Source organism: Bacteroidales bacterium (assembly GCA_016709865.1).
Lineage (GTDB): Bacteria > Bacteroidota > Bacteroidia > Bacteroidales > VadinHA17 > LD21.
Genome location: JADJLX010000001.1, coordinates 115,343 through 346,028, shown reverse-complemented (window position 1 = coordinate 346,028; position 230,686 = coordinate 115,343). Strand labels below are relative to the sequence as shown.

The 230,686-nt window shown below is 40.1% G+C and carries 188 protein-coding genes, 3 tRNA genes and 6 pseudogenes (2 of these 197 cut by a window edge); 84 read left to right on the top strand and 113 right to left on the bottom strand.

Going from position 1 to position 230,686, the window contains the following annotated elements; translation table 11 throughout:
- Nucleotides 1-415: the final stretch of a TldD/PmbA family protein gene (locus IPJ16_01575; GenBank protein MBK7625885.1), read on the top strand. The gene continues 920 nt to the left of window position 1, outside the view; the window shows 415 of its 1,335 coding nt (coding positions 921-1,335); its start codon lies beyond the left edge, outside the window; its stop codon occupies nucleotides 413-415.
- Nucleotides 416-420: 5 nt separating this feature from the next.
- Here IPJ16_01575 and IPJ16_01570 read toward each other — a convergent pair whose 3' ends face one another.
- Nucleotides 421-1,362 (bottom strand): TIGR01777 family protein, encoded by a 942-nt coding sequence (locus IPJ16_01570; GenBank protein ID MBK7625884.1) that lies wholly within the window; start codon nucleotides 1,360-1,362, stop codon nucleotides 421-423.
- Between the two features lie 186 nt (nucleotides 1,363-1,548).
- Here IPJ16_01570 and IPJ16_01565 point away from each other — a divergent pair, with 186 nt between their 5' ends.
- From IPJ16_01565 to mnmH, 5 genes are all read left to right on the top strand, one after another.
- A complete protein-coding gene (locus IPJ16_01565) occupies nucleotides 1,549-2,784 on the top strand; it encodes a 6-phosphofructokinase (GenBank protein ID MBK7625883.1) in 1,236 nt (411 codons plus the stop codon).
- 152 nt (nucleotides 2,785-2,936) lie between these two features.
- Nucleotides 2,937-4,142, top strand: a complete 1,206-nt coding sequence (locus tag IPJ16_01560) for a 6-phosphofructokinase (protein ID MBK7625882.1) — start codon at nucleotides 2,937-2,939, stop codon at nucleotides 4,140-4,142.
- Between the two features lie 72 nt (nucleotides 4,143-4,214).
- The gene (gene rsgA / locus IPJ16_01555; protein MBK7625881.1) at nucleotides 4,215-5,213 is read left to right on the top strand and encodes a ribosome small subunit-dependent GTPase A; all 999 of its coding nucleotides are present in this window, start codon (nucleotides 4,215-4,217) and stop codon (nucleotides 5,211-5,213) included.
- A 62-nt stretch (nucleotides 5,214-5,275) separates the two neighbouring features.
- Nucleotides 5,276-8,113 (top strand): response regulator, encoded by a 2,838-nt coding sequence (locus tag IPJ16_01550; protein MBK7625880.1) that lies wholly within the window; start codon nucleotides 5,276-5,278, stop codon nucleotides 8,111-8,113.
- A 5-nt stretch (nucleotides 8,114-8,118) separates the two neighbouring features.
- Complete coding sequence (mnmH, locus tag IPJ16_01545; GenBank protein ID MBK7625879.1) at nucleotides 8,119-9,147, top strand: tRNA 2-selenouridine(34) synthase MnmH; 1,029 nt, start codon at nucleotides 8,119-8,121, stop codon at nucleotides 9,145-9,147.
- Nucleotides 9,148-9,157: 10 nt separating this feature from the next.
- Here the strand turns inward: mnmH and IPJ16_01540 are convergent, their stop codons facing one another.
- The 8 genes from IPJ16_01540 to IPJ16_01505 form a co-directional block, all read right to left on the bottom strand.
- Nucleotides 9,158-10,414 (bottom strand): U32 family peptidase, encoded by a 1,257-nt coding sequence (locus tag IPJ16_01540; protein MBK7625878.1) that lies wholly within the window; start codon nucleotides 10,412-10,414, stop codon nucleotides 9,158-9,160.
- Nucleotides 10,411-11,568: an ATP-binding protein gene (locus tag IPJ16_01535; protein MBK7625877.1), complete on the bottom strand. Its 1,158-nt coding sequence runs from the start codon at nucleotides 11,566-11,568 to the stop codon at nucleotides 10,411-10,413. Before IPJ16_01535 ends, IPJ16_01540 begins: the two co-directional genes overlap by 4 nt.
- The gene (locus tag IPJ16_01530; protein MBK7625876.1) at nucleotides 11,565-14,180 is read right to left on the bottom strand and encodes a hypothetical protein; all 2,616 of its coding nucleotides are present in this window, start codon (nucleotides 14,178-14,180) and stop codon (nucleotides 11,565-11,567) included. The genes IPJ16_01535 and IPJ16_01530 overlap by 4 nt, the downstream gene beginning before the upstream one ends.
- 1 nt (nucleotide 14,181) lies before the next feature.
- Complete coding sequence (gene pepE / locus IPJ16_01525) at nucleotides 14,182-14,889, bottom strand: dipeptidase PepE (GenBank protein MBK7625875.1); 708 nt, start codon at nucleotides 14,887-14,889, stop codon at nucleotides 14,182-14,184.
- Nucleotides 14,886-15,662, bottom strand: a complete 777-nt coding sequence (locus tag IPJ16_01520; protein ID MBK7625874.1) for a HesA/MoeB/ThiF family protein — start codon at nucleotides 15,660-15,662, stop codon at nucleotides 14,886-14,888. The genes pepE and IPJ16_01520 overlap by 4 nt, the downstream gene beginning before the upstream one ends.
- Before the next feature lie 135 nt (nucleotides 15,663-15,797).
- A complete protein-coding gene (locus tag IPJ16_01515; protein ID MBK7625873.1) occupies nucleotides 15,798-16,742 on the bottom strand; it encodes an outer membrane beta-barrel protein in 945 nt (314 codons plus the stop codon).
- Nucleotides 16,743-16,801: 59 nt separating this feature from the next.
- A complete protein-coding gene (locus tag IPJ16_01510) occupies nucleotides 16,802-17,851 on the bottom strand; it encodes a hypothetical protein (GenBank protein ID MBK7625872.1) in 1,050 nt (349 codons plus the stop codon).
- Nucleotide 17,852: 1 nt separating this feature from the next.
- Nucleotides 17,853-18,338, bottom strand: a complete 486-nt coding sequence (locus IPJ16_01505; protein MBK7625871.1) for an RNA polymerase sigma factor — start codon at nucleotides 18,336-18,338, stop codon at nucleotides 17,853-17,855.
- A gap of 88 nt (nucleotides 18,339-18,426) precedes the next feature.
- Between IPJ16_01505 and IPJ16_01500 the strand changes: the two genes are divergently transcribed.
- A complete protein-coding gene (locus IPJ16_01500) occupies nucleotides 18,427-21,981 on the top strand; it encodes a hypothetical protein (protein ID MBK7625870.1) in 3,555 nt (1,184 codons plus the stop codon).
- Between the two features lie 79 nt (nucleotides 21,982-22,060).
- Here the strand turns inward: IPJ16_01500 and IPJ16_01495 are convergent, their stop codons facing one another.
- The 3 genes from IPJ16_01495 to IPJ16_01485 form a co-directional block, all read right to left on the bottom strand.
- Nucleotides 22,061-22,831, bottom strand: coding sequence for a hypothetical protein (locus IPJ16_01495; protein MBK7625869.1), 771 nt, complete (start codon nucleotides 22,829-22,831; stop codon nucleotides 22,061-22,063).
- 3 nt (nucleotides 22,832-22,834) lie between these two features.
- Nucleotides 22,835-23,665 carry an OmpA family protein gene (locus IPJ16_01490; protein ID MBK7625868.1) on the bottom strand — a complete coding sequence of 277 codons (831 nt, stop codon included), beginning with the start codon at nucleotides 23,663-23,665 and terminating at the stop codon, nucleotides 22,835-22,837.
- Nucleotides 23,666-23,817: 152 nt separating this feature from the next.
- Nucleotides 23,818-25,230 carry a glycoside hydrolase family 16 protein gene (locus IPJ16_01485; protein MBK7625867.1) on the bottom strand — a complete coding sequence of 471 codons (1,413 nt, stop codon included), beginning with the start codon at nucleotides 25,228-25,230 and terminating at the stop codon, nucleotides 23,818-23,820.
- Between the two features lie 222 nt (nucleotides 25,231-25,452).
- On the opposite strand from IPJ16_01485, the gene IPJ16_01480 reads away from it, so the two are divergent.
- The 7 genes from IPJ16_01480 (at nucleotide 25,453) to IPJ16_01450 (ending at nucleotide 32,528) form a co-directional block, all read left to right on the top strand.
- Nucleotides 25,453-26,094 carry a TetR/AcrR family transcriptional regulator gene (locus tag IPJ16_01480; GenBank protein ID MBK7625866.1) on the top strand — a complete coding sequence of 214 codons (642 nt, stop codon included), beginning with the start codon at nucleotides 25,453-25,455 and terminating at the stop codon, nucleotides 26,092-26,094.
- Nucleotides 26,095-26,101: 7 nt separating this feature from the next.
- Entirely contained in the window at nucleotides 26,102-26,866 is a 765-nt protein-coding gene (locus IPJ16_01475) for an outer membrane lipoprotein-sorting protein (protein MBK7625865.1), read from the top strand.
- A gap of 152 nt (nucleotides 26,867-27,018) precedes the next feature.
- Nucleotides 27,019-28,440, top strand: a complete 1,422-nt coding sequence (locus IPJ16_01470; protein ID MBK7625864.1) for an ABC transporter permease — start codon at nucleotides 27,019-27,021, stop codon at nucleotides 28,438-28,440.
- A gap of 15 nt (nucleotides 28,441-28,455) precedes the next feature.
- Nucleotides 28,456-29,880, top strand: coding sequence for an ABC transporter permease (locus IPJ16_01465; protein ID MBK7625863.1), 1,425 nt, complete (start codon nucleotides 28,456-28,458; stop codon nucleotides 29,878-29,880).
- Between the two features lie 18 nt (nucleotides 29,881-29,898).
- Nucleotides 29,899-30,585 carry an ABC transporter ATP-binding protein gene (locus IPJ16_01460; GenBank protein MBK7625862.1) on the top strand — a complete coding sequence of 229 codons (687 nt, stop codon included), beginning with the start codon at nucleotides 29,899-29,901 and terminating at the stop codon, nucleotides 30,583-30,585.
- Between the two features lie 14 nt (nucleotides 30,586-30,599).
- Entirely contained in the window at nucleotides 30,600-31,751 is a 1,152-nt protein-coding gene (locus IPJ16_01455) for a hypothetical protein (protein ID MBK7625861.1), read from the top strand.
- Nucleotides 31,752-31,790: 39 nt separating this feature from the next.
- Nucleotides 31,791-32,528, top strand: coding sequence for a DUF1295 domain-containing protein (locus IPJ16_01450; protein ID MBK7625860.1), 738 nt, complete (start codon nucleotides 31,791-31,793; stop codon nucleotides 32,526-32,528).
- Nucleotides 32,529-32,581: 53 nt separating this feature from the next.
- Here IPJ16_01450 and IPJ16_01445 read toward each other — a convergent pair whose 3' ends face one another.
- A complete protein-coding gene (locus IPJ16_01445; GenBank protein ID MBK7625859.1) occupies nucleotides 32,582-33,265 on the bottom strand; it encodes a zinc metallopeptidase in 684 nt (227 codons plus the stop codon).
- 202 nt (nucleotides 33,266-33,467) lie between these two features.
- Between IPJ16_01445 and yidD the strand changes: the two genes are divergently transcribed.
- Nucleotides 33,468-33,752 carry a membrane protein insertion efficiency factor YidD gene (gene yidD, locus IPJ16_01440; GenBank protein ID MBK7625858.1) on the top strand — a complete coding sequence of 95 codons (285 nt, stop codon included), beginning with the start codon at nucleotides 33,468-33,470 and terminating at the stop codon, nucleotides 33,750-33,752.
- Between the two features lie 116 nt (nucleotides 33,753-33,868).
- Here yidD and IPJ16_01435 read toward each other — a convergent pair whose 3' ends face one another.
- The 4 genes from IPJ16_01435 to IPJ16_01420 form a co-directional block, all read right to left on the bottom strand.
- Nucleotides 33,869-34,621 (bottom strand): LytTR family transcriptional regulator DNA-binding domain-containing protein, encoded by a 753-nt coding sequence (locus tag IPJ16_01435; GenBank protein ID MBK7625857.1) that lies wholly within the window; start codon nucleotides 34,619-34,621, stop codon nucleotides 33,869-33,871.
- Nucleotides 34,622-34,867: 246 nt separating this feature from the next.
- Entirely contained in the window at nucleotides 34,868-35,923 is a 1,056-nt protein-coding gene (locus IPJ16_01430; GenBank protein ID MBK7625856.1) for a histidine kinase, read from the bottom strand.
- Between the two features lie 9 nt (nucleotides 35,924-35,932).
- Nucleotides 35,933-36,682 (bottom strand): hypothetical protein, encoded by a 750-nt coding sequence (locus IPJ16_01425; protein MBK7625855.1) that lies wholly within the window; start codon nucleotides 36,680-36,682, stop codon nucleotides 35,933-35,935.
- Between the two features lie 34 nt (nucleotides 36,683-36,716).
- Complete coding sequence (locus tag IPJ16_01420; protein ID MBK7625854.1) at nucleotides 36,717-37,076, bottom strand: hypothetical protein; 360 nt, start codon at nucleotides 37,074-37,076, stop codon at nucleotides 36,717-36,719.
- A 180-nt stretch (nucleotides 37,077-37,256) separates the two neighbouring features.
- Between IPJ16_01420 and IPJ16_01415 the strand changes: the two genes are divergently transcribed.
- From IPJ16_01415 to IPJ16_01350, 14 genes are all read left to right on the top strand, one after another.
- The gene (locus IPJ16_01415; protein MBK7625853.1) at nucleotides 37,257-37,778 is read left to right on the top strand and encodes a DUF177 domain-containing protein; all 522 of its coding nucleotides are present in this window, start codon (nucleotides 37,257-37,259) and stop codon (nucleotides 37,776-37,778) included.
- Between the two features lie 12 nt (nucleotides 37,779-37,790).
- Nucleotides 37,791-37,976: a 50S ribosomal protein L32 gene (gene rpmF / locus IPJ16_01410; GenBank protein MBK7625852.1), complete on the top strand. Its 186-nt coding sequence runs from the start codon at nucleotides 37,791-37,793 to the stop codon at nucleotides 37,974-37,976.
- A 24-nt stretch (nucleotides 37,977-38,000) separates the two neighbouring features.
- The gene (gene plsX / locus IPJ16_01405; protein ID MBK7625851.1) at nucleotides 38,001-38,939 is read left to right on the top strand and encodes a phosphate acyltransferase PlsX; all 939 of its coding nucleotides are present in this window, start codon (nucleotides 38,001-38,003) and stop codon (nucleotides 38,937-38,939) included.
- Between the two features lie 2 nt (nucleotides 38,940-38,941).
- Nucleotides 38,942-39,940, top strand: coding sequence for a ketoacyl-ACP synthase III (locus IPJ16_01400; protein ID MBK7625850.1), 999 nt, complete (start codon nucleotides 38,942-38,944; stop codon nucleotides 39,938-39,940).
- 127 nt (nucleotides 39,941-40,067) lie between these two features.
- Nucleotides 40,068-40,469: a polymer-forming cytoskeletal protein gene (locus IPJ16_01395; GenBank protein ID MBK7625849.1), complete on the top strand. Its 402-nt coding sequence runs from the start codon at nucleotides 40,068-40,070 to the stop codon at nucleotides 40,467-40,469.
- A complete protein-coding gene (locus tag IPJ16_01390) occupies nucleotides 40,417-40,659 on the top strand; it encodes an AtpZ/AtpI family protein (GenBank protein ID MBK7625848.1) in 243 nt (80 codons plus the stop codon). Before IPJ16_01395 ends, IPJ16_01390 begins: the two co-directional genes overlap by 53 nt.
- A 7-nt stretch (nucleotides 40,660-40,666) precedes the next feature.
- Nucleotides 40,667-41,053, top strand: a complete 387-nt coding sequence (locus IPJ16_01385) for a hypothetical protein (GenBank protein ID MBK7625847.1) — start codon at nucleotides 40,667-40,669, stop codon at nucleotides 41,051-41,053.
- A 13-nt stretch (nucleotides 41,054-41,066) separates the two neighbouring features.
- On the top strand, nucleotides 41,067-42,125 hold the full coding sequence (gene atpB / locus IPJ16_01380) for a F0F1 ATP synthase subunit A (protein ID MBK7625846.1): 1,059 nt from the start codon (nucleotides 41,067-41,069) through the stop codon (nucleotides 42,123-42,125).
- A 29-nt stretch (nucleotides 42,126-42,154) separates the two neighbouring features.
- Nucleotides 42,155-42,355, top strand: a complete 201-nt coding sequence (atpE, locus tag IPJ16_01375) for an ATP synthase F0 subunit C (GenBank protein MBK7625845.1) — start codon at nucleotides 42,155-42,157, stop codon at nucleotides 42,353-42,355.
- A gap of 74 nt (nucleotides 42,356-42,429) precedes the next feature.
- Nucleotides 42,430-42,945, top strand: a complete 516-nt coding sequence (gene atpF, locus IPJ16_01370) for a F0F1 ATP synthase subunit B (protein MBK7625844.1) — start codon at nucleotides 42,430-42,432, stop codon at nucleotides 42,943-42,945.
- Nucleotides 42,946-42,960: 15 nt separating this feature from the next.
- On the top strand, nucleotides 42,961-43,509 hold the full coding sequence (gene atpH, locus IPJ16_01365; protein MBK7625843.1) for an ATP synthase F1 subunit delta: 549 nt from the start codon (nucleotides 42,961-42,963) through the stop codon (nucleotides 43,507-43,509).
- A 38-nt stretch (nucleotides 43,510-43,547) separates the two neighbouring features.
- A complete protein-coding gene (locus IPJ16_01360) occupies nucleotides 43,548-45,131 on the top strand; it encodes a F0F1 ATP synthase subunit alpha (GenBank protein MBK7625842.1) in 1,584 nt (527 codons plus the stop codon).
- Between the two features lie 29 nt (nucleotides 45,132-45,160).
- Nucleotides 45,161-46,045 (top strand): ATP synthase F1 subunit gamma, encoded by an 885-nt coding sequence (atpG, locus tag IPJ16_01355; GenBank protein MBK7625841.1) that lies wholly within the window; start codon nucleotides 45,161-45,163, stop codon nucleotides 46,043-46,045.
- A 5-nt stretch (nucleotides 46,046-46,050) separates the two neighbouring features.
- Nucleotides 46,051-47,025: a polyprenyl synthetase family protein gene (locus IPJ16_01350; GenBank protein MBK7625840.1), complete on the top strand. Its 975-nt coding sequence runs from the start codon at nucleotides 46,051-46,053 to the stop codon at nucleotides 47,023-47,025.
- A gap of 1 nt (nucleotide 47,026) precedes the next feature.
- Here IPJ16_01350 and IPJ16_01345 read toward each other — a convergent pair whose 3' ends face one another.
- A complete protein-coding gene (locus IPJ16_01345; protein MBK7625839.1) occupies nucleotides 47,027-47,605 on the bottom strand; it encodes an outer membrane beta-barrel protein in 579 nt (192 codons plus the stop codon).
- 154 nt (nucleotides 47,606-47,759) lie between these two features.
- On the opposite strand from IPJ16_01345, the gene IPJ16_01340 reads away from it, so the two are divergent.
- Genes IPJ16_01340 through IPJ16_01330 form a run of 3 tightly spaced genes read left to right on the top strand, consistent with a single transcriptional unit; the run spans nucleotide 47,760 to nucleotide 50,955 of the window.
- Complete coding sequence (locus IPJ16_01340) at nucleotides 47,760-49,268, top strand: F0F1 ATP synthase subunit beta (protein MBK7625838.1); 1,509 nt, start codon at nucleotides 47,760-47,762, stop codon at nucleotides 49,266-49,268.
- A gap of 12 nt (nucleotides 49,269-49,280) precedes the next feature.
- Complete coding sequence (gene atpC / locus IPJ16_01335) at nucleotides 49,281-49,526, top strand: ATP synthase F1 subunit epsilon (protein MBK7625837.1); 246 nt, start codon at nucleotides 49,281-49,283, stop codon at nucleotides 49,524-49,526.
- Nucleotides 49,527-49,536: 10 nt separating this feature from the next.
- Complete coding sequence (locus tag IPJ16_01330) at nucleotides 49,537-50,955, top strand: aminotransferase class I/II-fold pyridoxal phosphate-dependent enzyme (GenBank protein MBK7625836.1); 1,419 nt, start codon at nucleotides 49,537-49,539, stop codon at nucleotides 50,953-50,955.
- 4 nt (nucleotides 50,956-50,959) lie between these two features.
- On the opposite strand, the gene IPJ16_01325 is transcribed toward IPJ16_01330, so the two are convergent.
- Nucleotides 50,960-53,857, bottom strand: a complete 2,898-nt coding sequence (locus tag IPJ16_01325; GenBank protein ID MBK7625835.1) for a hypothetical protein — start codon at nucleotides 53,855-53,857, stop codon at nucleotides 50,960-50,962.
- 130 nt (nucleotides 53,858-53,987) lie between these two features.
- On the opposite strand from IPJ16_01325, the gene IPJ16_01320 reads away from it, so the two are divergent.
- Entirely contained in the window at nucleotides 53,988-57,200 is a 3,213-nt protein-coding gene (locus IPJ16_01320) for a DUF2723 domain-containing protein (protein MBK7625834.1), read from the top strand.
- A gap of 153 nt (nucleotides 57,201-57,353) precedes the next feature.
- On the opposite strand, the gene IPJ16_01315 is transcribed toward IPJ16_01320, so the two are convergent.
- On the bottom strand, nucleotides 57,354-57,773 hold the full coding sequence (locus tag IPJ16_01315; protein MBK7625833.1) for a response regulator: 420 nt from the start codon (nucleotides 57,771-57,773) through the stop codon (nucleotides 57,354-57,356).
- Nucleotides 57,774-57,942: 169 nt separating this feature from the next.
- Here IPJ16_01315 and IPJ16_01310 point away from each other — a divergent pair, with 169 nt between their 5' ends.
- Nucleotides 57,943-59,838, top strand: a complete 1,896-nt coding sequence (locus tag IPJ16_01310; GenBank protein MBK7625832.1) for a DUF4154 domain-containing protein — start codon at nucleotides 57,943-57,945, stop codon at nucleotides 59,836-59,838.
- Here IPJ16_01310 and IPJ16_01305 read toward each other — a convergent pair whose 3' ends face one another.
- Nucleotides 59,839-60,066, bottom strand: coding sequence for a hypothetical protein (locus IPJ16_01305; GenBank protein ID MBK7625831.1), 228 nt, complete (start codon nucleotides 60,064-60,066; stop codon nucleotides 59,839-59,841).
- Between the two features lie 122 nt (nucleotides 60,067-60,188).
- Between IPJ16_01305 and IPJ16_01300 the strand changes: the two genes are divergently transcribed.
- A complete protein-coding gene (locus IPJ16_01300) occupies nucleotides 60,189-60,566 on the top strand; it encodes a hypothetical protein (GenBank protein MBK7625830.1) in 378 nt (125 codons plus the stop codon).
- 151 nt (nucleotides 60,567-60,717) lie between these two features.
- A pseudogene (gene ettA / locus IPJ16_01295) lies at nucleotides 60,718-62,329 on the top strand (energy-dependent translational throttle protein EttA).
- Nucleotides 62,330-62,560: 231 nt separating this feature from the next.
- Here ettA and IPJ16_01290 read toward each other — a convergent pair.
- Nucleotides 62,561-63,562: a hypothetical protein gene (locus IPJ16_01290; protein MBK7625829.1), complete on the bottom strand. Its 1,002-nt coding sequence runs from the start codon at nucleotides 63,560-63,562 to the stop codon at nucleotides 62,561-62,563.
- A 158-nt stretch (nucleotides 63,563-63,720) separates the two neighbouring features.
- Here IPJ16_01290 and IPJ16_01285 point away from each other — a divergent pair, with 158 nt between their 5' ends.
- Both IPJ16_01285 and IPJ16_01280 read left to right on the top strand, forming a co-directional pair.
- Nucleotides 63,721-65,007, top strand: coding sequence for a PQQ-binding-like beta-propeller repeat protein (locus IPJ16_01285; protein ID MBK7625828.1), 1,287 nt, complete (start codon nucleotides 63,721-63,723; stop codon nucleotides 65,005-65,007).
- Between the two features lie 170 nt (nucleotides 65,008-65,177).
- Nucleotides 65,178-65,249: transfer RNA gene (locus IPJ16_01280), tRNA-Arg, on the top strand.
- A gap of 56 nt (nucleotides 65,250-65,305) precedes the next feature.
- Here IPJ16_01280 and IPJ16_01275 read toward each other — a convergent pair.
- A complete protein-coding gene (locus IPJ16_01275) occupies nucleotides 65,306-66,943 on the bottom strand; it encodes a tail fiber domain-containing protein (GenBank protein MBK7625827.1) in 1,638 nt (545 codons plus the stop codon).
- Between the two features lie 143 nt (nucleotides 66,944-67,086).
- The gene (locus tag IPJ16_01270) at nucleotides 67,087-67,689 is read right to left on the bottom strand and encodes a hypothetical protein (protein MBK7625826.1); all 603 of its coding nucleotides are present in this window, start codon (nucleotides 67,687-67,689) and stop codon (nucleotides 67,087-67,089) included.
- Nucleotides 67,690-68,119: 430 nt separating this feature from the next.
- On the opposite strand from IPJ16_01270, the gene IPJ16_01265 reads away from it, so the two are divergent.
- Entirely contained in the window at nucleotides 68,120-68,656 is a 537-nt protein-coding gene (locus IPJ16_01265; protein ID MBK7625825.1) for a CvpA family protein, read from the top strand.
- 39 nt (nucleotides 68,657-68,695) lie between these two features.
- A pseudogene (locus IPJ16_01260) lies at nucleotides 68,696-69,985 on the top strand (tyrosine--tRNA ligase).
- 4 nt (nucleotides 69,986-69,989) lie between these two features.
- Here the strand turns inward: IPJ16_01260 and IPJ16_01255 are convergent.
- The 6 genes and pseudogenes from IPJ16_01255 to IPJ16_01230 all read right to left on the bottom strand — a co-directional run bounded on the left by IPJ16_01255 (nucleotide 69,990) and on the right by IPJ16_01230 (nucleotide 76,011).
- Entirely contained in the window at nucleotides 69,990-71,216 is a 1,227-nt protein-coding gene (locus tag IPJ16_01255) for a serine/threonine-protein phosphatase (protein MBK7625824.1), read from the bottom strand.
- Between the two features lie 8 nt (nucleotides 71,217-71,224).
- Nucleotides 71,225-71,791 (bottom strand): elongation factor P, encoded by a 567-nt coding sequence (gene efp, locus IPJ16_01250; protein ID MBK7625823.1) that lies wholly within the window; start codon nucleotides 71,789-71,791, stop codon nucleotides 71,225-71,227.
- Between the two features lie 33 nt (nucleotides 71,792-71,824).
- Nucleotides 71,825-72,604, bottom strand: a complete 780-nt coding sequence (locus IPJ16_01245; GenBank protein ID MBK7625822.1) for a DUF3108 domain-containing protein — start codon at nucleotides 72,602-72,604, stop codon at nucleotides 71,825-71,827.
- A gap of 34 nt (nucleotides 72,605-72,638) precedes the next feature.
- On the bottom strand, nucleotides 72,639-73,316 hold the full coding sequence (tsaB, locus tag IPJ16_01240; GenBank protein MBK7625821.1) for a tRNA (adenosine(37)-N6)-threonylcarbamoyltransferase complex dimerization subunit type 1 TsaB: 678 nt from the start codon (nucleotides 73,314-73,316) through the stop codon (nucleotides 72,639-72,641).
- 22 nt (nucleotides 73,317-73,338) lie between these two features.
- Nucleotides 73,339-74,600 (bottom strand): annotated as a pseudogene (locus tag IPJ16_01235) (efflux RND transporter periplasmic adaptor subunit).
- 31 nt (nucleotides 74,601-74,631) lie between these two features.
- Nucleotides 74,632-76,011: a TolC family protein gene (locus tag IPJ16_01230; protein ID MBK7625820.1), complete on the bottom strand. Its 1,380-nt coding sequence runs from the start codon at nucleotides 76,009-76,011 to the stop codon at nucleotides 74,632-74,634.
- 230 nt (nucleotides 76,012-76,241) lie between these two features.
- Between IPJ16_01230 and IPJ16_01225 the strand changes: the two genes are divergently transcribed.
- The 4 genes from IPJ16_01225 to IPJ16_01210 all read left to right on the top strand — a co-directional run bounded on the left by IPJ16_01225 (nucleotide 76,242) and on the right by IPJ16_01210 (nucleotide 78,177).
- Nucleotides 76,242-77,213 carry a class II fructose-1,6-bisphosphate aldolase gene (locus tag IPJ16_01225; protein ID MBK7625819.1) on the top strand — a complete coding sequence of 324 codons (972 nt, stop codon included), beginning with the start codon at nucleotides 76,242-76,244 and terminating at the stop codon, nucleotides 77,211-77,213.
- A gap of 147 nt (nucleotides 77,214-77,360) precedes the next feature.
- Nucleotides 77,361-77,525: a hypothetical protein gene (locus tag IPJ16_01220; GenBank protein MBK7625818.1), complete on the top strand. Its 165-nt coding sequence runs from the start codon at nucleotides 77,361-77,363 to the stop codon at nucleotides 77,523-77,525.
- 70 nt (nucleotides 77,526-77,595) lie between these two features.
- A complete protein-coding gene (locus IPJ16_01215; GenBank protein ID MBK7625817.1) occupies nucleotides 77,596-78,018 on the top strand; it encodes a DUF1987 domain-containing protein in 423 nt (140 codons plus the stop codon).
- A gap of 86 nt (nucleotides 78,019-78,104) precedes the next feature.
- Nucleotides 78,105-78,177: transfer RNA gene (locus tag IPJ16_01210), tRNA-Gln, on the top strand.
- A gap of 88 nt (nucleotides 78,178-78,265) precedes the next feature.
- Here IPJ16_01210 and IPJ16_01205 read toward each other — a convergent pair.
- The 10 genes and pseudogenes from IPJ16_01205 to IPJ16_01160 all read right to left on the bottom strand — a co-directional run bounded on the left by IPJ16_01205 (nucleotide 78,266) and on the right by IPJ16_01160 (nucleotide 90,808).
- A pseudogene (locus IPJ16_01205) lies at nucleotides 78,266-78,394 on the bottom strand (SDR family oxidoreductase).
- A gap of 52 nt (nucleotides 78,395-78,446) precedes the next feature.
- Entirely contained in the window at nucleotides 78,447-79,442 is a 996-nt protein-coding gene (locus IPJ16_01200; protein MBK7625816.1) for an alpha/beta fold hydrolase, read from the bottom strand.
- Nucleotides 79,443-79,498: 56 nt separating this feature from the next.
- The gene (locus IPJ16_01195) at nucleotides 79,499-80,788 is read right to left on the bottom strand and encodes a tetratricopeptide repeat protein (GenBank protein ID MBK7625815.1); all 1,290 of its coding nucleotides are present in this window, start codon (nucleotides 80,786-80,788) and stop codon (nucleotides 79,499-79,501) included.
- 217 nt (nucleotides 80,789-81,005) lie between these two features.
- Nucleotides 81,006-81,932, bottom strand: coding sequence for an alpha/beta hydrolase (locus IPJ16_01190; GenBank protein ID MBK7625814.1), 927 nt, complete (start codon nucleotides 81,930-81,932; stop codon nucleotides 81,006-81,008).
- Nucleotides 81,933-81,935: 3 nt separating this feature from the next.
- Nucleotides 81,936-83,576, bottom strand: a complete 1,641-nt coding sequence (locus IPJ16_01185) for an FAD-dependent oxidoreductase (GenBank protein MBK7625813.1) — start codon at nucleotides 83,574-83,576, stop codon at nucleotides 81,936-81,938.
- Nucleotides 83,577-83,625: 49 nt separating this feature from the next.
- On the bottom strand, nucleotides 83,626-85,587 hold the full coding sequence (locus IPJ16_01180) for a hypothetical protein (protein ID MBK7625812.1): 1,962 nt from the start codon (nucleotides 85,585-85,587) through the stop codon (nucleotides 83,626-83,628).
- A gap of 213 nt (nucleotides 85,588-85,800) precedes the next feature.
- Entirely contained in the window at nucleotides 85,801-86,604 is an 804-nt protein-coding gene (locus IPJ16_01175) for a DUF1295 domain-containing protein (GenBank protein MBK7625811.1), read from the bottom strand.
- Nucleotides 86,605-86,616: 12 nt separating this feature from the next.
- On the bottom strand, nucleotides 86,617-88,422 hold the full coding sequence (locus IPJ16_01170) for a DegV family EDD domain-containing protein (GenBank protein MBK7625810.1): 1,806 nt from the start codon (nucleotides 88,420-88,422) through the stop codon (nucleotides 86,617-86,619).
- A 91-nt stretch (nucleotides 88,423-88,513) separates the two neighbouring features.
- Nucleotides 88,514-89,395 (bottom strand): glycoside hydrolase family 16 protein, encoded by an 882-nt coding sequence (locus IPJ16_01165; protein MBK7625809.1) that lies wholly within the window; start codon nucleotides 89,393-89,395, stop codon nucleotides 88,514-88,516.
- 126 nt (nucleotides 89,396-89,521) lie between these two features.
- On the bottom strand, nucleotides 89,522-90,808 hold the full coding sequence (locus IPJ16_01160) for a deoxyribodipyrimidine photo-lyase (GenBank protein MBK7625808.1): 1,287 nt from the start codon (nucleotides 90,806-90,808) through the stop codon (nucleotides 89,522-89,524).
- A gap of 86 nt (nucleotides 90,809-90,894) precedes the next feature.
- On the opposite strand from IPJ16_01160, the gene IPJ16_01155 reads away from it, so the two are divergent.
- From IPJ16_01155 to IPJ16_01145, 3 genes are all read left to right on the top strand, one after another.
- On the top strand, nucleotides 90,895-92,262 hold the full coding sequence (locus IPJ16_01155; protein MBK7625807.1) for a hypothetical protein: 1,368 nt from the start codon (nucleotides 90,895-90,897) through the stop codon (nucleotides 92,260-92,262).
- Nucleotides 92,263-92,349: 87 nt separating this feature from the next.
- Complete coding sequence (locus tag IPJ16_01150; GenBank protein MBK7625806.1) at nucleotides 92,350-93,504, top strand: hypothetical protein; 1,155 nt, start codon at nucleotides 92,350-92,352, stop codon at nucleotides 93,502-93,504.
- A 60-nt stretch (nucleotides 93,505-93,564) separates the two neighbouring features.
- Complete coding sequence (locus IPJ16_01145; GenBank protein MBK7625805.1) at nucleotides 93,565-95,136, top strand: hypothetical protein; 1,572 nt, start codon at nucleotides 93,565-93,567, stop codon at nucleotides 95,134-95,136.
- 12 nt (nucleotides 95,137-95,148) lie between these two features.
- Here the strand turns inward: IPJ16_01145 and IPJ16_01140 are convergent, their stop codons facing one another.
- The 15 genes from IPJ16_01140 to IPJ16_01070 all read right to left on the bottom strand — a co-directional run bounded on the left by IPJ16_01140 (nucleotide 95,149) and on the right by IPJ16_01070 (nucleotide 108,450).
- Nucleotides 95,149-96,279 carry a glycosyltransferase gene (locus tag IPJ16_01140; GenBank protein ID MBK7625804.1) on the bottom strand — a complete coding sequence of 377 codons (1,131 nt, stop codon included), beginning with the start codon at nucleotides 96,277-96,279 and terminating at the stop codon, nucleotides 95,149-95,151.
- A 4-nt stretch (nucleotides 96,280-96,283) separates the two neighbouring features.
- Nucleotides 96,284-97,213 carry a glycoside hydrolase family 43 protein gene (locus IPJ16_01135; protein MBK7625803.1) on the bottom strand — a complete coding sequence of 310 codons (930 nt, stop codon included), beginning with the start codon at nucleotides 97,211-97,213 and terminating at the stop codon, nucleotides 96,284-96,286.
- A 109-nt stretch (nucleotides 97,214-97,322) separates the two neighbouring features.
- Nucleotides 97,323-98,183: an FtsX-like permease family protein gene (locus IPJ16_01130; GenBank protein MBK7625802.1), complete on the bottom strand. Its 861-nt coding sequence runs from the start codon at nucleotides 98,181-98,183 to the stop codon at nucleotides 97,323-97,325.
- On the bottom strand, nucleotides 98,132-98,464 hold the full coding sequence (locus IPJ16_01125) for a hypothetical protein (protein MBK7625801.1): 333 nt from the start codon (nucleotides 98,462-98,464) through the stop codon (nucleotides 98,132-98,134). The genes IPJ16_01130 and IPJ16_01125 overlap by 52 nt, the downstream gene beginning before the upstream one ends.
- Entirely contained in the window at nucleotides 98,430-99,626 is a 1,197-nt protein-coding gene (locus tag IPJ16_01120; protein ID MBK7625800.1) for an ABC transporter permease, read from the bottom strand. Before IPJ16_01120 ends, IPJ16_01125 begins: the two co-directional genes overlap by 35 nt.
- 169 nt (nucleotides 99,627-99,795) lie before the next feature.
- Nucleotides 99,796-100,731: a squalene/phytoene synthase family protein gene (locus IPJ16_01115; protein MBK7625799.1), complete on the bottom strand. Its 936-nt coding sequence runs from the start codon at nucleotides 100,729-100,731 to the stop codon at nucleotides 99,796-99,798.
- A gap of 27 nt (nucleotides 100,732-100,758) precedes the next feature.
- Nucleotides 100,759-101,019 (bottom strand): hypothetical protein, encoded by a 261-nt coding sequence (locus IPJ16_01110; GenBank protein ID MBK7625798.1) that lies wholly within the window; start codon nucleotides 101,017-101,019, stop codon nucleotides 100,759-100,761.
- A gap of 186 nt (nucleotides 101,020-101,205) precedes the next feature.
- Nucleotides 101,206-101,568 (bottom strand): hypothetical protein, encoded by a 363-nt coding sequence (locus IPJ16_01105; GenBank protein MBK7625797.1) that lies wholly within the window; start codon nucleotides 101,566-101,568, stop codon nucleotides 101,206-101,208.
- Nucleotides 101,544-102,239: an oleate hydratase gene (locus IPJ16_01100; protein MBK7625796.1), complete on the bottom strand. Its 696-nt coding sequence runs from the start codon at nucleotides 102,237-102,239 to the stop codon at nucleotides 101,544-101,546. The genes IPJ16_01105 and IPJ16_01100 overlap by 25 nt, the downstream gene beginning before the upstream one ends.
- Nucleotides 102,240-102,353: 114 nt before the next feature.
- On the bottom strand, nucleotides 102,354-103,376 hold the full coding sequence (locus IPJ16_01095; protein ID MBK7625795.1) for an IS110 family transposase: 1,023 nt from the start codon (nucleotides 103,374-103,376) through the stop codon (nucleotides 102,354-102,356).
- 411 nt (nucleotides 103,377-103,787) lie between these two features.
- Nucleotides 103,788-104,192 carry a DUF2141 domain-containing protein gene (locus IPJ16_01090; protein ID MBK7625794.1) on the bottom strand — a complete coding sequence of 135 codons (405 nt, stop codon included), beginning with the start codon at nucleotides 104,190-104,192 and terminating at the stop codon, nucleotides 103,788-103,790.
- 11 nt (nucleotides 104,193-104,203) lie between these two features.
- A complete protein-coding gene (locus IPJ16_01085; GenBank protein MBK7625793.1) occupies nucleotides 104,204-104,395 on the bottom strand; it encodes a helix-turn-helix transcriptional regulator in 192 nt (63 codons plus the stop codon).
- Nucleotides 104,388-104,786, bottom strand: coding sequence for a hypothetical protein (locus tag IPJ16_01080; GenBank protein MBK7625792.1), 399 nt, complete (start codon nucleotides 104,784-104,786; stop codon nucleotides 104,388-104,390). The genes IPJ16_01085 and IPJ16_01080 overlap by 8 nt, the downstream gene beginning before the upstream one ends.
- A 298-nt stretch (nucleotides 104,787-105,084) precedes the next feature.
- On the bottom strand, nucleotides 105,085-107,418 hold the full coding sequence (locus IPJ16_01075) for a glycoside hydrolase family 95 protein (protein ID MBK7625791.1): 2,334 nt from the start codon (nucleotides 107,416-107,418) through the stop codon (nucleotides 105,085-105,087).
- An 84-nt stretch (nucleotides 107,419-107,502) separates the two neighbouring features.
- The gene (locus IPJ16_01070) at nucleotides 107,503-108,450 is read right to left on the bottom strand and encodes a DUF3078 domain-containing protein (GenBank protein ID MBK7625790.1); all 948 of its coding nucleotides are present in this window, start codon (nucleotides 108,448-108,450) and stop codon (nucleotides 107,503-107,505) included.
- Between the two features lie 317 nt (nucleotides 108,451-108,767).
- Here IPJ16_01070 and IPJ16_01065 point away from each other — a divergent pair, with 317 nt between their 5' ends.
- Both IPJ16_01065 and IPJ16_01060 read left to right on the top strand, forming a co-directional pair.
- Nucleotides 108,768-110,345: a DUF853 family protein gene (locus tag IPJ16_01065; protein ID MBK7625789.1), complete on the top strand. Its 1,578-nt coding sequence runs from the start codon at nucleotides 108,768-108,770 to the stop codon at nucleotides 110,343-110,345.
- Between the two features lie 139 nt (nucleotides 110,346-110,484).
- Nucleotides 110,485-112,704, top strand: a complete 2,220-nt coding sequence (locus IPJ16_01060) for a cation:proton antiporter (GenBank protein MBK7625788.1) — start codon at nucleotides 110,485-110,487, stop codon at nucleotides 112,702-112,704.
- Here IPJ16_01060 and IPJ16_01055 read toward each other — a convergent pair.
- The 23 genes and pseudogenes from IPJ16_01055 to IPJ16_00945 all read right to left on the bottom strand — a co-directional run bounded on the left by IPJ16_01055 (nucleotide 112,701) and on the right by IPJ16_00945 (nucleotide 140,054).
- Nucleotides 112,701-114,170, bottom strand: a complete 1,470-nt coding sequence (locus IPJ16_01055; GenBank protein ID MBK7625787.1) for a glycoside hydrolase — start codon at nucleotides 114,168-114,170, stop codon at nucleotides 112,701-112,703. The two genes, IPJ16_01060 and IPJ16_01055, sit on opposite strands and share 4 nt — an antisense overlap.
- 129 nt (nucleotides 114,171-114,299) lie before the next feature.
- Nucleotides 114,300-117,179, bottom strand: coding sequence for a glycoside hydrolase family 2 (locus IPJ16_01050; protein MBK7625786.1), 2,880 nt, complete (start codon nucleotides 117,177-117,179; stop codon nucleotides 114,300-114,302).
- Between the two features lie 118 nt (nucleotides 117,180-117,297).
- Nucleotides 117,298-117,657, bottom strand: a complete 360-nt coding sequence (locus IPJ16_01045; protein ID MBK7625785.1) for a DUF4180 domain-containing protein — start codon at nucleotides 117,655-117,657, stop codon at nucleotides 117,298-117,300.
- Nucleotides 117,658-117,666: 9 nt separating this feature from the next.
- Nucleotides 117,667-121,029, bottom strand: coding sequence for a glycosyl hydrolase family 38 (locus tag IPJ16_01040; protein MBK7625784.1), 3,363 nt, complete (start codon nucleotides 121,027-121,029; stop codon nucleotides 117,667-117,669).
- Between the two features lie 2 nt (nucleotides 121,030-121,031).
- Nucleotides 121,032-122,618 (bottom strand): glycoside hydrolase, encoded by a 1,587-nt coding sequence (locus IPJ16_01035; protein ID MBK7625783.1) that lies wholly within the window; start codon nucleotides 122,616-122,618, stop codon nucleotides 121,032-121,034.
- A gap of 14 nt (nucleotides 122,619-122,632) precedes the next feature.
- Nucleotides 122,633-124,402: a class I mannose-6-phosphate isomerase gene (locus IPJ16_01030; protein ID MBK7625782.1), complete on the bottom strand. Its 1,770-nt coding sequence runs from the start codon at nucleotides 124,400-124,402 to the stop codon at nucleotides 122,633-122,635.
- A 123-nt stretch (nucleotides 124,403-124,525) separates the two neighbouring features.
- Nucleotides 124,526-125,683: a glycoside hydrolase family 97 catalytic domain-containing protein gene (locus IPJ16_01025; GenBank protein ID MBK7625781.1), complete on the bottom strand. Its 1,158-nt coding sequence runs from the start codon at nucleotides 125,681-125,683 to the stop codon at nucleotides 124,526-124,528.
- A gap of 795 nt (nucleotides 125,684-126,478) precedes the next feature.
- A complete protein-coding gene (locus tag IPJ16_01020; protein MBK7625780.1) occupies nucleotides 126,479-128,077 on the bottom strand; it encodes a sulfatase in 1,599 nt (532 codons plus the stop codon).
- A 6-nt stretch (nucleotides 128,078-128,083) separates the two neighbouring features.
- On the bottom strand, nucleotides 128,084-128,866 hold the full coding sequence (locus IPJ16_01015; GenBank protein ID MBK7625779.1) for a hypothetical protein: 783 nt from the start codon (nucleotides 128,864-128,866) through the stop codon (nucleotides 128,084-128,086).
- A gap of 19 nt (nucleotides 128,867-128,885) precedes the next feature.
- Nucleotides 128,886-129,302 carry an NUDIX domain-containing protein gene (locus tag IPJ16_01010; protein MBK7625778.1) on the bottom strand — a complete coding sequence of 139 codons (417 nt, stop codon included), beginning with the start codon at nucleotides 129,300-129,302 and terminating at the stop codon, nucleotides 128,886-128,888.
- 6 nt (nucleotides 129,303-129,308) lie between these two features.
- Nucleotides 129,309-129,713, bottom strand: coding sequence for a VOC family protein (locus tag IPJ16_01005; GenBank protein ID MBK7625777.1), 405 nt, complete (start codon nucleotides 129,711-129,713; stop codon nucleotides 129,309-129,311).
- Nucleotides 129,714-129,725: 12 nt separating this feature from the next.
- Nucleotides 129,726-130,448 (bottom strand): hypothetical protein, encoded by a 723-nt coding sequence (locus tag IPJ16_01000; GenBank protein MBK7625776.1) that lies wholly within the window; start codon nucleotides 130,446-130,448, stop codon nucleotides 129,726-129,728.
- A 198-nt stretch (nucleotides 130,449-130,646) separates the two neighbouring features.
- Nucleotides 130,647-130,937 carry a DUF1330 domain-containing protein gene (locus tag IPJ16_00995; protein MBK7625775.1) on the bottom strand — a complete coding sequence of 97 codons (291 nt, stop codon included), beginning with the start codon at nucleotides 130,935-130,937 and terminating at the stop codon, nucleotides 130,647-130,649.
- Nucleotides 130,938-130,978: 41 nt separating this feature from the next.
- Nucleotides 130,979-132,109 (bottom strand): annotated as a pseudogene (locus tag IPJ16_00990) (putative sulfate/molybdate transporter).
- Between the two features lie 83 nt (nucleotides 132,110-132,192).
- Entirely contained in the window at nucleotides 132,193-132,924 is a 732-nt protein-coding gene (locus IPJ16_00985) for a hypothetical protein (GenBank protein MBK7625774.1), read from the bottom strand.
- Nucleotides 132,925-133,429: 505 nt separating this feature from the next.
- Entirely contained in the window at nucleotides 133,430-133,828 is a 399-nt protein-coding gene (locus IPJ16_00980; GenBank protein ID MBK7625773.1) for a DUF1801 domain-containing protein, read from the bottom strand.
- Between the two features lie 56 nt (nucleotides 133,829-133,884).
- Nucleotides 133,885-134,346, bottom strand: a complete 462-nt coding sequence (locus tag IPJ16_00975; GenBank protein ID MBK7625772.1) for a hypothetical protein — start codon at nucleotides 134,344-134,346, stop codon at nucleotides 133,885-133,887.
- A 39-nt stretch (nucleotides 134,347-134,385) separates the two neighbouring features.
- Nucleotides 134,386-135,378: a carboxypeptidase-like regulatory domain-containing protein gene (locus IPJ16_00970; GenBank protein ID MBK7625771.1), complete on the bottom strand. Its 993-nt coding sequence runs from the start codon at nucleotides 135,376-135,378 to the stop codon at nucleotides 134,386-134,388.
- Between the two features lie 38 nt (nucleotides 135,379-135,416).
- On the bottom strand, nucleotides 135,417-136,046 hold the full coding sequence (locus IPJ16_00965) for a hypothetical protein (protein MBK7625770.1): 630 nt from the start codon (nucleotides 136,044-136,046) through the stop codon (nucleotides 135,417-135,419).
- A gap of 84 nt (nucleotides 136,047-136,130) precedes the next feature.
- Nucleotides 136,131-136,784, bottom strand: coding sequence for a phosphoribosylanthranilate isomerase (locus tag IPJ16_00960; protein ID MBK7625769.1), 654 nt, complete (start codon nucleotides 136,782-136,784; stop codon nucleotides 136,131-136,133).
- Nucleotides 136,785-138,038: an SBBP repeat-containing protein gene (locus IPJ16_00955; GenBank protein ID MBK7625768.1), complete on the bottom strand. Its 1,254-nt coding sequence runs from the start codon at nucleotides 138,036-138,038 to the stop codon at nucleotides 136,785-136,787.
- A 33-nt stretch (nucleotides 138,039-138,071) separates the two neighbouring features.
- Nucleotides 138,072-138,815 (bottom strand): MBL fold metallo-hydrolase, encoded by a 744-nt coding sequence (locus tag IPJ16_00950; GenBank protein MBK7625767.1) that lies wholly within the window; start codon nucleotides 138,813-138,815, stop codon nucleotides 138,072-138,074.
- Nucleotides 138,816-138,839: 24 nt separating this feature from the next.
- Nucleotides 138,840-140,054 carry a M28 family peptidase gene (locus tag IPJ16_00945; protein MBK7625766.1) on the bottom strand — a complete coding sequence of 405 codons (1,215 nt, stop codon included), beginning with the start codon at nucleotides 140,052-140,054 and terminating at the stop codon, nucleotides 138,840-138,842.
- Nucleotides 140,055-140,195: 141 nt separating this feature from the next.
- On the opposite strand from IPJ16_00945, the gene IPJ16_00940 reads away from it, so the two are divergent.
- Complete coding sequence (locus tag IPJ16_00940) at nucleotides 140,196-140,387, top strand: hypothetical protein (GenBank protein ID MBK7625765.1); 192 nt, start codon at nucleotides 140,196-140,198, stop codon at nucleotides 140,385-140,387.
- Nucleotides 140,388-140,405: 18 nt separating this feature from the next.
- On the opposite strand, the gene IPJ16_00935 is transcribed toward IPJ16_00940, so the two are convergent.
- From IPJ16_00935 to IPJ16_00895, 9 genes are all read right to left on the bottom strand, one after another.
- Nucleotides 140,406-140,981 carry a YdeI/OmpD-associated family protein gene (locus IPJ16_00935; protein MBK7625764.1) on the bottom strand — a complete coding sequence of 192 codons (576 nt, stop codon included), beginning with the start codon at nucleotides 140,979-140,981 and terminating at the stop codon, nucleotides 140,406-140,408.
- A gap of 20 nt (nucleotides 140,982-141,001) precedes the next feature.
- Entirely contained in the window at nucleotides 141,002-141,691 is a 690-nt protein-coding gene (locus IPJ16_00930) for a fibrobacter succinogenes major paralogous domain-containing protein (protein ID MBK7625763.1), read from the bottom strand.
- Nucleotides 141,692-141,802: 111 nt separating this feature from the next.
- Entirely contained in the window at nucleotides 141,803-142,516 is a 714-nt protein-coding gene (locus IPJ16_00925; GenBank protein ID MBK7625762.1) for a hypothetical protein, read from the bottom strand.
- A 62-nt stretch (nucleotides 142,517-142,578) separates the two neighbouring features.
- Nucleotides 142,579-143,625, bottom strand: coding sequence for a hypothetical protein (locus IPJ16_00920; protein MBK7625761.1), 1,047 nt, complete (start codon nucleotides 143,623-143,625; stop codon nucleotides 142,579-142,581).
- 51 nt (nucleotides 143,626-143,676) lie between these two features.
- The gene (locus IPJ16_00915; GenBank protein MBK7625760.1) at nucleotides 143,677-144,372 is read right to left on the bottom strand and encodes a hypothetical protein; all 696 of its coding nucleotides are present in this window, start codon (nucleotides 144,370-144,372) and stop codon (nucleotides 143,677-143,679) included.
- Between the two features lie 425 nt (nucleotides 144,373-144,797).
- Nucleotides 144,798-146,066: a DUF481 domain-containing protein gene (locus IPJ16_00910; GenBank protein MBK7625759.1), complete on the bottom strand. Its 1,269-nt coding sequence runs from the start codon at nucleotides 146,064-146,066 to the stop codon at nucleotides 144,798-144,800.
- A gap of 247 nt (nucleotides 146,067-146,313) precedes the next feature.
- Nucleotides 146,314-147,909 carry a PspC domain-containing protein gene (locus IPJ16_00905; protein ID MBK7625758.1) on the bottom strand — a complete coding sequence of 532 codons (1,596 nt, stop codon included), beginning with the start codon at nucleotides 147,907-147,909 and terminating at the stop codon, nucleotides 146,314-146,316.
- 31 nt (nucleotides 147,910-147,940) lie between these two features.
- Entirely contained in the window at nucleotides 147,941-148,267 is a 327-nt protein-coding gene (locus IPJ16_00900) for a PadR family transcriptional regulator (protein ID MBK7625757.1), read from the bottom strand.
- A gap of 47 nt (nucleotides 148,268-148,314) precedes the next feature.
- Nucleotides 148,315-148,905: a PspC domain-containing protein gene (locus IPJ16_00895; GenBank protein ID MBK7625756.1), complete on the bottom strand. Its 591-nt coding sequence runs from the start codon at nucleotides 148,903-148,905 to the stop codon at nucleotides 148,315-148,317.
- Between the two features lie 228 nt (nucleotides 148,906-149,133).
- Between IPJ16_00895 and IPJ16_00890 the strand changes: the two genes are divergently transcribed.
- From IPJ16_00890 to IPJ16_00855, 8 genes are all read left to right on the top strand, one after another.
- Nucleotides 149,134-150,126: a Gfo/Idh/MocA family oxidoreductase gene (locus IPJ16_00890; GenBank protein MBK7625755.1), complete on the top strand. Its 993-nt coding sequence runs from the start codon at nucleotides 149,134-149,136 to the stop codon at nucleotides 150,124-150,126.
- Between the two features lie 85 nt (nucleotides 150,127-150,211).
- Nucleotides 150,212-150,925, top strand: coding sequence for a rhomboid family intramembrane serine protease (locus IPJ16_00885; GenBank protein ID MBK7625754.1), 714 nt, complete (start codon nucleotides 150,212-150,214; stop codon nucleotides 150,923-150,925).
- A gap of 17 nt (nucleotides 150,926-150,942) precedes the next feature.
- On the top strand, nucleotides 150,943-151,908 hold the full coding sequence (locus tag IPJ16_00880) for a glycosyltransferase family 2 protein (GenBank protein ID MBK7625753.1): 966 nt from the start codon (nucleotides 150,943-150,945) through the stop codon (nucleotides 151,906-151,908).
- Between the two features lie 147 nt (nucleotides 151,909-152,055).
- On the top strand, nucleotides 152,056-153,351 hold the full coding sequence (locus IPJ16_00875) for a hypothetical protein (protein MBK7625752.1): 1,296 nt from the start codon (nucleotides 152,056-152,058) through the stop codon (nucleotides 153,349-153,351).
- Between the two features lie 47 nt (nucleotides 153,352-153,398).
- On the top strand, nucleotides 153,399-154,712 hold the full coding sequence (locus tag IPJ16_00870; GenBank protein MBK7625751.1) for a hypothetical protein: 1,314 nt from the start codon (nucleotides 153,399-153,401) through the stop codon (nucleotides 154,710-154,712).
- Complete coding sequence (locus IPJ16_00865) at nucleotides 154,702-156,666, top strand: FAD-binding protein (protein MBK7625750.1); 1,965 nt, start codon at nucleotides 154,702-154,704, stop codon at nucleotides 156,664-156,666. Before IPJ16_00870 ends, IPJ16_00865 begins: the two co-directional genes overlap by 11 nt.
- Before the next feature lie 65 nt (nucleotides 156,667-156,731).
- Nucleotides 156,732-157,511 (top strand): 3-ketoacyl-ACP reductase, encoded by a 780-nt coding sequence (locus IPJ16_00860; GenBank protein MBK7625749.1) that lies wholly within the window; start codon nucleotides 156,732-156,734, stop codon nucleotides 157,509-157,511.
- Between the two features lie 107 nt (nucleotides 157,512-157,618).
- Entirely contained in the window at nucleotides 157,619-158,185 is a 567-nt protein-coding gene (locus IPJ16_00855; protein MBK7625748.1) for a YceI family protein, read from the top strand.
- Nucleotides 158,186-158,303: 118 nt separating this feature from the next.
- On the opposite strand, the gene fucP is transcribed toward IPJ16_00855, so the two are convergent.
- Complete coding sequence (fucP, locus tag IPJ16_00850) at nucleotides 158,304-159,617, bottom strand: L-fucose:H+ symporter permease (GenBank protein MBK7625747.1); 1,314 nt, start codon at nucleotides 159,615-159,617, stop codon at nucleotides 158,304-158,306.
- Between the two features lie 390 nt (nucleotides 159,618-160,007).
- Between fucP and IPJ16_00845 the strand changes: the two genes are divergently transcribed.
- On the top strand, nucleotides 160,008-162,227 hold the full coding sequence (locus IPJ16_00845; GenBank protein ID MBK7625746.1) for a PAS domain S-box protein: 2,220 nt from the start codon (nucleotides 160,008-160,010) through the stop codon (nucleotides 162,225-162,227).
- A 48-nt stretch (nucleotides 162,228-162,275) separates the two neighbouring features.
- On the opposite strand, the gene IPJ16_00840 is transcribed toward IPJ16_00845, so the two are convergent.
- A tRNA-Asn gene (locus IPJ16_00840) sits at nucleotides 162,276-162,349 on the bottom strand.
- A gap of 91 nt (nucleotides 162,350-162,440) precedes the next feature.
- On the opposite strand from IPJ16_00840, the gene IPJ16_00835 reads away from it, so the two are divergent.
- Nucleotides 162,441-163,418, top strand: a complete 978-nt coding sequence (locus IPJ16_00835) for an adenosine kinase (protein ID MBK7625745.1) — start codon at nucleotides 162,441-162,443, stop codon at nucleotides 163,416-163,418.
- A 52-nt stretch (nucleotides 163,419-163,470) separates the two neighbouring features.
- Here the strand turns inward: IPJ16_00835 and IPJ16_00830 are convergent, their stop codons facing one another.
- The 5 genes from IPJ16_00830 to recO all read right to left on the bottom strand — a co-directional run bounded on the left by IPJ16_00830 (nucleotide 163,471) and on the right by recO (nucleotide 170,853).
- On the bottom strand, nucleotides 163,471-164,778 hold the full coding sequence (locus IPJ16_00830) for a Gfo/Idh/MocA family oxidoreductase (GenBank protein ID MBK7625744.1): 1,308 nt from the start codon (nucleotides 164,776-164,778) through the stop codon (nucleotides 163,471-163,473).
- A 174-nt stretch (nucleotides 164,779-164,952) separates the two neighbouring features.
- Nucleotides 164,953-167,769 carry an insulinase family protein gene (locus tag IPJ16_00825; protein MBK7625743.1) on the bottom strand — a complete coding sequence of 939 codons (2,817 nt, stop codon included), beginning with the start codon at nucleotides 167,767-167,769 and terminating at the stop codon, nucleotides 164,953-164,955.
- A gap of 98 nt (nucleotides 167,770-167,867) precedes the next feature.
- Nucleotides 167,868-168,482, bottom strand: a complete 615-nt coding sequence (locus tag IPJ16_00820) for a deoxynucleoside kinase (GenBank protein MBK7625742.1) — start codon at nucleotides 168,480-168,482, stop codon at nucleotides 167,868-167,870.
- Nucleotides 168,483-168,555: 73 nt separating this feature from the next.
- A complete protein-coding gene (locus IPJ16_00815; protein MBK7625741.1) occupies nucleotides 168,556-170,070 on the bottom strand; it encodes a GH3 auxin-responsive promoter family protein in 1,515 nt (504 codons plus the stop codon).
- 57 nt (nucleotides 170,071-170,127) lie between these two features.
- On the bottom strand, nucleotides 170,128-170,853 hold the full coding sequence (gene recO / locus IPJ16_00810; GenBank protein MBK7625740.1) for a DNA repair protein RecO: 726 nt from the start codon (nucleotides 170,851-170,853) through the stop codon (nucleotides 170,128-170,130).
- Between the two features lie 61 nt (nucleotides 170,854-170,914).
- Here recO and IPJ16_00805 point away from each other — a divergent pair, with 61 nt between their 5' ends.
- The gene (locus IPJ16_00805; GenBank protein MBK7625739.1) at nucleotides 170,915-172,321 is read left to right on the top strand and encodes an HD domain-containing protein; all 1,407 of its coding nucleotides are present in this window, start codon (nucleotides 170,915-170,917) and stop codon (nucleotides 172,319-172,321) included.
- A 148-nt stretch (nucleotides 172,322-172,469) separates the two neighbouring features.
- Here IPJ16_00805 and IPJ16_00800 read toward each other — a convergent pair whose 3' ends face one another.
- Together IPJ16_00800 and IPJ16_00795 are read right to left on the bottom strand one after the other, a co-directional pair.
- Nucleotides 172,470-174,755, bottom strand: coding sequence for a hypothetical protein (locus IPJ16_00800; protein MBK7625738.1), 2,286 nt, complete (start codon nucleotides 174,753-174,755; stop codon nucleotides 172,470-172,472).
- Nucleotides 174,756-174,858: 103 nt separating this feature from the next.
- Complete coding sequence (locus IPJ16_00795; GenBank protein ID MBK7625737.1) at nucleotides 174,859-175,455, bottom strand: non-canonical purine NTP diphosphatase; 597 nt, start codon at nucleotides 175,453-175,455, stop codon at nucleotides 174,859-174,861.
- A gap of 106 nt (nucleotides 175,456-175,561) precedes the next feature.
- Between IPJ16_00795 and IPJ16_00790 the strand changes: the two genes are divergently transcribed.
- The 17 genes and pseudogenes from IPJ16_00790 to IPJ16_00710 all read left to right on the top strand — a co-directional run bounded on the left by IPJ16_00790 (nucleotide 175,562) and on the right by IPJ16_00710 (nucleotide 203,196).
- Nucleotides 175,562-177,373 carry a guanylate cyclase gene (locus tag IPJ16_00790; protein ID MBK7625736.1) on the top strand — a complete coding sequence of 604 codons (1,812 nt, stop codon included), beginning with the start codon at nucleotides 175,562-175,564 and terminating at the stop codon, nucleotides 177,371-177,373.
- Between the two features lie 78 nt (nucleotides 177,374-177,451).
- Complete coding sequence (locus IPJ16_00785) at nucleotides 177,452-178,471, top strand: branched-chain amino acid aminotransferase (GenBank protein ID MBK7625735.1); 1,020 nt, start codon at nucleotides 177,452-177,454, stop codon at nucleotides 178,469-178,471.
- 84 nt (nucleotides 178,472-178,555) lie between these two features.
- On the top strand, nucleotides 178,556-179,434 hold the full coding sequence (locus IPJ16_00780; protein ID MBK7625734.1) for a cell division protein FtsX: 879 nt from the start codon (nucleotides 178,556-178,558) through the stop codon (nucleotides 179,432-179,434).
- A gap of 6 nt (nucleotides 179,435-179,440) precedes the next feature.
- Entirely contained in the window at nucleotides 179,441-179,689 is a 249-nt protein-coding gene (locus tag IPJ16_00775; GenBank protein ID MBK7625733.1) for a DUF3098 domain-containing protein, read from the top strand.
- 83 nt (nucleotides 179,690-179,772) lie between these two features.
- A pseudogene (locus IPJ16_00770) lies at nucleotides 179,773-180,415 on the top strand (undecaprenyl-diphosphate phosphatase).
- A complete protein-coding gene (truB, locus tag IPJ16_00765) occupies nucleotides 180,415-181,107 on the top strand; it encodes a tRNA pseudouridine(55) synthase TruB (protein MBK7625732.1) in 693 nt (230 codons plus the stop codon). Before IPJ16_00770 ends, truB begins: the two are co-directional and overlap by 1 nt.
- Before the next feature lie 52 nt (nucleotides 181,108-181,159).
- The gene (gene queA / locus IPJ16_00760; protein MBK7625731.1) at nucleotides 181,160-182,209 is read left to right on the top strand and encodes a tRNA preQ1(34) S-adenosylmethionine ribosyltransferase-isomerase QueA; all 1,050 of its coding nucleotides are present in this window, start codon (nucleotides 181,160-181,162) and stop codon (nucleotides 182,207-182,209) included.
- A gap of 637 nt (nucleotides 182,210-182,846) precedes the next feature.
- A complete protein-coding gene (locus IPJ16_00755; GenBank protein ID MBK7625730.1) occupies nucleotides 182,847-184,742 on the top strand; it encodes a hypothetical protein in 1,896 nt (631 codons plus the stop codon).
- A gap of 71 nt (nucleotides 184,743-184,813) precedes the next feature.
- Nucleotides 184,814-186,865 carry a hypothetical protein gene (locus IPJ16_00750; protein ID MBK7625729.1) on the top strand — a complete coding sequence of 684 codons (2,052 nt, stop codon included), beginning with the start codon at nucleotides 184,814-184,816 and terminating at the stop codon, nucleotides 186,863-186,865.
- Nucleotides 186,866-186,936: 71 nt separating this feature from the next.
- Nucleotides 186,937-187,392 carry a hypothetical protein gene (locus IPJ16_00745; GenBank protein ID MBK7625728.1) on the top strand — a complete coding sequence of 152 codons (456 nt, stop codon included), beginning with the start codon at nucleotides 186,937-186,939 and terminating at the stop codon, nucleotides 187,390-187,392.
- A gap of 44 nt (nucleotides 187,393-187,436) precedes the next feature.
- Nucleotides 187,437-189,233, top strand: coding sequence for a hypothetical protein (locus IPJ16_00740; GenBank protein MBK7625727.1), 1,797 nt, complete (start codon nucleotides 187,437-187,439; stop codon nucleotides 189,231-189,233).
- Between the two features lie 53 nt (nucleotides 189,234-189,286).
- Entirely contained in the window at nucleotides 189,287-191,701 is a 2,415-nt protein-coding gene (locus tag IPJ16_00735; protein ID MBK7625726.1) for an S-layer family protein, read from the top strand.
- Between the two features lie 70 nt (nucleotides 191,702-191,771).
- The gene (locus IPJ16_00730; GenBank protein MBK7625725.1) at nucleotides 191,772-195,494 is read left to right on the top strand and encodes a hypothetical protein; all 3,723 of its coding nucleotides are present in this window, start codon (nucleotides 191,772-191,774) and stop codon (nucleotides 195,492-195,494) included.
- Between the two features lie 265 nt (nucleotides 195,495-195,759).
- Complete coding sequence (locus tag IPJ16_00725) at nucleotides 195,760-196,482, top strand: FKBP-type peptidyl-prolyl cis-trans isomerase (protein MBK7625724.1); 723 nt, start codon at nucleotides 195,760-195,762, stop codon at nucleotides 196,480-196,482.
- A gap of 187 nt (nucleotides 196,483-196,669) precedes the next feature.
- Entirely contained in the window at nucleotides 196,670-198,247 is a 1,578-nt protein-coding gene (locus IPJ16_00720) for a hypothetical protein (protein ID MBK7625723.1), read from the top strand.
- Complete coding sequence (locus IPJ16_00715) at nucleotides 198,204-202,193, top strand: gliding motility-associated C-terminal domain-containing protein (GenBank protein MBK7625722.1); 3,990 nt, start codon at nucleotides 198,204-198,206, stop codon at nucleotides 202,191-202,193. The genes IPJ16_00720 and IPJ16_00715 overlap by 44 nt, the downstream gene beginning before the upstream one ends.
- A gap of 22 nt (nucleotides 202,194-202,215) precedes the next feature.
- Nucleotides 202,216-203,196, top strand: a complete 981-nt coding sequence (locus IPJ16_00710) for a type IX secretion system membrane protein PorP/SprF (GenBank protein MBK7625721.1) — start codon at nucleotides 202,216-202,218, stop codon at nucleotides 203,194-203,196.
- 115 nt (nucleotides 203,197-203,311) lie between these two features.
- Here the strand turns inward: IPJ16_00710 and IPJ16_00705 are convergent, their stop codons facing one another.
- Genes IPJ16_00705 through IPJ16_00670 form a run of 8 tightly spaced genes read right to left on the bottom strand, consistent with a single transcriptional unit; the run spans nucleotide 203,312 to nucleotide 214,306 of the window.
- Nucleotides 203,312-204,199: a class I SAM-dependent methyltransferase gene (locus IPJ16_00705; GenBank protein MBK7625720.1), complete on the bottom strand. Its 888-nt coding sequence runs from the start codon at nucleotides 204,197-204,199 to the stop codon at nucleotides 203,312-203,314.
- Nucleotides 204,200-206,668, bottom strand: coding sequence for a YfhO family protein (locus IPJ16_00700; protein ID MBK7625719.1), 2,469 nt, complete (start codon nucleotides 206,666-206,668; stop codon nucleotides 204,200-204,202). It abuts the gene before it with no gap.
- Between the two features lie 42 nt (nucleotides 206,669-206,710).
- Entirely contained in the window at nucleotides 206,711-208,228 is a 1,518-nt protein-coding gene (locus IPJ16_00695; GenBank protein ID MBK7625718.1) for a polysaccharide biosynthesis C-terminal domain-containing protein, read from the bottom strand.
- Nucleotides 208,229-208,252: 24 nt separating this feature from the next.
- A complete protein-coding gene (locus tag IPJ16_00690) occupies nucleotides 208,253-208,993 on the bottom strand; it encodes a methyltransferase domain-containing protein (GenBank protein MBK7625717.1) in 741 nt (246 codons plus the stop codon).
- Nucleotides 208,994-209,000: 7 nt separating this feature from the next.
- Nucleotides 209,001-210,278 (bottom strand): glycosyltransferase, encoded by a 1,278-nt coding sequence (locus tag IPJ16_00685; protein MBK7625716.1) that lies wholly within the window; start codon nucleotides 210,276-210,278, stop codon nucleotides 209,001-209,003.
- A 33-nt stretch (nucleotides 210,279-210,311) separates the two neighbouring features.
- Complete coding sequence (locus IPJ16_00680) at nucleotides 210,312-211,481, bottom strand: glycosyltransferase family 4 protein (protein MBK7625715.1); 1,170 nt, start codon at nucleotides 211,479-211,481, stop codon at nucleotides 210,312-210,314.
- Between the two features lies 1 nt (nucleotide 211,482).
- Nucleotides 211,483-212,754, bottom strand: a complete 1,272-nt coding sequence (locus IPJ16_00675) for a glycosyltransferase family 4 protein (protein ID MBK7625714.1) — start codon at nucleotides 212,752-212,754, stop codon at nucleotides 211,483-211,485.
- A 1-nt stretch (nucleotide 212,755) separates the two neighbouring features.
- Complete coding sequence (locus tag IPJ16_00670; GenBank protein ID MBK7625713.1) at nucleotides 212,756-214,306, bottom strand: glycine--tRNA ligase; 1,551 nt, start codon at nucleotides 214,304-214,306, stop codon at nucleotides 212,756-212,758.
- Nucleotides 214,307-214,449: 143 nt separating this feature from the next.
- On the opposite strand from IPJ16_00670, the gene nadB reads away from it, so the two are divergent.
- Together nadB and IPJ16_00660 are read left to right on the top strand one after the other, a co-directional pair.
- Nucleotides 214,450-216,027 carry an L-aspartate oxidase gene (gene nadB, locus IPJ16_00665; protein MBK7625712.1) on the top strand — a complete coding sequence of 526 codons (1,578 nt, stop codon included), beginning with the start codon at nucleotides 214,450-214,452 and terminating at the stop codon, nucleotides 216,025-216,027.
- A 13-nt stretch (nucleotides 216,028-216,040) separates the two neighbouring features.
- Complete coding sequence (locus tag IPJ16_00660) at nucleotides 216,041-216,973, top strand: CPBP family intramembrane metalloprotease (GenBank protein MBK7625711.1); 933 nt, start codon at nucleotides 216,041-216,043, stop codon at nucleotides 216,971-216,973.
- A 188-nt stretch (nucleotides 216,974-217,161) separates the two neighbouring features.
- Here IPJ16_00660 and dusB read toward each other — a convergent pair whose 3' ends face one another.
- A complete protein-coding gene (dusB, locus tag IPJ16_00655) occupies nucleotides 217,162-218,175 on the bottom strand; it encodes a tRNA dihydrouridine synthase DusB (GenBank protein ID MBK7625710.1) in 1,014 nt (337 codons plus the stop codon).
- A gap of 175 nt (nucleotides 218,176-218,350) precedes the next feature.
- Here dusB and IPJ16_00650 point away from each other — a divergent pair, with 175 nt between their 5' ends.
- Entirely contained in the window at nucleotides 218,351-219,322 is a 972-nt protein-coding gene (locus tag IPJ16_00650) for a CPBP family intramembrane metalloprotease (protein MBK7625709.1), read from the top strand.
- Here IPJ16_00650 and IPJ16_00645 read toward each other — a convergent pair.
- The 5 genes from IPJ16_00645 to IPJ16_00625 all read right to left on the bottom strand — a co-directional run bounded on the left by IPJ16_00645 (nucleotide 219,307) and on the right by IPJ16_00625 (nucleotide 223,380).
- Nucleotides 219,307-220,038, bottom strand: coding sequence for a hypothetical protein (locus tag IPJ16_00645; GenBank protein MBK7625708.1), 732 nt, complete (start codon nucleotides 220,036-220,038; stop codon nucleotides 219,307-219,309). The genes IPJ16_00650 and IPJ16_00645 overlap by 16 nt on opposite strands.
- Before the next feature lie 141 nt (nucleotides 220,039-220,179).
- Nucleotides 220,180-220,731, bottom strand: coding sequence for a DUF1858 domain-containing protein (locus IPJ16_00640; protein ID MBK7625707.1), 552 nt, complete (start codon nucleotides 220,729-220,731; stop codon nucleotides 220,180-220,182).
- Nucleotides 220,691-221,923 carry a DUF438 domain-containing protein gene (locus IPJ16_00635; protein MBK7625706.1) on the bottom strand — a complete coding sequence of 411 codons (1,233 nt, stop codon included), beginning with the start codon at nucleotides 221,921-221,923 and terminating at the stop codon, nucleotides 220,691-220,693. The genes IPJ16_00640 and IPJ16_00635 overlap by 41 nt, the downstream gene beginning before the upstream one ends.
- A 45-nt stretch (nucleotides 221,924-221,968) precedes the next feature.
- Entirely contained in the window at nucleotides 221,969-222,943 is a 975-nt protein-coding gene (locus IPJ16_00630; protein ID MBK7625705.1) for a 4Fe-4S binding protein, read from the bottom strand.
- The gene (locus IPJ16_00625) at nucleotides 222,940-223,380 is read right to left on the bottom strand and encodes an Rrf2 family transcriptional regulator (GenBank protein ID MBK7625704.1); all 441 of its coding nucleotides are present in this window, start codon (nucleotides 223,378-223,380) and stop codon (nucleotides 222,940-222,942) included. The genes IPJ16_00630 and IPJ16_00625 overlap by 4 nt, the downstream gene beginning before the upstream one ends.
- Nucleotides 223,381-223,506: 126 nt before the next feature.
- On the opposite strand from IPJ16_00625, the gene ric reads away from it, so the two are divergent.
- The 3 genes from ric to IPJ16_00610 all read left to right on the top strand — a co-directional run bounded on the left by ric (nucleotide 223,507) and on the right by IPJ16_00610 (nucleotide 227,972).
- Complete coding sequence (ric, locus tag IPJ16_00620; protein MBK7625703.1) at nucleotides 223,507-224,190, top strand: iron-sulfur cluster repair di-iron protein; 684 nt, start codon at nucleotides 223,507-223,509, stop codon at nucleotides 224,188-224,190.
- A gap of 23 nt (nucleotides 224,191-224,213) precedes the next feature.
- Nucleotides 224,214-226,454, top strand: coding sequence for a nitric-oxide reductase large subunit (locus IPJ16_00615; GenBank protein ID MBK7625702.1), 2,241 nt, complete (start codon nucleotides 224,214-224,216; stop codon nucleotides 226,452-226,454).
- 132 nt (nucleotides 226,455-226,586) lie between these two features.
- Nucleotides 226,587-227,972, top strand: a complete 1,386-nt coding sequence (locus tag IPJ16_00610) for an aminopeptidase P family protein (protein ID MBK7625701.1) — start codon at nucleotides 226,587-226,589, stop codon at nucleotides 227,970-227,972.
- A gap of 112 nt (nucleotides 227,973-228,084) precedes the next feature.
- Here IPJ16_00610 and IPJ16_00605 read toward each other — a convergent pair whose 3' ends face one another.
- The 3 genes from IPJ16_00605 to IPJ16_00595 form a co-directional block, all read right to left on the bottom strand.
- Nucleotides 228,085-229,446 carry a M20/M25/M40 family metallo-hydrolase gene (locus IPJ16_00605; protein ID MBK7625700.1) on the bottom strand — a complete coding sequence of 454 codons (1,362 nt, stop codon included), beginning with the start codon at nucleotides 229,444-229,446 and terminating at the stop codon, nucleotides 228,085-228,087.
- 231 nt (nucleotides 229,447-229,677) lie between these two features.
- Nucleotides 229,678-230,412, bottom strand: coding sequence for a succinate dehydrogenase/fumarate reductase iron-sulfur subunit (locus tag IPJ16_00600; GenBank protein MBK7625699.1), 735 nt, complete (start codon nucleotides 230,410-230,412; stop codon nucleotides 229,678-229,680).
- Between the two features lie 126 nt (nucleotides 230,413-230,538).
- Nucleotides 230,539-230,686, bottom strand: partial view of a fumarate reductase/succinate dehydrogenase flavoprotein subunit gene (locus IPJ16_00595; protein ID MBK7625698.1) — the final stretch only. Its footprint extends 1,772 nt past the window's final position; only the last 148 of its 1,920 coding nucleotides appear in the window; its start codon lies off the right edge, out of view; it ends in the stop codon at nucleotides 230,539-230,541.

Here is a 230,686-nt window from a genome sequence, read left to right as displayed (position 1 = left end):
ACTGAAAGGCTTTATTTACAACACAAAAGCTGCAAAAAGAGCGGGAGTTCAGAGTACCGGTAATGCATCACGCGGAGGCTTCAGCAGTCTGCCGGGTATAGGTACTCATAATGTTTACCTCGAACCGGGTAAAAACACCCCACAGGAGATAATCAAAGGAACTAAAAGAGGTCTTCTTCTGAAGGAGGTTACTGGCTATGGCATTGATGCAGTAAGCGGAAATTTCAGCGGGGGAGCCAGCGGCTTCTGGATTGAGAACGGAGAAATAGCTTATCCTGTGAAGGGTGTTACTGTTGCAGGAAGAGCCTTTGATATTCTTGCAGCTATCGATATGATGGGAAATGATATTGACATGAACAGAAGTTTTGCCTCGCCAACATTCAGGGTAGCTGAAATGCAGATAGGGGGAAAATAGTTCTGTTAATTATTTAACACATCTTTTAATGCTTCAGGCAGGTTACTTAATTTGAAGGAGTAGCCTGCATTTTGTATTTTTTCTGAAGATACCCTGCTCCCCTTCAATACCACATCCGACATCTCCCCCAAAGCCGCTCTCAGAATAAAGCCCGGAACAGGAACCGGAAAGACAGGCTTCCCAATTCCCTTTGCAAGTGTTTTAATAAATTCTCTGTGGGTTACATGCTGAGGCGATACAGCGTTATAAGCACCATTCATTTTCTGATCTTTAATTGCCTTTACATAAATATTGCAGAGGTCTTCAATGTGGATCCATGGCATATATTGTCTGCCATTACCGGTCTGAACCAGGAAACCGTATTTTGCCGGCATCATCATTTTTGATAATGCACTGTCGGTTTTTTCCAGAACAACAGCTGTTCTGATTTTTACAGTCCTGATACCCGCATTCGCAAAGAGATCAGCCCCCTCTTCCCATAATCTGCAGGTGCTACCCAGAAAATCAGTTGCAGCAGGATCTTCTTCACTGAAGATCCTCTCGCTTGTTAATGACCCGTAATAGCCAACTGCTGAGGCAGATATAAAAGCTTTTAATTGTATATTACTGCCTGTAACTACATCATAAAGTAATTTTGATGATTCAACGCGGCTTTTAATAATTTCCTGTTTTCTGCCTTCTGACCATCGTTTTTCCCCGATATTTGCTCCTGCCAGATGAACAATATAATCAATACCTGTAAATATTGCCGGGTCTAGTATTCCCTTTTCGGTGTCCCATCTGAAAACCCTGACTTTCCCGAATTGATTGGCTTTCCGGGAAAGATGAGCAACCTGATAACCTTCATTAAGAAGCGCAGAGGTAAGGTATCTGCCAATAAGTCCGCTTCCTCCGGTTATCAGAACAGTTGAACTGCTGGGATTATTATTGATTGGGCTTTCAGACATTGAAATGAATATTACTGGATATTTTCAAAATTAGGTAAAAGAGCCGGAAATTTGGACTTTCTATTGAATGAATATCAAAAAGATATTGTCATATTTGTGTCCGAAAAAAAATATGTACCGTAATCTACGGATAAAAACTTTAAAAATTAATTATCAATTGTAGAATCAGTAATGAAAAAAGAACCTATGAAAGATGCAGTTGCTATACTATGCGCCGGTGGCCCTGCTCCCGGAATCAATACAGTGATCAGTGCTGTTACCAAGATATTTTTGCAAAACGGCTATACTGTTCTTGGTATTAACGGTGGATACAAATCTCTTTTTGCAAGCGAGCCTTCTTACGATTATCTCGACTTTGAGTTCGCCGATCTTATTTACAGTCGCGGCGGTTCAGCTCTTAAGATGAGCAGACACAAACCCAAGGATGATGAATTCAAGGTTGACTTTTTCAAAAAGAATAATGTGAAACTTCTGGTTACTATCGGAGGTGATGATACAGCTTCTTCGGCTAACAGGCTCACTAAATTCCTTTCTGAGAAAAAAATGGATGTGAAGAATATTCACGTTCCAAAGACAATCGATAATGACCTGCCTCTTCCCGAAGGAACCCCTACATTTGGCTACCACTCTGCTAAAGAGGAAGGTGTAAGGCTTGCCACAACTATTTATGAAGATGCCCGCACCAGCGGAAACTGGTTCGTGGTTTCTGCAATGGGTCGCGAAGCCGGTCACCTGGCATTTGGTATCGGAACCGCCTGTCACTATCCGATGATCATTATTCCGGAGATGTTTAATAAAACCAAAATCACCTTTGATAAGATCACAAAACTGGTTATCAGTTCAATGGTTAAGAGAAGGCTTTTGGGCATTGATTATGGGGTTGCAATTATATCTGAAGGTGTCTTCCATTTCATGAGTGAAAAGGAGATTATAGATACAGGTATCAATTTCACATACGATGATCACGGACACCCTGAACTTGGTAACGTAAGCAAATCTCATATTTTCAATATGCTTACTCAGCAGGCCTTAAAGGAACTCAGGATCAACGTTAAATCCCGCCCGAACGAGATGGGTTATGAATTGAGATGCTGCCGTCCGGTTGCCTATGATCTTAACTATGCAACAAGGCTTGGACTTGGCGTTTACAAACTATTCAAGGAAGGCAGAACCGGTTGTATGGTTACTGTTGACAGAGGTGGCCGCATTTTACCATTATACCTAAAAGATGTTGAAGATGAAAATGGAAAGGTTAAGCCACGCCTGGTAAATGTTGAAACAGAAAATGTACAGCTCATATTCAGAAACAACCTGCATTTTATAACAAAGGCGGATTACAGAGGAGCAAAGAAATTTGTCCCGAATCCTGAAGAATATGATTTCTATAAGATCCTTGAATGGGATGAAAATCCGGTAGACTGATTTTTAATTTCATGATAATGCATTGAAGGGATGAATTTGTTCATCCCTTTTTTCTTGCTTAAATATTCAGGAAAAAAGAATTCATTGTTTAATTCATGTAATTGCTTTAATTTTATAGCTCATGTAGTTCTTTCATTTTAAAATCAAATATTATGGCAACTCAGAAATCAACAAAAGGGGTTATTGCTATTCTTACAGGCGGAGGAGATGTCCCCGGACTTAATCCTGCTATACGTGCGGTTACAATCCGTGCTAACCGCGAAGGTTACAAGGTTATCGGTCTCCGCAGAGGATGGGCCGGTATTTCTGAACTAATCAGGGACCATAAAGCTGACAACAGCAATAATTATCAGATCCTTACTGATGATATAGTTAATAAAGCTGGTCGTACGGGCGGTACATTCCTTCATACATCAAGAACAAGGCCCAGTCACATGTCTAAATCAAGTGTCCCTGATCATCTTCAGAGTACTTATAATGCTGAGATTAATGATATTACTCCGGAGATTATCAAAAACCTTGAGTGGCTTGGTGTCGATTATCTTATTCCTATTGGCGGAGATGATACTCTGAGCTATGGTGTTCATCTCTATAAATCGGGCGTTAATGTAGTTGCTATTCCCAAAACAATGGATAACGATGTTCCGGGAACAGATTATTGCATTGGTTTCAGCACATGCGTCACGCGTACTATTCAAATGACAAACTCTCTCAGAACATCCGCTGGTTCTCATGAAAGACTACTGGTACTTGAGGTATTTGGCAGGTATGCAGGGTTTACGGCAATGCTTCCTACTATGGCTGGTGCAGCAAACAGATGTGTGATTCCGGAATATGAGTTTGATATTGATCTGCTTGCAAAGCTACTGGTTGAAGACAGAAACAATAATCCGAGCAAATATTCGGTGGTTCTGGTTTCTGAAGGAGCAATGTTTAAGGGAGGCCAGATGATATTTGCCGATAGTGAGAAAGATGCTTACGGGCATGCTAAACTAGGCGGAATTGGCGATATGGTTTCAGCAAAACTTAAAGAACTTTCTGGAAAATACAACAAAGGGAAAACCATAAACGTAATCAACCAGAAACTTGGGTATATGGTCCGTGGCGGAGATCCGGATGCACTTGATTCAATAGTACCGATGGCTTACGGGAACCTTGCCCTTGACCTTATTCTTAAAAGAGTTCATGGCAGAATTGTGGTCCTGAAGAATGGAAGATATGATAACCTTCCTATTGATGTTGTCACCTCATCAAAGAAGATTGTTAAGGTCTCGGATTACTATAATACTGAAAGACTAAGGCCTTACTATCATAGCTTCGAGATGAAACCATTCCTTCTGATGGCATCTGATAGTTAAATAGACTCCGCCCCTAAATCCCCTAAAGGGGACTTTTATTACCGGATGTTTTGAATTTCACTAAATGGGCAGATGTGTAAAGCCCCCTTTAGGGGGTTTGGGGGCATTGGGATCTTTACTACATTTGTCCCAAATATTTTTGTGTTGGAAAAGGGAATTGTCTTAAAATCTACCGGAAGCAATTATAAGGTTCTCGACGGAACAGGAGTTACTATTGATTGTTCAGTAAAAGGCAAGCTGAGGATGAGGGAATTGCATACAACCAATCCAATAGCTGTCGGAGATAATGTATTATTCGAGATTGATAAAAAGAACAATACCGGAATTATTACCGAAGTACTTGACCGCAGAAATTACATTCTGCGAAAAGCAACAAATCTCTCGAGACATTCTCAGATTATCGCAGCAAATATCGATCAGGTATTTCTAATGGTTACTATAATCCTGCCTGAGACACCAGTGGAGTTTATTGACAGATTTCTCATTACTGCTGAGGCATACAGAGTACCTGCTAAAATAATTTTCAATAAAACAGATCTCTATGGTGAGACCGAGGTTGAGAAGATGAATTATCTGGAATCGATGTATGAAAAAATAGGATATGAAAGCATTCGTCTCTCTCTTTTTGATAAAACAAACCTAGATGCCCTGACAAATCAGATGAAGGACAAAATAAGTCTGATATCAGGATATTCAGGAGTTGGAAAAACAACGCTTCTGAATACTCTTAATCAGGGTATTAACCTTAAAACAGCAGAAATCTCTGAATATCATAAACAGGGCAAACATATAACCACATTCCCTGAAATGCATATGATGCCGTTTGGAGGTTTTGTTATTGATACGCCGGGTATCAGGGGATTTGGTGTTGTTGATATGGAAAAAAATGAAATTTATCACTTTTTCAGAGAGATCTTTCTGGTTTCCAAAAACTGCAGGTTCAATAATTGTCTTCATCTTGATGAGCCGGGTTGTGCAGTCAGAACCGCAGTGGAAAAGGGTGATATTGATTTTCTCAGATACAGAAGTTACCTCAATATTATGGACGGAGATGACCGCAAATACCGGTAACTTGAAAAATATTATTTTAAAGCTTATCTTTATATTTGCCACAAGACAAACATATTAATCAGATGAAAAGAGTTTTAATCATTGTGTATTCAGCGTTTCTGATAATAATGCTTGCCAACTATTTTTACTATAAAAATCTCTACAATAAGCAAATAAGCTATATTAATGAATTACTCTCCCGGCAGGTTCAGATTGTCGGCCAATCTGTTGACGCTACCAACAATGGGTTTATAAGCGAATTGAATCAGATTTTTTTCAATGAGGACCCTACTCAGTTCTTCACTAATGCGAATAGTCAGAACAGAACAATAGAAAGAATGCAGTTGTTTTTTTCCAAAAATGAAGAGCTGGTAACTGGTATCAGGTTTTATGACAACAAGAAAAATGAGTTTACATTAAGACAGGACAATGATACAAAGGAGTGGCTTGAACAGCCTTATGTCAAACAGGTACAGGCTGAGATCTATAATATGGAGAAACTGGTTGAGGAGAACAGGAGATTCAATTATTACCTCCCGGTGATAGATAGCAAAACCAATGAAACAATCGGCAATATGGTTGTGACTGTTGATTACCAGAAGTACTTCAGAGAAATATTCACAGCATTTAATCTTCAGGATTACCAATGGCAATGGGTTATAACTGACTCAGGGAGAGTTGTTTATGATAACTTTCCTCTAGGCCAGGGTGAAACAATTGCATATACAAAGCTGGAAGAAATTGGTGAAAGCATATCCGGAGGTTCTAATAATAATATTACTCATAATGCCAGAATAAACGGGAAGTCCCAGGAAATCATTTCTTCATATTACTCAACTTATCTTCTACAGAGAGATCTGGGCCTGGTATTTTCTGCACCTACTGTCTTCTTTCAAAAATATATCATTAGGAATTCACTTTTTATAGTGCTGGGAACCCTCTTCCTTATTCAGATAATAATTTTGATATTCTGGAACTACCTCAAATCGGAAAAATCAGAAAAAGAAAGATTAAAGGCTTCTGAGAGAATGCTTTTTAAGCTCATCGAGGAGATGCCTGTCGGAGTCCTTATTCACAATAAGAACAGGGAAATTATCAAGGCTAATAAAGTTGCTGCAAATCTCTATTCCTATCCTTCTGAAATTGAGATGAAGGGTAAGATATTTCCTGAATCAAATCTGCCTGATAACAGTGATTATTTCTCCAAAAATCTGGGTGGTACTTTTAATCCTGAACAGTTTGTTATAATAAAAAAGGAGATTGGGGAGATTGTACTGTACAGAAACAGCATCCCGGTTAATTTTCTGGGAGAAGATGCTACAATGGAAATCCTGATAGACGTTACAATGCTTGAATCAGCAAGGAAACAGGAGGCAAAAGCAAATGTAGCTAAATCAGAGTTTTTGGCCAGAATGAGTTACGAGATCAGAACTCCGCTCAATGGAATTGTTGGTATGACCGATGTTCTAAATAAATATGAACTTACTGAGGATGTAAAAGACATTGTCAGCCTTCTCAGGAGATCAACAGAGGTTCTTCTGAATATAATAAATGATATTCTCGATTTTTCAAAAATTGAATCAGGGAAGATGCTCCTTGATGAGGTGCCTTATAATTTAAGAGAAGAGATCGCTTACTGTGTTGATCTGGCCCGTACCTATATATCACAGTCAAATCTTGAACTTGTTAGTATTGTTGATGATAATGCTCCTGAAAATGTTATTGGAGATCCTTTCCGTCTGCGCCAGATCCTTACCAACCTTCTGAATAATTCGATCAAAAATACAGAGAATGGTGAGATAAGGTTAAAATGTTATGTTAAAAGCAATAATAGCGGGATTATAACCCTGGGATTTGAACTGCTCGATACAGGAAAAAAATTCGACAAATCAACTCTTAAAAAGATCTTTGGCGATTTTGTCGATATAGAATCAAAGACAGTAAGATTAAATGACGAATCAGGTTTCGGGACAATCCTGGCCAAGCAGCTGGTTTTGCTTATGGGAGGAGAACTTACAGCAGCATCTCCTTCAGGACTTGCCGGAGATGCCGGAACCAAAGTATTCTTCACTTTAGCAGTTTACTCAAATGAGAGGTCTGCCAAAGACCTCCCTCTTGAAAGCTTTAAGAGTTTTAATCAGATTAAGACCCTTGTAATAACTGGCAGCCAAAACAGGGACGAGGAGATATTAAGTGCTCTTCACAGGTTAGGGTTAACAATTACTATCACTACTTTCATGAAGTCAACTGTTAACCAGATAAAAGCAAATCAGAATTTTCCTTCAGACAGGTATAGTCTTATTATTATTTTCGATGACGATACCTTTAATGGATTTGAAGCTGCAAAAGGAATCTGGGAGAATAACCTCTCCGGGAAGTTTATAATACTGATGATAAGCTCAAACGACAAAAAAGGAAATTTCATGAACTCAGTCACGATGGGAATCGACCATTATCTGATTAAACCATTTGATATAAGCGACCTGCTTAAGACTATTAACAGCAGCTTCCCATTCCTTGAAGATCCCAATTCATCTGTAGATATTGGTTCTGTACGAAACGACATAAACATTTTAATAGTTGAGGATAATATAATGAATCAGAAAGTCATAGGTACAATGCTCGGTAACCTTGGCTATAAATATGATATTGCCGAAAACGGATATACAGGCTATCTGCAGGCAAAAATCAAGAAATATGATCTGATATTCATGGACCTTATTATGCCTGAGATGGATGGATTTGAGTCTGCACAGAAAATCCTTGTCTACGACAAGTCGGTTATAATAGTTGCCTTTACAGCAGATAATATGCCTGAATCAAAAAGGAAAGCAGAATTGTCTGGAATAAAGGATTTCATCTCAAAACCAGTCAGGATGGATGAACTCAAAAAGCTTTTCGCCAAATATTTCAAAAAGTAATTACTTTGAAGAAAATTGATGTATCAGCTTTTCTCGAACTTGCTGAAAGTATACCTGTTATTGATGTCAGGTCTCCTGCGGAGTTTTCATCAGGACATATACCGGGTGCTGTTAACATTCCGCTTTTTGATGATAACGAAAGAGCAATTGTAGGAACCAAATATAAGAAAGAGGGTCGCATTCCTGCTATTATTGAAGGATTAAAGCTCACTGGTCCCTCGATGTCCAAGAAACTGGAACATAGCCTGAAACTATCAAAAGAAGGAAAGCTGCTTGTGCATTGCTGGAGAGGTGGGATGAGGTCTGAAGCTATGGCGTGGCTCTTTTCACAGGGAGATATTTATTCACAGGTTCTTGAAGGCGGATATAAGGCTTACCGTAACTATATTCTTGATTCCTTTTCCGGGAAGCGAAAGATGATTGTTCTTGGGGGAATGACCGGAAGCAGTAAAACTCACATACTGAGATACCTTGGCAGCCAGGGTGAACAGGTTATTGATCTTGAGGGACTTGCCAACCATAAAGGTTCTGCATTCGGATCCCTTGGACAACCACCACAGCCAACAACAGAACAGTTCGCAAACAATCTTTTTGCGGAATGGAAGAAGCTTGATACAGAAAAACCCTTCTGGGTTGAAGATGAGAGCAGGAATATCGGGACAGTATTTATTCCGGATGGTTTATATGGGAATATGCAGAATACCAGAACAATTATACTCCTTATGGATGTAAAGACGAGGCTGCCAAGACTCATGAAGGAGTATTCGGTTTATCCTCCTGAAATCCTGAAAGGCTCAATACATAAAATAAGCAAACGATTAGGCGGAGATAATACACGGGACGCACTAGCAGCAGTTGATGCCGGAGATATTTCGAAGGCAATAGAAATATCACTGTTTTACTATGATAAAGCATATAGATACGGCCTGACAAAGAAGAAGGCCGAAAACCTGATGTATGTTGAAACAGATACAGATGATATTGAGACAAACAGCAGGAAAATACTTGAAGCAGCCCGCAAAATATCCTGGTAATTTTATATTTCTACTGATTTCTTACTTCACTTGCATCAACCCATTTATAGACTTTGTCGGACCTTCTCAGATACTCTTCTGTTTTTATTGAGCACAATTCCCCTTTTAAAGCGATTTCAGTAACTTTCAGGTCTACCCTTATCTCGTCTGCTGTGTATTCAACAACGCCGGTTGTGGGGCCTGTAATAAGTATTGTGTCCCCTTTCTTCAGATCTCCGTTTTCCAGTTTAATCTCAGCAACATTTAGTTTTGTAAAGTAGTTGGTGATTTTTCCTATGTACAGTTTTCGTTTTGTGGCACTCGATCCGTAATTAGTATTCCATTCCCCCATCTTTTGTCCTAAGTAGTAACCATCCCAGAAGCCCCTGTTAAAGACTGTTGCAAGCCGTTCTTTCCACTCCTCAGTTTTCTCCGTGGTGAAAGTCCCTTCTGCAATAGCATTTACTGCCTCATCATAGCATTTTGATACTTCTTTTACATATTCGGCTGAGCGTGCCCTTCCCTCTATTTTAAGAACCCTTACACCAGCGTATATTAGCTTATCAAGAAATCCTATTGTGCAGAGATCTTTTGGCGACATTATATATTCATTGTCTATCTCAAGTTCATAGCCCGATTCTTTCCCGGTAGCAATATATGATTTCCGGCATGTCTGATAACATTCTCCCCTATTGGCAGACTTATTATTTTCGTGGAGACTCAGATAACATTTCCCTGATATTGCCATGCACAGCGCGCCGTGTACAAACATCTCAATCTTTATGAGATCTCCTTTTGGTCCTCTTATATCCTGCTCCCTGATACTGTCATAAATATGCCTGACCTGGTCTATATTAAGCTCGCGGGCAAGTACTGCAACATCGGCCCATTGGGAATAGAATTTCAGCGATTCAATATTTGTTATGTTTAGCTGAGTTGATAAATGGATCTCAATTCCTCTTGAGAAAGCATAGTTGATAACAGAAAGATCTGAAGCGATTATGGCTGTGATACCATTTTCCACTGCAGCATCTACGATCCTGTGCATCTGCTCAATCTCATGGTCATAGATTACAACATTTACTGTCAGATAACTCTTCAGTCCGTTTTTTCGGCAGATCGTAACAATTTCCCTGAGGTCTTCCAGGGTGAAGTTATTAGATGATGCAGCCCTCATGTTGAGTTGTTCCACTCCAAAGTAGACTGAATCGGCACCTCCCTGAATCGCAGCCATAAGGGAGTCATACGATCCCGCCGGTGCCATGATTTCTATATCTTTTCTTTTCATTTTTTCTTCCTGTTCATAACGATCCTTATGCAAGATCCTTTTCCCACTTCAGAATACCTGACAAATATTTTCCCGCTATGATACTCCTCAATAATCCTTTTTGCCAGGGAAAGTCCTAATCCCCAACCTCTTTGCTTAGTGGTAAATCCGGGGGAGAATATCTTGTTATATGCCGATTTCGGCATTCCTTTACCGGTATCCGAAATGTCAATCAATGCCGATTTATCAGTTTCAGTTATCCGTAATGTAATTTCTCCGTTTCCCTCCATGGCATCGATCGCATTTTTTGACACATTTTCAATAACCCATTCAAAAAGTGCAGAGTTCACAGGTATTCGAAGCTCTTTATTAATATCGAAATCAAGTATGAATTTCACCTTTGACGAACTTCTCGATTTAAGATAATCGATAGTGCGGACAATAATGAAAACAATATTCTCTTCTATTAGTGCAGGCCTGGAGCCTATTCTTGAAAACCTTTCAGTAACCTTTTCAAGCCGCTGCACATCAATGGCAAGCTCTTTAGTTATTGAGATATCGGGGTGTTTATGCTGAAGTATTTCTATCCATCCGGCAAGAGACGATGTGGGAGTACCAAGCTGATGGGCAGTCTCTTTCGACATCCCAACCCAGACCTGGTTCTGTTCTGCCTTACGCGATGAACTGAAAGCCAGATAGGATACCAGTATAAAAAGTATGATTATTGATAGCTGAACGTATGGGTAATAGATTAGCATTGTTAGAATAATGCTGTCTTTATAGTAGATCTGGTTGAAGTGACCTTCTTCGAGATAGTTTATTATAGGTTTATTCTTTTCTTTAATCTTATCAAGACTTTTCCTTAGATATGCAGGATCTGATATCCTTGATTCGTCGAAATTTCGTGATGAAATAATACTATCATTCTCATCAGTCAAAATGACCGGAACGGTATTATTATTTTCTATTATTGAGAAAAGAAATTCAACATTCTGACTGGTATCGGAAAGAGAGATAAGTCTTTGAGCCTCAGCCCACATTTCAATATTTTCCCTCTCCTCTACTTTGAGCTTCTTCACAAGGGCTTCTGTATAAAACAGCGATCCCATTCCGATGAAAATGGCAAAAAGAAGCAGGAAAAGCTTCCAGAGGTTCTTATTTCGGAAAAGAATCATTTCTTTTTAAGTAATCCTTTTATTGTACTCTCTTTTTTCACAACAGGAGGTTTTGCAGAATTTGTTGTGCTGTCTGTTTCATCCCACGATATTTTGAACCGTGGTTTCTTTTCGGCGGGTTTCTGTTTTACAGTGGTATCACTTTTGTACCAGCCATATTCCTGGTTAAGTATAGATTTAAGGGTCTGCCTTTCAGATTTGATGTTGTTTTTTACTTCATTGCCTGCAGCCTTAACATCATAACTTACTTTCACCTCTTCTCCTTTTCCGAGAACTTTAAGAAGAATAGAGGTTCGCCCGAGACCGTCATCCTGTACAACTCCGAATTCAGTTACATTGCTTTTATTCTTTTTTCTCTTTTTACTCAGAATCTCAGATAACAGCATTTTAATATGATATTCATATTCATTATCAAAACTGTGTTTCCCGTTAATAGAAAGATCTGCAGCAGATGATTTTATATCCATCTGGGGGACATACAAATAATTATTTCTTATGAAAAAATCATTCTCGAGCTTCTCGAAATTGATATTTTCAAGTTCAGAAAGTTCGATGAAATTTGATAACTCTTTAACCGGATCAAAGTTTATTAGAGCTCCATTGGAAAGAATATACTTACCCTCTGCTGTAATTGACTTTATCTCAGGCTTAAGCAGGGAATCCATGGGAAGAAGTATTGAAAGCGCTCCCGAGAGAGATCCTTTGAGGTTTTCAGCCTTAAGAAATGTCTGTCCGAAATTATTAAACGTTTTAAACGTCTGATTTACATCAATATCTGATAAATTAAAACTGCCTCTGGCGATAATAGACTTGCTAATATTCTGGACAATGAAGCCGGTTCCTGACACAGACCCGCTTAATGCATCCATTTTTAGGGACTTAAAGGTCAGAATTCTTGGTTTATAGTTAAGTGTTCCTTCTATTCCGGATGAAGTAAAAGTCTTATAAAAGAGAGAATCGATTTTAAAATCAATGTCGAGAAGGAGATCTCCGGGAAGATTATAACCAGTTTTTTCAGAGGATGATTCTTCTGACGATGATAAGCTATTCATGAATGCTTCCGGGTTAAGCCTGTTGAAGGATACAGCTGCCTCAGCAGCCATCCTGACAGGCTTTCCTGCTAACCATTCGGGCAGGTTTCTGAATTCACCATTAACTTTAATTTTCTGACCTTTGTAAGAAAAATTCAGTTTCTCTGCTGTTATATAATCAGCTACAGAAACCATCCCGGTTACATCATTTATAACCAGCTTGTTACCTTTTATGCCTAAAGTAAGTGAATTGAAACCTAATTTGGCATCAGGCTTCAGCAAAAGAAGATCTCCTATTGTTACAGAATCTTTCGGCCAGTAATTAGTCGTGAGTTTAAGATCAACATCCACCGAACCTCCAGCTGAAGAGATGGAGCTAATATTGAAAAACTCCTTTATTTCAGCGGGAAAGACTCTTCCCATTATATTAAGTTCAGTAATGGGCTGTAACAAACCGGAAACAAGAATAGATCCGGTATACTCTGAAGAACCAAGCCTTGCCTTAAAGTTTTTCAATGATACTGAACTGGTTTTCATATTATTTTCAGCTCCATTGGAATAGAATCCTGAAAAGGCAAGATTACTCAGGGTTATGTCTGATTTTCCAAAAGTTACATGTCCATTTGATAAGGTTGTGTTTATCTCAATATGCGGATTTTTTGTTCTCGTCAAGGGCCCATTTATCTTACATGCTACAGCCAGCTGCCCTGACGGATTATAATCTGACGCCAGTTGCAGATATTTTTCGGGAAGGTATTTCCTGATTTGTTCAAGGTCAATTTCTTCACCTTTAATATTAAGATCGAGTAAGTCGTCTGAAGAAACAAAACCATGGAGACTGAAAATTAAGCTTTCAACAGCCATGGTTCCCTTTTTAAACCTTATACCCTCTTTTGAACTCTGCAGGGAAAGATCCAGTGCGGCATTGACACTCCTTGAAATAAAGGTATTAAACAACTGAAAACTATTAATCTCCAGCTCTGCCTCAGCGGTCAGATCGATATTGTCTCCTGATATCCTGCTTTTTAGTTTCCCCTCTTTTGTTTTACCATTTATTATAAGCTTAGTAGCCAGATTATTATAATATATCTTTATCTCACTGAGATTTATTTTTTCAAGATTTATTGTGAACTCTTCACCCTCTGAACTATCCTTACTTGCTGATATGTTGTAATTTACAAAGCCTGCCTTATCAGTAAACAGATTCATCTTCCCATTCCTTGCTCCTACACTTTCAATGTTGTAGTTGCCATTTATTATGTCTGTAATTTTGAATTCTACAGATACGTTTTTTGCCGCAAGCAGAGTATCTGTATTAATCCCTTTGAAGCCTGATTTAATGAAATCAGATGAGGACCAGACTACGACGTCCTTTAGCTCCAGCGAGGCTTTCGGAAATTTTCGAAGGAATGATAATCTGATGTTCCCGAACTCAAGTTTTGTGGAAAGATTTTTATTAATGGAATTCAGTATTATGCCAGCAACTTTATCCTGAAGAAGGAGTGATGCGGAAAATAGTAAAACTGATACCGTTAAAATCAGTATTGCAATAATTTTAAATATTTTCAGAAGGATTTTCATCTTATTTCAGAAGGAAGGATAAGTCATTATCTGATGAAAGCTCTGCAGGAAGGTTCCCTTTTTTGAATAATCTCAATGTTCTTGAACCGATAAGAGTAAGTTTTGTATTTTCCCTGAGAAGCATACACCCTTCACGCAGCCCTGCAACATAAATGTCAGGATTTGCTTCAATGAATTCTTCAATTCTCTGTTCTCTTGTTTCCCCCGCATGTCCAACAGGATTTGCATCGAGATAATGCGGATTAATCTGAAAAGGAATCAGATTGAAGGCAGAAAAAGAATCAGGTTCAACCACAGGCATGTCATTTGTTGTACGGATTGTCGGACAAGCCATATTGGAACCTGCACTCCATCCGATATAGGGTATTCCGGAAATAACTTTTTGCCTCACTACATCAATTAACTTATTGTCCTGTACCATTTTAAGTAGCTTCCAGGTGTTGCCGCCACCCACTACGATAGCAGAAGCCTCTTTTACTGCTGCAACAGGATCAGAAAACCGGTGAATTGAAACAACTTCATGTCCAATTTCCTTAAACCGTTCTGAGACTTTCTCCTCATATGTGTCAAATGAAAATGTTACTGCTGCATATGGAATAAACAGAGCTTTAACAGGTTTGTTCCCCAAAAATGTTTTTATATTATTCTTTGGATAATCAAGATATGGTTCTCCGGGGTTTGTTGAATTGCTGATAAGTAGTAACCTCATAGTTTTGTATTTAGATCTTTAATTTCGTGGTTCAGGGGATTGTTTTTTACACTGATAATCTTAAAGGTATTATTTAAAATGCTGAATAAAAGCACCTTTCCGCTCAGGACTTCTCCGGTTTCAGTAATTATCTTTAATACCTCGTTAGCCATATATGTCCCGGCTATTCCGGGAAGTACTCCAAAAAGACCCACCTGAGCTGGCAACGGATTTCTTGATTCCTTTTTTGCAGGAGACGGATTGAAACATCTGTATGTGGCTCCCCCCTTATAGTTGAAAACAGAAACCATTCCTTCATATTTATAAATTGATCCATGCACCATGGGTTTATTCAGAATTACACAGGAATCATTTATTACATATCTTGCCTCAATGTTGTCAGTTGCATCTACTATCACATCAAATTCTCTGATAATGTTTAACGCATTTGATTTATCCAAACGAAGATTTATAATTCCGATTTCTGTTAGTGAGTTAAGGTGCTCAAGGCGGTTTTTTGCAATAATGGATTTAAGTTTCCCAACATCATCCGAGCCATAAAGTACCTGTCTCTGAAGGTTTGTTTCATCAACCTTGTCAAATTCTATAATAGTGATCTTACCTGCACCGGCAGATGTAAGGTACTGAAGAACAGGACAACCAAGTCCTCCGGCACCGACAACCAGAACTTTGGCTTTTTTAATTTTTTCCTGCCCTTCGACCCCAATCTCAGGCAGCATAATCTGCTTGCTGTATCTGCGGACCTCTCTGGGAGTTAATAGATTTTCTGCCATTCAACATTTCTGTCTGTAAGATGCAAATATACATTGTAATGGACAGGTATCAAAAAAACATGTAGGGACGATTCGTGAATCGTCCCTATCAAAAACATGGAATGAAATATATATTAATACGGAATAAAATATATTTTAATCGTTAAAAGTAAAAGCAACGCCGAGTTCAAAAGGATAAAGATCATATCCGCCAGGACCTTTTGCCGACTTGAATAAAGGTGTCATATAATAGGTTCCATAGAGCTGAAAATTACCATAACCAACCCTGGCTGTTGCTCCGTATCTCAGCATATTCAGACTGAAATCGCTGTTAGATTTTATTTTCTGGCCGTCTTCAGCAACCATTTTTGAATGAGACCCCAGCTTTAAAGCTCCAATTGGACCAGCTGCTAAATTAATACTGTTATTGTCGACCGGCAACTGAACCTCAAGCATGAAAGGAAGAGTAAGGTAAGCAGTAGTGAATTTCGATTTCTTAAGTGGTGTATAGACCCCAGTTCCCGTAATGACACCATTAGTGCCTTTGGTAATATTATTCTGTCCGTCAAACCGGTAATTGTTCCAGTTAAATCCCAGTCCTGTAACAAAACCGATACGTCTTGTAATTCCAAGGCTTAACTGTGAAAAGTTGATATTGAAATTATTTGATTTGCTGGAGTGAAGCGACATATAATCAATATCATCAGGCATTACATTACTCTTGTCGGAAGTAAGGTAATTATTGAATCCGAATTCCACGCCAGACCAGTGACCTTTGAAACGGTTCCTTCTCCTGTTGCGGGCATTCTCATCTTCATCACCGTTCCAATCCCAGTCATCATCTGTGAATTTCTCAAATTTGTATTTATTCCCTTCGAGAGATTCAAGTATTCTTAATCCCTTGCTTCCGACCCTTATATTAACTGAGGAATCATTCTCCTCGATGTTAACAAGATTCCTGCCGACACTCACACTGGTTTTTTCATCTGATGTTCCGGCATTGGATTGCTTCTTTTCATTCTGGTTTTCTGCAGCCACATTCTGGCTGAATCCCTGTAGTATTATTGCTGTGAGCAATATGATAATTCCTAACTTTTTCATGGCTTAAAATTAAAATTGTTATTGTTTTCAGTGATGGGACGGAGAAGTATCCAAAAAAGTTACGGCAGGGGTTCACTTTTTTTCACGGGAGTATTAAACTTAAGAAGTTTTGAGCTGAAATATACAGAACTTAGCTCTCCGTTCTCGTCATTATTCTTGTCAAGCGCCATCTCCCATCCAAGAAGTTTATTTAAACCGGTGACCCCGGCTTCAGCTATCTCATATCCTTTTAAAGGGCTGTCAGGAGCGGCTTTCTCCCTGAGTATTTTTTCCCTGAATGTTTTAGAAATAAAACGGCTTACATTACTTCTTCCATCATCTTCCTCCGGAACAGAAAAAGTAATCCCTGAAGCCATCAGGGTATTTGATGCAATACTTTCACTTAAAACCAGATCCGAAGAAAAATTGATTTTATTTATCCCGTTGTCTTTAACTATTATACTGTTCTCAACAGAGTCATTCGGGATACCGACAGCCAATTCAGTTTTGATGATATCTGCCTGCTTCTTTATGACCGGAATTAACCTGACCTCTTTTTCCCTTTCAACAGGTATTTGTATAATCTTTTCAGGAATTATAATACTTGCAGTGTTATTTATAGAATCAGAGATCTCACGGGGAGAATTCAGGAATGTTGTAATTATGAAGGTCGATACTGCTGCAGCACTTAATCCGATTATAGATAGCCTGATGACTATCTGAGAAGGAGTTCTCCTGAGAAGTTTTGATTTATGAGCATATGTTAAGGAAACAGGAGAGATCCTGGTTTTCTGTATTAACTCAAACGATCTTTTCTTATCTGCATCTAGTTCTGTAATTTCAATCAATTCTGTTTTTTGTTCAGTCGTGAGGTCGTTTTCAAGGAACGCAACAGACAGATATTCAAATTGGGATTCTGAAATATCTGCCGGTGACCTCATAAGAGATTTTTTGTTTTTGTACTGACTGTCAGAATGTTCGATGACGACAGGTGAAAGCTCCCTGAATTCTTCTCTCAGATCGGGGTTTTTATCGAGAAAAATGTTTAACTCCTCAATCTGATTAGAATCGAGATTTCCATCGAGCCAGTCGATAAACCATATTTCATAATTTGACCTGTCTGGTTTCATCTTAAATTACTGTTTCAATTTTCCCGATATAGCTCTTTAGAGCTAGTCGTCCTCTGTATATGTTTATCTTAACCTGTGCTTCACTCAATCCGGTAATATCACCTATCTCTTTATAACTGTAACCTTCATAATCCCTAAGCATTACTGCTGTTTTCTGCTGTTCAGGAAGTCTTTCAAGAGCCTCGTGAAGTATTTCATTCAGATCGCTGTAGTGAGAATCATAAACCATTTCTGTTTCATGTACAGGTTCCATGCTGGTCATTCTCTTTTCCTTCCTTATAATGTCAATCATGGTATGATAGGCTGTAGAAAACAACCATGACTTAACCACCAAATATTCAATTTCTGCAACATGACGCCAAAGTTTCTCATAGCTGTCCTGCACTACATCATTCGCCCGGTCTTCATCCTTAAGGTTCCCCCGGATGAACCGATAGACCGAATCAGCATACTCCTCTACAGATCTGTTATATTCCTTAACTGTCATAAATTCAATTACAGAGCAAAGACGTATGAAAATTAAAATAGTTACAAAATTTTTAGGTTTTTTTCCAAATATTCGTCAAGTTTGAGATATGAATTTCTGCATTAAATCATTAATAAAGACGATTTCTGCTTGTCTGTCAACCAGATTTCTTTCTTTTTATGCAGTAAAATTAGCTTTTCTTATTCTTTTCCTGATTTTTTGGGGATGTAAATCAGCTAATGAAAAAAGTGAGACTGATTTACAGAAATACAAAGTTATTTCTGCTCAGAAGTTTGGTCATTACAAAGGTATCGTCGCACCTCCTGAAGTTGTAGCTGCAGGGAAACCAATTAAGGTAAAGATCAGTCAAAAAAAAGAATTTCGCGGCACACTTAATATTAAACTTGCCGGGACCCCGCAAAATATAAAAGTCTTGTCTCCTGATGTTAGGAACCCGGGGAAAAACGGACTTTCTTTACCTGTGCCTGTTATAGCATATGTAAAACCGGTAATCTGTCAGGCTCCTGAAGTAGTTCTTGTAAAGGATGCGTTCAGCAGAATAGCAAATCCCGGTAATTTCAGCTCATACAGTAAACTTCAGGGATTGCGACACGATCAGGTCAGGGGACTCATGCAGGACAGATCAGGAAATCTGTGGCTTGCTACTGATGACGGAGCGATTAGATATGACGGAAAGTATTTTTCCAGATATTCAACTGAACAGGGATTGACAAATGATCTGATTCTTTCAGTGCATCAGGACCGGAATGATAACATGTGGTTTGGCACCTATGGAGGCGGTGTCTCAAGATATGATGGAAGATATCTCTTTAATTATACTACCAATGAGGGACTTGCAAATAATATAGTTAATTGCATTTATGAGGATACTGATGGAAATATCTGGATTGGTACAGGTGGCGGTGTTACAAAATATGATGGGGTTAGCTTTACAAACTATACAACAGCTGAAGGTTTATGTCATAACGATATCAGATCAATTGCTGAAGATGGATCAGGAAAAATCTGGATTGGCTCAAGCGGCGGCGGAGTCTCTGTTTATGACAACGGAACATTTTCAAATTATTCGGTAAATCAAGGATTTGTTCATAATAAGATTAACGCTCTTTATAAAGATTCTGAAGGCAATATCTGGGTAGGGTTTTCAAATAGAGGACTAATGAAGTATGATGGGACGAATTATTTTCAATATTCAAAGAGTGAAGGATTGGGAGATAATTCAGTTACCACAATAATTGAGGACAATTCTGGAAATATGTGGTTCGGATCGATGGATTCCGGATTGTCGAGATTTGATGGTAAGTACTTTACTTATTACTCTGAAACAGAAGGTCTTGGTGCTGACTTTGTAAGATGCTCGCTAAAAGATAAAAATGGGGTTTTATGGTTTGGCACAAGGGGAAGCGGAATTGTCAGGTACAACGGGAACCTGTTTACCCACATTACTTCAAATGAAGGAATCAGCAACAGCCGGGTTATGGCGATTCTTGAAGATAATTCAGAGAACCTGTGGCTTGGAACTTTTGGTGGCTATCTTACTAAATGTTCATTCAGGATTGAGAATGGCATTAAGCAAAAATACTATACATATTTTAATGAAAAGGACGGACTCTTAAATAACCGCGTTTATTGTATAATGCAGGATAGGTCAGGGAATATCTGGATCGGGACTGACGGAGGAGGGGTATCAAAGTATGATGGGAAAGAAATGACAACTTATACAATTAAACAAGGTCTGGGGGGAAGTGTAATCAGAAAAATCTATGAGGACAGGGACGGTAACCTGTGGTTTGCTACATACGGTTCAGGTATATCAAAATTTGATGGTGTAAATTTTACAAACTACGGAGTAGAACAGGGCCTTAGCGGAAATAATGTTTTAAGTATTCTTCAGGATTCAGATGGAAATTTCTGGTTTGGGACTGATGCAGGCGGGGTTACTTTTTTTGACGGCAAGAATTTTATTCACTATTCAAAGGCAGAAGGATTCTTCAGCAATGTAGTATATAGTATTATTCAGGATAAGTCAGGGATAATTTGGTTTGGAACTGGAGGAAGCGGAATTGTGAAGTTTGACGGGGAGCAATTTACTGCATACACTAATCAAAAAGTACCATATAATAACTATATTCTGAGCCTGTTGCAGGATTCACACGGTAATATATGGATGGGAAGCCGTTTCGGGGTAATGGTTCTTGAGGATGTACAAAATCCCAGTTTCAGATATTATGATTATGAAGACGGATTCACAGGAATCGGGTGTAATATTGGTGCGATTGAAGAGACAGGGGATGGAATAATCTGGATAGGGACTAATGACAGATTAACCTTATTCAATAGTGCAGGAGATACTACCAACACTGTTAATACACAGATCCAAATTACAGGGGTTCAGTTATTTAATGAGACTATTCCCTGGACTGCACTTTTAGGGAGGAAAGATAGTACCCTGTTATTACCAAATGGAGTGAAAGTGGGGAAGCTTAGGTTTGCTGGTCTTTTAAAATGGTATGGCATTCCGGAGAACCTTAGTCTCAGATATAATAACAACTATCTTACTATTAGTTATATAGGCATATCTATTACTGAGAACAACAAAATTCAGTATCAGTATAAACTCGAAGGTTTGGATGATGACTGGAATACTCCAACAACCCGGACTGAGGTCACATACGGGAACCTTAATCAGGGTGAATACGCATTCGTTGTAAGGTCAAATAACGGCAGTGGAGTATGGGGCCAAGAAATCAGATATCCTTTTTCGGTCAGGGCTCCGTGGTGGGAGACACTCTGGTTTTACTCTCTGGTTGTTCTTCTCCTGATTATTTTGATATACACTATTTTCAGGTATCGTTTAAGGAAACTGAAGCGGGATAAACAAATACTTGAATTGAAGGTAAAAGAACAGACACTTGAAATAACCCAAACAAACAATGAACTCCAAAAAACGAATGCTGAAAAGGATAAGTTTTTATCAATAATAGCCCATGACCTGCGAAGTCCGTTTAGTGGCTTTATTGGATTGACAGAACAACTTGCAGATGATTTATCGGGCTTTACAACAGCAGAAATTCAGAAAATCGCTGAGAGCCTGAAAGTATCGGCAACTAATATCTATGGTTTGCTTGAAAATCTTCTGGACTGGGCAAAGATGAAGCAGGGAAGGCTCCCATTCAACCCTGAGAGAATTCAGTTATCTTCAATTGTAAATGAATGCATTACATCTCTGAGGGATCCGGCAAGAATTAAGAAAATTGAAATATCAGTAAAGATTAATGATGATATATATGGCGTGGCAGACATAAATATGTTGCAGGTAATAATACGCAATCTTGTATCAAATTCTGTAAAGTTCACTCATGAAAACGGGAAGATTTCAATTTCAGCCATCCCAACCCCGGATAATTATATTGAAATATCTGTAAGCGATACTGGTATAGGAATGAGTCAGGCCTTCATTAATAAGATATTCCTGATCGAGGAAAAAACTAACAGAAGAGGGACAGCCGGAGAACAGAGTACCGGTTTGGGTTTAATTCTTTGCAAGGAATTTGTCGAAAAGCAGTCAGGCAAAATACGTGTAGAAAGCGAAGAAGGGAAAGGATCGGTGTTTTATTTTACAATTCCATCAATTAATTTGTGATCAGGTTTCAATAAACACGTAGGGACGCAAAATTTTGCATCCCTACCCTGAATTTTAAAATGTAATATCTGTGAAGGCATCACCATTTGATACCTTTTATTATTTCAGATACAACCCCAGGGTATCTTATTCTGTCATCTTTTAAGAGGCCGTAACCAATATATATAATTTCCTTATCATCAGCATACCAGTAGTGACGTTGAAGCATCATCATTGCAAAAGTGTGTTCCATCGTTTTGAATGTTTTGCCTCCGATTACCTGATCGGTTGCCGGATTTGCCTTAAAATCTATGGCAGGGTTCCATCGAGAAGTATTATCCATAAATTGCTTAAGGGTAAGCTTATCAGAATTTGGTGTTCTTATTATCTGAATGATTTCAGAGTCCTTCAGAGTTAATACCAGCCGGTCGTTGGATGTAGTGTTGTTCTTCGTTATCCAATCCTGTTTTTTAGTTTTGAAACTCCATCCGTCAGGGTAGGACAGGCTTACTTTAGGTGTTGTATTGTCGAGCTTTTGCCACTTCGAGACTTGAATAGGCTTATAATATTTTTCAATTTCTGCCAAAATCCAGGCAGTTGCTTCATCGTTTGTCGCGAAGCTTTTCTTTGCTGAAGAAGGGAAGAAGTCTGCCTGATATGTTGTTTTTGGCTTAGAGTCGTCACTATTGCTGTAATTGCAACCCGATGGTTCAACCATAGCAATTACTTCATTGTTTTTAATGAAACTGTATGAAGAGAGACCTTTTGCCAGAGTACAGGGATAAGCTGTTTTAGTAGCACCAGCCGGAAGATTCTGGCCTGAAGAAATCAGACTGAATGTCATAAAAAGAAACAGGATTGCATTTTTCATAGATTATAGTTTTACAATTTCTACTCTTCGGTTAAGTTTTTTCCCTTCTTCTGTTGAGTTTGTTGAAACAGGGCAAAGTGGCCCTACACCGTCAGACTGTAATCTGGATTTGTCAATTTTACCATTCGTTATAAGATATGTTTTAATGCTTTCAGCTCTTTCTTTAGAAAGTGTCATGTTGCTTAGAAAATCACCTGTAATATCAGTATGTCCGACAATAATTATTTTTACAGAGGGATTGGCATTCAGATAATCTGTAATTTGTTTCAGGGCTTCAGCAGACTTAGGTTTAATTGTTGATTTTGCAACATCAAACAGGATTCCGTATAAAGTTGCTTTGCCTTCTTTTTCAATAGATTCCTGGATTGTCATAACAATATCCTGTTGCATATTCTTCACTTCTATAATTGTTATCAGAAATCCTTTGTCATCAGAGTCAACCGCATCATCAATTTTCATAAAAACTTCATTCCCGTTATTGCTGAAAGAAAAGAATGAATTATTGTTGGCCAGTGATTTCCCTTTTATTTTTACAACTGCATTGGCATAATTCAGTCTGATCTGATCTCCGCTGACTTTTCGGGTTTCATTCTTGTCCTTTGAATATGAAAGCCTTCGATACTCTCCAGCTTTTCTTACCCTGACGCTTTTATTGTCGAGGCCGACATAAAAGAACTCAATATCTTTATATTCACTGAATTCACAATTGTTCAGATAAAATCCTTGCATCCTGTTCATATATACTGGCTCAATTTCTTTACACCCGGGTTTATCTGTCTGGGCCGAAGCAAGCATAGTACTAAAGGCCAGTAAAACGAATAATACATTCTTCATAATGGCAGGATTTGTTTTAAAGTGACGATTCAGATTCATAATAAAGCATTAACAAAAAAAAATTAATATGGTTCGGATGGGGGAAAAAAGTAGGGACGCAAAATTTTGCGTCCCTACCACAACATAATAAATATTGAAATGTTTTGCGGCTATTATTTCGGTTGGTATACCCTGACCCAATCGATTTCCATTGATGTCATTCCGTTTAAAGGTTTGTCGGTTCCTCCGGCAAGAAGAACATACATTGGTTCCTGGGGAATATCAGATGTCTGGGTGAATACCTCTGTGTCGTTTATTTTCCAGACAAGTTTATCAGAAGTCCATTCGAGGGAAAAAATGAAGAAATCATTAGCATATCGTGATCCAAGCGATGTTTTGACATAATTCCCTTTTGCTGTGAAATAATCGAACCATACTTTCCCTTTTGATGTGCGGCAAACATCTAGATGTGGTGTTATTTTATCAGCCAGCATCCAGAATGCGCTCTTTGCATTGGGATCACCGAGCTTGATTTTTGCAGTGAAGGTACCGTACTTCTGCCTGAAGCTGTTGCCCGAATTAATAAGGCCTGACGTATAGCTGAATTCTTTGGTCGAGAATCCTTTTGCAGCAGACCATACTTTCCCGGTAACTTTCTGTGGTTTTGTATTAATTTTAAGTATGCTGTTCCTGATTTCAAAATTGTCCTTTTCAGTATAAGCCTGCAGATCAGATTCAACAGAATATCTGTCTTTGAGAAGTTTTTCTCCCCAATAATAGTTGGTTAGCCACTTTTTAGTATCAAGCTTATCAGTATCAAATTCATCGCTAAATGTGAGCTCTCTGTGTTTGAGAATATCAAATTTATTGGAGTCTTTAACTTTAAAGTACCAGATGATATCCTCACTTTTCTTTAACTTATCATGTTCCTGATGTTCTTTGAACATTTCGGTTTTTTCAAACCTTTTCTTGTCAAGAAGATACTCTTTTTGTTTTTTGAATTCCGGAGACGCTACAAACTCTTTAAGTTCATTGTATCTGGCAAGGCGGGTTGAACCGTCAATACTCTGGAAGTTCGCTAACTCTTTTGAAGACTTGAATTTATAATAATCTTTTATTTCAGTGCTTCCCTTAAGCCTGTTATACTCCTGAAGTTTTTTGTCATCAGCTGAATCCTTAAATTCCTTGGTTTTCATCTTACCTTTGAATTCAGGAGACTGAACCAGTTTTTCTAGAGTTTCAAAACTGCCTATCTTTTCTGAACCATCAAGATCCTTGAATTTCTTGAGATCAGTTCCGGCAACTGTCCTGAAATATAAAACAATATCCTTAGCTTTCTGAAGCGAAAGAAATTCTTTCTCTTTTGAATACTCCTCAGAGGTTTTATACTGAAGAGATTCAATTTCCTTCTTTTTCTGAATAAAATCAGATGATGTTACCAGTTTATCCAGTTCCGAAAATTTCGCCAGCTGTTCAGATTTTGAAAAGGTGTTCAGTTTCTCAAATTCCGAAATCAAAGCCTTTTCAGCCTGCTCAATTTTCGAAGTTGATGGGATCATTCCCAGTAAAAGCTTGAGACTTGCCATTGTAATAATGTTTTTGGTACAACCTGTTAAAGATAGAAATTCTTTCTAAATAAACGACTTCTGGACTCCAATTATTTGCTTTTCTGCTTGTATTCATGCTTATTAACTCAAAAAAAAGTGAAAATTTTCTGAAAAAGTTTGGAAAAATAAAAATACCATTTTAACTTTGACCGGACGTTCAGTCAAAAACATTTTGATATTTGTTTCGTAAAATTTCAGAATATGTCACCCAGGACACCAGAGCAATTTGAAGAGATGAGAGAAGAAAGAAAGACTCTCATTATGGATGTCGCCCTTGAGCATTTTGCCAGGGAGGGGTATCATAAAACTACAATAAATCACATTGCCAGACATGCCAGGATATCCAAAGGCCTGATGTATAATTATTTTACAAGCAAGGAGTCGCTCCTTTTTGAAATAATTATGCGTTCGGTAAATGAAATGTATGCTGATTTTGACCGGGACAAAGACGGATACCTTTCACGTGATGAGTTTGAGTTTTTTATCAGAAGATTATTCAACCTGCTGAAAGAAAAGAAAACATTCTGGCGGCTGCTTTTTCAGTTGATTATGCAGAATGAAGTGAGAGAGAAAATTCTTAATTCTTTTCCATCATTCGGCATTGCTGTTGAAGAAAACAAAATCAGTAACGACATAACTTTTTTGAACTCTATTGTTAATATATTAACAGATTATTTTGTAAGGAAAAAGGAGCGTGAGAGAGCAGATTACAATCCTTTAAGTGAACTAAATCTTTTTATTCTTACCCTGAAAGGTTTTGCACTCTCCTTTGTTTATATGGAGGATAAAGACGACGGATATTATGAAAAAACAATTAATGATATTATTGAGAAGTATAAATAGTGCTGTGATGAAAAAAATTCTGTACAAAAGTCTGTTTCTGATTATCTCTGCTATTAATGTTTTTAATGCTTCAGGCCAGAATCTGTCTGCAACGGAAATAGTAAAAAAAGCTGACGAGAAGTTCAACGGGGAGAAATCAAGCATAATGGTTATGTCGATGACGATAATCAGACCGACATGGAAAAGAACTGTTGAGTTTAAGAATTGGTCACTGGGACGCGAAAATGCACTCACCCTCATAACTGCTCCCGCAAAGGATGTTGGTCAGACGTTTTTAAAAAGAGGTTCAGAAATGTGGAGCTGGAATCCGGCAATTAACAGGCTTATAAAGCTTCCTTCGTCAATGATGTCACAAGGGTGGATGGGATCAGATTATACAAATGATGACATACTGAAAGAGTCCTCAGTAGTGACAGACTATTCTCACGAAATTGTTGGTGATGAAATGATCGGTGGGAGGCTCTGTTATAAAATAAAAATGACTGCAAAAGAAGATGCTTCAATTGTATGGGGACACCAGATAAGATGGATTGATAAAAAAGATCTGCTCGTACTGCGTGCAGAACTATATGATGAGGATGGGATATTGGTCAGAACTGAAGTCGGATCTGACTTAAAGACCTTTGAGGGAAGAACTATTCCGTCATTACTTGAACTAACACCTGCTGAAGAGCTTGGTAACAAGACCGTTGTTGAAATAAAGGATATTAAATTTAATGTTCCAATTGAAGACAGTTTTTTTTCGCAGCAGAACATGAAAAGGGTAAGATAAAAAATTGTCATTTAATTGTCATTCAAAAGTCATTCAATTGTAAGAGTATAAATGACAACAAATGACGGCAAAGCCTAATGACACGAAGTAAGTGACGCGAAGCAAATGACATAAAAAGATTGTAGAGGATTATTAACAGATTATATGCAGGAATGAAAGATGATATTAAAATAGCATGGAGAAACCTGTGGAGAAACAGAAGGAGGACCATAATTACTTCCTCCTCTATACTCTTTGCTGTGTTTTTTGCTGTTGTCATGCGATCATATCAACTTGGTAGCTATGACAGTATGATACTTAACTTTATTGAGTCATATTCAGGCTATTTGCAGGTTCAGCATAAAAAATACCAGGACAGTCCAATGGTAGACTATTCCTTTGACTACAGCGACTCTCTTGCATCTGCGATAAAACAAGTCGAAAACGTTGTTGCAGTCTCCCCCCACATTGAATCATTTGCTCTGGCATCAAGCGGAACCCAGACAAAAGGTGTTGCTGTTCTGGCAATCGATCCTGAGATGGAGAGAGAATTTTCAAATCCGGAAAATAAACTTGTAAGATACAGGATAACCGGAGAATCCATTAATGGTCTGAAGAAATCAGGCTCAGTTCCTGAAGAGATTACTGACAGGCTGGAAAAGAGTATTGACAGATCCTATTCATCTGTTTCAAGATTTGAACTTGAACAGGAATTTTCAGAAGAAGAGAGTCAGAAATACCTTCAGGAGATTCTTAAATATTGCGAGGTAAAAAACGGATTTCTGACAAATGATGACATAGGGGTGCTTGTTTCAGACAGACTTGCCAGCTACCTGAATCTCACCATCGGAGATACAGTTATTCTTATGGGACAGGGATATCATGGTGCCACCGCAGCGGCAATATTCCCGGTACGGGGCTTGATTAAAATGCCATCGCCTGACATAGATAACAGACTTATAATTATGACTATTCCCACCGCACAAAAGTTCTATGATGCGGAGGGAAAAATAACCTCTCTTTCAGTAAATCTGACAAGTAAATCATCCAGAATAATGGACGCTGCAAGAAATAAAATAAATTCACTACTTACAGACGAGAATACTATTGCCAAAACCTGGGAAGAACTAAATCCTGTTCTTGTACAACAAATCCAGGGAGACAGCCAGACAGGTATAGCTACTCTTGCAATGCTTTACTTCATAATCTTCTTTGGAATATTTGGAACTGTGCTAATGATGATAGCTGAGAGGACAAAAGAATTTGGTGTTCTTATCTCAATAGGAATGCAGAGAGGAAAATTGAAAAGAATAATCACAATTGAAATGATTTTTCTCGGAATCCTGGGATTGGCAGGCGGCCTGCTTTTAAGTGCTCCGTTCATTGTCTATTTTAACCTTCATCCCATCCTGCTGAAAGGAGATCTCGCTAAAATGATGGAAGATTACGGTTGGGAGGCAATAATGCCGACCGCATGGTTTGGCCCGTATTATTACTGGCAGGGTCTTGTTGTATGTATTATGGTATTTCTGGCAACAATATACCCTTTAAGAAAAATTGGTAAGCTAAAAGAAATAGAAGCTCTGCGGAGTTGATTAAACAGGGAAATTATGATATGGTCAATTTCATGGAAGAATGTCTGGCGCAATAAGATCCGAAGCCTTGTTGTTATTATTGCCACCACCCTTGGGATAATATCCGGAGTAATGGTTGTAGGTATAATGGAGGGGTGGACCAAACAACGCCTGCATGATGCAATATTTAATGAAGTTTCTCATATTCAGATACATAACTCTGATTATCTTAAGAATGAAGAGATTCTTCTTACTGTCAGCGACACAGCTGAGTTGATTAAGGCAATAAACAAGATCCCTGAAATATCAACAGGGGTAATCAGAACCAGGCTTATTGCTATGGCGAATACTCCGTGGGCCAATGCAGGTGTAATTATTTATGGGATTAATCCGGAAAAGGAAAAGAAATTGTCGGAGATCTATAAAAAGATTGTCCCTCAGGGAGGAGAATATCTCGACAGTCAAAATACCGGAAACATTCTAATCAGCGACAAAACTGCCGAGATACTGAAGCTTAAGCAATATATAGTAACACAGGAAGTTATTGACAACCTGAGAAATGAGAATCTTCCCGATGATGTACTTTTAATTCTGGGCAGTTTAAAGGATAAAAGATACAGATCTCCAAAAGAGTTCCGCGAGGCTATGAAAATGGAATTTACCAAGAAACAGCTTGATAAATATGGTCTTAAAATAACAGAGAGATCACTCGATTACCGGATCCGTAATAAAGTCCAGATTACGATGTCGGATGAAACCGGCAATCCGGTTCAGGGAACATTCAGGGTTGGCGGTATTTATAAAACAACAAACGGAGCTTTTGATCAGGCTGCGGTTTTTGTTGATTCAAAAGAGCTGGCAGTATTATATGGAGGAACAACGCCTCTTGTTCACGAGATTGCCTTGCTGCTGAATGATATAGAGAATGCTGATTCCGTGAAGGAAAAACTTGCAGGAATCTCTCCGGGGAATACTGTTAGTACATGGAAAGAACTTGCCCCTGATGCAGCAATGATGAACGATTATATGATAATGTATTATTTCCTGTTTATCGGGATCGTTATGTTCGCCCTTGCTTTTGGAATAATAAACACCATGATGATGACAATACTGGAGAGAACCAAGGAGCTCGGTATGCTAATGGCTATAGGTATGAACCGGAGACGCGTCTTCAGTATGATCATGCTTGAGACAATATTTCTGACAATGGTTGGCGCAGTTGCCGGAATGATTTCAGGATGGGCAATAGTAGGATCTCTTGGGAAAACCGGGATACATTTTTCATCATGGGGTGAAGGTTTTGAAGCGATAGGATTTGCAGCAAGAGTATATCCTGTTATTTCACCATCATTTTTCATAATAATAACGGTTATGGTAGTCTTTACTGCAATAATATCATCAGTCTGGCCTGCCAGAAAGGCTCTTAAACTAATTCCGGTTGAAGCACTCAGAACAGAATAAAAAGTAATAAATAATGCTATGAAAGTAATTGATATAAAGAATGTTCATAAAATATATGATGAGACCAAAATTGCTGTCAGGGCTGTAGACGGAGTTACATTGAGTTTCTCAGAAGCTGAATTTGCGGCGATCGTAGGTCCCTCAGGTTCAGGTAAGACAACGTTGCTTAATCTTATCGGGGGTCTGGATATTCCAACCTCAGGCGAAATTCTTATCGACGGAACCAATCTGAGCACACTTAAGTCTTCAGAACTGATCGATTTCAGATTAAATAACATTGGTTTTGTATTTCAGTCTTATAACCTTATCCCGGTACTGTCTGCAAAAGAGAATGTGGAATTCATTATGAGTCTTCAGAAATGGCCAAAGGCAGAGAGAGATCTAAGAACGATGGAACTACTGGCAGCTATCGGACTGAATGACAAGATTGATAGCAGGCCAGCGCAGATGTCAGGCGGTCAGCAACAAAGGGTAGCTGTTGCACGGGCACTGGCTTCCCGACCAAAATTTGTTCTTGCAGACGAACCAACTGCCAACCTGGATTCAAAATCAGCAGCGACATTACTTGAAATTATGGAAAAACTGAATCATGAGGAGAAAATTACTTTCATATTTTCAACTCACGATGCCAGGGTAGTTAAAATGGCTCACAGGGTTATTACACTTGAAGATGGTAAAGTAGTTTCAGATGATGTGAGGGAATAGTTTTAAATAAGGGGATGAGATCAGTATTAGTAATAACAGGAATAATCTTAATATCGGTAATGCCTCTTTTTTCTCAGGAGAAACAACAGGTAATTGTGTTAAACGGTTATGTAACAACAATGCAAAGCGCAATGTTTGATTCTCTCTCCGGACCGGTTGTTTACGATAATCTCATTCATAACAGACTCAATTTCAAAGGATATATCAACAGTCATTTGACGTTTGCCGCTGAATTCCGGAACCGGCTCTTCACCGGCGATATGGTCAGAACAAATAGTTCATACTCTGAAATGATCGGTATGGATCAGGGTTTTACAGACATGTCGTGGAATGTGATAAATGAAAACTCTTTTCTTCTTAATACTACAGTTGACCGCCTCTGGTTTGATATTAATGCCGGTAAGGCCCAGCTGCGCATAGGGCGCCAGAGGATAAACTGGGGGCAGACACTGGTTTGGAACCCTAATGATGTTTTCAATGCATATTCATTTTTCGATTTTGATTATGCCGAACGACCTGGCAGCGATGCAGTCAGATTTCAGTATTTTCCTACATACTCTTCAGCTGTTGAGCTTGCTGTTAAAGTTAACTACGATAACGCGATAACAGCTGCTGGTCTGTATCGTTTTAACAAGTGGGGTTATGATATTCAGTTCCTCGCAGGCTGGGTTAATAGCGAAGATATTGTATTAGGAGCCGGATGGTCTGGTTCCATCGGCAGCGTTTCATTCAGGGGCGAGGGATCGTGGTTTGAACCGGTTGAGGATTTTCCCGTAACAGAGGGTACTCTGCTTCTCACCGCCGGGGTGGATAAAATATTCAAAAACAATTCGATGGCTCAGGCACAGATTATGTATTGTAATAATCCGCTTTCTCTCACCGACTTCAATAGTTTCTATACAGGAAACCTGTCATCAAAAGATCTTGCTTTCTCCAGGTTTTCAGCATTCGGACAGTTTACCTGGGCAGCTACCCCGTTGCTTAATACAAGTATTTCTGCAATGTGGTTTCCCGATCTGAAGGGATATTTTGCAGGCCCCTCACTTGATTTGTCACTTGCAGAAAACGTTGATTTCTCACTGATCTGGCAGCACTTCACAAGCATTATGGATGGCACAAAAACAAGAATTAATTTAGGATTTCTCAGGATAAAGTACAGTTTCTAGAATTTTCATACTTTTGCCACACAACTAATAAACTTTAAGATGGCCCTGGTACATGAATTTGAAAATAGCGGAAACTGGTTGTTCAAAAGAAGAAGCTGGCTGCCCGTTTTTATGATCACCGCAGGAATTGTAATGATGTATCTTGGTAATCGCCAGGCAATCCTGTTTGACCTGAGAGATGAATTACTCTTTCTTGGCATTAGTCTCTTCGGACAAATAATTAGAATTCTTACAGTAGGGTTTACCCCTAAAAACACATCAGGCAGAAATACTGTTAACGGCCAGATCGCTGATGAGCTAAATGTGACAGGGATCTATTCACTTCTCCGTCATCCTTTGTATCTGGGTAACTTCTTCATGTGGCTGGGACCTGTTCTTTTTCTGCGTTCCGGCTGGTTTGTTGTGGTATTCGGATTGTTCTACTGGCTTTATTATGAGCGTATAATGTTTGCGGAAGAACAGTATTTAAGAAGAAAGTTCGGGGAAGTATATGACAAATGGTCAGAAACGGTAAGTTCCTTTATTCCCTTAACTTTCAATTATATTGCACCAAAACTACCTTTTTCATTCCGGAATGTTTTAAAAAGGGAATATAACAGTTTTGTTAACATCTTCGTTATATTCATTCTCCTGGATCTTTTCAGAAATTATTTTCTTGCATCAAGGATCTACCTTACTGAAATGTGGATCTGGCTTTTTGCTGCTGCTTTTGTTATCTGGATAACAGTACGGACAATACACAAACGTACCAAATGGCTTGAAGTAGAAGGGAGATAAAAAGCCGCAAAACTCTTGCGAACTTTGCGGCTGAAAATATGGTGGTTTGATGATTAATCCCTCGATCCCAGAAAGATCATAATATAATACATCAGTGTGGCCAGCGAACCAAGTGCGGCAACTACGTAAGTATAAGCGGCCCACTTAAGTGCATCCTGTGCTTTATCATGATTCTGATACGAAGTGACACCTGCATTTGTTAACCATGCCAGTGCCCTCTGACTTGCATTTATTTCAACTGGTAATGTTATAAAGCTGAATAGTGTGGTCAGTGCGAAAAGTGCAATACCGGCAAGCAGCAGAGCAGGGAAAGTTTGTATCAGCAGTATGCCTGCAAGAAGAATCCACTGAACCCACTTTGAAGAAAAGCTAACTGCAGGAACCAGTTTTGACCTCATCGTGAGCCACGAATAGGCAGTGGCATGCTGAACTGCATGACCGCATTCATGAGCTGCAACTGCAACTGCTGAAATTGAACGTCCGTTATATACTTCAGGACTGAGATTTATGGTTTTGTTTACAGGATTATAGTGGTCAGACAGATGTCCCTGTACACTTTCAATTCTTACATCGGTAATTCCGTGATCCCGGAGCATCCTCTCAGCAACATCTCGTCCCGACATGCCATTATCCACAAGTATTTTGGAATACTTCTTAAACTTCGATTTTAAAACCCAGCTTACTACCCAGCTGAGTATCATAAAAGCAATAAAAATTATCCATATATTCATAGTCATTTCCTCCTTTAATTTATTTTGAAATACCACTGCAAAAGTACTGCCAAACCTTTAACTTTTAGCAGGTATTGACATTTTGTCATAAATAAATGGCGTAAAGGCACATTGGCGCAAAGGCACAATGGCAAAACCGGTTCAGCCCCGGCTTCACTGTCATTGTAACTAGTCAAACAGTTATTATCTTTGCTGAATGATAAAAAGGATTAATTCTGTCTTATCTTTTCTTTTAGCCCTTCCTGTTCATTTTTACAGGTACTCAATATCTCCATTTATCAGACCCGGCTGCAGGCATGAGCCTTCCTGCTCTCAATATATGCTTGATGCACTTAAGTTACACGGACCTCTTCTTGGATTGATTATGGGAACAGGCAGGATTTTAAGATGCAGGCCTGGGGGCACTCACGGCTATGACCCGGTCCCTCTCATTCATTTTCGCAGGTATAAACCATTAAGTAACTGGAAAAAATCAAACCGTCTTAAAAGATAGATTTTTTAACCACAAAGGACACAAAGTAATCACGAAGTACACAAAGTAAAAGCGTTGTTATTAAGCTCTTTGTGCCCTTTGCGTAATGTCTTTGTGTTCTTTGCGGTTAATGGATTTCAGAATCCCAAATCTTCTCTTAGCTGCTTATACCCCGACCGGCTAACCGGCAATTTATCTCCTGAGTTCAGGACTGCCACATGGTTATCTTTCCCGTAGGGTTCGATTTGTTTTATCTCTGCAACATTAACAATGTAAGTGCGGTGAATTCTGACAAAATCCGATTTCGGGAGGTTTTCCTCGTAGTATTTCATTGTCTGTTGCTTCAGAGCCTTTCCTGTAGCATGATATATCATAACATAATCATCCTGTGCCTCAACATATCTTACCTGATCAACAGGGATGATATTTATAGAATTGGCTTTTCTCACGACTATCCTGTTTACCGGGGCAGGTAGTTCAGGCTTTTGTGCAAGGAGTTGATTTGCCGGGACATTATTTCCTGCCCCGGATCTTATCTTATCAATTGCTTTTTTTACAGCTTCAAGGAACCTTCTTTTTTCATAAGGTTTCATAATATAGTCAACTGCATTAAGTTCAAAAGCCCTTAAGGCAAATTGATCATAAGCAGTAGCAAAAATAATTTCAGGTTTCTCTGTAAGGACTTCAACCAACTCAATACCGGTAAGTCTTGGCATCTGGATATCCAGGAATACCAGGTCGGGTTTCAGCGTTGAGATAGATTTAAGTCCGGAAAAACCATCTGCACATTCGGCAATAACTTCAATGTCGTCAACTTCCTTTAAATAGTGCTTGACTAACTCTCTTGCCGGTGTTTCGTCGTCTATTATGATGATCTTTATCTTTTCCATTTTTTCCAGATTCCTTGTATTTGAAAAACCTATATTTTCTGCACCCTAAATTTATGAAATAATTGAGTTCGAAAGATCAGTAAACCGGATGTTGTTTGAAAATTCTGATGTTTTGAGGTTTGTTTACCGCAGAGGGCCACAGAGAATATAATTGAGAGCCGCAGAGGTGCGTTCTTTACAAATTCATCTCAGCGGCTCTCTGCTTTTTCTCAGCGATGCTCAGCGGTAAAAAAAGAACCCTGAAATTTATGAAACACCAGCTGGTATATAGAGTGTTACAGTATATATGTTGTTCTCTTTTGTTGTTTTTATTGATGCTTTATTCCCGTAAAACAATTCAAGCCTTCTGGTCACATTTAATAATCCTGTACCGGTTCCCTTCCTTAAAGAAGGTACTGTGTCGTAATTGTTTTTAATTATTATTTCAATAAATCCGTCGATCATTCTGGCTTCTGTAATAATCCTGACTGTTTCAGTACTTTCATAAACGCCATGCTTGACAGCATTTTCGTAGAGTGGTTGCAGAAGCATGACCGGTAGTTTGAAATCAAGACAGTTGGTTTCTATGTTTTCCTCCGTTGTCAGCTTATCTCCAAACCTTACCTTTTCTATTTCGAGATATAAGCGAAGATTATCCAGTTCACTCTGAAGCGAGACAGGCTGTTCATCTTTTCTGGAAAGCGCATATCTCATAAAATCAGAAAGTTTAACAACCATAGTCCTCGCCTTTTCAGGGTCGGTTACAGTGAGTGAACTGATTGAGTTCAGGCTGTTGAACAGAAAATGGGGATTTATCTGCGACCTCAGCATTTTAAGTTCGGTCTCTTTTACCAGGCTTTCAAGACGGGCCTCTTTTGCATTTTTTTCTGAGAGATTTGTAAGACTAATAAAGAGATAATAAGTAAGAATTATCAGTCCGTAAATGAATACTCCGGTTCCAACCCTGTATGAGAAAGTGGCGTCATAATAGGCCTGGTAGTTGTTTCCCTCAGGTAAAATGGATTGCATAATAAGCTTTGTGACCAGGACCCAAATAATAACTGAAACTGCACCGCTTGCAACCAGGTTCCCGACAAGAACAGGAACTGACGGTTTTGATGAATTAAAGAAACTGAAAGGATACCATAATGAAAGTGCCAGTCCGGAATAGATCAATAGTGACAAAAGGCTGTCAATTACTCCAATATTGCTGAAACTTCCGAAGGCGAAATAGAAAAGCAGCGACTGGCCCGCCGCAAGGAAGAGCCAGATCAGCCACCATACTATCAAACGTACTCTGTTCTGAAATACAGGATGTTTCATTACAGTATTTTAGTAACTTTTTACTTCGCCTCCGCCAAACACAACAGCTCCTTTTATAATCAGCTGACGGCTTAAGTCAATTGTTCTTCCGGGGTGTAATTTACGTGAGTCGCCGAATCCGCCGAGAACAGGAACAACTTCAATTTTTACATTCCAGTCGTCGGGTACAATAATTGTTGTGCCGCCAAAAACGCATGCTATTTCAAGTTCTGAAACACCGGGAGCAAGTTTTGCTTTTGTAAGGTCTATTTCGCTTCCTCCAAATACTGCGCTTACTTTTCCGCCCCTGAAATTTTCAGAAACAATCTGTCTCTCCCCTCCGCTGAAAACATGAACATAATCTATATAGTCATCTCCAACCTGGGCTGTGGTAGTAACTGAATTCCATCCCCGCCGCTTTGAGAATATGAAAACTACTCCGATAATTATAAAAATTGAAGGCCAGAACATGTTAACATCAAAGGTTTCTCTGAAGATATGAGGTATCAGGAAAAATGCACCGACAGCCATAACAATGATCCCTGAAGTCTTACTTCCGGAAGATCCTATTGTTATTACAAGACCAATTGTTACCAGAAGCATAGGCCAGCTGAAAATGATATCTTCAATAAATTCCGGGAAGACGCCAGTGTTCCTCATTACAAGAAATAAGCCAAGGAGTACCAGAACAACTCCGATAATTGCCCTGTTATTTTGAAGCGGATGATTCTCGTGTCTGTGACTACGACGTTCATCTTTGAAATTTTCATTTGTTTCCATAACTGTAAATTTATTTGTTTTTGAATAAGATTCTTTATTTTCTGCGTTTAAAAAACGATGATAATATAAATGAGAGTCCAACAAGTCCTACTACAGCCGGCCAGTAATAGGTATGAAAGACATCGTTAGGGATCATGAAGATCTTATCCTGCAGAAACCAGACTCCCAGGGCAATCATTATTAGTCCTCCTACGAACTGAAGATTAAGTAAAAGGAGTGCTCCGATAAATATTAAAACTGTCTGCCATGTGAAATATTCACTGACGCTTCCCAGGTTAAGAAGATCATTTGTAGCTATCAGAAGTGCTGCTCCGAGAAGAATGAAGAACAGTCCAACACCAACTCTGGGGTGGTGTTCTCTCTCATGTTCGTGATAAAAATTTTTGTGTCCCATAACTCAGATTATTTATTTATGTCAAAAGTAAGGCACACTAAAAAGATTACAGAGAAGAAATCGGTGAATGGCGTTTTTATATCGGTGATTGGTCTTTTAAGGCATTTAATGTTACTTTTTTGTTGATAATTTTTTTAATTGAAGAAGGATTCATATTTTTGCAAACCAAAATTTAAAGAGATGTCCCGAAGATATACTATACCGCTAAGCGGATTAAAGGAAGGACGGCACACTATTGATTTTGAGATTGATAATAAGTTTTTTGAACATATTGAAGAGTCGGAAGTTAAGGAAGGTAGCCTTGTTGCAAATGTTGTAATGGATAAAAGATCCTCGCATCTGGATCTTGCAATAAGGATTTCCGGCAACGTTAGAATCTGCTGTGACAGGTGTCTTGAGATGTTTTTTCACCCGGTAGTCTGTGAAAACAGACTTCTGGTTAAATTTGGAAAGGCCATAGAAGATACTGATCCTGACATTCTATCTTTGCCGGTTGGGGAAAATGAACTTGATCTGCAGCAGCATATTTATGAATTTATTCTTCTTGCGCTGCCGATCAAAAGGGTTCACCCAAACGATCCTGATGGCGATAGCACATGTGATCCGGAGATGTTGAAGAAGCTTGATGAGTTTATAATAGAGGAGGATCAGGAAGAAGATCCGCGATGGAATGAGTTGAAGAAATTAATGAATAACAATTAAATACAGAAGAAAATGCCAAATCCTAAACACAAACATTCGAAAACCAGAAGAGATAAGCGCAGAACACATTATAAAGCAACAGCTCCTCAGGTAGGTAGCTGCTCAAACTGCGGTTCTTCAGTTCTGTATCACAGGGTATGCCCTGAGTGCGGATTTTACAGAGGCAAACTTGCTATTGAGAAGAAAGCTACAGCTTAACTTCTTTAACTTAAAATAAGTACTATGAGAATTGGCCTTGATGTCATGGGTGGCGATTATGCACCTGATGCAATCATTGAGGGCGCAGTAGATTCCCTTCAGCATTTAAAAGCAGATGAGAACCTTATTCTTATTGGGGATGAGGTAGCCATTCGCAGTAAGTTAAATGAGATGAAGGTAGAGCCTTCGCTTTTTGAGATTGTTCATACAACACAGGTAATTGAGATGGGCGATCATCCAGCCAAAGCCTTTTCTCAGAAAAAAAATTCAAGTATCGCAGTCGGTTACGGGATGCTGAAAAACGGCAGTCTGGATGGATTTTGCAGTGCCGGGAATACAGGTGCAATGCTGGTTGGCGCAAGCTACACAGTAAATGTTATCCCCGGTGTATTACGTCCGGCCCTGGCAACAGTACTTCCATGTATCGATAACCGCGATTCTGTAATACTTGATGTGGGTTTAAATCCTGATTGCAAACCTGATGTACTTCTCCAGTATGGTGTTCTCGGAAGTATTTATGCCAAATATGTTCTTGGTGCAGAAAATCCTACCGTAGCTTTAATCAATATTGGTGAGGAAGAGACCAAAGGAACTCCTGCGGTAAAGGCTGCATATGAACTGATGAAAGAGCATCCCGGAATAAATTTTGTTGGAAATATTGAAGGAAATGACCTTTTCAGGGAAAAGATGACAGATGTAATTGTCTGTGATGGCTTTGTCGGAAATGTTATTCTGAAACAGGGAGAATCATTTCATCATATCTATAAAAACAGAAATCTTAAAGACGAATTTTTTGATCGCCTCGATTGGGAAAATATCGGAGGTACTCCTATTGTCGGTATCAATGCCAATGTTGTTATCGGTCACGGAATATCGAAAAGAAGGGCTATTATGAATATGGTCCGGCAGACCAGGGCAGTTGTGCACGCTAACCTGGCTCAAATGATTAAAGAAGCAATATAATTATGGAAAAGTTACGGGCAGCTATTACAGGAATTAACGCCTGGGTGCCGGAATACAAGCTGACAAATCAGGAACTTTCAAAGATGGTCGATACTTCCGACGAATGGATAATGCAGAGGGTCGGAATAAAAGAAAGAAGGATACTAAAAGGAGAGGGACTGGGAAGTTCAGATCTTGGAGAGCAGGCTGTTAAAGGCTTATTACTGAAAACAAATACTGCTCCTGAAGAAGTTGACCTGCTTATCTGCTGTTCAGTAACTCCCGACATGGCTTTTCCCGCAACTGCGAATATCATCTCTGATAAATGCGGTATAAAAAATGCATTCAGTTTCGACTTAAATGCTGCATGCTCCGGATTTCTTTTCGCATTACAGACAGGCGCTGTTTATGTTGAATCCGGGAGATACAAGAAAGTTGTCGTTGTCGGTGCTGATAAGATGTCCTCAATAACTGATTATACCGACCGTACAACATGTCCTCTTTTCGGCGATGCAGCCGGTGCCGTGTTACTTGAGCCGACAACAGAAGAATATGGGATAATGGACCATATTTTCAAAACTGACGGTTCAGGCCGCAAATATCTTCACATGAAAGCCGGTGGATCTGTAAAGCCTGCTTCATACGAGACTATTGATGCGAAAGAACATTTTATATATCAGGAAGGACAGAGCGTTTTCAAATTTGCAGTTTCCAATATGGCAGACGTTGCTGCCGAGATCATGGAAAAAAATAACCTTAAGTCAGAAGATATATCTTGGCTGGTTCCCCATCAGGCCAATCTTCGTATTATTGACGCTACCGGGAGAAGAATGGGACTTGCCCCGGAAAAGGTTATGATTAATATTCAGAATTATGGTAATACAACCACTGCAACAATTCCTTTATGCATGTGGGAATATGAGGATAAGCTTAAAAAAGGAGATATTCTGATCCTGGCAGCATTTGGTGGCGGCTTTACATGGGGTTCGATATATCTTAAGTGGGCATATGATCCTAAATAACCGGAATTGTAATTAAAATATTATCGGAGGCTGACTCAAAAGAGTTCAGCCTCTTTTCTTTTAATCTGCAATAGTTTTTATATTTGTGAGTTAATAAGTTTAAACCTATAATAAACCTTTTAATATTATGGCAAAATACAACGAGGTAGATAACACTACTATTAATCTTATCAGTAACGGAACAGATATAACAGGCGATATTATTTCCAATGGCGATATACGGATCGATGGAACACTAAAGGGGAGTCTGAATACCAAGGGGAAAGTTGTTATTGGACCAACAGGAAAAATTAGCGGTGAGGTTATATGTAAAAACTCGGAAGTTTCAGGAATCGTTGAAGGCAGAATTACAGTGGGGCAATTGCTTAATTTAAAAGCTTCTTCAAAAATTCTAGGAGATATTGCTACTTCAAAACTTTCAATCGAGCCTGGTGCCAAGTTCTCAGGAAACTGCAAAATGAGTGACAACGACAATAATGGAGGAAACTCAACCACAAAAGAAAAAGAACCTGATAAGTCAGGAAAATAAGGGACTCAACAACTTTGCAAAATACTCAGGCATTGCATTCCAGATGATTGGAATCATACTTATAACTACCTGGGGTGGAACAAAACTTGATAAACTGACAGGATTTGAAACACCTGTTTTCACAATTGTACTCTCGCTCCTGGGAGTTTTTGCAGCAATCTATACAGCCATAAAAGGCTTTATTAAGTGACATCTTTTTGAAACCGATCTATAAATATTCCCTGATACTTCTGTGTATCAATATTCTGATTGGCAGCGCAGGATATCTGTATGTCTCCTACAGCGACACAGCTCTCTCCTTAAGCAATATTTTATTACTTACTCTTCTGTTCTCAATTATAGCTGTAATTACAATTATCATTTTTTTAAGGGGCCAGACTAAAGATCCGGAAAGTCAGACACTTCACAGCTTTGTTGCCATTGGCCTGAAGTTCCTTCTCGAGATGTTTCTTGCACTTGTTTGGTTTATTGTTGCTAAAAAAACTTCTTTACCATCTGTTTTAATATTTTTTGTTTTATATTTAACACTCACTTTGTTTTCAGTATCAATTATATTGAAAACACTGAAAAACAGATCGTTATAAAACCAATACTGATTTGAAAACAAATAAATTGATCGGCTTTTTCCTGTTTCTTCTCTTTGCCGTTACCACTGGACCTGCCTTTGGGCAACATGGTGAGGAAAAAGAGGAAGGTAAAGAAAAATTCAAAGCCAGCACGTATATACTTGAACACATTGCTGATTCGCACGAGTGGCATCTCTGGACAAAGAAAGATGGCAGCAGTGTAGCCATTTATCTGCCGGTAATCGTCTACAGTAAAGAAAAAGGGGTGAATGTTTTTTCCTCAAAGCATCTTGCACATGGACACGAATACAAGGGATTCAAAATTGAAGAAGAAGGCGATCTTAAAGGAAAAATTGTCAACATAAGCGAGGCAGGCGTTATTGACGAAGAAAATCTTCCGCTTGACCTTTCTATGACAAAAACAGTTATTGGAATGTTATCGGCCGCATTAATAGGACTCTTCCTGTTTCTTTCTCTTGCACGCTCCTACAAAAAAACAGGCATTAGCCACCCTAAAGGGATTCAGAGTTTTCTTGAGCCTGTTGTTTTATTTGTCCGCGACGATGTGGCAATTCCCAATCTCGGTCATAAATATGAAAAATACATGCCTTACCTTCTTACGGTATTCTTTTTCATACTTATAAATAACCTGATGGGACTTATTCCATTTCCGCCGCCATTTGGAGCAAACGTTACAGGGAACATAGCAATTACCTTTCTTCTCGCTACCTGCACATTCCTTGTGACACAGTTCAGCGGAAATAAAGCATACTGGAAACATGTCTTTGCCACACCAGGTGTTCCATTCTGGCTTCTGCCGGTAATGATACCAGTTGAAATTATCGGTCTGTTCTCAAAACCCTTTGCTCTGATGATTCGTCTCTTTGCAAATATCACGGCAGGACATATTATTGTGCTTAGTCTTATTTGTCTGATTTTTATCTTCGACTCACTTGCATTAGCTCCTGTTTCAATATTCTTTGTGATTTTTATGGATTGCCTCGAACTTCTGGTGGCATTCCTTCAGGCATATATTTTTACTTTACTTTCTGCTCTGTTCATCAGTATGGCAGTTCAGGAACATCATTAGAATTTTTGTTTAACTAAATATTTGAAATTATGACAGGTACATTAGCAGCAGTTGGAGCAGGTCTGGCGGTAATCGGAGCCGGCCTCGGTATTGGTAGAATCGGCGGATCGGCCATGGATGCAATCGCACGCCAGCCGGAAGCTTATTCAAAGATACAGCTTGCAATGATCATTTCAGCGGCCCTTATTGAGGGAGCTGCTTTGTTCGCAATTGTAGTTGCTCTTATGTAGTAACTTAAGAAACTGAAGCCTGCAACGGTTGGTTGCAGTGCTTCATTTTTAACTAATTGTAAAAAAACAATATTATGATATTATTAGCAAACAGTCTGACCACTCCTGCAATCGGGACGCTTGTCTGGTCTGCACTGATTTTCGGGCTCTTCTTTCTGATTCTTACAAAATTTGCCTGGAAACCTATTCTTGCTGCTGTTAAGGCCAGGGATGAAATGATCAGAAGCTCACTCGAGTCAGCTGAAAAAGCAAGAGAAGAAATGCTCAAGCTGAAAAGCGACAATGAAGCTATCCTTCGTAAAGCTAGAGAAGAACGCGAAGTTATTCTGAAGGAAGCAAGGGAAGTGCGCGATAAACTAATCTCTGAAGCTAAAGGAAAGGCATCTGAAGAGGCTGAAAAACTTGTTGAAAAAGCAAGAGCAGGAATCGAAAGCGAAAAGCGCAAAGCACTCTCTGAAATTCACGAACAGGTTGCCAGTATCTCCGTGGAGATCGCATCGCGCCTGCTTGGCGAAAAACTGAAGCAAACAGGTGAACAGGAAAAGCTGATTGATAATTACCTGAAAGAGATTGATTTCAATAAGAACTAGGAAGAATAATCTGTAATGAACGACGGCAAAATATCTGTAAGGTATTCAAGGGCTCTGTTTCAGTCAGCACTCGAAAAAAAGATCATCGATAAAGTAAATGAGGATATGATCTTTATTGCTGAGGTATGCAAATTACCCGAAACAAAGGAATTTCTGCATAGTCCAATAATTATACCTTCTAAAAAGACAGCAATTTTACACAAGATGCTGGAAGGCAATGTCGAGAAAGTTACCCTTTCTCTTATCGATCTTGTAGTTAAAAACGGCAGAGAGAGTAACCTGCCTGCAATTGCCAGAGAATTTATTAATGAGACCAGGAAATACAGGGGAATAACTGAATCAGTTCTTACAACAGCAGTTAAGGTGGATCCCAAGGTAAAAAAACAAATTACCGATCTTATTTCCAGTATATTTTCCACAAAGGTAGATCTTCAGGAAATCGTGGATCCTTCTATAGTTGGGGGATTCATTCTGCGTGTCGATGATAATTACATTGATGCCAGCATTCAGAATAAATTAAGAAAAATTAGAAAAGAGTTATTAGGAGGCCTTGTAGTCTCATAATTGCATAGTAGTATTAAAGTATTTTAAGATAACATAATATGGCAAATATTAAACCAGCAGAAGTTTCAAAGATTCTCAAACAGCAACTCGAAGGGATACAGACCGGTGTTGAACTTGAGGAAGTAGGAACCGTGCTTCAGGTTGGTGACGGGATAGCCCGTATTTACGGACTTTCAAATGTTCAGTCGAATGAGCTGATTGTATTTGAAAATGGAATTGAAGCTATTGTTCTGAACCTGGAGGAAGACAATATAGGAGCTGTATTGCTCGGACCGACCGAAGAGGTAAATGAAGGCGATATAGTAAAAAGAACGGGTAGAATTGCATCACTGGGTGTAGGTGAAGGATTGCTTGGAAGGGTTATCAGTCCTACAGGCCAGCCTCTCGATGGAAAAGGTCCGATAACCGGAGAATTATATAATCTTCCGTTTGAAAGAAAAGCCCCCGGGGTTATTTTCCGTCAGCCGGTCAGGCAGCCTCTGCAGACCGGAATCAAGGCAATCGATGCAATGATACCGATCGGACGCGGACAGCGTGAATTGATTATCGGCGACAGGCAGACCGGAAAGACAGCTATTGCCATAGATACTATTATCAATCAGAAAAGTAATTTCGAAAAAGGAAAGCCTGTATATTGCATTTATGTAGCTATCGGTCAGAAGGGTTCAACAGTTGCAAATATTGCTGCAACTCTAGAGGAACACGGAGCTCTTCAGTATACTGTTATTGTACTTGCTACGGCTTCTGATCCTGCCGCATCGCAGTTCTATGCACCTTTCGCAGGAGCCGCTATTGGTGAATTTTTCCGCGATACAGGCCGCGATGCTTTGATCATTTACGATGACCTTTCAAAACAGGCTGTTTCATACAGGGAGGTCTCCCTCCTGCTTCGTCGTCCACCTGGACGTGAAGCATATCCCGGCGACGTATTCTATTTGCACTCCAGACTTCTGGAAAGAGCTGCTAAAATCATTGAATCAGACGAGGTTGCACAAAAAATGAATGACCTTCCTGAATCTATAAGACATATGGTTAAAGGAGGAGGATCATTAACAGCACTTCCTATAATTGAAACACAGGCCGGTGACGTTTCTGCCTATATTCCTACCAATGTTATTTCTATAACAGACGGTCAGATCTTTCTCGAATCAAGCCTCTTTAACTCTGGTGTAAGACCGGCTATCAACGTTGGTATTTCAGTGTCGAGGGTGGGTGGTAACGCTCAGATCAAATCGATGAAGAAAATAGCCGGTACACTTAAGGTTGACCAGGCCCAGTATCGTGAACTTGAAGCATTTTCCAAATTTGGTTCCGATCTGGATGCAACAACACTGGCTATTCTTAATAAAGGTGCCAAAAACGTTCAGATTCTTAAACAGCCACAGTATGCACCAATGACTGTTGAAAATCAGGTTGCAATAATTTATTGCGGAACAATGGGTTTGTTAAAGAATGTTCCCACAAGTAAGGTTAAAAACTTTGAAAGTGAATTTCTCGAGTTTATGGAACTTAAACACCGCGATGTGCTTGACAGTCTTCGGGATGGGATCCTTAACAATGATATCACAAAAACCCTCGAGAAAGTTGCAACAGAATTAGCAATGAAATATCAGGCAGATTAAGACTTCGGGGTTGAATAAATGAACTTTAAATGGCGAATTTAAAAGCAATAAGGATTAGGATAACCTCTGTCAAATCAACGCGACAGATTACTTCAGCCATGAAAATGGTTTCTGCTGCAAAGTTGAGAAAAGCACAGGATAAAATAGTACGGCTTCGTCCATATGCAAACAAATTATACGAGATTCTTGTAGGACTCAATCAGAGTCTGGCAGACTCTGAGATTGAAAACGTATATGGGAGACAATCCAGTCCTGAAAAAGTGCTAATTGTTGTAATCACCTCAAACCGCGGTCTTTGCGGAGCATTTAATACGAATGTTATAAAAGAGACACGAAGAATCATTACCGAAAAATACTCAGAACAATACAAGAACAATAATGTATGGCTTCTGCCAATCGGTAAGAAGGGATACGACTTCTTCAGAAAGCTTAAAATTAACATGCTTCAGGATCAGAATAATCTACTTCACGATCTTACATTTGATAACGTTGCCGGTGTTGCAGAACAGGTAATGAAGAGTTTTACCCTGAAGGAATTTGACAGAATAGAACTCGTGTATAACCAGTTTAAAAATGCAGCAGTTCAGATCCTTACAAATGAACAATTTCTCCCGGTAAGTACAATTACGGAAGGAAAAACAGCTCTGGCTCCGACAGATTACATATATGAACCAACCCAGGAGGAAATAGTTAAGGAACTTATTCCGAAATCCCTTAAAATTCAGTTCTATAAAGCGATACTTAATTCTTTTGTAGCGGAACATGGAGCCAGAATGACATCAATGCACAAGGCAACTGACAATGCAACAAGCATGATTAGGGATCTTACCCTGCAGTACAACAAAGCAAGACAGGCGACAATAACAAACCAGATACTTGAAGTTGTAAGTGGTGCTGAGGCTCTGAGAGGATAACGATAATGTATAATCAGGCTGAACTAAAAGACTTAGTCGAAAAGGCTATCTTAAATCTTTCGTACAACACGGAGGCAGAAAAACTAATAGACCCTGTTAAATATATTCTTTCAATTGGCGGAAAACGTCTTAGGCCGGTTCTTGCCCTGATGGCTTGTAACCTGTACAATGACAAAATCGATGAGGCTGTTATGCCAGCTACAGGAATAGAGGTCTTCCATAATTTTACACTGGTACATGATGATATTATGGATCAGGCTCCTGTAAGAAGAAATTTCCCGACAGTTCATACCAAATGGAATATTAATCAGGCTGTTCTTTCAGGTGATGTGATGGCCTTTATAGCAAATGACTGTTTCCTGCAGGCCCCTTTGCACTGTATGGCTAAAGTCTTCAGGATCTTTAACAAAGCAGCTGTAGAAGTATGTGTCGGACAGCAGCTTGATATCGATTTTGAAAAAGCAACGATAGTTTCGCAGAATGAGTATATCCGGATGATAGAACTGAAAACTTCAGTTTTGCTGGCTGCAGCCGTCAGGATTGGTGCTGTAATCGGTGGCGCAGGGGATAAGGATTCAGATCTGCTTTATGAGTTTGGAAGAAACCTTGGACTGGCATTCCAGATACAGGATGATCTTCTTGACGCGTATGGAGATACCCGGGTTTTTGGGAAAGTGGCCGGCGGGGATATCATTTCAAATAAGAAGACATTTTTGCTGGTAAAAGCGCTAGAGATTGCATCAGGAAAAGAATTGAAAGAACTTAAGACACTATATTCACTTAAAGAATTCAATCCTGAGGAGAAAGTGAAGGAGGTAGTTACCATATATGATCATCTAAATATAAGATCTGTAACAGAAGAGCTGGCAAATGAGTATATAAACACAGCTTTTGGACTACTTGATAGAGTAAGTGTTGAAAGTGAAAGAAAAAAAGAGCTGGCACAACTGGCCAGCTCGCTTATCGGAAGAGATAAATAATCTATAGTTCGGAATTTTCGTTTTTCTTCATCCAGTCAATATTAAGAAGCACACCTACATTCAGCATAAACTGATTGTATTTGTTGTTGAAGACATATTTCGCTTCACCGTAAATATCCATCGTTTCGGTCATTTTCATATATGTTCCTATACCAATGTTAAGCCCCAGAGCATTATCTGACTCAGTATAATCCACGGAAGATTCATAATCATTCTTTTTCTTTGCTAATAATATATCAAGTCCTGCAATTCCGTAGAACTCATATTTGTCAAGAGAATTGAATACATAATGACCATTAATATCAAACATCATTGAAGAGACCTTAACTTTTTCTACCTGAAATTTTGTAATATTTGGATAGAAAAAAGTAAAAGATGGGGAGATATGAAGGGGGACACTTATCTCATATATTCCCTTAAATGAAACAGCCATAATACCGCTCCTGTTTTCAGGATAATCCATCTGATGAAAAGGGAATCCGCTGCTCAGAGCCAATCCTCCTCCAACTTTAGTGAACTGTGCATTCACAGTGGAGAGAACAGATAAAATAAGTACTAATGTCAGAACAAGCTTTTTCATATTTTACTTTTTTAAATAGTTATAAATAGTTTCTCTGGGTTATGCTGATAAAGATAGAAAAATAGAATAATTATTTCAATTATTAGTTATTGCTGATACTCATAAATTATTAAATTTGTATCTTCTGTAAAACTTTAATAAATAATAAATTCATATGTCACAGAATACCGGGAAAATCAGCCAGATCATCGGACCAGTGGTTGATGTCACTTTTGAGAAACAGGGTTATGAAATGCCAGATATCTTTGATGCTCTTGAAATTAAGAGAGACGACGGCACTGTTCTTGTTGTAGAATGTCAGCAGCATATCGGTGAGAGAACCGTTAGGACAATTGCTATGGACTCAACAGACGGTCTGCGCAGAGGTATGGATGTAATTGCTACCGGGCTCCCAATAACAATGCCGATCGGTGAACAGATCAGAGGCAGGCTTATGAATGTTACCGGTGAAGCAATCGACGGTATCGGAACTCTTGATAAAACAGGAGGTTACCCTATTCACAGAAAACCTCCTAAATATGATGACCTTTCTACTGAAAAAGAAATTTTGTTTACCGGTATCAAAGTAATTGACCTTATCGAGCCTTATTCAAAGGGTGGTAAAATTGGTCTGTTCGGCGGTGCAGGTGTTGGTAAGACAGTTGTTATCCTTGAACTCATCAATAATATTGCAAAAGCATACTCCGGACTTTCTGTGTTTGCAGGAGTAGGTGAAAGAACAAGGGAGGGAAACGACCTTCTGCGTGAGATGCTTGAGGCAGGTGTTATAAACTATGGTAAGGATTTTCTTGAAAACATGAAATCGGGGGGATGGGATCTCTCAACAGTTGATAAAGATGCTCTCAAAGAATCAAAGCTTGCACTGGTATTCGGACAGATGAATGAGCCTCCCGGAGCAAGAGCACGAGTAGCTCTTTCTGGTCTTTCCGTTGCTGAACATTTCAGGGATGGAGACGGGAAAAGTGGTGGAAGAGACATCCTGTTCTTTATGGATAACATATTCAGGTTTACACAGGCTGGTTCTGAGGTCTCTGCACTTCTTGGAAGGATGCCTTCAGCAGTTGGTTATCAGCCTACTCTGGCCACTGAGATGGGTATGATGCAGGAACGTATTACTTCAACAAAGAACGGATCAATAACATCAGTTCAGGCTGTTTATGTACCTGCTGATGACCTTACCGACCCGGCACCTGCTACAACATTTGCCCACCTCGATGCAACTACTGTATTAAGCCGGAAAATTTCAGAACTTGGTATTTATCCGGCTGTTGATCCGCTCGATTCAACATCGAGGATCCTGACTGCCGAAATAGTCGGTGAAGCCCATTATAACTGCGCTCAGCGTGTTAAAGAGCTATTACAGAGATATAACGAACTTCAGGATATTATTGCAATCCTAGGTATGGACGAACTTTCGGAAGACGACAAGCTTGTTGTTCACCGTGCAAGAAGGGTTCAGAGATTCCTTTCACAGCCATTCACTGTTGCTGAATCATTTACAGGTATAAAGGGAGCACTTGTCTCTATTGAAGATACAATAAAGGGATTCAACATGATCATGGATGGAAAGGTTGACCAGTATCCTGAGTCTGCATTTATGCTTGTTGGTACGATCGAAGATGCTATTGAAAAGGGCGAAAAGATCCTTGCCCAATCAAAATAAAAATATTTTCTGATGAAAATAGAGATTATCACACCTGATAAAAAAGTATACGAAGGCGATATTAAATCTGTAAGAGTCCCCGGTAAGAAGGGATCCTTTCAGGTTCTGAAAGATCACGCACCGATTATTTCCACCCTTGAGCAGGGCATAGTAACAATGGTTGAAACGGAAGGTGAAGAAAAGGTTTTTGAAATCAGCAGTGGTGTGATTGAAGTTAAAGCCAACAAGATAATCCTGTTGGCCGATTCTGTGAAATAAGCTCTACAGAATGAATCCTGATGAATTTCGGAAACATGCCCATGAACTTGTCGACTGGATGGCAGGTTATATGGAAAATGTGGAAAAATATCCTGTAAAATCATCAGTTACCCCGGGAGATATATTTAACAAAATTCCTGACACTCCTCCATCTGAATCAGAACCCTTCAGTGCTCTGATGAAGGACTTTGAGGAGATAATTATGCCGGGTATAACTCACTGGCAGAATCCCAGTTTCTTTGCGTATTTTCCAGCTAACACAAGTCCTCCTTCAGTTCTTGCGGAGATGCTTGTATCTGCACTCGGAGCACAGTGTATGATATGGGAAACATCTCCTGCTGCTGCTGAACTGGAAGAGAAGATGATGATCTGGCTCAGGAATATGATTTGCCTGCCTGAAGGATTTGAAGGTGTAATACAGGATTCAGCCTCAACGGCTACCCTGGCTGCGATACTCACTGCCCGTGAGAAAGTTACAGAATTTTCTGTTAATGCGGAAGGTGCTGAAAGTGCTGGAATCCTTAGAGTCTATTGCTCAGATCAGACTCACTCTTCAGTGGAAAAGGCTGTTAAAATAAGTGGAATTGGCAGAAAAAACCTTATTAAGGTCCCTGTAAGAGATGACTTTTCAATGAATACTGAAAAGCTGGAGGAAGCAATAACGGAAGATATCAAGCGGGGTTTTGTTCCATGTTGTGTAGTAGCAACTCTCGGTACAACCGGAACGACAGCTATAGACCCATTAAGGGCAGTAGGAGAGATTTGCAGCAAGAATAGTGTCTGGCTTCATGTTGATGCCGCAATGGCCGGCACGGCCCTTATCTTGCCCGAGTTTCAATGGATGCTCGACGGGAAAGAATATATCGACAGTTTTGTATTTAATCCGCATAAATGGATGTTTACGAACTTCGATTGTACAGCATATTTTGTAAAGGATGCAGGTACTCTTATCCGGACTTTCGAGGTTCTCCCCGAGTATCTCAAGACCAGGACACGTGGAAAAGTAAACGACTATCGTGATTGGGGAGTACCTCTGGGCAGGAGGTTCCGGGCACTGAAGCTGTGGAGTGTAATCAGGAGCTATGGAACAGATGGCCTTAAGGAGAAAGTACGCTGCCATATAGATATTGCCTCAAAGTTAGCAAGGATGATCTCAGAAGAGACAGATTTTGAGATTCTTGCACCGGTGGTTATAAGCGTTGTCTGTTTCAGATACAGGCCGGCCGGTTATAGTAATGAACAACTGAACAAGATAAATGAGAAGCTGAATCATCTTCTGAATGATTCCGGGAAACTCTATCTCAGCCATACAGTTTTAAACGGGAAATACACTCTCAGAATGGTAACCGCACAAACAAATGTAACTATTGAGCATGTCGAAAGGGCATGGATTAATATCAAATCCACTGCAAGGGGCTTATCAAAATAGGTGATTATAAGTTTCTCTTTCCGAGCGTCATTCCGAAAAGATCCATATTAAATAAAATCTCAAATACAGGTTTCTGTTTTATATCCTTCCAGGCTGTCTGTACACCTCCGGAGATCATATAAGGGATTCTCAGTATGTGAAAATCTGCAAGCAACTCAAAGCCAAACGATTTGAAGGTTTCATTGTAGTTGTGATAGTAGCTGGTTGCCATCCCTGAGGGATCCTTGGCTAAAAAATAGTTCCCTGTTCCGGAGGCATAATCATAGAAAAGACTTGTTCTAATCCTTTTTAAATAGAGGATACTGGAAATGTTAAAATCGGGATAAGCCAGAGGTATTACATAATCGGCAGAAAGAAATTCAATGTCTTTTGAAATGATATTCCTGTATCCTCGGGGCAGAGATGCCCTGTTACTATACAGGTATTTTCCAACTTCCTGTTTCTCTTTTTCAAGTCTTATTTTTATGCCGTTATCAGGTAATAATCCGGGGAAAAAGAAGGATGTTTTCAGAGATATACTTGTTCCATAAATTCTCCTGTCGAATGGTGCATAGGAGTAATTCAGATCAATTGTCTGTGCCCATTTTGGATATATGTTACGGAGAGCTGAGCGGGTGTAATTCGAAAAATATACCCTGCCGGAAAAGATGGTCTGACCATAGTCATACGTTCCTCCGTCAATATCTTTAAGAAACACATATCTGTTATGGTATTCTGATGTAAATGACGGACGAAGATACTCTGTGAATCTTCCGGATGAAAAGCGAAATGGGAAGGAAACGGCATTCGAGAATCTTATGCCAGGCTGAATATCTGAGGGATCACCAACAGTTTCTCCCACTTTATAGATCTGGGGATCATCGCCATAGTCGAGTTGAGATTCAATAACGGGATACCAGCCACTCCATGTTACCCTTGAGTGTATAACATGATTCTTTTCCTGTGAGTACTCATATCCGATTGTTGAAGTCAGGGTACTTAAAGTATTTTGTGTCAATAATGTAATTCCTGGTCTCAGGGAGGTCGGATCTGTCTTTATCTCTTCCAGATCGGCGTAAAACGGCATCCAGCTGTGAAATCTGAAAAGATGCTGCCACTTTCTGTACGGTACAGGATTATAATCACTTGTCTCTGCCGGAATTAATTCTTCAGATTTAGTGTTTACACGGTTAATCAGAAATGACGTAGAGCTAATATTCTGTGGCTCATCATAATCTGATAATGCGGAAATGCACACGGAGTTTCCGTCAGATGAATAATCACTGAAGATTATCCTGTTGTTATCCAATGTAAGGTCGCTTACCCCGAATCTTGATCTTGTAATACCGGTTTTCTTTTTATCAGGTGTTATGAGAAAGACGTTGTCAGTCCCTGATTGTGAGGTAATGTAATAAAGGGAGTCGTTTCTGAGCTGTGATGACTGGATATCTTCGTTTCCGGATTCCAGAAGAGTTTTCCAGGAGTTTTCTGCCGGAGAATATGAAAAAATTCCTTCACCACTCTCTGTTAAATAAATAACAGTAATTTCCCTGCCACCTCCAGACCACTGTGGTCGCTGTAGATAGAGGTTTTGAGGAGACGGGATATTTTTAAGAATATTTCCTGTCTCAGATTCTATCAGAACAAGGTTATTAATGTTTGAAATTGTGTTTTCAACAGCACAGATTGTTTTTCCGTCGGGAGATATTGCGGCGGAAAGATATCTTGTCTTTCGGGATAGTTTTCTGGTCATATTATTTCGAAGATCAAGGATTTTAATAACAGAATAATCCCTGTTCTCCCATCTGGTATCCGCCTCTGTTTCAACCCATACAATCTTCCCATTCCCGTACGAAATATACCACGGATACATCTGTCCTGGTATATGTAGTCTTTTTTCTGTCTTTTCAGATGGCTTTATAAGGACGAATACCGGAGGATCCGAAAGAGATGTTTTAATTGATATAATACTATCCTTTCCTGCAAAAACAGGTGAATAGTAGTTTATGTATCTTCCTTTTTTATCAGGATTCATCGTCTCATAAACTCTAGTATCTCCTTCCGCTGAATCTTCAGTCCAGATACTCCTGAGGGAATCAAATGCTTCCCGGTAAAGTCTCTTTTTTGTCAGTCCTGCACTCTTGTTGAGGCTTATGTTTACAGGAACTATTGAGAATGGCTGTTCTGCCGTAAATTTCAGGACCCTGTTCCAGATCTGAGGATCATATTTCGCCAGCGACCATGTTACCATCTGATAACCATACTGGTAATGATCAGGCACAAAGTTACGATATGAACCATTCAGGCTTTTGTCGTAACTGTAATAGCCGTTTTTTTCTACTGTGAGTGCTTTAAGCTGTTTCTGAAATGAGGGACTTCTCCCTCTCCCTGAGCCTGTAAGATATGTTTCTGCAAAAACAGCATCTCCCTCAAGGAACCAGAGAGGAAGAAGAGAGGCAACAATACCGGTGAACTGTTCTCCCATTGGAATTGTCATTAATCTTGAAAATCCACTGTTTAATGCTTCCATCTGGAAAACATGTGTGAGTTCATGTACCGCAAGTTGCCTATTCGGATCGAGAGGGATTGTATTTTGCTCGGGAGTAGGATAGATCTCCATTCTTTTGGGAGCCCAGGCAACATAACCATTTGAACGGGTGGAATAATTATGAATGACTACAGGAATTCTGAATTTTTTTTCAGGAAAGAGAGTTACTAATTTTGAATAAGCCTCGTCAAGCGATTTAGCAAAAGCCCGTCCTCCTGCATCATATTTTTCAGGATAAATAACTGTAAACCTGCCTGTTTTTATCTGCATCCATTTCAGAGATGCCGGATCCTGTCCGGTTTCGTAAAACTGGGCAGAGACAATACAGGTAGAGAAGAATAATGATAGAATTATTAAACAAAGAGATGATCTCATTTATCAAACAAATATTGGTCAAAAGTAGTAAAATAAGTGAGCTGTAAACCGTTGACGGTAGTTTGAAAAAAATAAGTAATTTCGTCAGCTGATCTTATATTTGATTTTCCGGGAAACACAAACAGATAAAATGAAGAATTACAGGCTCATAAATAACATTTCAGGATGGGTAGTTTTTGCTGTTGCAGCTGTTACTTACCTTATGACACTGGAACCCACTGCTAGTCTCTGGGATTGCGGGGAATTCATTGCTTCCGCATTTAAACTTGAAGTCGGACATCCTCCCGGGAACCCGGTATTTATGGTTATGGCTCGTTTCTTTACTCTTTTTGCCGGAGGTGATGTATCAAAAGTTGCTGTAATGGTGAACGCTATGTCAGCTCTTGTAAGTGCATTTACAATTCTGTTTTTGTTCTGGACAATTACACATCTTGCTAGAAAAATCCTGCTTAATGACGAAAGTAAATTCAGTCAGGGCCGGTTAATTGCAGTTATGGCTGCAGGTTTTGTCGGTTCACTGGCTTATACCTTTTCCGATTCTTTCTGGTTTTCTGCAGTTGAAGGAGAAGTGTATGCAACATCCTCATTATTTACTGCTTGTGTATTCTGGGCTATCCTGAAATGGGAAGATGTGGCTGATGAGCAGTACGCCGACCGCTGGCTGATCCTTATAGCATTTCTTATGGGTCTGTCGATAGGTGTTCACCTTCTTAACCTTCTGGCCCTGCCTGCTATTGTACTCGTCTATTATTTCAAAAAGTTTGAGTTTTCATGGAAAGGATTTCTCTTTTCTTTGTCAACTTCTGTTGCTCTTCTGGCACTTCTGATGTATGGGATCATGCCCGGAGTTGTAATTATCTCATCAAAATTTGATCTGTTTTTTGTAAATACACTGGGACTTCCTGTTAACAGCGGAATGGCATTTCATATTATTTTGCTGGCTGCTCTTTTTATACTTTCGGTCAGGTTCTCCTTTACTTCAAATAACACAACCAAAAATGCCCTCTTTGCCATTGCCGCTCTGTTTTTTGTTGGTATTTGGATAATTTCCGGCTCTGCCATACTTAATATTCTGGTTCTTGTTTCAGTATCGGGACTTATCTGGTATATCGCGGGAAAGAGCAGAACAATACTCAATACCTCAATGACCGCTATAATGGTTATAATGATCGGTTATTCGTCAAATGCAATTATCGTCATCAGATCAACAGCTGATACTCCTCTTAATGAAAATAATCCTTCAAATCCATTCAACCTGCTCTATTTTCTTAACAGGGAGCAGTATGGGCAGAGGCCGCTTTTTCACGGGGCATATTATAATGCACCTGTTACTGATTATAAAGATGGTAAACCCAAATATGCACTTGAAAAAGGAAAATATATAATTACCGGAAAAAATCTTGAAAGGATTTATGATCCGCGTTTCATGACCCTGTTTCCAAGGATGTGGAGCGACCAGGAAGATCATATCAGCGTATATGAACAATGGGGAGAGGTGAAAGGAACTCCTCTTCAGACAACTGACCAGGCAGGCGAGAAAAAAGTAATAAGACGTCCGACTTTCGGAGAGAATCTGAGGTTTATGTTTTCCTATCAGTTTGGGTATATGTACTTCAGGTATTTCATGTGGAACTTTTCAGGAAAGCAGAACGACACTCAGGGAACAGGTGGTGCTGTTAACGGCAACTGGATTACAGGAATTAAATTCCTGGATGAACCAAGACTTGGAACAGCAGATCTTCCTGCAGAACAGAAAAACGATACTTCACGGAACAAGTATTTCCTCCTTCCTTTCCTGCTTGGATTAGCAGGTATGTTTTATCACCTCAACCGCGACAACAGAAACTGGGGAATAATCGGTATCCTCTTCATAATGACAGGAATAGCAATTGTGATTTATCTGAACCAGTATCCGAACCAGCCAAGAGAAAGAGATTATGCCTATACAGGATCTTTCTACTTCTTTTCTGTATGGATAGGGCTTGGAGTACTTGCTTTATTCGATTTATTTTCAAAAGTTGTCAGCGAGAAAATTGCAGCACCGGTTGCCGGAGTGCTCTGTTTTGTGGCTGTACCTTTGGTTATGGGCTCAGAGAACTGGGATGATCATGACCGTTCGGGACGTTATCTGGCAAGAGATGTTGCAAAAAACTATCTTAATTCGTGTGCTCCTAACGCTATTCTGTTTACAAACGGCGATAACGACACCTTCCCGTTATGGTATGCACAGGAAGTTGAAGGAACCAGAACCGATATACGTGTTTGCAACCTGATGCTGCTTAACACAGACTGGTATATAAACCAGATGAAAAACAAAGTATATGAATCTGCTCCTCTTCCTGTTACACTGCCTGTAAAAAAATATTATGACGGTATTAACAACCAGGTTTTTATTGTGGAAAAAACAAAAGACCCTGTTGACATTTCAACTGTGATCGAGTGGATAAAAAGTGATAATAAGGGCACTAAAGTTCAGGTTTCGACTACTGAAATGCTCGATGTTGTGCCTACAAAAATAATCAGGATCCCTGTTGATGCAGCAAAAGTTATCGCCTCCGGAACAGTTAAGCCTGAGGATGCCGACAAAATTGTTCCATACATCGATATCAAACTGAAGGGGAATTCAATTTTGAAAAGTCAGCTCATTGTCCTTGACATACTTGCACACAATAAATGGGAACGCCCGATTTATTTTGTAACGGGATATCACAATGATGCTTTTGGCCTTGAGGAATATTTTCAGCTTGAAGGACTTGCTTTCAGACTTGTTCCTATTAAATCGCAAAATAAGAACTGGCTTGAATATGGAAGGATAGATGCCGATATTTTGTATGAGAATATGATTAAGAAATTTGCCTGGGGCGGTGCAAATGATCCCAAGGTAAATATTGACTATAACCATAAGCGTACAATAATTGTTATCAAAGCAAGGCTTAATCATGCCAGACTGGCAAAGGAACTTGTTGCTGAGGGAAAGAATGAGAAAGCAATAGAGGTTCTTGATTATTGTATGAATGCACTGCCGCTTGAGAAGGTTTCATATGATCCTTATGTGGCAGATATTATTGAAGCCTATTTTGCTGCAGGAGCAACCGAAAAAGCTGTCGCTATGACGAACGATTTTAGTAAGTATTATTTTGAACAGCTTGACTATTATCTTAAACAGAGGCCATACATTATCAATTCAGCCGAGTTTGAAATACAAACAGCTATCCAGTACACATCAAGGGTTGCAAATGCATGCGAGGCATATGGTAAGAACGAACTGGGTCAGGAGATAACATCAAAACTTGAAGGATATTATGCCGACTATGTGAAGATGGTGCAGCCTTCCGGAAATTAGAAGTCGAAATCCATTAACCACAAAGCACACAAAGGATACTCAAAGTACACAAAGTATTTTTTTTATTCGATAGTCCCTATTAAGAATAATCCTTTGTGGCCTTCGTGTAAATTCTTTGTGCCCTTTGTGGTTAGATAAAGGTATGGTTGATTACTATTGTTGGAAAACAGTTGTGGTTGTTCTGAGATATTTTTCAATTAGGAAGAATATCTTCTCGGGATAAATAGGCTTAAGGACATATTCACTGCAGCCCGCAATATAAGCATCTGTTTTTGCCTGTTCGGAAGAGTATGCGGTAATCATTATTACAGGAGTACCTTTTCTTTCTTTTCGGAAAATTCTGATGCACTCAATACCATTTATCAGAGGAATAAGAAAATCCATGAAAACCAGATCTATTGCAGGTTTTCCTTCATTTAGATATTCAACAAATTCTTTGCCTGTACGAAAGATTTTAACATCAGCGCCTGAATTCTTCAGCAGAGTCTCATAGTATTTTATCGATGGGAGATCATCCTCTACAATTACCAGATTTTTTCCTTCAAGCTCCAAGTTGCTGATATTCAGGGTCATTATCGCTATTTTTTAAACATCTATAAAATTACTATAAGAAAATCAGCAGGAACTGCTATAATACCGCAGTTATTAACATTTTATCAACATTCCCGGAAGATCATGACTCCGGCAGATTTGGTTTCTAAAATAAAATTGTGCAAATTCGTATTAATAATACCTGAATAACATGTTAAAACAGATCCGCTTTATCAGAGCTTCAATCCTGTCATTAGGATTGTTATTGTTTATCAGTAATGGTTACAGCCAGGGAGGATTGGACGACGGGACCCGTTCTGTATTTATCTTCGATATATCAAAATATATTGATTACGGACCCGGATTTGCAGATTCCGCAATATTCAGGATAGGGATTCTTGATAATACCTCTGAACTTTTCTGGGAAATGGGAAACCTTGCGAAAACCCGGAAGACGATTCAGGACAAACCTGTTGAACTTGTTGCTTTCAGAAGGGAGGAGGACATTCTTCATACTCAGGTATTGTATATAAATAAGGCAAAAGGATTTAACCTTAATAAAGTTAAAGCTAAACTTGAAGGTCATCAGACATTGCTGATCACAGAAGGCTATGAATTCAGGGAATCAATGATCAATTTCATGGGAGTTAAGGGACAAATGCCAAACTATGGTGTGAATGAAGATATGATCAAAAAGGCCGGAATGAACGTTAATCCCAATATGCTTACCCAGGCAATTAAAACAAAGGAAGACTGGGAAAACCTTTTTGGAAAGGCGAGCGAACAGATTGTGATACAGCGCGATACTATTCGCCAACAGCTTGAAATGATAAATAATCAGAAAGCTGAAATACTACGACAAAAAGCTCATCTCGACAGCCTTAATCAGGAGATTGCGATTAAAGAAAAAACCCTTAATGAAAAACAAAAAGTTCTCGACAGACAGTTTGTCCAGATAAGTAAACAGCAGGGTGAGATCACTGTTCAGAAGCAGACTATTGTTCTGCAGCAGAAAGAGGTACAGATACAAAAGGATACTCTGACAAATCAAAAGGAAAAGATAAACCTTCAGTTAGCCAGGATTGATGAGCAGCTTAAAAGAATCTCAGAGCAGGACAACAAGATCAAAGTCCAGCTGGAAGCTATTGAAAAACAGAAACTTATACTCTATTTTGTATTGTTTGCTTTACTCCTCGTCAGTTTTCTCGGGTACTATATCTACAGAGGATATAAGATTAAGAAAGAAGCCAATATAAGGCTCGAGGAGAAAAACCGGATTATATCAGCCCAGAAGGATGAGATTGAACAGCAGAGAGACCTTGCTGAAGCTCAGCGTGACCAGATTGCATACCAGAAGAAGCATATTACCGATAGTATAATGTATGCAAAGAGAATTCAAACTGCACTTATACCTTCTCTTGAACTCTTCAGCGATAAGCTGGAACACTTTGTATTATATAAACCGCTGGCTATTGTAAGCGGTGACTTTTACTGGGTTTCATCCCAGGGGAACCTTCAGGTTATTATTGCAGCCGACTGTACTGGTCATGGAGTTCCGGGTGCCTTTATGAGCATGCTTGGAGTAACGATGCTAAATGAAATCGTAAACGGGAAGCATGTCCTGATGCCCGACCAGATAATTGAAGAACTTCGTGCCGGTATTATTAAGGCACTGAAACAGGTTGCCGAAGAAGAGAGTATAAAGGACGGAATGGATATCGCTGTTCTTGTTATTGATTTTGACAAAAATAAACTCTATTACTCAGGAGCAAATAATCCGCTCTATCTGATCAGGGGCAATGAGCTTATTCATTACCGGGCTGATAAGATGCCGGTTGCCATTCATTATAAAATGACACCATTTACCCTTAATGAGATTGATCTCCAGAAGGGAGATGCCATGTATATTTTCTCTGATGGTTATTGCGACCAGTTTGGCGGACCGAAAGAGAAGAAATTTATGTCTGCCCAACTAAAAGAAACCCTGATTGCAATGGCAGGAAAACCAATGCTTAAGCAGGGTGAGCGGCTAAATGAGATATTTGAAGAGTGGCGCGGAGACAACTCTCAGGTTGATGACGTGACTATGATAGGAGTCAGGTACTAATTACCTGCAAACCCATTTAGTTGTAACCCCTAATACCGTAACATCAGGAGTAGCCTGAATCTTTACCAGGTCTGCATCACAATATTCTGTTTCTGTGCCTGCTGTAATCAGTGATCCGGAAGAATTATATGTATTCTGTGAACAAACTTTACAGGTCAGTCCTTCGCAGGCATTAAACGAAAAAGCAACTAGTAAAAATCCGGCAGCATAGAGTAATTTCCTTTTCATATAATCATATTTTAAAGTCCAAAGATACTAAAACTCTTTTCTTTGTATGCAGCAATCTCCAAAATTGATAGTCATTGTATCAGGAATGAAAATATTTATAAATTGCATAAAAAATTAGCATCATGGAAGATTCAAAAATGAGAAAGCATGTAACCGTGGTCGGAGCTATTCATATCGGCTTCGGAATCCTCGGTCTGATAGGTGCTGTTGCAGCATTTTTTGCTTTGAGGTTTGCCAGCGGGTTTGTTGAAAATGACGAGACAGGAGTAATAGTACTCAGATTCCTGTCAATAAGTGTCCCTCTGCTTATAGGGTTCTTATCAACACTTGGACTGGTTGGCGGATTGGGGCTTCTGTCGTATCTGCCATGGGCAAGATACCTGGTTATGGTAGTTGCTGTGGTAGGATGCCTGAATATCCCGATAGGAACTTTAAAAGGGGTCTACTCCATCTGGGTATTAATGCAGGATGAGACTCTTAAATTATTTGAGAAGAAATAAAATTTTGAAAAAATATTATGGTAGAGACGCCCAAATCGGGCGTCTCTGCTTATTTTTGTACGGTGACTAATCTATAATATTATGGCTGACGACAATAAGATCATTTTTTCAATGTACCGTGTAGGGAAAACCTTTCCCTCCTCACAGGCAGGTGCTGAAAGATATATCTCTATCATTTTTCCTTGGAGCGAAAATCGGCATCATCGGTCTTAACGGATCAGGGAAATCAACACTTCTGAAAATAATTGCCGGTCTCGAAAAGGAGTATCAGGGAGAGGTTACATTTCTTCCAGGATACACTGTTGGACATCTCTCACAGGATCCTTTGCTTGATGAAAACCGTTCAGTAAGGGAAATCGTTGAGGAAGGAGTGAAGGATATAATGGAGATTATAAAAGAGTATGAAAAATAAATAACAGTTTCGGGGAACCTGAGGTATATGAAAATCCTGATAAGATGCAGCAACTGATGGATCGTCAGGCAGTACTTCAGGAAAAGATTGAATACCACGATGGCTGGAATATTGAGCATAAGCTGGAAAGGGCTATGGACGCACTCCGTTGTCCGGAAGGCGATGCAAGGGTAAATGTCCTTTCTGGAGGAGAACGGAGAAGGGTGGCGCTCTGCAGATTACTACTGCAGCAGCCCGATGTTCTTCTTCTCGATGAGCCTACAAACCACCTCGATGCAGAATCTGTTCAGTGGCTTGAAACAACACTCAAGCAATACCACGGAACAGTGATTTGCATCACTCACGACCGTTATTTCCTGGATAATGTAGCCGGATGGATACTCGAGCTCGACCGCGGCGAAGGAATCCCCTGGAAAGGGAATTATTCTTCATGGCTTGAACAGAAAGCAAAAAGACTGGAATCAGAAGAAAAAGGAAATGTTAAGAGACGCAAGATCCTTGAACGCGAACTTGAATGGGTCAGAATGTCCCCGAAAGCACGTCATGCAAAGTCGAAAGCCAGGTTAGGGGCCTATGAAAACCTCCTTAATCAGGATGTAAAACAGAAGGAAGATAAACTTGAAATATTTATTCCTAACGGACCACGCTTAGGCGACAAGGTAATCGAGGCGAAGTCTGTTACAAAAGCTTTCGATAATAAAGTATTATTTGAAGATTTGGAATTCAGCCTTCCTCCAAACGGAATAGTTGGTGTTATCGGACCAAATGGCGCCGGTAAAACAACTCTCTTCAGAATGATAATGGGACAGGAAGGGGCTGACAAGGGAAGCTTCAAAATAGGTGAGACCGTTACACTTGGATATGTCGACCAGGCACATTCTGCAATTGACCCTGCGAAAACAGTTTATGAGGTTATTTCAGGAGGACAGCAGGATGTAATGGTCGGAAACCGTCCGGTGAATGCACGTGCTTATGTGGCTCGTTTTAACTTCACCGGAGCCGATCAGGAGAAAAATGCGGGGTCCTTTCAGGAGGAGAGAGAAACAGGCTTCACCTTGCACTTACCCTTAAATCCGGCGCAAATGTTCTTCTGCTCGATGAGCCGACAAACGATATAGATGTTAATACTCTCAGAGCATTGGAAGAAGGTCTGGAGAACTTCGCCGGATGTGCTGTAATTATATCACACGACAGATGGTTCCTCGACAGGGTAACTACTCATATGATAGCCTTTGAAGGCAATTCAAAGGTGGTTTGGTTCGAAGGGAACTATTCAGATTATGAAGAAAACTATAAGAAGAGAGTTTCAGATACAACCCCTGCAAGGATTAAGTATAAGAAACTCGTGTAGGTGGCCAGGGATTGCTTCGTCCTCCTTCGTCGGACTCGCAATGACGGATACCTGAGAAAACATGCTTTAAGCTTGATTTAAGGAGACTTCATCAGATCACCCTCATCCGACATTCAATGCAGACGGGACCAGGATTGAGATCCAGTCTGCATTGCTTTCGGAAGATAACAAGTCTTTGAATATTTGTATTATTCCTGTACCTGACAAGTGGTTAAAACGGAAGAATTGATTTTATTTCAGTATTCCTATAGCTATTCCGGCAACAGGAGAGACACCTGAAAAATCGACATTAAACCAGTCCTTATATTTTGTGAATCCTTTTTCACCGGTGTATTCACAGAGCCTTATGTTTCCCCCTGCAAAAATATCAAGCGCAAGTACCTTAAAAAGAGGAATCTTCATGCCGATAACTGCACCGCCTGCATAAATATTAAGATGCTGAACTACCTGTCTGTCGACCATCTCAAATTTGCCTGGCTCTGTTTCCTCCATTTCCCGCTTATAACCGGTAATCTTCATATTTCTGTACATAAACTGAGGGGCTGCATATAAGCCTAAGGGTGCAGTTTTTCTTCCCGGGTGACTGGCTAAAAGATAATTACGGAACTGGACATTAAATCCTCCACCGGACATTACTTCTCCTGTATATGTCTCGTACTGGCGTGTACTCATATCCATATAGGCAAAACTCTGGTTTGAGAAATAGTAATTTGATAATCCCTGTGTGGTTGAATAAGTAGCCATTGCACTCAGGTTAACAGAAAAACGTGTATTAAGGATTCTTTCATATGACAGGCAGAATGTTCCTTCGAGGAGCCTTACAGGGTCGAGCATTATAGCGGAATTATATACAGGATAAAACTCCGGGACTTTTGCAACAGCTTCTTCTTTCTCAACTTCGGGCTGATTTTGAGCCTGCTGAACCGGACTCTGACTTATTCTTAACATTGAATCAACTTCATTCAACTTTTTTGTCATTTGCTGAGGATCAAAATCAAGCTCTTTTACCTTGGTATTCAGTTCTGTAAGTCTGATATCAAGTTCTTTTGGCTTGGCTTCCCAGAGTTTCATTTTTGTGTCAAGAAGATCAAGCTTGGAATCGAGTAACTGAAGTTTAATGTCGAGCATCTGCGATTTCTGCGTAATTGAGTCCTGACCATAAGATGCAGAACCAATTGCAAGCATTAATAATAATCCAATGACGATCATTGGAACGGAAAATTTTGTTTTCATAGCATTCAGGTTTTACTTAGACTTAGGTTGGTAATATTGTTTAATAATTGATTTTAGGGTTACTGTTAAGAAAATAACAAATATCCTGCCAGTTTTGATATTAGCTTATTTTTCATTTCATTTGAATAATACAAAACCTGATTCTAATACATATCAATATGATAAGAAGATCCTGTAGCATATTATTTTCGATAATTACGCTTCTCATTTTTTTAAATCAGAATACTGCAGCCCAGGATAAGAACTGGACTCATTTCAGGGGAAGTAATCTGAATGCAATATCTGTTTCCAGAGAGGCTCCTCTCAAATGGGATTCAACAGCAATTAAATGGAAGACGGAAATCCACGGAAAAGGATACTCCTCACCTGTTGTATATGATAATCAGATCTGGATGACTACCGGAACCCCCGACGGAAAGGAACTTTACGCTGTTTGTGCTGATTATCAGACCGGGAAGATTCTTCATGATATCAGAGTTGTAGTTCCTGATGAAACTATCGGAAAACACTCAATTAACACTTATGCTAGTCCCTCGCCATGTATAGAAAAGGGATTCGTGTATGTTCATTATGGCAGTCTGGGAACAGCCTGCATAAAGACAACCGACGGTTCAATTGTCTGGAAACGGACTGATCTTAAATGCAAGCATGTTCAGGGTCCGGGATCATCACCTGTAATCTATAAGAATCTGCTTATTTTGCATTACGAAGGGACAGATGTAAGATTTGTTATAGCGCTCGACAAATCAACGGGAAAGCAGGTTTGGCGTACTGATCGTCCGGAAGAGCCCTATAAGCCGTTACCAAACATTGGAACAAAGGCATATATTACACCGATAATCATTAATGTAAAAGGTCGCGATCTTTTAATCTCAAATGGTTCAGCAGCCTGTTTCGCTTACGATCCACTTACCGGAGAGGAAGTCTGGCGCGTTATCAGGGGTGCAGAGTCGACAGTTCCGATGCCCATATCGGAAAATGGCATTGTTTATTTCTATACAGGTTTTATGGTTGATGCAGAGTCTTCAAATTTCACAGAGCTTCTTGCGGTTAACCCTGATGGTAAAGGTGACATCACAGCAACTAATGTTCTCTGGAGAAAGAGAGATAATCAGACCCAGACACAGATGCTGACACCAGTTATAAAAGATGGCTTGATTTATACAGTTAATACCAGAAATATGCTGATGTGCATTGATGCAAAGACAGGGGAGGAGATCTGGTCGGAACGGCAAAGGACCAATTTCAATTCATCGCCGGTATATGTAAACGGGAATGTATGGTTCTTTTCTACAAAGGGGGATGTTATTGCTGTCAAAGCAGGCAGGAAGTATGAGGTTGTTGCACAGAATCTTATGGATTCAGGGATTTGGGCTACACCAGCGTTTGTGAGGAATGAGGTGATATTACGGACAGAGAAATATCTTTATAGAATAGGGAAGTAAGGGCGCACGACGCACGACGCACGACGCACGACACACGACACACGATGCACGACGCACGACAGACTGTTTCTTTTCTTCCTTGCGTCGTGAGCCGTGAGTCGTTTGTCGATTCCCAATACATGATCGTTTGTAATAATAAAAAAATAACATACTTTTGCGCTTCTAATACCGGCCCCATAGTTCAATGGATAGAATGGAGGTTTCCTAAACCTTAGATTCAGGTTCGATTCCTGGTGGGGCTACAAAAAATAATCCCTTATGTACAATCACATAAGGGATTATTCATTTGAATCAGAAACTAATTGTCGCTCTTAAGATTCTGCTTCACCAGAAGATTATTAACAAGTGTTTTCAGCTCATCAAGTTCTGATTTTAGATCTAGGTTTTCCTTCCTGTAGTTCTCGATCTGTTTCTGCTGTTCTTTAATGGCTTCAGTCAGCACGGCAGTTATTTTATCATAAGCGACGGATTTGTATCCATCAGATCCGGTTACGACAACTTCCGGAACAACAGTTTCAAGTTCCTGGGCAATAAATCCGATATTTTCCCCTGGAAGATCATCAGAAACTTCATCAGCACTAATATCGTACCGGACACCCCTCATTCTGATTACCTTTTCCAATGAGGATTCAAGGGTTGAGATATTCTTTTTGAACCGAATATCGGAACTTGTAAGCCAGTTGTAACCCGATTCAACCCTGCCATTTCCACTAGCTATATCGAGCTTCTGCTGTGGATTAACCATGTTTATACCGACATTGCTGTTCTGTAAAACTGTAAAAGCGTTTTTACGGTTAGTGTTTGATGTGCCGTTTCCAATAACAAAAGCAGGATCAGTTCCAAGCCAATAATCAGGTTGCACACCCGATGTATCATTGTACTGTCCAATAACCATGGATCCAAATGACTTAGACTTGGTAAATGACCCAAATGAAACAGAAGAATTTCCATGGGATTCATTATTATTTCCCATAGCAAAGCTCTGATTACCAATAGCTTTTGTGTTGTCGCCAAAAGAAACAGAATTGTTTCCGCGTGCCTGAGAAAATTTTCCTCCTGCAAGAGAGCAAGCACCTGAAGAATAAGTTTCACTACCTGTCGCAAAAGAAGCAAAATTTGTGGCCTTGGCATTATGACCAAATGTTACTGAACCGCCACCACTGGAGAGTCCATTCCATCCAAACGAGAAGGAGGCATCTCCAGTTGCTTCACAATCCTGACCTCCCGCAAATGAAGCATTGCCACCTGCATGAGTTTGACTGCCTGTAGCGGTTGAAAACCAGTTTGTTGCACGGGTGTTGAAACCCAAAGCGACTGATTGTCCACCGCTGGCAACGTTGTTATATCCGAAAGAAAAATCGGCATGACCAATGGCCCTGCTTAAGTTCCCTCCGGCAAATGAACTTCCACCTGAAGCAACTGTCCTGTCTCCTGTTGCCATAGAAGCCCATTCACTTGCTATTGTTCTATATCCCATTGCTGTTGAGGAATTACCAATTGCCTTTGTCTCAGATCCGATTGATGTTGAAACACTTCCATTTGCAAGAGTCTTATATCCTATAGCAGTTGATCCCCATCCCCTTGCTGTATCACCAATTCCAATAGCAAATGCACCACCATTCAGGGCTTGTGAACCCTGTCCTATAGAAAATGCATAATCTCCTTTTGCATATGCAACTCCGGTCCTCTTGCCTAAGGAATCAACCCCTGCACTTCCAAAGGCAAAACTTCTGAAACCCTCTGCAATAGCTCCCCTGCCAAAGGCATAGCTCTCAGCACTTTTAGCAATTGCCCATTGTCCGAATGCGAATGAGTTATCATTATTTGCAGCAGACTGAAACCCGATTGATGTTGAATATTTACCCCTCGCTATTGCCTGGTAGCCCATTGCCTGAGAAAACTGTCCCTTTGCTTTAGATTCGTAACCTATTGCCATCGAGTTTTCTCCAACACTATCAGGTTTTTCAATCAGTACTTTACCTGCCAGAAAAGCATTCTTAATCGGGTACCAGAGTATCCTGTTTTGAGAAGGATTTACTATTCCTGTTGCATCAGTAGATACATCAAGGAAATGTCTGTTTATTCCTTTTCATTATCAAAACCACCAATTGCAAATCCTCCCTTTGGTGTTTTTGTGTTGTTGTCGATATACATTCTTATGCTATCATCGCTTACCGTTAAAAGATCACGTGTGGCTGTCCCCTTTTCATTATCAAATCCACCAATTGCAAAACCACCTTTTGGTACCTTTGATGATGAGGCATTGTTAATGTAAATCCTGGCACTGTCGGGACTAATAATAAAGTAGTTTACCAGGGTCCCTTTTTCAACATCAAATCCGCCAATGGCAAAACCTCCTTTAGGACTTTTTGCTCCATCATCAACATATACCCTGACTCCTTCATTATAAACTGCAAAAACTGTTTGTCCATTCTTGTTCTTCACCTCAAAAAGTGCTTCATCCATTGCTTCAGTCGTTCCTGCAACAGATAGCTTTCCGACTGCACCGCTAAGATTGTCTGCTACCAGTGAATATGGCACACTCCACAGTTTAGCTGATCCCATTGTCTTCCATGCACTTTGATAGTATACCTGGGTTTTGATATACAGTTGGGAGGTTTTCCAGCTGATGTCACCGAACTTGGATACAGTAGAGGCAGGCAGCCGGGTTCCTTTTCCCACGACAAGAGAAAAGATCCCATGTGCATTTGTTCTGACCAGGGGATGCAGTTCTTCCCATACAGTTACAGGGAGAATTGTGTCTGAAAGAATACTGATTTTTACCTGAAGCTCAGTATTCCTGATTGGATTACCGGATGGATCACCTGCAAGGGCCTGGTAGTTTATTCCCTGGGAACCTGGGAAGACAAAAGATAAAAGTTTAAAGACAAAAGTAAGGAGAGGAAGAGTTTTGTTTTCATGGTAAAGACTTTTAAATACCTTCTAAATGATTTTATTAGTTAAAGTTATGAAAGAGTCTGACGCAAGTCAAATAAAACATACAGTGTCAATAATTTGGATCAGAAACCCGCCATTTACTTTATGGGATTCATTGTCCTCTAAAATTCTAATTGAAAATAAATTATCTTTGATTCTTTCAAATAATTAAGATATGAACTGGATTGATATTACAATAGTCGTTATCCTCATACTATCTATGGTAATGGGATTTATTAACGGACTGGTTAAGGAGGTAGCTTCACTGGCAGCACTGATTCTTGGTATCTGGGGTGCTATTAAGTTCTCAAGCTTTACTGCTGCTAAACTTTACGATTATTTTGATATGACCGGTCAGTATGTGGGGGTTATTGCTTTCATTATTACCTTCGCCATAATAGTTGTGATTATTCATTTTATCGGCATCGTTGCTGATAAAATTGTCAATGCCGTTTCCCTGGGATTTGTCAACCGGATTTTAGGTATTGTATTCGGACTGCTGAAATCGGTTCTTATTATGAGTGTGTTTTTTGTAGTGCTGAATGTCATTAATGATAAAAGATCTTTTCTTCCAAAGGAAACAATTGAACAATCGATATTTTTCAATCCTATATCCGATATTGCTCCTGTTATTTTTCCTATTATAGGAGAGGGAGGATTCGGACAGAGCTTCGACAGGTTTAAAAAGAAACCTGAACCTGTTACTATCTGACCCGCTTTGCTATATTTGCATCTCTGAAATTTAACTTATATGAATTTTATTGACGAACTGAAATGGAGAGGCATGATACACGATATCATGCCCGGTACTGAAGAGCTGTTAAAAAAGAAAAACAAGCGGATATATTGGATTCGATCCGACCGCCGACTCATTACATATTGGTCACATGGTGCAGGTAATGCTGCTGGTTCATTTCCAGAGAGCGGGACATACCCCGATTGCACTTGTTGGAGGAGCAACCGGAATGATTGGTGATCCTTCCGGAAAATCTGAGGAAAGGAATCTTCTTGATGAGGCGTCGCTCAGAAAGAACCAGGAAGGTATTAAAAAGCAGCTTTCAAAGTTTCTCGATTTCCAGTCAGAGAAGGAGAACAGGGCGGTAATGGTCAATAATTATGACTGGATGAAGGATTATTCGTTCCTTGGATTTATAAGGGATATCGGCAAGCATATCACAGTGAATTACATGATGTCGAAAGATTCTGTTAAAAAAAGAATCGGATCTGAATCCAAAGACGGGATGTCATTTACAGAGTTTTCCTATCAGCTGGTTCAGGGTACAGACTTTCTCCATCTGTACAATAATAACAACTGCAGGCTTCAGATGGGTGGTTCCGACCAGTGGGGAAACATCGTTACCGGAACCGAGCTTATCAGACGAAAGGCTGGTGGTGAGGCTTATGCGCTGACATGTCCGCTCATAACAAAAGCTGACGGTTCAAAATTCGGGAAAACAGAGTCGGGTAATGTTTGGCTCGACCCTGAGAAAACAACGCCATACCAGTTTTACCAGTTCTGGCTTAATGTATCTGATGAGGATGCATCGAAATATATTAAGATCTTTACTATCCTGGGACAGGAAGAGATAGAATGTATTATAAATGAGCACAATAAAGCTCCCCATGAAAGACTACTTCAGAAGCGGCTTGCAGAAGAGGTAACAGTTATGGTACACTCAAGGAGCGACTATGAAGGTGCTGTTGAGGCATCTCAGATCTTGTTTGGAAAGGGAACTACAGAATCTCTTACACGAATGAGTGAGAGCACTTTCCTTTCAGTTTTTGAAGGGGTTCCGGTGTTTGATGTTAAGATGGATATTATTGTTAGCGGTGTAACAATAGCCGATCTTTGCGCAGAACACACCCAGGTTTTTCCTTCTAAAGGTGAGTTAAGGAGACTTGTTCAGGAGGGGGTCTCAGTATCAATAAATTAAAAATTGAGAATCCTGAAATGACAGTTGGTAAAGAGTTACTGCTTAACGGAAAATACCTTCTGGTTCAGAAGGGCAAGAAAAATTACTATCTCATAAGGGTTCGTTAGAAAATTACCTTATCAGGTCTGCAACAATTATCGAAACATCATCAAAGGTGGATGGATTATTGTGTGGTAATCCAAGCTCTCTGATCATTTCCCTTACGTTGCCTGCAACAGGATTCAAATTCGATATATGTCTGATAATTACCCCTGTTCCGATATCTTTGCCATCGTCTCCTTTTAATTCCGATAGCCCGTCGGTGTAACATACAATCTTTGAGTAATTGTCAATGACCAGCTCAGATTTATGTACAACAGGTATTTCATCGAGCATTCCAAGGCCTACACACGACGCTTTCAGGTGAAGTACATTTCCTGTAACAGTATCATAAAGAACCGGAGGGTTATGAGCTGCATTTATATATTCAAGAACTCCGGTCTTATGATCGTATCTGGCAACAAAAAAGGTTATAAACTTCTCTCCGGCAGCATTCACTGCAACTATCGAATTTAACTTTGTAATTAGGACTTCAAGGTTTATGTCATGTGTAAAAAGGGCTCTTAAGCTCGCCTGGAAATTTGACATCAGGATGGCAGCAGATATTCCCTTCCCGGAAACATCGGCAATACAAAATCCGGTCTTCGTCTCGGAGAGTTTAATACAATCGTAATAGTCGCCGCCAACTTCATAATGAGGATAATAGAAGCCATTTACGATTACCTTTGGATTTTTTGGCATCTGATCGTCATCAGGTATAAGCATCTGCTGCATCCTTGCAGCAAGCTCGAGCTCCTTCTTAAATGCTTCCTGAAGGAGACTCTCTTTAAACAGTCTGATATTCTCAATTGCAACGATTATTATGCTTGAGATTGTCTGAATAAAGTTAAGATGCTTAAGAACCGGACTCATTCCCTCACCCTCTTCCTCAATGTCGCCGATAAATACGAAAGCGAGGTGGACATTATTATTATAAACAGGGACAATTATATCTACCGCATCAAAGCCAAGTGCCGGAGTTACATATTCAATCTCTGTTATACCAAGTAACTTCGATTCGACATCAATAGTCTCATAGTGTTTCGGGAACCCGCCATTTAGCAGACAGCCCCAGGTTTCAGATCGTTTATAGATAAGGATCTTTCCAATCCCAAGGTTATTACGCAGAATAGATTCGTATTTGGATAAAAGGTCCTCGGTAGGCAAATTCGCATTGATCGATAATGTGATATCGAGCAATGAGTCTAATTTGAATTTAGAGATCTTAAGCCTGTCCGTTGGAATCTTTTTATCTTCCATACTAATTATTAAGCTTTTACCCTTTCAACATAAGTCTTGTCGGTAGTATCTATTTTTATCTTATCGCCGGTATTAACAAACAGCGGGACCATGATAGTTTCGCCGTTCTGTACTTTTGCCTGTTTAAGAGTGTTGGTAGCGGTATCGCCTCTTAGTCCAGGCTCGGAATAAACAACTTCCATTACCACAAACTGAGGAATGTCAACGTTAAGAATTGTCTCTGTATCAGCATGTACAACTATTTCAACACCCATGCCTTCAAGGAGGAACTGATGATTGTCTATAAGATCCTCGTGTACATGAACCTGTTCGAAAGTTTCAAGATGCATGAAGTAATAGCCCATATCATCTTTATAGAGATATTGGTATGGACGTCTTTCCACTCTTGCGAGGTTTACTTTGGTGCCGGAAGAAAAAGTATTCTCCAAAACTCTCCCCGTTTTCAGGCTCTTAAGTTTTGTCCTGACAAAAGCAGGTCCTTTTCCTGGTTTCACATGCTGAAACTGGACAATTGTACAAAGGTCATTGTTGAATTCAATGACTAAACCATTTCTGAAATCTGCAGTACTTGCCATAAAATTTGAGTTATTCTATAATAAAGTTAGTAATTATTTTTTTATTGTCTCAAGCGGGTACATAAGTCCCTGATAACTTATCATTTCAACAGTAAATGCCCCCACAAAGATATCAAATCGTACTTTAACCGGTAAAAAATTTTTATCTGCTGAAAACCAGAAAGAGACGTCCTCCTCTGTTTTGAATAACCTTCCTGTTTCGGTTACCGGATTAAATTTCAAACATTTGATCTTACCTACCTTTGTTTTTACTTCTTCCGTTCCAATATACCTGAGTCTGATCGGGTATAGTTCATCCGTGAACCAGGTCATAATGGTGATTAATTCTCCTTCTTTAAGATTTGAGCCAACCGGAAGAATGTGGTTCCGGAAATAGTAAAAGCAGGAGAGGATGTCATGAATTCCTTTCTGAACGACGTGATTGCCTGTAAGATCACTGGTCAGAATGGCAGAATCAGCACGTGTTTTATGATCGAAAAGAACAACATTGTATTTCCTGTATCGTCCCTCACGTATATTCCTTATCGACTTAACAGGAAGTTCAGTAGCCGGATCGATGTAGCTTTCGTAGACATCAAGCACTCTATAAACTGCATCAGCCACCCCGGTGGTTTTAGCAATCAGTTTTGAATGCCATACCTCTTTCCCGTTATTTATTTCACTAATTAGTTCAAGGGAAGCCAGACCCCCTGTAATAACTCCATAATGAATGCTATAATTAATCAGCTCCCCGGTTTTATAAGAAATCGTTTGTCCCTTACTTCCGGTTGAAAGAAAGAGTCCCAGAATGGCGATATTTAAAATCTTATTCATGCTCTTGTCTGAATACAAGCAGTAATTGTGCCAATTAATTCCCAAGGACATTCTTCCTGGGAGTGGAAGTTATGAAATCTTTAAGATAAAATGGCTCAAAATATGCAACATCTTCAAAGTGACGATCTTTCAAAGCCTGAACAGCAGGTATATACATATGCGAAGCAGAAATCCTGAAACTGTCATCAAATTTTATATTCGGCCGTTTTATAACCCCTTTGCATTTTGCTGCTCCGTCTCCGAAAATAAGAATCTCTTCTGATGAAGGGATATCACTAAATGTATCTTCAGTAATAATTTTAGCTGAAATACCCCTTATTGTTTCGCCTTTACTGTTATAAACTGCATAATAGACCTCCATTCTTCTTGCATCAAGCATCGGGCAATAAAGTGAACTTTTTCTGCCAGCACCATGAAACATCGATACCATTGTGTCGATACCGATCAGCGGTATTGATGCTGCGTATGCAATTCCTTTTGCTACAGAGACTCCTATTCTGAGTCCGGTATAAGAACCGGGTCCCTTACTTACAGCTACAGCATCAAGTTGCCGGGCTTTTATTCCTGCTTCATTGAGTATTTCATTGATAAAGACAGTGAGCATAGATGCATGCGACTTCAAATCATTGCTTTCTCTCAAAGAGATAACACCGGCATTGTTACACAACGCTACGGAACAAAGATTTGTTGCTGTCTCAAGACATATAATCATGTTTAACAGGAATACGGAAAATCTATTTTACCTTGAAAAGATCTTCTTTCTTTACTATTTCAATAAGAGTACTGTCAGATAATTTCTTACTGATTGCACTGAATGGGGCAGATATTACTTTTTCGCCTGCACTTACTCCTGATAAAATCTCAATATAGGTGTTATCCTGAATTCCGGTCTTCACATCTTTTGCAAAAGCATATGTACCGTCGGTTGTGAATACAATTGTCCGGATGTCATCGTAAGTTGCAGTACCTGTTGATACTTTCGTTGTATCGGTACGGGTTGTAACTGATTGGATGGGAACAGTAATAATGTCCTTTTTGATTCTGTCTGGATATCAACTGTAGCCGACATCCCCGGTCTGAACGGATTTGCTTCACCCGCATCAACAAGTTTTTTATATGATTCCGGGATGACAAGAATCTTGACATCGAAGTTAGTAACCTGATCGGCGGAGACACCTGTTGTTTTTGCAGAGTTGGCGATTTCGGTTACAATACCTTTAAATTTCTGGTCAAGATACGCATCAACCTCAATGAGTGCGGTATCACCAAGACTAACTCTGACAATATCGTTCTCATTAACCTGTACCTGGGCCTCCATCCTCGATAAGTCGGCAACTCTAAGAAGCTCTGTACCCGCCATGAGGTTGGTTCCGGCAACTCTTTCTCCCAGTTCAACAAGAAGCATTGAGACAGTACCGGACATAGGAGCAAATATTGATGTCTTAGTAAGCATTTCATTTGCCTCTTTAAGTGAAGCTTCTGAACTCACAACAGAAAATTTTGCTGCTTCTACCTCGGCTTTCGCAACTGCATAAGAAGCCTGAGCCTGTTCAAATTCAGATTTTGAAATAGTCTGTTCTTCATATAGCTGTTTACTCCTGTTAAAGGAAAGTTCTGCCTGGGTAAACTGAGCTTCTGACTGTGCAAGACGTGCACGTGATGAACTAATTGCTGCAAGAGACCTGTCTCTCTGTGAGATATAAGTGTCGGGTTTTATTCTGAGAAGCAGCTGCCCCTTCTGAACCTGATCGCCCTCTTTAATTGTCAGTTCAACAATCTCACCTGAAACATCAGGACTGATTTTAACTTCTTTTTCGGGCTGAATCTTCCCGTTGGCTGTTATAGTTTCGATAATAACCCTTGCTTCAGCATTTTCCACAGCTACCTTTACTGTTAATGCCTTTCCGAACCAACCCTGTTTCTTGCCAATAATTGCAAATATTATTAGGATTATTGCTATAGGAAGTAAAATCTTAAGGATCTTATTGTTTTTCATGATTTTGTATCTTAAAATGATTTGGTTTTAATCAGTTATTGAGGTTAAGAGGCATCCCTTTGTAGAAGTCGAGAACCTTTGTTTTGAAAATAAATTCATATTTAGACTGCGCCATATCTGACTGTGCATTCAGAAGCTGGGTTTTGGCAGCATTATAATCGACAGGAGTAACCATGCCAACATTGAATTTCTGTTCGGTATATCTGAAAGATTCCTGTGTTGAGACAACTGCCTTTAAGCTGGCATTATATTTTTTCATGGCAGCAACAGCATCGGTATATGCTTTCTGTATGTTTTTATAAAGTGTTTTCTTTGTTCCCTCAAGTGCATATTCGCTGTTCTGTATTGCAAGGCGGGAGTTTGAAATATTTTTGTTCACCTGCCATCCGTTGAGGATTGGGATGTTAAGAGAAAAACCTATACCGTAATTGATGTTATCGTTCACCTGGTCTGCGAATGAGTAGTTGCCATAAATTGGCTGAAGAGTAGCCGGGTCAATACCCAGCATTTTTTTTCTTATGTCGGAATACCCGGTACTAAACGAATTGCTCATTGAAAGTCTGGGACTTCTGCCTCCCTGGGCTATTTTAAGGTCGTATTCACTGGCCATAAGTTTGTATTGTGAACTCTTTATCTCAGGTCTTGTACCTACAGCAACTTCATAGATTTCATTTATATTTCCTGTTACCAATGTATTAGTGTCCAATGCTATATCAGGAACAAAAATCTGAAATCCTTCAGGGGTTTTAAGTTCAAGGAGCTGAGTGATATTGAGTATGGAGGTCTCCAGCTGATTTTTGATGTTTATAAGCTGAAGCTCCTCATTGGCAGCCTGAGCTTCAATCTGTAGAAGGCTTCCCCTGGCAACACTACCTGCATCAACCAGTTTCCTTGTTTTTTCAATCTGTTGTCTGGTAATCTCAAGCTGGTTCTCAGTTGCCGTAACAAGCTCTTTATTAAGAAGAATCTGCAGATAATCCATTGCAACAGTAAGGGCAATATTGTCTCTGAAATTATTAAGATCTTCCTGACTTGAGAGGAGATCATATTTGCTTCTGTTGATTGTATTATAATTAACCAGGCCATTAAACAGATTAAGAGTTGCACCGACATAAAAATTGTTTGACTGTACTGTCTGATTATCGGTATACTGGTAAGTAGTCTGATCGAGTGCACGGCCGAATGAGTAATTGTGGCTTGCCGAACCATTGACAGATGGCAGCAGCCTCAGTTTTGAAAGTTCAAGTGCATTCTTCTGGTATTCAGTCTGAATCCCCTGCTGTTTGATCTGAATATTATTATCAATTGCATATCTGATACAATCTTCAAGGGACCAGTCTTTCTGCTGGGAAAAAGTAATTCCGCGTGAGAGAAGAAGAAATGAAAACATTAACAAAAGGATTCTTTTCATTTGAAAAAAGTTTGTTTTTGAAATTATATTAATGGAAAACGAGCGGGACATTGCTATTAAAAATGTGGTTATTTGGCAATTACAACTTTTATTTATCAGTGCAGATATTTTTAAAAATAAGGCTACGAAGATAATTAATATCTCAGACAGAATTGATATTTATTTCTATTTATTTTGGCCGCTAAAGCTAAAATAGCTATCTTGTGCGACTTAATTTAAAACATTAAATTATGTTACATTATAAAGAATTAGGCTTAGTAAATTCGAAAGAATTGTTCAGGAATGCGGTTAAAGGCGGGTATGCTATTCCTGCTTTCAATTTTAATAATCTTGAGCAGTTACAGGCAATTATAAGTGCCTGTGTGGAGACGAAATCTCCGGTGATTCTTCAGGTATCTAAAGGTGCACGCAAATATGCCAACCAGACTCTGCTTCAATATCTTGCAAAAGGTGCTGTTGAGTATGCCAAGGAACTTGGATATGCAATTCCGATTGTTCTGCATCTTGATCATGGTGATTCACTCGAAACCTGTAAATCTTGTATAGAATCAGGTTTTTCCTCAGTGATGTTCGATGGCTCACATTTTCCTTATGAAGAAAACATCAGGTTAACGAAGGAGGTAGTCGAATATGCGCATAAATATGATGTTACTGTAGAAGGTGAACTTGGTGTTTTAGCCGGTATCGAAGATGAAGTATCGTCAGACCATTCATCTTACACAAGGCCTGAGGAAGTTGAAGACTTCGTTAAGAAAACCGGAGTAGACTCACTTGCAATTTCGATCGGTACATCACATGGAGCTTTCAAATTTAAGGTAGAACCGGGTCAGCTTCCTCCCCCTCTTCGTTTTGACATTCTTGAGGAGTGTGAGAAACGTATTCCCGGCTTTCCTATTGTTCTTCATGGAGCATCTTCAGTACCTCAGGATATTGTTGCAGATATTAACAAATATGGTGGTAAAATGGAAAATACTGCAGGTGTTTCTGAGGATCAGTTACGCAGAGCTGCAAAATCAGCTGTCTGCAAGATCAACATAGATAGCGACGGACGTCTTGCAATGACTGCTGCAATCCGCAAGGTGTTTGTTGAAAAACCAGGTGAATTTGACCCGCGTAATTATCTGGGACCTGCACGCGATAAGCTTAAAGAGCTTTACAAACATAAAGTTGTAAACGTACTCGGAAGTGCGAACAAAGCATAATTAGCATACAGCCAGTCGAAACAGACTGGCTGTTTTTTTTTATATTAGCTGTCTGAAGCGGAAATTAATTTGGTGCGACGAAATATATATAAGGAAGATCGTTTAAGACGAACAAACCGTCTCTCTCTAATGCTCAATAACAGGGAGATGAGAGCCTTGGGGATTTACTGTAACCGATACAGGATTAAGAACAAATCTGAATTTCTCAGGGAAACAATAATGAAGGCTATACTTAAGCGGTTTGAAGAAGAGCATCCTACTCTGTGGGAAGAGAATGAACCGACGCTTTTTAACCAGAATGTAACACAGTAATATTTGGATAGTTTATACCTTTTTCTAATTTTACAGGTTAACACTCTGTTTAAGGTGTAATGATGTAATTATGTACCCTGATTCAATTATAAAAGATTCTACAAAAAGAACTCCCCGGATTATTCTGCAACCCGGCAGGATTTTCATTATGGGTCGCTCAATCCCTGAAAACCCCGGAGAATTCTACAGACCTGTTTTGGAATGGCTGGCGGAATATGTAGTTAAGTATAAGGGAAAATCAAAAATAGACATAGGTTTTGAATACATAAACACCAGTTCTACTAAATGGATCTATACTATCCTTAAAGAGTTGTCCGGACTCAATGAAATATGTGATAATGCCAGCGTTACCTGGTATTTTGAACAGGGTGATGATGATATGGGTGAGCTGGGTTTTATTCTTCGATCTCTTCTGGAGTGTCCGTTTCTGGTTGTTGAGGTGAATGAGATGAGCAGCAAAAAGTATGAGCAGATCTTATCCGGTCAGAAATAGATCTTATAAGCTCCGGATCAAAATCGACAGTTTGTGATCACTTTTAAAATATTTTTCTAATTTTGCATCGCGTTTTGCGGAATAACTGACCCATGGTGTAATTGGCAACACGTCAGATTTTGGTTCTGAAGAGTCCAGGTTCGAAACCTGGTGGGTCAACAAAATGTCGCCCTTCGGCTTCGCTCAGGGCGGCATTTTTTGTTTTGAACAGGTGAGGGGAAGAAGAGGAGAAAGGGAGATTTATATTCTATGGTTCATATATCATTTTTCGCGTCATCCCGCCATCAATTATTATATTCTCTCCATTAATGAAATCATTCTCAGACAGGAAGATACAGGCTTTTGCTATGTCGGAAGGCATGCCAACTCTACCTGTGGCTCCTCCTGTAACAAGCACCTTTAACAAAGCCGGAAAAATTTAAATATGTTTATAGTTTTACGATCTCAGCAAGAAACCTATCTGTTTCCCTTTCAACGCTTTGCCAATCCTTAGATCTGATATACGAAGCAATTACATGTGCCCCGGTTTCAGGGAAGGCCATCTTTTGTTTCAAATCCGCAGGAGTACCTAATTCATCATACATTTTAAGCATTGCAGGAACTGATACAGTATTATCCTGTTCGGTTTCGCTTTTATAATAGTAACCAAGGAAAACAGGACATTTAATCTTAGAGAAGGTCTCTGGTTTCATCGTATTTGAAACAAGATTCTGAAGAGCAACCAATGCTTCAATCCTGTACTTAAGCTGCCAGTAGTTTGCATGTTCCGGACTCTCGGCATCATATTTATTTACAGGTCCGCCGGTTACTTTTCGCGCAATCTGCAATCCCCATGGTTTGTTTAAGATTACTGCTGTACCATCATATAATTTAACACAAGGGGAATAGAGTACAATACCCTTTATTTCCGGATGACGGGAGGCTAGAAAAAGAGTAAGCGCTCCGCCTGCAGATGTCCCTATTACAATAACTTCTTCACCCAACTGCTTAGCAATGGCCAGTGCTATTTCAGCTGAGGCAACATAATCATCTGCAGTCAGGTCTATCATTGAGCTGTCACCTCTGTCGATTCCATGTGCTGCAAGCCTTGCAAGGAACAGATTTGCATTATATTTTTTCGCTATACGCCTGTGTACAGGTTCTCCCTCAGCCTGACTTGCAGAAAACCCGTGAAGGTAAAGAAATGCAATCTTCGTTTTCTCTTTTTTACTTGTGTCGGCCCAGACTATTCTTGCCTGATTGTCGGGTTTAATACCCCGGACACCCTTTTCACTTTCAGTAATTTGTTTTTCAAGATCAATAAGTGTTGAAGCAACACTTATTTCAGGTATCTTAAATTCAGGTTTTGCCGGTTTGGGACCAACAGCGTAAGCTATCAGAAGTACCAGGATAATCCCGCCAAGCCATTTTGCAAAAGTCTTCATACTTATTGGTTTAAGGAAAACAATTATATGCAAGATAGGCAAATACTGCTAAATATCTACTTTTTTGCCGCAGTTGCCTGTTTCTCTTTCAGGTAATCAACCCGTTTCTGGACTGATTCATAATACTTTGAAGAGGGAGGCATCTTGTCGTTTTTATAATTATTGAGAACACGCTGATAATAACGCAAGGCATTCGGGATGTCGTTAAGTTTCTCGTCATAGATATTTGCAATTATCATATCAGTATTCCTGTTCGGACCAAATTTTTGTCCTGCCAGATAATTGTCAATTGCCTCTTTATGAAGGCCATCTGTATTCAATGTCTGTGCCAGAGATATATATGCATAGCTTAATTGCATCAGGTAAGGATTAAGATTCCTGATAATGCTTCTGTAGTACCAGGCACTGGTCTTATAATCTTTCATCCTTTCGTAACTGCGTGCCAGAAATGTGGAAACTTCAATATCAGTTGAGTCTTTTTTGAACGCTATTTTAAGATACTCAACCGCTTTTTCGTTCTGAAGGTTATAGTGATATCCTATACCGGCCCGTTTAATAAAGAGAAGTGTGGAATCACCAGTGGCCATAATTCTGAGATAATCATCTAATGCTCTTTTTGTATAGTTATACGAAAAGTTGAGAGCAGCTCTGCGAATATAAAGATCAAGATCAGAAGAATCTATTTTAATTCCCATTGTAAGCAGTTTCAGTGCTGTATCAGCCATTAGAGTTGAAGCATATAAAAATGAAAGATTCTTGATTGACCCAATATTTTTGGGGTTTATTGCCAGCGATTTGTTGTAATACTCAATCGCGGTCGGGTAAAAACCTTTTCTCAGAAGCGCAAAGCCAATCTTATCAAGAACTACATAATCTGTTGAATCCTTTTCATAAAACCTCTTGTATATCTTTAAAGATTCGTCATATTTTTTATCCAGCATATATATTGAAGTCAGGTAATAAGCATAGGTCCAGTTCATTGTGTCCGCTTCATACAGACTTTCCAGAAGAGGTGCAGCCATTTTATTTTTACCCTTGTTATTATACCCTTTGGCAACCATAAATCTGTATATTTTATTCTCAGGTGCAATTTCAGAGGCTTTAAGATAACAGTCAAATGATTTGTCATCAGGCAGGAAGTTCTGGTATGCCAGTCCCATTTTGTAATAAATAACATCATTAAGGCTGTCTGCGGAGAGAATCAGTTTGCAGGTGTCAATTACCCGGTTGTACTCGCCCCGGCCGAGCATCATGTCGATCTTTGAGTAGTCGGGAGAAGTTTGAGCTGAGGCATTTGAGAAATGAAGGGAGGCGAAAATTATGAGAATCAGGGGTAGCTTTTTCATTGGATCTGGTTTATTATGTTGGAATAACTAATAAACTTAAATATATAACGAATATTATAGTTATACAAATATTTATATAATATTTTTTACCGCAGAGAAACGCTGAGGAGGCGCAGAGGTACGCAGAGAAATATTGCAATTATGTTTCTTCTCCGCGGCCCTCATGCATTTCCTCCGTGGCCCTCTGCGGTAAAAGGGAATTTTATACTAGTCCAAATTAAAAACCATTTGTATTTAACCACTTAATACACAGATCAGGCCATGAGGCCTGGGTGCCTCTGCCGACCGACATGCCATATCCGTGGCCTCCTTTCTGAAAGATGTGCATCTCGGCAATAACATTGTTTTTCACAAGATTCTCATAATAGGCAAGGCTGTTTTTTACCGGAACTGTCTTATCATCTGAAGAGTGAACAAGAAATGCCGGTGGTGTTTTTGCATTTATCTGAAGCTCATTTGAAAAGTGATCGATTGCTGTTTGTGACGGATTATCACCGATAAGATTTTTCCTCGAACCTGCATGTGTGAATGAGGCATCGAAAGTAATTACCGGATAAATCAATAATGAAAAATCGGGTCGGGCACTGACTGTATCAGTGGTTTCATAAACTTTTTCTGCATAATGTGTTGAAAGGGTAGAGGCAAGGTGACCTCCTGCAGAAAATCCGATTACCCCGATTTTATTAGGATTTATCTTATAGTGTTCCCTGTTCCTGCGAATTATTCTTATTGCTTCCTGGGCATCCTGCAATGGTCCGACTGATTTATCTTTCATAATCTGATCGGATGGTAAACGGTACTTAAGAATATAGGCTGCAATACCATTTTCATTTAACCACCTGGCTATTGCAAATCCCTCATGATCGAACGCCAGAACACCATATCCGCCTCCCGGACATATCAGCACTGCAGTACCGGTTGCTTTTTCAGCTGTTGGAAGAAAAACTGTTAATGTTGGATCTGTGACCTTCTCATACCGCGATGGCGATCCGTTAGCTTCTGTAACTTTCTCAGTCCAGATGTCGCTCTTTAAAGATCCCGGAACCCCCATAGGCCATACCTTCAGAACCGGATTCTGCGATATGGCAACTGTTGAAACAACAAGAAAAAGTATAAGAGAAACAGCAGGTTTAAGAGTTTTCATATTTTAATAATTTAGAATTTGTCCGTCAGCTTCAAGTTTGGTTTTTATCTCATCGTAAGTAAGATCATAGATTGTTTTTCTTTTGTCAATTGCCATTGACGCTATTGTTCCTGCACTTTGTCCGAGGATCATAAATACAGGTTCCATACGAATTGACCCGAATGCAATATGTGTACTCGACACGCATACAGGAACAATCAGGTTGAGGCAATCTTCTTTTTTCGGCATTATTGAACCGAGATCGATCTGATAAGGTTTCGGTGCTTTTACTCCAAGATCACCTTCATTCTGAACATAACCTTCTGCGGTTACATATCTTTGTACATTATGAGAATCCATTGTATATGAGCCCATTCCAACGGGATGAGGCACCGGTCTTTTTACCAGGACATCATTTTCTGTCATTACATATTCCCCGAGCATCCTGCGCGATTCTCTTACATAAATGTTGTAAGGCCAGTTCCCGTTATCTGTAAACTCGTCTTTTGCATAGCCCCATTTGTTCATAGTAACTCTCACTTTTTCAGGTATCCGCTTATCGGTAGCCATGAAGTATAGTATACCCTTCTGGTAAAGGATGTGTTCATTAATTATTTCTCTTCTCCGTTCATATGAAGCATCGGGGTAATCCCAGTTCATTCCTATGTTATCGAAACTCATGGGTCCATGATTATTGACATCGGTTTTCAGATTCGGAATCGGATCATATTTCCCGAAAAACTCATCCCATCTGGTTGTGGCCAGTCTTGCAAGTAATTCATACTGGGTGGAGTCGTAACCTTCAGGTTTTGTTATAGGCACCTGGTTGTTAACGTTTTGTGTTAGACATAATCTGAAACAGTAAGCCTGGATTTTGTTATCAGCTGTTCCGTTTTCGCCCGGAGTCTCTTTTGAAATCCTGGGAAGCAATCCGCTAGAAGGATCTCCGGGGATCTTGTAAGGATCTATTTTATCTTTGAAATAATGACCATGATGGAAGACTCCCTTCTGTACTCCGTTCCAGGTTTCTCCATATTCACTGTTTGCTTCACGTCCGACGGTATACTTAACTCCTGCAGAAGCCATGAGGTCTCCTTCATAAGTTGCATCAACAAAAATCTTTGCTTTAAATAATTTGCCGCTTAAGGTTCTAATGGAAATAATCTTTCCATTCTTTTTTACCACTCCTTTTTCGCGGTCCAGAAGTTCCTCCCTGAACACAGTTATATTGTTTGCTTTTATCATCTGTTCGAAGGCTTCCTCAGCAGCATGGGGTTCAAAGATCCACATTGTACGGTTTTCGCCGTCAATTGCCGGATTTCCCTGTCCCTTATTGCCATATTCTGACTGTTTTTGCCAGTTCCACGATTCGGCTTTCATATAATGCTGATATAATAACTGGTAGAACTCCCTTGCAAGTCCGCCAATTACTTCTTTGTTACCCGTATCGGTGAAACCCAATCCGGATGATGATAAACCGCCAAGGTGTTTATCAGGTGACACAACTATAACAGATTTTCCCATTCTGGAAACCTGTACGGCGGTTGTTACGGCAGCTGAAGTTCCGCCATAAACGATCACATCGGCTTTATAGGAATTTGGATCGGTCTGGCAGCCCGATAAACTGAGTAATGCCAGGAATAAGAGGGAGAGACTTGTTTTCATTATTATTCGTTTAAAAATTAAAAAAGTATCACGCTAAGGCGCAAAGACGCTAAGGTTTATTGATCCAAAGTACTTTTAGTTCATGGGGTTTGAAACTAATATTATTATCAGCGGAGTAATCATGAATAATAGCTGTTTTGGGGTCAATCCATTGATATTTACCTTTTACAGGAACAGATAAGCGGGTCGATACTTCAGTATTTTCTTCATTGAAAAAAATGTAATAATGATCTCCTCCCTTTACAACATGTCTGTATCTGATGTTTGAAGAAGCAGGTGTGAGAATCAGATCCGGTTTAATAAGTTTATCAATTGCTGACACCAGTTCTGCCTGGCTGCTGACTATCCTGGCCCCTTTAAAATATGTTGAGTATTTTGTGTCTTTCCAGACAATCAGTCTTCCGTTACCGGCCATTATTTTTAAAGCTGGAACTACCTGTTCCGGAATAAATGAAAGGCTGTCAATAATCAGAGTGCGGTAAAGCATGCCTGCAATATTTATCCCTTCTTTATCAACTTTTGCATCTTCCCAAAGATGTCTTATTTCGAGGTAATTGAAATCCCTCTGGTTCTGATAGCAAATCTTTGCCACTCTGTCGGGCAGCCAAGTTGCCTCAGAAAGTAATGCAACTTCGCAAACCTGCCTTGAATCTGTATTGAGCCAGCTGAGTCTGCTGCAGGCATCAGCATATGACCTGTATTTATCCCACCATGCTGCATTAGGCCCTACATCAGGTGGGCGTTCATCGAGCCGCGGACCACGTACAGAATAGTAAAATGCATGAGGAATCAGAAAATTTTGCCCGCGTACAAAACACCAGTTTGCCAGCCATTCCATTTCATCATAGGTAAGATTATGTCCGTATGCCCCATAAAGTTCATTGGCATTCCTGCGAAAACCAAGATGCAGCATGGCGCTGGACGCACACTTTGCCATCGTGGAATGCTGACCATCAAGAGCTTTTGGGCCTGGCTCCACGTAGCGCCATACGAGGTCCTGACCAGGGATCTGGAAATATCTCTCTGCGCCTATATCCATCGATCCTGCCGGATGCCCCATTAATGCAATTCCGTGCTCTTTACACCAGTTCCCAAGACGTTTATAATAATTCTCTTCCAGACAAATATTTATTGCACTGTTATAATCTATACGGTGTTTTTTTGAATCGGGATTATCATCATACCACAGGTCTGTCAGAAAAGGAGTTATATCATATCCGAGAACCTTATTTATCTGAGGCAGTAATGCTTTATTACCCGGTAAAACACCTCTTGCCCCGCCTCTCCCGAGCGGAGATGGTTCGTCGGTAAAGATCCCGATAACTGTTGTCCCGAAGTACTTTCCAAACTCTTTTGCATATTTGTCGTACACCAGTTCCATGAAGCTTGTTACGGCATCCGGATTAAGTATGTCGCCTGCAGGAGGAGATTCCTCCTTAATTTGTCCGGTACCTTCGCCGATATAATGGAGACCCCTTATATTGCCTCCGGATGGCTGATCAACAATTGCAACTTTTTCACCTCCGGGACGGGTAATTACTGTAACTAATTTTTTGCCTTCAGGAATTTTGAGTTCTTCTCCCGGCTTAAGATCTATTTTGGAAAGTCCCCTGGCAGCATGACCGGGGTTACGCGCAACAACCTGTCCGCTTGATGAGCCTGAGGGATACATTCCTTCATCATAAAGGACAACATACATTTTACGCCTGGCAGCTTCACCTATTGCAACATTCATTGAATGGATCATTTCAGGAGAGAGCCATTTCACATTATCGGGCAGGCCGATCCTCGGGTGAATAACAAATCCGTATACACCATGAGCTTCGAAATCAGAAATCTGTCTAATTATTTCATCATCTTTAAGAGTATCGTTCCAGAACCAGAATGGCATAACGGAAAACTCACGGGACGGATTCAGGAATTCTTTTGGTATATCTTGTCCTTTGATTGTATTAAACAGAGAGACAAAAAGTAAGATTGGGATAAGTGTATGTTTTACATTTATTTTCATAAAGTCGTTTAAGAAACCATCTTTTAATTTAATAGGAATATAAAGATATAGATTCTACGAATATGAAACTATCCTCAATACCAAGTCTCATTTGGATTCGTGCAGTTATTCTTTTGTGTTCCTCCTTTTTAAGCCCCTAAATCCCCTGAAGGGGACTTTATGATTATCTACATTAATAAGATAATCTTATGAGGATGAGGATTTAAGCCCCCTTTAGGGGGTTTGGGGGCGTTTGATCTTCTTAGGGAACCAGGGCAGGAAAGCACGTGTTTTTTCAATGTATTCCCTGTATTGGGGTTTGGTATCCTTAAGGCTCTTTTCAAGAAGTGCAACGCCTGATACTTTTATTATAAGAGCTGTCATAAGTATTGATCCAAGGACAGGAACGTAACTTCCGGCAGCGATGCAAATCAGTCCATACCCCCACCATGCACACGAATCCCCGAAATAATTCGGATGGCGGGTATAGCGCCAGAATCCGGTATCAAGTACCTTCCCTTTATTTGAAGGATTAGCTTTAAAAACTGCAAGCTGAAAATCGCCTCCTGCTTCGAAACTGAAGCCAAAAAGCCAGAAGGCGATGCCGGCATAATCCAGTACTCCCAATTGATTATTCTCTGAATAGTATTGGGCTCCCAGTAAGGGGGCAGATATAAGCCACATCAGCACACCCTGAAGAAGGAATGTCTGGAAAAAGCTTACCCACCAGTACCTGTTTTCACCATATTTTTTCCTGAATTCCCTGTACCTGAAATCTTCGCCTTTGCCGATATTTCTCCAGGCGAGGTAAACAGATAACCTTAATCCCCAGATAGTAACAAGGGTCAGAAGAATCATTTTCCTGGTTTCATATCCTTCCGTACTGACAAAATAGAATACTGATGTAAGAACAAAGCCGAATCCCCAGAAGATGTCAACGATGCTGACATTTTTAATTGCAACGCTGACAATCCATAGAATCGTCATCATTGACATTATAACAAGTAATGCCTGAACCCAGATTTGAAGGAGTCCCATTTATAAGAAATGTTATTCACACATAAGAGCTACAGCTGCAGCTCCGATGCCTGCGTTGGCTCCTATTATTGGTGAGATGTTTACAGATGAAACCGGAGGTAATCCGGTAACCTCCTCCATGCGTTCAGCATACCATTTTGCAGCTTCATCATTGTTTGCATGAAGAACAACATAATTCCAGATCTTATTCTCACTGCAGATTTTGGCGATATGTCCCATCACTTTTTCCATGTTAGCCTTTTGATTAAACGATTTATCAAAAACAATGGCTTTTCCGGTTTCATCGATCGAGACTATAGGATTTATGTTCAATAATCTGGCAATTAACCCCTTGGCTGCAGAAAGACGTCCTCCGCGGATAAGGTAAATTATATCCCTCACCGACACAAAGATTTTCAGGTCAGAAGTCCATTTGGTGGTCATTTGAACAATCTCATCATGCGACTTGCCCTCTTCAATTGCTCTGGCTGCTCTAAGAACGAGAAGACCAAGGGCCCCTGAAAGATTTTTAGAGTTAATGGCTGTAATTGGTTTGCCGAATTCTTTACTGATTGCCAGAGCTGCTTTCTGACTGCTGTTGAAAGTGCCGCTGAGTTTATCGCTAAGGTGAATTGCTATTACAGAATCGTAGTGAGAGGCAAGATGTGAATAGAGATTAACAAATGCCTTTTCATTTACCTGCGATGATTTGGGGTAATTTTTATTTTCCTTGAGCAGAGTATAAAACTGTTCCGGCTGAATAGTTACTTTATCGAGATAATGATTTTCACCGAAGTTGATGTTTATCGGGAGCATGTTTACCTGGTAGTTGTCGAGCAGATCCTGCGACAGATCGCAAGTTGAGTCTGTAACAAGGGCAATTTTCCATTTCCTGTTATAAACAACATCACTCTGCCTAACCATATCATCGGCTTTCTGAAATGCTAGAGTACCGGTAAGCCTGAGTTCATTGAAAAGCTCGGCTGGGGTGTCGGTATGAACATGTAACCGGCGCATCCTGTCGGATCCTGCAACTACAATTGAGTTGCCAAACCTTTCGAGAGTCGAAAGAAGATCTTTACTGTTAATTGAACTGTTTTTAATAAGCGCTTCAGTACAAAATCTGAAATCAGGTTTCTCAGGGATCGACTCCTCAATCTTTTCGAATACTCCGGTCTCGGATTTTGCCTGTACCAGTTCTTTAAGGTTACTGTTTGTGATAAAATCGGTTATTCCTTCAACAAAGAATACAAATCCTCTTGCCCCGGCATCAACAACATTGGCTTTTGCCAGAACCGCAAGTTTTGTTTTGGTCTCGATAAGCGACTTGTTGAGTACACTTAGGGAGCTTAAAAACATTTGGTTGAAGTCTGTTATTCTGAACCTGTTCTCGTAGATATATTCCGCCCAGTCCTTTATCACTGTAAGCATGGTTCCTTCAACTGGATTGGCAACAGCTTCGTAAATATAGCGGATAGAGTTTTTTACGCTCTCAGCAAACTGACTGATTGTGATTGTTTTAAAATTGCCTGTTTCGCAACTCATTCCGTAGAGGAACTGAGCAAAGATAATACCTGAGTTCCCACGAGCATTTACCAGGGTTGTTTCAGCAATCCTGTCGGCAGTTATTTTATATGATCTGTGCGGGTGCAGCGAATCGACAACGGCTCTTATTGTTGATGCCAGGTTGGTTCCGGTATCACCGTCGTTAACAGGGAAAACATTAATTTTATTAAGTTCTACCTGGTGTTCAATTACCTTACGGGCGCCTGCAATAAACGTGTAGTAGAGTCTGCGTCCATCCATTTCATTTAGCGGCACCGGAGTCGTTAGAATCATATGTCGTTATCTTACAAATGTTTTGCAAAGGTAATCATTAACTTCATACCCAGCTGTTTTTATGATTTAAACAACGAATCTGAATAATTGTTTACTTCTCCTGATAAACCCTCACATAGTCAACTTCATATTTTATCGGGAACATCGACTTTGAAGGGTCACCGCCATTACCACCCAGAGCAAGATTCAGCAGTATGTAATGTGGCTGAAGGAACGGATTGAAACCATCAGGATTATAAGTTTCACCTAATAAGACAGAATTCAGTAGCTGGTCGTCAATAAACAGGCTTATTGAATCTTTAGTCCAGTCCATTCTCCAGACATGAAACTTCCTGGTCCAGTCCGGATCGTTTTTTATAAAATCAGACAAAGGCTTTTTCAGATCGTCCCACTTTCCGACATTTCGCTGATTTGTACCCCAGGCAAAATTGGCCAGGATTGTGGGAACACCTTTGATTCTGTAAAATTCCATAATATCTATTTCCCCGTTCGAAGGCCAGGTTTTCGTTATTCCGAGTGTCCATATAGCAGGCCATGAACCGCACGCTGTATCAATTCTTGCCCGTATCTCAAACCTCCCGAACTGAAATTGCTTCTTCCCTCTGGTCTGTATACTGGAGGAGCTGTATTCAGCATACTCCCTGTTAGTCTTCCAGTTAGTACTCCCGGGGACATAGCCCGGATTTTTAAAATTTTCTTTCCGTCCTTCAATAATCAGCAATCCGTTCTTACAGTTGGCGTTTTCGGACTGGTACCATTGAAGTTCCTGGTTTCTGACAAATCCCTTTTCATATCTCCAGACTGACGTATCCGGCTTTCCTGAAATGTTGAATTCATCATTCCACACAAGCGACATTCCTTTAACAACCGCTGGGTTGGAGAAGTCAGGTTTGTAGGAATCCGCTTTTTGAGCAGGAAGAGTGGATGCAAAGTTAAAAACCAGTAGCGATACAGAAATCAATAGATGCTTCATGATAAATCCTTTGTGTACTTAGTGATAGCCTTTGAGTCCTTTGGTGGTAAAAAAGTAACCAAGAAGGAACGCAAAGGTAAACACAAAGGAACACAAAGGGACAAATGGATTTTTAATTAATCAGGATTATTTTATTCCGGATTTATATATTTCGATTGCCCTTTTTCTGGCAAAGTCGTGTTCTATCATAGGTTTTGGGTATGAGGATTTTTCAAAATCCGGTACCCATTTTCGGATATATTCCATTTTCGGATCGAACCGTTTTTGCTGGGAATCAGGACTAAAAATCCGGAAGTATGGTGCGGCATCGCAACCTGTACCTGCAGCCCATTGCCAGTTTCCGTTGTTTGAAGAGAGTTCATAGTCGAGTAATTTTCCGGCAAAGTATGCCTCGCCCCACCGCCAGTCGATCAGCAGATGTTTACAGAGGAAGCCCGCTGTTACCATTCTTACCCTGTTATGCATATATCCGGTAGTATTAAGCTGCCTCATCCCGGCGTCAACCAAAGGATAGCCTGTTTCTCCGTTGCACCATTTTTCAAATTCATCTTCCCTGTTTATCCAGTTGATTCCATCATACTTCGATCTGAAATTTTCTGTGACAACCTTTGGGAAATTGAAAAGGATCTGCATGAAGAATTCCCTCCAGATAAGTTCATTAAGAAATGTCTGATTTGATTTTAAGGCCAGTGTAACCAAGTTCCGGATACTTACCGTGCCGAAACGAAGGTGTGGTGACAAATAACTGGTCCTGTCAGCAAATGGAAGATCACGATATTTTTCATATTCGTTTAATGCAGTGAGATCATATGGCCTGACTTTTAAGGAGCTATGATAAAAACCGATCTTTTCAATTGCCGGGAATTCAAAATTGCATTTATGGAAATTCTTAAAAAAGTCTGAACCTATACTGTTTTTAAAGGGTAATATTTCATTAAATTTCTGAAGCCATCGCGCTTTATATGGAGTAAATACGGTATACGGAGTATTGTCTGCTTTAAGAATATCTCTTTCACCGAAGATTACTTGGTCTTTATACCTTTTTAGAGCTATGTTATGCTTTCGCAACAAGACCTCAATTGCAATATCCCTTTGAAGAGCATATGGCTCGTAATCTTTGTTAATCAGGACGGAATTAATATCATACGATGATATGAGTTCTTGCCAGACTGTATGAGGGTCACCTTTAATAACTTTTAGTGAGCTTCCCCATTTTTTGAGACCGTGGTTTATTGAAGCCAGGGTATCATATATGAAACTTATTCTCGCATCATCAGATGCCAGTTCTTCTGTGATATTAGTATCAAATATAAATACCGGAAGGACAGGTAATCCACTGCCTAAAGCTTCTTCAAGAGCGGTGTTGTCTTCAAGACGCAGATCTCTTCGAAACCAGAATATGTTAACCTTCATATTTTTGCTGTTAATTTAATAACAGTCTAAACAAAAAAATGACTATCTTTTCAAGTCTAAAAATACTAATCTTTATGAGCAGCAGAATGAAAACTCCGGTAATAATCTTTCTTCTTCCCGTCGCTTCACTTTTACTGGTTCTTACTGCATTCACAATCAGTAGAATGGCCCCACAGGAAGATTTAAAGGCAAAGTATTCATACAAAGATTTTGAATCTGCTAAAAAATGCCGGACATGTCACCCCGGTATTTATGAACAATGGTCGCAGGCAATGATGTCGCAGGCCTACACACATCATTGGGATGAGATTGAATATTTTGAGCTGGCCGTCAGGCATGCAGCAGCCAAACCTGAATTGCAGGGTCCGGTTGACGGATGTAATGGCTGCCATTCACCAATGGCATTTATGACCGGACCATTTCCACCTCCACGACCTTCGGAGAACAGCATGGCAAATGAGTCAGTATCATGTGAGGTTTGCCATCTTACTCAGGGCACTCAGACTGAGCCGCCATTTAATTTCAGTTATGTTTTAAAGCCGGGAACAACAAAGTATGCTGGACGCACTCCAACGGTAGAATCACCGGCGCATAAAATTGTGACCAGCGATTTTCACCGTACAACAGAGTTTTGCGGCAATTGCCATAATGAAAAGAATCCGTTTGGGATCTGGGTCAAGAGTACCCAGCTTGAATGGAAGGAGGGTCCTTATGCCAAAGAGGGAGTGAGATGCCAGGATTGCCATATGCCAAAAGGAGGGCCCTTTCTTAATGCTCTTATGACGAAGCCATACGATGATTCACGACTTCACCTTTTTCACGGGGCGCACGATCCGGGAAAAGTGAGAGGAACGATAGAATTAAGAATTCAGCCCGATATGAGAGAGGCTGAACCGGGTGAATCTCTGATATTTACAGTTGCATTGTTTAACCAGAAGACCGGGCACAAATTTCCGACAGGGTCAGTTGAGGACAGGATTGCATGGCTTCAGGTTGAGGCAACCGATGCCAAAGGGAAAGTGTACCATTTGAACGTTGACAAGAAAGGATTCGAAGGAGAGGAATATACTATTTCAGGTGATTACCTGGCATACCAGGATATGAATGTTCCTCTTGGTATTCCTGATTTTAAAGGAGTACAGCGCGATGGGATACCTTACGGGAACAGAATTTTCAGGATGCCTTATTTTGATCCTGAAGGAAGAATGACAATAATGCAGTGGAACACCGCTAAGCAGGGGGTTGATTATCGAATCGGCCCGCGTGAGACCAAAGTTGAAAAGTTTACATTCAAACTGCCATTTGATGTAGCTCCCGGTGAGATGAAAGTAACAGCAGTTCTGAATTATCAGTTACTTGTAAAGCCAGTAGCAGATTATCTAAAGGTTCCTTCGGATGAATCTGAAATAAAGGTGGTTAACGAGCATTTCACAACTGTGAAAATATTACCCTGATAAAACTTTTTCTGAAACCTAAAACCCTTCAATATGAAAAGATCTTCAATATACTGTTTTACAATAATAGCAGTTGTTTTGCTCGGAATGCTTCCGGCAAGGAAATGTGACGCAATTCCGGCTTTTGCAAGAAAGTACCAGCTTAGTTGTCAGGTATGTCATTCTCCTGTAATGCCAAGGCTGAAAGGATTTGGTGATGAGTTTGCCGGAAATGGTTTCAGGATGACTGAATATGAAGCTCCAAGATACTTTATTCCTATCGGAGATGACAAGCTCTCATTATTAAGAGAATTACCGCTGGCAATCAGGATGGATGGTTTTGCCTCTTATAATTTTAATGACGCCGGAACAGCCGATTTCAGTGGCCCTTTTGTTCTGAAGATTTTATCAGGAGGCGAGCTTTCTGATAAACTTTCATATTATTTCTACTTTCTTTTCAATGAAAGAGGTGCCATTGCCGGAGTTGAAGATGCCTTTCTTATGTATCACGATCTGATGAATACCGGTGTCAATTTGTATTTAGGACAGTTCCAGGCTTCTGATCCTCTGTTTAAAGGAGAACTGCGCCTGACGCTTGAACCGTATAAAATCTACGGTACCAAACCCGGAAATTCAATGGCTGATCTTAAGTACGACAGGGGAACAATTATTGAAAAGGATTTCAAGACAGGCACAACAGTTATTGGCGAGATCCTGAACGGGAACGGGATTGGTGAAGCAGGAGAAGGATATCTCTTTGATCACGACAAGTATAAAAACTATATGCTTAGGATAAACCAATCAATCGGAAAAAGTATAAGCGTAGGAGTATTCGGATATACCGGTAAGGAAATTCTATCTGATCCGGGATTGTTTTTTGGCGGGATTACCAACAAGATTCAGATGTTTGGTCCGGATATCGCTCTTGACTTCGGGGATAAGTTAATTGTAAATATGCAGTATCTGAGGAGAACAGATTCTCATGTATATGCACCCGGAGGAGGTGTCACATATGATGATGTGATTACACAGGGGGGATTTGCTGAAATCATTTATTCCCCGAAAGGAGATAACAGTAAATTTTACTTTACCGGACTTATGAACTGGGTGGATTCTAACCTTGGTGCTCTTGATTATACATCGGCCACACTTCATGCAGGATATCTTCTGAGAAGAAATGTGAGACTGGTAACGGAATACACTCAGGTTGTTGTGCCGGATTCTTATGGTAAGGTTAATGTGGGATTTGTTTCGGCGTTTTAGACTATTCTTTAACCGCAGAGGTACGCAGAGTTTAGGAGGAGAACCGCAGAGTTGATTTGTATGAATATTCTGCTTGCGAAATTTCAATGGCATACCAGAAATGATATCCATATCACCGGATTCATAAAAGAAGGAGACCGGTATTTGAGGAATCAGGAACTTGTTGATTATTTTTCCGGAACAGATTCACTTGATCTATTTGAGACAAAACTCAGGAGCGCAAATGGGCATTTCTCAGTAGTAATTAAATCTGAAGATTACATTTGGGCAGCCACTGACAGGTTCAGAAATTTCCCCCTTTTTTATACACGGATAAACGGAGAGTTTTTAATCAGTGATGATTGTTATGTCCTTACAGATAAACAACCTGACAGGAGACTAAATGAAGTTGCTGTTGATAGCTTTCTGGCTGCCGGTTATTCTGTTAATGATTTGACACTTATCAGTAATGTCTATCAGGTTGAGGCAGGGGAATTAATAAATGAAGGAAGAACATTTTCCAGAAAGTTCTATTATGATTCAGCTTCTATTCCTTTGATAGATAAAGACTTTAATGTTTTATCTCAAGAATTGAATTTACTATTTCTGAAAGTTTTTGAGAATCACTTTAAGGCTTTAAGCGACAAATTTATTGTCATCCCATTATCTGGTGGATTTGATTCAAGACTTATAGCCTCAATGTGTTCAGAGTTTCACCCTGAGAACGTTTTATGTTACACTTATGGTATTGAAAACAACTGTGAAGTAGCAAATGCAAAGGAGGTTGCCGGCAGACTGGGATTTAAATGGATTAATATTGTATATGATTCACAGCTGATTGCCGGATACCTGGAAGATGAGGTTTTCAAAAAGTATTATCCGTATGTATCTGAACTCTCAAGTATGTTTTTCATGCAGGAATATTTTGCAGTGAAGTACTTGAAAGATAATAAACTGATACCTGAGAATAGTGTTTTCATGCCAGGTTTTTGCGGCGATGTCCTGGCGGGATGCAACCTGACACCCTCAATGAACAAATTAGCTTCCAGGGATCAGATTGCAAGAGTTATCTATAAAGAGTTTTTCAGATTAACAAAGCCTGATTACTTTACAGCTGTTGAAATCATGAATCAAATTAGCTTTAAAATACCATTTGACAAGAGGTTGATTTGGAAGGTTTTTGAAAGCTGGGATCATAAGGAGCCGAAAGCAAAATTTAATGTTAATTCATCAAAAGTGTATCTTTTCTTTGGTTATGACTTTGTCCTTCCTTTATGGGACAGTGAGCTTGAAGATTTTTTTGCAGCAATACCATTTCAACCTAAGCTTAATAAAAGGTTATATGATCATGTTTTAAGGGAGTTTGTTTTTAAAAAGCATAATCTGAACTTTCCTAATGAATTGAATACTTTACCAATACAGAAATCTGTTCAACGGGTTAAAGAAAAAATAAAAGACTTTGTGCCTGATAAAATTAAGGATCTGTTTATAGAGCACAAGAGTCAGATTTATTATGATGAGATCACTAAAATCATGATCGACGATATAGGTTCAGAAAATATTATTCCTCCCAGGCAATCAAGTTATTATAATTCATTTATAACTCAGTGGTACCTGGCTAAAACAAAGGCTTATTTGTATAAAATGAAATGAGTCAATTGCTATTCAACCCTGGTAAATAAAATCTATAAAGTCCGTTTCAATTTTACCCCAGCTATATTTATTATTTGCAGCTTCCCTGGCATTTTTGCAGTGTAAGTAATATAAATCTTTATTATCCAGATAATTTTTAATCAATCCAGATATGCTCTCCGCATCATTTGGCTTAACCAGGAAACCAAAATTATCAAAATCCACCTCTTTTCGTATAGCCTTAAGATCAGAAAAGATAACTGGTCTTCCAAGGGCCAGGTAAGTGAAAAGTTTAATGGGAAGGTTAAAATTATTTGCAATATTATCGGCTCTCAGATCAATAAAAATATCTGTGTTCTTAATTAAGCTAAGATATTCTTGGTAACTCTGTTTTTCAATAATTCTGAAAGCAATATTATTAGAGGCAGTTTTCATAAATGACTCACAATCTGCCATATCCTCTTTTGTTTGATACCAACCAATTATTGTAGCTTCTATTTTAAGGTCTTTCCTTTTCAGGCAGATCCTGTTAAGAACATTAATAAAATTTCTATAACCTCTGTTGATGCTTATCTCTCCTGAATAAAGGAGCCTTAACTTCCCTTCTGATAACTCCGGACTCGCATAAGGTATGATCTCTATATCAGGATAGTACGGCAACCATATATATGACTCCCGCGGGTATAAAAACCGATATGGCTTACTCTTATAAAATTCTCCAAAGAGAAATGAATCTGCAAATCTCGAAACCCAGTAATTAAATATTAGAAGTATGAAAAAGTGCAGAATTCTTAAGCCTGGGGGATGTCTTTGCACGTGACCTTTCAAGGGATACCATTCGGTAATATCATATAATATCCTGATTTTTTTATCAGACTGAGATCTGTATTTATTTGCAGCCAGAACAGGAAGTGGTTCAGAGCAGATTATAATATCCGGATCATTTGCAGATAGTATCCCAACGAATTTGTCGATTTTATTTCTTTTTGACAGATCATTACCGTCAAAACAATACATATTGATAACATCCTCAACCTTTACCAGATCGGATCTGCTGCTGATTATTGTGACATTGTGGTTATGATCTGCCAGAGATCTGGCCATATGATAGAATATCCTGTCATCAAAAGGATCATGTCCCGATGTAAGAAAGGAGATATTCATCTTTTTATTTTTTCAAAAGCATCTCAATTATCTTCCTATCTACCTCAATTACCGTCCCATGCCTCATGCCATCTGGGAAGGAGACCTTATCTGATATATCTTCCCAATTGATCAGATCTTTTGAGCAAACAGCCCCAATTTTCTTTTCGGTGTATTTATCAAAATACACGTACCAGCTATCTTTTATCTTTATTGATGTCGGGCCTTCTGCCCAGTATTTTCCTGTAATTGGTTCGGAGGGAGCAGAATACGGGCCAAAGAGGGAGGCGGATGTTGTAACTCTGATGTTTTTTTGCGGAGGATTTCGTGTTTCATCCTTAACAAACATCACATAGTTCTTTCCGGTGTTGATAATTGTAGCGTCAATAACATTAAATCCTTTATCGTAGAATAGTCTTGTATCGGAAAAGGTCTCAAAATCTTTCGTTGTTACACAATAGATCCTGTGATTATAATTTGAATCACCGCCCTTTTCAGTATCAGGGAACCGGCCGGGAATTGTTGTAGCCCAGAAGATCAGGAACTGTTTCGTTTTTTTGTCGAAAATGATTTCTGGTGCCCAGCAGTTTCTGGCTGTTGGTTCCTTCTCCATTACCATTATGTACATTTGTTCCGACCAGTTAACCAGGTCTTTTGATGATGCATAGCCTATCCCGCGCTCTGTCCAGCCTGCTGTCCAGACCATATGAAACGTACCATCATTTGTCTGTATCAGGCAGGGGTCCCGCATTAATTTGGAAACTCCCACGAGCGGGGTAAGAAATGATTTGTCCTTATTCAGAGCAGCGAAATTTAGTCCGTCCAGACTGTATGCAAGGTGAAGGCCGTCTTCTCCGTTTCCTTTAAAATATGTGAACAGATAAGCTTTTTGTTTTGGGGCGCCAAGACTGATCATAGAAATGAGCATCAGGCAAAATGAGAAAATATTTTTCATCGCTTGTCTTAATTTCGGATGAAGATAAAACTAATTCATGAAACAGAAAGACCGGAGACCGGAGACCGGAGTTAAGAGGTTAAATACCACTTATTTCGGGAACGATTTTTTACTCATATCTTAATGCTTTTACCGGATTAATCCTTGATGCTTTGTAGGAATGAAAGTATACTGTGAAAAGAACAACTGTTGCCGCCACTGCAAATGAGACTGCAAAAAACCACCAGCTTATTGGAGTCTTGTATGCAAAATTGCTAAGCCATCCCGACATAAAATAGATCGTCACAGGGATAGAAATAAAGGAAGCAATGACTACAAGGACGAGGTTATTTTTAAGAAATGACATAATAATAGCCTGTCCTGAACTCCCGAATGCTTTTTTTATTCCTATTTCCTTTGTTCTTGACCGGGACACAAACAGAGTGAGTCCAAATAATCCGAATGCAGCAATAAGCAGGGTAAAAAGTGCAAAAATTGACACAATTGTACTTAAGTTCCTTTCCGAGGAGTAAATGTTTTTAATGAGGTCTTCAATAGCAGTATATCTGAAAGGTCTGTCGGGTGCCGCTTTCTTCCATTCAGCTTCAAGCATTGGAAGAATGGCATTAAGTGTTCCGGGCTTGTAATGCACTGCGACCTGTTGTATATATTTGTCAGTCATGTGAATCGAAATTGGAGGAATGTCGGAATGAATAGAGTGCAGGTTGAAATCATTTACTATTCCGATTATTGTTGCACCGCCTATCTGTTTACCAAGCGGATCTGTAATTCCAAGCTGTTTTACCGCTGCTTCATTTAGCATCACTCCTTGTTTTAAATCGCTACCAAACTCTTGTGAGAACTCCCGGCCTTCAAGTACTTTTATTCCCATGGTACTAATAAAGTTATAGTCTACCGCCATACCTTCAACCTTTACCTTTAGTGTTTTATCCTGAAAATGAGGATACATTGATGACATTGATCCCTGCATCGGAAGTTTTCCATAACACCTCCGGCCATTATTACGTTAGGATTTGTTTTTATACTGTTGATATATGCTGAATATCCATTGAAATTGCGTCCCAGCTCAATTATCAGTATATCCTTGTTATAATAACCAGGGTCTTTACCAAGGGCATATTTATACTGCGAACGAATAATAAGGGTTCCGGAAACAAAAGAACAGAAAATGACAAGCTGAAGAACAATGAGAGCTGAACGGAAATACTGTTTTGCCTTACTGGTATGAACAGAACTTTTGAGAATATCCATAACCTTTAAACCTGAAAGATAGGATGAGGTATACAGACCAGAGACAATACCAATAATAATTGTCAGTGACAAATAAACTGTAACATAAACAATAATATTCGAGCTGATAATATTCAATCTGGTCTGAAAGAGTTTCCCTGCATAAGGAAGTGCAAGCTTCATTAGTATCAAAGCGATTGGCAGCACCATAAGTGCAAGCAATACCGATTCGATAAGCAGTTGATTTTTTTATGCTCCGGTTTATTGCGCCGAATGTTTTTCTTATACCAATCTCCAGGCGCCTGCCGGTTGAGACCGCAGTTGAGAGTATTATATAATTGATTGCTGCCACCAGTACTATCAGAAATGCAATTGCGGTAAAGAGTTTCACATTTTTTTTGTTTCCTGTAATTCCCGGATTCATAACATTGGCAGAACCGAGGTAGATGTCGCCCAGATTCTGAAGTGAGTACTGGTATTGAGGCTTTTCACTTATATTCTTTGCTTCAAATTCCCTGAATTGATTTTCAAGAGATTTAGTATCGGCATCTTTTGAAAGAAGTACCCATGTAATCCAGAAATTCATTGTATAGTTTACATCAGCATTTGTTATCCCGAAAGATTTGTTGATAGGATCCAGAGTCCATTTCCTGTTTACCAGGCACTGTGTTCTGAATGTTGAATTTTCGGGAAGATCTTCAAATACACCCTTTACAATAAATACCTGATCAGTATTGTTCACTACTCCGATAATCTCCTTACCAACAGGATCCTGTCCGGGGAAAATCTTTTCGGCCATACTTTTTGAAAGGACTATCGAATTATCATCGTCCAGAAGATTATTCCCTGACAGACCGCCAATTAGGGGAATGGTAAAAATATCGAATATGTCGGAATTTGTTGCAATAGCATCATTTATGGTAAATACTGTTGCATCTTTAAGTTTAAGACTTAATCCACGCAAATACCTTGTTGTGGCGGATTTCTCCACCTGTGGAAATTCATTCTTCAGGGCACTTGCCAGGACATATGGAGTGCCCGACTGTGTGTTTTTGAAATCGACATAGTAGTTGAGGACACGGAAAACTCTTTTACTGTTTTTGTGCGACCTGTCGTAGCTTAGTTCATTAATAACATAAAGCAGCATTATAAAAGAAGCTGCAAGAGCAATCGATAGGCCCATTAAATTAATTCCGGCGAATACCTTATTGTGTCTAATAAATCTAAGAGCTGATCTGAGATAGTTTTTAAGCATAATCAGTTTGTTGAGTTATCGGAGTGAAAAATTAAAACACACCGAATTTACAACGAAACATTTAGTTCTGCAAGGAATGGATTGAAATAATGATGTCTCAGGATAATTCAAATTTAAGAATAGTCTTACGAACATGTTCCCTGGTTTCTTCCGGTGTCGGATTAAGTTCTTCTGTTGTGAACTTTCCTTTCTCAATGTCGATTCTCTCAAACACCATAAGGTAAAGGTCAAAAATAATCTCGAGACTTAACTGATACCGTGGTTCAAGGAGAGGCCTTATTTCTTTTATTATATCATAGGTTTTGATTCTGTATTCATCTGCCAGCTTATAGTATTGCCTCATAAGATTCCGGAAGTTACTGTCAACCGGCTTGCCATGTGCAAATTCCTGCATTTTGCTCCTTGACAATTTGTTTTTAATTATCAGATCATCCGCAAAATAGCTCAGGTTGTTTAACTGATCTTTCTGAAAATCACGCATTATATGAACCAGGTAGCTGAACACTGCACAAGGAGTTGCTGCCCACTTAACATCGAAAGGAGGATTTTGATATGTGCCATTAACCTTTTGTAATCCGTTAAGATGGACAAATATTGAAGCTGGCGCCACTGATGCACCGTTAGAATATTCAAGGAATGATTCGAGTGTAGGGAATCCGTCATTATTAATATCGTAAATCATCGATTTGGCAAAAGCCTCCATAGGCCATAGCGGGATCCTGAACTTCTCCACTGTTTCGATCAATTCAGCCTGCATCGGGTTGCATTCCTGAGAAACAATAATCATCCTGAGCCAATCCTGAACATTTGCAACAAATTCTTTCCTTTCTCCCGGCTCAATAAGTTTGTTTTTAGCTTTATGGTTATCGATCATGTCGTCGATTGCCCGCATAAACTTGTAACATGTCTTGGCAGCACAATATCTGTCGGCTTCCCAGAAATTAGCTGCAATTAGAATGTTGGGATGGTCCTTTATTTTATGAAAATCAATTGAGTCGAATATGTCAAGAAATTTATCTGTCTGTGAGTTCATTTATTATTTTCTGATATATCAAAGATATTAATTGTTCAGGATTCTTTCAGATGTCAGTTTTGCAGAAAGCAGAATATTCGGGATCCCGTTTCCCGGATGTGTACTTCCCCCGACAAAATAGAGATTTTTATATTTTGAGTGCTGATTATGTGGACGGAAATATCCCATCTGCATTATGTTATGTCCCACACTCCCAAAGACTGAGCCTCTTGTTATATTACAAGCATTTTCCCAGCTCTCAGGAGTATAACATATTTCAAATTTTATATGTTCCTCAATATCATTCATTCCAAGTTGCTTAAGTCTTTTAATCAGAGCCTTGCGTGTGTTGACTTCTTCAGTTCATCCCAGTCCTGTTTTTCATTTTATCGACATGACCGGCTCCAACTATAAATGAAAGTGTATCCTGGTTTGCCGGTGCTGCAGACGGATCACTCCTTGTGGGAGCATGAATATAAAAGCTCGGTGAATCACTTATTGATTTGTCGATGAAAATCTTATCCAGACCTTCCCGGAATCCGTCCGACAGGAAAACACTGTGATGTCCCAGCTGGGGATAAACTTTGTCAAGGCCCCAGTGATAACAGATGGCTGAGCAGGAGTATTTAAGATTGTCAAGCTTTTGGACTTTCTTCGATCGGGCAAAAGCTTGCGGTATACATAGGGCAGATCAGCATTGGCAACAATAATGTCAGCTTTAACTTCAGAATCATCTTCAAGGATGATGCTCTCAGCTTTTTTCCCATTAGTCACAATCTTCTTTACAGGTTTATTATAATGGAATATGACACCCTGAGAATCAGCCGCCGAAATTAATTTCTGTACGATACTGAACATGCCACCTTTTGGAAAAACGAGCCTTCAGTAAGTTCCGCGGCAGGTACCATAGAGAAGAGGGCAGGAGAATTAAACGGACTCTGGCCAACGTATATATTCTGGAATGTATAAGCCATCAGAAGATGCTGATTTTTAAAAACCTTTTTTGCATAAGCCCAGTTCGAGATATACGTTTTCAGTTTAATAAGCATTCCAACATTCCTTAGATTGGCAAACTGGAAAATATTGTCAAAATTACGGCCAATAAGCTTATTCATTCCAATCTGAAAAATCTCATAACCGGCGGTAACATATTTCCGGGATTTACTAAAACTGCCCGGTTCAATCTTTTCATGTTGTTCCTTCATTTTCTCCTGATCGGGAGAGAATGTAATAACTTCATTATTATCGAAATAGATTTTGTATAAATCCTCCAGAGGGGTAATGTCGCTGTTTTCAAACAGGGGGATATCAAGCGATTTAAATACCTCACGATAGATGTCCGGCATCATGAGCATAGTTGCCCCAAGGTCGAACCTGTGACCATCGCGTATCAGCTGGCCGCAGCGGCCTCCGGGAGAGGAGTTCTTTTCATATACTTCAACATTGTATCCATTTTTTGCCAGGTAAACAGCAGTTGTAATTCCTCCGATCCCTGCTCCTATAATAACAACGGATTTCTTTCCGATCATATAACCTCAGACTAAATATTCTTAAAAAACTGAACTAAAGACTTGCAAAAAAAGGATTTGTCCCATTTTTGGAGACGCAAATTAATATTTTCCTAAAAATTACCACGGAGATTTCTATGATAACACCAAACGTTCTTTGAAAATAATTTCTGACTGGTATGCATATCCTCGTTTGATGACTGCACATAACCTGTGAATGATCTTATTACGCACAGCGTTTATCACGAGCATTTTGTTTTTACCCTGAGCTACTTTTCGTTGATAATAATTGCGTAATTCAGGATCTCTTGAGATTACCGACATTGCCCCCATATGGAGCATTCGTTTAAGTACTTTATTCGCCATATGGCTAACTCTGGTTCTTCCTCTTACACTTGACCCGGAGCTGTGTTCGAACGGGGCCACGCCGCAATAGCATGCGAGCTGCTTAGGGTTAGTGTACATTGAGAACTCATTGGTAAAACAGATCATAAATAAAGCTGTCAGTTTTCCCACTCCAGGAACAGATGTTGCAAGTTGGAAGAGCTCTTTAAGTTGAGTATCATCTTTAATGATATCGTCCAAATTCTTTTCGATTTGTGCGATCTCATTTTCGATAGCTGATAAAGTTTTCTGACAGTTTTTGCGGACACTTGTGGCTGCACTTTTAGCCCCCATAGCTAATAGTTCTTCAATAGGGTTTGTCAATGCCTTTTGAGAGGTGATTAATCTTTCCCGAAGAGCTAAAAGATCCCGAAGTTGTAAGATAACGTCACGCTGAGGTTTCCATAGCTTTATATCATCTCTATTCTTGTACGCATATAGAGCTATCCTGTGTGCATCAACTCTATCGTTCTTGCCTCGCTGAAGGCCTAGGGATCGTATTATATTTACAGGCATCTCAATCCAAACATGACAGTCTTGTTCAACAAAAAAACTGGTTAATGGACGACAATAAACGCCTGTGAACTCCATACAAAAAATGGTCTCAGGTAATTGAACGTGGTGTTCTTTCTCTAGGAACTTACTCATGGTTTTAATTCCCTTTTGAGTGTTGTCAAAGACTCCCTGGATAACATGATCCTTGTCTTGACCCTTGATAAGAGCCAGATCAAACTTGGACTTAGACACATCGATACCAACAAAGTTTGTAAACATGATTTCCATTTTTTAATTAACTTTATATGTTTAAAACCATGTTCTGAACACACTCAAGCCCCTGATAATAGGCCTAAAGCCTTAATTTCTATTTGAAGCTTGTTCAAAACACCGGTATGGGATTTAATCTCCGTATAAGTCTTCAAACTTTGTGCACGGACTAATTCTACCATACCGGTTGGTTTTTATACAAAATTCGTCAATTAAATAAAAGAACTTAAATCAATGTAAATCAATTATATAAATAAAAATAATTTAAAACTCAATAATCCCTGCTAATCTAAGGGTTTCACGGAGTTTTCGCTGAGGGACACTGTTTTTACCAGCTATATTTGGTGTTCTCCATGTTTCTCCGTGATCCCGATTTCTATCGGGACTCCGTGTTCCTCCGTGGTTAAAATCTATTCGGGATCAATAAGTAATTTTGAGTTGTAGTTTTTTATCTTCCTTCAACTCAAATATCCATTTTTCAAAAGGAGGCGGACCGAATTTCCCGATCACATTGTTTGAAAATCCATAACCTTCAGTAGGTTTCCCTAATTTGTTTGTCTCCATCGTACCGTTCAGATTTTCATCCTGGTAATACCTTACTGCATACTTCCCTGGTTTAAGATTTTGTATAGAAAATATTGAAACGCTATCCCTGATCTGACCCATTTCCTGAGTAATTATTTTTTCATTTTCATCAAATAGCTGAAGCATCAGGCTGCCGGTGTTATTATGCAATCCGGTCACTTCAATTTCAAGAGTTAGCTGTGCCGATATCAGGTTTGAAAACAACAACAGACATGTTATCAGGATGAATAATCTTTTCATAGTTTGAATTCTTACTCAAAAATAAAAATTTCTTCAATTTTTGAATCAAAGACTTTTGCAATATCATAGGCAAGCTTCAGAGAGGGGTTGTATTTATTTTTTTCGAGAAATACAATTGTCTCCCTTCTTACATTCACTTTTCTTGCCAGGTCATCCTGGGTAAGATTTAATCTTGCCCGGTGTTCTTTTATCCTGTTATTCATTTTTTATCCCCCCGAAGTTAAATATCAACCAGCAGACTGCAAATGTTAATGCCATTCCTATTATCCCGGCGCCAATAAGCGTGTGAATTTCATAATCAAGACTTTCAGAAAAATACCCGATTGCGAGCCACATGTAAATGGAGATGTAATAAGAGAGTGATGCAGATTTCTGCATTACTTTTTTTGAAAGTTCATCTTCGGCAGGCTCACCTCTCCTTGCACTGCGCAGCCTTTTAAATCCGATAAAAAGAGCAAATACCAACAGAAGAAAAACTACCAATATACTTCCAAAATCATTTGTTTTTAAAACCCCGGATGATGAAAGTATCCAAAGGATCGTTGCCAAAAGCACTAATGCTGCGACCATAAAGACAATAACTGATTTTTTCATTTCATTTAATATTAGTTATTTAATTCTAACAATTAGTTATATAAAACTAACACAAAGTTAGAAATAAATAACATTAATATCCAAATTTATTTTAGAGTTTTATTAAGTTATTAGGTGCAATCTCAATTAAATATAAGATTGTCAGTGCTATACGCAAATTTTTTTATTAACTAGGATATAGGAATAATAGCATAATTACAAGTTGATACATAGATCTGACTTAAGAAGGTTTTGGTCTAAAGCCCTACTAATGGCACTTCCGGTAACCACGGACTTAAGTCCGTGGTTACCAGAAGGATTATTTAACTGCTGCCAGGTCTTTCCCGAAGAGATAGGTTTTGCCTTTCTCTGTTTCAGGGATTTCAATGATTTTCCCGGCATAACTTAATTTTAAGGGATTACCGAGTTTTGAGATGATCTTTGCCTGTTTAAGTTTTCCGTTTTCCCAGTCAAGATCCACTTCAAATCCGCCTCTTGCCATTATTCCATGGATATAACCTTTCTTCCAGTCAGTTGGAAGAGCAGGCAGAAGTTCTACCTCACCTGCATGACTTTGTAATAGCATCTCGGTTATTCCTGCTGTACCTCCAAAGTTCCCGTCTATCTGGAAAGGAGGATGGTTGTCAAAGAGATTATTGAGGGTTGATTTTCTTAATAATGCTAGTACATTTTCGTACGCTTTATCACCATCTTTCAGGCGAGCAAAAAAGTTAATGATCCAGGCTCGGCTCCAGCCGGTGTGACCGCCACCGTTAGCAAGCCTGTAATCGATTGTATTTCGTGCGGCTTTGAGGAATTCAGGATTCTTCTGTTCTGTTATCTGATTTCCGGGATGAAGTCCGTACAGATGAGAAATATGCCTGTGTCCGGGTTCGGGTTCCTCAAACTCCTCTGTCCATTCCATCAGACGCCCATCTTTACCGATCTGGATAGGTGCCAGTTTCCCCAGAGTCTTCTCCATTTTTTTAACCAGCGGCTTATCAAGTCCAAGTAAGTTGGCCGCTTCGATAGTATTCTGAAGCAGATCACGTATAATCATATGATCCATGGTCGGGCCCATAACCATGCTTGCATTGCCTGTTCCCCCCGGGATTTTAAACCTGTTCTCGGGAGAAACTGAGGGACCGGAAACAAGGTAACCTGTTTTTGGATTTACTGTCAGCCAGTCCATACAAAACTCGGCCGCCTCTTTCATAATGGGATATGATTTTGATCGTAGGTATTCTTTGTCACCTCCGAACTGGTAATGATCCCAGATATTCTGACAACTCCATGCAATTCCCATTGGCCACATACCATAGACTATTGCGCCTGTTGGTTCTGTGAAATGCCAGGGATCAGTTGTATAATGAGCAACAATGCCTTTCATTCCATAAACTTCTTTTGCTGTTCTCCGGGCATTTGGACGGAGGGCATTTATAAAATCTATGAAAGGCTCCTGCAACTCTCCGAGATTTGTTAGCTCAGAGAGCCAGTAATTCATCTGAATGTTAATATTTATATGATAATCTGCACTCCAGGGCGGCTGCATCCCGTCTGCCCAGATTCCCTGGAGATTGGCAGGCAATCCGCCCGGACGTGAGCTGCCTATAAGAAGATACCTTCCGAACTGATAATAAAGTTCTATCAGATCGGTATCGACATATCCGTTCTGCATAGCTGCAATTCGTGCATCGGTAGAAAAATAATTTCCATCCGAAGATCCCAGATCGAGTGACACCCGATTGAACAAAGAGTGGTAATCGGCTATATGATTTTTTCTTAGTTCAGAATATTGTTTATCAGCGACTTTTTCCATTTGATTTCCGGATGTCACAAGCGGGTCTGTTCCAAAATAGTCAGTTGCCGCTGTCATGAAAATAGTGACCGAGTTTGCCTTTTCAATTCTTATGCTGTCACCTCCTGCACTTGTTGTACCGCCATCGCATATTACTTTTAGTTTTCCTGCCATTTTTACACCAATGCCATCACCAACATGTTCATTTATATTGATTTCATTTCCCTTTGCCACTATAGCAGGCTTCCCACCTTTTCGCGAGATCCTGGTTGTAAATGAAAGAGAGCCCTGCTTGTCGGCTGTTAATCTAATAACAATAGCCTGATCGGGGGCGCTTGAAAAGATTTCTCTGAGATAATTGACCTGGTTGGCAGTGTATGATACCCTGGCAACTGCATCATTAATATCGAGGTCCCTGCGATAGTTTGAAAGTCCGCGCTGAGGACCGAATTTAAGATATATATCTCCAAGTGCCTGGTATGTTGCGGTTGGGTTCCGTGGTTTTTGACCGAGAATTCCCTTTTGTGCAAGTTCCTCTGCTTCTTTGTACTTCCCCTCGAAAAGCAATTTCCTAACTATTGGAAGGCTTTTAAGCGCATCAGGATTTGCATCCCAGCGTTCCTGACCGGTCCAGACAGATTCCTCATTTATTTCAATACGTTCGTTTTCAACATTCCCGAAAATCATTGCCCCTAGTCTTCCATTTCCGACCGGTAATGCATCGTTCCAATTTTCTGCAGGATTGTTGAACCAGATTTTCATTCCGGAGGGAAGATTTTGACCGAATGAGGAGAGATTGTTTATCGAAATTATTGCAACTGACAAAACAATAAAATACAAGGATCTAGATTTCATTGTATGGAATTATTTATGTAGAGCCACAATGCATTGTGGCTCTACGAATAATCAATATTGAATTAATTAGTCTGCGTATTATTGCTAAAAATTATAGGAAAAACCTACTCCAAAAATCTCTTTAAATTGGACCTTTGATGCTACGCCCTCACCATCTTCAATAACACCGCTTCCGTTTTTATCAAACTGGATCTTAATATCATCATCATAAATAAGGTGCGTATTGAAATTAACAGAGATATACTTGTTAACCTTCATTGCAATAAGACTTTCCCAGCTTACATCAATGTTCTGAGGATTATGAGCGTAATTTGAAAAGAGGTCTATTTTTGTTGTGAAGGAGACATTTTTCAGATATTCAGCTTTGAAATCATTTTTTGAAAAAATAACTCTCACATAACCTCCGGCTTCACTTTTTACTTTTTCCCCGGGAGTTACTCCGAAAGCTCCCTTATTTGACAGAGAATCGTTAGTAACAAAAGTGAACTTTGCAGTTAATGGGGCAATAAAGGCACTGAAATAAGCATTTGGTTTATAGTCCATTCCAAGAGCAACAAGAAGATAGGCCGGTGCAAAAAGGTCTGATATAGTCTCTTTCTTCGGATAATTGTAACCCGGAGTCATCTGTGTTTTAAAGTTTAGCAGTCCGGCATAATAGAAGTTCTTAAATGCCTCCTGTCCGTATTTAGAGAGAAAGTCAATTTTGTCATCTGTTTTTCTGAAATCATCTTCTCCCTGTTTCAGAAGACCATAGCCAAGGTCGAGAGAATTGTCCCAGACAGATTTTCCCTTTTTATAATTTGCAAAACCGCTAAAAACTCCATTAACAGCAACTGAATTCTGTCCTCCGGAAGCCCAGTTACTTAAGGAAGTCTGGGCTAGAGTTATAGCAAATACACCACCATTTTTCCATCCCTGTGTTGTGTCAGTTTTTACAGTACGCAAGGCTTTTTCAGCATCAGTTACCTGGGCTGAAACTACTGATGTTATAAATAATGCTAACAGTGTAAACATTAAGAGTTTTGTTTTCATGTATTTAGTTTTAAAAGTTTTTATTATTCAAACCCAAATCAGAGAGTTTTGTTTAGCAATACATTAACTTATTATAAGTATCTATTCCTGATTATAAAAGTAGTTACTCTTTATCAATCTAAAAAACATTTTTACCGCAGAGATTCGCTGAGAAAAAATGGAGAGCCGCTGAGTCAAAAATTCATCATCAGGAACTCTGCGGTTCTCAAAGATTTTCTCTGCGTTTCTCTGCGGTTAAAGGATTTCGTATTTTGTTTTTAAACTATTAAATTGCAAGCGAAAATATTAAGATTTTTATTATAGCAAAAGCACTGAATATGAGCAAGACAGACGCATTTTTAAAACATATAAATGACGGTTATTCCTGTAAGGGAGATTATATTGCACTTGGAAGTGCAATTTTAGACGGAGAAACAATCGGAGCAGCTCAGGTAAAAGTACCTCTCAAAACACTTAACAGGCATGGACTGATAGCAGGGGCAACAGGAACCGGAAAGACAAAAACACTCCAGGTTCTTTCCGAGCAGCTTTCTGAAAAAGGAGTTTCTGTACTTCTCATGGACGTAAAAGGTGATTTAAGCGGTATCGCAATGCCCGGGACGGAAAAGCCATTTATTACAGAAAGACATGCAAAACTGAACCTTCCTTTTTCACCTAAAGGGTACCCGGTTGAATTAATGTCTCTTTCAAAGCAGGAAGGTGTGCGGCTCAGGGCTACAGTTTCTGAATTCGGACCAGTGCTGCTCGCACGTATACTTGAGTTGAATGATACCCAGGAAGGTGTAATGTCGGTGATTTTCAAGTATTGCGATGATAAGAAACTTACCCTGCTTGATCTTAAGGATTTGAAGAAGGTGATCCAGTATATAACAGAAGAAGGAAAGAAAGAGATCGAAAATGATTATGGCAAGATCTCAACTGCTACCACCGGAATTATTCTAAGGAAGCTTATCGAGCTTGAGCAGCAGGGTGCCGATCTGTTTTTTGGTGAACTATCTTTTGAAATAGCCGATCTTATGCGTACCGACAAGAACGGTAATGGATATATAAGCATCATACGTCTCACAGATATTCAGGACAAACCAAAACTGTTTTCTACTTTTATGCTTTCACTTCTTGCTGAGATTTACAGCCAGATGCCCGAAAAGGGAGATGCAGAAAAACCTGAACTCGTGATATTTATCGATGAGGCACATCTTATTTTCAACCAGGCAAGCAAGGCTCTTCTTGAGCAGATTGAAAACATTGTGAAACTTATCCGTTCAAAAGGAGTGGGTATATTCTTTGTTACACAGAATCCAACTGATGTTCCAAATGGAGTTCTTTCACAACTCGGACTAAAAGTGCAGCATGCACTAAGGGCATTTACGGCTATTGACCGTAAGGCAATTAAGCTTACTGCTGAGAACTATCCTATATCTGAATTTTATAAAACAGATGAAACAATCACCAGTCTGGGTATTGGCGAGGCCCTTGTTACAGCTCTTAATGAGAAAGGAATTCCAACACCACTTGCTGCTACAATGCTCAGAGCTCCTGTGAGCAGGATGGATATCCTTACTCCTGCTGAAATTGCATCGATAAACAAATATTCTGTTTTGGTTCAGAAATATGGACAGACAATTGACAGGGAGAGCGCTTATGAGATATTGAGTAAGAAAGTTACTCAATTGGAAGAGGCTGCTGCAGAGGATGCAAGAAGAAAAGAAGAGGAGATCGAAGCGCAGCGTAGATTCCGAGACAGCGGAAAGGGGAGAATGGGAGAATGGGGGAATCAGAAGCCCGGATCATCATCAAGGAGCACCAGAACACCACAGGATCAGATGGTTAAAGTGCTTACGAGTGCCACATTTATCAGGGGAGTTTTCGGTGTTTTGAGGAAGGTGATGAAATAAAAATATTTTCTTACTCTTTCCTTTTATCAATAACCGGTTTCATATTTGCACTCCCTAATCAGGTCTAACTATTACCTGAAACTAGATGTAAATATTACGCTATAATAGACATTTTCGGGTATTTAAAGAGATATTAAGGATGCTACACGTTCCGCCGTTAATAATCGATCTTGCACTTATACTTGGCTCGGCAGCTATAGTAACATTGCTTTTTAAAAAGCTGAAGCAGCCTGTGGTTTTGGGTTATATTATTGCCGGATTTCTGGTCGGACCATACTTTAAGTTATTCCCTACAATAGTTGAAACCGACAGTATCAAAACATGGGCTGATATCGGAGTAATATTCCTGCTGTTTGGTCTTGGACTTGAATTCAGTTTTAAGAAATTGGCGAGGGTAGGTGGTGTGGCATTAATCACTGCTTTTACAGAAGTGACTCTTACAATGCTCCTGGGCTTTGGTGTTGGAAAACTATTAGGCTGGAATAACATTAACAGTCTTTTTCTGGGAGGAATTCTGGCTATTGCATCAACAACAATTATCATAAGGGCGTTTGATGAACTGGGGGTTAAAAATCAGAAATTTGCCGGAATTGTAACAGGAGTACTGGTTATTGAAGATCTTGTTGCTGTGATACTTATGGTACTGCTCTCAACTGTTGCTGTAAGTCAGACATTTGCCGGGGCAGAGATGTTTAAATCGATTTTGCAGCTTGCTTTTGTCCTCGTTTTGTGGTTTGTTTCAGGAATATTTTTTCTTCCGACATTTTTCCGGAAGATAAGTTCATTAATCACCGAGGAAACATTACTTATAATTTCGCTGGCGCTCTGTTTTCTTATGGTGGTGCTGGCAACATATGCCGGATTCTCACCCGCTCTCGGTGCCTTTATAATGGGATCTATTCTTGCCGAAACAACAAAAGCTGAAAAAATTGAAAAAATTACAAAGTCGGTCAAGAACCTTTTCGGTGCAATTTTCTTTGTGTCGGTTGGTATGCTGATCGATCCGGCAATGCTTGTTGAACACATAATTCCAATTCTCGCAGCTACTCTGGTATTATTATTCGGGAAGCCGCTGTTTGTTACGCTTGGAGCTCTTGTCGCCGGTGTACCTCTGAAAATCGCTGTTCAATCAGGTATGAGCCTTTCACAGATAGGGGAGTTTTCCTTTATCATCGCCACACTGGGACTCACACTGAATGTGACCAGCGACTTTCTTTACCCTGTTGCAGTTGCTGTTTCAGTGCTGACAACCTTCACAACACCCTTTATGATAAAACTCTCCGATCCGGTATTCAGGCGGATAGAGAAGTTATTGCCTGATAAATGGAAGAAGAGTATGGCCTCCTATAGTGTTGGAGCTCAAAATATTGCCGAGATCACAGAATGGAAGAAGGTAATCAGATCTTATGTTATCAATATAGTTATATTTTCAGTGATAATTATAGCGATCATTCTCCTTGGCACCCGTATAATTGCCCCTTTATTCTCCGAATACAATAGCAGCAAGTTTATTACTGTGGCAGTTTGTCTGATAGCGTTATCTCCTTTTCTATGGGCACTTGCCTTCCGGAGACCACACAACCAGAATTATAAAAGTGTATGGGCAAGAAATACACAGAGGGGTCCGCTGATAATAATGGGCTTTTCCAAGGTTGGTCTCGCTGTGTTTTATATCGGATTTCTTCTTGATTATCTGTTTCCTACAATTGTTGCATTTTCGGGAGCTGTTATTGCTATCATTATACTGGCTTTTTTGTCAAGGAGGTTGAAAGCGTTTTACGGAGAGCTTGAGATGAGGTTTCTTGATAACCTGAATGAACGGGAAATAAAAGCAAAAGAGGGGAATGAAATACTTACGCCATGGGATACACACCTTGCTTCTTTTGAACTTGGTATAAAATCCCCCCTTGCAGGAAAAACGCTCGAAGAGTCGCAAATCAGAGAGGACTTCGGTGTCAACATTGCTGCAATTGAGCGCGGAGATTATCTGATTAATGTTCCGACCCGCGACAGTCACTTATATCCGAGCGATAAGCTGATGGTAATTGGTACCGACGAGCAGCTTGAAAAATTCAGGATCTTTCTCGAATCATCTGTAGCCAGGGAAAAAGTGCCGGATATTAAGCAGAAAGTCACTCTTAATCATTTTACTATCGGAGAAAAGTCTTCACTTACAGGCAAAACCATCAGAGACTCAGGCATACGTGAACGTACAAAAGGTCTGGTTGTGGGTATTGAAAGAAACGGAGAAAGAATACTGAATCCCGAATCAAACGTTGTTTTTGAAGTGAACGACAAAATATGGATCGTTGGCAATCCTTTGCGTTTACAGATTATAATAAATGAACTTACCGGTTAGCGGATCACCACTTTTTCTGATTTATATGAAAAGACCGGTTGCTTATTGCCTCCGGGTTCATTTACTTTCAGCAGTTTAATATCAGCACCTTTTACATCATCGAGTACAATGGGTGTTCTGTAGTCTCTCTTGCCGCAAGAGAGAGTCACATTCTCCATTGTGATTCCTTTTGCATGTCTGATATAAATGCCCCATGCAGGAAGCTCTTTGAACATTGAAAACTCCGGATAGCTGGCACCCATCTCAGGGACCTTGTCAAGCTCATCCAATCCGATTTTGGCGAATTCGGGATTTCCTCCTCCCGGGTAATTTATTTCAATGTTTTTTAATGTCACATTTTCAATGATTGCATCGGGCATGCCAACGATTGATGATGGGGATATATTTCTTGGCATATCCTCAACCGGACCTTCATAGTTATATCCTGCATCCGGTTTGGTTGATGGGACTTCCGCATAGACATTTGAAATACTTATATTACTCATTTTACCCTTTTTACCTGCCCTGCGTTCGCCGATACGAAGAAAAATAACATTTCCTGTATTGATCGACCGCAAGCTGTCAACTATAACATTTTCAACAAGTCCGCCGTCAACGGCTGCGAAGGTGATTGCTGAACGGTAGGTATCAAAGACCAGGTTATTTATTATTTTAATATTCCTGAAACCGCCAAGAGATGCTGTTCCGAATTTAATCCCATTTGCACTTGTGCGGATAGTATTATTATGAATATAAACATTCTGACAAATGAAATCAGCGTTATGCGATTTCAGACATATGCCGTCATCTGCAGCATCAAAATATGAGTCTGTAACACTTACGCTGTCGCAGTCTACGATGTCAATTCCGTCGTTGTTCCAGTACGACTTGCTGTCTACTGTTATTCCTTTAACAATAACGTTTTTACACTGATCGTATTGCTGATTCCAGCTTCCCGGATCTTTCAGGATTATACCTTCAATCCGTACATTCCGGCATCCTTTGAAATAGATATTCTGCGGCCGTCGTCCTTCCCAGGGACGATCATACTTGAGAGGATCTTTTATAACTCCTTTATGAATCAGATCCACAAGATTGGTAGCCACAGTAAATCCCTGTCCGTCAATAACTCCCTTCCCGGTAATGCCAATGTTATTCACATTATGTGCGAATATCAGTGCAGTCCAGTTCGAAATGAATTCATAATCGAGTGGATTCGGAGAACCTACCAGGATGGCACCTTCCTCAAGCTGAATAGTAACATTTGGTTTCATGTGGATTGTCCCGGTGAGGTATCTGCCGACATAAAAAACAAGACGTCCTCCGCCGTTTTCACTTACAAAATCAATCCCTTTCTGAATCGAATTTGTATTCATCGTTGTTCCGTTTGATTTTACACCGAACATTGAAGCGTTGTAGTCTTTCGCACTAAGCCCAACAGAGGCAAGCAGCATAATCGAAAGAAGTAGAGATTTGGTTGTTTTCATTGGGTATTTATTTTATTTTGATTTTTTTTTGCCACCAAGGCGCTAAGGCACGAAGAAGCACAAAGGAAATGTCACTTTGTTTGTATTCCTGGTGTCCCTTGGTGTCTTAGTGTCTTGGTGGCAAAATTTTCATGATTTTTTGTATAAAGTTACAGGACCAATTAATCCCATTGATTGAACCGGCTGAATCTTATTTTTCTCATTTGTCCAGTACTGGGCGATAGGATTATCAGTAAGTGATTTCATATAGTTGCCCATTGAAGTAGCGACGGTTATCTCAATAATATTTGATCCTTTCCGGAGTTGTTTTCCAATATTATAAATTCTTCTGCCATACCATTTTGCCCCACAATTCTCACCATTTACTTTAAGTTCAGAGAGTCCGTATACTTTTCCCAGATTGATTATAATATTTTCAGGATCAATTATTTCAACCGTATTACTGTAAGTGATTGTTCCGGCAAAGGCTGCAAACTCAGGCAAATCCTTAAGATCCTGTAATATATTCATTGAAGTCTTTTTGCCAGATCCATCCCGGCAATGAATGAATTCTGCCTTCCATCCTTCCATTAAAATTATCTCTGCCGAACCATTTACGGGTAATGGTTTCCACTTGGTTCCGCTACTGTTTTTGTCGAAAATGAAGATCCTCGATTCTGCCGGACCAAGGTCAATTTCAAGGCTGTTATTCTTATCGGGGAAAATTCTGTAACGATTCCCGGTTTCTGCCTCCCAGATCCACCCGTTTCTGCCCCTTGTAATTTCCGGAGAGAAAGTAACTGTTGACTGATACGAATTATGCAGATGAGAGTTTATCAGATAAATCATTTCCGAACCATCATCAGCTTTGTAGCAGTTTTGATATACGTATGGGTCAGGTTTTTCAATAAGAACGTTCGGTTTAAGATTGTAATTCTTCTGAACTTCAGTGAACCATGAAATAAAATTCTTTTCAGGCTTTTTCAGGAAGATAAACCGATCGGGAAATGATTTCATCTTCTGTACAAGAGATTTTACTTTCTGGTCCTCTTCGGGATAGTTTTTATACCCGAGAGATTTAAATGGAATTGTTTCTATGCAAAAAATCCTGCCTCCTTCTGCAATGAAGTTTAGGAGTTTATCTGCAGTTGCTGAATTCAGACTGTCGACCTGTATGAGGAAGATACTATGATATTTCCTGGGGCCAAATGACATGAATCCCTCCTTCATTAGTGACTGGCTGATAATATTCTGGGAGACATAATCACAACCATGTCCGTTCTTATTCATTGCTTCCCATACAAGTGTCATATACTCTACATGAGTAATTGACGGAAAGGGCTCCATCTGCGATCCGATCAGGCTCCACATATCCTCGACGGGTGGCAGTATGGCAATATCAGTAACCATTGTGACATTCTGGAGGAGTGCCGACATCCTTCCTTTGTAATCATTGTAAAGATGAAACCAGGGCCACCAGGTATTCTTCTCATTGTAATAGCCGCCATATCTTATCCATCCGGGATAGGGAGCCTCCGGAGGTGAGTAGTTGAATCCGTGAAAAACACTATGATTAACTCCTGTGATAGCACTCTGATCGCCACCTATTTTAAGGTTCTCCAGCGAAGTGTTGAAAACAGTGTAGGTGTCAGTCATCTCCTCACAGCTTACAATCCTTTTCCCTGTAAGGTTTGCTGCAGAGGAGACAAATTTATTAATCATTGTATAAGCCCTGCCACGCCTGTAATCTTCCTCTGGCATCTCTTCCCCTACTTTATGTTTCAGCCAGTTCATTGTCCATGATTCAGACTCGGGGATATCATAATCAAAGCTGCTCTCGAGCGGGAAGAAACCCCGACCATAAGCCTGAGCCCTTGATTTTACGTTTAGTTCTCTGCACCAGGCAGTATAAGGTTTTATGAATCTTTCTTCAAGCAGCTCAGCCTTTGTGATTTCAAAATCATATCTCATGCGGCAAAGATCCTTTTCAAGTTCAGGTGACACTGTAACACCGTATTTGAAATCGGTAACATTACCCATTGCACCGGTTTTGAAAAGCACAAATGGCAGCCATGGGAATATATCATATCCTCTTCTTTTCCTGAACTCGTCCATGATTCCATCAAACCAGTTGGCTCCTTCAAGCTCGAGTGAGTCGGTGAAGAGCGCTCGGATATGACCTGAAAGTTTTCCTGTTTTTGATTCAATTGCAGAAGACATCCTGGTCAGATATTTCTTAACGGCAGCCTCATTATAATGATTCAGAACAGGACCGGTTGCTCCGGGAGCCCCGTTGATAACCTGCATAAATCCATCAATCCTTATGAGCGCATAAAGGGCATGTTTTCCTTCGGGAATGGAAATTTTAAATACTTCATTATTAATAGTATCATGCAGGTCAATTACATTATTAATGTTGATCAGAGGATCCGTGACAAGCTTTAGGGAAAGAAGCTCCATTGTCCTGCCAGGAAAGGGAGAACTGACAGCCGGATCTGCTTCTTTAAAAAGTTCGAATTTCGATATTTCATATTCAGCCGGACCTGTTATTTTCTTAACGGCAATAACAACAACCTGAGATCTTTCTTCCCCCTGAAGATTCTCTGCACCAAAAGGCCAGCCTGAACCGACAATGAGATCGCAGGTCAGACCGAGCGATTTAGCCTCTTTGAACGTTACAGAAAGCATATCAATCCATTCCTCACTAAGCCATTTCAGAGAGGGTTTCCCAAGATCATCCCCCTCAGATCTTTTTGGGAATTCAACGGGATTAATCTCAACTCCTCCTATTCCGGCAGCTTTGAGAAGACGGAGTTCGCTGATTAGCTCACCTGCTTCAACCTTATTCCCGTTCCACCACCAACGCACAAACGGGTGGTAGTTAAGAGTTGGTTTGCGGAATATTTCATAGAGGTTAATAGTAGTTTCTTCTTCTGAGGCAAACGTCTGAGGGAATAATGCAATCTTTCCGGCAAGGAAACTGCCGGTGGTAACAAGTGTACTCTTCAATATGAAGTTTCGTCTGTTCATCTAATTTTTTTAAACCGCAAAGAGCGCAAAGATTAAGCAAAGATCACAACGCAATCTTTTCAATATTTCCTTTGTGTTCCTTTGTGTATCCCTTTGTGTCCTTTGTGGTTAACGGATTTCATTTTTTACCAAATCTTAATAATGCTTCATCAGTATTTTCAACAAAGAAAACCCTGTTTCCCCTGTTGCTCTCCCTTATAAAATCCTGAAGACTTTTACTTGTATATTTTGAAAAATCTCCTGTAACTGCAAGTTTAAACTGATAATTTGAAACCTTCTGCAGTATATCTCCGGCAAGTCCGGTATGCAATTTGAAAAAATCGGGGTGAAGGTTTATCTCTTTTAAAATGATTGCATTACAATTGTTGTAATACATATCGCCAAGCAGATCAACAGCATCCTGCACTGTCGAGATTTGGAATTCAACATCAGTTACCTCGGCGATTTTGCCGTTGTCCGTATCATGAAAAGTTATCATTATGTTGAGTTAAAAGGTAATTCGATAAAATTTAGAATTTAACGCCCCGATTTTAGTTGAAGGGTTAACAACATTTTTCCCGGCAGCATCAACTTCGGCAGCTGTCAGTGATTTTCCAGTAATTCCATTGCTAATTGCCAATGCGGTTTCTTTCCCGGCAGTTTCGCGCAGATGAATAATCAATGATTTGCCGTCTGCTGCAGGGTCAGCGCTTATCAGGATAACATTTTCAGGCCATCCTGTCAGGAACGCCCCTTCCCAATTCTTATCTCCGGTACCTTCCCCCGGAAGGATCCTTGTCAGGTAAGGTACACGGCAGCCCCACCCGAACCTGGTCGCAAAACCGGCTGAGTTATCTGCTGAGGTGGTCAGGTAATATGTCCAGGTATGACCGCCTCTTTGTTCAGCATTGAAGTTGGTTACCCAGTAATTATTCATTGGCCATGAGAAGATATTTGTGCTTTGCGGAAGAGCTCCGGCTGTGTAGCGTCCGGTATTGATAGCGCCAAGCTGCATAAGTGGCATTTCGGCACAACCCATCACTAATTGTGAGCTGCCGTTTCTGACAGATGTGAAATTCTGAACCGTATACCAGTCGTTCGAAGAGCCTTTTATCTGATCTATTCCGGCTTCGATTATTCCTCCTGGTACTTCCAGGAAATGTTTTCCATCTATGATGTTTATCGGAAAGGCGATATAAAAGCTCTCGGGTGAAATGATACTTTTCTTGACAATTGAGCATGCCAGGTCGAGGCGTTTTTCAGTATTGTAAAGCCTGATTTCAAATGAATAACCCTTAGGATTAACTGTGGTTTCAGATTCTCCAAAGAATTTGATTGTGTTCCATATTTCGCCTTCCGAATATGAGTCAAACCAGACTGTGTCGAGAGGTGAGCGTTTGAAATCATCGAGTCTTTTGCTCTCCATCTGGGAGCGGTTTCCCAGTTGTTCAAGAATGAATTCTCCCATTTTGTAATTACTTTTCGGATCGATAAGCTCAATTCCCAGATCTTTGTCAAACCATGATATGATCGCTCCTTTAACCGGGTCGGCAGTGATTTTATACCATTTGTTTTCAAGAAGGGTTCTTTTTTCTTTTGTTGAAACAGATTGTTTCTCATCAATCTGTTTTATTAAATATTTCTTATATCCGAAAGCAGGGACATCATTTAGCCAGAGAGCCCAGGTTGTACCATCAGAACGATGGGAGAGTGCCTGGACAGGAATCCTCTTTCCATCCCTGTCGAAGATGCCGGGAGTCTTGCCCCGGGGCATAATCTGATGATCAATATAAACAGTAGTCAATCCTGATCGTTTCCAGTTAAGTGTGTTGAAAACCAGAAAGGAAGGCTCTTTTTCCCTTGTGAACATACTCTGAAGAAGACCCATGGCCTCTTCACCTATTGAGGCTGTCCTGCGGTTTGCTTCCCATGCATATGAGTCTTTCAATGCCCGCTGTTCCATAGTCTGCTGACTGTAGGGCTCCCTAACACTCTCAGAATAACCGGCAGTATGTTCAGTATAAAACAATAGTGCATTATCGGCCAGATCAATTTTTTTATCAATATCAGCAGGAAGCTTTATTCCTGCTGACGAAGCCATTCCAAGTCCTGCGACATTGGCAATTAGCCCGGATGAGGCAATACGGCTTGCTGCCGTTTCACGGGCTGAAGCACCGAAACCATCAGTCCACCAGTCTGGCCATGCACCCCTGATTACCTGGAATTCCCCGCTGTGAGATTTTTCCATTCCTGCAAAAAACGATTCAGCTGTGGAGGTTGAGAGCTGAGGCCATAAAAAGGTTTCATTCCACTCTTTTATCAGGTCGCTGGCAATCGATGAAGGAGGAGAGTTGTCGGTCAGATAACCTGAATGCTGAATTGCCATTTCATCGAATGGGTATTTCTTTGAATCGAGACTTATCAGGTAATTCATCAGGTTGTTCTTGAACCGGTTAAGATCACCACTCTGCATTTCAAGAACTGTGTTGCCTGTCATGTAATGCTCTGCCCGGAAAGTCAGAATTCTTTGTCCGGAAGGTGACTCCCACCAGAACATTGTTGGTTTATCGAAACATATAAGTGCCCGATGACCATGGGTTCCCATGTTCAGATATTTTATCCCGACCTGGTTGAAGTAATCGTTCATGCACCAGCCTATTCCGTTGACATCGTTCTGCATTGCAAGCTTTACGGGAATGCCTTTTTCCTTTATTCTTCCGACAGCCTCGAGAGATGTTGCCAGGATTTTTTCATCAGGGATTTCATCAAAATTGAAATACATTCCTGTTACCTCAATCCTGCCTTCATTTATCCGTTTAAGTAAACGGTCTATCTGACTCTGCGGACGGCATTTAAGATACTCATCAACAGGCCATGATGCTTCACAAGTCCATCTGAATTTTGCATTTTCGGGATAGTTGTCTGTGGCATCACAATAGTCAAGAGCATAGTCGATATACCTCAGATGTTCGGCAAGAATTTCTGTCTGTGACCTTGTATATCCGATATCGGTATGTGAATGCTGAATGAAGCTGATCTTCCATCTTTTTACAGGATTCAGGGTAACAATATTTTTGACCGAAAAGTCACCCGCTGTAACTTTAAGCTCAATTTTTGATGGTTTCGAAACAGGAGGCAGCCCCAGATTAACTGCATTATACCCAAAGTTGAGTGTTACATTCTCAAGCAGTTTCCCGTCGGCAAATATTTTTGCATCAGCCTTTTGTCCAAAGTAAAAGATTCCGGCTTCCACAAGTTGTACCTCAGAGGTTCCCTTTTTCATTATTGCCGGAAATGCATTAAGTGTTACTCCGGTCTTTACCTGTTTCTTGAAGGGCATATACCACGATGTGAGGTTAGCCGCACTGCCTGTAACCTTTATCTTCAGAGGTATTCCGGCTTTTATCTTGTCAGAGGGAATCCGAAGAACCATATAGCCATGATTATCTCCATTCTGATCAACCATTATGGAATGAAAACTCAGGCTTGATCCTTCTGCTCCGGGGATCTCCCAGGTTCTTCGTCCGTCGGTATAGAATTCAAAACTAAGATTGTCTCCGGCATTCAGGACCATCCTGGCTTTTCCCGGACTGGAACCTATTGCAGCAACCCAGGTAATTGTGCCATATTTCTGTTTTATGCCCGATGGGACTTTTTCAGTTTCCCATTCAACATAGTCTTTACCGTTCAGTGCCCTAACCAGGAAACTTTCGCGTAATCCCGGAATACAGGAATGATATTCATAATCCAGACCGGCGTTTTTTTTTGCATAACCGTTAATCAGAAAATCGTCGGAGGTAATGAATGACTGAGCGTTAAGAGAATGAAAGAGAAGAATACTAATTCCTAAAAGGATGAAAAGTCTTTTCATAGTTATTTAATTTTCTCGTAATATGGTAAATCGTTTAGCTTAACCGGTACTTCAATAGTTTTCGGACCTTTTATTTCAGTCCCGTCAAAACTCTTCCATTTGCCTTCAGGAATGATGATTTTCCTGGAGGTAGCACCTTTAATCAGTACGGGAGCCACAAGCAATTTATCCCCCAGCAGAAACTGGTCAGTAATTGTTGCATAACCTTTTCCGGGATAATTGTACTCCAGTGGTTTTACAATAGGTTCACCTGTTTCTGATGCTTTTTTGGCAAGCTCAAGAATATAAGCGATATATTTTTCACGGATTTTCACAGCAGTTTTTACTGCTTCAAAATGTTCTTTGTCAAGAACTCTCCAAGGGGCAACTGAAAATTGCATCATTGGCATAAGAGCATGAACCTGGGCAGATCTGACTATTGATTCCTGATCCATTTTTTCGAGATTCTGGAAGGAAGTAAATTCACCGCCTCCAATCAGATCGGGACATGAGAAATAGTAACCCATAAGTCCGGCAGAAAGCATGTTGGGAATTAAAAACTGAAGATCCTCAAACCCATGACTCTTGTCACGCAACCTTTCAACCAGTGGCTGTCCTCCCATTTTCCACATTGCCCTGTATTCGTTTAGAGGATAATCAAGACCAATCTTTCCGTACAATTCAGAGTGTTCCTGAGGTGTTGCATCGGGTTTGAAGGAATTAATGTTCTCATAGAATTCAAAATCTCCTGCATCGAGTTTAAAACCATCAACCCCGTAGTCGTTTGTTAAGATATTCAGCTGCGATTTAAACCAATCGGCAGCTTTCGGGTTTGTAAGATCGAGCAAGCCACTTGCCCCGTTCCACCATCTGACAATAGCAGGTTTTCCTGTTTTATCGGTTACCAGATATTTACTTCTTGCCAGACTTCTGTAAACATCACAGTCGGGGCTGATAAACGGGCAGATCCATACCATCACCTTAAAACCCATTCGATGCAGGGAATCGATCATCTGTCGGGGATTCGGGAACCTGCCGGGATGAAAATTCAGCTTTCCATAATCCTCCTGCCAGTTATCGTCGATCATCAGCACTCCTGCGGGAAACCCATTGGCAAGAATGCTCCTGGCATATTTCATTATATCTTTTTGATTCTGGTTATATACAAGTTCAATCCATGTGTTATACTGGGGGCTTGTAAAGAGAAGTTTGTCAGGCATTTTACCGGAAGGAGGGAAGTATGTCCTGCTTGCATACTGGTATGCATCTTTCAGAGTTTCACCGGCTTTATGATATTGAAATTTTACTGATTTTCCTGTGAGGCTTAATTTACCTGAACTATAGCTTATCCTATATGGATTGTCGGACCAGATAACTTCTCCAGTGTTTGAAAGTATAAGCGGTTGAGCCTGATTGCCGTAATTGCTCTTAAGGTCAGCCTGGTAATTTTGTTTTAACGGCATTTTATTACCGTCGTTGATAACACCGGTCCACCATAATGTGTTAATACCGGAGTTAATAGTGAGACTATCACTGAATACTTTCTGTTGAGACAATGCAGCGTCAGTAAACAGAAGGAAAAATAATGGCAGTAATGATATTTTTTTCATAATTACAATATTTCTCATTTTACAAATGCTTTAACCACTATGGCTTCTGAACCGGATTTATTAATTAATCTGTAGCTTTTTGCAGCTGCAGGAATTACAAATGTTTCGGCATAATTGAACTGCTGAGACATCCCGTTTCCGGTTTCAACAATTATTGAACTTCCTTCAACCAGGCTGAGGACATGGCACTTATTCTCCGTCTTAATTTCAACAAAATCACCAAAATGATATCTGTGAACATCATAAAGATGAGTTTCGTGAGTTGGTAAATGATATAGCTGCCAGTCAGGGCCATGATCAATCAAAGCAGGTTTTGAGATCAGTTTTTCCCTTACATATTCTCCTTTGTATTCGAAAAACAGGTTTTCAATTCCCCTCTGAATGTTTAGATTACGGGGTTTTCCATTTAGATCCATACGAAGCCAGTCGTACATTTTAAAAGTAAAAATATAGGGTGTAGAACTGATTTCCAGAACAAGGTTGTTTTTGCCCGAACTGTGTATTGTGCCATATGGTATCAGGAACAGATCATGTTTTGATGCCCTGTGTTTCTGTACATATTTTTCAATTTCAATAGTTTTTGAATCCCGGTGACTTTCCTCAAGTACATTTTCGAATTCAGACGTTTTAATACCATTCTGAAAACCAAGATAGATACCTGCATTGTCTTTTGTATCAAGAATATAATAAGTCTCTTCCTGAGTAAAGTCCTTGCCAAAATGCTCCTTCATATATTCCGGACGGGGATGACACTGAACAGAGAGACTTCCTCCGTCAAATGTGTCGAGGAAGTCGAACCGAATCGGAAATTCAGTGCCAAAACGAGCGTGGCAATCACCAAGTACGGCTTCACTTTCCTGAAACATCAGAAAGTCAAATGATACTTCAAGCAATAATCCGGAGCTCTCAAAGAGCAGTCCGTTTTCGGGTACGATTAATTCGAATGACCACGCGTAGTTGGGGACTTCCTTATTCAATCCTTCGATATGATCCTTTATCCAGGTTCCACCCCAGGCACCTGGTTCGAACCATGGTCTTACCCTGAAAACATTATGGCTCATAACTTTCAGGGATTGTCTTAATAAATCTCCGTTCATCCAGACCGGATTATTGGGTCTTTGTCCGTCTGTAATTATGTCTATTGAAGGAACAAGAAGCTCTTTGTGTTTATTCAGAACTATCCAGTCGATAAAATAGAAACGCTTATACATCAGCTTCGGATCGTCAGGTTCTGATGCACCCAGGTTTGTTATGCTTCCGGCACGTGACCTGAACTGGATCTCATTTTTTGGCAGGTCGATGTAGATCAGGAGTCCTTTCCATTCTGCCAGTGATGCTCCGGGACCGAACAGTATGTTTATGTCAGCGTCAGGATCCGGCTTGCATTTATACAGTTTCTCCGTTTCAAAAAAGTCTATAAGATTTAGAGTTGTTCTTTTTCCGAATAGAGGATCTTTTCCGCCCATGAATGGTGAGATCATATTTTCAATTTCTCTCTCCGGCTTTAAATAGTCTGAGATTGACTTCCAGGATACTTTTATGTTGTGGTTAATGAAAAAACCATCTAGATTCTCACGGAAATGGTTAAATAAGACGTTATTATACCCATCGATGATAATTAACTTGTGTTTAATGATTTTTTCACTCAGAGCTTCAAATCCTGCATGAATTTGCCCATCTTCCAGTTTAAATGAAGGATAGATATCATAGTTGCCGGAGACCGGTGATGGTTTTATATCAGGCAAGAGATACTGACTTGATTTCCGAAAATCTTTTTTCAAAATGGTATTTTTATATTTCCCGCTGATCTCGCAGATCAATTCCCGCTGCGGAATGAGAGACGCCAGGCATGGCGTCTCTACTGTAATCTAATCTGCGTTAATCTGCGTAATCTGCGGGAAAAATCTTTATATTTTTTCTATTTTTGCTACAAATCCTCCGTTTTTAGCCATTGTTACTTTCAGGATCTCTCCTGACTTTATTGTTTTTGTATCCTTTTTTAAGTCTTTTGGTTCTGCATCTGATTTCTTTGTGTCAGTCCAGGTCTCAGCTGAATAGCTGCCTGCAGGTAAAAAAGAAAGATTTATTTCAACTGTTTTTCCCACACTGTTATTCATAACTCCGACAAACCATTTATCCCCGCTTCTTTTTGCGATCGCTACATAATCGCCGGGATAGCCACCCAGAAACTTAATATCATCCCAGACAGTCGGAACAACTTTCAGAAAATCTGCTCCCGGCTGGTTGAGAATATTATCAGGGTGATCACAGACCACTGTCAATGGACTTTCATAAATAACGAATTTTGAAAGTTCGGCAGCGCGTGTATTCCAGACAAGAGCAGGCACCTGCTGTTTCCATTGTTCCCGGGTGACATTCAAAAAGGCGCCCGGAGTGTAATCCATTTGTCCGGCCAGCATCCTTGTAAATGCCAGTTTTACATTATGTTCAGGACTCATCTTATCGGAGAATTTGTAATATTCATTTCCCATGACGCCTTCGCGGGTTATCATATTGGGCCAGGTGCGGATGATTCCGTCTGGTTTATAGGCACCGTGAAAATCAACAAGAAGCTGGTTCTCTGCAGCACATTTAATTATATCGTGATACCAGTTAACCATATACTGATCATCACGGTCCATGAAATCGATTTTAATACCGGCGATACCCCATTCGTGGTAAACAGGGAAGGCCTTTTTGAAGGCACCATTGCGGTTCACATCACTAGAATACAGCCACACAATGATTTTGACATTCTTTGATGCAGCATATTTAATTATTTCAGGCAGATCTATCTGTGGTGCCCATTTGGTGATATCGGCTTCAGGGGTGTTGAATTTTCCGTACCACTGCCAGTCGACAAGCATATATGGCCAGCCCATTGAAGATGCGAGATCGATATATTGTTTTATCACCGGCATTTCCATTTTTACCTCCCCGCTCCACCAGTGGTCCCAGGCACTCATCCCCGGCTTAATCCAGGATGGATCTTTGATTGCACACGGATCGTTTAGATTCTGAATGATTTCAGACTCGATCAGGGTTCCCGGGGTTTCACCTATCATAAGTACCCTCCATGGTGTATATACCTCGTCGTTAAATCTGTCCTTAACACCGTTTTCAGGCTCCCCGGGTATAGGTACCAGTTTTGTTATAAGCTGATTTGTTGTTCCGTTGGTGCCAATATAAAAAGCTGCATAATTGTTGATTTTTGCTTCAGTAATTGCCACCCAGCAGTTATTTCCGTAGTCCATCAGGAAGGGCATCCCTGCAATCGATTTTTCAGTCAGGTAGCTCAGCGGATGTTCTTTGAATTCTGCTTCATTTGATGTTGCATAACCTCCGTATTCAACAATCCATGCTTTCGGATCGCCCGGGATACTGAATGTTGTTAATTCTTTAACAATCTGTCTGTCTCCTGCTTTGGCTGCTCTCAGAAGCTTGTAGCGAAATGCCAGACCGTCATTGTAAGCCCGGACCTGAATTTCCATCTGACGCATTGGTCCGGATTTCTCTTTTAATGAAAGAAGCAATTCATTATAATTATTCAGGACTTCGGCATGTTTTGACTTTACTACAGGTTTCCATGTCTCATTGAAATTTTTTGTGTACTGATTCTGAATTACAAAATTCCCGGTCATTACAGGTTCTTCTTTCAGCTCAAAACCCATGGGGGAGGAGTTTATAATATTCCTGTTAAGAAACGTAACAGAATATGTAAGTTTCTCCCCGTTATTGATAGAAAAAACAATTTTATTATCGGGCGATTTCAGATTAATTGTCTGGGCCGCAAGGACCATTTCTGATGTAAACAAAAAGAGCAGAAGATAGGATTTAAATGATTTCATATCAGTTAATTATTATTTCTGATTTATCGGTTCAAAGTCAGTTGAGTCAACCCAGCCGGCACTCCTACGTGATATTTCTCCTCTCATGAATCTGTTATAAAAATCCCTTCCTTTTTCTTCTGAATATGGATATTTATCAAACAGATCTCCATTACTAAGCATCCTAGGATCGCCCTGTTCAAGAAGTTCTTTTTCCATTTGAACTGAGAGTTCTTTTTTCAGAGAGCTGAATTCAGATCTTTCTGACAGATTATTTAAGCATTGAGGATCGGTAACAATATTGAAAAGCTCCTCTTCTCCTCTTTTCCCAAAACTGAGATTCCAGAATTCATCAGATCTCCCGCTGCGCTTCATGTTGAGAATAAGTGTCTTTGTAGGACTCCCGTCGGTGTTGAGATACCCTGTCTCAGGATTGCCTGCGGGCCAGCGATCTGGTTTATAGTTCCTGATGTAGTAGTATCCGTCTTTTATGATACCTCTTATCGGATATCCGACATCATCCGGTCTTCCAACATCATGGCGTTCCTGCCCAATAAGTACATGGTCGCGTTTCCTGTCGACAGTCCCGTTTTTCCGTGAGTACAGAAGATTTGTAAAACTCTTTCCCTCAATTGGCTGCATTCCGTTTTCATTGAGTTTTATTCCGGCTGTTTCGAGCATAGTGGGAGCAATATCGATAAAACTTATATAGTCATTAAGGATACGTCCAGGGTTTTTTATCCTTTTGCCCCACATTATTGCCATTGGCATATGGTTTGAATACTCGTATGCATTTCCCTTCATACGCGGAAATGGCATTCCGTTGTCAGCCGTAACAATGATTATAGTATTTTCAAGTTCCCCGCGCTTTTCAAGGATCTCAATCATTCTGACAAGGTGAGAGTCGAAATACTCGATTTCGAGAGCATAGTCGAGAATATCATTTCTTACTGTATCATTATCGGGCCAGAATTTATAGAGATTAATTATGTCGGAAAGTTTTTTTCCCCCTTTGCTGACACCGGAACCGTACTCATAAACCCTGTGTGGTTCAGTTGATCCATACCAGAAACAGAATGGTTTATCATTATCAGTTGATATCAGAAAATCTTCGAAATTTGCTGCGTAGTCTATTTTTGACATTCCTGAAGCCGGGGGGATACACTTTTTCGAATTAAAGGCTTTGCCGGTAAGTTGTCTGGGATTTCCTGCAGAATCGACAGCTGTGCCGGGAGCCCATCCCTTAGCAGTGAAAGCGACACTGTATCCATTATCGCCAAGAGATTCCATGAATGTTGTATACTTCAGCGGGAAAAAGGGGACGTGATTGCCGGCTTCCTCAAGCTGCCAGCTGTTCCTTCCTGTGAGGAAACAAGCCCTTGAAGGAGAGGATTTTGCATTCGGAGTATAAGCATTGTTGAACAGAATCCCCTCTCTGGCCACCCTGTCAAAACCGGGTGTTTTTACAAAGCTGCATCCGTAGGCACTCATATCGGGAAAAGAGATATCATCACCCATGGCAATGAGGATATTAGGTCTTTTTTCACCCTGAACCTCACTTACTGCCCTGTTGCAATAAGTAAGAAGGAAAGGTGAAATAATAATTACACTTTTAATACCTGTTGCTTTCATTAGCAGCTATTTAAAGTCATATGTTACATTTTCGGGCAATGGTTCAACCATTAATTTCATCCATTTCCCGTTTATCTTTATCACTACTATATTATTATCCTTATCATAAAACATAGTCCCATCGCCACTGGTTTTCAGCTCTTTATAGTTTACATGTTTTGCATCTTCAATATAATTTGATTCATCATCGCCTTTTGGTTTTTCAGCCAGAAGGTTATCTTTTCCAATATTTCCAAGTGTAAGAACATTTGTCAGTTTAAGTGAGCCATAAAAGATAGCCCTGTCGCGACTGAACATGTATGAGTGCTGCCGCACATCGGATCCGATGCGAAACCAGTTGTAGGCGGCCTCAGAATGACCGTAGACAGATCCGTAATAATATAGTTCAGCCAGGGGTTTATCTTCCTCAGTGTGTTTATTGACAAGCATTGTGATTCTTGAAATATCATCTTTCGCATAGCCTTCAAAAACATGAAATCCCCAGCGCTTCTTGTTCTTTTCATTTTCATTACCTCTTACCTGAACCATATATGGAGTACTAAGTATTCCATTAACAGTTGTATACATAGGAGTCAGCTGAGGATTGAAACCATAGTTATAGCCTCTTAGTTTCCACTTATTCCATGAAGTGTCAACATCAGAAAAAAGTTCAACTCTCCTGAAAGCAGAATTTTCAGAACCGGGAACAAGCATTATATAGTTCTTGTCTGTAACCTTATTCTTTTTTCCCTGGGAGAAGACACAGATTGTTGAAATCATAATCAGGAAAATGATGCAAAGTCTTTTCATCGTTGACGAAAATTAAGTTCTACTTATTCAATGAATCAGAGTACTTTATATAATCCAGTACTATAGATTTTATAATATTGGCAAACTTAAGATCAGGAATCTCTTTCCTTGAAAAATATTGTGGCCGTTCGCCTTCCAGAAGGGTAACCTCTTCTATTGGGATATTTAGTTTGCCGTAATAGATATATTTTATGTTTTCATATGCATCACCCGTCAGACATTCATATTTTCTGAAAAATGTATATTCTTTAAGATCCAGGTCCAACTCTTCCTTATATTCTCTTACAAGGGCTTCCTCAGGAGTTTCTCCCTCCTCAACATGTCCGCCTATCAGATCCCAGTGATTGGGAAAGGGAATCCATGATTTATTATCGCGCAGGGCGAGCAGGAACTCTCCATTGTCATTTTCGAGTATAATTGCAGCTATTTTCTTCATAACGGGTTATTCCACAAAAAGTGCAGCTACCTCAATCCGGTTATTATCCGGGTCCAGAGTCTCGAATTCATAATAGCCATCGCCTGTTTTACGCGGACCACGTAATATCCTGAATCCGGCTTTAGCCATCTCTTCTGATTTGAGGTTGACCAATTCCATATTTTCTACGCCGAAAGAGAGATGTATGAGACCAAGATGCTGATTTACCACCCTGTCGTTAAGATTTTCCGGAATTCCGGGTTTTTGCATGATCTCCAGTCTTGATCCTGAGTCAAATGAAATGAAATAGCTTTCAAATCCGGTCTTTTTATTTATATACTTCTTATTGGCCCTGCCATTGAAATATTTCACATAATAACCCTTCAGAATCTCAAGCTGGTTAGTCCATAAAGCAACATGATCAAGTGTCATTTTTATGTCATTTTAGTGTTTAATTTCACCGGTCTCTCTGAAACTGGCTGAGGCAGACTCTTTTGTATTATGAGATGTGACAGCGAGACCAAGATAAAGTTTTAAAGGTAACTCAAGAGTGTAGGAAGTATAAACTTTCCAGTTCTTTCCATCCGTGCTGTAGTACCCGGTGAATTCATTATTTATGCGCTGAAGTCTAACCCATGTGTTTGGATATGTGACAGGAAACTCAGGAGTTCCGGCAGCACTGGCAGGATAGATAGCTTTCATCTCTCCATTACTTTGCTGACGGTATTGAAATTCATATCCGCCGTTATTTTTATTTCTCGGATTATTATTCGGAAATACCTGAAAATAGATGTGTCTGCAACCAGCTGTCAGATCTTCGCGGGCCATTATGCCAGCTTTTGTATAGAGATGTGGTGCGCTAAGACTTTCGATACGGGTAACAATATCAAAATCTCCGGTTTTCTCAATATAAACAAAGTTGAATTCATCCTTTACACCCCAGATGTCAGCTCCTCCTGCGGTAATTTTAAAACCACCTTTATCAACAGTAACAGTGCCGGCAATTGCAGGGTTCCCGATATCAGTGTGTTTAAAGTTTTTGACAGGGATTAGTTTTACTTTATCGGGTTTAGGTTTAATATTTTGAAAACTTAGACTACTCAGTAAAACAACTGAGCTCATAGAAAGAACCCCAATCAGTAATAATCGACTTGCTTTTTTATACATGTTTTAAATTATTAGGTGAATTTTAAATTTATGGACTAAAGTCCGTATTGTATTGATTATGAGTAACCACGGGCTTAAGCCCGTGGTTACTCAGAGAAAACCAGGGCAGGGCTTTAGCCCGAAAATGCTATTCTACACATCTTAAAAATGTTTTGGTGTGTTAGTATTCCCAAATCTACTAAAAAAAGAGATGCAGTTCTATTCCAATCCTTTAACAAGAATAGTATCACAATCAGCTGATCTTAGTCTGTGTTTTAAGATATCCTGATACTCTCTGGAATAATACCATCTTTCAAACTCCTCTTTTGAACTGAATTTTATTAATACAGATTTTGTATACTTCCAGTTTCCTTCAAGAATTTGAGGAGCTTCATCAACGGCAAGATATTCAATGTCATACATCTCACTTACCTCATCAACCTTGTCGAGATATTTCTGATATTCTTCCGGGTTATTTATCCTTATGTTTGCAATAAAGTAGTATTCCATATTTATCAGATAAGTGTATTATAATCCTTATTGAGCATACATTACTGTTTCCCAAAGTTCTTTAGGAACAGCTTATTTGATAAGTAGAAGATAGTTGTTCCAACTACCATACCAATTAAATATCCGTTTGGAAGACCAATCGCGCAGACTGCAACTATTACAGCAATCAGGAACATGTTCCGGTCAACAATGATGTCCTTAACAAGAAGAACCAGGGCAAATCCTTCAAAGAGAAGAATTACACCAAGGATTGGCTTAGGAAATACCATAAGTGTTTCAGCAGAGTTGCCACTAAAAAACAACCCAAGTACAAGGTAAAAAAGTCCATAGATTAAAGTAGAACCACCTGTCCTTCCTCCAAAAGTGTAATGGCCTGCTATGCCTCCTGATCCATGACACACAGGTATCCCTCCAAGAAAAGGGCTGATTAAATTCATTAGTGAGTATGTGAATCCAATCTTTTTCACTGTCAATTTCTTTTCAGGGAACAGATCGTTGGCAATCTGGTTGGTAGCAAATATTGAGTTTCCGAGCGAAAGGGGAATCTGCGGGATAGCCAGAAGAAGGAGACCGGCAAGAATATTCTGATATGAAAGGTGAGGAATTGAAAGTTTTGGAACTGAAAATGTGAGGTTCGTAAGGATCCCAAAGTGGAAAAGAAACATGTATATTACGCCCAGTCCGAGTATAAATATTGCAGGCGGGTATTTGCGGTTACCAATCAGAATTAGTCCGATAAGGAATGCTATCAGTGCAAAAATATACCCAGTTGTTTTATCAGCCGGAATATAATCTTTGACAGCCAGTAAACATAACTGTAATCCGAGTCCCAACTGTATTCCGCGTATCACTGTTTTGGGAATTACCCTGTTTAGCCAGACAAGGAGTCCGGTAAGGGTAAGGATGAGCATAATAATTCCGATAGCGAGCCCTCCTCCCCAGATCACTTCTGCTGAAACGTGCTGGGTAATTACAATTAACGCAACTGCCTTCAGGGGCTGAACCGGCATAGGGATACCATAGATCAAAGAGGTCATTATCTGTAAGATCCCATATACAATAAGGGTATTCGAAATCTGCAGGTTTGTAGCCAGGAGCATTCCTATTATCAGGGGCAGATCGGTACCGATATCTCCGAAGGCTCCGGATAATTCATTTCTGTTGAATTTTATTCTGTCGGTTAGAATAGACAATTGTAATTGTACTTTTAATCCTTTAAAAGTAGCCTATATTTTCAGAATAAAAAAGCCGGACTTTATATTGTGACTGGTGCTTCCTGAACAAGCTGTTTCATATTCCTGTGAAACTGTCTGATAAACTTGCGATGAAAATAGGGATAGAGCATATTATCGCGGAAAGGTGAATCACTTCTGAAATAGCTTTTATGAATAATTCTGATCTGTCCATCCAAATCATCTGAAAACTCTATGGTTTGTTTTCCCCTGGATTTGTTACCGTCAATATAACTGAACTCAATAATTCTCTTCAGGGGGTCGATATTTATTATTTCAAAAGCCATTGGCAAGTTGAATAGTCCACGCATTATTCTCAGGTCAAGAAAATATACTTGCCCCGTATCTATTTCAGGGAAAGTTGAATTGCCAGAGTATACTGCAGAATTGGATTTCTTGGAAATCAGTAACCCGAATCTGACAAAAGGGCCATTCCATGATTTTGTTGGATCAGCTTTCCTGTAGCAGTCCCAGACGTGTGAAAGTTTGTTTTTAAGAAAGAATGTTTTTTCTTGAAAGAGAAAACTTGATTCATCGAGACCTTCCTTCCAGCTGGCATGGATAAGTCCAAAATCCTGCATATGGTTAATGTCTCGTGCTTCAATATATTTGCGGACTTTCCTCTGGGGTATCTCGGAAAGGTCAATAGTCTGAGGAATCTGAGAGAAACAAGGCCACTCAGATAATCCGGCTAAGATGAAAAACACAACTACAGGCAACTGGAACAGGCCTGATTTTATTTTTCTAAACAGCATACTATAAACCAGGTAGATAATCTCAAAAATAGGGATTATATCAAATAAACAATTAAAAAGATGATAAGTTTGATTTATTGAGAGGTACTTCCCCTAGCCATCAACCTAAACTCTGGTGTTGAATGAAGAACTGCATAAAATAGTTTCCCCTCCTTTTGAAGGAGGGGTGGTCGGGATTATTGATTATCATATATATACAATATTCTATTTCCCGACCGGGGTGGTTGATTCCATGTTTTCTTCTTACATTTATTGGTATGAAAAACCAAAACATCTTTAAGAGGAAAAGTCTTAAATTCCTCAGATCAACACTCAGGAACAAGTCCACTTCTGCTGAGGTAATCAACCACCCCGGCCGGTATCAGCATTTGTATCATAATTAAAAAAGGTCCGGCCCCCTCCTTAAAAGGAGGGAAATGTATCAGACATATATTCAATGCTTTACATTTTGTTTTGTGCCTAATCCCCTCAATATTTTACTTTAATTAACACCTTAAGTTGACATCTATAAGGTTCTTCCCCTTTTCGTCTTTGATGATTTTTCTTTTGCTTTTTCCAGGTTCTGTAAGGCCCTGAATTTTACTATCTTAGTTATTAAGGCATAGGGGATGCTGTTATCCAGCGGAAACTGAACGGTTCCTTTACCGCCTTTATAAGCCGATAATTCTTCTTTAAATGAGGCAATTCCTTCTGCCCCGGGATAAAAACCAATATGTTTCTCATATCCTCCAAAATGAACCAGGTTTCCATGGAGTGTAAATGTTGGAATGCCATAACTTATTGTTTCCTTAGCTTCAGGTGCAGCTTTCTTAATTGTTTCCCTGATTTTCTGTAAAATCGTCTGAGTTTCTTTAGGAAAACATGCAATATAGCTGTCAATATCAGTGTATTTAGCCATATTCATTTTCATATTCAGCAGTATTTATTGAATAAATATATCTTTTCTTATGAAACAAAGGTTTATTCCAAAATGTTTAATTCAAGAATTAATCCTAGTTCTTTGATACCGGCTTTTCCTGATTCATAGGATGTGAACTTTTTCAAAGGAAACAGTTGTTTATTGTCAGAGCTAAACAGAAAAATCCGAATATCATTATAATGAATATCAACAGGTTGTGTCCCCCTGGTATATGCCCTGTAGCCCAAATGTGATTTTCTTAAACCTAATTTCATCCCGGGGTTTAAGCTTATCCATTTTCCGACAGGAATGAATCCAAATATATTATTTGAATGTTTTATCCTTTTATTTTCGGTATCAATAAAAGTAGTTGTGGTTGTAAAAGAGACAAAAGCTCCTACCAGAGCAATAACCAAACCTGATAGCGAAAAGTATGTTGCCAGAATACCCCCTAAAAACAAAAAGAAACCTGCTGAGCTTCCGAAGGGGCCGAATGCTTTTTCGAGTTTATTATTTATTATCATAAATTGGATTCTGTTATAAGATCCGGAAAGATAGATTTGTTAATATTCAAAAGGTAAAAGATCAGCGATTCTCTGTCTTGCCATTTCTCCCTGCCAGCTTATTCCCAAAGGATCGAAATAGCCATCTTTATCGAAGTAAATGGAGTCATTGTTTAATATTATCTGACTTGAAGTCCCTCTTGTATAATATGTTATCGTCATTGTTTTCTGGTTACAAAGAAACTTACTAATCACACCTGTCGCAGTATCCACGGTTTGACATAAATACTTATCGGGGGAGAGAACCTTATAATTAATGTCTTTAACAACAAATCCCTCAACTGCTTGAGTATTTGCCCATAATGATTTGATGAAGTGCATTCGGGAGCCCAGGTAAGCCGACCTTCTCCTGCGGTCGTATTTCTCCTGAAGGCTTTTATCAATGCTCAGATCTTCATTAAAGATGCAATTGCCCGTGATTAAAATATATCCGGTCTTTTTTGAATATTTAAAAATGTCAAGGTAATATACCAGGTTATAGCCAAGAGCATTATTTTCAATCAGGATCGGTTTCAATGAGATAGCTATAAGCGTATCACCAGAGGAATCATGTGAAAAAGTTATATCATCTTCATTTTTGATTGTGCAATTCGATGCGTTCATTGTTATCCCAAGAAATTCTCTCTTGAAATAACCCATATTATTTCTTCTCTCCCTCGAAATCTTTTTGGCATTTATTACTACTTCACTTAATTCAAACAATTTTGGAGTCAGATAGATTTCCAGTTTTTTATAAGGATCCAGATTTGGGATGTTAAGTGAGTAATATCCTAACGCACTTATTGTTAAAGGCATAGCGGGATATCTCGAAATATCAAGCTCAAAGTTTCCGCCTATATCCGAATTAGTTCCTACAAAAGTACCATTGATATAGATTGAAGCGTAATTAATTACTTCTCCCGTATTAACATCTTTGATTGTACCCTTCAGTATCTGACCAAAAGAAGATAGATACAAACAGGTAAACAGAAGAATCAGTAAGCTTTTTCTCATTTAAAATCAGATCAGGTGTTTTCTCTGCAGCTATGATTTTATTCTAATTTTAAGATAACTGGCGAGAGATCTCTTGTTCTCCCATCAGGCCCCAGGGCTTTGATATCTTTAAATACAATATAGTCACCTTTTCTGAATCCGGCTAAAACGGATTTCATTTTTTCAGTAAGTTTATTATTGCCAGAAACCATTTCATAATCTGTATCGTCCCTGGTATACATCATAGTAAACCCGGTAATTGTAAAACTCATATCCCAGGCGAAATCTACCAGCCTGGCTTCCAATGATTCTGTTTTAGCAATAAGGTCTTTTGAAGCTGTCCCGTTATTTTTACCTGCAAAGTATGCTTCCGGAACCGGAATATTTTTAATCCGGAACTCTTTTTCTGATACTTTTTTCCCATTTACCAGAACAGAAATCTGAGTTAAATCCTGATCGCCGGGATTTATCTCCCATCCGTTACTGACTTTCTTAATTGTTCCGTTTGAAACTGTTGCGGTAACCTTTTCAGCAGAAATTCCAGGTACAGCTATTGCTACAGGATTAGATACTCCGCGATAGAGGACATTCATATATGTTGCTGCAACAACTGCCTCATTTTCAACATCCTGAGCACTTGAAGTTAATGCTGCAAGGAACAGACATAAAATCAGATAAATAGTTTTCATTTGATGCTAACTTTAAGTTATTTATATCAAATTTCGACTATTTATTTCAGATGGTCTATACGGGAATCAATTATTTTTATTTCTCTATTCACGGAGTGCTTCAGTCATAAACTTCTTAAGCTTATTGATATCCAATAATCCTTTTGTCCTCACACCATTACAAAGATCAATTCCAAATGGTTGTACTTCATCGATAGCCATTCTTACATTATCTGCATTCAATCCGCCTGCAAGGAAGACAGGGCATTTTGAGTTATCCCTGATCTGTCGGCTCAGCTTCCAGTTGTGTACCTTTCCTGTGCCACCAAGGACTTTGACTTTCAGATTTGGATTACCGCTGTCGAGAAGTAAAGCATCAACTTTTTGAGAGATTTCGATTGCCTCACTTACTGATTTTTCATCAATAACATGTATTACCTGGACAATCTTAACTGAAGGCAGGGCACTCTTGAGATCATTGTATGAACCCTGTGCCAGAGCATCAACAATCTGAATTGTATTGGTATTTGTACGAAGGTGATGCTTTATAATCATTTCAACAGAGGTCTCACTTGTAAGCAGGAAAGTGGCAACAGGAGGCGGAACAGTTGCTGCAATCTGCTTAATCAACTCATCAGGTATTGGTCCCGGTCCGCTGGGCATTCTGGCAACCAGACCAAGGGCTGAGGCACCAGATTCAATTGCTGTCTTTGCCTCCGCGATGCTGCTGATACAGCAAATTTTAATTCGTGGTCTCATCTATTTATCTTTTCCAAGTTTTATAACATAAATATCCTTATCTCCATATGATTTACCAAACATGTCAGCACCGGTTAGTCCGACGTGATAGATATTACCTTGTTTGTCAGAAAGTACTGTTTTCCCGGATGTTCCTCCGCTTTTTCCAACTGCAGTGAAACTTCTTTCCCATGAGAAGGTCCCGTCTGTTTTGTACATACGAACAAACCCCTGACCGGGAGGAAGACTCGATATACCACTAACAAGGACATTATCGGGGAAAGCGGGATTAATATCAATTCCTCGAATTCCATCATTAAGTGTTGTTCCGAATTGACGGTTCCAGAGAATATCTCCTTTTTCATTGATTTTTAACAGGAAAGCATCTCCCTCACCGAGCTGTTGGGCACCAAAAGTCCCTGATGTAGAACCTCCCACATAAATGTTATTTTCCTTATCAGTATTCAGGATCATGGCAATATCAAATCCATCAGTTCCGAATTGGGTATATTTGATAAGTTTCAGCTTATCAGTGAATCGTCCGGTGAATCCATCAATAAACCCTTTATTATTGTCTGCGAGGTTACCCCAGGTAGTCCCGCAAATATTAATATCAGAGCCTGCTCCCCCGACTATTCCGTAAGCCAGATCATCCATTGGAGTTCCGAACTGCGAAACAAGGACAGTGTTCCCTTTGTTATCCAGTTTCATTATGAAGAAATCAGTTTTACCAAAGGAGGTTTGTGCCAGGTTTCCTCCGGTTAATCCTGTTAAATAAACATTTCCCAGGTTATCTGCAAATATCCCTTTGGCGATATCGATACTATCAGTCCCAAATTGTCTGGTCCACAGCATGTCCCCATCCGGATTATATTTTATTACAAAAATATCCTCTTTCCCAAATGATTTTTCATTTAAGATCCCGGTTGTTGAGCCTGTAATATAAATGTTCCCGTTGTGATCCAACGCCGACCATTGAATATCCTCCTCTCCGGACGTTCCAAATTGCCTTGTCCAGATAATATTCCCCGAATTATCAATTCTGGTAAGGAATCCATCATTCCGGCCAAGATTTTTTCCGTTCATTGATCCTGTTGTTTTACCTGATATGAAGATATTTCCATCCTTATCGATGAGATGGTTCATAGCGTATTCCTCCTTTTCAGAACCGAATTGTTTTCCCCAGATTGTTGTGTTTTGGGATTTTAAATTGCCTGATAAGCTTATTAAGACCAGAGATAGAAGCAATGCACTTCTATAATAAAACATCCTCATACTTCAGTTTATTATGATTATTATGGTTTCTTTTTATTCAGTTAAATTATGGCGAGGTGGATTCGTAGGTAGATTATAAATCCGGATCCATTTGTCATACTCTTTTTGCACCAATGACCTGGAGTTTGAGGTTCCGTGTGATGGGATAAAAATCCTGCATCCGGTCTCAAGTAATATGCCCCAGCTTCTTATCATCTGCATAATATCATTAGCAAAAGGAGGGAACACTGACCATTTGAATATACCGAACATTGTGTCTCCCACAAGGGCAATTTCATTGTCTACTATTATGCTCACTGAACCTGTTGTGTGTCCTGGTGTATGCAAAATATATGCATTAAATCCTATGATATTCAGGTCAAAGGTATCTTCAATAAGGATATCGTACTGACATGGTTTATACCGGGAAAAGGATAAAAATCTCTTTGCAAAGATTTCAACAAGTGTTTTTGATACAATATTTGTGCCCTGGGGTACTATATTTTCACCTTTGGTAAGAAAGAAGACTTCGCTTTTATGAACGAGAACCTGAGCACTGTATTTTTCTTTTATTTTTTGTGCGTTGGCAGCATGATCAAAATGAGTATGAGTCAATATCAGATACTCAATTTTATCAATATTTAGTGATTCCAGACGTTTTTCAAGTGTATTCCACATGAATGCAGGGCTTGTATCAATTAAAATATTTTTACCCCCGAAAGTCAGCAGAAAGACATTGCTCCGCCCGGATAAAACCCTGATAACTTTGTACCCGTTTTTTGTTTCCCACGTTTTCATTTTTTCTCCATATTACTTCAGAATTTACAGAGACCTGATTAAAGTGTTTAATGCAAGTGATATTTCAACCAGTTTATTGCAATCCACTATTCCGGGATTGTCTTTGGGAGTATGAGTAATATCCTGACCATTTATGTTATCAATAAACCACTTCGATGATACTGCTATTGCCGGAACGCCATACTGTAAAAATATACTATGGTCACCCTGGGGCCATTGAACTCCTTCAGTTATCCCATCGTATTTTTTAAATATCTCTTTTGTAATAATATCAATTTCATCAGGAAGACTGAAGAGAGAGAATGCTGACAGGCCTTCCCTGAAGCCTGCTCCGTCAATGTTTATATTCAGGAGAATAGTATCGAATCTGTCTTTGTTTTCTGATATATAATTCATTTGTCCCGGGACAGCATAATAGTCTTCTCCGTTTAATGCTACAAGTTCAATGAGTTTATTTCCGTTATAGTCTTTTAGTAAGTCGGCCAGAAGCAAAAGTACTATTACACCGGTGGCATTATCTATTGCTCCGGGTGTGCCTTTTTTTGCATCTATATGAGCTGTTATAACTATCCTTTTTGATTTTTTATTCCCCTTCAGCCCAATTACATTATATCCTTTACCGGGTATTCGCCTTGATTCAGATTGAAGGAATACTTTTTTCCTCTTAAGCGAAAGCAGTTTTGTTCCTTCCTCCTCAGTCAGATAAGCCGAAGGGATATCAAAATCACCATCTTCAATCAGGGGGAAAGGGTAGACACCGCCTGCCAGTGCAGCATTTCTGCCGGTTGCACTAATAATAGCCTTCGCACCGCTCTTCTCAAGAGCCGCAATAATCCTCTGATGCTCTTCAGGATTATAAAACACAAAGTTTTTTGGCATGAGCTGTTCCCTGGCAATTTCTCCGTGCAGGAAGATAATTTTATTCTCTGCACTGAGTGCTTCCAGTTCTTCAATTACTGAGGCAGTTGTTAATATCGCTTCTCCTTTGAACGGGAGGGAATAGGGACTTACCAGAAGTTCAAAATTCCCATCTTCTGATTTAAGGATTGCGCCATTCTCCTCCCAGTCGATTGCATCAAATTCAGACATTGCTGTTTCCCAGCCAAGAAGAGATAATTCTTTCTCAAAGAAATGAGTTGCCAGTATGTTTCCGCTGCTTCCGACACATCTTTCTTTAATTGTGTTACAAAGTGTATCGAGATAATTCTGACTTTTGAGAATAAGGTGGTTTCCTTTCATACTTAATACACGGATCGTTGGACATTCAAATTTAGTATAAACTCGATTAAAAAAATCATCTTGAAGACATGCTTCTGTTAAATATTTCACAGCAAGAAATTAACCCGATTATTGTAATTTTGGCAGGCATACTTAGATATTATGGCTTACAAACACTCAAATATTAAAAATATTGATCCTATACAGCCTGTCTGCAAAAAAGCAATATATAATACACAGGAAGAGGCTTTGGATATGGCAGCACATATTAAAGAAACCAGAGTGGTACGGGAAATCTCAGCCTATAAATGTACCATCTGTGGTTTCTGGCATCTGACCAGCCGGACAAAATGATGTATTTTCACTTAGTTTTCAGGCATATACCCGCTTCTGTTTTTCACTTTCAGTTATAGTCTTCTCAAGACGTGCCAATCTCGTTTTTTCCTGTTTGGCAGAGAGGATCCAATGAATTATTGTTCTTTTGTATGAAGGGGCCTGACGGGAGAAGTATTCCCAGGCAGTTTTGTTTTCTTTGAATTTGTTTTCAAATTCTTCATGAAGTTGTTTAGCTTCACTTTCATAACTTGAAATTCCCGACATTTCTTCTTTACGCTTATTGTAAATCTGGAGCCCTGCCGGCTGCATCATGCCTGACTTTATTAATTCTTCAACTTTTTTAATGTTTACAGTACTCCACCTGCTTGTTTCTCTTCGTGGTGTAAACCGGTTACAATAGCTCTCTTTGTCTATTGATCTTCGAATTCCGTCAATCCATCCGAAGCAGAGCGCTTCATCAACCGACTGAGACCATGTCATTGTTGGTTTCCCGGTGGCTTTTTTGTAATAGCCCACATATAGTTCTGTCTTGATTTTGTGGTTTTTCTCCAGCCACGATCTGAATTCTTCCGGGCTTTTAAAGAATATAGGTTTTTCTGAAACTGTATTCATAATCTCAAAAGACTAATGTCCTAATCTTTAACACATCTGACTGAAAACCCGTTTGTTGAGTCAATAAAGTTTCTGGTTACGGCAATGTCGCGGTAGTATATGCTTCTGTACCAGTTATTGAAGGTATTTGTTTCACCCGGACTCCACCAGTAACCCATGTTTTTTATGGTGAGGAATAATCCATTTGTATATCTGCTCCCGCCAGGGAGTGCATTAAACTGAATTTCATTTGTGGCTCCTGAATTTGGTTCACTCCAGTGCAGGGTCCCGGTATTTTTTAGTTTTCCTCCGGCAATTTTTTCGCCTCCCAGCCACGATTCGAGTTTTAACCAGTCTTCATTTGTTGAAACATGCCATCCTGCGGGGCATAATTTGTTAGTATTGACAGCATAAGCATTATACAAAGCTCCATAAACGTTTTTATAAACAGTGTCGTTTTTATACCAGCAATAGCCGGGAGTTGACAGTGCTGCCCATTCAGCAATACCTGTAATGTTGGCTATTGCAGTACCATCGTTAAGTCTTGTGCTTCTAAGGTTTTCAGCCATCCAGATCTGGTCGCCGATTCTTATTGTATTGTAAATATTCCCATCCAGATCCTTTACAGTACCTGCTTCCTGCGCGATCAAATTATAGCTGGAAGCAACGAATAATAATGCAGAGACCATAATTTCTGCAAAAATCCTGCTTATTTTTTCAATTTTTTTCAATTTTAGCTTCCTTGTCTGATTAACTGCCTACAAGATAGTCATATTTTACATGCTTTAATCCGGAATCGCAAATCCGCCATCCGCAATCTCGATGTCTTCTGTCTTTTCTTATTATTGGTATTGCCTGTACCAGAAAACCGATACATCGGAATACGAATAATTCTCTGTTTTGAAGAGTTTTGTATTGTAAAACTTCTTATAGATCATATTGTTTACCTCATCAATGCTTTTGTCAATGCCATAATTATAGGCAGTTGCAAGGAACCTTATCCTTGTCAGGTCATCCATTTTGTTGGTTTTGTATCTCTTCTCGCAGATTTTAATAAATGCTATCAGATATCTGAACTGGATCTTCGGGTCTTCAAGGTCAGTCACAATTGATTTCCTGTAATTCTTTATATCGCTGAATTCTGTTTCATCCATGAAGGTTATACCTGACCTGCGGCTTAACACAGACGGAGCCTGTTTTCTGATTGATTCTGCAAATGAGGGCTTCATCTGAAGCTGTCCGATTGAAAAGTTGGCATAATATTCACCGAGATTAACATAGAGAGTTTTGAGAAGTGTTGTCTCCATTTTATCGCGGAGGGCTGAGTAGCGGACAAGTTCAGGGAAAATAACAGCTATTGCAAGAGGGTAGGAGATGTTATGTTTCTTAAGGAGCGGCTCAATCCATTCTCTGTTTTCGGTTTCAAAAGCTACCGCTTTAGTCCAGTCAGATTCAAAAATTGCCTTATAATCTAAATCTTGAGAGTAAGACAGATTAATCTGAAAAAGAAAGACCAGAAGTAAATGGATTGGTTTCATTTTTCGGATTCTGCTCATATTTAATCCCCTCTGCCGCTGAGCGGCATCTCCCCTGTGAGGGGAGAAAAAGGGACAAAAAATCAAAACGGGATCTTACACTGCATTATGGCATTCTTCTTGGGAGAATAGTACATATATGCGAGATGAACTTTACCGTCACTCTTCATGAGATACGGATTAAACAACCCATTAAGTTTTTTCGAGTTATCACTAAACATCAATTCACCATAACTGACATAAGCATATTTAGTGTTTGCAGAATTAATAAAAATCCCGTTGGAGCCAAGATGTTCAGTTTTAAGTGAAATTATCTTATTCCCTTTCAGATCGAAAACATCAGGATAAGTTAACAGGAGTATTTCATCGTATTTCATTTCGGTGTTCAGGACTCTTTGTCCCATCATAGGATCATATGTTGACCCTTCCACGTTTGTAATAAATTTGGGAAGAATGGAGGTGGGACCCCCGCCCTGCATCATTTTCTGGCTCATCTGCTGACTGAATTTCATTGCAAGGTCTATCTTTTCCTGTTCTGTTTTAGCATTATTGATTGCTTCCTCCATTTTTTCGCCATCGCTCTTTGTTGCAGCAAGATTTTCTGTTACTGTTGCAGCAAATTTATCTTTGGATCTGGTTACAACAAAACTATTTATCATGGCATAAGGGCCGTAGGTTTTTCCGGCAAAAGAGATTAAATATTTTTCTCCCGATCTGGTTATATACTGACCATACAGATTTGTCCAGTCAATATCACTTCCTTCTGTTTCTCGGGATACGCCAAAGCCGGTAAGTCTTTTGTCGCCTGCAGGTATCGGACCCTGTGTAACCCCTTCTTTGGCAATATAGAAATTGCCTGATATTTTATCTTTCAAGAGTATAGCACCATCTTCACGGACATTAATATCAAGTTCGGAATAATCAAGCTGTATCTTTCCTCCCATATCGGCAATAAGCACAGCATCGGAACAGGCACATTCAGGCTCAGGTTGGCTGGCGTTTTTATTTTGTGGCCTTCCAAGCAGCTCGTCAGTCATAGATTTGGTGACTTTCTTTAATAATCCCTGCCCGTTAACAGGATTTGTAATTAATATACATATAGCTACAATAAACAGAATGGACCTTTTCATATAAACAGATTTAAATATTTATCAAATATAATTATAAGAAATTAATATTATTTAACTCCGGAGTGTCTCTAAATTTTTCTTAAAAGCGGGGGAATTATACCAGGGATCAAATTCGGGATTCTTAATAATTTCGCCGGTTTTATGATTGATATATCCTTTAATAAACTTATTCGATAACTGATAGGTAAGGTCAGAATTCTCATTTTTCGAAGGAGAGAGTTCAGTCAGAATATTCTCAAAAGAGTGATTTTTTATACCGGCTTTTTCCATCTCCAGCGAGTAGTAATTAACGATATCATTTGATATGCATATAATTATCAGATAATCACCAAAAAACTTTCTGCTATCATGTTTAATCTTCAGATCAAGATTGTCTTTTGTAACAGGCAACGCTGTTTTATAAAATGAATCAACAAAACGGAACCCGTTTGCCAGAATGTTTCTGGCATCTGACTCTTCCATGGTATAATGCATATAAGTCTTCATTTCGGTATAATTCTCAAAAATGAAGTCAGTTGTGTCCTTCTCAAGAATTTTGCTGGAAAAATAGGAGCTGTAACGGCTTAGTTTCTGTATCTCACCCAGGAAAGCCATCATCTCATCCATACTCCGGCTTTTTTCAATTCCTGATAATCTCTTAACTGTAGCCTCGATGAAGATGTTTTTTCTTGTCAGCTGAACCTGGAGATATACACTATATACGACAAGCGCAATGATTAATAACAGAAGTACAATTTGTGTTGCCATACTATTGTAATTTGATTAATCTGAATTTCACATTAAAGGTACAATAGAATCGCAGCAACAGCAATTTTTAGAGAAAAATATTATTCAAATATTTTCCGGAGTGCTTAGGAAATTAAGTTTAGGTTGAAGGAGATTCCTCATTCATCAACTCATGTCAGATTCTCTCCTAATCCTGAGCTTTATTAAAAGTTGATGAATTCGGAATGACAGATTACAATTTAATGAGGGGGGAAAGAAGTGGCGATTCACGAGGAAATTTATAATTCTTAACTAATTTGTCTTCGCGAATCGCCACTTCTTTCCCCTTAAACCCTAATTTCGCCTTGTCATTCCGAAGCGAGGCGAGGAATCTCCGGGTATATGCAGAATGTCAACATGTAATCTTTGGTGTACGATTATTCTCTTCCTGTTCTTCAGCAAAATTATTAATTCATCATTATAGTCATACCGCCACCGCCACCGTTACCGAATCGGGGATTAACCACATTGTTGTAAATTGAACCAAAAGTATAAGAGAAGCCAAAGCTTGTGAAGTACTCGAACTGGGTTGCAAGTTCCTTTCTCTGAAGCAGAACCTCTTCAGCAGTTGCCCCTCCTTTTACAAGGCCTAACTGATCGTGGATTAATGAAGCGCCTCCGCCGAAGTTAACTGATAATCCCTTAGCAATTCTCAGATCAAGGAAGCCGTTGAGAGAGAGGTTGTTTTTTGACCAGTCATGAAGGTAATTGCTGTAATTCAGGCTCAAATCTATCGATCCCCATTTCTGAACAACTTCATATGCGGCGCTTACTGAATGCATAAAATGGCCCTCTTTTGTCAGGTTGTAAATAGTCGTATCCATATAATTTACATAACCGTAACCGATGGTATATAATAATCTGAGTTGCCTTCTCGTCGACTCAGAGTAAGGGAAAACATCATATTCAATACCAGGCATAAATGTTGCTGAAAACTTCTGGTTGTTATAACTTGATGATCCTGTGTATGCAGATCCTCCATAAGACCAATGGTCATTTATGCTTTTGACAATTAAGGCATTAACTGATTTAGAATTGTTTTCACTTGTAATTATTTCATCTTCGATATCAAATTTGTCAATTCCGTAATTATACCTTGCTCTCAGATTTATCTTCCATTTTTCCGTTACTCTGGAAGCGTTAAAATTTCCATAGAGGTTGGTGGCTTTATACGACTGCTGCCCCTGAAGCCATCCATTTAGAGAAGTCCTGAATACCCAGCTGTCCCACTTATCAGATGATACAGTTTCAGAGAGAGGTTCTGTGAAACTGATTTTCATATAATCTGCAAGAGGTGTTTTAGCCACATATCGCATAAGTCCCATCTTAAGAGTCCTAACCTCTTTTATTCTTCTTTCATCCTGTGTATCATCCGGAGAAGAAACAAAAGAGATTGTATCGCGCATACCTGCATTCTCGTTCTGTCCAACGAGAAAATAGGTGAACTCACGGCCGCCGGATCCGGTATTTTGTGAAGTGGAAATTATATAAACTCCGGCATCTTTAATATCTCTTACATAATTCACATAAGGAATCTCTTTACGGATGTAGTCGTTGGCTTCCATAAACACATTGAGGGCATCCTTTCGCAACGTGTCCGATTTGGTTGCGACATCCTGTGGGAATGCCTGAATAAAGAGAATTGAGAGTAATAATAGTAAAAAAGATCTTTTCATGGCTATAGTTAGTTAAAAGTTAAAACGGTAACGAAGGTAAACAATGGTTTATTATCCCATACCTAAAATATTAGGTTTAACAAATCATTAACCAAAAGGATACCTCTCCCCATCACGATAGCCATCGGGACCCTCCCCCGAGTGGGAGGGGCTTAATGAGCAGATACAGAATGTAATAACCCCCTTCTCTCCTGGGAGAAGGGGGCAAGGGGGATGAGGTTAACCCCCAGGAATGAAAAACAAGACTTTATTTTTGTAACGTTATAACTTTATCTGCTTCCTCAAGCCCATCTTCTGTCAGAATCCAGAATTTGTTACCTAATTCCCAGGGTTCAGTGTTATAGTCTGTTCTTGAATAGCTACTATCATCACCATCGATTTTCATTATATTTATTCTGTGTCTGAATAGTTTTTCAGTAGAGTTCTCGAAGTACAATACGGTTCTTTCAGGGATATTAAGATTTATCGTAACGAAATCGGCTGTCCATTTCATTCCTGAAGGAACTGTAAAAAACTCATCAAGATACAGAGTGTCGTTGCTAATTCTGTAATTGTACTGCAGTGACTCTGATTTTCTTGAAGCTTCAGCCCTGGATCGCCCTGATGAGCGTTTACGGATCTCGACTTTGGCATTCTCTTTATCCGTAATTGTAAATCTCAGATCGGGGCAGATGAATATTGTTCTTGTTGAATCATCCATGAAAACAGTATAGTCATCATCCGGTACTGCGAACTGGCTGTTGTATTTCAGATCAGCGATTTTTTGTCCTGACATTATGTAAAGTGTATCCGGTGGCTGAGGAATTGGAGTCTGAGTGTAACTCTTTGCAGATTCAGCAAAACTTACACCTTCATTGAAGAGCATAATTGAAAGTGCTGTAACCGACATAACCCATAGAATAAAGCATATCAGGGTGATGATACCATCCTTTGCCCTGAACCAGAAGATCATTTTAACACCCCAGTAAATAAGGGCGAGCATTGGTAGAAAGATTGCAACCAGGGTAAGTATTATTATCCAGGGAGCTAACGCGGGATTCACGATATAATTAAGGAAATCGGGAAACCAGATAACAGATGAATCAAAAGCTTCGTTTGAGAATACCCATGGCATTTTAAATACAAAGACCATGAGAAGAGTTACCATTGTAAGGAAGCCTGTTACCACAAGTGTAACACCTACCATTATCATAAAGATCCTGAAGATAATGTATAACACACTTCCGATAGCCCGGAATATTTCGTTGAACGCATTTCCCACTTTTGCAGAACCATTGTATCGGTTTGAATATGATCCGTCCGGCTCTTTGTTTACAGAATATGCAGAATGGTAGGAACTGCCATACATCTCTCTCCTTTTAGCTTCAGTGTTCGCCTCAGGAAGGGCAATCCACAGTACTATATAAAGGAAGAATCCTATTCCCAGAAAAAAGCTTATAACAAAGAGAATCCTGAAAAGAACCGGATCGGTATCGACATAAGCTCCAATTCCGCTGCAAACACCGCCAATTATCTTGTCATCGGGATTCCTGTACATTCTTCTTTTTTGAGAGGTATAAGTATGCTGTTCAGGTTGCTCCTCATTAACATCAAAATCTTCCGGTTTACCTATTATTGAGATCATCGCCTCAACATTATCTTTACTTATGACTCCGGCTAGTCCCTTTTGAGACTGAAAAATTTCTGAAATGCGTGATTCAATATCTTCTATTGTCTCATGTCCTCCCTGCACATTTCTGAAGCGGCTGTTAATTGACTGGAGGTAGTCGCGCAGAATCCTGAATGCATCTTCATCTATCTGGAACAGGGTGCCCGCGATGTTTATATTTATTGTCTTGTCCATTATTGTCAGTTTTAAATGTTTAATAATAGGGTTACCTGGTTCTTATCAGATTAACTGAATCCACTAGTTCCTGCCATGATTTATCGAGGTCGGCCAGGTAAGTCCGGCCAGCGTCGGTAAGTTCGTAGTATTTCCGGGGAGGTCCCTGTTGTGATTCTTCCCATCTGTAGCTGAGTAATCCTGCATTTTTCTGTCTTGTTAAAAGCGGGTAAAGAGTTCCTTCAACCACTATTACCTCAGCCTCTTTAAGTTCCTTTATTATGTCGCTTGCATAACAGGAATTCCTGGATAAGACTGAAAGAATGCAGTATTCCAGTATCCCTTTGCGCATCTGTGCTTTTGTATTTTCGAGATCCATGATATGTAGTTTTAATTATTTATACTTCAAATTGTATTTTCAAGTCTTTACAGATTCATGTTTTTCCTCACGGTATCAAATTCTTTTTTTACAGAATCCTTAATGTTGTGGATGTTTACCGGGTTTCCTTTCATCTCAATTTTCTGGGCAGTTGTTTTTGCCTCAGGTATGACTATATAAAGTATCAGGTAGACAAGAAGTCCCAGTCCGCCCATCATCGCGAGCACTACAAAAATTATTCTGATGATCCATGCTTCCACATCCCAGTATGCTCCCATTCCGGAACATACACCACCTATAATTCTGTGATCAGTATCGCGGTACATTCTGTGGTATCCGGGTGATGCAAATTTGTCACGAGCTGATGGTCCGTCGTTATCAGATATATCTTCGGGTGTTCCCATGACTGACATAGCCTGGCGGACATCCTCAATATTTATTACCTGCTTGTATGTTGTGAGTTTCGTGCGGAAAATCTCCGCCATACGGGTCTCAATATCTGAGAGTATCTCTGATGAACTCTCCTCTCCCGCAAAGTGAAGTTCAAGGTTTTTGAGGTATCTCTTTAATTCGGTATAGGCATCTTCATCTATGTTGAAGGAGTAGCCCCCGAGATTGATGCTAACTGTAATTTTCATAGTACTGTTTGGTTTTTACTACTGTTAAAATATTATAACTATACAATGCAAAGATATAATTAAATATTAATACTATGCAATACATAGTAGTGAAAAAATGAAATTATTTTTAAATTATTTTTTAATGTGCAGATATACAATTAATTAAAAATCAATTGTTATGTTGTAGGAATATGGCATGGCATGTCCCTACCTGAAATTTCATATATTTATCCAAATATTGTTTCTATGATTAAGAAATACAAATGGGGCATTCTGGCTCCGGGGAAGATGTCGGCAAAATTTACAAGGGGACTTAAACTGCTTGATAATGTTGAACTTTATGCAGTAGGTTCGCGCGATAAAGAGAGGGCAAAGATTTTTGCTGAAGAGTTTGGATTTAAGAAATCCTATGGAAGTTATGAAGAGCTTGCATCTGACAAGGAAGTAGATATTATTTATGTAGCATCTCCGCATTCTCATCATCATGAGCATGTTATGCTGTGCCTAAAAAACAGGAAAGCTGTTCTTTGCGAAAAAGCATTTGCTCTTACAAGCAGGGAGGCCGGAGAAATGTTGACTGAGGCAAAAAATCAGAAGGTGTTTCTTATGGAGGCACTATGGCCGCCCTTTCAGCCAATGTATATTAAAACAAAAGAGACAATTGACAGCGGAATAGCCGGAAGGATTTTACATCTAAATGCAAGGTTTGGTTTTCAGGCACCTTATAATCCGACCGACCGCAAATTCAATCTTGATCTGGGAGGAGGGTCGTTACTGGATATTGGTATCTATGCCGTAATTGATGCTCTCTGGTTTATTGGCGTTCCTGATGAAATTACTGCAGTGGCTTCATTTGCAGAAACAGGATCTGAAGACTCAATAAGTATAATCTTCAAATATAACGACGGTCGGATGGCAAACCTGTACAGCTCTTTCCGGACAGCTGCAGGTATAGGCTGTGATCTCCTGTGTGAAAAGGGAAATCTTTACTTTTCCCGTGCAAGGGATATGTCGCAATGCCTCACAATTGCTTTCAACGGAGAAGAAAAAAGGGATTACTCTCTTCTTCCTGATGGTATGGGTTATCAGTATGAAGCAGCAGAGGTAATGAAGTGTCTCGATGAGGGAAAACTTGAAAGCAGTGTAGTACCCCATGAGTTTACTCTGAACCTTATGAAAACTCTGGACAGGATCAGGGAAGCAGCAGGGATTGTGTTTCCGGGGAGGGATTTGAGATGAGAGAGAAGGGTTGCTTCAGAGCTGAGCACCATCCCAATGACCGATTACCTTGTAATCAAAACAGTACCAAGTACCCAAGCTCATAATGTCAGAAACCAACTCAGATATTAATAGTGACCTTGCTTTCTACAGAAAGAAGCTTCTGCTGAGCATGATTATTCCCGGGATTATTGTTTTTTTCATGTGGCTTGTTAAAATAACTGAGGTTTTGTTCGGGCTTGATTTTTCATCTGCCGGGATTTACCCTCTTACGGCTGAGGGATTACCGGGAATACTTCTATCACCTTTTATTCATGCCGACTTCAAACATCTGTTCAGCAATACATTACCATTGTTTTTTCTTCTGGTGGCCCTCTTCTATTTTTATTCTGAAGTTGTTATAAAAATTAGTATCCTGACTTATGTTTTAACCGGTTTATTGGTCTGGATCTTTGGCAGATCTTCGTGGCATATCGGTGCAAGCGGCCTTGTATACGGAGTAGCATCTTTTCTTTTTTTTAGCGGTATAATAAGAAAATACTTCAGGCTAATAGCATTATCTCTTCTTATAGTTTTTCTTTATGGCTCTATGGTATGGGGAATCTTTCCCGGAATATATAAGAATGTTTCATGGGAGTCGCATATGCTCGGATTCTTTTCAGGGGCCATTCTCTCTGTCTGGTTTCGGAAGGAAGGTCCCCAGCAGCCGGTGTATGAATGGGAGGAAGAAGAAGATGAAGAGGAGAATGGGGGAATGGGAGAGCGGGAGATTAAAGAGACTGATGAACCAGCACCCGGCACCCAGCAACATAATTTATAATTAGCTCCTTAAATATTATGAGAGACCTTTCAATAATCATTGTTTCATTTAAAGGGTGGAACCGGCTGACAAAATGCCTTGAAGCACTGGACAGTTTCACAGGCAGGAGCTTTACTTCAGAAGTGATTGTGGTCGACAACAAATCTGATGATGAGACAATATATGAACTTGAAGAGAGGTTTTCTAAATTCAGGTTCATACACAATTCTATTAATGGCGGATTTGCTAACGGATGCAATATTGGAAGCAAAAATGCCTCAGGTGAATTTTTCCTGTTTCTGAATCCCGACACTATTGCCACTGAATCAGAACTTGAAAAGCTTCTTAACGTAGCAAGACAAAATCCCAATTATGGTATTGTCTCATGCCGGCAGGTGAATGAGCGGGGCAAAGAATCTCTCGCATCAGGTCCATTCCCTCATTTGTTTAATCTGACAGGATTTCAGCGATCATTTTATAATCGCCGCAAGCCACGCACTGCAAGCCTCACGCCTGATATTACTTTCCCCGATTGGATATCCGGCTCAGTAGTTATGATCCGGAGAGATGTTTTCAGGAAGATTGGTGGTTTTGATGAGGATTTCTGGATGTACTTTGAAGATGTTGACCTCTGCCGGAGAGTAAGGGATATTAAACTTGAAGTTGCTTGCTGCCGGAGTGTAACAATTGAGCATAATCATGGCGGAAGTTCAAGGATTAACCTGAAAACGGCCTCATTAACCAAGACTGAAGTTCATATTTCCAGACATGTATATATCTCGAAACATAAAACCGGGTTCAATAAATTTATAATACAGACATTCCTTGTGATAAATAATTTCATAAACGGGATAGTAACTGGTCTCCTCGGATTGCTCTTCTTTTTTATCCCTAAAATTTTTCTCAGGAGTGTGATTTTATTCAGGTTAACAAGGTATTATTTTGAATCACTCATCCACGGCTCCTGGATCAGTTCACGATCGGTGAACTTTAAAAACTGTTAAAAAACATTAATAATGATTCTATTCACAGGCATGTGAGAGAATTCTACAGAATTAAATTCTAATATTTGCAAATCTGTAAATGCTTATGAGAATATCATTTAAGAGAGGCAGTTTATGCAAAATACTAATAAGTAAATTTAACATTAAATGAAGAAATTATTTCTTGTCCTGGCAGCGTTGTTACCAGGATTCTTTTTAATATCTGATTGCTTTGCACAGGCAACCACTGAGGTTGATGAATCTAAGAGAAGCGGTGCCCTTAATCTCTTTGTCGATTGCAGGTCGTGCGATATGAACTATACCAGGCAGGAGATTCCGTACGTAAACTATGTGCGAGATACCAAGGAAGCAGAGGTATATTTACTTGTTACCAATCAACCTGCCGGAAGCGGCGGCCAGCAGTATACCCTGACTTATGAAGGGCTCGGAAAGTATAGAGGTATGAACGATACACTGGTTTATACAAGTAATCCGGATGAATCAAATACCCAGGTGCGGGAAAATAAGACCAACATTATGAAAATGGGTCTGATGCGCTATGTTGCAAGAACAAATGTATTTAACGAGGTTGTGATTTCAAATAATTCTGAAGTTGAAAAGGTAGAAGTAGTCGATAAATGGAATAACTGGGTGTTTGAATTACAGACCAGTCCTCGGTTTAATGCTGAAGAATCATATAACAGATTGTTTTTTTCTAACTCAGTCAATATCTCCAAGATAACTCCTGACATAAAACTGGAAATTGAATTTGACATGAATAATAATAAACAGAAGTTTATTGAAGATGATGGAACAGAGACTGTTTACCTGAGAACTGAGAGAAGAATAGATAATTTGTTTGTTAAAAGCTTAAATGAACATTGGTCAGCTGGACTGTTATGGGATCTGGGCGCTTCAACAAACGAGAATTATAAATTTAACACCGAGTTCCTTCCTTCAATAGAGTACGATATTTTTCCATATTCTGAAGCCACGCACAGACAGTTCAGATTTCTTTATAGTATTGGATACCAGTATAACAGCTATATAGATTCAACGATATTAAATCAAACCAGTGAAGGACTATTTAAGCATGAATTAAGAATGGCTTACCAGATCCAGAAAAAATGGGGTTCAGCAAATATATCTCTTACAGGATCAAATTATTTTCATGATTTCTCAAAAAATAAGATTGAACTTAACGGATTCATGCGACTGAGAATTGTAAAAGGATTATCATTATCGGTGAACGGGGGCGTGGCATACATCAACGATCAGCTGAACCTCGCAAAAGGCGATCTGTCAGAGGCAGAAAGGTTGCTCAGGCTTAAGGAGCAGGCTACAAATTTCAGTATTCAGGGTGGCGTTAGCCTTACATATACCTTTGGTTCTATCTACAATAATATTGTCAACCCGCGCTTTGGAAACGGTGGTGGCGGCGGCGGTGGTGGCGGTATGTATTAGCAATATTATTATCTTTATCGTCATGAAAATGACAATGAAGAAATAATATGTCCATGCACGAGAGGTTCAGATTTAAAACTAAAGATGAATTACTAAATAAGGCACTTGATCTGGGATTGGAATTGCCATTCAGTGACGAGATCTCTCCTCTCCTTCAGCCGGTTGAAATAGAAGGATTTATTGTTCCAAACAGACTTGTTGTTCAGCCAATGGAGGGATACGATTCCGAAGATGACGGTTCCCCTTCAGCCCTTACAAAAAGAAGATATATTCGTTATGCTGAAGGGGGTAGCGGAATGATTTGGTTTGAAGCAGTCTCTGTATCATCTGATGGCAGATCAAATCCCAGGCAATTATGGATAAACAGCGCCAACATTTCTGTATTTAAAGGACTTAATGAACTGTTGCGAAGTACTGCGAAAAAAAACGGGATAAACCCACTTCTTGTAATTCAGTTAACCCATTCCGGACGTTACAGTAAACCTGATGGTAAATCGCATCCTCTTGTTGCATCTTTAAATGAGACTCTTGATAAAGTTGTTCCCCATGTTTTAACAGATCCCGAGCTGACAGCAATTCAGGATCAGTATGTTGAAGCTGCAAAACTTGCTGCAGATGCCGGATATGATGCAATTGATTTAAAGGCTTGTCATGGCTACCTGATGATTGAAACACTTGCAGCCCGGTCGAGATTGAACAGTCTTTATGGCGGTCAAAATCCAGAAGAGAGATTTAGGTTTTTTCTTGAGACAATTGATAGAATCAAAACTGAAGTTCCGGGGATGGTGCTGACCACCAGGCTCAACATTTCCGACCTGTATAAAGGAGGATTCGGTGTAAATGAGGATGGCAGTTCAGATTTTACAGAGCCACTTTTGCTGGTAGAACAACTTGAAAAAAAAGGCATCAGACTGATCAATATAAGTATGGGAAGTCCGTATTATAATCCTCATGTTACAAGGCCTTATGATAATGCATTACCCGGACAAACAGTACCTGACGAACATCCCATGACCGGTGTAATAAAGATGATCAGCGGTACAGCCTTATTTCAGAAAAGGTTTCCGGAATTGTATTTTATAGGATCGGCATATTCCTGGCTGAGGCAATTTGCCCCGAATGTCGGGGCTGCAGTAATAAAAAACGGAGGGGCTGCTTTTATTGGTTTTGGAAGAGGGTCATTTGCATATCCTTCGATGCCTTTGGATCTGATCAAGGATGGTAAGGCAGATCCTGCAAAAGTCTGTATAGCGTGTTCCGGATGTACCAGGCTCATAAGGAATCTCCGTCCAGGAGGTTGTGTTATTCGCGATAAGGAGATATATGGTAAAGAACTTAAAAAACTTATCGATGAAAAGTGAAAATATAATTCTTAATTGTTATTCAATTACATGTTATAGCATTAACACACTCATAATCGGAAGCGGGGCAGCTGCTCTCAATGCTGCAGTAACTCTTCATAAGCTGGGTCAGGAGGATATCCTGATCGCAACTGCGCAGTGGGGAGGAGGTACCTCCAACAATGCCGGTTCTGATAAACAAACTTACTATAAACTATCTGTCAGCGGGATGGAGCCAGACTCTGTGGCTGATATGGCAAAGGATCTTTTTAATGGTCACTGTATGCATGGGGATATAGCACTTTGTGAGGCTCAGGGCTCAATACAGGCATTCATGAACCTGGTTAGTCTGGGTGTTAAGTTCCCTCACGACAAGTATGGTGCATGGGCCGGGTATAAGACTGATCACGATAGCAGAGGAAGGGCAACTTCGGTTGGTCCGTATACAAGCAGAAAAATGTTTGAGGTACTTGCAGAGGAGGTCAGGCGGCGTGGAATAGAAACACTCGACAGCCATCATTGCATTAAACTTTTAACCGACATATCAGGGCAGAAAGTTGTAGGAGCCCTGGCAATTAACACTGCAGAAAAGGATTATAAAAAAGCATTTGTTCTGTTTAACTCAACAAATGTTTTACTTGGAACCGGTGGTCCGGCCGGATTATATGAGACTTCGGTATATCCTCATTCTCAAAACGGATCGATTGGTATGGCATTAAGTGCAGGTGCAACAGCGCAGAATCTAACAGAATCCCAATTTGGAATTGCCTCAGTTAAATTCAGATGGAATCTCTCGGGGAGTTATCAGCAGGCAATGCCGCGATATGTTTCCACAGATAAAAATCTTGGTGATGAAAAGGAGTTTCTGAATGAATTCTTCCCGGATATCAGAACTCTTGCAAAAGCAATTTTCCTGAAAGGATATCAATGGCCATTTGATCCCCGTAAAGTTAAGGATTACGGATCATCACTGATTGATATTCTTGTTGACAGGGAAATAAATGAAAAAGGCCGATTAGTGTTTCTTGATTATCGAACGAACCCGTCATTTATTAATAAAGAATCTTTTTCCCTGAATAATCTTGATCCTGAAGTTGAGAATTTTCTTAGCAACTCAAATGCACTTAAGGATAGTCCCATAGAACGGCTGCGCTCACTTAATGAACCGGCAGTAAATCTTTATCTCGAACATGGAATAGATCTTGAAAAAGAGCTTCTTCAGATTGCAGTGTGTGTACAACATAATAATGGAGGTTTAAAGGCAAATATCTGGTGGGAATCTGATTTAAGGCATCTCTTTCCCGTTGGCGAAGTAAATGGGTCTCATGGGGTTTATCGTCCAGGCGGATCTGCTCTTAATTCAGGTCAGGTAGGCAGTTACAGGGCGGCACTCTTTGTTTATAATAAGTACAACGGGTTGCCTCCGGAGCTGAAGGAATTTCTTTCCGGAGCAGGAACAAGTGTAACGGATACACTTAATTTTGCCGATAAATGGATGAAAAGCGGACTTGTTGAAAATATCAATAAGTATCTGAAGGAAATCAGGATAAGGATGTCAGAATCAGCCGGTATCTTTCGCGACAGTATCAGAATAGAAAAAGCAGTTAATCAGGCCGGAGAGCTGTTGAAACAGTTACCCGACAGTATCGGGGCATCATCGGTAAATGATCTTGCCAGCGCATTTCAGGTTTTGGATAACTGCATTGCTCATCTGGTTTACCTGGAAGCAATAAAATATTATATCAACAAAGGGGGAAGAAGCAGGGGTTCGTTTATTGTTACAGTAGCAGGAATCAAAACTGATCCGGAGTTGTGCGGGTATGACAGAGATGTTGAAAAGGACATTATAGAAGCAGTGATCAGGCAGGCAAAGATCATCATTACATCTAATAAAGTCAGAGAGATTCCTGAACAGAATCTCTGGTTTGAAAAGGTGTGGAAAGAATATAATGAAGATATTTTTACTGATTGTTGACAAAGTCGGGCAAATTACTACCTTTAAAGCCGGATTTACTGAAAAACCTGATTAACTCTTTACGTATGAATGACAAACCTGTAGCTGTCATTACAGGCGCCAGCAGAGGAATAGGCAGGTCGGTTGCAATCGCATTAGCTGCCGAGGGTTTTGACATTGCAGCCATAGCTCGTTCAACAGACAGTGAGGGGATGGAGATTCTGGGTCCTGAGGTTGAAAAAAGAGGTTCGCAATTCTTTCCTATAGGTCTCGACATTTCATGTACAGGTTGCCAGAAAGAAGTTGTTTCCAATATTCTTGAGAGATACGGCAGGATTGACGTTCTGATAAATAATGCAGGAGTTGCCCCGCTTCAGAGAAATGATGTCCTTGACATGACAGAGGAGAGTTATGAAAGGGTGATGAGCATCAATCTTAAGGGGCCGGTGTTCTTTGCCCAGAAAATAGCCAAAGAGATGATCTGGCTGAAACCTCAGATTTCACATTATAATCCGGTTATTGTTTTTATGACTTCCGTTTCAGCTGATATGTCCTCAACAAACAGGGCGGAGTATTGCATATCAAAAGCAGGACTGAGTATGGCAACAACTGTCTTTGCCGACAGGTTATCGAGGGAAGAGATACTTGTTTTTGAAGTACGTCCGGGTATTATTCAGACCGATATGACCGCTAAAATCAAGGATAAATACGACAAACTTATCAGTGAAGGGTTAGTTCCACAGAAAAGGTGGGGTCTGCCTGAAGATATTGGCAAAGCAGTTGCTTCTATTGCAAGAGGTGACTGGAATTTCTCTACAGGAATGGTTTTTGAGATAAGTGGCGGACTAAATATCAGAAAACTGTAAGGTGCTGTTCTAAAGCACTTTTAAAACTCTTTTTTACTTTATCCTAATGCAGATTGAACAAAAGGAAAACTCCTTTTGTTTATTAGTCAAATTCAAAATTGATAAAAATGAAAAGAGCACTATTATTATTTGCATTTACAGCTTTACTTGTGTCAAATGTTGTTGCACAGAGTAAATTAAACGCTGATACAGAGAAAACCAAATTACTCTGGTTGGGTGAAAAAGTAACCGGCGAGCATAACGGGACTATTAATCTTAAATCGGGCTGGCTGAACTGGCAGGATAACAAAATTGTTTCAGGAGAGTTTTTAATTGATATGGCATCTATTAAAGATGCTGATGGAAGCGCAAACCTTGAAGGGCATCTGAAATCTGATGATTTTTTTGGAGTTGAAAAATTTCCGACTGCAAAACTTGTTTTGACCGGAAGTACTGCATTTGACAAAGGTACAGGTGTTGTTAAGGGAACGTTGACTATTAAAGATTCAACAAATCCTATTGAGTTTAAAAGTACAATGCAGAAGAAAGATGATGGCGTATGGTTTTTTGCCAATATAGTTGTTGACAGGACCAAATATAATGTTCGTTACGGTTCAGGCTCATTCTTCGATAACCTTGGAGACAAAACAATCTACGACGAATTCAAACTGAAAGTGAATCTACTGGTTAAATAGGAAGGAAGACGGAAGACTGGAGACGGAAGACGGAAAGAATTGCGGATTGCGGAATTGGGATTGCGGAATTATAAATCCGAAATCCGAAATCCAAAATTTTCTTCCGTCTTCTGTCATTCTAATTATTGGGTTCCTCCACTTTTCTGCTATTTAAAGCATAGTAAGTAATAACTGCAAAACAAATCAACGGAATAACATAGGAGTAATTAATACTGCCTGTTAGATCTGATACTTTTCCCTGGAGAAAAGTCACAACTGCTCCTCCAAGGATTGCCATAATGAGTCCGGATCCTCCTATTTTAGTGTCATCACCAAGTCCTATTACTGCCTGTCCAAATATAGTGGGGAACATAAGTGACATGAATCCTGAAATAGAGACCAGAGCAATTACACCAACCATACCATTACCAAAAATTACAATCAAAGTACTTATAATCGCCATAATCGAAGCAAAAGCAAGCAGGGAAGATGGTTTGAAATATTTCATAAGAAATGTAAAAACAAACCTCGATGAAGCAAATAGAATTAGTGATGCCACATAGTAAGTTGCAGCGACTTCCTCAGGCGTTTTCCCGGCGGCTAGCTGAATTTTTTCAAGGTTGAGGGATGACATAGCATAACGAATTGTGAATGACCACACTCCAATTTGGGCGCCTACGTAGAAAAATTGTGCAATAACCCCCATTACATAATTCTTATTTTTAAGTAATCTGGCAACCGTTGGTTTAAAATCTACAGCTGAACCCATATCTGAACCGCGTGGCATTTTTACTGCAAGTATTAACAACCACAGAACGAGCAGCAGGATACCTACAGTTACGTAGGTCATTGTAACTGCATTCAATTCAGTGTTTTGTATGTTCTGTAGGACAGAAGCAGACATTGCCTCCCTGTCTGTGGCAGATGCCCTGTTAAGTTGTGAAAGAATAAATATCTGACTTATTACCACTCCCATTATTGATCCAAGAGGATTAAAAGACTGGGCAAGGTTTAGTCTTCGGGTACCGGTGCTCTCGCTTCCCATTGAAATAATGTAGGGATTTGCAGCTGTTTCGAGGATTGAAAGTCCTCCAAACAATATCCACAGGGCTCCGAGAAAATGAAAGTAATTGCCAGTAAGTTTAGCCGGGAAGAACAATAAACAACCAATAATGTATAGTCCGAGGCCTAATATTACACCTGACTTGTAGGAGTACTTTTTTATAAAAATAGCTGCAGGTAACGCGAAGATAAAATAACCTAACCCATAGCAGGAGATTTGAATAAGAGAGGTTCTTGCATCTGTCATGCTCATAATCCTCTTAAATGCTGCCAGGAGGGTATCAGTCATATTATTAGCAAGTCCCCAGAAGAGAAATAATGATGTTATAAGTATAAATGGAACAAGATTGCCCGGAGCAATTAGTTTTTCTTTGATCTTTGTGGTATTCATTTTGCTGAAGATATATAGTTACTGATAATTTTGGAAGTTAAAAGTGGTAAAAAATTATCAATCCTTATTACAAACCTGAGAATTTTAATACCAGAATTACTTTTCTTTCCTGCATTTTCAAAATCCATTTATAATTATGAATTATTGCAAGGTTCATGATAATATTTATCTTTGACCTATTAAATACCTGATAATCTGTTTAACAAGAAGAAAATAGAAGTAAAACAAAACTATACTTCAGGAGACCTTGAAAACCTGATTTCGTTTTTTAATTCTACTCCTGATATACTCTTTGTATTCGATTTATCCGGATTCATAATTGAAGCAAACAAGACTGCCTGCGATAAGCTTCAATATAAAAAGGAAGAACTTCTGGGTAAATCGCGGAATATGATTTACCAGCCAGAACGGCATGAAGATGTAGACAGATGTCTTGAAGAAAATCTCACAGGAAAAAGAAGCCATTGCCCTCTCCCTCTCTTATCTAAAAAGGGTGAATTATTATATGTTGAGACAAAGCTGTCGCATGGAATCTGGAACGGTTCTGAAGTGATCTTTTCTGTTGGTAAGGATATAACAGAAAAGCTAAAAACCGAAGAACTCTTAAAAAGAAGCGAAGAGAAATACAGAAAGATCTTTGAAAATATTCAGGATATTTTTTATCAGTCTGATCTTACCGGCAGAATCACTGAAATCAGTCCATCTATTGAACGCTATTCCGGCTATAAACCGGAAGAGCTGATAGGTATGAAGATTGAGGATGTTTATCTCAATCCGGGCGACAGAGGTGAGTTGCTTAAGGTCCTTTCCGAGAAGGGAGAGATTGAAGATTACATTGTTAATTTAAGAACAAAAGACAATCGTCTTGTACATGTATCGGCAAATATCCATCTGCTTTTTGATTCAGAAGGCAAGCCTACCGGAGTAGAAGGTTCATTGAGAGATGTTTCGGAAAGAATTGCTGCTCAGGAAAAGTTAAGGGAGAGCGAGCAACTCCTCAGAAAACAAAATGAAGAGTATGCTGCACTGAATGAAGAGCTGAAAAAGAGAAATGATGAAATCCTGAGGATTAATAAGGAGCTGCAGCAGGCATCAGATATCTTTATGAATATCCGGACAGGGTTGCATATTTATCATCTTGAAAATGTTGATGATGATTCTACTTTGCGAATGATTGCAGTTAATCCTGCAGCTGAAAGACTTACAGGTATAGCGGCGGGTGATGTGGTTGGAAAGACACTTGATGAAAACTTCCCAGGGCTCAGGGCAAAGGGGATACCGGCCGATTATGCCAATGTTGTCAGAACAAAAATTTCAAAGCAATTTGAAGACATAACATATGGAGATAACAGGGTTATTGATGGAGCTTTTTCATTCAATGCTTTTCCGCTGCCTGATAATTGTGTCGGGATCTCATTTGAAAATGTAACAGAACAGGTTAGAGCCAGTGAAGCAATAATTGAAAGCAACAGGCAGCTTAAATCGGCAAAAGAGAAAGCTGAAGAGAGCGACAGACTGAAATCAGCATTTCTGGCAAACATGAGCCACGAGATACGTACTCCGATGAATGGCATTGTGGGTTTTTCTGTTATGCTGGCAGATCCGACACTTCCAAAAGATACCAGAGATGCATATATTAAAATTGTGAATTCAAGCTGCGACCAGCTGTTACATATTGTTAATGACATAATAGATATTTCCAGGATAGAAGCAGGCCAGATAGACCTTACTGAATCTACATTTGATCTCATTGAATTAATAGATGAGGTAATCTCTTTCTATGAGCTCGCAGCTAAAGAAAAGGGGATTGGACTGATAAAAGAACCTATACCGGAAATCCTTTCTGATAATCCTTTAGTTCGATCCGACCGTACAAAGATCAGGCAGGTACTCGACAACCTTCTGAGTAATGCAGTGAAATTTACTCATTCAGGGAGAATATCTTTCAGATGCAGTGTTCCGGGTGACTTCATTTTGGTTGAAATTGAAGACACTGGCATTGGAATTGAAAAAGAATTGCAGGGTGTGGTATTTGAAAGGTTCCGTCAGGTTGAGACTTCTTTTTCAAGACAATACGGAGGAACAGGACTTGGCCTTTCAATTACGAAAGCATACATTGAAAAGATGGGAGGTGATTTACAACTTACCTCAGAACTGGGAAGAGGATCTGTATTTTCTGTCAGGCTTCCGTATAAGCCTGTAAAAAATGGGGAGAAGACTGAACGGAGGGATCTGAAAAGGGCCGAATTGAAAAAAGGAATAACAGTCCTTGTTGTTGAGGATGAAGAGATTAACTGGCTTTATCTGAATGAGATTCTAAAAAAGAGTGTAACAACAATCAATGCTGTTAATGGTAAGCAGGCAATGGATTTTATAAAAAAGTATCCCGAAATCAGTGTTGTCCTGATGGATATTAAATTACCCGATATAAATGGTCTTGAGCTCACAGGAATGATGAAGGAATTAAATAGTAATCTGAAGATAATAGCTCAGACTGCATTTGCTCTGGCAGGTGACAGGGAAAAGGCATTTGAAGCAGGATGCTCTGGATATATTACCAAACCGGTCGATAAAGAGGAGCTGTTAAAACTGATTGCCCTTAATTCATAAGCCAGAAGTATCTTAAAAAAAAAGTCCTGACGAATCAGGACTTTTTTGCTCCCCAGGTAAGACTCGAACTTACGACCCACGGATTAACAGTCCGTTGCTCTAACCAACTGAGCTACTGAGGAAGATATTTATAAAAGAACTTGCCATATTTTAGCAGGCCAAAAGTAAGGGCTTTTAGTGAATTAAGCAATATCTTTGACAAAAATTTTTAAAATGAAAAAAATCCTTGGTATTGGTAATGCATTGGTCGACGTAATGACCATGGTAAATGATGATTCAATTCTATCGAAGTTTGAGTTGCCAAAAGGCAGCATGCAGCTTGTCGATGAGACCAAATCCAAATTGGTAAAGTCTGAAACAGTTAACTTTAACAGAATTATGACATCTGGCGGATCAGCAGCAAACACAATACACGGATTAGCAATGTTGGGTGCAAAAACTGGTTTCATAGGATCAATCGGGAAAGATGAAACAGGTGATTTTTTTGAGAAGGATATGAAATATGCGGGCATAAATACTATGCTTATCAGGCGTGATACAGTTACCGGAACAGCAATTGCTATGATCTCTCCTGACTCTGAAAGAACATTTGCAACTCATCTGGGAGCTGCAGTTGAACTCAGTGCAAATGATCTGAAATCTGAATATTTTAAGGGGTATGACATACTTTATCTGGAGGGTTATCTGATTCTTAATAAACTACTTGTAGAGACTGCCTGTCAGATGGCAAAACAGAATAACATGAAAATAGCCCTTGATCTTGCCAGCTTTAATGTTGTTGATGCAATGCTTTCTGATTTTAGAGAGATTGTTGAAAAATATGTAGACATTGTTTTTGCCAATGAGGAGGAGGCGAAGTCATTCACCGGGTTATCTCCGGAAGAAGCTCTGTTAAACCTTTCACAGATGTGTGAAATTGCAGTAGTTAAAGTGGGCAGTGAAGGATCGTGGGTAAAAAGAGGCGAGGAAATCATTAAAATTGGAACAGCACAGGTCTCACTTAAGGATACAACGGGTGCAGGTGATCTCTATGCATCAGGATTCCTGTATGGATATTCCAGTGGTAAAAATCTTGAGGTATGCGGTCAGTATGGATCTCTTTTGGCTGGACATGTAATAGAAATTGTTGGTGCAAGAATGGACCACAATAAATGGAAAATTATTACAGCAGCTGTAGCAGAAATTGAATAATCCGGAATGATTTCGTTGTTATGTAAGGAATGGTCGCGACCATTCCTTACAATTATAGTTTTGGTAATTTATACCCGTTATTGTATACAGGTGTTATAAGTTTGTTTGCAGTTTCAGTCTTGAAAGATTGCTTTGTATCATCCCAGTATACTTTCTCTCCGGTACGGTAAGCGACATTCCCCATTTGAGCAACCAGGGCAACTCTCCTTCCGATTTCAATTCCGGCATTAAGTTTCTGGGGTGTATTGTTTTTTATACAGTCGAGCCAGTTTTTAGTATGTATGTCGAGTCCAACTCCAACATTTTTCTGCACAGGAACAGCTTCGATCCTGGTCTTCTCCGGTACTACTTCCCATCCCTTACGATCGAGAATCAGGGTTCCGTTCTCTCCGATATATGACATTCCGTGAGGTCTTGACCAGTTACCCAAACCGATACCAATTGTATGTTCCCAGATCATTGTGAAATCTTTGAAATCATATACGGCTGTCATTGTATCCGGAGTTACCATGGCATCATCAGGGAATGCATACTTTCCTCCGATAGCCATAACAGACTCCGGAATACTCTTACCCATTCCATAAAGTATATAATCAATTAAGTGTACACCCCAGTCGGTCATGAGCCCGTTGCCATATTCCCAGAACCATCTCCAGGTAAAATGGAAGCGATTGAGATTAAACGGGATTTTTGGTGCCGGACCTAGCCACAGATTATAGTCTACACCTTCCGGAACAGCTGAATCCGCAACTTTTGGTACAGCCCCTTTCCAGTCGACATACGACCATGCCTTGCAGGTACGGATGCGTCCAAGCTTTCCTGATTTTACATAATTTATAGCATCCACAAAGTGAGGCTGGCTTCTCTGCCACTGTCCTACCTGTACAATTTTACCATATTTCTGGACAGCTTTGTGCATTATATTGATTTCGGCAATGGAATTACCAATAGGTTTTTCAACATAAACATGTTTTCCGGCTGCAAGCGAATCAACGAACTGAAGACAATGCCAATGGTCGGGAGTTCCTATAATAACAAGGTCAATATCTTTGTTCTCGAGCATTTTACGGTAATCAACATAAAGCTTTGGCTGAGGGAAACCCAGCTTAATCAGGGCATCAGTCTGGTTTGTAAGAATATTTTTATCTATATCGCATAGAGCAACGCACTCTACTTCAGGGTTTTTGAGTAAAGAGACAAGGTCAGCAAAACCCTGACTCCTAGCTCCTATAAGACCAACCTGTATTTTATCGTTTGCGGAAATGCCAAGTCTGGCTTTTGATAGTGCGTCGAGTGAAATAACACTGCCAGCCGCAACAACTGATGCAGTTTTAATAAAATCTCTGCGTGAAGAACTCATGGTATTTATTATTTTTATTAATAAGAATGGCAAGGTAATACATAATTTTAAAATGTATAAACGCGGGCCTCTTAAAAATATTTAAAATTCAGAATTGCTATTGATATTATTATGTAAGGAAGGGTCACGACCCTTCCCTACATAAAACCATGGTCGCGACCATGTACAACATTATTATTGAACCGGTTTGAATATCAGGTCAACAACATCGGCCTTTTTGAACATTAGACCGGAAATCTTTTTGATATCTTTTACTGTGAATGATTTTAAAATGTTTTCATAGTTTGCCGGATCGTTAGAGTTGATGCCGAAGCTGTAATACCTGCTTAAGACAGTTAGCCAGTAGGAGTTATGCATTTTGTTCTCTTCCCTAGTCTTTAACAGATTGCTTACTGCTTTGTCGAGATTCTCCTGACTCGGACCATTTTTAACAATATTATCAATCTCGCGATAAATGATAGCTTTTAAGTCATTAGCCCTGGCAGGGTCACAATCGAATGTTATCATACCTTCTGCCAGCTCGGTTGGTCTTTTCTGTGTAGCCAGAGATACACCAACACCATATGTTCCGCCTTCATCTTCTCTTACTTTTTCAGTATAAACCAAATCGAGAATACCTTTTAGTACTTCAAGGCCCAAATAATTATAGGGAGTATATTTCATCTCCTGAGCAAATGAAAGGTAAACTGTGGATTTTGGGATTGTCAGAGGCATTGCAATTTCTTTTATTATTTTTCCATCCGGCTGCTCAATCTTTCTGTCTATCCATGTTTCTTTTCTTCCGGTTGAAGGAAGAGATCCAATATACTTTTCCACCATCGGTATTACTGCTTCTTTTTCAATGTTCCCGACTATGAAGAATGTGAATTCATCCGCATTGTTATATCTGTCGGTATATAATTTCTGAATATCTTCGAGAGTGATTTTCCCAATTGTCTCTTTTGAGAGGATGGGAGTTCTGGGATTGTATCCGGTTGTAATCATCGAAATGCTATCGCTCTTGATCTTATTGGGATCTTTTTCCATATTCCCTATCATGCCTGCAAATCTTCCGATTACTGCATCATGGGCAACCTTATCGAAACGTGGTTTAGCTATCCGAAGGTAAAGAAGCTGCATCATCGTTTCAAAGTCTTTTGGAGTACAGGTCCCGCTGAGTGATTCAACTGTTTCCGACATGCCAACACTTACGTTTGCTTTCTTGCCGGCAAGCATTTTCTGCAATGTAACATTGTCATAATCGCCTGTCCCGTACATCGGCAGTATAGCTGAAAGGAGATTGGCCGGAAGAACCAGGTTATTATCAAGTTTTGACATTCCTCCGAAACTGAATGCAGAAAGTAAAATATTATCCTTTTCATAATCTGCCTTTTTGAAGATCACCTTTGTATTATTGGAGAGAGTCCATTCTACTGCGTCAAACTGTGGAAGAAGTACTGTATTAACTATTTTGGATCCTTTGAGTTCTTCATTTATTAAAGATTCAGAGAGAGTTTTTTCCTCATATGGTGAAAGTTGTGCGTTTTTAACTTTGGCAAGAATATCCAGAGCCTCCTGTTCTGTTAAATGTTTAACACCTTCACCTTCAAGACCTTGTACAATGATAGTCCTGTTCTCATCTATCATCAGTTCTTTAAAGCGTGCAGAGATCTCTTCAACTGTTATTCCTTCAATAACCTGTTTCAGAAATTCATAATCGAAATCCATTGAGGTAAGAGGCTCCCCGGTTAAGAAATAGTTCTGTATGCCGGAGACATAAGTGTCATTGTCTATTTTGTCCTTCTGTTTGAATCTGTTCTCGAAATCAGACAGCATCCTTGCTTTTGCGCGGGTTAGCTCACCTTTTGTGAATCCGAATCGTTTAGCTCTTTCTGCTTCTGTATAGATTCCCTCCAGGGCAATGGCTTCCTCATTCTGACGGGCAGTAGCGTCGATAGATAATGCATCATAACCTCTAGCATAATGTCCTCCGAAAGAAACTGAACCTGAAACAAAGGGCGGATTTTCTTTCTGCAGGAGTTCGTTCACCCTTGTATTGATCATTGAATTCATAAGAGAAATAACATGACTGTCGCGAATATATTTCTGATTTTTCTCAGCCGGAGGCACTGCCTTATGCAGCACAAGTACTTCAACCGAAGTTTGCGGAGCTTCCTTATCAGCAGCAAGCACATAATAAGTTTCTTTATGATATGGCACTTCAATCATATTACGGGGGGCAGGGTTTTCTGCGGGGGGAATTGTGCTGAAAATTGTCTTAATGCTCTTCTCAACTTCTTCAACGTTTATATCTCCAACGATAGCAATGGCCTGAAGGTCGGGACGATACCATTTTTTATAATAATCACGTAAAGTGTTATATGAAAAGTTTTTAATAACATCCAGACTTCCGATAATATCTCTTTCGGCGTATTTCGTTCCTTTATAAATTACAGGAATCACATCAAATATCATTCTTCTGCTTGCAGTTTTAGAAGTTCGGTATTCTTCACTGATAACTCCGCGTTCCAGGTCAATCTCTTTTTCAGAAAGGGTTAAATAATGTGACCAGTCGTTAAGAATCAACAGACATGAGTCAACAAGTCCGGGGACTTCTACCGGAACATTTGTTAGGTTATATACTGTTTCATCAAACCCAGTATAGGCATTTATATTCCTTCCAAATGAGACACCATGCTTTTCAAGTCCGCTGATAATACCTTTTCCCGGGAAATGAGTTGTACCATTAAACGCCATATGTTCCAGAAAATGTGCGAGACCATTCTGATCATCATTTTCAAGTATTGCACCTACATTCTGGATGATATAGAAGCTTGCCCTCTTTTCCGGTTCTTTATTATTGCGGATAAAATAAGTAAGCCCGTTACTAAGTTTCCCGGTCTTTATTAGAGGGTCAATGGGTGCCTGTTTGTTAAGGTCAGTCTGACCGTATGTCCCGGCAGATAGCAATACAACAACAAAAAGGATCAATAAAGATTTAATAGTTTTCATAAATAACAGTTTAGTACGTAAATAAAATTTACAGACATCAGTATTGCAGCCTGATGAACAGTAAAATTAGAAAACAGATTGCAAAAATTCAAATATTTTTAAAACAGACCATGCAGCTCAGCATTGATTTTGTCTATAACTTCGCTGAGATGGGCATTGTTATTAGGGAAGTTATAATGGTCAGCCTCTATGATCAGTACCTTTCCAAGATTATATGTTTCCATCCAGGCTTCATATCTCTCATTAAGCCTTTTAAGGTAGTCGATACGTATAGAACTCTCATATTCTCTTCCTCTTTTCTGGATCTGGTTCACAAGTGTTGGCACAGATGCCCTCAGGTAAAGGAGTAAATCGGGTGGTTTAACCAGCGAACTCATCATCTTAAAGAGGGTGGAGTAATTGTCAAAATCACGAGTCGACATTAAACCCATCGAATGAAGGTTGGGAGCGAAAATATAGGCATCTTCGTATATGGTTCTGTCCTGAATAATTGTCTTATCAGATTTTCTTATTTCAAGTATCTGGCTGAAGCGTGAATTGAGAAAATAGATCTGAAGATTAAACGACCATCGCTGCATGTCTTCATAAAAGTCGTTAAGGTATGGATTGTCATCAACATCCTCATAATGAGCCATCCACCCGTATTGTTTTGCCAGAAGTCCGGCAAGAGTTGTTTTTCCCGATCCGATATTTCCTGCGATAGCTATATGCATAATTCAATAATTTAATCAGAATATAAAATTAGTAAAAAAAAAGTGCCCTGAGTGCCTAAAATGCCTAAAGTGACTAAAGTTGAGAAATATTACATAAATCTTCAATATACTCACGTGTATTTGATAGACGGGGTACCTTGTTCTGTCCTCCAAGCTTGTTTTTAGCCTTCAGCCATTTGCTGAAAGTTCCTCCTGGTACTGATTTTACTAAAGGCATAACAAGATTGAGGTCCTTATGCCTTTTTGCCTCGTAATCTGAATTTACAGACTGAAGAGACCTGTCAAGACATTCAGCAAAAAAGGCCAGATCAGCAGGTTCTTTTTCAAATTCAATTATCCATTCATGGGACCCTTTTGATGAGGCATTCATGAATACAGGTCCTGCCGAATATTCAGATATAAGTGCGCCTGTAGCTTTGCAGGCTAAGTCAAGAGCCTTATCTGCATTGTCAACTATTACCTCTTCTCCGAACACGTTTATAAACTGTTTTGTTCTGCCTGATATCCTGAACCTGAAAGGATTAAGGCATGTAAAGACAACTGTATCGCCCATCATATATCTCCATAACCCGCCATTGGTAGATATAATTATAGCGTAGTTTACCCCTGTTTCCACATCACCCAATGAATAAACAGGTGGAGATGAGAAGGTTACTTTATCAGCAGGTATAAACTCATAAAATATTCCATAGTCGAGCATAAGAAGCATATCGCTCTTCTCCGGGTCATCCTGGATTCCGAAAAATCCCTCCGAAGCATTATATGTTTCCATATACCTCATCTGGTCTCCAGGAATAAGTTTCTGATATTGTTCCCTGTAAGGGGTGAAGCTGATTCCTCCATGGAAAAATACTTCAAGATCGGGCCATATATCAAGCAGGTTTGATTTTCCTGTATAGGCAAGAATCTGTTTGATTAAGACGAGGTACCATGAGGGAACACCTGATATGTTTGTAACATTTTCATTTACACATGATTTTGTTATCAGGTCAAGCTTCTCTTCAAAGTCCTCGAGAAGAGCAATCCTTTGTTTAGGAGTTCTGATGATTTCAACCCAGAAAGGAGCATTTTCAATAAGTATAGCAGAAAGGTCGCCGTACAGGGAATCACTGTTAAACTGATTAATACGGTGACTGCCTCCAAGTGTAAGACTCTTTCCTGAAAATATCTTAGTATCAGGATACTGCATTGTATAGATAATGAGAATATCCTTGCCGGCTCTGTAATGGCAATCCTCAAGAGCCTCGGCACTCATTGGAATGAATTTGCTTTTTGAAGACGTGGTACCCGAAGATTTTGCAAACCATTTTATTTCACCTGGCCAGAGAAGATTGTTCTCTCCTTTGCGCAGTCTTTCAACATAGGGTATCAGATCTTCATATGTCTGCACAGGAAATCTAGACTGGTAATCTCTGACCGATGTTATTGATGAATAATTATACTTTTTCCCCCATTCTGTTGAAGCTGCTCTGGCAAGAAGCTTGTACAATGCCTCCTGTTGGGTCTCAACAGGATATTTCTTAAACAGCTCTATTTGATCTATACGCTTTTTATTCAGCCAGTTAACAATAGAGGGAATGATCGACATTATATTTTTCTTTGATCATTAAAGATAGAAAAAATACTTTATGGATTCTGTGTGAAATTAACTGAAAACCTCTTTAAGCACTTCAAGAGATTTTATTTTTCTCAGACCGGGCAAATGCATTGAGTAGTACTTTACCAGCGTCTCAAGCACTTCATTACGAAGTAGTCCGGTTAGTGATATGGAGTCACATTCTTCGTACGAGGAAGAGAAAAAACCAGCCAGGATATCAGATACTTCATTGCTTGCATAAAAACCATGTATTGGCGGAACAGGAACAAAAGCACCGTTTTTCAGATCAAAATACTGATCATCAATACCTGACCGAAGGGACGGCTCAAACCCCAGATAGCTGCTTAGTCCGGCAAGAAAGGCAATATGGAAATTTGCATAACCCTCACTGCTTTTGTCAAAATATATAATTGATTCCTCTATAAAGTCGAACATCTCCTCATGCGGGCTCTCTTCTTTTAATACTGATGTAAGTACTTCTCCAAGAAAAATTGCCACAACACTTTTTTTAATATTGGAATGTATGTTATACGGAGTGAAGGCAACAGAGAACTCTTTCATTGCCTGCATCTCGCGTGACGATTTATACTGCATCTCAATTTCGAGGATAAAAAGAGGCTGAAATAAAATATTATGCTTTCCTGCTTTCTTATTTCTCATCCCTCTGATAAGGAATGATTGTCTGCCAAAATTTCTTGTATAGAGCTGTGCGACAATACCAGAGTCGGTGTATTTAATCTGATGAAGTACTATTCCCCGTGTTTTCTCAAGCATGATAAACTGCGTAAATTTTCAAATATAAAATTATTATATTTACTGATCATTCAACTGTACTATGACAGTAACAAATAATGAGGAGCTCGTTAAAAGGATTGCCCGGCTTGCCAAACAGAACCAGGAACTTGAAGAACATATCAAGAAACTTGAAAAACTGAATGAAAAGCTTACAAGGGACAATGAAAAAATTAAAGCTCTTTATGAGAAGGTCTCTCCGGAAGGATTAAAAGATCTCAGTGATGGTGATAAAAAAGAACGATCGCTTAAATTTAATATGGCGACAGTTCTATTTGCCGACATTCACGGCTTCTCAAAACTTGTTGAAGGAATGGATTCTTCAGCTGTTATGGATGAGCTTGATGAGATCCTTTTTGAATTTGACTCAATCGTTACAAGGTTTAAAATAGAAAAGATCAAGACTATTGGCGACACTTATATGTGTGCCGGAGGTATCCCTGTAAAAAACATTACTAACCCGATTGATGTTGTAATGGCCGCTATGGAAATGAGGAATTTCCTTAAGAAGTACGAAACAGAAAAAAGGGGGGGCGATAAGAGCATCTGGGATCTCAAAATAGGAATTCATACTGGTCCGGTTACCGCAACCATATCAGGAAAGAAAAAAGTAAATTACGACATAAAAGGCGATACGGTAAATACAGCCAGCAGAGTTGAGGCAGTATCAGATAACGGAATGATCCTGATCTCTGTCATGACATACGAGCTGGTAAAAGAGTTCTTTGATTGCGAGTACTTCGGGAAGCTCCCGGTTAAGTACAAAGGAGATCTTCAGATGTACCGGGTAAAGGGGCTTAAAGCTGAATTCTCAGTCGATGGTGAAGGTGTATTACCCAACGATGCATTCAGAATCAAGTTTGGACTAATTCAGTTTACCGATATTCAGGAGATTATTCTGGATAAACTGGAAAGGGAACTGCCTGATTACCTGTATTATCATAATGTTAAACATACTGTTGATGTGGTGACTGAGGTTGAACTCATTGGCTGGGGCGAGGGATGCACCGATGAAGAGATTCTGCTTCTGAAAACAGCCGGACTATTCCACGATGCCGGGCACACAGTTGCATATGACAACCATGAATTTTATGGTACGGAACTGGCACGTGAAATGTTACCAAAATTCAATTATTCACCCGAACAGATTGACAGGATCTGTTCAATTATAATGGCAACAAAACTTCCTCCGAGGCCAACAAATCTTCTTGAGAATATTATATGCGATTCTGACCTTGATTACCTGGGAAGAAGTGATTTCATCCCGGTTTCGAATACTCTTTATGAGGAGCTTAAAGCGCAGAACAAGATGGGATCGCTTAATGACTGGAATAAGATTCAGGTGAAATTTATATCAGGGCACCAGTATTTCACAGCAACTGCCCGAAGCCTCCGGGAGGTAAATAAGCAATTACAGATCGAGAGGATCCAAAGCCTTATTACAGAATAAATATTTGGATTTTTTTTACCACAAAGGAACACAAAGGTCTACACAAAGGAACACAAAGGTCTACACAAAGGACACAAAGTTTAATCAATTTCTTTATTTCCTTTGAGCCCTTCGTGAAATTCCTTTGTGTCCTTAGTGGTTAATGGATTTATCTGATTACCAGCATCTTGGTTACTGCCGACTGAGAACCATCGCTGCTGGCGCAGAAAACAAGATATACTCCTGTTGCAACACGTTTCCCGTTATAAGTTTTTAGATCCCACGAAGCCTGACCGCCGTCTGATTCTGTTTCAAAAACCAGGTTCCCGCTTACATCAGTTATTCTTATCTGACTGTCGCGCATCAGTCCGGTAATTGTTACATTTCCATAATAATCCTCTCTTACAGGATTCGGAAATGTATAAACTTTGGAAAATTGTTCTCCTCCGGCTGTAGCTTCACCCCTTACTGATTGTACTCCCCTTGAGGTACCCAGCCAGACTTCTCCTGTTTTATTATCGATGGCAAGGCTTACTATTGAGTTTGAAAGGATAGGACTATTTGTTTCGTTATAGTTTCTCAGTTTTGCAGTTCCGTCGGCAGAAAGCTGATATACACCTGAACTGGTTGTTCCGATCCATTTCCTGTTAGCCCCGTCAACAGCAATAGCTGTAATGACCTCACTGTTCAGAAGATAATCTGCAAGACCGCTGCCATCATTTCTCGATATCTTGATCCGGAAGGCATTAATATCATTATCGAAAACCTTATCGGGATTATAATAGATCAGCGGCCCCTGATCTGTTCCAACCCAGATATTTCCATCGAGGTCTTCAGCGAAGGAGTATACTCCTGAAATGATTTTGTTTTCATTGTCTTCAACCAGCATCCTCTTATACCTGTCGTCGGTGAAATATTCCGGCGTATCATTGTCATCAATAATGAGCAATCCGTTTCCTTTTGGAAGAATTATCCATTTATATCCGCTCCGGGCAATGATAAGATCGCCAATTGTTATGCCATCTAAAGTTATAGGATTAAGAATCCAGGTGCCATCAGGTTTCAGTCCTTTCAAGGTTTGCTGAACTTCTGTCTGGGTAATCCACAGGGTTTTATATTTATCCATTGCAAGTCCGCAGATCCTGACGTATGGCCTTCCCGCTATAATAGTCTGTAATGGCGAATTAGTATAAGTATATTGATTTATAAGTTCATTATTGTCATACTCAAGCAAGCCATTACCCCAAGTGGAAACAAAATAATGGTTGTTATCATCAGGGTCGATAAGTACTCTCATTGCATCAATGACAGGACTTTTAAGTATATGAGTCCAGTTATTATTTTCAAAAACAGATAGCTGAAACGGGCGTCCCTGATTATTCCAGCTTACATCCGGACCACCACCGCTTATTATTGTCTTTCCGTTTAATGAAGTGATACTAAAGGCATTATTTGATACTGGTCCGGGCAGTGTAAAAGCAGAAAAAGATGAAAATTTTTCACCACGGACAAGTCCGGAATTATTATCAGCTATCCATATGTCCTTTTCGTCGGCTATTCCCTGTGAAATACTAACAGTTCCCCAGCTATAAGAAGATATTGTATTTAAGAGAGATCCGCTATTACTGAAATATCTTAATGATGACTGCGAGGATATTGTAAACCCGGAAGGTGCAGGATCAAAAGACTTATTATATACTCCGGGCAAAAATGAAAAAAGAGAAATGCTGCCATCTGAGGAGTAGACAGAATCTCCTCCTGATATGGGATCTGAAAGATTAAAGTAAAGTTTGTTACCTGAATATACGATGGAGGTGTATTTCCCGGAGGGCTGGGGAAGATTATTCATCAGCTTCCAGTTTCCAAAATATGACAAACCCTGGTCTGTTTGTGATGCCGACCATACACCCGTTGTCGTTGCGGCATAATAATTCCCATTACCGAATGCAATATCCCAGACCTCAGTATCACCTGTCCCGGAGCCGGGCTTCCAGGTATCATAAATCTCCTTTTTAATAATGTCGATTACAACAATTCCAAAGCTGCAGGCAAGGTATGCGTACTTCCCGTTTGTACGTATGCGGTTAATCTCCTTTCTTCCGGGAATATATTTTCTGGAAATATCTGAAATATTAAATATTACATTGTTTTTTACAAGGTCAACATTCGCTGTAGAATAAGCTATTACAAGTGTTTTATTCTCCTCTGACCATCCGATTGTACTAATGCCGGTCTCTGTAAGCCCGTTAATACGAGACATTTTTTTCAGTTCAGAAAATTCTTTATTATAGACAATTATTGAGGACCCTGTTGAGGCGTATACTTCTGAAGTACCTACTGCGACGCTTTTTGCTGTATTGTAAGTAAGATGGTCTGTCCAGGTACCAACAGGAGACTGGCCGGAGGAATTTAAGACTCCGAAAAATAGCAGTAATAATGTCAGATTTAGTCTCAATTTTTAATTTTTATTGGTCAGAAGACCGTAGACCGGAGACCGAAGCAGGTTGTACTTCCGTCTTCGGTCTTCCGTCTTCCGTCTTTCGGAATAAACCCTCAATCTACTTTTTTATTGTTTTATTCTCATACTCATACAGAAATTCCCTTAGTTTTTCGAAAGCCCTGGCCCGGTGTGAAACTTTGTTTTTTTCAGAAAGTTCCATCTCTGCAAATGTTTTGTTCTTGCCATCCGGGATAAAAATTGGGTCATAACCAAATCCTTCAGCACCTCTTTTCTCATAAATTATCTCGCCATTAACAATCCCCTCAAAAAGGTATTCCTGTTTGTCAAGAATAAGTGCAATCACTGTTTTAAACCGGGCTTTTCTGTTTTTGTTATTCCCGAGCCGGGCAAATACTTTTTCAATATTTGCTGCTGAATCCTTTCCGGGTCCTGCATATCTTGCCGAATGGACTCCGGGCTCTCCATTCAAGGCATCAATTTCAAGTCCTGTATCATCTGCAAACACATCCAACCCGGTTGAATTGAAAACATATCTCGCTTTTGCTAGAGCATTCCCTTCAATAAGTGGTTCGTTTTCAGGGATATCGTCAAAAATATTTATATCATTTAAACTCAGGAGAGTAAAACTGTTCCCGAGAATACTGTTTATTTCTTTTATCTTATGGAGATTATTTGAAGCGAATATTATTCTCATAAAACACTTTTAAATTTGTCTCAAAAATACTCAAAATAGGGCTTTCCTTTTGCCTATACTTTTTTAAATGCTACATTTGAATTAATAAAAAGCAAGATAATTGTTTATGCTTAAGTTCCTCAGGAGAATTATTCTTATTGGGCTTCTTCCTGTTCTGGCTATTCCGGAAGTAATTGCTTATAATGACTATTTACCGGCAGACACGGTACTGGTGATTCCGCAATCTTCAGAACTGAGGAAACAGTTTTTAAATCAAAAGATTGAACTCAGACGGAATGATAATAACATAACATTTGAATTACCCGGAGACAGTATAATAGAGATTCAGTTTTTGCTGAAAGGATTTGATTCTGACTGGAGTCCTTTCAGGAAGAGTAATTATAAAGAGTATACCAATATACCTGCTGGTCATTACACTCTTATGGTCAGATATAAAGAGCCGGGAGATAAAATTGTTGAGTTACCTCCGCTCCTGGTTATAATTCTTCCACGATGGTACCTCTCTGCACCAGCTCTGGTATTTTATTTTATTTTTTTCCTTCTTATTACCTGGGCAATTTACGAACAGCTTGACCTCAGATTCGCACGAAAGCAATATATGCTTGAGAAGATAATTAACAACAGAACTGAGGATCTTATTATAGAAAAAGAGAAAACAGAAAATCTACTTGCAAATGTTCTCCCTAAAAATACTGCAAGCGAGATTATGGAGAAAGGGAAAGCAACAAAAATCAAATATAATTTTGTTACCGTTCTCTTCTCCGATATTCAGGGTTTTACCAAGATAGCGGAAGAGATGAACCCTGAAGTACTAATTGATGAACTCGACAAGTTCTTCTTCTATTTCGATTCTGTAGTAGAGAAATATGGCATTGAAAAGATAAAGACGATTGGTGATGCATATATGTGTGCAGGAGGAATTCCTGAAAAGAACAGGACCAATCCCGTTGAAGTAATTCTGGCCGCACTTGAGATGAAGCAATACATGACCAGGCTAAAGGAGAGCTCAGAACTTGAGGGAATGAAATTCTGGGATATCAGAATTGGAATCCATACCGGGACAGTTGTTGCCGGAGTAGTAGGACAGAAGAAACTTTCGTACGATATCTGGGGAGATACTGTGAACACTGCAAGCAGGATGGAATCATCTGGTGAAGCCGGAAAAATAAATATATCCGGAACGACCTATGAATTTGTTAAGGAGTTCTTTAACTGCGAATTCAGGGGTAAGATGCCAGTGAAATATAAAGGAGAACTGGAGATGTATTTTGTAAATGGTATCGTGCCGGAATTGTCGGATGAAAATGGTGGCCCCAACAGAAAATTTATCGTTAAGATGCAGATGATCAAGCTTCAGGATATTGAAGAAATGATTACAAAAATGTTCGACGATGAGGCTCCTCCCAATCTCTATTTTCATAACTCATCAATGCTAAAGAACATCAGCAATAACGTTGAACTCCTGTCGACCGCAGAGAACCTTCCAGAGGAGGAATTTATTAACCTGAAACTTGCTTCTGTATTTCTTCTTACAGGTTATATATCTGATTATGAAAAGCCTATGGAGGCATCTTTACGGCTTGTAGAGGAGATCCTCCCCGGATATGGATTCAGTCGGGACAATGTGGATCTGACTTGTAAGCTTATAAAGAACTCATATAATGATCAGTATGATTCACTATCGGACAGAATCTTACATGATGCCCGTTATGATTATCTGGGAAGAGTTGACTATGTTAAACTTACTGAACGACTATTGAGGGAAAGAACAGAATATGGCAAACATACTGACAGCTTTACATGGGTCAGGCTCCAGAAAAAATTCTTATCCGATCATGAATTTCATACAAAAACCGCAAGACTATTAAGAGGAGTTTCTGTTGAAGATCAGCTGGCCGGATTGGAGACAAATACATAATAAACCGATTTCCGGGCGAAAACCGGAAAAATATCTTTTAAAAATGTACTTTTGCGATTGATTTTATAAGTCTTATTTATGGAAACTCTGGATTGGAAAAATCTGCCATTTGGATATATCAAAACAGATTTTAATATACGATGCGTTTATAAGGATGGGAAATGGGGAAAACTGGAAGTATCCTCTTCAGAATATATTGATATTCACATAGCGGCAACCGGACTTCATTACGGGCAGGAAGCTTTTGAGGGGCTGAAAGCTTATATGGGTAAAGACGGGAAGGTAAGACTTTTCCGATGGGAGGAGAATGCGAAGCGAATGATCAGTTCAGCTGATGGAGTCAAGATGGCTGCATTTCCCTTTGAGCTATTCAGGGAAGCCATTTTCAAAGTTATAGAACTTAATAAAAAATATGTGCCTCCATACGGATCCGGTGCTACCCTATATATACGTCCTCTGTTGTATGGCAGCGGTGCTGAGGTAGGTGTCAAACCGGCAACAGAATATACTTTCATTGTTTTTGTTACTCCTGTCGGACCATATTTCAAAGGCGGTGTTAAACCTGTTAATATGCTGATATGCAGAGATGTAGACAGAGCTGCTCCGCTTGGTACAGGAATTTACAAAGTAGGAGGTAACTATGCGGCTAGCATGAGAGCAATAATTGCAGCCCGCGATGGCGGATATGCAAATACTATTTTCCTCGATGCGAAAGAGAAAAAATATATTGACGAGTGCGGACCAGCAAATTTCTTCGGAATTAGGGATAATACATACGTAACACCTAAATCCGAATCTATTCTCAATTCAATTACGAATATGAGTCTGATTGAGATAGCAAAAAGTCTTGGAATGAAAACCGAGAGAAGGCCAATCCCGGTTGAAGAACTTTCAACCTTTGCCGAAGCAGGAGCCTGTGGTACAGCGGCAGTGATAAGTCCAATTGCAAAGATCTTTGACCCGGAAAACAATAAGGTGTATGAGTATTGCAAAGATGGTAAGCCGGGGGAACAATCCATGAAACTTTATAATAAACTGATTGACATTCAGAGTGGAGATGAGCCGGATACGTTTGGCTGGATGACTGTGTTAGATTAGAAGGGGAGAGGGGGAGAAAAGGAGAAGGGGTGATTTAAACTCCGTGGCACTCCGCGTACTCCGTGGTTAAATTTTTTTTGATTGATGAAAAGTAGAGAGACCGGATATTCAAAAACTAAGCTCAGGGGCTCATATGTGACACTTGTAATAAGTGTCTCTCTGGTTCTTTTCCTACTTGGGGTTTTAGGTCTGGTACTGATAAATGCAAGGGAGCTTTCCGACTATTTCCGCGAAAGCCTTTCATTCTCAGTTATGCTTGACGATGGTGCTAAAGAGGCTGATATAAGAATGCTGCAGAAAGACCTTGATGCCAAGCCATATGTGAAGTCAACTGAGTATGTTTCGAAAGATGAGGCAGCCCTGAAAATGAAAGAAGAGCTGGGTGAAGATTTTATTAATTTCCTTGGAGATAATCCGCTTCCTCCTTCGATTGACGTCTATTTATATGCAGGGTTCACAAGTCCCGACAGTGTTGCGAAAATTGAAAAGTATGTTTTCGAATATCCTTTTGTGAAGGAGGTATATTATCAGGAGTCTTTGCTTTTTCTCATTAATGAAAATGTTAAAAAGATCAGTCTGTTCCTGCTAGTAATCAGTACTTTTCTGTTTCTGATAGCTATGACAATTATAAATAATACAATCAGACTTTCGATATATTCCCGCAGGTTTATTATCAGAACCATGCAACTGGTTGGCGCAACAAGAGGCTTCATCCGACGACCCTTCCTGCTTCAGAGTGCATTTCAGGGACTTCTTGCTGCCCTGTTGGCCATGATACTTCTTATGGGTCTGCTTTATCTTATAGAAAAGGAATTTTTTATGATGTTTTCATTTGAGAGTACAAATCTTTTGATTTTACTTAGTGCGGCATTAATTATTTTAGGTGTACTTATAAATATCATTTCAACATATTTTTCCGTTAACAGGTATCTGAGTATTTCTGAAGACAAACTTTATTATTGATTTATCATGGGCACAAAGAACGAAAATAAGGAGAAACTGAATTTTGCTCTTGGCAGAGAGAACTACAAACTGCTGGCTATCGGATTCGGAATAATTGTAATAGGCTTCCTGCTTATGCTTGGCGGAAAGTCTGAAAATCCCAACGAATTCTCTAATGATATTTTCAGCTTCAGGAGAATTACCCTTGCTCCAATAGTTGTTCTGGCCGGGTTTATATTTGAGATTTGGGCCATCATGAAAAAGCCCAAAGAATAATAACCAGTTTTCAAATAAAACTCTCATTTCGATACAGAATCAGCTTTATTGATATAGGTATCGGATCAAAGAATTTCTGAATTATGGACATATTTCAAGCTATTATTATAGCCATCGTTGAAGGGATAACTGAGTTTCTACCTGTTTCTTCAACCGGCCACATGATTATTACCCAAAAACTACTTGGAAGCTGCATTTCTTGGTTTCCTCTTTAGCGGATATATTGATCAGATGTTAGAGAGTGTTCTGGTCGTAGCTGTTTCACTTGTTCTAGGAGGAGTGTTTCTGCTCTTTATTGATTCGTGGTTTAATAATCCTTCTGAAAATCAAAGGATAACCTCCAAAAAAGCACTAGTAATCGGTTTTTTTCAGGTAATAGCTATGATTCCGGGTGTTTCACGGTCTGCTGCAACAATTATAGGAGGATTGACACAAAAATTAAATCGAAAAAATGCAACAGAATTTTCCTTTTTTCTGGCCGTGCCAACAATGTTTGCGGCATCGGCATACGAGATGATAAAATCGTATAAATCGATACAACCCGAGCATATCAATGTATTATTAATCGGAAATCTTGTAGCCTTTCTGGTAGCTATATTGGCAATAAAAGGGTTTATAACTTTTCTTACAAAGCATGGATTTAAAGTTTTCGGTTACTACAGGATAATCGTCGGCGCAATAATATTAATACTTCTGGCTGCAGGCATTGATTTAAATATAGCATGATGAATTTTCAGGAAGGAGAGGTATTATTATTTAACAAGCCGTTATACTGGACATCTTTTGATCTTGTTAACAAGGTCAGGAATATGATAAGGAGCAGTCTGGGTATAAAGAAAATCAAAGTTGGTCATGCCGGAACCCTTGATCCTCTGGCAAGCGGATTGATGATAATCTGCACAGGAAGGGCAACAAAGAAGATAGACGAATTCCGTGATTTGGACAAAGAATATGTTGCAACAATTCATTTGGGAGAGACCACACCTTCATTCGATCTGGAAACTGCCACCGATAAGCAATACCCGACAAATCATATTACAGAGGAGCTTGTCAGGGAAGTTCTGAATGGATTTTTAGGCGAGCAAAAACAGTTGCCTCCAATGTATAGTGCGAAACTGATCGATGGGAAAAGAGCTTATGAATTTGCCAGGCAGGGAATAGACAAAGAGCTTACTCCTGTAACCGTATTTTTCCGTGAGATTGAACTGTTGTCGTTTGGAATGCCGGAGACAAGGATCAGAATGGTATGCAGCAAGGGGACATATGTAAGGTCTTTTGCAAGAGATTTCGGAGAAGCACTTAAAAGCGGAGCATATTTGTCGGCCTTAGAGCGAACTGCAATAGGCTCATTTAAAGTAAGTAATGCATTTGATCTGGAAAAATTTCGCATTTATATTGAACAAATGCAACAAAAATGACTTTATTACGTATAAGGGATTCTGTAAATCACAATGACTATATATTTTATTTATGAAATTATCACAATTCAGGTATAATCTGCCTCAGGAACTTATTGCTCTTTACCCAACTCCAAACAGGGACGAATCGAGGTTACTGGTTGTAAACAAAAAGACAGGGGAGTTACAGCATAAGGTCTTTAAGGACATAATTGATTATTTTCACGAAAATGACGTACTTGTTTTTAATAATACAAAAGTATTTCCGGCCAGGTTGTATGGTAATAAGGAAAAGACAGGTGCTGAGATTGAAGTTTTCCTGCTCAGGGAATTGAACCGCGAGCAGCGTTTATGGGATGTACTTGTTGATCCTGCCCGCAAGATCAGGATTGGGAATAAACTCTATTTTGGTGAAGATGACCTTCTTGTTGCAGAAGTTATTGATAACACAACATCGAGAGGAAGAACATTAAGGTTTTTGTTCGACGGAACATATGAGGAGTTCAAGGAGACCCTTTACAGTCTGGGCGAGACTCCCCTGCCAAAGTTTATAAACCGCAAGGTTGAGCCTGAAGACAGTGAAAGGTATCAGACAATTTTTGCAAAGCATGAAGGAGCTGTTGCAGCACCTACAGCCGGACTGCATTTCAGTCGTGAGCTTCTTAAAAAGCTTGAGATTATCGGAACCGAGTTTGCTGAGATAACATTACATGTTGGTCTGGGGAACTTCAGAAGCGTTGATGTTGAGGATTTAACAAAACATAAAGTAGATTCAGAGCGGATACTGATAACTGACGAATGTGTTGACATTGTGAATAAGGCAAAAGATAATAAATACAAGATCTGTGCAGTCGGAACTACTGTAGTCAGGACCCTGGAGAGCTCCGTTTCTACAGCAGGGTATCTGAAACCTTATGATGGCTGGACAAACAAGTTTATCTTTCCTCCTTATGACTTTAAGGTACCTGATATGATGATAAGTAATTTTCACCTTCCATATTCAACCCTTCTTATGATGGTTTCTGCATTTGCAGGTTATGATCTGCTCTTCGATGCATATAAGACGGCGGTTAAGGAGAAGTATCGGTTTGGAACTTACGGGGATGCGATGCTGATTATTTAGTCTTGCGGTCTTGCGGTCTTGCGGTCTTGAGAAGAAAATAATTTTCCGATTGAATTATATTGCAGATTTAGGATATCTGTTAATTTATCTATTATTATCCGGTAAGAAATCTAAATTGTTTTTTTACTGGGAACAGTAACCTTATCAAATACCTTAACCCCTCCAATTAGTCGACTGCAAGACTGCATGACATTAGACCGCAAGACCTCTATCAATGTTTTTTTCCCATTGGTCAAAAAGAAGCGTGAAATTTTGAAATAATTTTTATCTTTAAAAGTTATTAAAGAGTTGCAACAGTGCAACCTTGATAAGTTTTAAGTTGTCTTGATAGAGTATTTTGAAACTGTCCGTTTTAATATTTGATAGCGGGCATTAAAATATAATAAGCATTGGTCGATCTTTAAAAAAAAAGAGAAGAGGTCGGGCAGTGGTGTTTTTGTCATAAATGAAGACCGAAGTGAAAAGCAAAGTGCGCGGGGCACAGGGCGCGGAGCAAGAAAAGACAAAGGATAAAAGTTAAAAGACAAAAGAAAAAGAATTTATAAAACAATAAGACTACAAGACTGCAATACCGCAGGACCGCAAGACAATAAGATATTAAGATATTTAAGATATTCAGCAACATAGGAGGTACAATATGAAAACGACACGAAACACATCTTCAGGTATATTCAGAAGAAGATGGCAGACAGGGAAGCGGAAGTTTATCGCCCCTTCAGGAATCGTATTGTTTATTATGATTCTCATATCGGTATTTACCGGAGAGAAATCATACTCGCAGGGAGTAGGGATAAGCGAGAGTGCTATACCTGATCCTCATGCGTCATCCATCCTGGAACTGAGATCCACACTTCGCGGATTTCTTGCTCCCAGGCTGACAACCGCGCAGCGTGTCGCTTTAGGCAGCACAGCAGCTCAGGGTCTTTTGGTGTATGATACCGATACCAAATCGTTCTGGTATTTCGATTCAGGCTGGAAGATTGTCAGGGGATCAGCTAATCTAGGTGGTCCAAATCAACTTCTTGGAATGAATGGTGCAGGAAATGAAAATGAGTATAAAAATTTAAATGGATCAATAAATATTACAGTTACACATTCAGCGGGGAACATAGGACTTAATACAATTCAGGATATTACGACTACTTCAACACCTCTGTTTTCAGGATTAAATTTAACTAATGCTCTTACAGTTCCAAATGGTGGAACTGGGTTACAGTCCGGCATTTCGGGTGGTATTCCATATTTCAGCAGTACAACAACAATGGCTTCCTCACCATTGTTGACAGCCAATGGTGTGGTTATTGGAGGAGGAATAGGTGGGGCGCCTGTGACAATAGGAGTTGGTGCAGCAAATACAGTTTTACGAGGAACAGGAACAGCACCGGCATTCGGCCAGATTGTTAACGACGACATAACAAACGGTACCATAAACCTGACAAGTAAAGTAACAGGTACTCTGCCTGTACTGAATGGTGGAACAGGATACGATAACACTTACACCAATGGTCAGTTGCTGATAGGCAACTCCTCAGGTACCCTTACCAGGAATCCATTGACAGGAACGGCTAATCAGGTAATAGTCACCAACGGCAGTGGGAGCATAACCTTAACCACGCCACAGGATATACACACGGGAGCAACACCTGAATTTGTGAGTACCAAGCTGACCGGTCTTGCAGCCCTTTCGGGAGTCTATACAGATATCAACAAGGTTCTGACATCGACGCCACCGAGTTCAGGGACAATAGGATACTGGAGCCGCAATGATCTGTTAGGGATTTTAACTCCATCCAATGCAGGGGATGATGTAACCACCACAGGCGATATCTCTACTACGACAACAGGGACAATCACCTCAGCAGGCTTACTGACAGGACAATCCGGGGCGACGATAACAGGCGCAACAAGTATCTCAGGAGGAGCAATAACATTGAATAACAGCTCGAATAATCCGACAAGTATTAATACAGGCACATCTACAGGCGGAGTAACAATCGGTAACTCAGCCAATACAATTACTCTTCCTGCCTTCACGACAGCAGGACTTGTACATAACAGTGCTCTGGGAGTTCTCTCCACAGGATTATTGGTAAATAGTGATATCACCAATGGGACAATAGATCTAACCACAAAGGTGACCAATGTACTACCGATAGCTAATGGAGGAACAAACTCATCAGCAGCCCTATCGGGTTCGTCAATAATTATCTCTGATGGCACTTCTATAATCCAGGGAGACAAAGGAACTAGTACAACATTACTTCACGGCAACGCATCCGGGTCTCCCACCTACAGTCAGGTAGTCAATGCAGATATAGCCAATGGGACGATAGATCTTACCAGCAAGGTAACAGGTACCTTACCGGTATTTAACGGGGGCACCGGGGTAACGACCTTTGGCGGAGCTAACCAGGTGTTGTTTACCACAGCAGCAGATGCCTTATCAGCAGTAGCGACGTCAACAGCAGCGGGGCAGTTCCTGCAGACCAGTACATCAGGGGAGCACCGACATGGAAGACGATACTTGATGTAGTCAATGGCGGCACAGGACAAAGCAGTTATACCGATGGTCAGTTACTGATAGGTAACACAACAGGCAATACATTGAACAAGGGAGTCATAACAGGAACCCTTAACCAGATAACAGTTAGTAATGGTCCTGGGACAATCGGTTTATCACTTCCACAGGATATCAACACGACCTCATCCCCAGTCTTCACAGGACTGACAGTAAGTGGCTTAACTCCACTGGCGGGAGTTTATACTGATGGGTTCAGCAAGCTTACCTCGACCCCCCCAACAACAGGAGTCATAGGTTACTGGCAGCGTCTGGGCACAGTATTGTCACCCACCACATCAGGGGATGATGTAACGACCACAGGAGATATCTCGACTACGACCACAGGAACAATCACCTCAGCAGGATTATTGACAGGACAATCCGGGGCGACGATAACAGGCGCAACAAGTATCTCAGGAGGAGCAATAACATTGAATAACAGCTCGAATAATCCGACAAGTATTAATACAGGCACATCTACAGGCGGAGTAACAATCGGTAACTCAGCCAATACAATTACTCTTCCTGCCTTCACGACAGCAGGACTTGTACATAACAGTGCTCTGGGAGTTCTCTCCACAGGATTATTGGTAAATAGTGATATCACCAATGGGACAATAGATCTAACCACAAAGGTGACCAATGTACTACCGATAGCTAATGGAGGAACAAACTCATCAGCAGCCCTATCGGGTTCGTCAATAATTATCTCTGATGGCACTTCTATAATCCAGGGAGACAAAGGAACTAGTACAACATTACTTCACGGCAACGCATCCGGGTCTCCCACCTACAGTCAGGTAGTCAATGCAGATATAGCCAATGGGACGATAGATCTTACCAGCAAGGTAACAGGTACCTTACCGGTATTTAACGGGGGCACCGGGGTAACGACCTTTGGCGGAGCTAACCAGGTGTTGTTTACCACAGCAGCAGATGCCTTATCAGCAGTAGCGACGTCAACAGCAGCGGGGCAGTTCCTGCAGACCAGTACATCAGGGGGAGCACCGACATGGAAGACGATACTTGATGTAGTCAATGGCGGCACAGGACAAAGCAGTTATACCGATGGTCAGTTACTGATAGGTAACACAACAGGCAATACATTGAACAAGGGAGTCATAACAGGAACCCTTAACCAGATAACAGTTAGTAATGGTCCTGGGACAATCGGTTTATCACTTCCACAGGATATCAACACGACCTCATCCCCAGTCTTCACAGGACTGACAGTAAGTGGCTTAACTCCACTGGCGGGAGTTTATACTGATGGGTTCAGCAAGCTTACCTCGACCCCCCCAACAACAGGAGTCATAGGTTACTGGCAGCGTCTGGGCACAGTATTGTCACCCACCACATCAGGGGATGATGTAACGACCACAGGAGATATCTCGACTACGACCACAGGAACAATCACCTCAGCAGGATTATTGACAGGACAATCCGGGGCGACGATAACAGGCGCAACAAGTATCTCAGGAGGAGCAATAACATTGAATAACAGCTCGAATAATCCGACAAGTATTAATACAGGCACATCTACAGGCGGAGTAACAATCGGTAACTCAGCCAATACAATTACTCTTCCTGCCTTCACGACAGCAGGACTTGTACATAACAGTGCTCTGGGAGTTCTCTCCACAGGATTATTGGTAAATAGTGATATCACCAATGGGACAATAGATCTAACCACAAAGGTGACCAATGTACTACCGATAGCTAATGGAGGAACAAACTCATCAGCAGCCCTATCGGGTTCGTCAATAATTATCTCTGATGGCACTTCTATAATCCAGGGAGACAAAGGAACTAGTACAACATTACTTCACGGCAACGCATCCGGGTCTCCCACCTACAGTCAGGTAGTCAATGCAGATATAGCCAATGGGACGATAGATCTTACCAGCAAGGTAACAGGTACCTTACCGGTATTTAACGGGGGCACCGGGGTAACGACCTTTGGCGGAGCTAACCAGGTGTTGTTTACCACAGCAGCAGATGCCTTATCAGCAGTAGCGACGTCAACAGCAGCGGGGCAGTTCCTGCAGACCAGTACATCAGGGGAGCACCGACATGGAAGACGATACTTGATGTAGTCAATGGCGGCACAGGACAAAGCAGTTATACCGATGGTCAGTTACTGATAGGTAACACAACAGGCAATACATTGAACAAGGGAGTCATAACAGGAACCCTTAACCAGATAACAGTTAGTAATGGTCCTGGGACAATCGGTTTATCACTTCCACAGGATATCAACACGACCTCATCCCCAGTCTTCACAGGACTGACAGTAAGTGGCTTAACTCCACTGGCGGGAGTTTATACTGATGGGTTCAGCAAGCTTACCTCGACCCCCCCAACAACAGGAGTCATAGGTTACTGGCAGCGTCTGGGCACAGTATTGTCACCCACCACATCAGGGGATGATGTAACGACCACAGGAGATATCTCGACTACGACCACAGGAACAATCACCTCAGCAGGATTATTGACAGGACAATCCGGGGCGACGATAACAGGCGCAACAAGTATCTCAGGAGGAGCAATAACATTGAATAACAGCTCGAATAATCCGACAAGTATTAATACAGGCATCTACAGGCGGAGTAACAATCGGTAACTCAGCCAATACAATTACTCTTCCTGCCTTCACGACAGCAGGACTTGTACATAACAGTGCTCTGGGGAGTTCTCTCCACAGGATTATTGGTAAATAGTGATATCACCAATGGGACAATAGATCTAACCACAAAGGTGACCAATGTACTACCGATAGCTAATGGAGGAACAAACTCATCAGCAGCCCTATCGGGTTCGTCAATAATTATCTCTGATGGCACTTCTATAATCCAGGGAGACAAAGGAACTAGTACAACATTACTTCACGGCAACGCATCCGGGTCTCCCACCTACAGTCAGGTAGTCAATGCAGATATAGCCAATGGGACGATAGATCTTACCAGCAAGGTAACAGGTACCTTACCGGTATTTAACGGGGGCACCGGGGTAACGACCTTTGGCGGAGCTAACCAGGTGTTGTTTACCACAGCAGCAGATGCACTTACCTCGGTAGCGACGTCAACAGCAGCAGGGCAGTTCTTACAGACCAGTACAGCAGGGGGAGTACCGACATGGAAGACTATACTTGATGTAGTCAATGGCGGAACTAGTTCAGGGACAGCACTTTCAGGTAAATCAATAATGGTATCAAACGGCAGTGCAATTGTTCAGGCCCCCCTTATGACTGATGGTCAGATTATAGTTGGGAAAAGCGGTGACGCTCCACAACAGGTATTGCTAGGGGGTGATGCTACAATTAACAATGCTGGATCACTTCTGATATCAAACAATGCAGTTACTTATGCTAAGATGCAGAATGTAAGTACTACAAGCAAGCTTCTGGGAAGTTCGAGTCTGACTAATGCTGTTACTGAAATAACGCTGGGAAGCGGACTTAGTATGACTAACTCAACTCTTACAGCAACAGGCTTGGGTGGAACTGTTACTAATTTTGCAGCCGGTAATTTACCACCAGTTTTTACGACTTCAGTTGCTGATCCTACAGGTTCTCCAGTACTTTCGTTCTCACTTACAAATGCAAATCCGTATACAATTTTCGGTAATAACACTAATGCCAGTGCAGCACCAGCATATTTTGCACCAGTATTAGCATCGGCACTTTTTGCAAACCAGGGATCTATAAATACAGTATTGCATGGCAATGCAACAGGTGATCCTTCCTGGGGACAGATAGTCAATGCAGATATCACTGATGGAACTATAAATCTTACTACGAAAGTTACCGGTGCTTTACCAATTATAAATGGAGGAACCAACTCAAATACTCCATTGGTTAATAACAGGTTAATGATTTCTAAGAGCGGAAAAATAGTTGAACTAGGTGCTCCATTTTTAGATGGTCAGGTTCTTGTTGGTAAAGCCGGAGATGATCCTCAAGTTGTTAGTTTGTCAGGAGATGTATCAATAACAAATACTGGTTCAACTACAGTAGGTTCAGTAGGAGGATCTACCGCGGCGAATATCAACACAGCCGAACTATTGGCCAATGCGGCAACAAATCTCAACACATCTAGCACCATAGTATTACGAGATGGAAGTGGCAACTTTAGTGCAGGCACGATCAGCGCAGATTTGACAGGCGATGTAACGGGTGATTTAACAGGAAACGTTACGGGTAATGTACTTGGAAATCTTACAGGTGATGTCACTGGTAATGTAAGTGGTACTTCATTGAATGTTACAGGAATCGTAGCCATATTAAATGGAGGAACAGGTTCCTCGACAGTATTAGGAGCCAAGACTAATTTAGGGTTAGAGAATGTAGATAACACAACAGATTTAAATAAGCCTATCTCCACAGCTACACAGACAGCGTTGAATTTAAAGGCACCACTTGCCTCACCGGCACTTACTGGGTTCCGACAGCACCGACAGCAGTAGCAGGCACAAATACAACACAACTTGCAACTACAGCTTTTGTAACCGATGCAGTTATGACAGCAACACCAGATGCAACGACCCTGGTTAAAGGTAAAGTACAGTTGGCAGGAGATTTGGGTGGAGTAGGAACAACAGCGGCCGCACCAATAATCAGTGCTGGTGCGATAGATGACAGCAAGGTATCAGCAACGGCAGCCATAGTCGACACTAAACTGGCTACTATATCCACGGCAGGTAAGGTCTCCAACAGTGCAACGACAGCGACCTCCTCCAACAACATCAACACCATAGTATTACGAGATGGAAGTGGCAACTTTAGTGCAGGCACGATCAGCGCAGATTTGACAGGCGATGTAACGGGTGATTTAACAGGAAACGTTACGGGTAATGTACTTGGAAATCTTACAGGTGATGTCACTGGTAATGTAAGTGGTACTTCATTGAATGTTACAGGAATCGTAGCCATATTAAATGGAGGAACAGGTTCCTCGACAGTATTAGGAGCCAAGACTAATTTAGGGTTAGAGAATGTAGATAACACAACAGATTTAAATAAGCCTATCTCCACAGCTACACAGACAGCGTTGAATTTAAAGGCACCACTTGCCTCACCGGCACTTACTGGAGTTCCGACAGCACCGACAGCAGTAGCAGGCACAAATACAACACAACTTGCAACTACAGCTTTTGTAACCGATGCAGTTATGACAGCAACACCAGATGCAACGACCCTGGTTAAAGGTAAAGTACAGTTGGCAGGAGATTTGGGTGGAGTAGGAACAACAGCGGCCGCACCAATAATCAGTGCTGGTGCGATAGATGACAGCAAGGTATCAGCAACGGCAGCCATAGTCGACACTAAACTGGCTACTATATCCACGGCAGGTAAGGTCTCCAACAGTGCAACGACAGCGACCTCCTCCAACAACATCAACACCATAGTATTACGAGATGGAAGTGGCAACTTTAGTGCAGGCACGATCAGCGCAGATTTGACAGGCGATGTAACGGGTGATTTAACAGGAAACGTTACGGGTAATGTACTTGGAAATCTTACAGGTGATGTCACTGGTAATGTAAGTGGAACATCATTGAATGTTACAGGAATCGTAGCCATATTAAATGGAGGAACAGGTTCCTCGACAGTATTAGGAGCCAAGACTAATTTAGGGTTAGAGAATGTAGATAACACAACAGATTTAAATAAGCCTATCTCCACAGCTACACAGACAGCGTTGAATTTAAAGGCACCACTTGCCTCACCGGCACTTACAGGAGTTCCGACAGCACCGACAGCAGTAGCAGGCACAAATACTACACAACTTGCAACTACAGCTTTTGTAACCGATGCAGTTATGACAGCAACACCAGATGCAACGACCCTTGTTAAAGGTAAAGTACAGTTGGCAGGAGATTTGGGTGGAACAGGAACAACAGCGGCCGCACCAATAATCAGTGCAGGTGCGATAGATGACAGCAAGGTATCAGCAACGGCAGCCATCGCCGACACTAAACTGGCTACTATATCCACGGCAGGTAAGGTCTCCAACAGTGCAACTACAGCGACCTCCTCCAACAACATCAACACCATAGTATTACGAGATGGAAGTGGCAACTTTAGTGCAGGGACCATCTCTGCAGATTTGACAGGCGATGTAACGGGTGATTTAACAGGAAACGTTACGGGTAATGTACTTGGAAATCTTACAGGTGATGTCACTGGTAATGTAAGTGGAACATCATTGAATGTTACAGGAATCGTAGCCATATTAAATGGAGGAACAGGTTCCTCGACAGTATTAGGAGCCAAGACTAATTTAGGGTTAGAGAATGTAGATAACACAACAGATTTAAATAAGCCTATCTCCACAGCTACACAGACAGCGTTGAATTTAAAGGCACCACTTGCCTCACCGGCACTTACAGGAGTTCCGACAGCACCGACAGCAGTAGCAGGCACAAATACTACACAACTTGCAACTACAGCTTTTGTAACCGATGCAGTTATGACAGCAACACCAGATGCAACGACCCTTGTTAAAGGTAAAGTACAGTTGGCAGGAGATTTGGGTGGAACAGGAACAACAGCGGCCGCACCAATAATCAGTGCAGGTGCGATAGATGACAGCAAGGTATCAGCAACGGCAGCCATCGCCGACACTAAACTGGCTACTATATCCACGGCAGGTAAGGTCTCCAACAGTGCAACTACAGCGACCTCCTCCAACAACATCAACACCATAGTATTACGAGATGGAAGTGGCAACTTTAGTGCAGGGACCATCTCTGCAGATTTGACAGGCGATGTAACGGGTGATTTAACAGGAAACGTTACGGGTAATGTACTTGGAAATCTTACAGGTGATGTCACTGGTAATGTAAGTGGTACTTCATTGAATGTTACAGGAATCGTAGCCATATTAAATGGAGGAACAGGTTCCTCGACAGTATTAGGGAGCCAAGACTAATTTAGGGTTAGAGAATGTAGATAACACAACAGATTTAAATAAGCCTATCTCCACAGCTACACAGACAGCGTTGAATTTAAAGGCACCACTTGCCTCACCGGCACTTACTGGAGTTCCGACAGCACCGACAGCAGTAGCAGGCACAAATACAACACAACTTGCAACTACAGCTTTTGTAACCGATGCAGTTATGACAGCAACACCAGATGCAACGACCCTGGTTAAAGGTAAAGTACAGTTGGCAGGAGATTTGGGTGGAGTAGGAACAACAGCGGCCGCACCAATAATCAGTGCTGGTGCGATAGATGACAGCAAGGTATCAGCAACGGCAGCCATAGTCGACACTAAACTGGCTACTATATCCACGGCAGGTAAGGTCTCCAACAGTGCAACGACAGCGACCTCCTCCAACAACATCAACACCATAGTATTACGAGATGGAAGTGGCAACTTTAGTGCAGGCACGATCAGCGCAGATTTGACAGGCGATGTAACGGGTGATTTAACAGGAAACGTTACGGGTAATGTACTTGGAAATCTTACAGGTGATGTCACTGGTAATGTAAGTGGTACTTCATTGAATGTTACAGGAATCGTAGCCATATTAAATGGAGGAACAGGTTCCTCGACAGTATTAGGAGCCAAGACTAATTTAGGGTTAGAGAATGTAGATAACACAACAGATTTAAATAAGCCTATCTCCACAGCTACACAGACAGCGTTGAATTTAAAGGCACCACTTGCCTCACCGGCACTTACTGGAGTTCCGACAGCACCGACAGCAGTAGCAGGCACAAATACAACACAACTTGCAACTACAGCTTTTGTAACCGATGCAGTTATGACAGCAACACCAGATGCAACGACCCTTGTTAAAGGTAAAGTACAGTTGGCAGGAGATTTGGGTGGAACAGGAACAACAGCGGCCGCACCAATAATCAGTGCAGGTGCGATAGATGACAGCAAGGTATCAGCAACGGCAGCCATCGCCGACACTAAACTGGCTACTATATCCACGGCAGGTAAGGTCTCCAACAGTGCAACGACAGCGACCTCCTCCAACAACATCAACACCATAGTATTACGAGATGGAAGTGGCAACTTTAGTGCAGGGACCATCTCTGCAGATTTGACAGGCGATGTAACGGGTGATTTAACAGGAAACGTTACGGGTAATGTACTTGGAAATCTTACAGGTGATGTCACTGGTAATGTAAGTGGAACATCATTGAATGTTACAGGAATCGTAGCCATATTAAATGGAGGAACAGGTTCCTCGACAGTATTAGGAGCCAAGACTAATTTAGGGTTAGAGAATGTAGATAACACAACAGATTTAAATAAGCCTATCTCCACAGCTACACAGACAGCGTTGAATTTAAAGGCACCACTTGCCTCACCGGCACTTACAGGAGTTCCGACAGCACCGACAGCAGTAGCAGGCACAAATACTACACAACTTGCAACTACAGCTTTTGTAACCGATGCAGTTATGACAGCAACACCAGATGCAACGACCCTTGTTAAAGGTAAAGTACAGTTGGCAGGAGATTTGGGTGGAACAGGAACAACAGCGGCCGCACCAATAATCAGTGCAGGTGCGATAGATGACAGCAAGGTATCAGCAACGGCAGCCATCGCCGACACTAAACTGGCTACTATATCCACGGCAGGTAAGGTCTCCAACAGTGCAACTACAGCGACCTCCTCCAACAACATCAACACCATAGTATTACGAGATGGAAGTGGCAACTTTAGTGCAGGGACCATCTCTGCAGATTTGACAGGCGATGTAACGGGTGATTTAACAGGAAACGTTACGGGTAATGTACTTGGAAATCTTACAGGTGATGTCACTGGTAATGTAAGTGGAACATCATTGAATGTTACAGGAATCGTAGCCATATTAAATGGAGGAACAGGTTCCTCGACAGTATTAGGAGCCAAGACTAATTTAGGGTTAGAGAATGTAGATAACACAACAGATTTAAATAAGCCTATCTCCACAGCTACACAGACAGCGTTGAATTTAAAGGCACCACTTGCCTCACCGGCACTTACAGGAGTTCCGACAGCACCGACAGCAGTAGCAGGCACAAATACTACACAACTTGCAACTACAGCTTTTGTAACCGATGCAGTTATGACAGCAACACCAGATGCAACGACCCTTGTTAAAGGTAAAGTACAGTTGGCAGGAGATTTGGGTGGAACAGGAAGTACAGCAGCAGCCCCGGTAATCAGTGATAATGCAATATCGACAGTTAAGCTTTTAAACTCAAATGTTACCTATGGGAAGATCCAGAATGTAGTTGCGAATAACGTGGTACTTGGTAGAGTATCAGGAGCAGGAGGAGTAGTAGAGGAGATCTCAACAACAGGTTCTGGCAATGTAGTCAGAGCAACCTCACCAACTTTGGTTTCTCCTGATTTAGGAACTCCTTCTGCACTGGTTGGGACAAATATAACAGGCACAGCATCAGGATTAAGTATTGGAGGAAATGCAGCAACAGCAACTACAGCAACAACAGCATCTCATCTTACAGGTGGCGGACTAGGTCAAATTCCTTATCAGACAGGACCTGGTACCACAGCAATGTTGGCATCTGGGACGTTAGGTCATATCCTGACGAGTAATGGAGCAGCTGCACCTTCATGGGAGGCACCTTCGGGCACTTGGGTTGACTTGATTAGTGCTCAAACAGTTGGCGGAGTAAAGACATGGACGGCACTTGGAACTTTTAATTCTGGGATAACAGTGTCAGGTGGAAACGTTTCTTTAAATGATAATTCCACAACTAATACAATTAGCATAGGGACAGGAACTACAACAGGAGCGATTACAATTGGTGGTGCAACAGCAAATCAGCCTGTTACAATTTCATCTGGAGGTACAGGCATCTTAAACCTTAATAATAATACAGGTGCGGCATCTCCGGTAAACATCGGAACTGGAACCTCAACAGGTACTGTTACTCTAGGGAATGTAACTGGAAGAGTGGTAATCCCCAATGGAGTTCTGTTAGACTTATCTGCAGTAGACAATTCCACAAATTCAGAAGGACTAAAATTGCCTCAATCTAACAATAATTCTAATGCAACGGCAGAAGGTCAAATAAGTTGGGATTCTGATAACGATATTCTCGCTGTTGGAACAGGTTCACGTGCTAAAAATATAGGAATTCCTAATAACATGCAAGGTTTCACTGCTTCAAATGCAGCCTGGTCAGTTCCATCAGGTGTTACAAGAATTTGGGTGAAAGTTTGGGGTGCAGGAGGTGGTGGTGGAAGTGCGCGAAACGCAGGAACTGACGAGAGTGGTGGCGGTGGCGGTGGCGGTGGTTACTGTGAAGCTTTTTTGGATGTAGGTGGGATTGCAGCACTTAATATTACAATTGGTGCTGGTGGAGCCGGTGGTATCGCAGATAATAATGATGGGACACTTGGTGGTGCAACAACAGTAGTAGCTGGAGTAATTACATTAACTGCAAACGGAGGAAGTCCTGGAGATTCTGATACACAGGGTTATGCTAGTGGTGGTACTGCAAGCGGTGGAGCCATTAATATAACTGGAGGGGAAGGTGGTAGTGGAGCCGTTTCCGATCATGCTAGCGGAGCTGACGGAGGAGGATCTCCTTTTGGTGGAGCCGGAGGAGATGGAGGAAAAGGTATACAAAGTGTTGATCGCGATGGAGCTTCAGGAACCTTTCCTGGTGGCGGAGGCGGAGGCGGAGGGGTTACCACTGGTGACGGTGGAAATGGAGCTTCAGGATATGTAATTATTTATTGGTAGGAAACTTATAAAAAAAGTTCAAAAGGATAAAGTAAATCATGACGACACACGACACGAAGCTCAGGGCAAAGAAGCGAAGGAATGTATTATGTATTATAGACGATAGATGATGTAAAATGTAAGAAAGATTGTGGAGTTTGAGAAAGATTGCTTCGCTTCGCTCGCAATGACAGTGGAATTATGAGGATTTTGACAAAACGATAAACGATAAACCGGAAACACGATACAATTAACGCAAAACAAAATATCAAATAATTAACATATTATGAAAAACTTCAACACCCTCAAAATCATCCTTTTCAGTAGCATGATTCTGCTATTCACCGTCAGCATTCATGCCCAGCAGCAGATCGCTAAACCGGCAACCCCTGCTCCGGCAACTGTGAAACTATTAACACAGGCTGATACTCTGCAATATACGCTTGGAGCATTTATCGGACAATGGATGGTCAGAAACAGCTTCAATGTCACAAACCCGACTCTCTTTAAAAGAGGAATGGATGATGTGCTGACTAATAAAAAGCTTGCAGTGACTGATTCAACAATTGCACCTATTGTATCAGCTTACCAGATGGCAACCCAGAACGCAAGAAGCCGACTGATGGAGGATCAGCTTTTTGCTGCTCTTAAGGGGAAACCGGGTGTTGGTGCTTTGCCAAGCGGGGTGCATTATATCGTTGTTAAAATCGGTACCGGACCGCGTCCAACTGTCGCCGACTCGGTCGAACTTAATGCTATTGGCATATTCCCCGACGGAACTGTGTTTGAAGATACTTTCCAGAAGAAAAAGACTATTAAAACTATGACAAGCAGCCTTATCCCCGGATTGAATGAGACATTGCAGCTTATGCCAGAGGGATCAGTATGGAGAATATTTATTCCATCAGCTCTGGCTTATGGACCATCAGGATTATCAAACGTAATCCCGCCTAACAGTGCGCTGGTGTTCGATATTACACTGATGGCTGTTAAACCGGTGAAGAAATAAAGAGGGGGAGAGGAGGATGATGCAGCATTACGGGAACATAGAGCCGGAAGCCGCAAGTCGCGAGCCCTGAAGATGAGATGAAGAGATGTATTATGTATAATTGATGATAGAAGATGTAAGATAGCAAATGAGATTGAGAAGCAACAGGATATCGCAAATGTGTAACACAAGGAACAGCTCTTTGATTATGAGAGCTTTGCTTCTTTGTGTTGCTATGCTGATATTTGTTGCTGAGGGTATTGAAGCCCAGGTCATAAGTAATACAGGTTCTGTAATATCTGTTGCAGGTGCTGTTGTTGATAGTAAAGACATCGAAAATAATGCCGGAACGGTAGGGAACAACGGTACAATTAATCTTAAAGGCTACCTGCTTAACTACGGATCAGTTAACGGTAGCGGTTTATATAATCTGAAAGGGGACTGGAACGATTACGGCTCATTTAATGCAGGGAACTCAACAGTTACTTTACATGGAACTTCAAACCAGACAATAAGAACCAATTCTATCGGAGAGTCATTTTGGAATCTCACAATCAATAATTCAGGTTCCGTTATAACTCAGATTTCATTGCCTGGTGGACTGCTGGGTGTTCAGAAGGATCTTACTTTAACGGCTGGAACTCTAACTCTTGATCCAACTACATCTTATCTGAATATCGGTGGTAAAGCAAATGTAAACGGAATAATAAATTATAACGGAAGCACTATTCAGACAACAAATGTCGGGGATGACTTTACCGGATCGGGGACATTCAATATGGGAACCAATAACCTTCCTCATAATCTTAATCTTTCAGGAGCCCTCAACTCCATTGGTACATTCATACCGGGAACAGGTTCGAGTACAGTCAACTATAATGGAACTGTTCCGACTCAGACAGTTTTCGCTCACGCCGGATACAGAAACTTAATAATTTCAAATTCAGGTGTTAAGATCCTTCAGGGAAACTCTGCAGTAGGAATTAACCTGACAATCAGCGGGGGCACTTTTGATCTTGGAACATCTGCTTCAACTCTGACTGTAGCAGGCAATACTGCTATAACTGGGGCAATGAGTTTCAACACCGGACCTGCTAAAACGGTAACCCTTAATGGCAATCTGAGCGGTGCAGGAGCAATTAATATGAATGGCAATTCACATGCTCATCTTCTCAATCTGAATGGCTCAACAAACAATATCGGATCATATACTTCTGCAGGCAGTGAGAGTACAGTGAAATATACCAGACCGGGAGATCAGACTGTTTTTACATCTGAAAATTACAGGAATCTTTCAATTACTGGCAGCGGTGTTAAAACACTTAATGCCGATATTTCAGCTTCAGGAATACTTACGATGTCCTCAGGAGATATCAACTCAAATGGAAATACTCTTAAGTTAACCAATTCAGCTATTTCAGCAATAAACCGTACTGCCGGAAAAGTGATTGGTAAACTTCAGAGGGCAGTTGCAGTAACAGGATCTGAATATCTTTATCCGCTGGGATCAACTGTGAATTACAATCCAATGAAAATTGCATTTCAGTCACTGGTTGCAGGTGCACTGACTGCGCAATTCCAAACAGGTTACATTGGATCGGCAGGCTTACCTCTATATGATGACGGTGTTGAAGGAAATGAAATATATGATACTTATACTACAGGATATTGGACCTTATCTGCAGTAGGCCCAATGACAACAGGCAGCTATTCAGTTAACCTCAATCATACAGGTTTCAGTATTGATCAGTCTGCAAGTATTATCAAAGAGAACAAATGGCGGTGATCTTGAGCTCGATGGGACCCATGCAGGCATTTCAGGCACTGAAATTGCAAGAACAATTCTTGTAAACGGGATCTCCGCAACAACCACTGATCTTGCTATAGGAAAAGGCAGGCCAAGGATAACAAACCAACCGGATAATATTGATATTTGTGAATTGTCAAACGCATTCTTCGAGGTCACAGCCCGCGGCCGCGGGACACTCACCTACCAGTGGCAGGTTAATCAGGGATCAGGCTGGAGCAATGTTACGAACACAGGTGTTTATTCCGGAGCCACAACTAATTACCTTACGCTGACCACTGCACCATATTCAATGAATGGTTACCAGTATCGTACAATAATAACCGATGCACAGGGTAATTCTAATATAACCAATACAGTATTATTAACTGTAAATCTGATTCCAACTGCAGTACCCACTCCCGCATCTCAGAATGAGTGTCCGGGTGTTGCGTTTACAACAATTTTGCTTACATCTTATTCACCGACTACAGGGGGCACGGTTCCCGGGACGACTTTTGCATGGAAACGCACTAATCCGGCTGGTATTACGACTACAATGCCAAGAACTGACCTTATTGTTGTAGGGAATCAGATTGCAGGAACTTTTACCAATACAACGAATGCACCTATTACTGTCAGATTTTCGATTGTTCCTAAAGGTCCTACTACAACATTCTGTGTTGGGGATTCAATTTATGCTTATGTAACGGTTAATCCTATACCAAGAGTATTTGGGACACCTCAGAACAGCACGCAGTGCGACAGTATGACCACCAGCATTAACTTGTCAAGTCCGAGCACATTTACAAGCGGTCTCGTAACATTCAGGTATACAGTAACAACTACCGGTTCAGTATCGGGTTATGTTACACCGACAACTGGCATGCCGAACGGACATACAATTGCCGATAAGCTTATTAACCTTACAGATGTCTACCAGATTGTTACTTACAGAGTTATTCCTGTTAGCCCGGTTGGCTGTGCTGAAGGACCATCCCAGGAAATTAAGGTTACAGTCAATCCGACTCCCCGGGTAATTCCTGTAAACATTAAACCGGATATCTGTCCTGCCGGAGCCAGTCCGACTAATACACAGATTGTACTGACATCGCCGACTGTAATGACCTCAGGTGTCATGAGATTTGATTATACAATTACTAAAACCGATGGTTTTGTACTTGGTAACACTGCACCTGAAACAGACAGAATACCTGGTTATACTCTGTCTTTTGGTTACCAGAATAATTCAGATACAATTAAATCTGTTTACTATCATATAACACCAAAGGTCGATAATGCTATATGTGTCCCGGGCCCAAAGGTTATAAGTGAAGTTAAAGTACATGCAAGACCATTACAAAATCTAATTATTACAGTTCCTTTAACATGTGAAGGAGGATCCGATGCTTCTCTTAGGGCTGTAACTGCAAAAGGGGCAGGACTCTATTATTATGACTGGATCAGAACTTCTGTCGATCAGGTACATGGATACAGCATTCCGGATCTGACTAACCGGAGAGGAGGAAGATGGGATGTTACTGTTACTGATAATTTGAACTGTAAAAACTCAAGTTTCATTTTCGTGGAAGGTGCTTTCCTTGATTCCTACCTGTATGTAGTTGATACTACAGGCTTTGGCACTACCTGTCCGGGTTCGAATGATGGTCAGATCTGGATTAAGGAGAAGATATCTTCAACCGGTGTTGCGCCTTTTAAATATTGGATCGTCAGAGATGGTCAGGATTCTACAACAGCTGTTAAGGGTACATTGCCTGCAACAGAGATCCTTCAGAAACATTATAACCTTTTGCCGGGGAATTACAGGCTATTCCTTAAAGATGCTAACGGATGCTATGATCAGACCTTCCCGGAAGCAACTATCTCTGAACCAGAAATCATAACAGTTGAGTTTGGAAAAAGTATCTACCCCGGTGGATTCAATATTTCCTGCAAAGGTTATAATAATGGCTCCGTATGGGTTGACTCAATTTACGGAGGGAACAAAGGATATAGATATAAATGGACTACATCTACCGGAACTATTATTGGAATTGACACTCTTAACCGGCTCGATAATATTACAGCAGGTATATATTATCTTACAACTACTGACAGGAAAGGATGTTCGAATATTCATACGGTAACAATTACTCAACCCGATGGAATGGAGCTTGCTTCAAGTGTGCTTTCACACAGTGCTGATGGAAACTTCAATATTTCATGCGATGGAGGCAATGACGGAAGTATTGTTATGAATATTACAGGAGGATCGGGTTCTTATCTCTATTCATGGACCAGCCCGAACGGGTTCACAGCATCAACAAGAGATATTTCGGGATTAAAAGCAGGTGTTTATACATGCGTTGTACGTGATGTGAATGGATGTATTCTTACCCAACTTCCTCCAAAGAATCCTAATCCTCAATTTACTCTTACCGATCCGGATCCACTTGATATAACTCTGACAGGTTCAACTTCCAGTGATGGCGGCTATAACATAAATTGTAACGGAGGAACCGGATCAGTAACAACAACAGTTACCGGAGGAAGTACAGGTAATTACACTTATACCTGGAGTACCTCAAATGGTTCAGGTATTGTGCAGGGTCAGAAAGACCAGCCGGCACTTACAGCAGGTAAATATTATCTTGATGTTAAAGATCTGAATAATTGCATTTTACGTGATAGTGTTACACTTACTGAGCCTCCTGTATTTGGAATACAACTTACAGCAACAAATATAACATGTGCTGCCCCAGGTTTTAATAATGGTTCAGTTAACCTCACAGTTACAGGTGGAGCAGGAGCTTATTCATACACATGGTCTAATGGCGCTACAACTGAAGATATTTCGGGTCTTACTCAGGGCAGCTACCAGGTAACTGTTACCTATAATAATACCTGTTCAAAGACTGACGCAGTGCAGATTAACCTGCCTCCGCCACTTACTTACACGAAGGAATTTGCCGATTACAATGGTTATAATGTGAGCTGTTTCGGACTCTCTGATGGTGCAATAAATATCACACCTTCGACAGGTCTGGCTCCGTTCACATATACCTGGACCGGTCCTGATGGGTTCACATCATCATCAAATCAGATTTCAGGTTTGAAAGCCGGTTCATATACGCTTACTATAACTGACAGCAATTATTGTACTGCTACAGAAGTGATCGTGTTAACTCAGCCCGGACAGCTTGGAATGACGATTAATCTCTCTGCCAGTATTGCAGGCGGATTCAACATTAACTGTGCCGGAGACAGTACAGGTACTATTGGTATTGAGCCGCTTAATCAGGTGAAATCTGTTCAGTATATATGGTCCGATGGTGTGATAGGTAAATCGAGAACCGGGCTGCCTGCAGGTGTCTATACAGTGATAATTACTGATGAAAACAACTGCCATGCTACTTCGGCTATAACACTTACTCAGCCCGATTCAATTAAGCTTAACTATACGGTTAAACAACCATTCTGTCCAGATATGCCCGATGGTGAAATAAGGCTTAATGTAACAGGAGGCTTCAGAGGTGCAGATTATATCTACAAGTGGTCAGATAATTCATCAGGCAGAAATGTTTCAAATATTCTGAGGGGATTCTATAAAATGACGGTTACTGATATGAACGGTTGTCAGGTCAGAGACTCAGTGATTCTTGAACCGATGAATGAAACATGTCTTATAATTCCTAATGCGATCTCTCCTAATGATGATCTTATTAATGATGAGTGGAATATCGGAATGAAAGAGTTATATCCGCAGATGGAAATCAGGGTGTTCAACAGATGGGGAGAAACAGTATGGCGTTCTGAAAAAGGTTATCCGAAACCATGGGATGGAAAGAGTAATGGAAACCATCTGCCTGTGGATTCATACCATTATATAATTAACCTGCATAACGGGTCGAAACCGATCGTGGGTAACATTACAATTGTGAGGTAAAATTTCATATTTTTAGGGACTTGTGAGAAGACTCATTTTCATATTAACAATTATTCTGCTGACTGGCAATCTCGCATTCGGTCAGCAGCTTCCATTATACAGTCAGTACCTGTATAACAAGTTCCTTATAAATCCCTCTGTTGCCGGAAGTGATGGTTATACAAGTGTGAGTCTTACCGCAAGAGAGCAGTGGGTAGGATATTATGGTGCCCCAAGGACCTTCTCATTCAGTGTGCAGACAAGGATGCTCAAGAAGAGCTTTATAATGAAGCAGACACGTGTAAAAAAGAGTGTTTACAGACCAAAAACAGATGGTAAGGTTGGATTGGGAGGATATGTATTCAGCGATAAAAACGGACTTGTCTCCAGAACAGGTTTTCAGCTTTCTTACGCCTATCATATGTGGATAGAGAATGAAACCCAGCTATCTCTCGGACTGGCACTTACAGGCTATCATTACAAGATTAATGAAAAGGAAATCAATTTCGAAGATCCCAACGAACCGCTGCTTAACAGTAACCTTCGTCGTGGTATGTTTGTCCCGGATGCCACATTCGGGCTTCATCTCCTGAATGCTAAATACAGCCTGGGGTTTTCGGCTGATCAGCTTCTGGAAGCCTCAGCAAAACTGGGATCAGATGCCTATCAGAACTTTAAGATGAGCAGACAGTACTACCTATTCGGGTCATACGATTTTGAAAGGGGTTCAAATGCTGTTATTCAGCCCTCTTTTATGCTGATGATGTCGCAACAGCTTAAACCGCAGGCAGATCTTGGTGTAACATATATTTATCAGGAGGATTTCTGGGCCGGACTGGCTTACAGAACCAGCGGGGCACTGATAGCAAATATCGGGGTGAAGTATGAAAATATCTTTATAGGATATGCTTTTGATTTTACAATGCAGGAGATCCAGCGTATAACTTATGGAACTCATGAGATAACCTTCGCTCTGAAGTTCGGCGATAATACCCGCCGGTACCGCTGGCTCGACCGATACTAATCTGTTTTTTCTTCTTCTTCTCTGTGGCTCTCTGTGTCTTCTCAGTGGCTCTCTGTGTCAGTTCTTTTTGTTACACAGAGTTACACAGAGGAGGCACAGAGGTTCACAGAGAAAACTATTTTTTGAGAATGTAGATTACAGAGCTGCTTTTCTCCTTATTGAAAAGAGTTTGGATTGCATAGAACTTGGCTCTGACCATACCTTTAATGAAGGACAGAGATGATTTTTTATACTTTTCACTGAGAGCTGAGATATAGAAAACATCGAGAGGGAGGCTCCTTAACTCTTGTAGTTTGAATCCTGCTTTTTCTGCGAAGAGCCTGAATGTTGCAGGATTAAAATGCCATAAATGCCTTGGCACATCATATGCAGCCCAAAATTCCTTATAGTGTGCTGCATCCGGAGAGCCGCTGTTAGGCAAAGCTATTAAACATACACCTCCGGGTTTCAAAATACGATGAATATCAGCGGCATATTTAAAAGGATTATGGAAATGTTCAAGTACATGCCATAGTGTTATACAATCGAAGCTTTCTGTCTTTATTGAGGCTATCTGATCGGGACTAATAACATCCAATCCAAAATGAGACTGTGAGAATTCCCTTGCCTTATCGTTTATTTCTATTCCCCTTACCTGCCAGCCACTTTGTTTCATGATGTCAGCAAAATGACCTGTACCGCTTCCTATATCGAGCAAATGGCCTGTTTTCAGTCCTGATGTCTTCTGAACAATGGCAAGCTTCCTTCGCAGCATATATTTTCTGGCAATCTGATAAAGGTTATTTACAAAACCTTTTGAGGTGTTGCTGTGCGAAACATATTCTTCAGATTCATAGTACCTGCCTATCTCTTTTTCATCAGGTGAATCCTGGGTAAACCGGAATCCGCAATCGCTGCACTGAGCTATCTGAAATACCTCCCTGCTGATAAAATGATCAGTACAACTGAATTTTAAAGTAACCTTTCCGGACAGGCAGAGCGGACAGGTCTCATGGTGTATCATTTATTCAGTTTTGGATTTGATTAATAATCTGCTGCCAAAATATCCTGCAATTATAAGGATAAGCAGAATGGAACTTGCCATTGAGACCTTATTACCTGTTATATAAGATGAAGGCCTGAATGAAAATTTAATTTCATGGTTTCCTGCAGGGACTACCATTCCTCTTAATACATAGTTGGTACGAAAATAACTGGTCTCTTTCCCGTCAATGTAACTTTTCCATCCGGCTGGATAATAAATCTCTGAGAAGACAACAAGCTTCTCATCGCCTGCAGAATATTTGTAGACAAGTTCATCAGGCTGGTAGCTTACAAGTTCAATTCTATCACTCTCCTGCACCGGATATGATTGTTTTGAGATCTGATTACGGAAAGAAGCATCAATAATCGCCTCCGCTGACGGATTGAAACGGTTTATTGAGGAAATTTCCATATTGGCATTTTCAACAATAACCGGTTTTTCTGCAAACCAGGCATTCCCAAGCGCAAATTTATTAACCATTGGGGGAGCCTCCGGACTGTAAATTAAGTACTTTGTATTAAGCATGTTCAAAGCGGAAGTGTTTGCAAAAGCCCTCTCAATATCCTCTGCAGACTGAGCATTGCTGAACGCTGTCTGCATCATTTCAAGATTCCTTATAACAGCAGTATCAATAAGCTCCTGATATCTTTTCAGTTTAGCTCCGTGATAACCACCAATAGACTTATGAAAATACGATGTGGGAGAATTATCGTTAAATGTCGACACTGTCATATTAAGCACCCTGAAGATTGACTTATCCTGAAGTATAGCATTATCAGCGGCAGTCGGTGTAAATACTTTTTTAAGAGCAATTGGTTTTACAAATCTGTCAGCATTGAGATACCTCTTATCTACCGTCCAGAGATCGAATACTATCAGTAGTGTCAGAACCAGTATTGCCTGACCTTTACGTATTTTTTCAAAAACGAATCCCAGTATTACACCTCCTGAAAGCAGAATAAAAACAAGCGATCTGAAGGCATCACTCCGGAGCAGGTCTTTTCTTGAAGTTACCAGAGCATCTTTAATCCATGCAGGCAAAGCTACCTGGGTTTCATACTCACTGAGAAATGATCCGGCAATGCCTGGTATTAACAGTACAAGAACCAGGAAGCCACCGGTTATTCCGCCTGCTATCTTCAACCCTTTAAGGATCTCTTTCCTTGTGATTGTTCCGTTGAAAATATCCCTCAAAGCCAGTATTCCCAGGAGCGGCATACAGAATTCAGCTATACTAAGTATCATAGTGACAGCCCTGAACTTATTGTAGCCCGGGAAAAAATCGATGAAAAGGTTTGATAACGGCATGAAGTTCTTTCCCCATGCAAGCATAATTGAGAGAATTGTAGCTGCCACTAACCACCATTTTTCAACTCCCTTAACAAGAAACAACCCAAGTACAAACAGGAAAAAAACAATTGCTCCCACATAATGCGGGCCATCTGTACCTAATTCCTGAGCACCCCAATATTTGCGGAACTGGTCTGCGGCTTCAACCTTATCGTTCCGCCTCAATACTTTAACAAGTTCGGAATCTTTATCGAAAGGTTTGCTTGATCCTCCTTTATAGTCTGGAATAAGCATGTTGAATGTTTCATCTACGCCATAACTCCATTGGAGTATATAATCTTTGTCCAGTCCGGAGGTGAGGTTCTTATTGTCCAGAATTAGATCAGATTTACCCCTGCTGGAGTACTTGCCGTATTCGTAAGTAGTATAAAGACTTGCAAAGTTTATTCCGAGTGCAATAAGAAACGGGAGTATCAGGATGACAGATGTTTTAAGGAATTTAATAACTGTTTTGTTTTTATATGAATAGATAAATTCCACAATTCCGAAAACGAGCAGGCAGAGCATTGCGTAATAAGTTATCTGCACATGGTTTGCCTGAATCTCCAGAGCCAGGACAACCGCAGTTAAGAGGGCCCCTTTTATTGCATCACGACGATAAGCGTAATAGATTCCGCCAATAAATGGCGGCATATATGCCAATGCTATTGCCTGGGTGTTATGTCCGGCCCCCAGGACCTGAAAGAAGAAAGACGTGAATCCATATGCCAGAGCTCCGGTGATAGCAAGCCATGGACTGACCCCGAAGAGGATCAGCATAATATAGAATCCGAGCATTGAGAGAAACAAAACAGAAACAGGCATGCCATAAGTTCTCAGTATGGTGTCAACTTTTTTTATAAGGTTTCCGGGATATAATGTGGAAATCAGATATGCAGGCATACCGCTGAAAATGGAGTTGGTCCATAAGGGCTCTTTGCCAAACTTATCGCGATAATCCTGAATCTCTTTCGAATTTATTTTCGAAACGGTCGAATCGTTTCCTCTGAATACTTTACCCTCAAGCACAGGGTAGAAATATGCGAAAGACATCACTGTAAAAAGTACTACAGCTATCAGATGTGGCAGGTAGGGTTGGAGTTTGGACTTAAGTTGCATCGCGATATTCTTTTATAAAGTTGAGAAACAAAAATATACATTTTAAATTTCGTCTGTAATTCCTTTCAAAGATTTGAGATTTGTACTGAAGTTTTTCAGTTTACTCCATTTTGTAATAAAGCCCCTTATAGCCTGCAGCTCAACAGGTTCGTAAAAGCCAAACAGATATAAGATAAATGGGAAGCTAATTACAACTCCGGTTTTTATAATAAGTCTTGGAATCAAATCAATTCCATTCAGTAGCAATGCTGAAAATGATAAAGCGGCTCCGACAATAAGAACTAGAAATACTTTCCGTAGTTCATAAGGGACGTAATAAACCCTCTGGGAGAAATAGTAACAGGCAAACCAGTATACAAACTGTGACAGCAGGTAAGCTATTGCTGCTCCGGTAATGTCCCAGACCGGGATTAGCAGAATATTTATTCCTAGTCCGAAAACAGTAACACCTGCAACGATAATCCCGATAATATTTGTCTTTTTGGCAATGTGCAATCCATATACTGTAATCTCCTTCATATTCATAAAAAGCATTGCCAACGCCAGAACAGGTACTACAACAACAGCTTCCATATATTCAGCTGCTCCGGTTAATATTTTAATCAGTTCATATGAAAACAATGAGACAGGGATAATCGCAAACATCACAATAAATGATGAATAGAGAAGCGCTTTTGAGTAGAACCTTTTATTGTCAGGCGAATCAATTCTTTTAATCATCATTGGTCCCAGGGCCAGCTTAATTGAATCAACAATTACGAGTTTCAGTACGCTTGCAATCTTAAAGGCAAGAGTGTAGAGAGCTACCGATTTTAGTACAGCCATCGATTGAAGTGAGAACTTGTCGATAACAGATAATGCTGCTGCTGAAATATTTGCAAGAAGAAGAGGGAAGCCATATACACTCATTGAACTGAAAATTGTTCTGTCAAAAAATGGTGTGATGTTTTTGAAAGTATACCCGGTAAGTGTTAAAACAATAACAGCATTTCCGATTACCTGGGCGAGAAAAATACCCTCTATTCCCATCCTTTTTACAAGCACAAAGTAGAGGGTAAGTGATAAGACAATCAGTAACTTGAACAGATTTGTGACCGAATAGAGTAATGATCTGGTCTGCAGCCTCATCAGTGTGTTGATGATATTGTTTACAGACTGAATTGATGAAGCAAGTATAACAAGTATAATTGCTTTTCCCCAGTTTGTATGTGAAAAAATAAGTTGCGAAACAGAACCTGAGAGCGGAATAAGCACAATACAGAAAGCCAGAGAAACAATTATTTGTGTGGAAAGTGACATAAAAAAGATCCCCTTCTGATTCCCGCGGTGATCTTTATCCCAGAACCATCTTGTCAGACTCTGAGGCAGGGCGGAAGCCATAACTGCGGTCAGGACAAGTCCGCAGGCCTCAAGTATCGCATATGCCCCGAATTCATCAACCAGAAAGTATTCTTTATTGGTATAGATTGGGATAAGAATCAGCCCGACAATCTTAACGGCTACATTGCCAAGGCCATAAATGACACTCTCCTTTAACGATATTTTAATAGATTTTAGCATTCTTTTTCCAGGCAGAATATTTTCTTAATTAATTCTTCCGGAGATAATTATAGTATTAAAATAATAAAAAGGATATTTTGCTTTTATTCCAACCCATTGCTTTACTTTTCTAATAATCAGCTCCGGAACAGACAGACTCACAAGGTTGGCATATGATATTTTTTCAGGGATGTATCCTGCCGAAGCAACAACTTTTGAAATCGTATACGGAGTGAACCAGAACCGGTGGTCAGAATTAATTACCTCCTTATAATTCAGCATATTCCTGAATTGTCTTCTGTTATAAATACCCGGCACAGTAATGATGAATCTTTTTACATTATCTCCGTATTTTTCCCTGAAACTACTCAGAAAGTGAACAGGATTATCGAGATGTTCAATCAGTTCTCCAAAGACAGCATAATCCCACTTATCTGATTTAATGTCATCAAAATGATCAGATGTAATATCTCCCTGGTACACATTCTTATAACCCAGTTCATTTTTAATATAGTCAATGCTCTCTTTATCTATATCGATCCCGATGCACTTTTCTGAATTGTCTGTTAGCAATTTATGAAGCCAGGTGTTGGTTTTGATTTTTTCATTAATAACCTGAATATGATCTGAACAGCCGATGTGAATTACCCTGGATCCCTTTGTCAAATCAGTAATAAATGCTTCACGGGATATATTGACATGCTTCGACTTACTCAGACTAATGGTCAGGCTGGTCTGAAAAGTATCGCCCTTCAGGAATTTTAATACTTCAGAATCTATTTTCATACAATATTTATTGCAATAAATGCTTTGATGAAGCGAAGATACTATTTAGCTGCATTATAAAATCTTCATAATTAGATGATGCGTTGAAATTCATATTCCAGTTATGGAACGCGTTCACTCTTATTTTATTCTCCTCATCTGCCGGCAATCCGGAATACTTCTCAATCAGTTTTGCCAGATCTGAAGGACTGAAGCCGACCGGAAGGAGCGATCCGGTGCCCTCTCTGACAAGTTCCCTCACTCCGCCGGTATCAGTTGCAATTACAGGTATTCCAAAACTTTGTGCCTCCATTATACTTACCGGCACCCCCTCGGTATAACTGGTATTTATAAAGAGATCAACCCGGTTTAATGAATAGAATTTCAGAAGTTCATTATTCGGATAATGTCCCATGAAGTTATAAGTAATATTTTTTAACGGCGCCAGCTTCTTTTTAGCTATATCTTCCAACTCACTCTTCAGCAATCCATCACCGAAATGGTACCACAAAATCTCTCTTTGAGACCTTACAAGTTCGAGTGATTCGATAATCAGGTTTATTCTTTTCAGGGCAACAATATTCGAACAGGAAACTATTATGTACTTGTCGGATCTGACAGGTTCCTTTGCTTCAATATAAGCTCTCTCAATTCCAAGATAAGACAAAAGAAACCTGCGGGTATCAATTCCTGTTTTCTCACGGAAATATTGTCGTCCGTCGTTTGAAATAAAAAATATTGCATCCAGTTTGATACCGCAGTATTTTAAAAGAGGAAGATAACCTTCAGTTGTTTTTTCCTCATAAATATCGCTGCCATGGCCACGTGCAATTCTGATGCTGTTTTTGTAGTCCAGCATTGATATTGCGTGGGCTCCGGTCTTAAGCCAGTATGAGTAAAAAGTGATTGATTCATTAATTTTTTCTTTCCGGAGTACCTTTGTTATATGCTCCTTTAGCTGAACAGCTTTTATCACTTTCCTGAAGAGAAATGAAAATTTCCTGATTGTCAGTGTGTCTTTAATTCCCAGCCTGAATTCGATTTCTGCCTTTAATATTTCTGCAATCGTTGAGGCATTGATAAAGAACAAAAAAGGAAGAATGAGAAATCCTTTAAATGATGTGGCTGAATTATATCTATATATGGTCACATTCTCAGGAGTCTCCCTGGTTTTTTCCCCGTTAATATCCTGTGCGATAATTATAATCTTTTCAAAATTCCGGCTGAGGTGTTTTATTTCCTGCTCAATGAATGATTCGCCTGTTCCGAACGGATAATGAGATGTTATTAAAACCAGGCTCTTCATTTTATATGGTTCTTATTCAGATTACTGTTAAAGTTATAATATTTGCCTGTAAGCATCAACCAGTCTTTGCCTGTCTATACTCCAGTTATACTTCTCCAGTACAGCACTTCTTCCGTTACCCTTCAAATCATTCAGCAGAGATTTGTCGTTATTTAATTTTTCAATCAGCGAAGCAAGATCCTCTGCTGAGTCATGCCTGTAAATGAAACCGGTTTTTGTTTCATTAATTATTCTTTTCAGGGAAGTACAATTTGAAGATATTATTGGCTTATCGAGGTACATGTACTGATAAAGCTTATTCGGGCTTGATGCATCGTTATTGTCTGTTCTCACATGTGGGATTATAGCAGCGTCTGCATCTGCAAGAATATTCAGCAATTCATTGAACGGCTTCTGTCCGTGAAATCTGACACTGGAACTGATCCCGAGATTCTCAGATTGCTCTTCAAGAGATTTTCTGTAGCTGCCGTCACCAACTATCCATAACCTGACATCAATGTTTTTGCTGATCAGTATTTTCAATGCATTCAGAACAACCTGCAATCCCCTGTGCCTGTTTATTGCTCCTCCGTAAAAGATCACAAATGAATCATCATTTCGGGTTTTGGTATTAATAGAGAGGTTCTCAAAATTTATTGTATTTGAGACCATGCTTACTTTTACCGGATCAATACCCAGATTAATAATTCTGTCGCGGGCTTCTTCAATAATTGTGATTACGAGGTCAGCTTCCGGAAGCATATTTTTCTCGTAATTAATCCATAACCTGTTTGATGAAAGCATTCTGCCCAATAAAGTCTGAGTGTGTGCTGCAGTTTTTATCAGAGCAGGCCAGTTTTCGTGAAGATCAATTACAAGACGGGTATTGAATTTCTTTTTGATTTCGACCCCGATTATGCTGAGAGGCAGGTCGTGGATATGAATTACATCGAACTTTTCAGTTTGAAAGAGTCCGGAAATAAACTCTCTCCAGAAATTAAAATAGAAAGGAAATTTCAGACACCCTACGCTACTCTTGTATATAAACGGAGTAATCTTTTTCCTGTGAATTATCGCTTTCCCATAAGTATCTTTTTCCTGACGGTTTTTGCGGGTGGAGCAAGCCAGATGGACTTCATGACCTGCTTCTGTAAGAGCAAGTATTTCATTCTCAACTCTTACATCGGGAGGAAATTCCGACTCGAGCACCATCAGGATTTTCATCTCACATTTTATTAAGTGATTCGACAATTTTTTGTGTAAGGCTGATCCTTGAGAAATCGTTAACAGCTGATTTGTCCGATTGTCCGGAATATGAATCTGTGTTTTTCATAAACGCGGATATTTCATCAGATTCATCATAACCACAGGTAATACCTGATTTGCATTTTTCTATTATCCGGGCAGCATCCCCATCCCCGGGACCAACACAAAGGATCGGTTTCCCCGAGGCAAGGTATTCAAAAAGTTTTCCTGTAATTATGCTTCTGTTACTGCTGTGCAATGGAATTATTAACAGGAGAACCGAGGAGTTCATCATATAATTTACAGCTTCATTATGTTCAACATAAGGTATAAATTCAAGTGATGAATCAGCTATCCCTGACAGAATAATGTTTTTTGATTTATCCGGAACAGTTCCGACAAAGCGAAGCAGAAAATCGTTTCCTTCGGATTTGAATTTCTTCAGAGCATTTACTATTCCACCGAGGGGATAAATATCTGAAAGAGTTCCCACATAAGTTATTGTAAAACGGGCCGGGTTAACAGGCCTGACATCTTTGAAATCCGAATCATCATACCCGTTGGAAATAACATCAGTCTTGTTTTCTATTCCCTTAACTTTCAGTGAAAAAGACTCCTTCAAAGAATTTCCCACGGTTAGTATGCGGTCTGCATTTTTCAGTACTCTCTTTTCGTATCCGGAGTCAAGAATTTTAGATAAAAAAGTAGGATAGAACTGTTTGTAATAGTAGATTTCAGTCCATGGATCGCGCAGATCAGCAATCCATTTTATTTCCGGAAACCGTTTCTTAAGTTTCAATCCAATGAGTTGTGTGGAATGAGGCGGACTTGTTGTGATAATATGTTTAATGTTCTCGTTCTGAATCAGTTCACAGGCTTTTTTAAATGCAAATTTATTCCAGCCCTTACGTGGATCGGGAATAAAAAAATTACCTCTGATAAATCTCAGCAATTTCCCTTTAAGTGTATTATCTACACTATTTGCGAATCCTGCTGTCGGGATCCTGGATTTATCCTTTTTATAGATGCTGAAATAGTCGGTTGCAGGAGTCTTAAAAACTCTTGTGGCAGCAGTAAGTTCTGATGACAGGGAATTGTCAGTAACCGGGTAAGCAGCATACTCAGGGTCGACAGTAAGTATAATTGGTTCCCACCCGAATTCAGGAAGATATTTCGAGAATTTGAGCCATCGCTGTACTCCGGCTCCCCCGCTTGGTGGCCAGTAATACGTGATTATGAGAACCTTGTTCATCTTAAAGCTTCTTAAGTAAGCTTTGGATTGAGACTTTTTCTTTAATGATTTCTGTCAATTTCCCGATACTGATTCTCTCCTGTTCCATGGAATCACGGTACCTGATAGTTACGCTCTGATCTTCAAGTGTCTGATGATCAATTGTAATACAATATGGTGTGCCAATTGCATCCTGTCGTCTGTAACGGCGGCCGATTGAGTCTTTGTCGTCGTACTGGCAGTTGAAATCGAATTTCAGATCGTGCACTATTTTTTCAGCGATTTCCGGCAGACCATCCTTTTTAACAAGCGGCATCACAGCAAGTTTAACAGGTGCAAGGAATGAAGGAAGCCTTAGAACAACCCTGGTATCTGTAGTACCATCCTCTTTTTTGAGCTCCTCTTCGAGATAAGCTGCAGAGATGACCTGGAGGAACATCCTGTCTACACCAATTGATGTTTCAACAACAAACGGTACATAAGATTCGCCTTTTTCAGGATCGAAATACTGCATCTTTTTGCCGCTGTATTCCTGATGTTGTTTCAGGTCGAAGTCGGTTCTGGAATGAATACCTTCAACCTCCTTAAAGCCGAATGGGAATTTATATTCGATATCTGTTGCGGCATTTGCGTAATGGGCAAGTTTAACATGGTCGTGAAAACGGTAATTTTCTGCACCGAAGCCAAGGGCCTGATGCCATTTCATCCTTACCTCTTTCCATTTTTTGAACCATTCCAGCTCTGTTCCGGGCTGCACAAAGAACTGCATCTCCATCTGTTCAAACTCTCTCATTCTGAATATAAACTGACGGGCAACAATCTCATTTCTGAATGCTTTTCCTATCTGGGCTATTCCAAATGGCAGTTTCATCCTTCCGGTCTTCTGAACATTAAGGAAGTTAACGAATATGCCCTGAGCAGTTTCAGGACGGAGGTAGATCTTATTTGCCCCTTCGGAGGTGGAGCCCATTTCGGTTGAGAACATGAGGTTGAACTGCCTTACATCTGTCCAGTTGCGGGTGCCTGAAATAGGACAAACTATCTCATTATCAATGATTATCTGTTTTAACTCAACGAGGTTTGAATCATTCAGAGCTTTTGAAAACCTCTCATTCAGTTCGTCTATTTTAGTCTGATTTGCAAGAACTCTTGGATTTGTTTCCCTGAATTTCTTCTCGTCAAAAGTCTCACCGAATCTTTCTCTGGCCTTTTCTACCTCTTTGGTAATTTTATCATCGATTTTTGCAAGATGCTCCTCAATCAATACATCGGCACGGTATCTTTTCTTAGAATCCTTATTGTCGATAAGCGGATCATTAAATGCATCGACGTGACCTGAAGCCTTCCATATTGTCGGGTGCATGAATATTGCAGAATCGAGTCCTACAACATTGTCGTTAAGCAGGACCATACTGTCCCACCAGTATTTTTTGATATTGTTTTTAAGTTCCACGCCATATTGGCCGTAGTCATAAACAGCACTTAACCCGTCATAGATCTCGCTCGACGGAAAAACATATCCATATTCCTTGCAATGAGCAACCAGTTTCTTAAAAATATCTTCCTGAGCCATAATTGTTATATTTTACTTTAGCGGAAGGCAAAAGTAATTCAAAATCTTCTGTTTTACAACGTGTTTGCCCCCAAACCCCCTGAAGGGGGCTTTAAAACAAATTTCTATTTGTATCTTTAACACTTGTTTTGTATTTGTTACCAATGAAAAAAAGAACAGATTTTCTGGTTATAGGTTCGGGGATTGCAGGACTCACATTTGCTCTTAAGGCAGCAAAATCAGGCAAAGTATCCATTGTTACAAAAAGCAAACTTGAGGATTCAAACACAAGGTATGCCCAGGGCGGAATTGCTGCAGTATTCAGTGAACCGGATAATTTTGAGAAACATATCAAGGATACTCTTATTGCAGGCGATGGTTTTTGCAATGAAGTGGTAGTGAGGATGGTTGTTGAAGAGGCTCCTGAGAGAATTAAAGATCTTATTGCTTTTGGCGTCTCATTCGACAGAAAGGAAGACGGCACTTACGACCTTGCCAAAGAGGGCGGACATACAGAATACAGAATACTTCATCATAAGGATAAAACAGGTGAAGCTATTGAAAAAACACTGGTTGAGCAGGTAAGAAAAAATCCGAATATTGAGATTTACGAAGATCATTTTGCAATTGAGATACTTACACAGCATCATCTGGGTGACGTACTGAAAAAAAATTACCCTGATATCAAGTGTTATGGTGCTTACGTTGCCGACCTTGTTAATCAGAAGGTGATTACATTTCTGTCGAAAGTCACAATAATCGCTACAGGCGGCATGGGTAATGTTTATATGACAACAACAAATCCCGAGATTGCAACTGGTGACGGAGTCGCAATGGTTTACAGGGCAAAAGGAACAATAGAAAATATGGAGTTCGTGCAGTTCCACCCAACATCACTCTGGGATCCCAATAAAAGGCCATCATTTCTTATCACGGAAGCCCTTCGCGGATATGGCGCAGTGCTGAAGAACATGTCTGGTGAAAAATTCATGAAGAGGTACGACAGCCGCGGATCACTTGCGCCGAGGGATATTGTTGCAAGGGCAATTGACAACGAGATGAAGATATGGGGAGATGATCATGTATGGCTCGACTGTACCCATTTAAACAAGGAAGGACTGATAGATCATTTTCCAAACGTATATGAGCATTGTCTCGCCAGAGGAATTGATATAACAAAAGATATGATTCCTGTGGTTCCGGCAGCACACTATTCATGCGGAGGTATAAAAGTTGATCTTGACGGACAAAGCAATATAAGCAGATTATATGCAATCGGGGAAGTATCCTCAACAGGATTGCACGGTGCAAACAGGCTGGCATCAAACTCACTGATTGAGGCTGCTGTTTATTCTCACAGAGCTGCTATTCATGCCGGCACCCGTCTCAAGGAACTTACTTTTGAAGAAAAAATTCCCGACTGGGATTATAAGGGAACGACCCATCTTGAAGAGATGATCCTGGTAACACAGAATTACAAGGAAGTGCAGATGATTATGAGTAATTATGTCGGGATTGTAAGATCTGATCTTCGTCTTGAGAGGGCACTGATCCGTCTGGAAATAATCTATAAGGAAACAGAGAGCTTATATAAAAGATCGCTGATATCCAAGAAGATATGTGAACTGAGGAACCTGATAAATGTTGGCTATCTTATAATTAAAATGGCCAAGAACAGGCAGGAGAGCCGCGGCCTCCATTATTCTATTGACCACCCTAAACGGACAAGCTCCGAATTTTAAGAAACCGAAATATATGAACCATCTTGAATCTGCTTTCAAAGGAAAAAACAGCCTCTGGCGTTATGTTGTTATGATTTTTGCCATTATTGTTGCGTCGAACACAATAGGAGCAGTGCCGTTGCTGATTTCAATGGCGATTAAGTCTGTATCCAATCCCGAGATTTTCGCACAGCTTTCTGCAAATCCAAACGATTACAGTGTTTTGGGACTCGATCAGAACATCCTTCTTATTATGATGCTCTTTCCATTTATTGCAGGTCTGGCAGCGTTTGTCCTGCTGGTTAAGCCATTGAACAACAGGTCGCTGAAGATGACTATCAACGGTACCGGCATGATAAGATGGAACCGTTTCTTTGTTTCAGGAGCTGTATGGCTGGTCATCTCTGCGCTTTATCTGTTTTTCTATATGAAATTTGATCCGTCTAATTTTGAAATAAATAATAAGACGATTTCTCTTCTGACTCTCTCTCTGATTTCAATACTGCTGATACCCTTTCAGGCTGCGTTTGAGGAAGTCCTTTTCAGGGGATATCTCATGCAGGGCCTGAGTGCAATTATTAAATTCAGATGGTTCCCGCTGATAGTCACATCGTTAATGTTTGCCTTGATGCATGGTCTTAATCCTGAGGTAAAAGAATTTGGCTTTCTTACAATGATGCCGCAGTATATTGTGTTCGGACTGATTTTTGGTATTATTACGATAATGGATGACGGAATAGAAGCTGCTATGGGAGCGCATGCAGCAAACAATATCTTCTTGTGCATTATGGTAACAAATAAGGCTTCTGCATTACAGACTCCGGCTCTGTATGAACAGATAAATATTTTCCCGTGGACAGAATTTGTGGGATTGCTGTTAAGTGGAATTGTGTTTATTCTGATCCTGAAATATTTCTTTAAATGGGAAAGTTTTAAACCATTGTGGGGGAAAATAGACGTAATCTGATCTCGTTATAGTGCTGGAGATTCCTCGCTAACACTCGGAATGACAGGGAATTATGGTATAATAAGGGGGTCGGAGAAGAATTGTGTGCATTGCATACAATTCTTCTCCGACCCCCCCACTGTTTAAATAAAAACTGTCATTCCGAATGAAGCGTAGCGGAATGAGGAATCTCCTAAATAAGAGCAGTATCAGATTCCGTAAACCGAGGTAGTATCCTCAGTTCTGAAGTCACCCCACTTCTGTTTTATTTCTTCAATTATTACTCTGATATCATCTGCCTCCGGAGCAGTAAGAAGTTTCAACCTTGTTTCCTTGAAATGGGGAAGCCCCTTAAAATAATTTGAGAGATGGCGGCGCATCTCGAAGATGGCTCTTTTCCCTTCTTTAAACTCAAGTGATTTATCGAGATGAAGAAGAGCGATGTCAGCTTTTTCAAGAACTGATGGCTCAGGTAATAGCTCTCCTGTCTTCAGGTAATGCTTTATATCTCTGAAAATCCAGGGTCTTCCTACAGTTGCCCGGCCAATCATAATGCCATCAACACCATATCTGTCGAACATCTCCTTTGCTTTAACCGGACCATCAATATCTCCATTGCCTATAATTGGTATTTTCATTCTCTGGTTGTTCTTCACTTCCCCGATGAGTGTCCAGTCGGCCTGTCCCTTGTACATCTGTGCCCGTGTTCTGCCATGTATTGTTAAGGCCCTGATACCAACATCCTGCAGCTGTTCTGCCACATCTACAATTATCTTACTGTCATCGTCCCAGCCCAGTCTTGTTTTTACTGTTACAGGTAATTTCACAGCTTTAACGATTGCCTCCGTCATTTCAACCATCAGGGGAATATTCCTCATCATTCCTGATCCGGCTCCCCTGTTTGCTATTTTCTTAACCGGGCAGCCGAAGTTAATATCTATCATTTCGGGTTGTGCCTCTTCGGCGATATGAGCTGCTTCTACCATTGCATCGATGAGGTGTCCGTAGAGCTGAATTCCGATTGGCCGTTCATAATCGTAAATGTCAAGCTTCTTTACACTTTTCAGTCCATCCCTTATAAGTCCGTCAGATGAAATGAACTCTGTATACATAACATCGGCACCCATATTCTTGCATACCATCCGGAATGAAGGATCTGTTATGTCTTCCATTGGTGCAAGGAAAAGCGGGAACTCAGGCAGCGATATGTTGGCGATTTTCAAGAGTAATTTATTATCTTTAATTTTATAACGATAGATCCTTTGTGATCCATTGTGTTCCCGATAGCTATCGGGACTTTGAGTCCTTAGCGGTTATTTTTTTACCACGAAGGACACGAAGTTCAACACGAAGGGACACTAAGGAAAAAGTGCTAAAATCTGCTGCAAAATTAACAAAATGAACGAGAACCGGAGCCATTTCACATTATACGGCAAATCTCCTCTCCTGCAATTAGTTGTGGCACTTCTGATTGCATTTATTTTAGGAGGGGCAATTTTCCTGGTTTTGTTTCTGGCAGGACTACCTTTTTCAGGGATTGATTTTGGAGCAATGTCTGAAGATATATTTGCTGATATTGGAGATAAGGACATAATGTTCTTCAGATACCTGCTTATCGTTCAGAGTATTTCTTTTCTGTTAATTCCTGCAATAATGGTAAGAAGGTTATTACTGCCTGATATTAAATCTGGTCTGAATGATTTTAACAAACCGAATTTCAATGAAATAGCCATAGTTGTTTTACTCGCTTTCTGCATTCTTCCGGTCAATGGTATTGCAGGAGAGATAAACTCAGCAATGAAATTTCCCGAGTGGTTATCAGGTCTTGAGGAGTGGATGAGGTCAAAGGAGGATGAGGCAGCGGATTTGATTGGATTACTTCTCACTTCTGACAGTGGCGGAGTACTGTTTCTGAATCTCTTTATTATCGCGATTCTTCCTGCAATAAGTGAGGAGTTGTTTTTCAGAGGTGTTCTTCAAAGGATTTTTTACGGTTTTTTCAGGTCGCCTCATACAGCAATCTGGCTTACAGCAATACTCTTCAGCGCTATCCATCTTCAGTTTTATGGATTTGTCCCAAGGTTAATCCTGGGTCTCTCTTTCGGGTATCTTTATTACTGGGGACGGACACTCTGGCTGCCGTTGGTTGCTCACTTTGTAAATAATGCAACGGCGGTTGCCGGGGAATATCTTCAGGGATCTGAACCTGCAGAAGTTGTTTCTGAAATGGCAGACTGGACCAGGTACCTATTTCTTCCGGCTCCGTTAATTATAAGTGTGATTATCCTGTTATATTTCAGGCATAAATTCGAGAGGGAAAAGACAGAAAACCTGAAAATTACAGAGGAAGCTGATCAGGCCCAATTCTGATCTGAAATCTCTTTAGCAACAGATCTTTCAAGTTCATTTTTCCTGTAAAAGTATACGAGTCCGTATTTCTCACAGTCAATTTTCCGTTGATCTTCGGGAAGGGATGAATGTGTTCCCTCCACTTCATTCCAGAGATTGAGAATAATTTCATCAGCCTCTTTTCTGAGACTTTCATTTTTTTCAAGAAATCCCTGGGTCCTCTTTGCCAGATTATTATGATGAGTCCAAGCTTCCAGAAAATTTTCAAATCGCACTTTAACAACAGCGATTGTCGGATTTGTTATCGGACTTCCGCCTTTTCTTATTCTGAACTCTTCCCCTTCAATAATTCTCCTTCCCCAGCTCATCAGTTCATTTTCTGTGTTTAGCGATGGTACAGTTGAATCATCTGTAGCAAGTCCGTAATATGCTCTTGTTTCAACAGGTAACTCTCCGCGGAATATTGCCATATTCATTACACGAATGAAGTGTGTCAGATACAAACGTGCTTTCTTCAGTATCTCGTTATAGTCTTTGCTTTTTTTGTTCTGAGTGGCTAAAGCCTGTCTGTATGAAAGAATATTATGCTCAAACTGTGGAAGAAACTTCTGCAGCCGTACTACATTTTTTGAGGAAAATGCTAATTTATGCGGTGGCAGCTCTTTTCCCTTTTCAAGAGCCGTCTTCATTGCCCTGATCCTGGCAGTGTCGGTGTTAGGAAGTCTTCTGTATGGCATATCCGAAAAATGTTAATAAGATGTTGATAACAGATGCGAATATAACAATCATTTGTTAATAACCAAAGGTATTCGCATAATTATAACATTGAGTATTAAAATTTTGATTTTTATTTTTCGGATTTAGAATTGTTAATAATTTCACAGCTTATTTACGTAACAATTTACACTCTTATCATTCTGTTTGCACCAGACCCTGCAGTTTTTTGAAGTAAGCATATCCAGAATAGGAGCAGGGATAAATGGAGTTGTCAGTTCAAATATTTCATTCTGACTCAGTCCGCTGGTCTGATGAAGTATTTCATTCATCGGACTTCCTCCTGAGTTTATAAGAGGTGTTGCATCATATCTTTTTACAATACGTTTTTCATCGAACCATTCAGGGGGAATCTCTGAAAGGTAGGCCGATGTTTCACTTTCCGCTTTCATCGTTTCCTGACCAACCTCTTTCCGCAGACGGTTAACAATTGTATCGACGCTAAGTCCGCCCACAACTGCTATCTGTTGCAGAGTGGCAACACGTGCAACAGTTTTCCTGAGAATAGGATTCTTCAGTTTTTCAAATGAGGGAGACATTTCCATTAAAACCGACTCCAGCTGAGGATAGGTGTCTAATAGTTCGCCCACTTTTGTTTTAGGAGAAATAATCATATCATTTTGCTGAATAGGATAATAACCTTTGTTCTCCTTCAAGTGCCCTTAGTTTGGTAAGATCCTGAGTAAATTCAATTGTCCCGAGGTATTCTCCCTTCTTCCCTCTTAAGGCAAAGTATTCAATATAAATGAATCGTCCATGCATCTGGATCCAGAAAGCAGCACTGCTTTGTGTTCCGTTTTTGAAATCGCTGAGGATCTGTTCAACCACATGAACGCTTGATGGTGGATGACACATTCTTACATCGCGTCCGATTATTGCCCTGTTCCGGGTGAAGATCCTGTCGGGACCCAGACTGAAGAACTTTACTTTATCATCCTTATCAACGAAAGTGATGTCGATCGGAAGCGTTTTGAAGAGTGCTTCCAATTCATTTAAACTGAAACTGCCCGTAGAAAGAGGTATGCTGTTACCTGTATTATATGTTACTTCACCTGTAGTGATTCCTTCAGGTGACCATTCAATCTGAGGATCATAAAGGCAGAATCCAAACTCACTTGTCTGCTGATAAACTGAATACCAGTCATCGTCAGTAAGTTTATCCATGCTCATCGGAAGGAGAATTTCTTCTTCTTTGGAGATCATATCTGACACCCCTTTTACTGCAGGAATCAGTACTAGCTCAGAAATAGCTTCCACTTCATCAATTGTCAAAAGCTCTTTTGTGCCAACTGCTTCAATAGCTGTTTTTAACAAATTTCTTATTTCATCATGTTTCCCCCACATAACTTTTGGAGGACCGGTAATTTCATATTTTTCGAGGAAGGGGAAAAGAAGATATTCCTTCCTCTTATAATGCTTGTCAACATCCATCAGGTTGTTCAGGTTTGCCTGTACTTTTAGCAGCCATGGTTTTATTTCATTTTCTTTAACAGATTTTAATTGACCAAACAGGATTTCGAGTTCAGCTATTACCTTTTCAAGTTCACGATTCTCCTTCCGGAAGGTATCTACAGGATGCCCTTCAGGGATAGCTTTTGCACCACTCTGATCGATATGTCCATCGAGCACAAGCTGATGAATGTCGCATAGCTTCAGTACTTCTTCAACAGGAAGACCTTCAGAAATTAATTCCTGTTCAACCTCAACAACTTCATCATATGGGATTGAATGCAGTAATTCAACAAGTCTTTTCCGAACCAGGTCGGGTGCTTCACCACTGTGAAGCTGAAGGATCATATGTTTCAGCAGATCCTTCCTTTTTTTTGAGTTATTTATTATATCGCTCATATTTTAAATTTTTTAATTTTCATGAATAGTCAGTAAGAACACTTATTAAATCCTTGCAAGTGCAATACAGGCCGCATGGAGACTTATTGTCAGAATCAGATACAGATTCCTGGCGTTTTCCGGTTTCATGTTAAGGAATTTGTATTTAATAGAGTTATGATGACAGCCGGCAAGACAGTCTCCGCATAGAGTACATGTTATTGAAGGCTTTGAGTTTCTGATGTCCACCGGGTTCAGGGCATCGTATTTACAGAATTTTGTGCAGTGCATACAGAGTGTGCAACTTTGATCGATGTACATTCTGAATGGATTAACATGCTTAAAGATATTCACTACAGTACCAACAGGACAGTACATTACACAATGGACCATCTTTTTCCTTTTAACAGAAATCAGTATCATAATTGAAATACCTGTTAGTCCGAAAGCAACCGCAATAATTGTTGCCAGCAGCATTGATACATTCAGCCATCTCAGAATTATTGCCATAGCGATTACGAGAATCAGTATAGTTGATTTGATTGCAGCTTTATGTTTGAGAATTTCCCTTGACGTTTTTCCGCCTGAGGCCAGATTATCGAAAGCTCCGAAATAGCATAGATGGCTGCACCATGCCGGACCAGTAAGTATTACAGTACTCAGGAAAAGTATAGTCATAACCGACAGCTGGGCCCTGTATATTGGTCCCCCGATAATCATCATCGGTATCGGGAGATGAAGTTTGCCTGTCATCAGAAATTTTTCAAAACCTGACAGTCCTATAATAAGTTGTGTGAAAAAGATAATTGAGAAAAGAGTCCATGTTATCTTTCTCCACTTAGGAACATTAATCGGGTCCTGCATTTTGAAAGCAACAAATGCGCCATAGATGGCGATCAGTAATATTTCAATCCAACCTGCTCCCTCAATAAAGCGTTCGGCAAGTATCATAGGCCTTTCAACTTTAACCTGCACAAATGCAAGAAGGATAAACGTGAGAGCAAATACTATGAGGGGCAGCTTGTATTGTTTATTTTTCATTTCGGTATTTCAGTTAGGCTAAGCTCTTTTTTATAGACTTTCTCTGCAAGACTTTGTACTGTTTCTTCTGATACCAGCTTATTTATGGAATATCTGATAGGAGCATATTTCTCGTGAAGGGGACATGGATTATTCTCATTGCAGTGTTTAAGACCAAAACCGCAACCTGAAAATGATTTGTCTCCCTCAGTAGCAGTAATTAGTTTAACGAGCGGCAGGTCAGGTTTGTTTTCATCGAAAAAAAAGCCGCCACCTTTGCCTTTAAGTGATTCTAAAAGCCCGACCCTGACAATCCTTTGAAGAATTTTTGCAGTATAAAAAGGAGGCGCCTCAATCTCTTTTGCTATTTCGGCTGTTCCGGGCCTTCTGTTCTTAAGGTTTTGTAACTTAATGTAAACCAGGCCTCTGAGAGCGTATTCGGTTTCTTTGTTAAACATTGTGCATCAGATATTAAATAAATGATTGTGCAAAAATAATAAAATTATTTTACAAAATACCAAAAGACCATTTTGTCTTTTAATAAACTATTTATAACTTTGCATCGTTATTTAATTTATAAAAATATGAAAAAAGACATTTCAATCGGTGAAATTGTTGCTCTGGATTATCGTGCAGCATCTGTTTTTAAGGAAGCCGGGATTGACTTCTGCTGCGGCGGAAAGAAAAGCGTAGATGAAACATGTTCTGAAAAGGGTATTGATAAAACTGCCCTCATGAAGAAACTGGAGAATCTTGAATCAACACCAAATACAACCACTCACAATTTTATTGAATGGGAGCCCGGATTTCTGTGCGACTATATAGTTAATACACACCATAAATATGTATTAAGAACTCTTCCGGAGCTTGTGGCCTATACACAAAAGATTGCAACTGTGCATGGCGACAGGCATCCGGAGCTGCTTGAGGTAGCTCAGCTCTTCTCAGAGATTAACAGGGAACTGCTTCAGCACCTTAAAAATGAGGAGGAGGTCTTCTTTCCTGCAATAAAGGAGCTCATTGCTACTGGTTCGGATAAGGCAAAAGCAGTTGTTCTTTCTGAAATTTCAAGATTATCAGGCGAACATGAATTTGCAGGAGGAGCAATGGATAAAATAAATGTAATTACAAAAGGCTACCTGTTACCGGCTGACAGCTGTAATACATACAAGGTATCATTTACTCTTCTGGAGCAGTTTGAAGATGACCTGCATACACATGTTCATCTCGAGAATAATATTCTATTCCCTAAGGCTTTAAATCTGTAAAACCTCTAATAAATATTTAACTTATGACAACAAGAAAACTTTGGATTGGCTTCATTGCGGTAATGGTACTCTCCTTTGCCGTACTGCTCTTCTTCGGTAGAGAGATTTACCGTCAGGCACCTCCAATACCTGAAAAGGTTATCACCCCCGATGGTACTGTTTTATTTACAGGTCAGAATATAAAAGATGGCCAGAATGTATGGCAGTCACTCGGAGGACAGGAAATAGGTACTGTTTGGGGACATGGGGCATATCAGGCTCCAGACTGGAGTGCAGACTGGCTTCATAAGGAAGCTGTCTACATACTTAACAAACTTGCTCTCGAACAGGATGGTTTGCTTTATGAAAACTTAAGTGAAGAGAGGAAAGCATTTCTTAAGATCGTGCTGCAGAAAGATCTGAGAAAGAATACATATGATCCGTCTTCCGGAACACTAACCGTTTCAGAATTACGTGCTGAGGCAATAGCTTCGAACAGTAAATTTTATGGCGGACTCTTTACAAATGATCCTGCTCTTGCTGATCTGCGCGATGCGTACTCAATTCCTGAGAACTCACTTAAAGATCCGGAGAGGGTTCCTCTTCTCAATTCATTCTTCTTCTGGGTTTCGTGGGCCTGTGTTACAGAAAGGCCAAATCAGGCAATTACTTATACAAATAACTGGCCGGCAGAGGAGCTGGTTGGGAACAGACCAACAGGGTCACTGTTACTCTGGACAGGTTTCAGTGTAATTGTGCTTCTTGCAGGTATTGGCCTGATGGTATGGTATTATGCGCGCAGACGTTCCGATACTGAAGATAGTTTTCCTGCCACATTCCCTTTGCTGAAGGAGACTCAGACACCATCGCAGAAAGCAACTGTCAAATATTTCTGGATTGTCTCAGCTCTTCTTTTAGTTCAGGTTCTGATGGGCGTAATAACCGCACATTATGGTGTTGAGGGTCAGGCTTTTTACGGCATCCCTCTGGCTAAGTTTCTTCCATATTCTATATCAAGAACATGGCATATTCAGATAGCCATTTTCTGGATAGCAACTTCATGGCTTGCCACCGGATTATACTATGCTCCGGCAATTTCAGGTATCGAACCTAAGTTTCAGAAACTGGGTGTCAACTTTCTTTTCGGAGCCCTTTTATTTATTGTTCTTGGTTCACTAATCGGACAATGGTTCGGAGTGATGCAGAAACTGGGATATGTACAGAATTTCTGGTTAGGTCACCAGGGATATGAATATGTTGATCTTGGCAGATTCTGGCAGATCTTCCTTTTTGTCGGACTTATAATCTGGTTATTGCTGATGGGAAGGGCTATATGGCCTGCGCTTGTTAAGAAAACTGAAAGTAAAAACCTTCTGATTTTGTTCCTTATCTCAACAATTGCAATTGCAGCTTTTTATGGTGCGGGTCTGATGTGGGGCAGGCAGACAAACCTCGCAGTTGCAGAATACTGGCGCTGGTGGGTTGTTCACCTCTGGGTTGAAGGTTTCTTTGAAGTGTTCGCTGCTGTCGTTGTGGCATTCCTTTTTGTTCGACTAGGAATTCTGAAAGCAGCAACTGCTACCACGGCAGTTCTCTTTTCAACTATCGTATTCTTATCCGGAGGGATACTTGGTACTTTCCATCATCTTTACTTCACAGGAACACCTACTGTAGTTATGGCACTAGGTGCAACTTTCAGCGCACTTGAAGTTGTACCTCTTGTCCTGATGGGATTCGAAGCATGGGATAATGTGAAACTGAGCAGGAGCACATCGTGGATAAAAGCCTATAAATGGCCTGTTTACAGCTTCATTGCAGTAGCGTTCTGGAATCTGGTAGGGGCTGGTATTTTCGGATTCCTAATTAATCCTCCGATCGCACTTTATTATATGCAGGGACTAAATACAACTCCGGTTCACGGACATACTGCTCTCTTTGGTGTCTATGGGATGCTTGGAATCGGACTGATGTTATTCGTTTTACGCGATATGAATAAAGAAGCAGTCTGGAAAGAGAAATGGATAAAATTTGCCTTCTGGAGCATCAATATCGGACTGGCTGCAATGGTATTAATCAGTGTTCTTCCAATAGGACTTGCCCAAACAGTCGCGAGTGTTAAGGAAGGTCTCTGGTATGCCCGTTCTGCAGAATTCCTTCAGCTGCCGGCCATGCATACACTGAAGTGGCTCAGAGTAATAGGCGATACAATATTTGCTGCCGGAACTGTGTCTCTTGCATGGTTTATATTCGGGTTGAAAGGAGGCTGGAGCATAGAGAAGAAGTGACTAAAGTTTGGAGTGAGCCAGAGTGACTAGAGTTATAGTAGTATTTAACTTTAGTCACTCTAAACTCTAGCTCACTCTAGTCACTTATTAAGATTTAGTTCTAACTTAGTGGTCTAATTTAGACGATCCGCTATGTTTAAAAGTGAAGTATATACAAAAAGGAGAGAAGAACTCCATAAAAAAATAAAATCAGGTTTGGCATTATTCATCGGCGCTGTTGAGGCACCCATGAATTATCCTGCAAACACTTACCATTTCAGACAGGATAGTGACTTTCTCTATTTCTTTGGTCTCGATATCCCGGGCTTTGCCGGATTAATGGATTTCGATTCCGGGAAAGATAAAATATTCGGCAATGACTTTGATATGGACGACATTATCTGGATGGGTCCGCAACCAAAAGTTAAGGATCTTGCACTTAAAAGCGGAATCACAGAGACTGCACCAATGTCAAAGCTTGAAGAAGTTATTAAGGACGCTCTTTCCAAAAAAAGGAAGGTACATTTTCTGCCTCCTTACCGGGGAGAAGCAAAAATGACGCTCGGTTCCCTTTTAAAAGAGAATCCCTGCCAGATGAAGACTCTCGCATCGGTAGAGCTCATAAAGGCTGTGATATCAATGAGGTCGATAAAGGAAAAAATTGAAATAGACGAGATTGAAAAGGCAGTTGATATAGCATATGAGATGCACGTAACCTCTATGAAAATGTGTAAGGAAGGGGTTAAGGAACAGGACATTTTCGGAACTCTTGAGGGTATTGCATTATCTAAAGGAGGCGGAACATCATTTCCGATAATTCTTAGTATAAACGGTCAGACCCTTCATAATCACGGACATTCCAATATCCTGAAAAAAGGAAGGATGATGGTGACTGATGCAGGTGCCGAAACGAACATGCATTATGCTTCAGATATAACAAGAACTACTCCTGTTGGGGGTAAGTTCAGCCAGCAGCAAAAAGATATTTATGAAATAGTACTGAAGGCTAATACTGAAGCTATCAAAGCCACAAAGCCGGGAATGTCAAACCGCGATCTTCACTTTATGGCCTGCACGATAATTGCAACCGAACTGAAAGCTCTGGGTATAATGAAAGGTGATGTGAATGAGGCTGTAACTGCAGGCGCACATGCTCTTTTCATGCCTCACGGCCTGGGCCACATGTTGGGTCTGGATGTTCATGATATGGAGGCACTGGGAGAAAATTTCATCGGATATAATGATGAGGTAAAACGAAGCGAACAGTTTGGTACCGCATTTCTTAGGTTTGCCCTTCCGTATAAACCAGGGCATGTATTCACCGTGGAGCCAGGTTGCTATTTTATTCCCGAGCTTATAAGCTTGTGGAAGAATGAAGGGAAATATAAAGAATTCATTAATTATAACAAGCTTGATGCATATTTGCCAATTGGAGGTATAAGAATTGAAGATAATGTTCTTATAACCGATAAGGGGCACAAACTTCTTGGCAAACCTATACCAAAGACTGTAAAGGAGATAGAATCGGTTTGTTCCTGATTTTTCTCTGTGTAACTCTGTGTATTCTCAGTGGCTCTCTGTGACAGTTCTTTTTTTGTTACACAGAGATCCACAGAGGAATCACAGAGGTTCACAGAGAAAAACTTTCAGATCAATTGGTTCTTCTTGCCTGACCCGGAAATACCGCAATGCTTTCATGACCGCCAGCATCAACAGATTGTATTCCGAAGAAATAATTATCCTTTGAATAGGGGAGCCTTGCTTCTGTCCCGGTAACAAAGATCTTCTTTTCCCATAGCGGCTGAAATGTTTCACGCATCAATATATAATATCCGGCCGGTTTGGTTCCTGAAACCGGAGCGGTCCATCTTAAGGTAGTATTATTTGTAAGTCCTGCTGTAACTATACCACAGTTTGAAGGTTCATAGGGAGCCAGGGCAAGGTTGGCAATTGTTGCCAGGTTGATCCCTGCATTTTTTCTTACATATTCATAATCAACATATTCGGGAAGATCTCCTTCCTGTATTCCATTTACGACTGCCGGTATCTTATGAGTCCTGTCGTAGTTTTCATTAAACTCACAAATCCTTACCGCAGTGAAGCCAGCCTGGCAGAACGGTGTATGATCGCCACCTCTTCCGAACCTGTCATTTCTGAATATAAGGGTCACATTCATCTGATCAACATATCTCTCACCAGTCTCCTTAATATATCTTGCCAGCTGACGTGATCTGCTGTCGTTTTCACCAGCTGTGTATTTTCGAAGGGCAGCCATCTGCTCCGTTTCAAGTGCCGGAACACCTTCACTGAAGACTCTGACACGCATATTGTCATTAAGTAATGTTTCACTTGAGCCGCTGTTTCCGATCATGTCATTATTTAGCATTGCGATAATGTTCCATTTTTCATTTTTAGCCTTTTCGGCCATAAATTTCGCACCATACAACCCATGCTCTTCTCCCGAGACAGCCATAAATATTATTGTTGCCGGGAATTTTTTTGTTGACATAATTCTTATTAATTCCAGAATAGCAGCTACACCTGAACCGTCATCGTTTGCTCCGGGAGCAAAGCTTGTATTGTCACTGTCTAGTGCTGCCCTTGAATCGAGATGAGCACTTATCAAAATTTTCCTGTCATCATTTGGATCTGTTCCTTTCAGTGTAGCAACAACATTTTTCAGTTTTGTTTCCTGAGTAATCCGCTGACCCTCACCGCCAACTGTATAATCGACAAACTCAACTGATAATCTTCCGCCTGACGCAGGGATACTCTTCTCCATTTCGGCTTTTATCCAGTTCCATGCAGCACCGATACCCTTAGCCGGATCGTCCTGGACACTCAGATTATGGCGGGTATGAAAACTGACCATTTTCCTGACATGCTGTTCGATTTTTTCGCGGGAAATTTCATCGACCATTTTCTTTATTTCCGGGTCGTGGTTAATAAGTGTTTGTCCTACACTTATTATTGTAATCGAAACAAAGAATATAAGAGTTATTACTTTTTTCATCTTAGTAATATGTTTTGGGTAAAGATATAAATATTAAGAAAGATTTTATTTTACCGCAGAGAACCGCAAAGGAAAAAAAGAGAACCGCAGAGGATTAAAATGGTTGATTTTCTCTGTGGCACTCTGTGAAAGACTGAGCTTGTAGAAAGCCTCTGTGGATCTCTGTGTAAAAAAAAGAGTTGTCACAGAGTTACACTGAGGAGTCACAGAGTTGCACAGAGGGAAGAATAATTAGTATGCTTTGAAGTACTCCCTGTTCATCCGGGAGATATTTGTGAGCTTGATCTGTTTCGGGCATTCAGCTTCGCATGCGCCTGTATTTGAGCAGTTTCCGAAACCAACTTCATCCATTTTGGCAACCATTGCCCTTACTCTGTCTATTGCTTCAACTTTTCCCTGAGGCAAAAGAGCAAACTGAGATATTTTTGCAGAAACAAAGAGCATCGCTGACGCATTCTTACATGCAGCAACACATGCCCCACAACCGATACATATGGCAGAATCGAAGGCATTGTCGGAGTCCTTCTTCCTGATAAGAATATTATTGGCTTCAGGGGCAGCACCGGTATTAACGGATATGAATCCGCCTGCTATCTGAATCTTGTCGAAAGCAGTTCTGTCAACAATAAGGTCTTTAATGACCGGGAAAGGTTTCGCTCTCCATGGTTCGATCCAGACTGTCTGGCCCTCTTTGAAAAACCTCATTGAGAGATGACATGTTGTTATTGCAGGAATCGGTCCGTGAGGATGCCCGTTTATATACATTCCGCAGGATCCGCAGATTCCTTCACGGCAATCGTGATCGAATGCAACAGGATCTTTATCTTCCTCTACCAGCCTTTTATTGAGAGCATCAAGCATCTCAAGGAATGCCATCTCAGGTGAGACATTATCCATCTGGTAGGTTTCAAAGTTACCTTTGGATTTTGCATTTTTCTGGCGCCAGATCTTCAGTGTAAGCTTCATATGCTTTCTATTATTAGAATAATATTATTTTCGATAAATTATTTGGTCAGAGGTACGAGGTACGAGGTATGGGGAAGAAATTTTAATCTTTTTAGCCCCGCACCCCGTACCCCGCACCCCGCACCCTTATTTGTAGCTCCTCACTTTCATTTCAACTTCTTCAAACTTCAGTTCTTCCTTGTGTAAGATAGGCTGTTTGCCCTCACCGGCATATTCCCATGCAGCGACATATGCAAACTCGTCATCATTTCTCATGGCTTCACCATCGGGTGTC

What these genes read in the sequence shown, in the direction of transcription:
- IPJ16_01570 (MBK7625884.1), bottom strand. Translation starts at nt 1,362, where the DNA reads ATGTCTGAAAGCCCAATCAATAATAATCCCAGCAGTTCAACTGTTCTG.
- IPJ16_01565 (MBK7625883.1), top strand. Translation starts at nt 1,549, where the DNA reads ATGAAAGATGCAGTTGCTATACTATGCGCCGGTGGCCCTGCTCCCGGA.
- IPJ16_01560 (MBK7625882.1), top strand. Translation starts at nt 2,937, where the DNA reads ATGGCAACTCAGAAATCAACAAAAGGGGTTATTGCTATTCTTACAGGC.
- rsgA (MBK7625881.1), top strand. Translation starts at nt 4,215, where the DNA reads ATGTGTAAAGCCCCCTTTAGGGGGTTTGGGGGCATTGGGATCTTTACT.
- IPJ16_01550 (MBK7625880.1), top strand. Translation starts at nt 5,276, where the DNA reads ATGAAAAGAGTTTTAATCATTGTGTATTCAGCGTTTCTGATAATAATG.
- IPJ16_01540 (MBK7625878.1), bottom strand. Translation starts at nt 10,414, where the DNA reads ATGAAAAGAAAAGATATAGAAATCATGGCACCGGCGGGATCGTATGAC.
- IPJ16_01535 (MBK7625877.1), bottom strand. Translation starts at nt 11,568, where the DNA reads ATGATTCTTTTCCGAAATAAGAACCTCTGGAAGCTTTTCCTGCTTCTT.
- IPJ16_01530 (MBK7625876.1), bottom strand. Translation starts at nt 14,180, where the DNA reads ATGAAAATCCTTCTGAAAATATTTAAAATTATTGCAATACTGATTTTA.
- pepE (MBK7625875.1), bottom strand. Translation starts at nt 14,889, where the DNA reads ATGAGGTTACTACTTATCAGCAATTCAACAAACCCCGGAGAACCATAT.
- IPJ16_01520 (MBK7625874.1), bottom strand. Translation starts at nt 15,662, where the DNA reads ATGGCAGAAAATCTATTAACTCCCAGAGAGGTCCGCAGATACAGCAAG.
- IPJ16_01515 (MBK7625873.1), bottom strand. Translation starts at nt 16,742, where the DNA reads ATGAAAAAGTTAGGAATTATCATATTGCTCACAGCAATAATACTACAG.
- IPJ16_01510 (MBK7625872.1), bottom strand. Translation starts at nt 17,851, where the DNA reads ATGAAACCAGACAGGTCAAATTATGAAATATGGTTTATCGACTGGCTC.
- IPJ16_01505 (MBK7625871.1), bottom strand. Translation starts at nt 18,338, where the DNA reads ATGACAGTTAAGGAATATAACAGATCTGTAGAGGAGTATGCTGATTCG.
- IPJ16_01500 (MBK7625870.1), top strand. Translation starts at nt 18,427, where the DNA reads ATGAATTTCTGCATTAAATCATTAATAAAGACGATTTCTGCTTGTCTG.
- IPJ16_01495 (MBK7625869.1), bottom strand. Translation starts at nt 22,831, where the DNA reads ATGAAAAATGCAATCCTGTTTCTTTTTATGACATTCAGTCTGATTTCT.
- IPJ16_01490 (MBK7625868.1), bottom strand. Translation starts at nt 23,665, where the DNA reads ATGAAGAATGTATTATTCGTTTTACTGGCCTTTAGTACTATGCTTGCT.
- IPJ16_01485 (MBK7625867.1), bottom strand. Translation starts at nt 25,230, where the DNA reads ATGGCAAGTCTCAAGCTTTTACTGGGAATGATCCCATCAACTTCGAAA.
- IPJ16_01480 (MBK7625866.1), top strand. Translation starts at nt 25,453, where the DNA reads ATGTCACCCAGGACACCAGAGCAATTTGAAGAGATGAGAGAAGAAAGA.
- IPJ16_01475 (MBK7625865.1), top strand. Translation starts at nt 26,102, where the DNA reads ATGAAAAAAATTCTGTACAAAAGTCTGTTTCTGATTATCTCTGCTATT.
- IPJ16_01470 (MBK7625864.1), top strand. Translation starts at nt 27,019, where the DNA reads ATGAAAGATGATATTAAAATAGCATGGAGAAACCTGTGGAGAAACAGA.
- IPJ16_01465 (MBK7625863.1), top strand. Translation starts at nt 28,456, where the DNA reads ATGATATGGTCAATTTCATGGAAGAATGTCTGGCGCAATAAGATCCGA.
- IPJ16_01460 (MBK7625862.1), top strand. Translation starts at nt 29,899, where the DNA reads ATGAAAGTAATTGATATAAAGAATGTTCATAAAATATATGATGAGACC.
- IPJ16_01455 (MBK7625861.1), top strand. Translation starts at nt 30,600, where the DNA reads ATGAGATCAGTATTAGTAATAACAGGAATAATCTTAATATCGGTAATG.
- IPJ16_01450 (MBK7625860.1), top strand. Translation starts at nt 31,791, where the DNA reads ATGGCCCTGGTACATGAATTTGAAAATAGCGGAAACTGGTTGTTCAAA.
- IPJ16_01445 (MBK7625859.1), bottom strand. Translation starts at nt 33,265, where the DNA reads ATGACTATGAATATATGGATAATTTTTATTGCTTTTATGATACTCAGC.
- IPJ16_01435 (MBK7625857.1), bottom strand. Translation starts at nt 34,621, where the DNA reads ATGGAAAAGATAAAGATCATCATAATAGACGACGAAACACCGGCAAGA.
- IPJ16_01430 (MBK7625856.1), bottom strand. Translation starts at nt 35,923, where the DNA reads ATGAAACATCCTGTATTTCAGAACAGAGTACGTTTGATAGTATGGTGG.
- IPJ16_01425 (MBK7625855.1), bottom strand. Translation starts at nt 36,682, where the DNA reads ATGGAAACAAATGAAAATTTCAAAGATGAACGTCGTAGTCACAGACAC.
- IPJ16_01420 (MBK7625854.1), bottom strand. Translation starts at nt 37,076, where the DNA reads ATGGGACACAAAAATTTTTATCACGAACATGAGAGAGAACACCACCCC.
- IPJ16_01415 (MBK7625853.1), top strand. Translation starts at nt 37,257, where the DNA reads ATGTCCCGAAGATATACTATACCGCTAAGCGGATTAAAGGAAGGACGG.
- rpmF (MBK7625852.1), top strand. Translation starts at nt 37,791, where the DNA reads ATGCCAAATCCTAAACACAAACATTCGAAAACCAGAAGAGATAAGCGC.
- plsX (MBK7625851.1), top strand. Translation starts at nt 38,001, where the DNA reads ATGAGAATTGGCCTTGATGTCATGGGTGGCGATTATGCACCTGATGCA.
- IPJ16_01400 (MBK7625850.1), top strand. Translation starts at nt 38,942, where the DNA reads ATGGAAAAGTTACGGGCAGCTATTACAGGAATTAACGCCTGGGTGCCG.
- IPJ16_01395 (MBK7625849.1), top strand. Translation starts at nt 40,068, where the DNA reads ATGGCAAAATACAACGAGGTAGATAACACTACTATTAATCTTATCAGT.
- IPJ16_01390 (MBK7625848.1), top strand. Translation starts at nt 40,417, where the DNA reads ATGGAGGAAACTCAACCACAAAAGAAAAAGAACCTGATAAGTCAGGAA.
- atpE (MBK7625845.1), top strand. Translation starts at nt 42,155, where the DNA reads ATGACAGGTACATTAGCAGCAGTTGGAGCAGGTCTGGCGGTAATCGGA.
- atpF (MBK7625844.1), top strand. Translation starts at nt 42,430, where the DNA reads ATGATATTATTAGCAAACAGTCTGACCACTCCTGCAATCGGGACGCTT.
- atpH (MBK7625843.1), top strand. Translation starts at nt 42,961, where the DNA reads ATGAACGACGGCAAAATATCTGTAAGGTATTCAAGGGCTCTGTTTCAG.
- IPJ16_01360 (MBK7625842.1), top strand. Translation starts at nt 43,548, where the DNA reads ATGGCAAATATTAAACCAGCAGAAGTTTCAAAGATTCTCAAACAGCAA.
- atpG (MBK7625841.1), top strand. Translation starts at nt 45,161, where the DNA reads ATGGCGAATTTAAAAGCAATAAGGATTAGGATAACCTCTGTCAAATCA.
- IPJ16_01350 (MBK7625840.1), top strand. Translation starts at nt 46,051, where the DNA reads ATGTATAATCAGGCTGAACTAAAAGACTTAGTCGAAAAGGCTATCTTA.
- IPJ16_01345 (MBK7625839.1), bottom strand. Translation starts at nt 47,605, where the DNA reads ATGAAAAAGCTTGTTCTGACATTAGTACTTATTTTATCTGTTCTCTCC.
- IPJ16_01340 (MBK7625838.1), top strand. Translation starts at nt 47,760, where the DNA reads ATGTCACAGAATACCGGGAAAATCAGCCAGATCATCGGACCAGTGGTT.
- atpC (MBK7625837.1), top strand. Translation starts at nt 49,281, where the DNA reads ATGAAAATAGAGATTATCACACCTGATAAAAAAGTATACGAAGGCGAT.
- IPJ16_01330 (MBK7625836.1), top strand. Translation starts at nt 49,537, where the DNA reads ATGAATCCTGATGAATTTCGGAAACATGCCCATGAACTTGTCGACTGG.
- IPJ16_01325 (MBK7625835.1), bottom strand. Translation starts at nt 53,857, where the DNA reads ATGAGATCATCTCTTTGTTTAATAATTCTATCATTATTCTTCTCTACC.
- IPJ16_01320 (MBK7625834.1), top strand. Translation starts at nt 53,988, where the DNA reads ATGAAGAATTACAGGCTCATAAATAACATTTCAGGATGGGTAGTTTTT.
- IPJ16_01315 (MBK7625833.1), bottom strand. Translation starts at nt 57,773, where the DNA reads ATGACCCTGAATATCAGCAACTTGGAGCTTGAAGGAAAAAATCTGGTA.
- IPJ16_01310 (MBK7625832.1), top strand. Translation starts at nt 57,943, where the DNA reads ATGTTAAAACAGATCCGCTTTATCAGAGCTTCAATCCTGTCATTAGGA.
- IPJ16_01305 (MBK7625831.1), bottom strand. Translation starts at nt 60,066, where the DNA reads ATGAAAAGGAAATTACTCTATGCTGCCGGATTTTTACTAGTTGCTTTT.
- IPJ16_01300 (MBK7625830.1), top strand. Translation starts at nt 60,189, where the DNA reads ATGGAAGATTCAAAAATGAGAAAGCATGTAACCGTGGTCGGAGCTATT.
- IPJ16_01290 (MBK7625829.1), bottom strand. Translation starts at nt 63,562, where the DNA reads ATGAAAACAAAATTTTCCGTTCCAATGATCGTCATTGGATTATTATTA.
- IPJ16_01285 (MBK7625828.1), top strand. Translation starts at nt 63,721, where the DNA reads ATGATAAGAAGATCCTGTAGCATATTATTTTCGATAATTACGCTTCTC.
- IPJ16_01275 (MBK7625827.1), bottom strand. Translation starts at nt 66,943, where the DNA reads ATGGCAATAGGTTACGAATCTAAAGCAAAGGGACAGTTTTCTCAGGCA.
- IPJ16_01265 (MBK7625825.1), top strand. Translation starts at nt 68,120, where the DNA reads ATGAACTGGATTGATATTACAATAGTCGTTATCCTCATACTATCTATG.
- IPJ16_01255 (MBK7625824.1), bottom strand. Translation starts at nt 71,216, where the DNA reads ATGGAAGATAAAAAGATTCCAACGGACAGGCTTAAGATCTCTAAATTC.
- efp (MBK7625823.1), bottom strand. Translation starts at nt 71,791, where the DNA reads ATGGCAAGTACTGCAGATTTCAGAAATGGTTTAGTCATTGAATTCAAC.
- IPJ16_01245 (MBK7625822.1), bottom strand. Translation starts at nt 72,604, where the DNA reads ATGAATAAGATTTTAAATATCGCCATTCTGGGACTCTTTCTTTCAACC.
- tsaB (MBK7625821.1), bottom strand. Translation starts at nt 73,316, where the DNA reads ATGATTATATGTCTTGAGACAGCAACAAATCTTTGTTCCGTAGCGTTG.
- IPJ16_01230 (MBK7625820.1), bottom strand. Translation starts at nt 76,011, where the DNA reads ATGAAAAGAATCCTTTTGTTAATGTTTTCATTTCTTCTTCTCTCACGC.
- IPJ16_01225 (MBK7625819.1), top strand. Translation starts at nt 76,242, where the DNA reads ATGTTACATTATAAAGAATTAGGCTTAGTAAATTCGAAAGAATTGTTC.
- IPJ16_01220 (MBK7625818.1), top strand. Translation starts at nt 77,361, where the DNA reads ATGAGAGCCTTGGGGATTTACTGTAACCGATACAGGATTAAGAACAAA.
- IPJ16_01215 (MBK7625817.1), top strand. Translation starts at nt 77,596, where the DNA reads ATGTACCCTGATTCAATTATAAAAGATTCTACAAAAAGAACTCCCCGG.
- IPJ16_01200 (MBK7625816.1), bottom strand. Translation starts at nt 79,442, where the DNA reads ATGAAGACTTTTGCAAAATGGCTTGGCGGGATTATCCTGGTACTTCTG.
- IPJ16_01195 (MBK7625815.1), bottom strand. Translation starts at nt 80,788, where the DNA reads ATGAAAAAGCTACCCCTGATTCTCATAATTTTCGCCTCCCTTCATTTC.
- IPJ16_01190 (MBK7625814.1), bottom strand. Translation starts at nt 81,932, where the DNA reads ATGAAAACTCTTAAACCTGCTGTTTCTCTTATACTTTTTCTTGTTGTT.
- IPJ16_01185 (MBK7625813.1), bottom strand. Translation starts at nt 83,576, where the DNA reads ATGAAAACAAGTCTCTCCCTCTTATTCCTGGCATTACTCAGTTTATCG.
- IPJ16_01180 (MBK7625812.1), bottom strand. Translation starts at nt 85,587, where the DNA reads ATGAAAATAAATGTAAAACATACACTTATCCCAATCTTACTTTTTGTC.
- IPJ16_01175 (MBK7625811.1), bottom strand. Translation starts at nt 86,604, where the DNA reads ATGGGACTCCTTCAAATCTGGGTTCAGGCATTACTTGTTATAATGTCA.
- IPJ16_01170 (MBK7625810.1), bottom strand. Translation starts at nt 88,422, where the DNA reads ATGATTCTAACGACTCCGGTGCCGCTAAATGAAATGGATGGACGCAGA.
- IPJ16_01165 (MBK7625809.1), bottom strand. Translation starts at nt 89,395, where the DNA reads ATGAAGCATCTATTGATTTCTGTATCGCTACTGGTTTTTAACTTTGCA.
- IPJ16_01160 (MBK7625808.1), bottom strand. Translation starts at nt 90,808, where the DNA reads ATGAAGGTTAACATATTCTGGTTTCGAAGAGATCTGCGTCTTGAAGAC.
- IPJ16_01155 (MBK7625807.1), top strand. Translation starts at nt 90,895, where the DNA reads ATGAAAACTCCGGTAATAATCTTTCTTCTTCCCGTCGCTTCACTTTTA.
- IPJ16_01150 (MBK7625806.1), top strand. Translation starts at nt 92,350, where the DNA reads ATGCTTCCGGCAAGGAAATGTGACGCAATTCCGGCTTTTGCAAGAAAG.
- IPJ16_01145 (MBK7625805.1), top strand. Translation starts at nt 93,565, where the DNA reads ATGAATATTCTGCTTGCGAAATTTCAATGGCATACCAGAAATGATATC.
- IPJ16_01140 (MBK7625804.1), bottom strand. Translation starts at nt 96,279, where the DNA reads ATGAATATCTCCTTTCTTACATCGGGACATGATCCTTTTGATGACAGG.
- IPJ16_01135 (MBK7625803.1), bottom strand. Translation starts at nt 97,213, where the DNA reads ATGAAAAATATTTTCTCATTTTGCCTGATGCTCATTTCTATGATCAGT.
- IPJ16_01130 (MBK7625802.1), bottom strand. Translation starts at nt 98,183, where the DNA reads ATGCAGGGATCAATGTCATCAATGTATCCTCATTTTCAGGATAAAACA.
- IPJ16_01125 (MBK7625801.1), bottom strand. Translation starts at nt 98,464, where the DNA reads ATGGATATTCTCAAAAGTTCTGTTCATACCAGTAAGGCAAAACAGTAT.
- IPJ16_01120 (MBK7625800.1), bottom strand. Translation starts at nt 99,626, where the DNA reads ATGGGCCTATCGATTGCTCTTGCAGCTTCTTTTATAATGCTGCTTTAT.
- IPJ16_01115 (MBK7625799.1), bottom strand. Translation starts at nt 100,731, where the DNA reads ATGAACTCACAGACAGATAAATTTCTTGACATATTCGACTCAATTGAT.
- IPJ16_01110 (MBK7625798.1), bottom strand. Translation starts at nt 101,019, where the DNA reads ATGAATGATATTGAGGAACATATAAAATTTGAAATATGTTATACTCCT.
- IPJ16_01105 (MBK7625797.1), bottom strand. Translation starts at nt 101,568, where the DNA reads ATGTTCAGTATCGTACAGAAATTAATTTCGGCGGCTGATTCTCAGGGT.
- IPJ16_01100 (MBK7625796.1), bottom strand. Translation starts at nt 102,239, where the DNA reads ATGATCGGAAAGAAATCCGTTGTTATTATAGGAGCAGGGATCGGAGGA.
- IPJ16_01095 (MBK7625795.1), bottom strand. Translation starts at nt 103,376, where the DNA reads ATGTTTACAAACTTTGTTGGTATCGATGTGTCTAAGTCCAAGTTTGAT.
- IPJ16_01090 (MBK7625794.1), bottom strand. Translation starts at nt 104,192, where the DNA reads ATGAAAAGATTATTCATCCTGATAACATGTCTGTTGTTGTTTTCAAAC.
- IPJ16_01085 (MBK7625793.1), bottom strand. Translation starts at nt 104,395, where the DNA reads ATGAATAACAGGATAAAAGAACACCGGGCAAGATTAAATCTTACCCAG.
- IPJ16_01080 (MBK7625792.1), bottom strand. Translation starts at nt 104,786, where the DNA reads ATGAAAAAATCAGTTATTGTCTTTATGGTCGCAGCATTAGTGCTTTTG.
- IPJ16_01075 (MBK7625791.1), bottom strand. Translation starts at nt 107,418, where the DNA reads ATGAAATCTAGATCCTTGTATTTTATTGTTTTGTCAGTTGCAATAATT.
- IPJ16_01070 (MBK7625790.1), bottom strand. Translation starts at nt 108,450, where the DNA reads ATGAAAACAAAACTCTTAATGTTTACACTGTTAGCATTATTTATAACA.
- IPJ16_01065 (MBK7625789.1), top strand. Translation starts at nt 108,768, where the DNA reads ATGAGCAAGACAGACGCATTTTTAAAACATATAAATGACGGTTATTCC.
- IPJ16_01060 (MBK7625788.1), top strand. Translation starts at nt 110,485, where the DNA reads ATGCTACACGTTCCGCCGTTAATAATCGATCTTGCACTTATACTTGGC.
- IPJ16_01055 (MBK7625787.1), bottom strand. Translation starts at nt 114,170, where the DNA reads ATGAAAACAACCAAATCTCTACTTCTTTCGATTATGCTGCTTGCCTCT.
- IPJ16_01050 (MBK7625786.1), bottom strand. Translation starts at nt 117,179, where the DNA reads ATGAACAGACGAAACTTCATATTGAAGAGTACACTTGTTACCACCGGC.
- IPJ16_01045 (MBK7625785.1), bottom strand. Translation starts at nt 117,657, where the DNA reads ATGATAACTTTTCATGATACGGACAACGGCAAAATCGCCGAGGTAACT.
- IPJ16_01040 (MBK7625784.1), bottom strand. Translation starts at nt 121,029, where the DNA reads ATGAAAAGACTTTTCATCCTTTTAGGAATTAGTATTCTTCTCTTTCAT.
- IPJ16_01035 (MBK7625783.1), bottom strand. Translation starts at nt 122,618, where the DNA reads ATGAAAAAAATATCATTACTGCCATTATTTTTCCTTCTGTTTACTGAC.
- IPJ16_01025 (MBK7625781.1), bottom strand. Translation starts at nt 125,683, where the DNA reads ATGATAGGTGAAACCCCGGGAACCCTGATCGAGTCTGAAATCATTCAG.
- IPJ16_01020 (MBK7625780.1), bottom strand. Translation starts at nt 128,077, where the DNA reads ATGAAAGCAACAGGTATTAAAAGTGTAATTATTATTTCACCTTTCCTT.
- IPJ16_01015 (MBK7625779.1), bottom strand. Translation starts at nt 128,866, where the DNA reads ATGAAAAGACTTTGCATCATTTTCCTGATTATGATTTCAACAATCTGT.
- IPJ16_01010 (MBK7625778.1), bottom strand. Translation starts at nt 129,302, where the DNA reads ATGAAGAAAATAGCTGCAATTATACTCGAAAATGACAATGGAGAGTTC.
- IPJ16_01005 (MBK7625777.1), bottom strand. Translation starts at nt 129,713, where the DNA reads ATGACACTTGATCATGTTGCTTTATGGACTAACCAGCTTGAGATTCTG.
- IPJ16_01000 (MBK7625776.1), bottom strand. Translation starts at nt 130,448, where the DNA reads ATGTATAAAAAAGCAAGTCGATTATTACTGATTGGGGTTCTTTCTATG.
- IPJ16_00995 (MBK7625775.1), bottom strand. Translation starts at nt 130,937, where the DNA reads ATGGAATACTACTTTATTGCAAACATAAGGATAAATAACCCGGAAGAA.
- IPJ16_00985 (MBK7625774.1), bottom strand. Translation starts at nt 132,924, where the DNA reads ATGCTGTTTAGAAAAATAAAATCAGGCCTGTTCCAGTTGCCTGTAGTT.
- IPJ16_00980 (MBK7625773.1), bottom strand. Translation starts at nt 133,828, where the DNA reads ATGAATATGGCTAAATACACTGATATTGACAGCTATATTGCATGTTTT.
- IPJ16_00975 (MBK7625772.1), bottom strand. Translation starts at nt 134,346, where the DNA reads ATGATAATAAATAATAAACTCGAAAAAGCATTCGGCCCCTTCGGAAGC.
- IPJ16_00970 (MBK7625771.1), bottom strand. Translation starts at nt 135,378, where the DNA reads ATGAGAAAAAGCTTACTGATTCTTCTGTTTACCTGTTTGTATCTATCT.
- IPJ16_00965 (MBK7625770.1), bottom strand. Translation starts at nt 136,046, where the DNA reads ATGAAAACTATTTATCTGATTTTATGTCTGTTCCTTGCAGCATTAACT.
- IPJ16_00960 (MBK7625769.1), bottom strand. Translation starts at nt 136,784, where the DNA reads ATGAGACCACGAATTAAAATTTGCTGTATCAGCAGCATCGCGGAGGCA.
- IPJ16_00955 (MBK7625768.1), bottom strand. Translation starts at nt 138,038, where the DNA reads ATGAGGATGTTTTATTATAGAAGTGCATTGCTTCTATCTCTGGTCTTA.
- IPJ16_00950 (MBK7625767.1), bottom strand. Translation starts at nt 138,815, where the DNA reads ATGAAAACGTGGGAAACAAAAAACGGGTACAAAGTTATCAGGGTTTTA.
- IPJ16_00945 (MBK7625766.1), bottom strand. Translation starts at nt 140,054, where the DNA reads ATGAAAGGAAACCACCTTATTCTCAAAAGTCAGAATTATCTCGATACA.
- IPJ16_00940 (MBK7625765.1), top strand. Translation starts at nt 140,196, where the DNA reads ATGGCTTACAAACACTCAAATATTAAAAATATTGATCCTATACAGCCT.
- IPJ16_00935 (MBK7625764.1), bottom strand. Translation starts at nt 140,981, where the DNA reads ATGAATACAGTTTCAGAAAAACCTATATTCTTTAAAAGCCCGGAAGAA.
- IPJ16_00925 (MBK7625762.1), bottom strand. Translation starts at nt 142,516, where the DNA reads ATGAGCAGAATCCGAAAAATGAAACCAATCCATTTACTTCTGGTCTTT.
- IPJ16_00920 (MBK7625761.1), bottom strand. Translation starts at nt 143,625, where the DNA reads ATGAAAAGGTCCATTCTGTTTATTGTAGCTATATGTATATTAATTACA.
- IPJ16_00915 (MBK7625760.1), bottom strand. Translation starts at nt 144,372, where the DNA reads ATGGCAACACAAATTGTACTTCTGTTATTAATCATTGCGCTTGTCGTA.
- IPJ16_00910 (MBK7625759.1), bottom strand. Translation starts at nt 146,066, where the DNA reads ATGAAAAGATCTTTTTTACTATTATTACTCTCAATTCTCTTTATTCAG.
- IPJ16_00905 (MBK7625758.1), bottom strand. Translation starts at nt 147,909, where the DNA reads ATGGACAAGACAATAAATATAAACATCGCGGGCACCCTGTTCCAGATA.
- IPJ16_00900 (MBK7625757.1), bottom strand. Translation starts at nt 148,267, where the DNA reads ATGGATCTCGAAAATACAAAAGCACAGATGCGCAAAGGGATACTGGAA.
- IPJ16_00895 (MBK7625756.1), bottom strand. Translation starts at nt 148,905, where the DNA reads ATGAAAATTACAGTTAGCATCAATCTCGGGGGCTACTCCTTCAACATA.
- IPJ16_00890 (MBK7625755.1), top strand. Translation starts at nt 149,134, where the DNA reads ATGATTAAGAAATACAAATGGGGCATTCTGGCTCCGGGGAAGATGTCG.
- IPJ16_00885 (MBK7625754.1), top strand. Translation starts at nt 150,212, where the DNA reads ATGTCAGAAACCAACTCAGATATTAATAGTGACCTTGCTTTCTACAGA.
- IPJ16_00880 (MBK7625753.1), top strand. Translation starts at nt 150,943, where the DNA reads ATGAGAGACCTTTCAATAATCATTGTTTCATTTAAAGGGTGGAACCGG.
- IPJ16_00875 (MBK7625752.1), top strand. Translation starts at nt 152,056, where the DNA reads ATGAAGAAATTATTTCTTGTCCTGGCAGCGTTGTTACCAGGATTCTTT.
- IPJ16_00870 (MBK7625751.1), top strand. Translation starts at nt 153,399, where the DNA reads ATGTCCATGCACGAGAGGTTCAGATTTAAAACTAAAGATGAATTACTA.
- IPJ16_00865 (MBK7625750.1), top strand. Translation starts at nt 154,702, where the DNA reads ATGAAAAGTGAAAATATAATTCTTAATTGTTATTCAATTACATGTTAT.
- IPJ16_00860 (MBK7625749.1), top strand. Translation starts at nt 156,732, where the DNA reads ATGAATGACAAACCTGTAGCTGTCATTACAGGCGCCAGCAGAGGAATA.
- IPJ16_00855 (MBK7625748.1), top strand. Translation starts at nt 157,619, where the DNA reads ATGAAAAGAGCACTATTATTATTTGCATTTACAGCTTTACTTGTGTCA.
- fucP (MBK7625747.1), bottom strand. Translation starts at nt 159,617, where the DNA reads ATGAATACCACAAAGATCAAAGAAAAACTAATTGCTCCGGGCAATCTT.
- IPJ16_00845 (MBK7625746.1), top strand. Translation starts at nt 160,008, where the DNA reads ATGATTTACCAGCCAGAACGGCATGAAGATGTAGACAGATGTCTTGAA.
- IPJ16_00835 (MBK7625745.1), top strand. Translation starts at nt 162,441, where the DNA reads ATGAAAAAAATCCTTGGTATTGGTAATGCATTGGTCGACGTAATGACC.
- IPJ16_00830 (MBK7625744.1), bottom strand. Translation starts at nt 164,778, where the DNA reads ATGAGTTCTTCACGCAGAGATTTTATTAAAACTGCATCAGTTGTTGCG.
- IPJ16_00825 (MBK7625743.1), bottom strand. Translation starts at nt 167,769, where the DNA reads ATGAAAACTATTAAATCTTTATTGATCCTTTTTGTTGTTGTATTGCTA.
- IPJ16_00820 (MBK7625742.1), bottom strand. Translation starts at nt 168,482, where the DNA reads ATGCATATAGCTATCGCAGGAAATATCGGATCGGGAAAAACAACTCTT.
- IPJ16_00815 (MBK7625741.1), bottom strand. Translation starts at nt 170,070, where the DNA reads ATGTCGATCATTCCCTCTATTGTTAACTGGCTGAATAAAAAGCGTATA.
- recO (MBK7625740.1), bottom strand. Translation starts at nt 170,853, where the DNA reads ATGCTTGAGAAAACACGGGGAATAGTACTTCATCAGATTAAATACACC.
- IPJ16_00805 (MBK7625739.1), top strand. Translation starts at nt 170,915, where the DNA reads ATGACAGTAACAAATAATGAGGAGCTCGTTAAAAGGATTGCCCGGCTT.
- IPJ16_00795 (MBK7625737.1), bottom strand. Translation starts at nt 175,455, where the DNA reads ATGAGAATAATATTCGCTTCAAATAATCTCCATAAGATAAAAGAAATA.
- IPJ16_00790 (MBK7625736.1), top strand. Translation starts at nt 175,562, where the DNA reads ATGCTTAAGTTCCTCAGGAGAATTATTCTTATTGGGCTTCTTCCTGTT.
- IPJ16_00785 (MBK7625735.1), top strand. Translation starts at nt 177,452, where the DNA reads ATGGAAACTCTGGATTGGAAAAATCTGCCATTTGGATATATCAAAACA.
- IPJ16_00780 (MBK7625734.1), top strand. Translation starts at nt 178,556, where the DNA reads ATGAAAAGTAGAGAGACCGGATATTCAAAAACTAAGCTCAGGGGCTCA.
- IPJ16_00775 (MBK7625733.1), top strand. Translation starts at nt 179,441, where the DNA reads ATGGGCACAAAGAACGAAAATAAGGAGAAACTGAATTTTGCTCTTGGC.
- truB (MBK7625732.1), top strand. Translation starts at nt 180,415, where the DNA reads ATGAATTTTCAGGAAGGAGAGGTATTATTATTTAACAAGCCGTTATAC.
- queA (MBK7625731.1), top strand. Translation starts at nt 181,160, where the DNA reads ATGAAATTATCACAATTCAGGTATAATCTGCCTCAGGAACTTATTGCT.
- IPJ16_00755 (MBK7625730.1), top strand. Translation starts at nt 182,847, where the DNA reads ATGAAAACGACACGAAACACATCTTCAGGTATATTCAGAAGAAGATGG.
- IPJ16_00735 (MBK7625726.1), top strand. Translation starts at nt 189,287, where the DNA reads ATGACAGCAACACCAGATGCAACGACCCTGGTTAAAGGTAAAGTACAG.
- IPJ16_00725 (MBK7625724.1), top strand. Translation starts at nt 195,760, where the DNA reads ATGAAAAACTTCAACACCCTCAAAATCATCCTTTTCAGTAGCATGATT.
- IPJ16_00720 (MBK7625723.1), top strand. Translation starts at nt 196,670, where the DNA reads ATGAGAGCTTTGCTTCTTTGTGTTGCTATGCTGATATTTGTTGCTGAG.
- IPJ16_00705 (MBK7625720.1), bottom strand. Translation starts at nt 204,199, where the DNA reads ATGATACACCATGAGACCTGTCCGCTCTGCCTGTCCGGAAAGGTTACT.
- IPJ16_00700 (MBK7625719.1), bottom strand. Translation starts at nt 206,668, where the DNA reads ATGCAACTTAAGTCCAAACTCCAACCCTACCTGCCACATCTGATAGCT.
- IPJ16_00695 (MBK7625718.1), bottom strand. Translation starts at nt 208,228, where the DNA reads ATGCTAAAATCTATTAAAATATCGTTAAAGGAGAGTGTCATTTATGGC.
- IPJ16_00690 (MBK7625717.1), bottom strand. Translation starts at nt 208,993, where the DNA reads ATGAAAATAGATTCTGAAGTATTAAAATTCCTGAAGGGCGATACTTTT.
- IPJ16_00685 (MBK7625716.1), bottom strand. Translation starts at nt 210,278, where the DNA reads ATGAAGAGCCTGGTTTTAATAACATCTCATTATCCGTTCGGAACAGGC.
- IPJ16_00680 (MBK7625715.1), bottom strand. Translation starts at nt 211,481, where the DNA reads ATGAAAATCCTGATGGTGCTCGAGTCGGAATTTCCTCCCGATGTAAGA.
- IPJ16_00675 (MBK7625714.1), bottom strand. Translation starts at nt 212,754, where the DNA reads ATGAACAAGGTTCTCATAATCACGTATTACTGGCCACCAAGCGGGGGA.
- IPJ16_00670 (MBK7625713.1), bottom strand. Translation starts at nt 214,306, where the DNA reads ATGGCTCAGGAAGATATTTTTAAGAAACTGGTTGCTCATTGCAAGGAA.
- nadB (MBK7625712.1), top strand. Translation starts at nt 214,450, where the DNA reads ATGAAAAAAAGAACAGATTTTCTGGTTATAGGTTCGGGGATTGCAGGA.
- IPJ16_00660 (MBK7625711.1), top strand. Translation starts at nt 216,041, where the DNA reads ATGAACCATCTTGAATCTGCTTTCAAAGGAAAAAACAGCCTCTGGCGT.
- IPJ16_00650 (MBK7625709.1), top strand. Translation starts at nt 218,351, where the DNA reads ATGAACGAGAACCGGAGCCATTTCACATTATACGGCAAATCTCCTCTC.
- IPJ16_00645 (MBK7625708.1), bottom strand. Translation starts at nt 220,038, where the DNA reads ATGCCATACAGAAGACTTCCTAACACCGACACTGCCAGGATCAGGGCA.
- IPJ16_00635 (MBK7625706.1), bottom strand. Translation starts at nt 221,923, where the DNA reads ATGAGCGATATAATAAATAACTCAAAAAAAAGGAAGGATCTGCTGAAA.
- IPJ16_00630 (MBK7625705.1), bottom strand. Translation starts at nt 222,943, where the DNA reads ATGAAAAATAAACAATACAAGCTGCCCCTCATAGTATTTGCTCTCACG.
- IPJ16_00625 (MBK7625704.1), bottom strand. Translation starts at nt 223,380, where the DNA reads ATGTTTAACAAAGAAACCGAATACGCTCTCAGAGGCCTGGTTTACATT.
- ric (MBK7625703.1), top strand. Translation starts at nt 223,507, where the DNA reads ATGAAAAAAGACATTTCAATCGGTGAAATTGTTGCTCTGGATTATCGT.
- IPJ16_00615 (MBK7625702.1), top strand. Translation starts at nt 224,214, where the DNA reads ATGACAACAAGAAAACTTTGGATTGGCTTCATTGCGGTAATGGTACTC.
- IPJ16_00610 (MBK7625701.1), top strand. Translation starts at nt 226,587, where the DNA reads ATGTTTAAAAGTGAAGTATATACAAAAAGGAGAGAAGAACTCCATAAA.
- IPJ16_00605 (MBK7625700.1), bottom strand. Translation starts at nt 229,446, where the DNA reads ATGAAAAAAGTAATAACTCTTATATTCTTTGTTTCGATTACAATAATA.
- IPJ16_00600 (MBK7625699.1), bottom strand. Translation starts at nt 230,412, where the DNA reads ATGAAGCTTACACTGAAGATCTGGCGCCAGAAAAATGCAAAATCCAAA.